The sequence below is a fragment of the Thiomonas delicata genome (genome assembly GCF_900088825.1).
In the GTDB taxonomy this organism is placed as follows: domain Bacteria; phylum Pseudomonadota; class Gammaproteobacteria; order Burkholderiales; family Burkholderiaceae_C; genus Thiomonas_A; species Thiomonas_A delicata.
In genome coordinates this window covers 1,280,125-1,471,831 of record NZ_LT592171.1, presented here as the reverse complement: position 1 = coordinate 1,471,831, position 191,707 = coordinate 1,280,125, and the positions used below count along the sequence as shown (strand labels likewise).

The 191,707-nt window shown below is 63.8% G+C and carries 185 protein-coding genes, 6 tRNA genes, 6 pseudogenes, 1 CRISPR repeat array and 1 other annotated feature (1 of these 199 cut by a window edge); of the genes and pseudogenes, 134 read left to right on the top strand and 63 right to left on the bottom strand.

What is annotated here, in order from left to right:
* Positions 1 to 168 precede the first annotated feature (168 nt).
* Together THIARS_RS16515 and THIARS_RS16505 are read right to left on the bottom strand one after the other, a co-directional pair.
* Positions 169 to 244, bottom strand: a tRNA-Asn gene (locus THIARS_RS16515).
* 713 nt (positions 245 to 957) lie between these two features.
* Entirely contained in the window at positions 958 to 2,721 is a 1,764-nt protein-coding gene (locus tag THIARS_RS16505) for a nucleoside triphosphate hydrolase (protein ID WP_245845957.1), read from the bottom strand.
* 526 nt (positions 2,722 to 3,247) lie between these two features.
* Here THIARS_RS16505 and THIARS_RS16500 point away from each other — a divergent pair.
* Positions 3,248 to 3,613: a helix-turn-helix transcriptional regulator gene (locus THIARS_RS16500; RefSeq protein WP_094161838.1), complete on the top strand. Its 366-nt coding sequence runs from the start codon at positions 3,248 to 3,250 to the stop codon at positions 3,611 to 3,613.
* 122 nt (positions 3,614 to 3,735) lie between these two features.
* Here the strand turns inward: THIARS_RS16500 and THIARS_RS16495 are convergent, their stop codons facing one another.
* The 4 genes from THIARS_RS16495 to fdxA form a co-directional block, all read right to left on the bottom strand.
* A complete protein-coding gene (locus THIARS_RS16495) occupies positions 3,736 to 5,106 on the bottom strand; it encodes a tyrosine-type recombinase/integrase (protein ID WP_186436725.1) in 1,371 nt (456 codons plus the stop codon).
* Between the two features lie 316 nt (positions 5,107 to 5,422).
* Positions 5,423 to 5,498, bottom strand: a tRNA-Asn gene (locus THIARS_RS16490).
* Between the two features lie 145 nt (positions 5,499 to 5,643).
* On the bottom strand, positions 5,644 to 6,747 hold the full coding sequence (locus THIARS_RS16485; protein ID WP_094161836.1) for an NAD(P)/FAD-dependent oxidoreductase: 1,104 nt from the start codon (positions 6,745 to 6,747) through the stop codon (positions 5,644 to 5,646).
* Between the two features lie 32 nt (positions 6,748 to 6,779).
* A complete protein-coding gene (fdxA, locus tag THIARS_RS16480) occupies positions 6,780 to 7,103 on the bottom strand; it encodes a ferredoxin FdxA (RefSeq protein WP_013106996.1) in 324 nt (107 codons plus the stop codon).
* Between the two features lie 238 nt (positions 7,104 to 7,341).
* On the opposite strand from fdxA, the gene THIARS_RS16475 reads away from it, so the two are divergent.
* The gene (locus THIARS_RS16475; RefSeq protein ID WP_094161835.1) at positions 7,342 to 8,967 is read left to right on the top strand and encodes a 3-(methylthio)propionyl-CoA ligase; all 1,626 of its coding nucleotides are present in this window, start codon (positions 7,342 to 7,344) and stop codon (positions 8,965 to 8,967) included.
* Here THIARS_RS16475 and THIARS_RS16470 read toward each other — a convergent pair.
* Both THIARS_RS16470 and THIARS_RS16465 read right to left on the bottom strand, forming a co-directional pair.
* Positions 8,964 to 9,413, bottom strand: a complete 450-nt coding sequence (locus tag THIARS_RS16470; protein WP_094161834.1) for a DUF6691 family protein — start codon at positions 9,411 to 9,413, stop codon at positions 8,964 to 8,966. The genes THIARS_RS16475 and THIARS_RS16470 overlap by 4 nt on opposite strands.
* 19 nt (positions 9,414 to 9,432) lie before the next feature.
* Positions 9,433 to 9,870, bottom strand: coding sequence for a YeeE/YedE family protein (locus THIARS_RS16465; RefSeq protein ID WP_094162206.1), 438 nt, complete (start codon positions 9,868 to 9,870; stop codon positions 9,433 to 9,435).
* A gap of 143 nt (positions 9,871 to 10,013) precedes the next feature.
* On the opposite strand from THIARS_RS16465, the gene THIARS_RS16460 reads away from it, so the two are divergent.
* From THIARS_RS16460 to THIARS_RS16405, 12 genes are all read left to right on the top strand, one after another.
* On the top strand, positions 10,014 to 10,889 hold the full coding sequence (locus THIARS_RS16460) for an MBL fold metallo-hydrolase (protein ID WP_094161833.1): 876 nt from the start codon (positions 10,014 to 10,016) through the stop codon (positions 10,887 to 10,889).
* A 49-nt stretch (positions 10,890 to 10,938) separates the two neighbouring features.
* Complete coding sequence (locus THIARS_RS16455; protein WP_094161832.1) at positions 10,939 to 12,321, top strand: HD-GYP domain-containing protein; 1,383 nt, start codon at positions 10,939 to 10,941, stop codon at positions 12,319 to 12,321.
* Between the two features lie 114 nt (positions 12,322 to 12,435).
* Entirely contained in the window at positions 12,436 to 14,820 is a 2,385-nt protein-coding gene (locus THIARS_RS16450; protein ID WP_094161831.1) for a Tex family protein, read from the top strand.
* An 89-nt stretch (positions 14,821 to 14,909) separates the two neighbouring features.
* Complete coding sequence (locus THIARS_RS16445) at positions 14,910 to 17,405, top strand: heavy metal translocating P-type ATPase (protein WP_094161830.1); 2,496 nt, start codon at positions 14,910 to 14,912, stop codon at positions 17,403 to 17,405.
* Position 17,406: 1 nt separating this feature from the next.
* Entirely contained in the window at positions 17,407 to 17,634 is a 228-nt protein-coding gene (gene ccoS / locus THIARS_RS16440) for a cbb3-type cytochrome oxidase assembly protein CcoS (RefSeq protein WP_094161829.1), read from the top strand.
* 192 nt (positions 17,635 to 17,826) lie between these two features.
* Entirely contained in the window at positions 17,827 to 19,272 is a 1,446-nt protein-coding gene (ccoN, locus tag THIARS_RS16435) for a cytochrome-c oxidase, cbb3-type subunit I (RefSeq protein WP_094161828.1), read from the top strand.
* Between the two features lie 33 nt (positions 19,273 to 19,305).
* Entirely contained in the window at positions 19,306 to 19,932 is a 627-nt protein-coding gene (ccoO, locus tag THIARS_RS16430) for a cytochrome-c oxidase, cbb3-type subunit II (protein ID WP_094161827.1), read from the top strand.
* A gap of 10 nt (positions 19,933 to 19,942) precedes the next feature.
* On the top strand, positions 19,943 to 20,125 hold the full coding sequence (locus tag THIARS_RS16425; protein ID WP_094161826.1) for a cbb3-type cytochrome oxidase subunit 3: 183 nt from the start codon (positions 19,943 to 19,945) through the stop codon (positions 20,123 to 20,125).
* Between the two features lie 3 nt (positions 20,126 to 20,128).
* Positions 20,129 to 21,073 (top strand): cytochrome-c oxidase, cbb3-type subunit III, encoded by a 945-nt coding sequence (gene ccoP, locus THIARS_RS16420; RefSeq protein WP_094161825.1) that lies wholly within the window; start codon positions 20,129 to 20,131, stop codon positions 21,071 to 21,073.
* 31 nt (positions 21,074 to 21,104) lie between these two features.
* A complete protein-coding gene (gene ccoG, locus THIARS_RS16415) occupies positions 21,105 to 22,526 on the top strand; it encodes a cytochrome c oxidase accessory protein CcoG (protein ID WP_094161824.1) in 1,422 nt (473 codons plus the stop codon).
* A 28-nt stretch (positions 22,527 to 22,554) separates the two neighbouring features.
* Entirely contained in the window at positions 22,555 to 23,040 is a 486-nt protein-coding gene (locus tag THIARS_RS16410; protein WP_186436723.1) for a FixH family protein, read from the top strand.
* Between the two features lie 9 nt (positions 23,041 to 23,049).
* Entirely contained in the window at positions 23,050 to 23,298 is a 249-nt protein-coding gene (locus tag THIARS_RS16405) for a hypothetical protein (RefSeq protein WP_094161822.1), read from the top strand.
* Between the two features lie 32 nt (positions 23,299 to 23,330).
* On the opposite strand, the gene THIARS_RS16400 is transcribed toward THIARS_RS16405, so the two are convergent.
* Positions 23,331 to 24,071, bottom strand: a complete 741-nt coding sequence (locus THIARS_RS16400) for a helix-turn-helix domain-containing protein (RefSeq protein WP_094162205.1) — start codon at positions 24,069 to 24,071, stop codon at positions 23,331 to 23,333.
* Between the two features lie 47 nt (positions 24,072 to 24,118).
* On the opposite strand from THIARS_RS16400, the gene THIARS_RS16395 reads away from it, so the two are divergent.
* Positions 24,119 to 24,874: a sulfite exporter TauE/SafE family protein gene (locus THIARS_RS16395; protein WP_094161821.1), complete on the top strand. Its 756-nt coding sequence runs from the start codon at positions 24,119 to 24,121 to the stop codon at positions 24,872 to 24,874.
* A gap of 39 nt (positions 24,875 to 24,913) precedes the next feature.
* Here THIARS_RS16395 and THIARS_RS16390 read toward each other — a convergent pair whose 3' ends face one another.
* Positions 24,914 to 25,456 (bottom strand): NUDIX hydrolase, encoded by a 543-nt coding sequence (locus THIARS_RS16390; RefSeq protein ID WP_094162204.1) that lies wholly within the window; start codon positions 25,454 to 25,456, stop codon positions 24,914 to 24,916.
* Positions 25,457 to 25,590: 134 nt separating this feature from the next.
* Between THIARS_RS16390 and THIARS_RS16385 the strand changes: the two genes are divergently transcribed.
* From THIARS_RS16385 to THIARS_RS16290, 20 genes are all read left to right on the top strand, one after another.
* Positions 25,591 to 26,703, top strand: coding sequence for a 2Fe-2S iron-sulfur cluster-binding protein (locus tag THIARS_RS16385; RefSeq protein ID WP_094162203.1), 1,113 nt, complete (start codon positions 25,591 to 25,593; stop codon positions 26,701 to 26,703).
* A complete protein-coding gene (gene maiA, locus THIARS_RS16380) occupies positions 26,704 to 27,348 on the top strand; it encodes a maleylacetoacetate isomerase (protein WP_094161820.1) in 645 nt (214 codons plus the stop codon).
* A 213-nt stretch (positions 27,349 to 27,561) separates the two neighbouring features.
* Entirely contained in the window at positions 27,562 to 28,203 is a 642-nt protein-coding gene (gene scpB, locus THIARS_RS16375) for an SMC-Scp complex subunit ScpB (protein ID WP_425444257.1), read from the top strand.
* A 103-nt stretch (positions 28,204 to 28,306) separates the two neighbouring features.
* Complete coding sequence (rluB, locus tag THIARS_RS16370) at positions 28,307 to 29,962, top strand: 23S rRNA pseudouridine(2605) synthase RluB (protein WP_245845956.1); 1,656 nt, start codon at positions 28,307 to 28,309, stop codon at positions 29,960 to 29,962.
* 117 nt (positions 29,963 to 30,079) lie between these two features.
* Positions 30,080 to 30,499, top strand: a complete 420-nt coding sequence (ndk, locus tag THIARS_RS16365) for a nucleoside-diphosphate kinase (protein WP_094161817.1) — start codon at positions 30,080 to 30,082, stop codon at positions 30,497 to 30,499.
* An 18-nt stretch (positions 30,500 to 30,517) separates the two neighbouring features.
* On the top strand, positions 30,518 to 31,690 hold the full coding sequence (gene rlmN / locus THIARS_RS16360) for a dual-specificity RNA methyltransferase RlmN (protein WP_094161816.1): 1,173 nt from the start codon (positions 30,518 to 30,520) through the stop codon (positions 31,688 to 31,690).
* 4 nt (positions 31,691 to 31,694) lie between these two features.
* On the top strand, positions 31,695 to 32,537 hold the full coding sequence (pilW, locus tag THIARS_RS16355; RefSeq protein WP_094161815.1) for a type IV pilus biogenesis/stability protein PilW: 843 nt from the start codon (positions 31,695 to 31,697) through the stop codon (positions 32,535 to 32,537).
* Positions 32,538 to 32,550: 13 nt separating this feature from the next.
* Positions 32,551 to 33,462 (top strand): RodZ domain-containing protein, encoded by a 912-nt coding sequence (locus tag THIARS_RS16350; protein WP_222423081.1) that lies wholly within the window; start codon positions 32,551 to 32,553, stop codon positions 33,460 to 33,462.
* Positions 33,462 to 34,727, top strand: coding sequence for a flavodoxin-dependent (E)-4-hydroxy-3-methylbut-2-enyl-diphosphate synthase (gene ispG / locus THIARS_RS16345; RefSeq protein ID WP_094161813.1), 1,266 nt, complete (start codon positions 33,462 to 33,464; stop codon positions 34,725 to 34,727). Before THIARS_RS16350 ends, ispG begins: the two co-directional genes overlap by 1 nt.
* Positions 34,672 to 36,021, top strand: a complete 1,350-nt coding sequence (gene hisS, locus THIARS_RS16340) for a histidine--tRNA ligase (protein ID WP_425444268.1) — start codon at positions 34,672 to 34,674, stop codon at positions 36,019 to 36,021. Before ispG ends, hisS begins: the two co-directional genes overlap by 56 nt.
* Before the next feature lie 24 nt (positions 36,022 to 36,045).
* Positions 36,046 to 36,684, top strand: coding sequence for a YfgM family protein (locus THIARS_RS16335; protein ID WP_094162202.1), 639 nt, complete (start codon positions 36,046 to 36,048; stop codon positions 36,682 to 36,684).
* Positions 36,681 to 37,808: an outer membrane protein assembly factor BamB gene (gene bamB, locus THIARS_RS16330; protein WP_094161811.1), complete on the top strand. Its 1,128-nt coding sequence runs from the start codon at positions 36,681 to 36,683 to the stop codon at positions 37,806 to 37,808. Before THIARS_RS16335 ends, bamB begins: the two co-directional genes overlap by 4 nt.
* Before the next feature lie 91 nt (positions 37,809 to 37,899).
* Complete coding sequence (gene der / locus THIARS_RS16325) at positions 37,900 to 39,291, top strand: ribosome biogenesis GTPase Der (RefSeq protein WP_094161810.1); 1,392 nt, start codon at positions 37,900 to 37,902, stop codon at positions 39,289 to 39,291.
* A gap of 127 nt (positions 39,292 to 39,418) precedes the next feature.
* Entirely contained in the window at positions 39,419 to 39,664 is a 246-nt protein-coding gene (gene hfq / locus THIARS_RS16320; protein ID WP_094161809.1) for an RNA chaperone Hfq, read from the top strand.
* On the top strand, positions 39,639 to 40,796 hold the full coding sequence (gene hflX, locus THIARS_RS16315; RefSeq protein WP_425444267.1) for a GTPase HflX: 1,158 nt from the start codon (positions 39,639 to 39,641) through the stop codon (positions 40,794 to 40,796). Before hfq ends, hflX begins: the two co-directional genes overlap by 26 nt.
* A 37-nt stretch (positions 40,797 to 40,833) precedes the next feature.
* Positions 40,834 to 42,204 (top strand): FtsH protease activity modulator HflK, encoded by a 1,371-nt coding sequence (gene hflK / locus THIARS_RS16310; protein WP_186436758.1) that lies wholly within the window; start codon positions 40,834 to 40,836, stop codon positions 42,202 to 42,204.
* 9 nt (positions 42,205 to 42,213) lie between these two features.
* Complete coding sequence (gene hflC / locus THIARS_RS16305) at positions 42,214 to 43,116, top strand: protease modulator HflC (protein ID WP_094161808.1); 903 nt, start codon at positions 42,214 to 42,216, stop codon at positions 43,114 to 43,116.
* Positions 43,117 to 43,297: 181 nt separating this feature from the next.
* Positions 43,298 to 44,461 (top strand): ATP phosphoribosyltransferase regulatory subunit, encoded by a 1,164-nt coding sequence (locus THIARS_RS16300; RefSeq protein ID WP_094161807.1) that lies wholly within the window; start codon positions 43,298 to 43,300, stop codon positions 44,459 to 44,461.
* A 47-nt stretch (positions 44,462 to 44,508) separates the two neighbouring features.
* Positions 44,509 to 45,831, top strand: a complete 1,323-nt coding sequence (locus tag THIARS_RS16295) for an adenylosuccinate synthase (protein WP_094162199.1) — start codon at positions 44,509 to 44,511, stop codon at positions 45,829 to 45,831.
* Between the two features lie 40 nt (positions 45,832 to 45,871).
* Positions 45,872 to 46,396: a phosphoribosyltransferase gene (locus THIARS_RS16290; protein ID WP_094161806.1), complete on the top strand. Its 525-nt coding sequence runs from the start codon at positions 45,872 to 45,874 to the stop codon at positions 46,394 to 46,396.
* A 399-nt stretch (positions 46,397 to 46,795) separates the two neighbouring features.
* Here THIARS_RS16290 and THIARS_RS16285 read toward each other — a convergent pair whose 3' ends face one another.
* The 4 genes from THIARS_RS16285 to THIARS_RS16270 form a co-directional block, all read right to left on the bottom strand.
* A complete protein-coding gene (locus tag THIARS_RS16285; RefSeq protein WP_186436721.1) occupies positions 46,796 to 47,182 on the bottom strand; it encodes a type II toxin-antitoxin system VapC family toxin in 387 nt (128 codons plus the stop codon).
* The gene (locus THIARS_RS16280) at positions 47,179 to 47,427 is read right to left on the bottom strand and encodes a type II toxin-antitoxin system Phd/YefM family antitoxin (protein ID WP_094161805.1); all 249 of its coding nucleotides are present in this window, start codon (positions 47,425 to 47,427) and stop codon (positions 47,179 to 47,181) included. Before THIARS_RS16280 ends, THIARS_RS16285 begins: the two co-directional genes overlap by 4 nt.
* A 40-nt stretch (positions 47,428 to 47,467) precedes the next feature.
* Positions 47,468 to 47,695 (bottom strand): MerR family transcriptional regulator, encoded by a 228-nt coding sequence (locus tag THIARS_RS16275; protein WP_094162197.1) that lies wholly within the window; start codon positions 47,693 to 47,695, stop codon positions 47,468 to 47,470.
* Between the two features lie 284 nt (positions 47,696 to 47,979).
* Positions 47,980 to 48,321, bottom strand: a complete 342-nt coding sequence (locus THIARS_RS16270) for a hypothetical protein (RefSeq protein ID WP_222423080.1) — start codon at positions 48,319 to 48,321, stop codon at positions 47,980 to 47,982.
* Positions 48,322 to 49,874: 1,553 nt separating this feature from the next.
* Between THIARS_RS16270 and THIARS_RS16265 the strand changes: the two genes are divergently transcribed.
* The 15 genes and pseudogenes from THIARS_RS16265 to THIARS_RS18700 all read left to right on the top strand — a co-directional run bounded on the left by THIARS_RS16265 (position 49,875) and on the right by THIARS_RS18700 (position 58,832).
* Positions 49,875 to 50,597, top strand: a complete 723-nt coding sequence (locus tag THIARS_RS16265) for a BRO-N domain-containing protein (protein WP_094161803.1) — start codon at positions 49,875 to 49,877, stop codon at positions 50,595 to 50,597.
* Between the two features lie 418 nt (positions 50,598 to 51,015).
* Positions 51,016 to 51,453, top strand: coding sequence for a YciI family protein (locus THIARS_RS16260; protein ID WP_094161802.1), 438 nt, complete (start codon positions 51,016 to 51,018; stop codon positions 51,451 to 51,453).
* 89 nt (positions 51,454 to 51,542) lie between these two features.
* Positions 51,543 to 52,007 (top strand): VOC family protein, encoded by a 465-nt coding sequence (locus tag THIARS_RS16255; protein WP_094161801.1) that lies wholly within the window; start codon positions 51,543 to 51,545, stop codon positions 52,005 to 52,007.
* Between the two features lie 38 nt (positions 52,008 to 52,045).
* Positions 52,046 to 52,433 (top strand): annotated as a pseudogene (locus tag THIARS_RS16250) (VOC family protein).
* Positions 52,434 to 52,452: 19 nt separating this feature from the next.
* The gene (locus THIARS_RS16245; protein ID WP_094161800.1) at positions 52,453 to 52,803 is read left to right on the top strand and encodes a YciI family protein; all 351 of its coding nucleotides are present in this window, start codon (positions 52,453 to 52,455) and stop codon (positions 52,801 to 52,803) included.
* Between the two features lie 13 nt (positions 52,804 to 52,816).
* Positions 52,817 to 53,290 (top strand): annotated as a pseudogene (locus tag THIARS_RS16240) (VOC family protein); the annotation flags it as partial.
* A gap of 49 nt (positions 53,291 to 53,339) precedes the next feature.
* On the top strand, positions 53,340 to 53,972 hold the full coding sequence (locus THIARS_RS16235; RefSeq protein ID WP_094161799.1) for a dihydrofolate reductase family protein: 633 nt from the start codon (positions 53,340 to 53,342) through the stop codon (positions 53,970 to 53,972).
* A gap of 22 nt (positions 53,973 to 53,994) precedes the next feature.
* On the top strand, positions 53,995 to 54,336 hold the full coding sequence (locus THIARS_RS16230) for a YciI family protein (protein WP_094161798.1): 342 nt from the start codon (positions 53,995 to 53,997) through the stop codon (positions 54,334 to 54,336).
* An 81-nt stretch (positions 54,337 to 54,417) separates the two neighbouring features.
* Entirely contained in the window at positions 54,418 to 54,963 is a 546-nt protein-coding gene (locus tag THIARS_RS16225; protein ID WP_094161797.1) for a DUF4256 domain-containing protein, read from the top strand.
* A 47-nt stretch (positions 54,964 to 55,010) separates the two neighbouring features.
* A complete protein-coding gene (locus tag THIARS_RS16220) occupies positions 55,011 to 55,418 on the top strand; it encodes a VOC family protein (protein WP_094161796.1) in 408 nt (135 codons plus the stop codon).
* A 178-nt stretch (positions 55,419 to 55,596) separates the two neighbouring features.
* Positions 55,597 to 56,322, top strand: a complete 726-nt coding sequence (locus THIARS_RS16215; RefSeq protein WP_094161795.1) for a helix-turn-helix transcriptional regulator — start codon at positions 55,597 to 55,599, stop codon at positions 56,320 to 56,322.
* 55 nt (positions 56,323 to 56,377) lie between these two features.
* Positions 56,378 to 57,022, top strand: coding sequence for a glutathione S-transferase family protein (locus tag THIARS_RS16210; RefSeq protein ID WP_094162196.1), 645 nt, complete (start codon positions 56,378 to 56,380; stop codon positions 57,020 to 57,022).
* 45 nt (positions 57,023 to 57,067) lie between these two features.
* A complete protein-coding gene (locus THIARS_RS18705) occupies positions 57,068 to 57,253 on the top strand; it encodes a hypothetical protein (protein WP_186436720.1) in 186 nt (61 codons plus the stop codon).
* Positions 57,240 to 58,547, top strand: a complete 1,308-nt coding sequence (locus tag THIARS_RS16205; protein WP_094161794.1) for an RNA polymerase sigma factor — start codon at positions 57,240 to 57,242, stop codon at positions 58,545 to 58,547. The genes THIARS_RS18705 and THIARS_RS16205 overlap by 14 nt, the downstream gene beginning before the upstream one ends.
* Positions 58,548 to 58,676: 129 nt before the next feature.
* A complete protein-coding gene (locus THIARS_RS18700; RefSeq protein ID WP_186436719.1) occupies positions 58,677 to 58,832 on the top strand; it encodes a hypothetical protein in 156 nt (51 codons plus the stop codon).
* A 191-nt stretch (positions 58,833 to 59,023) separates the two neighbouring features.
* Here the strand turns inward: THIARS_RS18700 and THIARS_RS16200 are convergent, their stop codons facing one another.
* From THIARS_RS16200 to THIARS_RS16170, 7 genes are all read right to left on the bottom strand, one after another.
* The gene (locus THIARS_RS16200; protein ID WP_094162195.1) at positions 59,024 to 59,635 is read right to left on the bottom strand and encodes a sugar O-acetyltransferase; all 612 of its coding nucleotides are present in this window, start codon (positions 59,633 to 59,635) and stop codon (positions 59,024 to 59,026) included.
* Positions 59,636 to 60,445: 810 nt separating this feature from the next.
* Entirely contained in the window at positions 60,446 to 61,207 is a 762-nt protein-coding gene (locus THIARS_RS16195) for an ABC transporter permease (protein WP_094161793.1), read from the bottom strand.
* The gene (locus THIARS_RS16190) at positions 61,204 to 62,130 is read right to left on the bottom strand and encodes an ABC transporter ATP-binding protein (protein WP_094162194.1); all 927 of its coding nucleotides are present in this window, start codon (positions 62,128 to 62,130) and stop codon (positions 61,204 to 61,206) included. Before THIARS_RS16190 ends, THIARS_RS16195 begins: the two co-directional genes overlap by 4 nt.
* Positions 62,131 to 62,248: 118 nt before the next feature.
* The gene (locus tag THIARS_RS16185; RefSeq protein ID WP_094161792.1) at positions 62,249 to 62,719 is read right to left on the bottom strand and encodes a copper chaperone; all 471 of its coding nucleotides are present in this window, start codon (positions 62,717 to 62,719) and stop codon (positions 62,249 to 62,251) included.
* A gap of 8 nt (positions 62,720 to 62,727) precedes the next feature.
* Positions 62,728 to 63,513: a DUF899 domain-containing protein gene (locus THIARS_RS16180; protein ID WP_094162193.1), complete on the bottom strand. Its 786-nt coding sequence runs from the start codon at positions 63,511 to 63,513 to the stop codon at positions 62,728 to 62,730.
* A 23-nt stretch (positions 63,514 to 63,536) separates the two neighbouring features.
* Positions 63,537 to 64,223 (bottom strand): NHL repeat-containing protein, encoded by a 687-nt coding sequence (locus THIARS_RS16175; protein ID WP_094161791.1) that lies wholly within the window; start codon positions 64,221 to 64,223, stop codon positions 63,537 to 63,539.
* A gap of 47 nt (positions 64,224 to 64,270) precedes the next feature.
* On the bottom strand, positions 64,271 to 65,491 hold the full coding sequence (locus tag THIARS_RS16170; protein ID WP_094161790.1) for a helix-turn-helix domain-containing protein: 1,221 nt from the start codon (positions 65,489 to 65,491) through the stop codon (positions 64,271 to 64,273).
* A 171-nt stretch (positions 65,492 to 65,662) separates the two neighbouring features.
* Here THIARS_RS16170 and THIARS_RS16165 point away from each other — a divergent pair, with 171 nt between their 5' ends.
* Entirely contained in the window at positions 65,663 to 66,007 is a 345-nt protein-coding gene (locus THIARS_RS16165) for a hypothetical protein (RefSeq protein WP_094161789.1), read from the top strand.
* An 82-nt stretch (positions 66,008 to 66,089) separates the two neighbouring features.
* Here the strand turns inward: THIARS_RS16165 and THIARS_RS19030 are convergent, their stop codons facing one another.
* Positions 66,090 to 66,296, bottom strand: coding sequence for a hypothetical protein (locus THIARS_RS19030; RefSeq protein ID WP_245845953.1), 207 nt, complete (start codon positions 66,294 to 66,296; stop codon positions 66,090 to 66,092).
* A 15-nt stretch (positions 66,297 to 66,311) separates the two neighbouring features.
* On the opposite strand from THIARS_RS19030, the gene THIARS_RS16160 reads away from it, so the two are divergent.
* Positions 66,312 to 66,890, top strand: coding sequence for an alkaline phosphatase family protein (locus THIARS_RS16160; RefSeq protein ID WP_245845952.1), 579 nt, complete (start codon positions 66,312 to 66,314; stop codon positions 66,888 to 66,890).
* Positions 66,891 to 66,961: 71 nt separating this feature from the next.
* Positions 66,962 to 67,114, top strand: a pseudogene (locus THIARS_RS19310) (IS4 family transposase); the annotation flags it as partial.
* Here THIARS_RS19310 and THIARS_RS16155 read toward each other — a convergent pair.
* Positions 67,109 to 69,631 (bottom strand): EAL domain-containing protein, encoded by a 2,523-nt coding sequence (locus THIARS_RS16155; RefSeq protein WP_425444266.1) that lies wholly within the window; start codon positions 69,629 to 69,631, stop codon positions 67,109 to 67,111. The pseudogene THIARS_RS19310 and the gene THIARS_RS16155 sit on opposite strands and share 6 nt — an antisense overlap.
* Positions 69,632 to 70,774: 1,143 nt before the next feature.
* Here THIARS_RS16155 and THIARS_RS16150 point away from each other — a divergent pair.
* The gene (locus THIARS_RS16150; RefSeq protein ID WP_245845951.1) at positions 70,775 to 71,425 is read left to right on the top strand and encodes an IS5 family transposase; all 651 of its coding nucleotides are present in this window, start codon (positions 70,775 to 70,777) and stop codon (positions 71,423 to 71,425) included.
* 368 nt (positions 71,426 to 71,793) lie between these two features.
* Here THIARS_RS16150 and THIARS_RS16145 read toward each other — a convergent pair whose 3' ends face one another.
* The 4 genes from THIARS_RS16145 to THIARS_RS16130 form a co-directional block, all read right to left on the bottom strand.
* Entirely contained in the window at positions 71,794 to 72,990 is a 1,197-nt protein-coding gene (locus tag THIARS_RS16145) for an IS91 family transposase (RefSeq protein WP_094161787.1), read from the bottom strand.
* Positions 72,991 to 73,000: 10 nt separating this feature from the next.
* Positions 73,001 to 73,876, bottom strand: a complete 876-nt coding sequence (locus THIARS_RS16140) for a tyrosine-type recombinase/integrase (RefSeq protein ID WP_094161786.1) — start codon at positions 73,874 to 73,876, stop codon at positions 73,001 to 73,003.
* A 284-nt stretch (positions 73,877 to 74,160) separates the two neighbouring features.
* Positions 74,161 to 74,952, bottom strand: a complete 792-nt coding sequence (locus tag THIARS_RS16135; RefSeq protein ID WP_094161785.1) for a GntR family transcriptional regulator — start codon at positions 74,950 to 74,952, stop codon at positions 74,161 to 74,163.
* Positions 74,949 to 76,646 carry a sigma-54-dependent Fis family transcriptional regulator gene (locus tag THIARS_RS16130; RefSeq protein WP_094161784.1) on the bottom strand — a complete coding sequence of 566 codons (1,698 nt, stop codon included), beginning with the start codon at positions 76,644 to 76,646 and terminating at the stop codon, positions 74,949 to 74,951. The genes THIARS_RS16135 and THIARS_RS16130 overlap by 4 nt, the downstream gene beginning before the upstream one ends.
* 294 nt (positions 76,647 to 76,940) lie before the next feature.
* On the opposite strand from THIARS_RS16130, the gene THIARS_RS16125 reads away from it, so the two are divergent.
* From THIARS_RS16125 to THIARS_RS15930, 41 genes and pseudogenes are all read left to right on the top strand, one after another.
* Entirely contained in the window at positions 76,941 to 77,165 is a 225-nt protein-coding gene (locus THIARS_RS16125) for a phenol hydroxylase subunit (protein WP_094162192.1), read from the top strand.
* Between the two features lie 88 nt (positions 77,166 to 77,253).
* Entirely contained in the window at positions 77,254 to 78,249 is a 996-nt protein-coding gene (locus tag THIARS_RS16120; RefSeq protein WP_094161783.1) for an aromatic/alkene monooxygenase hydroxylase subunit beta, read from the top strand.
* A gap of 44 nt (positions 78,250 to 78,293) precedes the next feature.
* Entirely contained in the window at positions 78,294 to 78,563 is a 270-nt protein-coding gene (locus tag THIARS_RS16115) for an MmoB/DmpM family protein (protein WP_094161782.1), read from the top strand.
* Positions 78,564 to 78,582: 19 nt separating this feature from the next.
* Positions 78,583 to 80,133 carry an aromatic/alkene/methane monooxygenase hydroxylase/oxygenase subunit alpha gene (locus THIARS_RS16110; protein WP_094161781.1) on the top strand — a complete coding sequence of 517 codons (1,551 nt, stop codon included), beginning with the start codon at positions 78,583 to 78,585 and terminating at the stop codon, positions 80,131 to 80,133.
* Positions 80,134 to 80,151: 18 nt separating this feature from the next.
* Positions 80,152 to 80,508, top strand: coding sequence for a phenol hydroxylase subunit P4 (locus THIARS_RS16105; protein ID WP_094161780.1), 357 nt, complete (start codon positions 80,152 to 80,154; stop codon positions 80,506 to 80,508).
* Positions 80,509 to 80,566: 58 nt separating this feature from the next.
* On the top strand, positions 80,567 to 81,631 hold the full coding sequence (locus tag THIARS_RS16100; RefSeq protein ID WP_094162191.1) for an NADH:ubiquinone reductase (Na(+)-transporting) subunit F: 1,065 nt from the start codon (positions 80,567 to 80,569) through the stop codon (positions 81,629 to 81,631).
* A 2-nt stretch (positions 81,632 to 81,633) separates the two neighbouring features.
* Positions 81,634 to 81,990, top strand: coding sequence for a 2Fe-2S iron-sulfur cluster-binding protein (locus THIARS_RS16095; RefSeq protein ID WP_094161779.1), 357 nt, complete (start codon positions 81,634 to 81,636; stop codon positions 81,988 to 81,990).
* A 17-nt stretch (positions 81,991 to 82,007) separates the two neighbouring features.
* Positions 82,008 to 82,952, top strand: coding sequence for a catechol 2,3-dioxygenase (locus THIARS_RS16090; protein ID WP_094161778.1), 945 nt, complete (start codon positions 82,008 to 82,010; stop codon positions 82,950 to 82,952).
* A gap of 21 nt (positions 82,953 to 82,973) precedes the next feature.
* The gene (locus THIARS_RS16085) at positions 82,974 to 83,423 is read left to right on the top strand and encodes a GlcG/HbpS family heme-binding protein (protein WP_094161777.1); all 450 of its coding nucleotides are present in this window, start codon (positions 82,974 to 82,976) and stop codon (positions 83,421 to 83,423) included.
* Between the two features lie 74 nt (positions 83,424 to 83,497).
* Complete coding sequence (locus tag THIARS_RS16080) at positions 83,498 to 85,009, top strand: 2-hydroxymuconic semialdehyde dehydrogenase (RefSeq protein WP_094161776.1); 1,512 nt, start codon at positions 83,498 to 83,500, stop codon at positions 85,007 to 85,009.
* Positions 85,010 to 85,027: 18 nt separating this feature from the next.
* Entirely contained in the window at positions 85,028 to 85,897 is an 870-nt protein-coding gene (locus tag THIARS_RS16075; RefSeq protein ID WP_094161775.1) for an alpha/beta fold hydrolase, read from the top strand.
* Between the two features lie 19 nt (positions 85,898 to 85,916).
* Positions 85,917 to 86,699: a 2-oxopent-4-enoate hydratase gene (gene dmpE, locus THIARS_RS16070; protein ID WP_094161774.1), complete on the top strand. Its 783-nt coding sequence runs from the start codon at positions 85,917 to 85,919 to the stop codon at positions 86,697 to 86,699.
* 15 nt (positions 86,700 to 86,714) lie between these two features.
* Entirely contained in the window at positions 86,715 to 87,512 is a 798-nt protein-coding gene (locus tag THIARS_RS16065) for an SDR family NAD(P)-dependent oxidoreductase (RefSeq protein WP_094161773.1), read from the top strand.
* 48 nt (positions 87,513 to 87,560) lie between these two features.
* A complete protein-coding gene (locus THIARS_RS16060; RefSeq protein WP_094161772.1) occupies positions 87,561 to 88,484 on the top strand; it encodes an acetaldehyde dehydrogenase (acetylating) in 924 nt (307 codons plus the stop codon).
* A gap of 37 nt (positions 88,485 to 88,521) precedes the next feature.
* Complete coding sequence (gene dmpG, locus THIARS_RS16055) at positions 88,522 to 89,580, top strand: 4-hydroxy-2-oxovalerate aldolase (RefSeq protein WP_094161771.1); 1,059 nt, start codon at positions 88,522 to 88,524, stop codon at positions 89,578 to 89,580.
* Positions 89,577 to 90,365, top strand: coding sequence for a 2-oxo-3-hexenedioate decarboxylase (gene dmpH / locus THIARS_RS16050; protein ID WP_094161770.1), 789 nt, complete (start codon positions 89,577 to 89,579; stop codon positions 90,363 to 90,365). Before dmpG ends, dmpH begins: the two co-directional genes overlap by 4 nt.
* 11 nt (positions 90,366 to 90,376) lie before the next feature.
* Positions 90,377 to 90,568, top strand: coding sequence for a 2-hydroxymuconate tautomerase (locus tag THIARS_RS16045; RefSeq protein WP_094161769.1), 192 nt, complete (start codon positions 90,377 to 90,379; stop codon positions 90,566 to 90,568).
* 163 nt (positions 90,569 to 90,731) lie between these two features.
* Positions 90,732 to 91,852 (top strand): IS3 family transposase gene (locus tag THIARS_RS16040; protein WP_425444256.1). Its coding sequence is split into 2 segments (ribosomal slippage): positions 90,732 to 90,993 and positions 90,993 to 91,852, totalling 1,122 coding nucleotides; the frame shifts between segments, so codons are not numbered across the junction.
* Between the two features lie 69 nt (positions 91,853 to 91,921).
* Entirely contained in the window at positions 91,922 to 93,418 is a 1,497-nt protein-coding gene (locus THIARS_RS16035) for a YHS domain-containing protein (protein ID WP_094161768.1), read from the top strand.
* Between the two features lie 79 nt (positions 93,419 to 93,497).
* On the top strand, positions 93,498 to 93,764 hold the full coding sequence (locus tag THIARS_RS16030) for a toluene-4-monooxygenase system B family protein (RefSeq protein ID WP_094161767.1): 267 nt from the start codon (positions 93,498 to 93,500) through the stop codon (positions 93,762 to 93,764).
* Between the two features lie 17 nt (positions 93,765 to 93,781).
* Positions 93,782 to 94,117, top strand: coding sequence for a monooxygenase system ferredoxin subunit (locus THIARS_RS16025; RefSeq protein ID WP_094162189.1), 336 nt, complete (start codon positions 93,782 to 93,784; stop codon positions 94,115 to 94,117).
* 34 nt (positions 94,118 to 94,151) lie between these two features.
* Complete coding sequence (locus tag THIARS_RS19305) at positions 94,152 to 94,319, top strand: hypothetical protein (RefSeq protein WP_425444255.1); 168 nt, start codon at positions 94,152 to 94,154, stop codon at positions 94,317 to 94,319.
* Positions 94,280 to 94,459, top strand: coding sequence for an MmoB/DmpM family protein (locus tag THIARS_RS19300; RefSeq protein WP_425444254.1), 180 nt, complete (start codon positions 94,280 to 94,282; stop codon positions 94,457 to 94,459). The genes THIARS_RS19305 and THIARS_RS19300 overlap by 40 nt, the downstream gene beginning before the upstream one ends.
* Positions 94,460 to 94,480: 21 nt before the next feature.
* Positions 94,481 to 95,467 (top strand): aromatic/alkene monooxygenase hydroxylase subunit beta, encoded by a 987-nt coding sequence (locus THIARS_RS16015; RefSeq protein ID WP_094161766.1) that lies wholly within the window; start codon positions 94,481 to 94,483, stop codon positions 95,465 to 95,467.
* Between the two features lie 83 nt (positions 95,468 to 95,550).
* Positions 95,551 to 96,573, top strand: a complete 1,023-nt coding sequence (locus tag THIARS_RS16010; RefSeq protein ID WP_094161765.1) for a 2Fe-2S iron-sulfur cluster-binding protein — start codon at positions 95,551 to 95,553, stop codon at positions 96,571 to 96,573.
* A 331-nt stretch (positions 96,574 to 96,904) separates the two neighbouring features.
* Positions 96,905 to 98,254, top strand: coding sequence for an IS5 family transposase (locus THIARS_RS16005; RefSeq protein ID WP_094161764.1), 1,350 nt, complete (start codon positions 96,905 to 96,907; stop codon positions 98,252 to 98,254).
* Between the two features lie 161 nt (positions 98,255 to 98,415).
* On the top strand, positions 98,416 to 98,865 hold the full coding sequence (locus tag THIARS_RS16000; protein ID WP_141202447.1) for a hypothetical protein: 450 nt from the start codon (positions 98,416 to 98,418) through the stop codon (positions 98,863 to 98,865).
* 68 nt (positions 98,866 to 98,933) lie between these two features.
* Positions 98,934 to 99,995 carry an alcohol dehydrogenase catalytic domain-containing protein gene (locus tag THIARS_RS15995; RefSeq protein WP_094161762.1) on the top strand — a complete coding sequence of 354 codons (1,062 nt, stop codon included), beginning with the start codon at positions 98,934 to 98,936 and terminating at the stop codon, positions 99,993 to 99,995.
* A 133-nt stretch (positions 99,996 to 100,128) separates the two neighbouring features.
* The gene (locus tag THIARS_RS15990) at positions 100,129 to 100,776 is read left to right on the top strand and encodes an OmpW/AlkL family protein (RefSeq protein ID WP_094161761.1); all 648 of its coding nucleotides are present in this window, start codon (positions 100,129 to 100,131) and stop codon (positions 100,774 to 100,776) included.
* A 417-nt stretch (positions 100,777 to 101,193) separates the two neighbouring features.
* Positions 101,194 to 101,388 (top strand): annotated as a pseudogene (locus tag THIARS_RS15985) (response regulator); the annotation flags it as partial.
* A 55-nt stretch (positions 101,389 to 101,443) separates the two neighbouring features.
* Positions 101,444 to 103,525, top strand: a complete 2,082-nt coding sequence (locus THIARS_RS15980) for an EAL domain-containing protein (protein WP_186436716.1) — start codon at positions 101,444 to 101,446, stop codon at positions 103,523 to 103,525.
* Between the two features lie 456 nt (positions 103,526 to 103,981).
* On the top strand, positions 103,982 to 106,186 hold the full coding sequence (locus THIARS_RS15975; RefSeq protein ID WP_245845950.1) for a CRISPR-associated endonuclease Cas3'': 2,205 nt from the start codon (positions 103,982 to 103,984) through the stop codon (positions 106,184 to 106,186).
* A gap of 8 nt (positions 106,187 to 106,194) precedes the next feature.
* Entirely contained in the window at positions 106,195 to 106,860 is a 666-nt protein-coding gene (gene cas5c / locus THIARS_RS15970) for a type I-C CRISPR-associated protein Cas5c (protein ID WP_094161758.1), read from the top strand.
* Positions 106,857 to 108,581: a type I-C CRISPR-associated protein Cas8c/Csd1 gene (gene cas8c, locus THIARS_RS15965; RefSeq protein WP_094161757.1), complete on the top strand. Its 1,725-nt coding sequence runs from the start codon at positions 106,857 to 106,859 to the stop codon at positions 108,579 to 108,581. Before cas5c ends, cas8c begins: the two co-directional genes overlap by 4 nt.
* Positions 108,582 to 108,583: 2 nt before the next feature.
* On the top strand, positions 108,584 to 109,552 hold the full coding sequence (gene cas7c / locus THIARS_RS15960; RefSeq protein ID WP_094161756.1) for a type I-C CRISPR-associated protein Cas7/Csd2: 969 nt from the start codon (positions 108,584 to 108,586) through the stop codon (positions 109,550 to 109,552).
* A gap of 19 nt (positions 109,553 to 109,571) precedes the next feature.
* Positions 109,572 to 109,778, top strand: coding sequence for a 2-oxoisovalerate dehydrogenase (locus THIARS_RS15955; RefSeq protein ID WP_094161755.1), 207 nt, complete (start codon positions 109,572 to 109,574; stop codon positions 109,776 to 109,778).
* Complete coding sequence (locus THIARS_RS15950) at positions 109,775 to 110,017, top strand: type II toxin-antitoxin system HicA family toxin (protein ID WP_094161754.1); 243 nt, start codon at positions 109,775 to 109,777, stop codon at positions 110,015 to 110,017. Before THIARS_RS15955 ends, THIARS_RS15950 begins: the two co-directional genes overlap by 4 nt.
* Positions 110,018 to 110,653: a CRISPR-associated protein Cas4 gene (gene cas4 / locus THIARS_RS15945; protein WP_094161753.1), complete on the top strand. Its 636-nt coding sequence runs from the start codon at positions 110,018 to 110,020 to the stop codon at positions 110,651 to 110,653.
* The gene (gene cas1c, locus THIARS_RS15940; RefSeq protein ID WP_094161752.1) at positions 110,653 to 111,687 is read left to right on the top strand and encodes a type I-C CRISPR-associated endonuclease Cas1c; all 1,035 of its coding nucleotides are present in this window, start codon (positions 110,653 to 110,655) and stop codon (positions 111,685 to 111,687) included. Before cas4 ends, cas1c begins: the two co-directional genes overlap by 1 nt.
* 16 nt (positions 111,688 to 111,703) lie before the next feature.
* Complete coding sequence (cas2, locus tag THIARS_RS15935; protein ID WP_094161751.1) at positions 111,704 to 111,994, top strand: CRISPR-associated endonuclease Cas2; 291 nt, start codon at positions 111,704 to 111,706, stop codon at positions 111,992 to 111,994.
* 177 nt (positions 111,995 to 112,171) lie between these two features.
* Positions 112,172 to 115,506: a CRISPR direct-repeat array (repeat unit 37 nt; unit sequence GTCTCGCCCGGCTTAAAACCCGGGCGTGGATTGAAAC).
* A 3-nt stretch (positions 115,507 to 115,509) separates the two neighbouring features.
* Positions 115,510 to 115,758: pseudogene (locus THIARS_RS15930) on the top strand (SDR family oxidoreductase); the annotation flags it as partial.
* A 33-nt stretch (positions 115,759 to 115,791) separates the two neighbouring features.
* Here THIARS_RS15930 and THIARS_RS15925 read toward each other — a convergent pair.
* The 3 genes from THIARS_RS15925 to THIARS_RS15915 are packed head-to-tail and all read right to left on the bottom strand — an operon-like array spanning position 115,792 to position 117,808.
* Positions 115,792 to 116,202 (bottom strand): DoxX family protein, encoded by a 411-nt coding sequence (locus THIARS_RS15925; protein ID WP_094161750.1) that lies wholly within the window; start codon positions 116,200 to 116,202, stop codon positions 115,792 to 115,794.
* A gap of 51 nt (positions 116,203 to 116,253) precedes the next feature.
* Entirely contained in the window at positions 116,254 to 116,976 is a 723-nt protein-coding gene (gene ypfH, locus THIARS_RS15920) for an esterase (RefSeq protein ID WP_094161749.1), read from the bottom strand.
* 46 nt (positions 116,977 to 117,022) lie between these two features.
* A complete protein-coding gene (locus tag THIARS_RS15915) occupies positions 117,023 to 117,808 on the bottom strand; it encodes a dioxygenase family protein (protein WP_094161748.1) in 786 nt (261 codons plus the stop codon).
* Between the two features lie 745 nt (positions 117,809 to 118,553).
* Here THIARS_RS15915 and THIARS_RS15910 point away from each other — a divergent pair.
* Positions 118,554 to 119,057 (top strand): hypothetical protein, encoded by a 504-nt coding sequence (locus THIARS_RS15910; protein ID WP_094161747.1) that lies wholly within the window; start codon positions 118,554 to 118,556, stop codon positions 119,055 to 119,057.
* Positions 119,058 to 119,199: 142 nt separating this feature from the next.
* Here the strand turns inward: THIARS_RS15910 and THIARS_RS15905 are convergent, their stop codons facing one another.
* Both THIARS_RS15905 and THIARS_RS18695 read right to left on the bottom strand, forming a co-directional pair.
* Entirely contained in the window at positions 119,200 to 119,901 is a 702-nt protein-coding gene (locus THIARS_RS15905; RefSeq protein ID WP_094161746.1) for a hypothetical protein, read from the bottom strand.
* A 74-nt stretch (positions 119,902 to 119,975) separates the two neighbouring features.
* Entirely contained in the window at positions 119,976 to 120,149 is a 174-nt protein-coding gene (locus THIARS_RS18695) for a hypothetical protein (protein WP_186436715.1), read from the bottom strand.
* A 236-nt stretch (positions 120,150 to 120,385) separates the two neighbouring features.
* Here THIARS_RS18695 and THIARS_RS15895 point away from each other — a divergent pair, with 236 nt between their 5' ends.
* The 7 genes and pseudogenes from THIARS_RS15895 (at position 120,386) to THIARS_RS15865 (ending at position 127,628) form a co-directional block, all read left to right on the top strand.
* The gene (locus THIARS_RS15895; RefSeq protein WP_094161744.1) at positions 120,386 to 120,655 is read left to right on the top strand and encodes an SWIB/MDM2 domain-containing protein; all 270 of its coding nucleotides are present in this window, start codon (positions 120,386 to 120,388) and stop codon (positions 120,653 to 120,655) included.
* Between the two features lie 125 nt (positions 120,656 to 120,780).
* A complete protein-coding gene (locus THIARS_RS15890) occupies positions 120,781 to 121,587 on the top strand; it encodes a tetratricopeptide repeat protein (RefSeq protein WP_141202446.1) in 807 nt (268 codons plus the stop codon).
* A 220-nt stretch (positions 121,588 to 121,807) separates the two neighbouring features.
* Positions 121,808 to 122,377: a lytic transglycosylase domain-containing protein gene (locus tag THIARS_RS15885; protein ID WP_186436714.1), complete on the top strand. Its 570-nt coding sequence runs from the start codon at positions 121,808 to 121,810 to the stop codon at positions 122,375 to 122,377.
* Positions 122,378 to 122,697: 320 nt separating this feature from the next.
* The gene (locus THIARS_RS15880) at positions 122,698 to 126,069 is read left to right on the top strand and encodes an EAL domain-containing protein (protein WP_094161741.1); all 3,372 of its coding nucleotides are present in this window, start codon (positions 122,698 to 122,700) and stop codon (positions 126,067 to 126,069) included.
* A 10-nt stretch (positions 126,070 to 126,079) separates the two neighbouring features.
* Positions 126,080 to 126,496: a hypothetical protein gene (locus THIARS_RS15875; RefSeq protein WP_094161740.1), complete on the top strand. Its 417-nt coding sequence runs from the start codon at positions 126,080 to 126,082 to the stop codon at positions 126,494 to 126,496.
* A gap of 28 nt (positions 126,497 to 126,524) precedes the next feature.
* Positions 126,525 to 126,697, top strand: a pseudogene (locus THIARS_RS19145) (methyl-accepting chemotaxis protein); the annotation flags it as partial.
* A 655-nt stretch (positions 126,698 to 127,352) separates the two neighbouring features.
* Positions 127,353 to 127,628 carry a DUF2442 domain-containing protein gene (locus THIARS_RS15865; RefSeq protein ID WP_222423079.1) on the top strand — a complete coding sequence of 92 codons (276 nt, stop codon included), beginning with the start codon at positions 127,353 to 127,355 and terminating at the stop codon, positions 127,626 to 127,628.
* 153 nt (positions 127,629 to 127,781) lie between these two features.
* Here the strand turns inward: THIARS_RS15865 and THIARS_RS15860 are convergent, their stop codons facing one another.
* From THIARS_RS15860 to THIARS_RS15825, 8 genes are all read right to left on the bottom strand, one after another.
* Entirely contained in the window at positions 127,782 to 128,105 is a 324-nt protein-coding gene (locus THIARS_RS15860) for a type II toxin-antitoxin system HicB family antitoxin (protein WP_094161739.1), read from the bottom strand.
* A complete protein-coding gene (locus tag THIARS_RS15855) occupies positions 128,095 to 128,352 on the bottom strand; it encodes a toxin HicA (protein WP_094161738.1) in 258 nt (85 codons plus the stop codon). Before THIARS_RS15855 ends, THIARS_RS15860 begins: the two co-directional genes overlap by 11 nt.
* Before the next feature lie 174 nt (positions 128,353 to 128,526).
* Complete coding sequence (locus tag THIARS_RS15850) at positions 128,527 to 128,793, bottom strand: AbrB/MazE/SpoVT family DNA-binding domain-containing protein (protein WP_094161737.1); 267 nt, start codon at positions 128,791 to 128,793, stop codon at positions 128,527 to 128,529.
* A 72-nt stretch (positions 128,794 to 128,865) separates the two neighbouring features.
* A complete protein-coding gene (locus tag THIARS_RS15845) occupies positions 128,866 to 129,081 on the bottom strand; it encodes a hypothetical protein (RefSeq protein ID WP_094161736.1) in 216 nt (71 codons plus the stop codon).
* Between the two features lie 186 nt (positions 129,082 to 129,267).
* On the bottom strand, positions 129,268 to 131,463 hold the full coding sequence (locus tag THIARS_RS15840) for an AAA family ATPase (protein ID WP_094161735.1): 2,196 nt from the start codon (positions 131,461 to 131,463) through the stop codon (positions 129,268 to 129,270).
* Positions 131,464 to 131,512: 49 nt separating this feature from the next.
* Positions 131,513 to 132,235, bottom strand: coding sequence for a hypothetical protein (locus THIARS_RS15835; protein ID WP_141202445.1), 723 nt, complete (start codon positions 132,233 to 132,235; stop codon positions 131,513 to 131,515).
* 221 nt (positions 132,236 to 132,456) lie between these two features.
* Complete coding sequence (locus THIARS_RS15830) at positions 132,457 to 133,452, bottom strand: tyrosine-type recombinase/integrase (RefSeq protein ID WP_094161733.1); 996 nt, start codon at positions 133,450 to 133,452, stop codon at positions 132,457 to 132,459.
* A gap of 161 nt (positions 133,453 to 133,613) precedes the next feature.
* Positions 133,614 to 133,698, bottom strand: a tRNA-Leu gene (locus THIARS_RS15825).
* A 113-nt stretch (positions 133,699 to 133,811) separates the two neighbouring features.
* Here THIARS_RS15825 and rnr point away from each other — a divergent pair.
* Positions 133,812 to 136,202, top strand: coding sequence for a ribonuclease R (gene rnr, locus THIARS_RS15820; RefSeq protein ID WP_245845949.1), 2,391 nt, complete (start codon positions 133,812 to 133,814; stop codon positions 136,200 to 136,202).
* Positions 136,203 to 136,244: 42 nt separating this feature from the next.
* Here the strand turns inward: rnr and THIARS_RS15815 are convergent, their stop codons facing one another.
* The 3 genes from THIARS_RS15815 to THIARS_RS15805 are packed head-to-tail and all read right to left on the bottom strand — an operon-like array spanning position 136,245 to position 138,955.
* Complete coding sequence (locus tag THIARS_RS15815) at positions 136,245 to 137,843, bottom strand: NAD(P)H-hydrate dehydratase (RefSeq protein ID WP_245845948.1); 1,599 nt, start codon at positions 137,841 to 137,843, stop codon at positions 136,245 to 136,247.
* Positions 137,844 to 137,855: 12 nt separating this feature from the next.
* Positions 137,856 to 138,386 carry a chromate transporter gene (locus THIARS_RS15810; RefSeq protein ID WP_094161731.1) on the bottom strand — a complete coding sequence of 177 codons (531 nt, stop codon included), beginning with the start codon at positions 138,384 to 138,386 and terminating at the stop codon, positions 137,856 to 137,858.
* Complete coding sequence (locus tag THIARS_RS15805; protein WP_094161730.1) at positions 138,383 to 138,955, bottom strand: chromate transporter; 573 nt, start codon at positions 138,953 to 138,955, stop codon at positions 138,383 to 138,385. The genes THIARS_RS15810 and THIARS_RS15805 overlap by 4 nt, the downstream gene beginning before the upstream one ends.
* A 294-nt stretch (positions 138,956 to 139,249) precedes the next feature.
* Between THIARS_RS15805 and aceA the strand changes: the two genes are divergently transcribed.
* Positions 139,250 to 140,557: an isocitrate lyase gene (gene aceA / locus THIARS_RS15800; RefSeq protein ID WP_094161729.1), complete on the top strand. Its 1,308-nt coding sequence runs from the start codon at positions 139,250 to 139,252 to the stop codon at positions 140,555 to 140,557.
* A gap of 91 nt (positions 140,558 to 140,648) precedes the next feature.
* On the opposite strand, the gene smpB is transcribed toward aceA, so the two are convergent.
* A complete protein-coding gene (smpB, locus tag THIARS_RS15795; protein ID WP_094161728.1) occupies positions 140,649 to 141,098 on the bottom strand; it encodes an SsrA-binding protein SmpB in 450 nt (149 codons plus the stop codon).
* 134 nt (positions 141,099 to 141,232) lie between these two features.
* Between smpB and THIARS_RS15790 the strand changes: the two genes are divergently transcribed.
* Positions 141,233 to 141,667, top strand: a complete 435-nt coding sequence (locus tag THIARS_RS15790) for a type II toxin-antitoxin system RatA family toxin (protein ID WP_094161727.1) — start codon at positions 141,233 to 141,235, stop codon at positions 141,665 to 141,667.
* Positions 141,660 to 142,007 (top strand): RnfH family protein, encoded by a 348-nt coding sequence (locus tag THIARS_RS15785; protein WP_094161726.1) that lies wholly within the window; start codon positions 141,660 to 141,662, stop codon positions 142,005 to 142,007. The genes THIARS_RS15790 and THIARS_RS15785 overlap by 8 nt, the downstream gene beginning before the upstream one ends.
* A gap of 34 nt (positions 142,008 to 142,041) precedes the next feature.
* Here the strand turns inward: THIARS_RS15785 and THIARS_RS15780 are convergent, their stop codons facing one another.
* The 7 genes from THIARS_RS15780 to THIARS_RS15750 form a co-directional block, all read right to left on the bottom strand.
* On the bottom strand, positions 142,042 to 143,469 hold the full coding sequence (locus tag THIARS_RS15780; protein WP_245845947.1) for a sensor histidine kinase: 1,428 nt from the start codon (positions 143,467 to 143,469) through the stop codon (positions 142,042 to 142,044).
* 133 nt (positions 143,470 to 143,602) lie between these two features.
* Positions 143,603 to 144,331: an osmolarity response regulator transcription factor OmpR gene (ompR, locus tag THIARS_RS15775; protein ID WP_094161725.1), complete on the bottom strand. Its 729-nt coding sequence runs from the start codon at positions 144,329 to 144,331 to the stop codon at positions 143,603 to 143,605.
* Positions 144,332 to 144,559: 228 nt separating this feature from the next.
* A complete protein-coding gene (locus tag THIARS_RS15770) occupies positions 144,560 to 145,351 on the bottom strand; it encodes a peptidylprolyl isomerase (protein WP_094161724.1) in 792 nt (263 codons plus the stop codon).
* 57 nt (positions 145,352 to 145,408) lie between these two features.
* Positions 145,409 to 145,693, bottom strand: a complete 285-nt coding sequence (locus THIARS_RS15765; RefSeq protein WP_094161723.1) for a BolA family protein — start codon at positions 145,691 to 145,693, stop codon at positions 145,409 to 145,411.
* 4 nt (positions 145,694 to 145,697) lie between these two features.
* On the bottom strand, positions 145,698 to 146,234 hold the full coding sequence (locus THIARS_RS15760) for a septation protein A (protein WP_094161722.1): 537 nt from the start codon (positions 146,232 to 146,234) through the stop codon (positions 145,698 to 145,700).
* Between the two features lie 7 nt (positions 146,235 to 146,241).
* On the bottom strand, positions 146,242 to 146,664 hold the full coding sequence (msrB, locus tag THIARS_RS15755) for a peptide-methionine (R)-S-oxide reductase MsrB (RefSeq protein WP_094161721.1): 423 nt from the start codon (positions 146,662 to 146,664) through the stop codon (positions 146,242 to 146,244).
* A 52-nt stretch (positions 146,665 to 146,716) separates the two neighbouring features.
* A complete protein-coding gene (locus THIARS_RS15750) occupies positions 146,717 to 148,240 on the bottom strand; it encodes a protein adenylyltransferase SelO (protein WP_094161720.1) in 1,524 nt (507 codons plus the stop codon).
* Positions 148,241 to 148,474: 234 nt separating this feature from the next.
* Here THIARS_RS15750 and THIARS_RS15745 point away from each other — a divergent pair, with 234 nt between their 5' ends.
* From THIARS_RS15745 to THIARS_RS15715, 7 genes are all read left to right on the top strand, one after another.
* Positions 148,475 to 149,260, top strand: a complete 786-nt coding sequence (locus THIARS_RS15745; RefSeq protein WP_094161719.1) for an ABC transporter ATP-binding protein — start codon at positions 148,475 to 148,477, stop codon at positions 149,258 to 149,260.
* Entirely contained in the window at positions 149,257 to 150,042 is a 786-nt protein-coding gene (locus THIARS_RS15740) for an ABC transporter ATP-binding protein (RefSeq protein WP_094161718.1), read from the top strand. Before THIARS_RS15745 ends, THIARS_RS15740 begins: the two co-directional genes overlap by 4 nt.
* A 38-nt stretch (positions 150,043 to 150,080) precedes the next feature.
* The gene (locus THIARS_RS15735) at positions 150,081 to 151,274 is read left to right on the top strand and encodes an ABC transporter substrate-binding protein (RefSeq protein ID WP_094161717.1); all 1,194 of its coding nucleotides are present in this window, start codon (positions 150,081 to 150,083) and stop codon (positions 151,272 to 151,274) included.
* 85 nt (positions 151,275 to 151,359) lie between these two features.
* Positions 151,360 to 152,247 (top strand): branched-chain amino acid ABC transporter permease, encoded by an 888-nt coding sequence (locus THIARS_RS15730; RefSeq protein ID WP_094161716.1) that lies wholly within the window; start codon positions 151,360 to 151,362, stop codon positions 152,245 to 152,247.
* Positions 152,248 to 152,249: 2 nt separating this feature from the next.
* Positions 152,250 to 153,242, top strand: coding sequence for a branched-chain amino acid ABC transporter permease (locus THIARS_RS15725; RefSeq protein ID WP_425444253.1), 993 nt, complete (start codon positions 152,250 to 152,252; stop codon positions 153,240 to 153,242).
* A 227-nt stretch (positions 153,243 to 153,469) separates the two neighbouring features.
* Positions 153,470 to 154,702 carry a hypothetical protein gene (locus tag THIARS_RS15720; protein WP_094161714.1) on the top strand — a complete coding sequence of 411 codons (1,233 nt, stop codon included), beginning with the start codon at positions 153,470 to 153,472 and terminating at the stop codon, positions 154,700 to 154,702.
* 10 nt (positions 154,703 to 154,712) lie between these two features.
* Positions 154,713 to 155,393 (top strand): ABC transporter ATP-binding protein, encoded by a 681-nt coding sequence (locus tag THIARS_RS15715; protein WP_094161713.1) that lies wholly within the window; start codon positions 154,713 to 154,715, stop codon positions 155,391 to 155,393.
* 6 nt (positions 155,394 to 155,399) lie between these two features.
* Here THIARS_RS15715 and THIARS_RS15710 read toward each other — a convergent pair whose 3' ends face one another.
* On the bottom strand, positions 155,400 to 156,728 hold the full coding sequence (locus THIARS_RS15710) for a hemolysin family protein (protein ID WP_094161712.1): 1,329 nt from the start codon (positions 156,726 to 156,728) through the stop codon (positions 155,400 to 155,402).
* A gap of 341 nt (positions 156,729 to 157,069) precedes the next feature.
* Here THIARS_RS15710 and THIARS_RS15705 point away from each other — a divergent pair, with 341 nt between their 5' ends.
* From THIARS_RS15705 to THIARS_RS15695, 3 genes are all read left to right on the top strand, one after another.
* Positions 157,070 to 158,293, top strand: a complete 1,224-nt coding sequence (locus THIARS_RS15705; protein WP_094161711.1) for a cystathionine beta-lyase — start codon at positions 157,070 to 157,072, stop codon at positions 158,291 to 158,293.
* A 46-nt stretch (positions 158,294 to 158,339) separates the two neighbouring features.
* Complete coding sequence (locus tag THIARS_RS15700) at positions 158,340 to 158,813, top strand: hypothetical protein (protein WP_094161710.1); 474 nt, start codon at positions 158,340 to 158,342, stop codon at positions 158,811 to 158,813.
* A 148-nt stretch (positions 158,814 to 158,961) separates the two neighbouring features.
* Positions 158,962 to 160,197 (top strand): cyclic di-GMP phosphodiesterase, encoded by a 1,236-nt coding sequence (locus tag THIARS_RS15695; RefSeq protein WP_342747766.1) that lies wholly within the window; start codon positions 158,962 to 158,964, stop codon positions 160,195 to 160,197.
* 10 nt (positions 160,198 to 160,207) lie between these two features.
* On the opposite strand, the gene THIARS_RS15690 is transcribed toward THIARS_RS15695, so the two are convergent.
* The 3 genes from THIARS_RS15690 to mfd form a co-directional block, all read right to left on the bottom strand.
* Complete coding sequence (locus THIARS_RS15690) at positions 160,208 to 161,230, bottom strand: substrate-binding domain-containing protein (protein WP_094161708.1); 1,023 nt, start codon at positions 161,228 to 161,230, stop codon at positions 160,208 to 160,210.
* Between the two features lie 231 nt (positions 161,231 to 161,461).
* Positions 161,462 to 162,349: a phosphoserine phosphatase SerB gene (serB, locus tag THIARS_RS15685; RefSeq protein ID WP_094161707.1), complete on the bottom strand. Its 888-nt coding sequence runs from the start codon at positions 162,347 to 162,349 to the stop codon at positions 161,462 to 161,464.
* Positions 162,350 to 162,387: 38 nt separating this feature from the next.
* The gene (gene mfd, locus THIARS_RS15680) at positions 162,388 to 166,011 is read right to left on the bottom strand and encodes a transcription-repair coupling factor (protein ID WP_094161706.1); all 3,624 of its coding nucleotides are present in this window, start codon (positions 166,009 to 166,011) and stop codon (positions 162,388 to 162,390) included.
* Positions 166,012 to 166,063: 52 nt separating this feature from the next.
* Here mfd and ispD point away from each other — a divergent pair, with 52 nt between their 5' ends.
* From ispD to pssA, 7 genes are all read left to right on the top strand, one after another.
* Positions 166,064 to 166,777, top strand: a complete 714-nt coding sequence (gene ispD / locus THIARS_RS15675) for a 2-C-methyl-D-erythritol 4-phosphate cytidylyltransferase (protein ID WP_094161705.1) — start codon at positions 166,064 to 166,066, stop codon at positions 166,775 to 166,777.
* Positions 166,774 to 167,280: a 2-C-methyl-D-erythritol 2,4-cyclodiphosphate synthase gene (gene ispF, locus THIARS_RS15670; protein ID WP_245845946.1), complete on the top strand. Its 507-nt coding sequence runs from the start codon at positions 166,774 to 166,776 to the stop codon at positions 167,278 to 167,280. The genes ispD and ispF overlap by 4 nt, the downstream gene beginning before the upstream one ends.
* A 237-nt stretch (positions 167,281 to 167,517) precedes the next feature.
* Entirely contained in the window at positions 167,518 to 169,308 is a 1,791-nt protein-coding gene (locus tag THIARS_RS15665) for an acetolactate synthase 3 catalytic subunit (RefSeq protein ID WP_094162186.1), read from the top strand.
* A gap of 168 nt (positions 169,309 to 169,476) precedes the next feature.
* Positions 169,477 to 169,968 carry an acetolactate synthase small subunit gene (ilvN, locus tag THIARS_RS15660; RefSeq protein ID WP_094161703.1) on the top strand — a complete coding sequence of 164 codons (492 nt, stop codon included), beginning with the start codon at positions 169,477 to 169,479 and terminating at the stop codon, positions 169,966 to 169,968.
* Positions 169,969 to 170,119: 151 nt separating this feature from the next.
* Complete coding sequence (gene ilvC, locus THIARS_RS15655; protein WP_094161702.1) at positions 170,120 to 171,136, top strand: ketol-acid reductoisomerase; 1,017 nt, start codon at positions 170,120 to 170,122, stop codon at positions 171,134 to 171,136.
* 162 nt (positions 171,137 to 171,298) lie between these two features.
* Positions 171,299 to 171,952, top strand: coding sequence for a phosphatidylserine decarboxylase (locus tag THIARS_RS15650; RefSeq protein WP_094161701.1), 654 nt, complete (start codon positions 171,299 to 171,301; stop codon positions 171,950 to 171,952).
* Between the two features lie 102 nt (positions 171,953 to 172,054).
* Positions 172,055 to 172,867: a CDP-diacylglycerol--serine O-phosphatidyltransferase gene (gene pssA, locus THIARS_RS15645; protein WP_425444265.1), complete on the top strand. Its 813-nt coding sequence runs from the start codon at positions 172,055 to 172,057 to the stop codon at positions 172,865 to 172,867.
* An 11-nt stretch (positions 172,868 to 172,878) separates the two neighbouring features.
* On the opposite strand, the gene THIARS_RS15640 is transcribed toward pssA, so the two are convergent.
* The gene (locus THIARS_RS15640; protein ID WP_094161699.1) at positions 172,879 to 174,492 is read right to left on the bottom strand and encodes a GMC family oxidoreductase; all 1,614 of its coding nucleotides are present in this window, start codon (positions 174,490 to 174,492) and stop codon (positions 172,879 to 172,881) included.
* A 110-nt stretch (positions 174,493 to 174,602) separates the two neighbouring features.
* Positions 174,603 to 174,806: a tyrosine-type recombinase/integrase gene (locus THIARS_RS15635; protein ID WP_425444264.1), complete on the bottom strand. Its 204-nt coding sequence runs from the start codon at positions 174,804 to 174,806 to the stop codon at positions 174,603 to 174,605.
* Between the two features lie 263 nt (positions 174,807 to 175,069).
* Here THIARS_RS15635 and THIARS_RS15630 point away from each other — a divergent pair.
* The 4 genes from THIARS_RS15630 (at position 175,070) to THIARS_RS15615 (ending at position 181,725) form a co-directional block, all read left to right on the top strand.
* A protein-coding gene (locus THIARS_RS15630; RefSeq protein WP_094159366.1) for an IS3 family transposase occupies positions 175,070 to 176,295 on the top strand; the annotation gives its coding sequence in 2 pieces (ribosomal slippage) (positions 175,070 to 175,349 and positions 175,349 to 176,295; 1,227 coding nt in all).
* Positions 175,348 to 175,464, top strand: a sequence feature (AL1L pseudoknot). (Overlaps the previous gene by 117 nt.)
* Positions 176,296 to 176,749: 454 nt before the next feature.
* Positions 176,750 to 178,768, top strand: coding sequence for a DUF6600 domain-containing protein (locus tag THIARS_RS15625; RefSeq protein ID WP_186436712.1), 2,019 nt, complete (start codon positions 176,750 to 176,752; stop codon positions 178,766 to 178,768).
* Between the two features lie 84 nt (positions 178,769 to 178,852).
* Complete coding sequence (locus tag THIARS_RS15620; protein ID WP_094162185.1) at positions 178,853 to 180,484, top strand: DUF1800 domain-containing protein; 1,632 nt, start codon at positions 178,853 to 178,855, stop codon at positions 180,482 to 180,484.
* Positions 180,485 to 180,501: 17 nt separating this feature from the next.
* Entirely contained in the window at positions 180,502 to 181,725 is a 1,224-nt protein-coding gene (locus THIARS_RS15615) for a DUF1501 domain-containing protein (RefSeq protein ID WP_094161696.1), read from the top strand.
* A gap of 80 nt (positions 181,726 to 181,805) precedes the next feature.
* Here the strand turns inward: THIARS_RS15615 and THIARS_RS18415 are convergent, their stop codons facing one another.
* The 5 genes from THIARS_RS18415 to fabI all read right to left on the bottom strand — a co-directional run bounded on the left by THIARS_RS18415 (position 181,806) and on the right by fabI (position 183,806).
* Positions 181,806 to 182,300: a hypothetical protein gene (locus tag THIARS_RS18415; protein WP_141202443.1), complete on the bottom strand. Its 495-nt coding sequence runs from the start codon at positions 182,298 to 182,300 to the stop codon at positions 181,806 to 181,808.
* 118 nt (positions 182,301 to 182,418) lie between these two features.
* Positions 182,419 to 182,507, bottom strand: a tRNA-Leu gene (locus tag THIARS_RS15610).
* A 49-nt stretch (positions 182,508 to 182,556) separates the two neighbouring features.
* A tRNA-Cys gene (locus THIARS_RS15605) sits at positions 182,557 to 182,630 on the bottom strand.
* Positions 182,631 to 182,776: 146 nt separating this feature from the next.
* Positions 182,777 to 182,852: transfer RNA gene (locus THIARS_RS15600), tRNA-Gly, on the bottom strand.
* Between the two features lie 147 nt (positions 182,853 to 182,999).
* On the bottom strand, positions 183,000 to 183,806 hold the full coding sequence (fabI, locus tag THIARS_RS15595; protein WP_094161695.1) for an enoyl-ACP reductase FabI: 807 nt from the start codon (positions 183,804 to 183,806) through the stop codon (positions 183,000 to 183,002).
* Positions 183,807 to 183,914: 108 nt separating this feature from the next.
* Here fabI and THIARS_RS15590 point away from each other — a divergent pair, with 108 nt between their 5' ends.
* Positions 183,915 to 185,765, top strand: coding sequence for an extracellular solute-binding protein (locus tag THIARS_RS15590; RefSeq protein WP_186436711.1), 1,851 nt, complete (start codon positions 183,915 to 183,917; stop codon positions 185,763 to 185,765).
* On the opposite strand, the gene THIARS_RS19325 is transcribed toward THIARS_RS15590, so the two are convergent.
* On the bottom strand, positions 185,687 to 185,947 hold the full coding sequence (locus THIARS_RS19325) for a hypothetical protein (protein ID WP_483887653.1): 261 nt from the start codon (positions 185,945 to 185,947) through the stop codon (positions 185,687 to 185,689). The genes THIARS_RS15590 and THIARS_RS19325 overlap by 79 nt on opposite strands.
* Between THIARS_RS19325 and THIARS_RS15585 the strand changes: the two genes are divergently transcribed.
* The 5 genes from THIARS_RS15585 to nusA all read left to right on the top strand — a co-directional run.
* Positions 185,828 to 186,811: a microcin C ABC transporter permease YejB gene (locus tag THIARS_RS15585; protein ID WP_483887654.1), complete on the top strand. Its 984-nt coding sequence runs from the start codon at positions 185,828 to 185,830 to the stop codon at positions 186,809 to 186,811. The two genes, THIARS_RS19325 and THIARS_RS15585, sit on opposite strands and share 120 nt — an antisense overlap.
* A gap of 5 nt (positions 186,812 to 186,816) precedes the next feature.
* Positions 186,817 to 187,881, top strand: a complete 1,065-nt coding sequence (locus tag THIARS_RS15580; protein ID WP_094162182.1) for an ABC transporter permease — start codon at positions 186,817 to 186,819, stop codon at positions 187,879 to 187,881.
* 4 nt (positions 187,882 to 187,885) lie between these two features.
* Entirely contained in the window at positions 187,886 to 189,505 is a 1,620-nt protein-coding gene (locus THIARS_RS15575; protein WP_094162181.1) for an ABC transporter ATP-binding protein, read from the top strand.
* A gap of 310 nt (positions 189,506 to 189,815) precedes the next feature.
* On the top strand, positions 189,816 to 190,412 hold the full coding sequence (locus THIARS_RS15570) for an LSm family protein (protein WP_094162180.1): 597 nt from the start codon (positions 189,816 to 189,818) through the stop codon (positions 190,410 to 190,412).
* On the top strand, positions 190,409 to 191,707 hold the 5' portion of the coding sequence (gene nusA / locus THIARS_RS15565) for a transcription termination factor NusA (RefSeq protein ID WP_094161694.1). It continues 180 nt past the right edge of the window; only the first 1,299 of its 1,479 coding nucleotides appear in the window; its start codon is at positions 190,409 to 190,411; its stop codon lies beyond the right edge, outside the window. Before THIARS_RS15570 ends, nusA begins: the two co-directional genes overlap by 4 nt.

The following is a 191,707-nucleotide window of genomic DNA, read 5'->3' as shown; positions in this document are numbered from 1 at the left end:
GAGGTGCCGGAAAACACCCCTGGCGTTGTAGCCTGCGCGCGACATCACGCGACGCTCGGCGACCGGATGGCACTGACAAAGTCACTGACATCGCCGGGTTTGGGACCCGAAAAAGCATCAAGGCCCGACAGCTTGCGCTGTAAGGCCTTGATTGTCCTCTGTATTTCTTGGCTCCCCGACCTGGGCTCGAACCAGGGACCTGCGGATTAACAGTCCGTCGCTCTACCGACTGAGCTATCGGGGAACAGCCTTCTAGTATAGCCGGGGTTTTTAGCCTACGGCAAGACGAAAGCGGCGCTGGCTTCGGCTGAACTGCAGCGGACAATCGCCGGCGCTTCGAGGCCTCTCGGCATCTCCGCGCATGCTTCGATCCGCACGCGCGGAGATTTTCAATCGAAGACCGGAGTTTCGACGCCGAGGACCCGNGGCATCGGCGCGGGCATACAAGCCGTCGCGCACCATGGGCATTTCGACGGCGGGCAGCATGGCGGCGGCGGTCAGTTCGGCCAAGGCGGCCGCAGCATCGCTTGCCGGGTCTCCGGACGTGTTCGGCCAGAGGTACTCCCCGACATCCCGACGCGCATACTCGCCGACGAGACGGCCGTCGAGGGTGCGGCGGTCGACGGGGACGGACGCAGAAGTTTGCGGCTCGGGCGTGTGGTGATGCAGCCACAGCATCCGCGGGCATTGGCGCCAGGCCATCAGGTCGGACTTCGTGAGCATGTCATATCCCCGGTCAACGGCGCCAGTGCGGTCCGTACCGCTTGCGATTTTGCATCAAGGCGGTAGCCTGCACATGCCTGCCGGCACGGCCAATTCGGGGTGCCTCAAGTGTGGGGGATGAAACCCGGCCTTGAAGCCGACCAGCCGGCTCCGAAAAAAGAAAAGGGCGCGGTGTTGCCACCGCGCCCCATCCATTTCATGCATCACCCGCACCGCACCAATCCCCGCGTCACATCACGCTGCCATTGGCTCCGGAAAATCGTAATCACCATCTTCCGGCTCCAGCACCTCACGGGGCATGTCCACCACCACCACGCGCTGCGTTGACCGGGCGACCTTCTGAACGCTTGCCTTAGCGCCGGGTAGGCGCTGCAGCACATCTTTCCAGCCTCCCAGAGCCCAGTCCGTTCGCATCATGAGTTTGCGCATCCCTTCGTGGTGCTCGGAACTGCAGACCGCCAGTTTCCAGCTTGCGCTGGCCCGAACCCAAAGTGGGCGAACTCCAAACTCCTCGAGCTGCCGCGTGAGCGGCTCTCGAGCAGCGGCGTCACCATGAACGACATGCGTGAGCGCGTCCCGAATGGTCATGTGTGTCTTCTCTTTCGCACCATCAGTCATCTTGTAAATGACCACCTTGCGATTGAGTAGAACACTCAGGCACATTTCGGCGTCGCGTTCCACGGTCGCCGGTGCTGTCTGGCTGAGGTCCATCTGCGCGATGAGGCTGCGCAGCTCTTCGGGCGACGGCACATGGTCATGGGTCATTGCGACGTACCCCGCCAAGAGCGGCGAGAACTTGTCCGCAATGCGTGCCTCGTGGCCGAGGCCGATGAGCATCGGACGCACGGCAGCCATGGTGCCACGCATGATGTTCCAGCGTGAGACCAACAGCCTTCGCAGGCGAGCACCTAGAGCCACGGTTTCGCTCTCGCGAGACGAATCCAGTAACCATTCGTAGTACAGACGCGACGCCTCTGGCAGGGCGTCCAAGTTGAGGCGTACCGTTCGCGTTTCGGTGGCTGCATTGAAGCTCGGAAGACTGATTCCGAGCAGCAACACGCACACGGGGGCGTTGTAGTAGCGCGTCTTACCCCCAATGACACGACTCAACCGTTGGGATGAACTGGAGGTGAACTGGATGCGCAACATTTCCATGAAGGTCTCGACGGCGGCCTTTTTAGAGCCACGCCCCTCAAGCTCGTCGACGATGAGCGTGGCCGAGCGATTTTCCAGGGCGTAAATCATCTGGGCTGTCGTCGGAATGCCATCGCGGCGTATGGCCTGAGGTCCGAGGAGCGCGTTCAAGAACTCGATGAGCGTCGTCTTGCCGGAACCCCGCTCTGCCGAGATGGCCAGAATGGGGCGGTGGGGCAGGGCGGCGCCAAAGAACGCCGTCACCAGCCACCCGGCAAGCTTTATCAGGTCTCCTTTGCCGCCGAGCCCGAAGCTGCCCAGCACACCCAGGACCCGCAAGACCTCTTCACTGGATGCGCAAGGCGTATCCAACGCAAAGCCCAGCGAAGGGCCACCTTGGTAGATAGCGCTTTTGTGCCCTGGATGCAAAGGCACCAATTTGCCGTCGGCCGTGGCAACCTGGTGACCGAAATTGACCACCAGGTCATCACCTTCACGGTACAGGCCCGGGCCGCGAACGCGGCTGAAATCAAAGAGCCCCATTTCGTCGCAAGCCTTGGCAATCTCTTCCACGACAGCCGTCGGTTCCACGACGTCTTTTTTGATGTCGTTGTCGTACACCATGCTGCTATTGCGCACCTCCAGGCCAAGCCAGACCTGGAGTTTTTTCATGTGCAGGTCTTGTGCGCGCAATGTCACGAGCTGTCCGGTCTTGAGCGACAGCACAACATAGCTGCCGTCAAGTGTGTAGCCCATGGGTACCCAGCCCCCTTCGGGCCTCACAAAGTTCGTGACACGTGCGGTGGCTGCGACGCCCTTTTCTGGGGTATGGATTGTTGGCTTGAGAAATTTCAGGATGTTCATGATGATTTCCATCAAGGGCTCGAGCCGAGCCCTTGGTTGAGTTAACCCTGCCGCCCAAGAAGAGAGAGGGAGGAGGGGCCACTTGTGTCAACTTTGCCCTGTCTTCCCGCTCGCATGGCGGCAGGGCAACAGATGATGTGCGCCACATGAATGCGGCGAAGAGCATGACCTGAGAGAAGGCGCTCCTGAGGGCGCGTTCTGGGGCTTATCGCAGTCACCGCATCAGCATGATGCAGCGACATGGTGGTGTCTGATTGTGAAAGAGCAACTGGTGCGTCGTCACGCTGTAACCGGTAACTTGCGCGGCCCAGGGGCTTGGGGCAGGTGACACGGTTACACCGTTACAGCACTTGGCGGGTGCGAGATGAGAATACTGCGCCCGCCCCTGAAAATCGAAGGGCGCTGCGGGGCGGAGCCAACATATTTCGCAAAAGCGTGAATTTTTCACGGCCACGGGGCCGTGCGGCGCATTGGCATAAACCCACGCGCTACACGCTGCTCCAACCACTCCGCTGTGAGCAGCATCATGATGAACGCCGACCCTTTTCTGACCAAAGCCACCGTGGCGCAGCTGCTCTGCTGCAGCGAACGCACCCTGGAGCGCATGGTGCGTGCCGATGCCTTTCCTCCCGCGTTGCGGCACGGCAAGGAGGCCCTGTGGTTCGAATCCGTCGTCCAGCAATGGTTGCAGCGCCAACGCCAAGCCCAGTTGGCCTGGGCGCCGGCCGGACAGACGCCGGCGCCGCTGCCGCAAGGTGGAGTCTCGACGGTGCTGGCGGTGGCCGATGTCACGGACCTGGCGTCGCCAGCCAATTCAAGCACCGGCGGGCCTGCACTGGCGATGCCCACCGGCCCGACCACCAAGCGCCCAGGGCGCCCCAACAAACGTTGACCGACCCGGCCCTGCCGAGGCCGTCGCAATCAGCCACAGCCGGGTGCTAGCGGCATCTTCAACCCTCGCATCAAGCGGCCCCGGGACGACCAAGCGTCCCGGGGCCGCCGTCGCTGGCTGCATCAGGCCACGCGCTTCGGGAGAAGGCGGAGATAGACCACATTGCCGGCCGCGGACGGGACCGCGTTCGCGGGTTCTTCCGGGGCATCCTGCTTGCAGGCATCGGCCTGCGCATCGTGGGCGGTCTCGACGCCCTCCTTGGGCAGGCCCACTTGGGCTCGACGTGCGTGCGGGTGCTTCTTGCGGCCGTCGGGGTCGTGGACCGGCGGCAGGGCGGCGGTGCTGGGCCCCACATCTCCGTCCAGGCGGTCGAGCTCATGGACGACATCGTCGGCCGCCATATCGATGTACACCTCGGCCATGCGGGTCGTGGTGTGGCCGAGCAACTGCTTGATGGCCGTGACCGTGGCCCCCTTGCGCGCGTAGTAGGTCGGTGCGCGGTGGCGTAGGTCGCGGAACTGCAGCTTGGGTACCCCGGCTCGCTGGCGCACGCCGTCCCAGGCCATGTCGACCGCGTTCGCGCTCATCGTGAAGACACGGTTTGCATCGGTGCGCGGCACGCGTCCGAGAATGTCCACCGAGCGGCGGCTCAGCGGAATCTGGGCCCAGCGGCCTTTGGCCCAGATTTTGGCCTGACGGCCCTCCAGGTCGAGGTGGTCCCAGCGCAGCGTCAGCAGACTGCCTTTGCGCATGGCCGAGCTCATGGCCAGTTCCACCAGGGGCCAGAACTGCGGGTTATCGCACTGCGCCAGCGCCGCAATCAGGGCGTCCATCTGTGCGGCGCTGATGCTGACAAAGCGCTTTTCGGATTTGCCCAGTTTGACGCCGACGCAGGGGTTTTCGAAGTGCTTCCACTTCCAGGTGGAGATGGCGACGTTGAAGCAGGCCTTGAGCAGTGCGATTTCCTTTTGCGCGGTGCTCTCGGAGAGCTGGTCGGCTTTCATGGTCGTCTGCAGCAACGCGATGTCCGCGCTGGTGATGGCGCTGCAAAGCTTGGCGCCCAGCTGTGCGATGAGGGCGTAGGTGCGCGCGGACTGCGCGCGTCGCGTATCCAGGTAATGGGCCCAGCCCTTCGGCACGGCCGCCCCCGTGGTCTGGGTGCGCAGGTAGCGCCGGCCAGCGGCGTCGACTTCGACGAGCAGGGGTGGCAGCCCGGCCGCGACGACGTAGTGGTTGATGCGGGTGAGTTCGGCCCGATAGCCGCCTTTGACCAGCGTTTTGAGCTTGGCGTATTCCACCAGCAAGGCGCCCAGGGTCAGCTTGCCGGGCCCACCGAACGCGGGCGCCTGCGCGGCATCGGCCTTGGCTTGTTCCCGGGTCATCCAGGCCTGCGCCTCGTGTTTGAGCTGGAATTTCTTGCGCGCCGTGCGCCCGTCGGCAAGGCGGACCTCGGCGTGCCAGCCTTGGCGGCCGGAGATTTGGAAGGGGCTCATCGGGCACCTCCGCGCTGGACGGTGCTGTGCGCTGGGCGGCGCGCGGGGAACGACGGGGGTGATGCGCATGGCTTCATGACAAGTCCTATGTGGGTTGGGGACTTGGCGTGAAGCGACAGCGTTTAGATTGGACGCCGGCCTTGCAGCCGAGGTGCCGGAAAACACCCCTGGCGTTGTAGCCTGCGCGCGACATCACGCGACGCTCGGCGACCGGATGGCACTGACAAAGTCACTGACATCGCCGGGTTTGGGACCCGAAAAAGCATCAAGGCCCGACAGCTTGCGCTGTAAGGCCTTGATTGTCCTCTGTATTTCTTGGCTCCCCGACCTGGGCTCGAACCAGGGACCTGCGGATTAACAGTCCGTCGCTCTACCGACTGAGCTATCGGGGAACAGCCTTCTAGTATAGCCGGGGTTTTTAGCCTACGGCAAGACGAAAGCGGCGCTGGCTTCGGCTGAACTGCAGCGGACAATCGCCGGCGCTTCGAGGCCTCTCGGCATCTCCGCGCATGCTTCGATCCGCACGCGCGGAGATTTTCAATCGAAGACCGGAGTTTCGACGCCGAGGACCCGATGCAGTTTGGGGCTGGTGGTGGTGTACTGGAGGTGGATTTTCTTGTCCGGGAAGATGGTGTGGGCGGCGCCGAAGGCTGCCAGCGCGGCTTCGTGGAAGCCCGAGAGGATGAGTTTTTTCTTGCCCGGGTAGGTGTTGATGTCGCCCACGGCGAAAATGCCCGGGATGTTGGTTTGGAACTTCTCCGTGTCGACCAGGATCTGCTTGCGCTCCAGGTCCAGGCCCCAGTGGGCGATGGGGCCGAGCTTGGGTGACAGGCCGAAGAACACCAGCAGCATGTCCAGCGGCAGGCGCCGGGTGATGCCGTCGTTGCCGGTGAGCTTGACCTGCGACAGGCGGCCATCGCCGTCGGCCTCGAACCCCGTGATCTGACCGACGACGAACTGCATCGCGTGCTGCTCGCACAGGGCGTGCATCTTGGCCACCGAGGCCGGCGCGGCGCGAAAGCCGTCGCGCCGGTGCACGAGGATGACGCTTTCGGCGCGGTGCGCGTCATCCTGGGCGAAGTGCAGCGCCCAATCCAGCGCCGAGTCGCCGCCGCCGACCACCACGAGATTTTTGCCGGCGAAGACCGCGGGGTTCTTCACGCGGTAGAACAACTGCGTGCCCTCGAAGGCGTCCAGCCCCTCCACTTTGAGGGTGCGCGGCTGGAACGAGCCCACGCCGGCGGCGATGAACACCGTCTTGGTGAGCAAGGTGGTGTCCTTGGAGGTGCGCACGACGAAGCGCCCGTCGTCCTGGCGCTGCAGCTCCGTCACGTCCTGTCCCAGATGGAAGGTGGGCTTGAACGGCTCGATCTGCTTGAGCAGGTTGTCGGTGAGTTCCTGGCCGGTGCACATGGGCACGGCCGGAATGTCGTAGATGGGCTTGTCCGGATAGAGCTCCACGCACTGGCCGCCCAGGTGCGGCAGGCTGTCGATGACGTGGGCCTTGATGTCGAGCAGGCCGAGTTCGAAAACCTGAAACAAACCCACGGGACCGGCGCCAATAATGACGGCATCGGTCTCGATCGGCGGGGCGCTGGCCAGGGCCGCGTCGGCGATGGCCGGATTGATGTGCATTTCCATGAGGGATGAGGGGGCGGTCGGAATCCGGATGTTCAGCGCTCGAGAAACTGCAGCTTGCCGGGTTTGCCATTCCATTCTTCGCCGTCCGGCGGGGCGGGCTTGCGCTTGGTGATGCTGGGCCAGCGGCGCGACAGTTCGGCGTTGAGGGCAATGAATGCTTGTTGGTCGCCAGGGACGTCTTCCTCGGCGAAGATGGCGTTGGCCGGACACTCGGGCACGCATACGGCGCAGTCGATGCATTCGTCCGGATCGATCGCCAGGAAGTTGGGGCCTTCGCGGAAGCAGTCCACCGGGCAGACGTCCACACAATCGGTGAACTTGCACTTGATGCAATTTTCGGTCACGACAAAGGTCATCGGTCGCTCTTGTGAATTTGTGTTGAATGAAAGGGTTATTTTATCGGTCGGGCTTGCCCTCATTTTTTGTGGCAAATCAACGAACAAGGGCATGGTGTCTCGCCGTTGCGCCTACGGCACGATTCGGCGCGGCAAAACGCGTAGATTTCCGGGCTGATACGGTTTGCTATAGGCTGTTGCGTCCAGCCGGGGCGGAAGCTGGATGGCTATCGAGAAAAGCAAAGATCGGGAGACAGGCATGAACGGTTTGATGCAGGAGCATGGGCTGCGTATTTCGGGGCTGATCGAATTCGCGGCGCGTTATCACGGCGATACGGAAATCGTGTCGCGCCGGGTCGAGGGTGACCTGCATCGCACCACGTATGCCGGGGTCAACAGCCGCGCCAAGCGCCTGGCCCGGGCGTTGGATGCCCTGGGGCTGCAAGCAGGCGAGCGCCTGGGTTCGCTGGCCTGGAACGGGTATCGGCATTTCGAGTTGTATTACGGGGTGTCGGGAAGCGGCCGCGTGCTGCATACGCTGAATCCACGCCTGCACCCGGACCAGATCGCCTGGATCATCCAACATGCGGGCGACCGGGCCTTGGCTTTCGACATGACGTTCGCGCCCATCATCCAGGCGGTCGCTTCGCGCTGTCCAGCCGTGGAGCACTGGATTGCGCTGTGCGAGGCCGGCGCCATCACGCCCGAATTGCGGCAGGCCGTGCCCGGCGTGCTCAGCTATGAGGACCTGCTGGCCGGGCAAGACGATCACTATGTCTGGCCCGAGATCGACGAAAACGCCGCCTCGTCGCTGTGCTACACCAGCGGCACGACGGGCGACCCCAAGGGGGTGTTGTACAGCCATCGCTCCACCGTGCTGCATGCTTACGCCTCGGCTTTGCCGGACGTGATGAATCTTTCCGCGCGTGACTGCGTGCTGCCCGTGGTTCCGATGTTTCATGTGAACGCCTGGGGCATTCCCTATGCCGCGGCGCTGGTCGGGTGCAAGCTGGTGCTGCCTGGCCCGGCGCTGGACGGTGCTTCGCTGTTTGCGTCGATGGACGCCGAGGCCGTGACCTTCGCCGCCGGCGTGCCCACCATCTGGCTCGGCTTGCTCGGCCAGATGCAGCGCGAGGGACGCAAACCAGCCGCCCTGCGGTCCGTGCTCATTGGCGGCGCCGCGGCGCCGGCCGCAATGATCTCCGCGTTCCAGGACGGCTTTGGCGTCGAGGTGCGTCATGCTTGGGGCATGACCGAGATGAGCCCGCTGGGCACGGTATGCACCCTCAAGAACAAACACCTCGGCCTGGGGCCGGAGCAGCGCATGGCGGTGCAGGTCAAGCAGGGCAGACCCCTTTTCGGTGTGGATTTGCGCGTCGTCGACGGACAGGGGCGCGACCTTCCATGGGATGGGGCGTCGATGGGCGATCTGCAGGTGAGGGGGCCGTGGATCCTGCGCGACTACTACCGATCCGGTCAGCCGAGTCCCTTGCGCGACGGATGGTTCCCGACCGGCGATGTGGTCACCGTCGATCCGGACGGCTATGTGCAGATCGTGGATCGCACGAAGGACGTCATCAAATCCGGTGGCGAGTGGATCAGTTCCATCGAGATCGAGAACATCGCCATGGCGCATCCTGCCGTGGCGATGGCGGCGTGCATCGCCATGCCGGATGCCAAGTGGGATGAGCGCCCGCTGCTGGTCGTGGTGACAAAGCCGCAGACGGAGGTTTCGCGCGAGGAACTCCTGGCATTTTACGAGGGCAAGGTTGCGAAATGGTGGGTGCCGGATGACGTGCGTTTCATCGACGCCATTCCTCTGGGGGCCACCGGCAAGATCCAGAAGAACAAGCTGCGCCAGCAACTGCTGGCAGCACAGTGTTAGGAAACCTCAGCGGTCGGCCTGGCCATCCTGGAGGCCTTGACGTTTCGTTGCCAGGCCTCGAAGCCGAGCATGCCGGCCAGCATGGCGATGAAAAACAGGCCTTCGGCTCCGCGCATGCCGCCAAGCGAGGCCAGGGACGGTCCAGGGCATAGCCCGTCGAGTCCCCAGCCCACGCCGAAGATGGCGCTGCCAAGCAACAGCCGCGCATCGATGCCGAAGCGGGGTGGAAAAGCGATGGCATCGCCCAGCAGCGCGGTGCGGCGCCGCGAGGCCAGTTGGATCAGGGGAAAGGCCACCAGCACGGCGCTGGCCATCACCAGGATCAGACTCGGATCCCAGGGGCCTGCGATGTCGAGGAAGGCCAGAACCTTGGCCGGATCGGTCATGCCGGACAGCAGCAGGCCGAACCCGAGGATCAAGCCGCAGATGAATGCGAGGGTTTTCATGTGCATACTCCCTGGGTGTTTAAAGATGACGGGTGAGCACGGCGGTGGCGATGGCGGTGCTCATGAACATGCCGACCGCGACCAGCGAGCGAAGCGACAGGCGCGAGAGTCCACACACGCCATGGCCGCTGGCGCAGCCCGAGCCCAGCCGTGTGCCGAAACCCACCAGCAAGCCGGCGATCACGACCACGGGCCACGGTGCGCTGTAGTCGGCGCCGGGCACGGGGGCCAACATCGCCCAGGCGAAGGAGGCACACACCAGTCCGGCAAGAAATGCCAGTCGCCACCCCTGGGGGCGGGTGCGCCGGCTCGCATCGCTGAGGGCGCTTCCCAGGATGCCGCTGATCCCGGCTATTTTTCCGGCGCCGAGCGCCAGGGCGCCCGAGGCCAATCCAATGAGGGCACCGCCCGCCAGTGCCGGCAGCGGGGTGAACTGCAGCCAATCAATATGAAACAGCATGTCATGTCTCCTGGGTTCCGGTGTGGATCAACCTCAAGGTTTGTGCGCATTGATCTTGGTCAAGCGTTCTGCGAATATGCCCCGTACAGTATCAACTTTTCTAATCCATGAAAATCCTCAAAAGGTCAGGAGATACCCGTATGAGTACATTCACAGACCATCGGCCGACTGTCCGTTCCTGGTTTCACCAACAGTCCAGCACGGCCTGCCACTGCGTCATCGATCCAGTCACCCGGCATTGCGCCGTGATCGACAGCGTGCTGGATTTCGACTATGCGGCAGGGCGTACGTCGACCGAGTTCGCCGACGGCATCATGGCTTTCATCGAGGCCGAGGGCCTGAAGCTGGACTGGCTGCTCGAGACCCATGCGCATGCCGACCATCTTTCGGCCGCGCCCTATCTCAAGAAGCGTTTCGGCGCGCGCATCGGCATCGGCGAGCACATCAAGGACGTGCAGAAGGTCTTCGGCGAGGTGTTCCATGACGACACGATTCCGCGCGACGGCCGGCCTTTCGACCATCTCTTCGCCGACGGCGAGGAGTTCGCCGTCGGACAATTGAAGGTGCGGGTCATGCATACGCCGGGGCATACGCCGGCCTGCGTCACTTATCTGGCGGGCGACTGCGCCTTCGTCGGCGACACCCTGTTCATGCCCGATTACGGCACCGCCCGCTGCGACTTCCCCGGTGGCGATGCGCATACGCTGTACCACTCGGTGCAGCGCCTATACGGGCTTCCCCCGCAAACCAAGCTGCACATGTGTCACGACTACATGCCCGGCGGACGCGCGGCCAAGTGGGTATGCACCGTACAGGAGCAGCGCGATGGCAACGTACAACTCAACGCCGCCACCAGCGAGCACGACTTCGTCGCGTTTCGCAAGCAGCGCGACGCCAAGCTCAGCATGCCCGCGCTCATCATGCCCTCGGTCCAGGTGAACGTGCGCGCCGGCGACATGCCGCCGCCTGAGTCCAATGGCATCAGCTATTTGAAAGTACCCATCAACGCGCTGTAATGCGGGGGCGTGGCATCATGCCCCGGTGTGCGAACCCGGACGGCAAACGATGCAAAACCTCAAGCTGTGCGAACTGATTGGCGCCCTCAGTCATGCCCTCGACATGACTGAGGGCCAACCCAAGGGGCACTGCGTGCGCTGTGCTTTCATCGGCATGTCCGTGGCGTACCAACTCGGGCTCGATTCGCGCCAGCAGTGGGAGCTGTACTACACATTGCTGCTCAAGGACCTGGGCTGCAGCAGCAATGCCGCGCGCATTTGCGAGCTCTATCTGACGGATGATTTGCGCTTCAAGCGCGACTTCAAATTGGTGGATGGCTCCCTACCCCAGGTGGTGCGCTTTGTCCTCACGCACACCGGCCTGAAATCCGGTCTGGCCGACCGCTTTCGCGCCACGCTGGACATCTTCCAGCATGGCGGCGATATTTCCCGGGATTTGGTCCAGACCCGCTGCCAGCGCGGCGCCGACATTGCACGGCAACTCCGTTTCGGCGACGCTGTGGCGGAGGGCATTCATGCTTTGGACGAGCATTGGGACGGCAGCGGCAAGCCCGACGGGCTGCGCGGTGAGGCCATCCCTTTGTATGCGCGCATGGCTCTGCTGGCCCAGGTGATCGACGTGTTTCACACGGCCGGTGGCCCGCAGGCGGCACTGGCGGAGGCACGGTTGCGAAGCGGGCAGTGGTTCGATTCCGCCTTGGTGGCGGCATTCGAGCGCGTCGCCGAGACCGACGATTTCTGGACGAAGCTCGCCGCGGACGATCTGGCAGCGCATGTGCACGACCTCGAACCCGCGCGCCACACGGTGCCGCTGGACGACGACTATCTAGATGAGATCGCCGAAGCATTCGGCCAGATCATCGATGCCAAAAGCCCCTACACGGCGGGTCACAGTGCCCGGGTCGGGCTGTACACCGACCTCATCGCCGAGCAGCTCGGCCTGGCGCCCGAACGCCGGCGCTGGTTGCGGCGCGGCGCACTGCTGCACGACATGGGCAAGCTCGGCGTGAGCAACGCCGTGCTCGACAAACCTGGCCAGCTCGACGCCGCCGAGTGGGAAGCGGTGCGCATGCATGCCGCCTATACCGAGCAGATCCTCAGCGGCATCGCGCCATTCGCCGAGCTGGCGCGCATCGCCGGAGCGCATCACGAGAAGCTGGACGGTACGGGGTATCCACGCGGTTTGTCGGCGGCCGATATTGCGTTGGAGACCCGCATCATTACCACCGCTGACATTTTCGACGCCATCTCTGCGGATCGGCCGTATCGCGCCGCCGTCCCGGTGGACAAAACCTTGGCGATGATGGACAAGATCGTGGGAACCGCGCTGGATGGCCGTTGCATGGAGGCACTGCGAATCGCAACGCAGAACGTCGAGACCGAGCTCGCCGCCAAGATTGTTCCGGACCCCGCAGTCGTCCAGTCGGTTTGAGCCGTGCCTTGACGATGCAAGACATGCATCAGTCATCGCGCCACGGATGCGATCGCATCTGCGGTACCCCTGGGTGAGAAGGCTAGACTGCCCAGTTTTTGCCGAGCGGTTTCCATGTCCACACATTCGCCCTTCGACGATGCAGCGGCGCAGCAGGCCCAGATCCTGAACCTGCTCAGTTCCGAACTGCAGTTGCGCCCATCGCAAATCCAGGCCGCGGTCGAACTTCTCGACTCTGGCGCCACGGTGCCTTTCATCGCCCGTTACCGCAAGGAAGCCACCGGGGGCATGAGCGACGAGCACTTGCGCACGCTGGAGGTCCGCCTGGGTTATCTGCGCGAACTCGAGCAGCGGCGCGCGGCCGTCCTCAAGTCGATCGCCGCGCAGAACAAACTGACGCCGGAGTTGCAGGCCGCCATCCAGACGGCCACGCAGAAGCAGGAACTCGAAGATCTGTATCTGCCCTACAAGCCGCGGGTGACCACGCGGGCGCAAAAGGCGCGTGCGGCGGGCCTGGATCCGCTCGCCGACATCCTGTTCACCGATCCCGCGCGCGACCCGTTGGCCGAGGCCTCCGGCTTCATTCTGTCGGCCAAGGGCGAAGACGGTTCCGACTTCACCACGCCCCAGGCCTGCCTGGACGGCGCGCGCGACATTCTGGTGGAGCGCTGGGCCGAGGACTTCACGCTGGTGGGCCCATTGCGCGAATGGCTGTGGGGCTGCGGCGTGCTGCGTGCCCAGGTGCGCGAGGGCAAGGAGGGGGAGGGGGCCAATTTCCGCGATTATTTCGACTATGCCGAGCCCATCGCGCGCGTGCCGTCGCACCGGGCGTTGGCCGTGTTCCGCGGCCGTGCGCAGGACATTCTCGACGTCAGCCTGCAACTGCCGGACGCCGCCGCGGCGGGGGCTGCGGTGCTGAACGCGGCGCAGCAGCGCATCGCGGCGCATGTCGGCTGGACGCATCGCCAGCGCGCCGCCGATGATTGGTTGCAGCGCTGCGTGCAATGGGCGTGGCGGGTGAAGCTCTCGCTGTCGCTCGAGCGGGAGCTGTTCAGCCGTCTGCGCGAGCAGGCCGAGGCCGAAGCCATCGCCGTGTTCGGCGCGAATTTGCGAGATCTGCTGCTTGCCGCGCCGGCCGGACCCAAGACCGTGATGGGCCTGGATCCCGGCATCCGCACCGGGGTGAAAGTGGCCGTCACCGACCCGACCGGCAAGGTGCTGGAAACCGCGACGATCTATCCCCACGAGCCCCGGCGCGATTGGGAAGGCAGCCTGCGCATTCTGGCCGGCCTGTGCCGCAAGCATGGCGTGAACATCGTGTCCATCGGCAACGGCACCGCCAGTCGCGAGACCGCCAAGCTGGCGACCGACTTGGCGCAGCGCCATCCCGAGATGGGGTTGGTGCAGGTGGTGGTGAGCGAAGCGGGGGCTTCGGTGTACTCGGCCAGCGAGCTGGCCAGCCAGGAGCTTCCGGAGATGGACGTGAGTCTGCGCGGCGCCGTATCCATCGCCCGTCGGGTGCAGGACCCGCTGGCCGAACTGGTGAAAATCGACCCCAAGAGCATCGGCGTCGGCCAGTACCAGCACGATGTCGATCAGGGGCAGCTCGCGCGCAGGCTCGACGCGGTGGTGGAGGATTGCGTCAACCGTGTCGGCGTGGACGTGAACACCGCCTCGGCGCCGCTGCTGGCGCGGGTGGCCGGCCTGAACGCGCGCATCGCCACCCACATCGTGAACCAGCGCGATGCCGCGGGACCCTACCGCAATCGCAAGAGCCTGCTCGACGTCCCCGGCCTGGGCGCCAAGACTTTCGAGCAGGCGGCCGGATTCCTGCGCATCATGGACGGCGACAACCCGCTCGACCGCTCGGCCGTGCACCCGGAGAGCTATCCGCTGGTCGAGCGGATTCTGCAGGCGGCAGGTCAACCTATCCAGCTCTTGATGGGGAACGCGCAGGCGATCCAGGCCATCAAGCCCGACGCTTTCGTCGATGATCGCTTCGGCCTGTACACCGTGCGCGACGTGCTCGCCGAGTTGGAGAAGCCGGGCCGGGATCCGCGTCCCGAGTTCCGCGTGGCGCGTCTGAACGATGCGGTGCAAAGCATCAACGATCTTCGGCCCGGCATGCGTCTGGAGGGCACCGTGACCAATGTCGCCGCGTTCGGCGCTTTCGTCGACCTGGGGGTGCATTGCGATGGCCTGGTGCACGTTTCGCAACTGGCCGACCGCTTCGTGAAGGACGCCGCCGACGTGGTGAAGGTGGGCGACATCGTCAAGGTCACCGTGCTCGAGGTGGATGTGCAGCGTCAGCGCATCAGCTTGAGTATGCGCACGCAGCAATCCGGGCAGGCCGCGGCAGGAAAGCCATCTGGGGTGTCCTCGGCGCAGCGGCCGGAGCAGGGCCGACATGGAGGGCGCGCCGCCGCGGCCGTGCGCCCCGAAGCCACGCAGTCCGCGATGGCCGCCGCGTTCTCGCGTCTGGGCAAGGGACGTGACTGAATGCATGGGGCCGTGGCCGCCGCCGCATGGATAGAAATGTTTTGATACAACGCAAGGCGGCCGCCCAGGCTCTTGCCTAGCATGTCGGCATGAATCAGGCCGTGCTGACATCGGCCCGCGCGCAGCAGGCTGAAATCGACCAGGCCGCCGCGGGCAGGACTTGCCACCATTGCGGCGCATCGCTGCCGCAGATGCCCGTGCGCGCCAGCATCGAAGGCGAGGCGCTGGATTTCTGCTGTGGGGGGTGTGCAGCGGCAGCGCAGGTGATCGCCGAAGGCGGGCTGTGCGCGTATTACGACAAGCGCGACGCCACGGGCCTGCCGGCACTGCAGGACGTGGAGATCGCGCGCCTGCGTGAGCAATGGCAGGCCCTCGACGATCGCGACTTTCTCGCCGCGTTCGCCACGGACCTGGGCGGCGGCATCTGGCGCACCTTGGTGGCGGTGGAGGGCATCCATTGCGGTGCGTGCGTGTGGCTGATCGAACGCCACCTGCTGTCGATTCCCGGCGTGCGCGTGGCGGCGGTGAACTACGCCACGCGTCGTGTTCTTCTGGAATGGGACGACAACCGCGTGCATCTTGGCGCCCTGCTCGAGGCCTTGGCGCGCATCGGCTACAAGCCCGCGCCCAATGTGCGGCACGCCAACGAGGCGCAGCAGCGGCGCGCCTCCCGCCTCGCCCTCCTGCGCACTCTGGTGGCCTGGCTGGCGATGATGCAGGTCATGATGCTGGCCTGGCCGAGCTATGTCGATCCCCAGGGCCTGAGCGCCGCGGAGCGGGCCATTTTCCACTGGGCCAGCCTGAGCATCACCCTGCCGACCCTGCTGTTCTCGGGCTGGACCTTCATCGCCGGCAGCGCGCGCGACTGGCGCATGCGGCGCCTGGGCATGGACGTGCCGGTGGTGCTGGGGCTTTGGGGCGCGTTCGCCGCCAGCGTCGCCAGCGTCGTGCGCGGCACGGGGCCGGTGTATTTCGACTCGGTCACCATGTTCCTCGCGCTGCTGTTGACGGCGCGGCTGGTCGAGACAGGTCTGCGCCATCGCAGCACCAACGCGGCCGATAGCTTGCTCGAGCAGTTGCCCGCCGCGGTACGCCGCCGCACGGCGCCCGACGGCTGGGAAACCGTGGCCATCACGCGCGTGCGTGCCGGCGATGTGGTGCAGGTGCCGAGCGCCAGCCTGGTTCCGGTGGATGGAACCGTGCTCGAAGGCGAGAGCCATGCCGGCGAAGCCTTGCTGACGGGGGAGAGTGCGCCGGTGCGCAAGACGGTGGGCAGCCGGGTGCTGGCCGGCAGCATGAATGTCGACTCCCCCTTGCTGGTCCGGGCCGAGGCGGCGGGGCAGGGCACGCGCATCGCGCAGATGGTGGCATTGATGAACGGCGCGCTGGTGCACAAACCGCAGGCCGCGCGTTTGGCCGATGTCGCCGCGCGCTGGTTCACCGTGGCGCTGCTGGGCGTGGCCAGCGCCACGGCCGTTCTTTGGTGGTGGTTGGATGCAGCGCGCATCGTGCCGGCGGTGATCGCGGTTCTGGTGGTGAGCTGCCCATGCGCCTTGTCACTCGCCGTCCCGGCGGCGCTGGCCGCCGCCACCGCGCGCCTGTCGCGCGCCGGGGTGCTGGTGGCGCGAGGTCACGCCCTGGACCTCGTGGCTGCCGCAGACGCCTGGATGTTCGACAAAACGGGCACCATCACCACCGGCCAGCCTGAACAGGTGCAGGTCGTGTGGCTGCAGCAGGGGTTGACCGCGGCGCAGGCGATTGCGATGGCCGCGGCGCTGGAACAGGGGGTGCAGCATCCGCTCGCGCAGGCGCTGACTGCCCAGGCCAGGGAACTCGGGCTGGCGCTTCCCGAGGCGAGCAAGCGGCAGGTCTTGCAGGGCGAGGGCGTGCAAGGCGAAGTCAATGGCCAAGGCCTGCGTTTCGGCAAGCCGCTGTTGGCCCGGGATGGGCGAGACGACGCGGCCCCGGGCGCAATCCCAGCCGATGCAACCTTGCTGGAATTGAGCCGCGACGGCGCACGCCTGGCCTTGATCGCGGTGGCTGAGCGTTTGCGGCCCGGGGCGCGCGAGGCCGTCGCGTGGCTCGAGGCCGATGGCGCCCATCTGGAATTGCTCAGCGGAGACCAGATCGACCGTGCGCAAGCATGGGCGCAGCGGGTCGGCATCTCCATGGCGCGCGGAGGCATGCTGCCCGAGGCCAAGCTGGCCCGGGTGCAAGCCTTGCAGCGGGAAGGGTTGCGTGTGGCCATGGTCGGTGACGGGGTGAACGACGCGCCCACGCTGGCGGCGGCGGACGTGTCGGTGAGCTTCGCCAGCGCCGCGCCCATCGCGCGTGCCGGGGCCGACGTCGTGCTGGCATTCGACGACATGCGGGCGCTGCCCCTGCTGGTGCGCGTGAGCCGGCAGGCGCGCCGCGTGATGCGCCAGAACCTGGCTTGGGCCGTGCTCTACAACCTGGTGTGCGTGCCGCTGGCCGTGGCCGGGAGCATCACGCCACTGTGGGCGGCGGTGGGCATGAGCATCTCGTCGCTGCTGGTCGTGCTCAATTCCGCGCGCCTGGCATGGTTCGACAAGGCCGGGGCTTGAGATGGAGGGGGCGCTGATCGTGCTGATTCCGGTGAGCGTGGTCATCGTGGCCGCAGTCGTGGGCATCCTTTGGTGGGCCGCCCGCCACGGGCAGTTCGACGACATGGAAGGGCCCGCGCATGCCATCCTGATGGACGACGACAAGGCTGCCGGGCCGGGTGCGGAGCATGTCGCCGCGGATCGGCTCGCATCGCCGAACGATACTGATCCGGCGCAAAAATCGCGCTGAGCGCGCGACACAGCTCGATGGACATCGGCACGTTTTGACACAAGTCAACCAGTTGCGACCAAACGTGACTTACGTTGCGACCCATGACGAAATCCGCGCTCTCAAGAAAACGCCGGGCCGCTCCCAAGTTTTCTTGACCCCCCCACGGGGGCGGGGCGGCACACCGCCCCAGGGCACTCAATGGGAGATGACATGCGTGCGCAAAGCTTGACGATGGAAACCTACAACTACGCGGTGGTGCGAAAGTTCACCTTGTTGACCTTGCTCTGGGGGGCGGTCGGCATGCTGGTCGGTGTGTTCATCGCCGCCCAGTTGATCTGGCCCGACATGACCTACGGCATCGCGTGGTTCAGCTGGGGCCGGCTGCGCCCCGTCCACACCAACGCGGTGATCTTCGGCTTCGGCGGCACGGCGCTGTTCGCCACCTCGTACTACATCGTGCAGCGTACTTGCGAGGTGCCGCTGTTTGCTCCCAAGCTGGCGAATTTCACCTTCTGGGGCTGGACTGCGGTCATCGTGCTTTGCGCCCTCACTTATCCCGCCGGCATCACCAGCGGAAAGGAGTACGCCGAGCAGGAGTGGCCCATCAGTCTGCTGATCGTGGTGGTGTGGGTGGCCTATGCCATCGTGTTCTTCGGCACGGTGTTCAAGCGCAAGACGCCGCACATCTACGTGGCCAACTGGTTCTTCGGCGCCTACATCATCACCATCGCGCTGCTCTACATCGTCAACAACGTCAAGCTGCCCATCAGCCTGTTGTCGTGGAAGAGCTATTCGGCCTACGGCGGCGCGCAAGACGCCATGATCCAGTGGTGGTACGGCCACAACGCGGTGGGCTTCTTCCTCACCACGTCCTTCCTCGGCATGATGTATTACTTCATCCCGAAGCAGGCCGAGCGGCCGATCTATTCCTACCGCCTGTCCATCGTCCATTTCTGGGCGCTGATCTTCACCTATATGTGGGCGGGCCCGCACCATCTGCTCTACACCGCGCTGCCGGACTGGGCGCAGTCGCTCGGCATGGTGTTTTCGCTCATCCTGCTGGCGCCGAGCTGGGGTGGCATGATCAACGGCATCATGACCCTGTCGGGTGCCTGGCACAAGCTGCGTGACGACCCCATCCTCAAGTTCCTGATCACCGCGCTGTCGTTCTACGGCATGTCCACCTTCGAGGGGCCGATGCTGTCGATCAAGACCGTCAGCGCGCTGGGCCACTACACCGACTGGATCATCGGCCACGTGCATTCGGGCGCCATGGGCTGGGTGGGCATGATCACCATGGGCAGCCTGTACTACCTGATCCCGCGCCTGTGGGGCCAGACCCAGATGTGGAGCAAGCGCCTCATCGAGTGGCATTTCTGGACCGCCACCATCGGCGTCGTGCTCTACATCGCCGCGCTCTGGGTGGCGGGGGTCACCGAAGGTCTGATGTGGCGCGCCATGCAGGCGGACGGCACGCTGACCTACAGCTTCATCGAGAGCGTCAAGGCCGTCATCCCGCTGTACTACATCCGTCTGCTGGGGGGAAGCATCTACCTCTTCGGCATGTGCCTGATGCTCTACAACGCCTACCGCACCATCCGCCAGGGCAAGGCGGTGGACGCGCCGCTGCCCGCCATGGCCGGCGCCCACGCCTGACGCAAAACCATCACAGACTGGAGAGACGCCACCATGGCCGCTTTCAAATTCAATCACGAGGTCATCGAGAAGAACGCCGGGCTCATGATCGTCCTGGTCGCCATCGTCGTCAGCATCGCCGGCTTCGTGCAGCTGGTGCCGCTGTTCTTCGACAAGACCACCACCCAGCCGATCCCGGGGATCAAACCCTACACGGCGCTGCAGCTCGAAGGCCGCGATGTTTATCTGGCCGAGGGCTGCTATCTCTGCCACTCGCAGATGATCCGTCCGCTGCGCGCCGAGGTGGAGCGCTACGGCCACTACTCGGTGGCCGGCGAATCGGTGTACGACCATCCCTTCCAGTGGGGCAGCAAGCGCACGGGGCCTGACCTGGCCCGCGTCGGCGGACGCTATTCCGACGAATGGCAACGCATCCATCTCCGCCAGCCGCGCGACCTGGTGCCGGAAAGCATCATGCCGGCGTATCCATGGCTGCAGCACGAGCCGGCCGAGGCCGGTCTGATCCAGGCCAAGATGCGCGCCATGCGCACCCTGGGCGTGCCTTACACCGAGGCCGAGATCACCGCCGCGCCCAAGGAACTCGAGGGCAAGACCAAGGAGGACGCGCTGATCGCCTATCTGCAGGGCCTGGGCCTGGCGCTGTCCAACATTCACCAGTGAGCAGGCCATCATGACAGGATTGATCGGATCCATTGCCACGGTGCTGGCCTTCCTGGTCTTTCTCGGCATCGTCTGGTGGGCCTACGCACCGCGCTTCAAGAAACAACATGAGGAGGACGGGATGATTCCCTTCCTTGACTCGAAGACGTCGCCCGAGACCCAGTCCGGCGACGCGCACAACCCGAGGACTTGAACCATGAACCAGTTTTATTCCCCCGGCTGGGCCTACTGGATCGGTGGCGTGACCATCGTTTCCATCGTCGCGCTGTTCCTTTTCCTGCGGGGCACGGCCAGGCAGACCGTGTTTCGCGACAAGAACGGGCAGGTCATCGCCACCACGGGCCACGTCTGGGACGGCGATTTGCAGGAATTCAACAATCCGCTGCCGCGCTGGTGGATGGGGTTGTTCATCCTGACCCTGATCTTCTCCATCGTCTATCTCATCCTCTACCCCGGTCTGGGGTTCTGGAACGGAATCCTGGGTTTCTCCAGCGACCAGATGTACAAGGCCGAGTCGCGGGCCTACGAGCAGCGCATCGGTCCGCTGTACGCGAAGTACATGCAAACCCCCATTCCCGAGCTGGCGAAAGACCCACAGGCCATGGCCACGGGCCAGCGCATGTTCCTGACGTACTGCTCGCAGTGCCACGGATCGGACGCCGGCGGCTCCAAGGGTTTCCCCAATCTGACGGTCTCGGGTGAGAAGAGCTGGCTGTACGGCAACCAGCCCGACACCATCGTGCAGACCCTGACCGAAGGCCGCCAGGGCATGATGCCGCCGATGGGCGCGGCGGTCGGCGGCAAACAGGGAGTGGTTGAAGTTGCCAACTACGTGCGCAGTCTTTCCGGGCTCTCGCATGACGCAGCCTTGGCCGCCAAGGGCAAGCCGTTGTTCGCTACCGCTTGTGCCGGCTGCCACGGCGCGAGCGGGGAGGGCAACCAGGCGCTTGGCGCGCCGAATCTGAGCGATCGGTACTGGCTGTTCGGATCCAACCTGCAGACCATCGAGCACACCATCGAGATGGGGCGCAGCGCGCACATGCCGGCGCAAAAGAACATCCTCGGGCCGGAGAAGATCCATGTGCTCGCTGCGTATGTGTTCGGTCTGAGCCATGGCCAGAAGGCGGCCGGCAACCCTTGACGCGGCCTCGCGGCTTCTCGGCACACGTTCCATGAATGCACCCTCCCCAGGACAGGCGAACGGCGAACTGCAGGCGACCGAAGAGTTGCTCTACGAGGCGCGCAAGAAAATCTACATGCGCTCGGTGACCGGCGTTTTCGCCAACTGGCGCTGGGCCATGGTGTGGTTCACCCAGATCATCTTCTACGGCCTGCCTTGGCTGCAATGGGAAGGGCGCCAAGCGGTGCTGCTCGATCTGGTGCAGCGCAAGTTCTATTTTTTCGGGCTTGTGCTGTGGCCCCAAGATGTGATCTTTCTCGCGCTGCTGCTCATCATCTCGGCCTACGGGCTGTTTCTGTTCACGGCGATTGCCGGGCGGCTGTTTTGCGGCTACGCCTGCCCGCAAACGGTCTATACCCAGATCTTCATGTGGATCGAACGCAAGGTCGAGGGCGATCGTCTGGCACGCATCCGGCTCGATGCGCAGCCGATGGATGCGCGCAAATTCGCGCGCAAATCGCTCAAGCATGGGTTGTGGGCCGCAGTGGCTTTATGGACGGGTTTCACCTTTGTCGGCTATTTCACATCCATCCACGCCCTCGCCGGCGAGGTGGTGTCGCTCGCCCTGGGACCCTGGGAGACGTTCTGGATCCTGTTCTACGGCTTCGCCACCTACGGCAACGCCGGCTTCATGCGCGAGCAGGTGTGCAAGTACATGTGCCCTTACGCGCGCTTCCAGTCCGTCATGTTCGACCGTGACACCCTCATCGTCACCTACGACCCCGCGCGCGGCGAGCCGCGCGGCAAGCGCAAGAAGGACGCCCCGGCCCGCGCTCAGGGCAAGGGCGATTGCGTGGACTGTTCCATCTGCGTGCAGGTCTGCCCGACCGGCATCGACATCCGCGAAGGACTGCAATACATGTGCATCGGCTGCGGAGCCTGTATCGACGCCTGCGACCAGGTGATGGACAAGATGAACACGCCGCGCGGGCTGATTCGCTATTCCAGCGAAAACGCGCTGCTGAAGCACTGGGGCCGGGCGCAGCAATGGGCGCACCTTTTGCGTCCGCGCATCCTGATCTACAGCACCATCCTGCTGCTGATGGTGGGCATGTTCATCGGCGGTTTGGTCGTGCGCGAGCCGGTCAAACTCAACGTGATGCGCGACCGACGCGTGCTCGCGCGCGAGATTCCCGGCGGCATGCTCGAGAACCTGTACCAGGTGCAGCTGATGAATGCCTCCGAAAAACCACGCCGCATGACGTTCGAAGTCAAGGGTTTGCCGGGGCTCGCCGTGATCAGCCCGCGCGGGGCGGTGGATCTGGCGCCTTCCACCAATGTGCTGCGCCCGCTGGAGTTGGCCATGCCGACCGACGATGCCCGCAAGGGCGTCTACAAGATCGAAATCACCGCGCGTTCCGATGACGGCAAGCCGGTTGTCGTGCGCAGCGACTCGACATTCATTGTGCCCTGATCCCCGCAACTCTTCGAGGAGACTCAGCATGAGAACCCTGCAAGCGGCAGCGCCGCGCCCCTGGTGGAAAGAGCCATGGCCCTGGATCCTGCTGGGGCTTCCGGGCACCGTGGTCGTGGCCAGTCTGGTGACCATCGCGATTGCCGCCATCCATGCCGACAGCCTGGTCACCGAGCACTACTACAAGAAGGGCCTTGCCGTGGGGCATGACATCGACAAGGAACTCCGCGCCAAGGCCATGCATTTGCAAGGACGTCTCGACCAGCGCGGGCAGGATGTTGTGCTGGAGGTCGAGCCCGACGTCGCCGACACGGGGCTGCTGCTGCGCTTGCGCCACCCCTACGCGCCGGAGCATGACCTGCGGCTCGAGTTACGTCGCACAGCGCCGGGACGGTACCTTGGGCATGCGCCGACCGAGGCCGTGCGTTACGCCGTTACCGCCGAGTCGCCGCAGTGGCGCCTGTCGGGGGTCTGGAAGCCGGGGGCGGCTTCTCCCTTGCGGCCTGGCGTGTGAGAAGCGCGCATGCGTACCCGCAACCCGAACTACCTCCGTGCCATGTGGCCATCGTTCCTGGTGGCTTTCCCGGCAACGGCCCTGCTGTTCAGCGCCATCGACCCCGGAGAAGTCGTCCTGTTCGGTCACCCCGCTGGCATCTCGCACCTGGGGATGTACACCCTGGTCTTTTTGCTGCTGTGGCTGCTGTGCTACGCCGCAAGCGTGCTCAATCTGTGGCTGTTCGGCTGCCGCCGCGATGCCCAGTGGGATGACTGACCGTGACGACCCGCACGGCCAGGCTGGATCGTTCAGCGTTCCTGCGGCACCAGCAGTTCGGCCAGGCCGTCGCGGTTGGTGATGCGGACCTGGCGCTGCGCGACGTGCACGAGTCCGGCCTGGTGGAAGCGCGACATCAGCCGGCTGACGGTCTCCAGCTTCAGGCCCAGGTAGCTGCCGATTTCCTCGCGGCTCATGCGCAGCACGAACTCGTCGGGCGACAGCCCGCGCGCCTTGTAGCGCTCGGACAGGTCGAGCAGGAAACGGGCAAGCCGCTCGTCGGCCTGCATGCTGCCGAGGACAAACTGATCCTGCTGCGCACGCGCCAGACGGTTGCCGATCAGGCAGTGGATCTGGTGCTGCAGCGTCGGTATGTCGCGCGCGGTGCTCTCCAGCACGCGAACGTCGATCTCGCAGGCCTCGCTGTCCTCCAGCGCGAGCACGTCGGTCATGTAGAGGCGCGCGGAAAAACCTTCCAGCCCCATCATTTCGCCGGGTACGTGAAAGCCCACGATCTGCTGCCGCCCATCGGGGCTGCCCACCACCGACTTGAACGATCCGGCATGCACCGAAAAGACCTTGTCCATCGCCTGTCCGGCCTCGAACAGGCGCTCTCCCTTGCCGAGGCGGATGGTGCTTTGCATGATGTCGCGCATGCGGGAGAGTTCGTCCTGCGGCAAGGCGATGGGCAGACAGAACCGGCTCTGAAAGCAAACGTCGCAGGGGTGGGGTTTGTCCAATCGGTGGATCGATGCTGCGGGGATGGCTTTCATGGTGGGTTGGGTCTTGAGGCTTATCACCGAACTATCGCACATCGCTGATGGATACCGCAATTCTTTTGACCATGCTGCTCATGGGACTGACCGGTGGCTTGCATTGCGCCGGCATGTGCGGCGGCCTGGTCGTGGCGAGCGAACGCGCCATGCAAACCCAGGTGTTGTTACCGGCGCGCAAGCTTTTCTGGGGCTCGGCGCAGATGCAAGGCGCCCGCGTGGCGTCGTATGCGGCGCTCGGTGCCATCGCCGGTTGGGTGGGTTCCGGGCTGTGGGCGCTGCAGGCGCGCCCGACCCAACTCGCCCTGTATGGCGTCGGTAACGCCGTGCTGGCCGCCAGCGGCTTGTGGCTTTTGCGGACCGCATCGGGTGTTCGCTGGCCCCGACTCACGGGGTGGGGGGCCGCGCGCGTCGGCTGGACACAGGGTCTGCGGCAGAACATTACGCGCCAAGGCATCCGGCTTCTTGACCGCATACTGCCCCTGTCCAGCAGCCAGCGGCGCTTCGGCGCGGGTTTGATGTGGGGTTTGCTGCCTTGCGGTCTGGTGTATTCGGCGCTCTCGCTGGCCTTGCTGACCGGCAGCGCGGTCTACGGCGCCACGGCCATGCTGGCCTTTGGCCTCGGCACCCTGCCGCACATGCTGCTGGCCGGCCATGTGCTGCGCCGTGTGAGCCAGCGCGCCACGGCCAGGTCGACCCGTGTTGCCGCGGCGGGCGTGATGCTGTCATTCGCCGCTTGGGGATTCTGGAGATTGCTGCACGCGGGTGACAGCCTCGGCGTGCATGGGTTCTGCGTGATCTGAACCGTCTTGCCGCGTCGAAGGCGCGCGGCGGCCCCGGCCTCAATCGATATCGAAGATCTGCAGGCTGTAGCGGCCGGTCTGCTGCTCGGCGAAAAAACGCTCGAGTGTTTCGCGTACCGTGCGAAATGCCAGTTGGTCCCACGGCACTTCCGTCGCGCCGAACAGTCGGGCTTCGAGCGTCTCGGGGCCAGGTTCCCAATGAGGCCGCAGCATGCGGGCGCGATAGAGCAGATAGACCTGGCTCACAGGCTTGACGTTGGCCATGCAGTACAGCCCGTCGAGTTCGATTTCGACCCCCGCTTCTTCATGGGTTTCGCGCAGCGCCCCTTGTTCGGTGGTCTCGTGCATTTCCATGAAGCCCGCAGGCAGGGTCCACAAGCCGTAGCGCGGCTGGATGGCCCGCTTGCACAGCAGCACGCGGCCTTCCCATACTGGCAGCGTCCCCACGATATTGCGCGGATTCTCGTACTGGATGTGGCCGCAAGCCGGGCAGACGGCGCGGGCATGGGTATCGCCTTCGGGCACGCGGTGCTCCACGGCGGTGCCGCACTGGTTGCAATGCTGGATCTGGCGTGGGTGCATGCGTCTATTGTTGCAGGGCTTGCGGGGCGGCTGGTGGCCGCGGTTTGCGGGCATTCCGGGCCGGAGAATCGGCACTGCCGCGGTTTTGAAACAATGCATGCTTGTACGCGCCCGATGCGACAGCCTGGAACACCATGCCCATCATCTCCTTTCCCGCGAGCGGCCTCGAACTGCAGGCTGACCTCGACGACAACCTGCTGAAGGTTCTGCGCAGGCACAAGGTGCCCATCCATTACTCCTGCAAGCAGGGGGAGTGCGGCAGCTGCAAATGCGTGCTGGAGCGCGGCGAAGTGCTCATGCAGGACTACAAGGACACGGCCCTGCCCGAAACACAGCGCGCGCAGGGGGTGATCCTGGCCTGCTGCAGCCGGATCAAGGGCGATGTGCAACTGCGCCTGGTCGACAGCGACGACTACATCGTGCATCCAGAGCGCCATTTGGTCACAGAAGTGATCGGCTTGCGCGAGCTGGCGCCCGAGGTGTTCGGGCTGCGCCTGAAAATCCGCTACGTGGACCGCGATGGCGAACCCTTCATCTTCTCTGCCGGGCAGTATGCCCAGCTCAGCGTCGGCACGGCCGATGGTTCCTTCATCGCGCGCGATTTCTCCATGGCCAGCACCCCGGTGGACGCGGAATACGACGACGAGCTGGAGTTTCACATCCGGCGCACGCCGACGGGGGCATTCAGCGGCTTGCTCGGGCGCGGCATCGAGGTCGGCGGCACCATCTTCGTCGACGGGCCCATGGGGTCGAGCCATTTCCGACCGCGTCACGAGGGTCCGCTTTATGCGGTCTCGGCCGGGACCGGATTGGCGCCCATGCTCAGCATCGTGAAAACCGCGCTCCACAACGGGAAACTCGACCGCGTGACGCTCTATGCCGGATTCAAATCGGCCGGGGAAGTCTACGGTCGCGAGGATCTTGTCGCACTTGCGCGCGAGTTTCGCAATTTTCGCGCCCATATCGTGGTCGAGAGTGGGGCAGGGGCGCAGGATCGGGTCGGCCGCGTCGGCGACGCCCTGCTGGCGGACGTGACCGATTTCAGCGAGGCCAAGATTTATCTTGCCGGCTCGCCTGCCATGGTCGAGGCCGTCAGTGCCGCCATGCTCGAACGCGGCCTTCCACCCGGCGACGTGCACGCCGATGCGTTCTATGCGCCCAAGCCCGCGCGGACCGCCGCCGCGACGGTTTGTTCCGACCCCATGGACGTCGCCACCGGGCAAGTGCCGTCACGGCATGGCATTTGAATGCGCACGCTCTACAGCTACTTCCGCTCCTCGGCGGCATTCCGGGTGCGCATCGCGCTCAATCTCAAGGGTCTGCCGTATGACATGGTGGCGATTCACCTGGCACGGGGAGAACAGCGTCAGCCCGAACACTTGCAGCGTTCGGCGCAGGGCCTGATCCCGGTGCTGGCCGATGACGGCCTGATGCTCACGCAGTCGCTGGCGATTCTGGAGTATCTCGAGGAGCGCCATCCCGAACCCGCGCTGTTGCCTACCGATGCGCCGGGCCGCGCCCGTGTGCGCGCCCTGGCCCTGGCCATCGCCTGCGACATCCATCCGCTCAACAATCTGCGGGTGCTGAACTATTTGGAGCGCGAGTTCGGCGCCGACGAGGAGGCGCGCCTACGCTGGTATCGGCATTGGGTCGACGTGGGTTTGCAGGCCTGGCAGGAGCAGTGGCGGCGCTGGCCGGGACCACCCGGTCCTTACGCGCACGGCGGTTCTCCCGGGTTGGCCGACTGCTGCCTGGTCCCGCAGATCTACAACGCGCAACGCTTCGCCTGTGATTTGCAAGCCGTCCCCGATTTGATGCGCGTGTTCGACGCCTGCATGCAACTTCCCGCCTTTGCCATGGCGCACCCGGCGGCCCAGCCCGATGCGCCATGAACGCGCGATGGCCTCCTGGCACGGCATAGGCTAAAATCAATTCCACGTAGCGCTGCAGCTTGGCCCTGGGTTCACGCAACCCGTCCTGCCGAAGTCCCATTCCGGCAGTCTTCCATCGGCGCACGGTTCCTGTGACGCATGAATATTGCACTGGCTAAGCGGGTCGTTGAGACCGCGCTGATGTGTGCCACCCAACCTTTGAGCATCAACGCGATGCGCAGCCTGTTCGACGAGCAGCTCGGCGCCGATACCCTGCGTCTGCTGCTCGACGAACTGCGCCGCGACTGGCAGGATCGCGGCGTGGAGTTGCGCGCGGTGGCCGGCGGCTGGCGGTTTCAGAGCCGCGAGGACATGCAGCCTTACCTGCAGCGCCTCAACCCCGAGAAGCCGCCGCGCTATTCCCGCGCGGTACAGGAGACCTTGGCCATCATCGCGCACAGACAGCCCGTCACGCGTGGCGATATCGAGGACATTCGAGGCGTCGTCGTCAACGCGCAAATCCTGCGCCAGCTCGAGGACCGTGGCTGGATCGAGGCCATCGGCCACCGCGAGGGTCCGGGGCGCCCCGTGCTGTATGCCACGACACGCCAGTTTCTCGATGATCTCGGCCTGGCATCGATCTCGGACCTCCCGGCGCTGCAGCCCGGCGCGGCGCCCACCGACCCGCAGCAGATCGATCTCCTGGCGCTGCCTGACACCGTTTCCGATCCCGCTTCGCCAGACGGCCCGGGTCCAGCCGCATCCCTGTCCGACACGGACGCGGAGCGCAGCGAGCCTTCTTCCCCTTCCCTGACCTTGGCCGAGGAAGCCCAATCCGCGCCGACTTCCCTGCCACATTCCCTGCCTGCCGCCTGAAGCGGTTCGTTCCGATTCCCACATCTCTTTCACGTCCATGCAACAACACGATTCAACCTCAGGCGCAGGCGCCGAGCCGGTCCAGCAGGCAGAAGCCTCTGCCGTGAAACCGGCCGCCGCCGACCTTGGCAGCCATGTCATGGAGGATCGAGCCGGAATTGCGCGCGTCAATAGTCCGAGCGCCGACGCCGCTTCCGCCGCGCCAAGCGCCGAGATCGGTGCCGAGGCTGTAACCGAGGGCGAAGCAGGACGCGAGGGTCAGCGCCGCCGCAATCGCCGCTCCGGCAAGGCCAAGGCACCCCGGACCGAGGACCAGGCCGCCGTGCCCTCCGATGCCGCGCCCACCGAGGCCAAGCGCCATGAGGGCGTGCGGGGCGATCGCCCGCGTCAGGGCAAGCCCAAGAAAAAACCCAACTCGCCTCTGCGGGGCCCGGCCAAGAATGTGCCTGCGGTGCGTATCGAGGAAGTCGTATCCGGCGATTTCGACCGAGCCGTGGAAATTGCCGAGGTGGTCGAGCCGGGTGCGCGTCGCGTGCTGGCTCCGTCACCGGAAGCGCCCAAGCTGCACAAGGTTCTGGCGCAGTCCGGGGTCGGGTCGAGGCGGGAAATGGAGGAACTCATCGTCGAGGGGCGCGTGTCGGTCAATGGCGAACCCGCGCACCTCGGTCAGCGCATCATGCCCGGCGACCAGATCAAGGTGAACGGCAAGGCGCTGAAATTTCGCGTCACGCCCCCGCCGGCGCGCGTGCTGGTCTATCACAAGCCGGTGGGGGAGGTGGTGACGTTCAAGGATCCCGAAGGCCGCCCGACCGTGTTCCGCAATCTGCCGCGCGTGCAGAACGCCAAGTGGACCGCGATCGGCCGCCTGGACATCAATACCGAAGGCTTGTTGCTGTTCACCACCTCGGGCGAATTGGCCAACAAACTCATGCACCCGAGCCAGGGTGTCGAGCGTGAATACGCCGTGCGCGTGCTGGGGCAGGTGGACGAGGAGACGCGCCAGAAATTGCTGGCGGGGGTCGACCTCACCGATGGTCCGGCACGGTTCCTGAGCCTGGAGGAGGCCGGCGGCGAAGGCGCCAACCGCTGGTACAGGGTGACCATTGCGGAAGGGCGCAACCGGGAAGTGCGGCGGCTGTTCGAGGCCGTCGGCCTGACGGTCAGCCGCTTGATCCGCGTGCGCTATGGCTCCATCGCGCTGCCCGCCGGTTTGCGGCGCGGCGATTTTGCCGAAATCGAGCGTGAAGATGTCAAAGCCATGATGAACTACACCGGTGCCGGCGCACAGCCCGGCGCGGGCAGGTCACGTGGCCCGAAGCAGAACGGGCAGGCAGCGCCCGGGAAGCCGATGCGCAAGGAAGGGCGAGGTGATCGCAACGAAGCGCGCCGTGGCGGTGGCCGTGGGGCTGGCGAGGAGCGGGAACCCGGGCCGAACAGCTACGCGATGAGCGCCGTGGACGCGCTGTTCGGCAGGGCCAGCCGAGAGGCCAGGCTCGCAGGCCAGCGCGGTCTGGCCGATGACCGCGAATTGCCCGAGCGCGAGCCCGGTCCCAACAGCTACGCCATGAGCGCCGTGGACGCGCTGTTCGGCAAGGGAGCAGGCGCACGCGGCGGCAACAAGCCGCGCGCGGCGCGCGGCAAGCCGGGGAAGAAGACGGGCGGGGGGCAGCCCGATCCGATGCGCTCGGCCCTAGGCCAGGTGCAAACGCCGCGACAGGGCGCGGGGCAGGGCGGCAAGCGTCGCAACTTCCCGCGCTGAGGCCCATGCGTCCGGTATGCGGTATCACCCGTGCGCCAGTGCGGGGCGTCACTGTCTGTCATCACTTGCCGCTTTACAATTCATTTTTAATCACTTGATTTCTGGAGAAAAAATCCTATGGAGCGCACGCTCTCTATCATCAAGCCCGACGCCGTCGCCAAGAACTGCATCGGCAAAATCATCGACCGCTTCGAGACGGCCGGCCTTAAAGTGGTGGGGGCTCGCATGATGCACCTGTCGCGCGCCGAAGCCGAAGGTTTCTACGCCGTGCACAAAGAGCGTCCGTTTTTCAAGGACCTCGTGGATTTCATGGTCTCGGGCCCCGTTCTCGTGCAAGTGCTCGAGGGCGACAATGCGATCGCCAAGAACCGCGAACTGATGGGTGCCACGGACCCGAAGAAGGCTGCGCCAGGAACCATCCGGGCCGATTTTGCCGACAGCATTGATGCCAACGCGGTGCATGGCTCCGACAGCGCAGAGAACGCGGCGTCCGAAATCGCCTTCTTCTTTCCTTCCAACTGGATTTTCTCCCGCTGAACGGCCGCAGATCCAGCCATGTCCACCACCAATCTGCTTCAGTTCGATCGCGCTGGCCTGGTGGGCTGGTTTGACGCGCACGGGGAAAAGCCCTTCCGCGCGCGTCAGGTGTTTCGCTGGATGCATCAGAAAGGCGCCACCGATTTTTCGGGCATGAGCGATCTGGCCAAGCCCTTGCGCGCCTGGCTGGAGCAAGAAGCGCGGATCGAGGGCTTGCCGGTGCTGACGGAGCAGCGCTCGCGCGACGGCACCGTGAAATGGCTGTTCGACGTGGGCAGCGGGAACGCGGTTGAAACCGTGTTCATTCCGGAGGCGCAACGCAACACGCTATGCGTTTCAACCCAGGCCGGTTGCGCCATGGCCTGCCGCTTCTGTTCCACGGGCGCGCAGGGCTTCAGCCGCAACCTCACAAGCGCCGAGATTCTCGCCCAGCTTTGGCAGGCCGAGTTCAGCATGCGTCAGGCGCTGGGCCTGGCCCCGGGCGAGCGGGCGATCTCCAACGTCGTGATGATGGGCATGGGCGAGCCGTTGCAGAACTACGGCGCCCTCGTGCCCGCGTTGCGCGCCATGCTCGACGACGACGGCTACGGGCTGTCGCGCCGGCGCGTCACGGTTTCCACCGCCGGCATGGTGCGCATGATCGACCGGCTGGCCAGCGACTGCCCGGTGGCGCTGGCGGTGTCGCTGCACGCGCCGAACGATGCCCTGCGCGACGACCTCGTGCCGCTGAACCGCAAGTATCCGCTGGCCGAACTGCTGGCTGCGTGCGAACGCTATCTGGCGCATGCGCCCCGCGATTTCATCACCTTCGAATACTGCATGCTCGATGGCGTCAACGACTTGCCCGAGCATGCGCGGCAGCTCGTGGAGCTGCTGCGCAACCGCTTTCCCTGCAAGTTCAACCTCATCCCCTTCAACCCCTTTCCACAATCCGGCCTCAAGCGATCCCCAAGCCACCGCATCCTGGCATTTGCCCAGACGCTCATGGATGCCGGTTTCGTCACCACGGTACGGAAAACGCGCGGGGACGATATCGACGCTGCCTGCGGCCAGCTGGCCGGCGACGTGCAGGACCGCACCAGCCGCAAGCTGACCCGACCCGGGGCTCCCGTTGTTGCGTCGAGCCAACCCATCATTCCCATTCGTGCCGACGCTGCCAGTCCCGTCAACCGCTCGCCAAACCTGATCTGATGCCATGAACATGCCGTACCGCCGGGCCGGACGTTTTGCATCCTCGTTGCTTGCGCCCTTGCTGCTGTGTCTCGCCTTGCCGCTGCTCGGTGGTTGCGCCAGCAACACCGCGCAATCCGGCGCGGGTTCTTCCGTTCCCGGGACAGGGAGCGCGCAGGCCGACAAGAACGCGCAGGTCCGCCTGGAACTGGCCGAGGGGTATTACCAGCGTGGACAGGCGGAGGTCGCGCTGGCCGAGGTCGGCAAGGCCCTGGCGCAGGCGCCCAACTATGTGCCGGCCTACACCATGCAGGCGCTGATCCAGATGAGTCTGGGCGACAACACACAGGCCGAGCAGAGCTTCCACAAGGCCCTGTCGATCGCGCCGAACAACGCCGATGCGCTGCACAACTATGGCTGGTTCCTGTGCATCCACAAGCGCTACGCCGAGTCGTTCACCATGTTCCGCCGCGCGCTGCGCGCGCCCGGCTACCGATATCCGGAGCGGACCGACCTGGCTTATGGCGTATGCCAGTATCGCGACGGCGACCTCGTCGGCGCCGAAAAGACGCTACGCGCCGGTTTTGCGCTTGACGCGGCGAATCCGGCGCTGTCCACCAATTTGGCTTTGGTGCTGTATCGACAGAACAAGCTCAAGGATGCGCTGTTCTATATCAGCCGCGTCAACGCAGGGCAATATGCCAGCGCGCAGACCTTGTGGCTGGGCATTCTGATTGCCAGGCAATTAGGAGACACCTTGACGGCAAGTAACTGGACCACGCAACTGGAGCAGCGTTTCCCGGATTCTCGCGAGGCCATTGCTGCCCAGCAGGGGCATTTCGATGACCCAAGCATTCTCCCTCACTGAGGTCCAACCCCTGATGGAGCCGGAAAGCGCCGCGGACGATCCACGGGCCGCAAGGGCCAAGGCCGGCACCATGCTGCGCGCCGCGCGCGAAGCCGCCGGCAAGGGCGCGAGCGAGCTTGCCACGCAACTCAAGGTTTCGTCCGACAAAATCCAGGCGCTCGAAGCCGGCGAATGGGAGCGGCTTCCCGACCCTGCGTTCGCGCGTGCCCTGCTGCGCGCCGCAGCCAAGGCGGTGAAGGCCGATGCGCAAGCCATGATGCGCGTGCTGCCGCCGGTCCTGACCCCACCCGCCCAGGCCGGCTTGGAAGCCGCCCCCGCGCGCAAGCCGGTGCCCATGGGCGGGCAAGGTCCCGCGGCTGGCGGCTCTCGCAAGTGGTGGTGGATCGTCGGCGCCATCGTCGTCGCCGCGTTGCTGATTTTTTTCCTGCCGAGCCGTGACGACTTGGCACGATGGTTCCCTCGTTCGGTTTCGAGCGAACAGGCCTCGACAGCCATGCGTAAAGAGCCTGTTGCAGCGTCGGCCTCAACGCCGACCCTCGCCGATACGGCAGCCGTGAACCCAAGCGGGCAAACCCGGCTGGTTTCGTCCGTGGGCGTGACCATGGCCTCTGCCCCGGCCCCGACCGTGGTGACGTCCGCGCCTGCCGCACAGGCGAGCGGCCCGCAGGCCGCGGCTTCGGTGCTGAAGCTGCTGACCACGGCCGAGAGCTGGATCCAGGTGAGCAGCCGGCAGGGTAAGAACCTTTTTTCCGGGTTGCTCGCGCAGGGCAGTGCGCAGGAGGTCTTGCTCACCGGGCAAGATTTCCCCGTGCAACTTGTCGTCGGAAACGCCGCTCATACGCAGGTGAGTCTGGATGGAACACCCGTGGCCCTGGCCACGACCCCGAACAATAACGTCGCGCGTCTGACGCTCCCCAAACCCTGATGGACACAGCTGTGATTCCCGACGCGGTGCCACGGCGGCGCCCCACACGCCAAGCGCGGGTCGCCTGGGGCGGGCATGTCGTCGCGGTCGGCGGCGACGCCCCGGTGCGCGTGCAGTCGATGACCAACACCGATACGGTCGACGTCATCGGCACGGCCATCCAGGTCAAAGAACTGGCGCAGGCGGGTTCGGAGCTGGTGCGCGTGACGGTCAACACGCCGGAGGCGGCCGCGGCTGTGCCGGCGATCCGCGAGCAACTCGACCGCATGGGCGTCGATGTCCCGCTGATCGGCGATTTCCACTACAACGGCCATTTGCTGCTGACGCAATATCCCGATTGCGCGCAAGCCTTGTCCAAGTACCGCATCAATCCCGGCAACGTCGGCAAGGGCGACAAGAAAGACCGCCAGTTCGCCCAGATGATCGAAGTCGCCGCGCGCTGGGACAAGCCGGTGCGCATCGGCGTCAACTGGGGTAGCCTGGACCAGGAACTTCTCGCCGCGCTGATGGATGCCAATGCCAGCCTGCCGGCGCCGCGCGATGCGCAGCAAGTGATGTACGAGGCGCTCATCAGCTCGGCGCTGCAGTCGGCGCGGCGCGCCGAGGAACTGGGGCTGCCGGGCCATCAGATCCTGCTGTCGTGCAAGGTGTCCGGGGTGCGCGATCTCATCGCCGTCTACCGCGAACTTTCGCGCCGCTGCGACTATTCCCTGCATCTCGGCCTGACCGAGGCCGGCATGGGCACCAAGGGCACGGTGGCATCCGCGGCAGCCCTGTCGGTGTTGCTGCAGGAGGGTATCGGCGACACGATCCGCGTCTCCCTGACTCCCGCGCCCGGCGAGGCCCGTACCCAGGAAGTGGTGGTCGCGCTCGAAATCCTGCAGGCCCTGGGTTTGCGCAGCTTCGTGCCCAGCGTGACGGCCTGCCCGGGTTGCGGGCGCACCACGAGCAGCGTGTTCCAGGAACTGGCCCAGGACATCGACCGGCATCTGCGCGCCCAGATGCCTGTTTGGCGCGCCCAGTATCCAGGGGTGGAGACGCTGCGCCTTGCGGTCATGGGGTGCATCGTCAACGGGCCAGGGGAAAGCCGCCATGCCGACATCGGCATCAGCCTGCCCGGCACCGGCGAGCAGCCGGCCGCGCCGGTGTTCGTCGACGGCGAAAAGCGCTACACCTTGCGCGGCGAAGGCATTGCCGAGCAATTTCTCGATATCGTCAACAACTACATCCGACATCGCTGGGGCCACACGGCCCCCGCGAAGTGATCTCCGCATGCATCCAAAACTGAATGCCGTCAAAGGCATGAACGATCTGTTGCCGCCGCAATCGGCCGCCTGGGAGTGGTTCGAGGCCCAGGTGCGCGAGCTCATGCGTGCCTATGGCTACCGCAATATCCGCACACCTATCGTCGAACCCACCGCATTGTTCGTGCGCAGCATTGGCGAAGTCACCGACATCGTCGAAAAGGAGATGTACAGCTTCACCGATGCGCTCAATGGCGAGCAGCTCACGCTGCGCCCCGAGAACACGGCGGCGGTTGTGCGCGCATGCGTCGAGCACAACCTGCTGTACGACGGCGGCAAGCGGCTCTGGTACAGCGGGCCGATGTTCCGCCACGAGCGCCCGCAACGCGGACGCTACCGCCAATTCCATCAGGTTGGCGCGGAAGCCCTGGGTTTCGCCGGCCCCGACGTGGATGCCGAACTGATCCTCATGGCGCGCAGACTCTGGCAGATGCTGGGTTTGACGGACGTGCGCTTGGAGCTCAATTGCCTGGGGCAGCCCGAGGAGAGGCTGCGTCATCGCCAGAAGCTGATCAACTATTTCGAGCATCACCTCGACCGGCTCGACGACGACAGCCGCCGTCGCCTGCACAGCAATCCGCTGCGCATTCTGGACACCAAGAATCCGCACATGCAGGACCTGGTGAATGCGGCGCCGCGCCTGATGGACGAGCTGGGCGCCGAATCGCTCGCGCATTTCGAGGGCTTGCAGGCCTTGCTGCGCGCCGCAGGCCAGGCATACACCGTCAATCCACGCTTGGTGCGAGGGCTGGATTACTACAACCTCACCGTGTTCGAGTGGGTGACGGACAGGCTGGGAGCGCAGGGCACGGTGTGCGCGGGGGGGCGGTATGACGGCCTGATCGAGCAGATCGGCGGCAAGCCGGCTCCCGCCTGCGGCTGGGCTCTCGGCGTGGAGCGCGTGCTCGATTTGCTGGAGCAGGGCGGTGTGCAGCCGCCTGCCCAGGAGCTCGACGCCTATGTCGTGCTGGCCCACGAGCCGGCCCTGGCCGTGGCCATGCAAACGGCGGAGCGTCTGCGCGCCGCGGGATTGCGCGTGGTCTTGCACGCCGGCGGCGGGGGCATGAAATCGCAGATGAAAAAAGCCGATGCCAGCGGCGCGCGCCATGCCCTGATTTTCGGCGAGGACGAATGGACCGCGGGCGAGGTGACGGTCAAGGCCTTGCGTCAGGAGCAGCGCGAGGCGGGACAGCAGCGGCGCCTGCCTCTCGATCCGGTATCCGGACTCATCGACAGCCTCGGCCCCCTAGAATGAATGGTTGAACCGACGCGCACATCCATGAGCTACAACCTCGAAGAACAAGACCAGATCGACAACCTGCGCGATTTCTGGAACCGCTGGGGCACACTGATTTCGTCCATCATCCTCGCCGCAGGCCTGGCCTGGGCGGGCTACGCCGGCTGGCAATGGTGGCAGGCCCGACAAGCCACGCAAACCTCTGCGTTGTTCGATCAGATCAACAAGGAAATCAGCGCGGGAAATCTGCAAAAGGCCGTTCCGGCCTGGACCGATCTGCAAGGCAAGTATCCCGACAGTCCCTACGCACAAATGGGCGGCTTGGCCATGGCCAAGGCCTATGCCGACGCTGGCAAGGTCGCCTTGGCCGAAACCGAGCTGCGCTGGACGGCCGAGCATGCGCCAAGCCAGGCTTATCGCGCCGCGGCCTTGTTGAATCTCTCGGCCCTGCAGGTCGATGCCAAGCAGTTGCAGGCCGCGCTCGAAACCGTGAAGCAGTCGCCTTCTCCGGCTTTCGATGCCTTGTTCGCGGCGCGGCGCGGCGACATCTACGCGCTACTGGGGCAGCGCGAGCAGGCCCGCAAGGCTTATGAAAACGCCTTGAAGGCATTGCCGTCCGATGCGGGCTATCGCCAACTCGTGCAGCTCAAGCTCAATAGCGTGGGAGGCGACGCATCATGAGTCGTTTCGCACGTTACCTGCTGGCCGCGGTCGCAACCCTGACATTGGCGGCTTGCGCCTCCGGGCCGAAGCGGCCCGACCCCACGCCGTTGTCGCCCGTGGCCTCCATCCTGCAAGCCAAGACGGCGTGGGTCGTTCATATCGGGCCCGTGCCTTCCACTTTTGCGACGGCCGTCGTGCAAGGCGGCGTGGTGGTGGCATCGAGCGACGGAACCGTGGCGCGCATCGATGCCCAAAGCGGGCACGAGGCATGGCGTGTACGGATCAAGGGCGGCATCAGTGCCGCGACGGGCAGCGACGGCACCTTCACCGCCGTCGTGAATCGGCACAATCAGCTGGTTTCGCTTGGGCCGCAGGGGCAACTGCTGTGGCTTTACCAGCTTCCCACCAGCGTGATCACCGCGCCGCTCGTGACCGGCGGAACCGTGGTCGTGCAGGGCGCCGATCAGCATCTGTGGGCGTTCAATGCGGCGAACGGGCAAAAGCTATGGTCCACCGAATCCCGAGCCCCGGCCCTTTTGTTGCATCAGGCCTCGGGTCTTGCGGTTCAGGGGGATTCGCTGCTGGTCGGCACGGCGCAGGGGCGGATCGAATCCGTCGCCATCGCAACGGGAGCGCAACGCTGGGCTGTGACGTTGGCGCGACCGCGCGGCATCACCGAGGTCGAGCGCGTGGTCAGCATCACCGGTGCGCCTGCGATCGGAGGTTCGATGGCGTGCGCGCGGGCCTATCAGTCGGCAATCGGATGCGCCGATCTCGATACCGGACGCCTGCTGTGGGTTGACAAGGCCGATGGCGACACGGGCGTGAGTCAGAACGGTAGCCTGCTCGTCGCCACGCAAGGCGACGGAGTCGTGCAGGCCTACGTCGCCGCAGACGGAGGCCAGCGCTGGAGCAACAGCCAGCTGAAGTATCGTGATCTGAGCGCGCCCCTGTTGCTGGGCATGACTGTCGCGGTCGGCGATTACCAGGGCTACATCACGTTTCTGTCGGCCAAGGACGGCAGCATCATCGGACGCGTGAGCACCGACGGATCGGCCATCGAGTCGCCCATGGTCGCCGCCGGCAAGACGCTGGTTGCGGTCACGCGTTCGGGCGGCGTCTACGGTTTCGTCCCGGAATGAGCGTGCGGTCGATTCAAGATCAGGCCGGCGCCTGCGGTGCGAGGGGCCGGGGAAAAACGCGCGCGGCGAAGATCGCCGGGTGCCCGTCGACATGATCCCCGTCGTCGCCTTGGTTGGACGTCCCAATGTAGGAAAGTCCACGCTGTTCAACCGCATCACCCGCTCCCGCGATGCCTTGGTGGCCAATATCCCGGGCCTGACGCGTGATCGACACTATGCCAAGACCCAATGGGAAGGCCAGCCCTTCCTTGTGGTCGATACCGGCGGCTTCGAACCCGTGGTGGACACCGGCATCGTGGCCGAGATGGCCAAGCAGACCCGTCAGGCGATCGCCGAATCGGACGTGGTCGTGTTTCTCACGGATGCGCGCACCGGCCTGGCCCCGCAGGATCAGCACATTGCCGCCTATCTGCGCAGGACCGGCAAACCGGTCCTGCTGGCCGTCAACAAGGCCGAGGGCCTGCCCCCCACGGCCATGGCCGAGTTCCACGAACTTGGATTGGGCCAGCCCCTGGCCGTGAGTGCGGCACACGGCAGCGGGGTGGGCTCCCTGCTCGACGACATCACCGCGCTTCTTCGGCCCGAGGCCGAGCCGGCGCATGAGGAGGCGGTGGATTCAGGCGGCGCGTCCGATCCCGTGGCCGGGGAGGCCGAGGTCTTGAGCGCCGCGACTGCGCGCGTCATCAAGTTGGCCATCGTCGGCCGGCCGAATGTGGGCAAGTCCACCTTGGTCAATGCGCTCGTGGGCGAGGAGCGCGTGATCGCGTTCGACCAGCCTGGTACGACGCGCGACGCCATCGAGGTGCCATTCGAGCGCGATGGCGTGGAGTATGTCCTGATCGATACCGCCGGACTGCGGCGCAAGGGTAAGGTCTTCGAGACCATTGAAAAATTCTCCGTGCTCAAGACGCTGCAGGCCATCGAATCGGCGAATGTCGTGGTGCTGCTGCTAGACGCCAGCGAAGGGGTGTCGGACCAGGATGCGCATATCGCCGGTTTTGCCGTGGAGTCCGGCCGGGCCGTCGTCGTGGCGGCCAACAAATGGGACAAGGTCGACGCGTATCAACGGCAGTTGTTCACCAACAGCTTGAACGAGCGCTTGCCATTCTTGAGTTTTGCCCGCCAGCACGAGATCTCCGCGCTGAGCCGCAAGGGACTTGGCGCCGTGCTCAAATCGGTCAACGAGGCTTACAAGGCGGCATTCACCAAGTTGTCGACCCCTCGGCTGACCCGAGCCTTGCAAGAGGCCGTGGCCTTCCAACAGCCTCCGCGGGCCGGCACGGTGCGGCCGAAGTTGCGCTATGCCCACCAGGGCGGGCAGAATCCGCCCGTGATCGTGATTCATGGCAACGCCTTGGACCGCGTGCCCAACAGCTACACGCGGTATCTGGAGTCGCGTTTTTCAAAGGTGTTCAAACTCAGCGGCACGCCGCTGCGCGTCGAATACCGCTCCTCTCACAATCCCTATCAAAGCGAACGTTGAGCGGCATCCGGCACAGGCCCCTCGCGGCTCCTGTCAAGCTATCAAGGCCACGCGGGTTGGGCTGGGTTTGTGCTATGGTGAGCCGATACCGGCAGTTTCTGCAAAACAATCCTAACCGGAGTATTCCATGAGCAATAAAGGGCAGTTGCTACAAGACCCCTTCCTGAACCTGCTGCGCAAGGAGCATGTCCAGGTTTCGATTTACCTGGTCAATGGCATCAAGTTGCAGGGTCATATCGAATCATTCGACCAGTACGTCGTCCTCCTGCGCAATACGGTGACGCAGATGGTCTACAAACATGCCATCTCCACGGTCGTCCCTTCCCGTCCCGTGAGTTTCCACGTTGGTGAGTCCGAGTCTGACGCAGTCTGAGCGCATCCCCGGTGCCGTCCTCGTCGGGGTCGACACCGGACAGCCGAATCCCGATCCCAAGCTCGGAGAATTGCGCGAACTGGCGCTTTCCGCCGGGCTTGCGCCGTCGGCCAGCCTGTGGAGCACACGCCGTAGGCTCGATCCGGCGCTCTATCTCGGTTCGGGCAAGGTGGCCGAACTCAAGCAGCAAGTCCAGGATACGCAAGCCTCCTGCGTGCTGTTCGACAACGCCCTGTCCCCGGCGCAGCAGCGCAACCTCGAGAACGAACTGGGCGTCGCCGTGTGGGACCGCACGGCCCTGATCCTGGAAATTTTCGCGCGCCGTGCGCGCAGCGGCGAAGGCAAACTGCAGGTCGAACTGGCCCGTCTTCGCCACGCCGCGACGCGGCTGGTCCGCGGCTGGACTCACCTGGAGCGGCAGCAGGGCGGTATCGGCCTGCGCGGCGGCCCGGGTGAGAAACAGATCGAACTCGATCGCCGCATGCTGGAGGACAAGATCAAGGTTCTGCAGGTTCGATTGCGCAAACTCGAGCGCCAGCGTTCGACACAGCGCCGTGCCCGCGCACGCGCCGGTCAGTTACGTGTCTCCATCGTGGGCTACACGAATGCAGGCAAAAGCACCTTGTTCAATGCCCTCACGCATGCGCGCGGCTACGTCGCGGACCAGTTGTTCGCAACCCTGGATACGACGACGCGACGCATCTACCTCGGCCCGGGGGCCTTTGCGGTGGTGTCCGACACCGTGGGCTTCATCCGGGATCTACCGCACACGCTGGTCGATGCGTTCAAGGCCACACTCGACGAAACCCTGGAGGCCGACGTGCTGCTGCATGTGGTCGATTTGTCCAATGCGCAGCGCGATCAGCAGATCGAGCAGGTCAACGCCGTGCTGGCCGAAATCGGCGCACAGGACATCCCACAGATCTTGATCTACAACAAAATCGATAAACTCCCGGCCCCCATTCCGTTTACAGATCGTTACGCGCCGCCTATGGGTTTAGGGGAGCGTGCTAGCATCAAAAGCTTTGATGTCAGCGCCCTCACGGGGGCTGGACTCGATACAGTGCGGGAGTACTTGGCAGGCATCGCGGCGAATAGCGATGCGTGTGCCAACCCGGTCGTTCACGTTTGACACAACCACGCCCACCATGCACCTCAAGTGGCCCAGAATGGCAGGCCTTGCGGCCTTCGCCTTGCCCGCAGGCATCCCTAATTTGAATGACCCCAACTGGGGGCGCGGCGGTTCAGGTCAGCAGCCACAGGGTTCCGACCCGAAAAACGGCAACGGGCCCGGCAATGGCGACAAGCGTCCGGGCCAGGGCGGAGGGGGACCGCCCGATCTCGACGAGCTCTGGCGCGATTTCAATCGCAAGCTCAACGGACTGTTCGGCCGCAAGGGCGGGGGTGGAGGTGGTTTCAAGCCGCCGCGCCGGCCCGAATTTCAACCCACGCCGCGTACTGCCGGGCTGGGTCTGGTCGTGCTGGTTCTGGTCCTGGTGCTGGGTTGGCTGGGATCGGGATTTTTCATCGTGCAGGAAGGCCAGCAGGCGGTGGTGACGCGCTTTGGCAAATTGGCCTATATCGAAGAGGCCGGTTTTCACTGGCGTTTTCCGTACCCCATTGAATCGGACGAAATCGTCAATGTTTCGCAGGTGCGTTCAGTGGAAATCGGTCGCGGCGGCGAAATCCGCACGACTGGATTGCCGGCATCGGCCATGCTCACGGAAGACGAGAACATCGTCGATATCCGGTTCGCCGTGCAGTACCGCATCAGCAATGTGGTCAACTACCTCTACAGCAACCGCAGTCCCGACGACGTGGTGACCCAGGCGGCGGAAACCGCGATTCGCGAGGTGGTCGGCAACAAGACCCTGGACTATGTGCTCTACGAGGGCCGCGCCGAGGTTGCGATCAAGACGCAGGATCTCATCCAGTCGATTCTCGATCGCTACAAGACGGGCATTCTCGTCACCAATATCACCCTGCAGAGCGTGCAACCCCCGGAGCAGGTGCAATCGGCCTTCAACGATGCCATCAAGGCGGGTCAGGACCGCGAGCGACTGAAGAACGAGGCGGAGGCCTACGCCAACGACGTCGTACCGCGCGCCAAGGGCACAGCGTCACGCCTGATCGAGGAAGCCGAGGGTTACAAGGCCCGCGTGGTGGCTGAAGCGCAAGGCGATGCCTCGCGTTTCGATCTCATCCTTCAGCAATACGAGAAGGCCCCGCAAGTCACGCGCGAGCGTATGTATCTCGAAACCATGCAGCAGATTCTGTCGAAGGTGAGCAAGGTGCTGGTGGAGTCGCACGGATCGAACAACCTTCTCTATCTCCCGCTCGACAAGCTGCTGCAACAAACCACATCCCCGCAAGCCGCGCAGCCGGCGCGTTCCAGCGCAGCCCCACTGCCCAGTGCAAGCCCTTCCTCGTCACCCGCTCCGGCGGATAGTTCGGTCGGATTGGGAAGCAATTCACCGCCTGTTGCCAACACCTCAGACAGCAGTTCGCGCGACACCTTGCGCGAGCGCAATTTTCGCTGAGGCCCTGTCATGAACCGAATCATTCTCGCCATCGTCGCCCTCGTCCTGGCCCTGGGCATTCTCGCGTCGTCCCTGTTCGTGGTCGATCAGCGCCAGTATGCGGCCGTGTTCGCGCTGGGTGAAATCAAGCGCGTGATCAAGTCTCCAGGGCTGTACTTCAAGTGGCCGGCTCCATTCGAGAACGTGGTGTTTCTCGACAAGCGCGTGCTCACGCTGCAGAGCCCTGAAACCGACCTCTTCATCACCGCCGAGAAGAAGAACGTGGTGGTCGACTGGTATCTCAAGTGGCGCATCGTCAATCCCACCGAGTTCATCCGCAGCTACGGTGGAAGCGAGCAGCGCGCCAACGACCGGCTCTACCAGATCGTCAAGGCGGCCCTCAACGAACAGATCACGCGCCGGACCGTGGGCCAGGTGCTGGCAACCGAGCGCGACAAGATCATGACCGATGTCCAAAAGGTCATCGAGCAGTCGGCGGGGGGCACCGGCCTGCAGATCGTCGACATGCGCCTGACGCGCGTGGATTTCGTCGCCGATATCACCCAATCGGTCTACCGTCGCATGGCCGCCGAGCGCAAGCGCGTCGCGAATGAGCTGCGCTCGACGGGCCAGGCAGAGGCCGAGAAGATCCGCGCCGAGGCCGACAAACAGCGCGAGATCCTCATCGCGGATGCCTACAGCCGTGCCCAGACCATCAAGGGTGAAGGTGACGCCAAGGCCTCCGAGATCTATGCCAAGGCTTTCGGCCAGAATCCCCAGTTCGCCGAGTTCTACCGCAGCCTCGAGGCCTACAGGGCCAGCTTCAACAATCATGGCGACGTGCTGGTCTTGGATCCTTCGACTGATTTTTTCCGCTTCTTCCGCAACCCGAACGGCGGACTTTCCCCCAAGGCGAGTCCGGCCAAGCGCTGAGTGGGTTTCCTGGCGCACGCCCCGCGGCGCCAGGCCTGCTTCGGCTTCGTACCTTTCCATCATGCGCCGACGCTGAACGGCTGGACTCGGTCCGAACCGCCTGGGCCGCGCCCTGGGGTTCGGGTCCGTTGCGCGCCCTAGAATGTCGGCTCGATTTCTCACGGTTTAAAGCCCCTTGCTCATGACTGCCTGGCTCCTTCCCGAGCAATTCTCCGATGTCCTCCCCGCGGAGGCCCGCTCCATCGAGCACCTGCGCCGCGTCCTGCTCGATGCGGCGGCCAGCTACGGCTACGAATTGGTCATCCCGCCGCTGGTGGAGCATGTGGACTCCCTGCTGTCCGGCACGGGGCAGGATCTGGACCTGCAGACCTTCAAGTTGGTCGACCAGCTGTCGGGCCGGACCCTTGGGCTGCGCGCCGACATGACACCCCAGGCCACCCGCATCGATGCCCATCTGCTCAACCGCAAAGGCGTCGTGCGGTTGTGCTACTGCGGTAGCGTGGTGCATACGCGGGCGCAGGGCGTCTACGCCACGCGCGAACCCTTGCAGTTCGGGGCGGAGCTTTATGGCCATGCCGGGCGGGAGGCCGATATCGAGGTGCAGCAGCTGGCCGTGCGTAGTCTGCAACTCGGCGGCGTCGAGCGCATGACCTTGGCGCTTTCCGACGTGCGCATCGTGCGCGGCGTGCTGGCGGGCATGGTTGCCGGCCCCGAACTGCTGCGCGACATTCTCGAGGCACTGTCGCGCAAGGACCATGCCCGCCTTCAGTTTCTGACGCGCTCGGCGACTGCTGCGCAGCGCGAAGCCATCCTGGCATTGCCCGAACTGTTCGGGGACGCCGGCGTGTTGGACCAGGCTGAGCGCATCCTGCCGGACCGCCCGCTGATTCGCGAGGCACTGCGCGACATGGCGCAACTGGCGGCAACCCATGTGCATGCCGGGGTCGAAGTGCAGATCGACCTGGCGGACTTGCGCGGGTACAACTATCACAGCGGCATGATTTTCAGTCTGTATGCACAAGGGCAGCCCGATGCGCTGGCCAGGGGCGGTCGCTATGATGAAATCGGTGCGACCTTTGGCCGACCGCGCGCGGCTACCGGGTTTTCGCTCGATCTTCGCGAACTCGTGCGCCATGTCCGGGCTGCTGCGCCGAGGCCGGCCATCCGCGCGGAATGGTCCCCTCTCGAAGGTTATGCGCGGGCCGTGCAGCAGCTGCGTGAGGCCGGGCTTACGGTCATCGAGATCCCTGCGGGTTCAATGCTCGAGGGCAAGCAATTCATGTTCGATCGCGAACTCGCCTGGGCGGACGGGCGATGGCAGGTGCGTTCGTATGCGCCCAGTTGATCCAAGAGCAACTGGTTCTCTTTTCCTTTTTTCATGAAAGAAGTGTCGTGAGCACAGGACGTAATGTGGTCGTCGTGGGTAACCAATGGGGCGACGAGGGCAAGGGCAAGGTGGTCGATTGGTTGACCGAACAGGCTCACGGCGTGGTGCGCTTCCAGGGCGGGCATAACGCCGGGCATACCCTGGTGATCAATGGACACAAAACCGCGCTGCAACTGATCCCATCGGGGGTCATGCGCCCCGAGGTGGCTTGCTACATCGGCAATGGCGTGGTGGTGGACCCCAGCCATTTGCTGCTGGAAATCTCGCGCCTGGAAGGCGCCGGTGTCGAAGTCCGTTCGCGTTTGCGCATCAGCGAATCGTGCCCGTTGGTTCTGCCTTCGCATGTTGCGCTGGACGTCGCGCGCGAGGTCAGCCGCGAGTCACGCGGAATCGGCAAGATCGGGACCACCGGCAAGGGTATCGGCCCAGCCTACGAAGACAAGGTGGCGCGCCGCGCCGTGCGCGTGCAAGACCTCAAGCACCCCGAGCGCCTGGCGGAAAAGCTGCGTGAGACACTGGATCTGCACAATTTCATCCTGCGCGAGTTCTTGCATACGGAACCCGTGGCTTTCCAGCCAACCTACCAGCGCCTGCTCGAACTGGCCGAAACCATCCGGCCCTTGATGGCCGATGTCGGCTATCTCATCCATCAATGCCACGAACGGGGCGATCGTTTGTTGTTCGAGGGCGCCCAGGGGACCTTGCTCGATATCGACCACGGCACTTATCCGTTCGTCACATCCAGCAATTGCGTGGCCGGAAACGCCGCCGCCGGTTCGGGCGTGGGTCCGGCCTATCTGAATTACGTGCTGGGTATTACCAAGGCCTACACCACGCGGGTGGGAAGCGGCCCCTTTCCGACCGAACTGCCGATCGACCAGCCGGGCACGATCGGCCACCACCTGCACACCGTGGGGCAGGAACGCGGCACGGTCACCGGCCGTCCGCGGCGCTGCGGCTGGCTGGACGCCGCGGCGCTCAAGCGCGCCAACATCATCAACTCCACCACGGGTCAGTGCATCACCAAGCTCGACGTTCTCGACGGCTTGCACGAAATCCTGGTCTGCGTCGGCTACAGCCTCGATGGCAGGGACATCGATATCCTGCCGCTCGATGCCGACGACATCAGGCGCTGCGAACCGCGCTACGAGCGCTTCGACGGGTGGAGTGAAACCACGGCAGGCCTGACGCGCTGGGAACAGTTGCCTCGGCAGGCCAAGTTCTACCTGGAGCGCGTGGCCGAGTTGAGCGGCACGCCCATCGATATGATTTCCACCGGCCCCGATCGCGAGCACACCATCGTGCTGCGTCATCCGTTCCGGGCTTGATTTCCGTTTCGTTCCTCACTCTCTGACGAGTCAGACCACCATGCTTAGCGAAGACGGCAAGCACATGTACGTATCCTGGGACGAATACCACGCCCTGATCGAGAAGCTTGCGCTCAAGATTTACAAGTCGGGTTGGGACTTCGACCAGATCCTGTGTCTGGCACGCGGAGGAACGAGGCCTGGGGACATCCTCTCACGGGTGTTCGACAAACCCCTGGCCATCATGTCCACCAGTTCCTATCGGGAAGAATCGGGGACCAAGCAGGGGCGCCTCGATATCGCCAGCTACATCACTTTGCCCAAGGGCGAACTCGAGGGCCGGGTTTTACTGGTGGACGATCTGGCCGACTCGGGAGAAACACTCAAAGCCGTCGCTGACAAGCTCCTCACCAGCCCGCTCAAGATCAGCGAAATGCGCAGCGCGGTGATCTGGGTCAAGGGTATTTCCACCGTGCTTCCCGACTACTACGTCGACATGCTTCCCTCGAGTCCCTGGATTCATCAGCCCTTCGAGGAGTACGACACCTTGAGGCCGTCCAAACTGGCCGAGCGCTGGAAAATTTGATTGCGACGCCGGGTTTTTCTCGCAGAACAACCCGGCGGTGCGGCGCGAGGGCGCTCTGGCACAAATAAAAAAGCCCCGAGGCGGTTCGGAGCTTTTATTGTGGCGTGCAAGCCTTTGCGTTGCATGCTTTTTCGAACTGGTGCCCAGAAGAGGACTCGAAAGTCGAGTATTTGCGCGGTAATTGATCTACTCATGAGTAAAAAATGAGTAGTCAGAAACCTATTGAACCGCCATGGGATTTCGTGGAGGCCGGTTGGTTTGAGCCAGACAGGAATGGCCCCATGACTGGCGAGTTGCCGACCGTAGCTTGCCTCGGTTTCATCCGGACGGGTATACCCGAGGGGTCATCAGCCTGTGTTTGTTGAACCAAGAGACTTGGAAGTCGGCGCGCCCAGGGCGTCAAATCTTGATGATGTTTTCGTTGTAGCGGGCCATCATAGGGTCATGTGTCATCAGTCGCATCGGTTCGACCAGGGCCTGGGCGATGAGGATGCGGTCGAAAGGGTCTTGATGATGTGCGGGCAATCCCTCTACGGCGATCGCATGCTCCGGCTCGATGGGTAGGAAGCGATAGCCAGACTCCTGGAAGTAGCGCGAAGCATCCTGGCAGGTTACGGGCATGTCGCCTCGACCCAATGCATGCTTGATGGCAATTTCCCAAACACTCACAGCACTGATCCATACCACTGTTTTTGGCGACGCGATCAGTTCACGCGCCGCTTTTGGCAGTTTCGGGCTATCGGTGATGGCCCAGAGGGCGACGTGCGTATCCAGCAGGAGATTCAAGGCTGTTGCCTTCCCAGAAACAATAGCGCCACTTCCTCATTGTATGCATCGATGGTCTCTGGTATTTCGAATTGCCCCTTGGCTACGCCGATGCGTTTTCCAATAGGCGAAGTGTCGATAGGCACCAATTTCGCCGCTGGGCGGCCATTGCGAGCGATGACGATTTCATGCACCTGTCCCTGCTCGATCGCTTCCACGAGTCGGGACAGGGATGATTTGGCTTGTAGCATGTTGACGGACCGCATGACTGTACCCCTTGATGGTTCTAGTCTAGTCTAGCTAACATCAACAATCAAGGGGAGGAAGTTTTGTCGATCGTGCGAGATCAATGAGCTCAATCGGAATTAAACCACATTGATTGAGGCGTAGCACACCAGCTCGGAGAAGTTTACTTATGGTGTTCCTGTGGACACCGAGCATTTCCGCAGCTTGAACTTGCGTCAGGTGTGTTGGGCGCGGATGCATATCAGAGTAGAGCTGAATTGCGCGCAGGGCAATATCGATTTCGGCCATAGTGCGGAAGCGAGTCAACGCGATTGAAATTGCGGGCGAGGCATGCCACTGGGTTGCGAGGAACCTGATGGGTCCCGGTCCAGTGATTACCATTTCATCATGAGCTCGTCCCAGACAATCCGCGAAAAATCAGCAGATTTCAGCAGCATTTGACATGGGCGACTCCACGAGCAGGCTGTTGAACAACTGGCCCGCCACGGTTGAACCTCCACGAAGTTCTGCGCCGGTATGGGGTCATTTTTGCACCGCCGCGCAACGTGACCGTTGCGTCAAAGTCGGACCGCTCATTTTTGGGTTTTCTGCAAGATCAACAACTTACGTGGCGTCGAAGCATTTGGGCGCCCAATTTTTGGATGCATCAGGCGCCCGCGCCAGTCGGTCATCGCACCGACCGGCTGCGGCATGACCTTGATCGCCTTCGCCCGCACGAACACCGTGTTCTTCTCGTGGGCGGCGCGAAGCTTTGCCGGGGCCGGAACCTCGAAACCCTTGCCCATTTCTGCTGCCAAACCCTCGTGGAGCTTGCCCAAGCTGTAGACGGGCAGATCGAAAAATGACCCGCACGACATGTGATTCGGCGCGCACCAACCCCGGTCATTCGGTTTAAGATGTAACCAGCCCATCATCGGGCGCCGTCTTTCCAGTCCCCGCACAAGCGGAATGAGTCGTCGACCGGCATGCCCGGTCTCATGCGCTGCGCCTCCCCCGAGGCGCCAAGACAGGGTTTCTTGCGAACCCATCACGCGCCGACCGCGGCCAGGCGGTTTTTTGGCGGCCCTCACCAAAAAACAGCAGAACCCTGAGTGAGGCACGAACCGAGTCCACACGCGCATTTCCGGGCGTCAAAGACACCCTTCACCCTCCAGTAGCAGAAAAAATCGTCGCCGCAGAAGCTGGGCAAGGCAGCCCCATCGTCGTTTCGCACGCACNTTGTTGCGCGGCGCCTTGCCCATAGAGCATGGCCGTGCCGGTGTAGATGACTTGCTGAATCGCGCGGGCGCGATGTTGCTTCCCGGGGCCATGCGGGAGACGGATCAGGTGTTCATATAATGGCCTCAAGCCCGGGTCTTCCGGGTCGATGGTGAGATTGAAACGCACGCTTTTTCCTCACGATTTGGATAGCGAAAAACAGACCACGTCAAGCCAACGCGGATGAGCCGGTTTGCGGCGAGAAATCCGCCGATTGGGCCGAGAAACCAAGTTGGTCCGCGTCAAGGCCATGCAGTTGTTCTACACCGACATGCTGCATCCGCAAGCCGGTGGCGCCGCAGTTGAAAAATGACCCGCACGGCATGGGATTCGGTCCACACAAACCCCCGGTCTTCGGTTTAGGATGCAACCAGCCCATCACCGGGCACCGTTTTCCAACCCCGCACAAGCGGAAAGTGTCTCCAGCCGGCATGCCCGGTTTCTTGCGCCTTGCACGAGGCGCAAGGTCTCGCAAGAGACCATCGCACCATGCCGCCGCCAGGCGGTTTTTTTGACGTCCCTCACCAAAAAAAACAGCAGAACCCTGAGTGAGGCACGAACCGAGTCCACACGCGCTTTTCCGGGTATAAAAGACACCCTTCACCATCCAGTAGCAGAAAAAATCGTCGCCGCAGAAGCTGGGCAAGGCAGCCCCATCGTCGTTTCGCACGCATCATGATCTTGGTGCGGCGGGCGCGATGAAGCCATGTCTCCCGAGGGAGCATGGCCGCCCGATCGAGGTCGGGTCTCCAAGAATTAAAGCGCTGATGCCGCGCGCCGGGTCGCTCCGGCAGCATCCGCATGGCCCCCGTCAACGGGCCTGTTCCCTCTTCGCAGAGGGAGACCACCACCCGCAAGGGCGTGGCAGTTGGAAGCGGTGGCGACCGCTTTTGACTGAATTCGGGACTCCTGAAGCAATCTCGCCCCCTGTACACAGGTGAAAAGGCAGGACCCGGGGCCTCAATCCGTGGCGGTGAACGAGACACACCTGACTGTCTCAACCCCACATCCATGCTCGGTGCGTGGATGGTTGGTTCTTTACCCTGATTGCGCGCGCCGAGATGATGGGCGCGATGTGCCGCGGCCTCCCGAGATAAATAGAGGCTTGGGCCGCGGCGGGTGCGACGAAAACTCCCCCATAATGGGCTGGTTTTTGCGTCGACGTGTGCCGCGGCCGTGCCTAACCTGACGGCTTCAACCAGGAGCAGCCATGGCGACAGACAAAGAAAAAGAAGCAGGTCCGATCATCCCTTTCGCATTCAGCGGCAAGCCCGTACGAGCCGTCCCAGACGAATCTGGAGAGCCGTGCTTTGTCGGCAAAGACGTCTGCGATGCGCTTGGCTATGCCAATGACTCGGACGCGATGAGGCGGCATTGCAAGGGGGTCGTGAAACGCTACCCCCTTCAGACGGCAGGAGGAATTCAGGAGATCCGCATTCTGTCCGAGCCCGACGTGATGCGCCTGATCGTCAACAGCAAGTTGCCCGCCGCAGAAGCCTTCGAGCGGCTTGTATTCGAGGAAATCCTGCCGACGATCCGCAGGACAGGTCGCTACAGCGCGGAAAAGCCGGCATCCCCAGCCCTTGGTCCGATCCAGGCCCCCGATAACCAGGAGCGGTTGCAAGGCGCGATGGACGTCGCCCGGGCCTTGATCGGCATCGGCGAAGCGACACTCGGGCGCGAACGACTCAAGGCGCAAGTCCCCCATCTCAGCCACTCGGAGGTCGCCCTCGGCCTGGCCGGGCTGATCCTGAAGAACAAGCGCTTCCTGCTGACGGTGGACGACATCGAGCATCCGGTGATCCGTCCGCTCGAGAAAAACGAAATGATCATCCAGGCGAGCGGCAGCGAATGGATCGACAAGCTCCTTAGCGTCATGAACCAGGATCAACTCAAGGCCATGGCGCGGCTTGCCATGGCGCGGATCGTTTGAGGCGGCCAATCACACGCGTGGGTCATGAAGCACGTATCGAAGATGGTGTCATAACTCCCTTTTATTTCTGGCCGCCTTTACCTTTTCTGGACAAGCCTGCCGAGCATGCTGCTGGTGAGCGTGGCCAGCATCGCCCTGCTGCTCACCGCGCTGCGCGACGAGGTCGAGTGCAAACAGTATTTCGGCACGGCCTAAGCCGACTACATGAAGACGAGCAAGCGCTTCATTCCGTTTGTGTTCTGAGCCTGCATCTACCGTGGGTGCGCCGCAGTGGACGCGGCGCACCGTACGGGAGCAGACTTGCAACCACGGCGTCGCGACGGATTGGGTCTCGGCCTGTCGATCCAGCACAAGCTGGCGCGTCGTGTCTCAAGGAACCGCCGGACCGCCTTGCCATCGCGCCAAACAGGAGACCGCCATGCGCTTCATGATGCTCGTCAAATCCATCCCCGACTTCGAGGCGCAGCCCGCTACCGGCTTCCAGCCAGACCCCGCCGTGTTCGCCGCCATGGCGGCCTACCACGAGGAACTGGCCCGCGTCGGCGTGCTGCTCGACGCGAACGGCTTCAAGCCCAGCCGCGCGGGCTGGCGCGTGCGTTACGACGGCGCGCACCGCACGGTCATCGACGGCCCATTTACAGAGTCCAAGGAGCTGATCGCCGGCTACACGCTGATCCAGGTGGCCTCGCGCGAGGAAGCGATGGAGTGGGCGCGGCGCTTTCCCAACCCGGTCGGCGCCGGCCAGCCGGCCGAGATCGAGGTGCGCGAGTTGTTCGAACTGGACGACTTCGCGCCCTCCGCCGAGGTTGGCCATTTCCGCGAACTGGCGGCGTCAAAATCGATCGGGTCGAAATAGACCGGGTCGGATTGTCGAATCCGCGCGGCTCGCACGTCGTATCAGCGGGCGCGGTGTGCGCCCATTGCCACCACCTACCGGAGAGTCCCATGAGCAAGGTCAAAGCCATCCCCGACGGCATGCACAGCCTCACCCCGCACCTGGTCTGCCGCGGCGCCGCGGCGGCCATCGATTTCTATGGCCGCGCCTTCGGCGCCATCGAGCTGTTCCGCCTGCCCGGGCCCAATGGCAAGCTGATCCACGCCTGCGTGCGCATCGGCGATTCGCAGTTGTTCCTGTTCGACGAGATGCCCGAGCACGGCGCGCTCGGCCCGCAGACGTTGCAGGGCACCCCGGTGACCATCCACCTGCATGTGCAGGACGCCGATGCCAGCTTCGCCCGCGCGGTCGCCGCCGGCGCCACGGTCGCCATGCCGCTGGCCGACATGTTCTGGGGCGACCGCTACGGCCAGCTCACCGACCCCTTCGGCCACCGCTGGAGCATCGCCACCCACCTGCGCGAGGTCAGCCACGACGAGATGGTCGCTGCCATGCAGGCCCAGGGCGGCTGCTGAGCGCGCCGCACCACACCCACCCACACCCGGGAGATCGTATGGACAACAACCCCGTCTGCTGGTCCGAGATCTACGTGCAGGACATGGCGCGCGCGCCGCTTCTACGAGGCCATGCTGCTGCGCAAGCTGGAGCGGCTGCCCATGCCCGAGTCCCTGCAGGACGAAGGCCTGGAAATGTGGACCTTCCCCATGCAGATGGACCGCATGGGCGCCGCCGGCGCGCTGGTGAAAATGCCCGGGGCGCCATCGGGCGGCATGGGTACGATGGTGTACTTCAGTTGCGATGACTGCGCCGTCGAAGCCGCGCGCATCGCGCCCGCCGGGGGCCGCATCGAGCGGCCCAAGACGGCCATCGGCGAATACGGCCACATCGTCATCGCCGTCGACACCGAGGGCAACACCTTCGGCCTGCATTCCATGCAATGAGCGCCACCAGGGAGCCCCCATGCGCTATGTGCTATTGATCCACGAGCCGCGCGAGCAGCGCGAAACCCGCAGCGAGGCCGAGGGCCGCGCGCTCTACGCCGAGATGGTGGCCTTCGGTGACAGCCTGGGCAGCCAGCTCGTCGCCAGCCACTCGCTGCGCCCCGACCGCCACGGCGTGCGCGTGCAGGTGCGGCAGGACAAGCCGGCGCTGCGCGACGGTCCGTTCACCGAATCCAAGGAAATGCTCGGCGGTTTTTTTCTGGTCGAGTGCGACAGCCTGGACGCAGCCCTGGGGCTGGCCCGGCACTGCCCCGCCGCGCGTTTCGCCAGCGTCGAGGTGCGCGAGTGCGCGCCTTGCTATGTGAAATGAAAGGTGCCCCGACATGAACCCGATCCCGAACAACACCATCTGCCTGTGGTTCGACAAGGAGGCCGAAGACGCCGCGCGCTTCTACGCCACGACCTTTCCCGACTCCTCGGTCGGTGCGGTGACCCGTGCACCGGGCGACTACCCCAACGGCAAGACCGGCGACGTGCTGACGGTGCAGTTCAGCGTGCTGGGGATTCCCTGCCTCGGGCTCAACGGCGGGCCGGCGTTTCGGCACAGCGAGGCGTTCTCGTTTCAGATCGCCACCGACACGCAGGAAGAAACCGACCGCTACTGGAACGCCATCGTCGGCAATGGCGGCGAGGAAAGCGCGTGCGGCTGGTGCAAGGACCGCTGGGGTCTGTCCTGGCAGATCACCCCGCGTGTGCTGCTGGAAGCGCTTGCCGACCCCGACCCGGCCGCCGCCAAGCGCGCGTTCGAGGCGATGATGAGCATGCGCAGAATCGACATCGCCGCCATCGAGGCGGCGCGGCTGAGGCTTTGGTCAATCCGGTATCCGAGCAAGCGGGAGGAGCAAGATGAGCAAGGTCTTCGTCAACATCGGCCTCAGCCTCGATGGCTACATGGCGCCGGAAGGCATGACCATGGGCAATCCCGGCTACAAGAATTGGGGCGCCAAGTGGGGGGCGCTGATGGCCTGGCTCGTCCATCAACAGTCCTTCCGCGACAACCACAAGCTCGGCCCCGGGGGAGAGACCGGCCCGGTCAATGATCTGGTCCGCAGCACCACGGAGCGCATCGGCGCCAACATCATGGGCAAGCGCATGTTCGACCAGGGCGAGGTCGCCTGGCCAGAGGAAGCGCCATTCCACACCCCGGTCTACGTTCTGACCAATACGAAACGCGGACCTTGGGTACGCCCTGGCGGGACGACCTTTTTCTTCATCAGCGACGGGCCGGAGCGTGCCCTGGAGCTGGCCCAGGAATCCGCAGGAAGTCGGGATGTTCGCATCGCGGGTGGCGCCGATGTGATCCAGCAGTATCTGAATCTGGGTGTCGTCGACGAGCTGGAAATCGCCTTGGCGCCAGTGTTCTTCGGCGACGGACGGCGGCTGTTCGAGAACCTGCGCGAGCCCGGGCCGCGGTTTCGCATCGACCAGGTGCTGGATGGCCCGGCCGCCACCCACTTGCGCTATGTGCGTGAGTCGTAGAGGCCTCCAAGGAAAGCGCACGATGACCAAATACCTGATCTCCTTTCCCAGTGCGGCGATGGTCGTGCCCGAGGGCGAGTTGGAAGCGGTGGGCCGCGACGCGGCTGCCGTCATCGATGAGGCGAAGGCCGCCGGCGTTTACGTCTTCGCCGGCGGCATCGACGAAGACGTGTCGCCCGTGCTCGTCTCGGCCGACGGCTTGGTCGCCGAGGGCGGCTACCCGTGGGCGCCCCCGCTTGACGGCGGCTTCACCGTGCTCGAACTGCCCTCGCGCGAGGAGGCCGTCGCGTGGGCCGCGCGCATTGCGAAGGCCTGCCGGTGCGAGCAAGAGCTGCGCGTCTTCGGGTTCGACCCGCGGTCCTGAGGGCGGCACTGACATGACGCAGGACGTGCAGCCTGATTCAAGACATACCAATTCCAGACACACCCTCAGCGAGTCACTCTCATGAAGTCCATGGCCATGAATGCGCTGATCGACACGCTGAAGGCCCGGTTCGAAAAGAACGCGCGGCGCCACGAAGGCCTTGTCTTGGAGCAGGTACAGGCCAGGCTCGAAGTCGGCAAGGCGGCGCTCAAGTCTCTTGGCGAGATGGAGCGAACCGGCGGCGAGCCGGACGTGATCGGTCAGGACAAAGCATCTGGTCAGTTCCTGTTCTGCGACTGCTCCGCGGAGACTCCGGCAGGGCGCCGCAGCCTGTGCTACGACCGCGAGGCGCTGGACGCGAGGAAGGAGAACAAGCCGAAAGGCTGCGCAGTGGAGCTTGCCGCCGCGATGGGTGTCGAACTGCTGACCGAGCAGCACTACCGCGCACTGCAGCAGCTTGGCGAGTTCGATACCAGGACATCCAGTTGGGTCGCAACTCCTGAAGCGGTCCGCGCGCTGGGCAGCGCCCTGTTCTGCGATCGCCGTTACGGCAAGGTGTTCGTCTATCACAACGGAGCCGAGTCCTACTACGCCGCCCGTGGCTTCCGCGCCCTGCTGCGCGTGTGAGCAGTTGAACCGGCACCCGTCTCACCCAGCCAATCAGGAGCCTACCCATGCCTCGCACGATCATCGTCAGTCTTCCCGTCGCCGACCTGAAGGCCTCTGTGGCGTTCTACACCGCACTCGGCTTCGTCATCAATCCGCAGTGCTCCGGCGAGACCGGCGCGCTCATGGTGCTGAGCGAGACGATCAGCGTGATGCTGTTGACGCATGAACAATGGCGCTCGCTGACCGCGCGCCCGATTGCCCCGGCCAGCGCCAGCGAAGTCGGACTCAATATCTCCTGCGAGACACGCGAAGAGGTCGATGCCATGAACGAGGCGGCGGCCGCACACGGCGGGACGGCGGACATCAACCCCGTCGAGGACTTCGACTGGATGTATGGCCGTGACTTCATCGACCCCGACGGCCATGTGTGGGGTCCGAAGTGGATGGACCTGTCCCGGATGCCGCCCGGCTGACCGCGAGGGCGCTTGCTTGCACAAGGTACGGGAACCGCACCCGATGTGCGTAGCATCGGCCTCGGCGGATCGAAGGATGACGGTCGATGAACGATGAGATGCATGCGCTGTTCGGCGTCGGGCAGATCGGCCCGGCGTTGGCCGCGCTGCTGCCGGCCTCGGGGGATTGCCGCGCGTCATGAGCCGCACCGCCCGCCTGTTCCGCCTGATGGACGCGCTGCGCGCGCGGCGCCTGCCGGTCACCGCGGCGCAGCTCGCCGCGCAGTTGTCGGTGTCGGTGCGCACGGTGTACCGCGACATCCAGACCCTCGCCGAGCTGGGCGCACGCATCGACGGCGACGCGGGCGTGGGCTACGTGCTGCGCGCCGGGTTTTTCCTGCCGTCGCTGATGTTCGACGAGGACGAGATCGAGGCGCTGGTGCTGGGCGCGCGCTGGGTGCAGGGGCAGGGCGATGCGGAACTGGCGCGTGCGGCCGAGACGGTGCTGGCCAGGATCGCCACCGCCTCGCCGCGCGACCTGCGCGACCACATGGCCGACACCGGGCTGTTCGCGCCGCGCTCCAGCGCGCCCGCACCGGGTGCGCAGAACCTGGCGCCACTGCGCAGCGCCATCCGCCGCGAGCGCAAGCTCCACATCCACTACACCGACGTCGCTGGCGCAAGCACCGAGCGCGTGATCTGGCCGGTGGCGCTGGGTTATTTCGAGGGCGCGCGCGTCGTCGCCGCCTGGTGCGAGCTGCGCGAGGACTTCCGCCATTTCCGCCTCGACCGCATCGCGGCCCTGAAGGTGCTGGATGCGTCGCTGCCGCGCCCGCGGCGCGAGCTGCTGCCGCGCTGGCGCGAGCACATCGAACGCGTCCGTGCCGCCGGGCCGCGCGGCCTGCACACTGCTGACAAAAACTGACACGCGCCGCGCCTACGATGGATTGATCCTTCACCTCGCCAACGGAGCCAATACCATGCGCCTCTACCACCACCCGCTGTCGTCCAACGCACGCCGCGCCGTGCTCGCCGCCGTGCATCTGCAAGCCCCGGTCGAACTGGTGCTGGTGGACCTGGCGCATGGCGAACAGCGCACACCCGGCTTTCTGCAGCTCAACCCCAATCACCGCGTGCCGGTACTCGACGACGACGGCTTCGTGCTGTGGGAGTCGCACGCCATCATGCAATACCTCGCCGACAGGACACCGGGGCAGACGCTCTACCCCAAGGGGCTGCGCGAGCGCGCCGACGTGAACCGCTGGCTATTCTGGTGCGCCGCCCACCTGATGCCGGCGATTGGCGCCCTCAACTGGGAAAATCACATCAAGGGCCTGCTCGGCCTGGGCGCGCCGGACCCCGCCATCGTGGCGCGCGGCGAGGAGTTGGTGCGCGAATTCGGCGGCGTGCTCGACGCCCACCTCGCGCAGCGCACCTGGATCAGCGGCGATGCGCTCACCCTGGCCGACTTCGCCATCGCCGCGCCACTGGCCGACAGCGCGCGCGCCAGACTCCCAGTCGAGGGGTTCACCAACATTCAACGCTGGTTCGCCGGTGTGCGCGCGCTCGGTGCGTGGAAATCGGCGGAGTCGCAGAATCCCCACCAAGCAACGAGCGATGGGTGAAAATGACTATGCGGTCGCGAACGCTGTCCCACATATCCCGCCCGCGTGCGTGGCCAATGTATCCATGCCAGTGCGATGGCCGCCCTGCGCCTGGCCGGCATGGACCCCAAGACCTCGCCTCGATGGCAGACGCATGTTCCGCGACCGGTTCAAACCCAGCGCGCAGTGGTGAAGCGTGACATGACCCGGCTCGACATCGCGGTCCTGCAGCAAGACCATGCGCAAAACTGACACCCTCGACGACACCGCCCGCGCCATCGCCGCGATCTGGCGCATCGAATCGGCCAAGGTGGTGGCGCATGTGGCGCGCATCACCCGCGACCTTGGCCTGGCCGAGGACTGCGCGCAGGATGCGCTGGTGGCGGCGCTGGAACACTGGCCCGAGCTTGGCATCCCCGAGCGCCCCGGCGCCTGGCTGATGACCGCGGCCAAACGCCGCGCGCTGGACCATCTGCGCCACCAGAAGCTGGCCGAGTCGCGCCACGAGGCACTTGGTCACGAGGCCGATCTGCAGCAGCAGATCGCCGCACGCGAATTCGGCGAGATGGTCGATGCGCGGCTTGACGACGCCATCGGCGACGAGATGCTGGCGCTGATCTTCACCGCCTGCCATCCGCTGCTGCCTGCCGAGGCGCGCAGCGCGCTCGCGTTGCGCGTCATAGGCGGATTGTCCACCGCCGAAATCGCCCGCGCCTACCTCATACCCGAGGCCACCATCGCGCAGCGCATCGTACGCGCCAAGCGCACCCTGGCGGCGGCGCGGGAGCCCTTCGAGGTGCCGCGCGGCGCGGAGCTGAAGCCGCGCCTGGCTTCGGTGCTCGAAGTGCTCTACCTGATGTTCAACGAGGGCTATGCCGCCAGCGCCGGGGCGGAGTGGATGCGCCAGGCGCTGTGTGAGGAGGCGCTACGCCTGGGCCGTGTACTGGCCGGGTTGATGCCGCAACAAGCGGAGGTGCTGGGCCTGCTGGCCTTGATGGAAATCCAGTCCTCGCGCCTCGCCGCGCGGGTGGACGCGCAGGGTGAACCGATTCTGTTGGCCGCGCAGAATCGCAGCCGCTGGGATCACCTGCTGATCCGCCGTGGCCTCGCTGCGCTGGCCCGCGCCGAGGCGCTTGGCGGCCCACTTGGGCCATACGCGCTGCAAGCGGCCATCGCCGCCTGCCATGCCCGCGCGCCCAGCACCGACGCCACCGACTGGCCGCGCATCGCCGCGCTCTACGACGCGCTGATGCAGACCGCGCCATCTCCCGTGGTCGCGCTCAACCGCGCCGTCGCGGTGGCCATGGCCTTCGGCCCTGCGGCGGGGTTGGAAATGGTCGATGGCCTGCTGGCCGAACCCAGCCTGGCGCACTATCACCTGCTGCCTGCCGTGCGCGGCGATCTGCTGCATCGGCTGGGTCGCGGCGATGAGGCCCGGATCGAGTTCGAGCGCGCGGCTGTATCGGCTGGCAACGCCCGCGAGCGTGCGCTGCTGCTGGGCCGTGCAGCAAATGGCCGGCGTCTGCCCGATGGAGATCCGCCTTGAGTCCCGGCATCAGCCTCATCACCCTGGACGTTACCGACCTTGAGTGCTCATTTTGCACTCCTTGGCGCTTGATGACTGAACGGCCAGCGCCTTGAGTCGTTATCGGTAGACGATCCCGATAATGCCCAGGTGCTGGACAGCATCTATTCCGACTACGACGTGGATCTGCGCAGCGCCGTCGAAGCTGCCTACGCCAAGGATGTTGTGAACCCGGATACGACGCTGGAAGATTTCTATGCTGTTGGCGCCGATGCCGATTTGAGCCAGGCGCCGGATTTGCGGTGAGCCGGTTGGAGCGCGACGACATTCAAGCTTGACGCCGCACGCAGTTCGTCTGCCGTGGCTTGCACGCCTCCCGGCGTCCACGATCACGCTGAAACAGCGTCCACGATCGGCCTGAATCGGCCTGAATCGGCCTGAAACGCCGTCCACGATGGCCGAGCTGCTGCCATTCCTTCAGGCTTTCACGGTCGCGTTCAGCGCGCCCCGGGCGCGCAGGTTCCGCAGTCCGCTTCGCGGTCGTCGTCCGCATCGAGCTGCCGCACGACCCGCGCGGGCGCGCCAGCCACGAAGGTGTTGGGCGGCACGTCGTGCGTGACCACGGCGCCGGCGCCCACGACCGCGTTGTCGCCGACCGTCACTCCGCCCAGGATCGTCGCGCCGGCGGCGATCCATACGTTGCGCCCGATGACGATCGGCCGCGACTCGATGGTCTTGCGGCGCTGCGCCGGCGCCATTGCGTGGCCCGTGGTGATCAGGCTCACGTTCGGCCCGATCATCACCAGGTCGCCGATCTGCACGCCGCCCAGGTCGTAGATGGTGCAGCACTGGTTGATGAACACCTTGTGCCCGACCCGAATGCGACGCCCGCCGGCGGTGTAGAAGGGCGGCAGCAGCGTGAAGGTTTCGTCGACCGGCTGCCCGGTCAGTTCGCCGAAGAGTTCCCGGATGCGCGGCGCGTCGTCGATGCCCAGCTTGTTCAGCTCCGCAGCCAGGCGCATGCCGCGCCGGATGTCGTCGGCTTCGGCCACCCACTCGGGGCTGGATGTCGCCACGCGTTTCGTGTGTCGGGAAGGGTTCGTGTCCATGCCTGGCTCGCTGGCCGTGCGGCCGTTGGCGGCAGCATAGCGGCCGGCGGCCGCGATGCCGGCGCGGCCCGGAAGGATAGAGGCGATCGAGCAAACGCGGCAAGGACAAGGCAAGCCGCACGAGCGACCATGTCGCCATGCGCACTCGCACCGTTCCTGTCCAAGCCTACGCCAGGCTGTACGCACGGGCAGGCATCGAACAAACCAAGTCAGCCAGTTGCCAGCTTGGGCAGTCACATCTGACCCGTTCCGGTCCATCAGGATCCTGGGCGAACGACTCGTGTTCGGTCGGAGCGGCCGGTCAGGAGCGCTCCACGACGCGGACCTTTCAGCCCTAAGCGGGCGGATGCCGGGGCTCAGACCGGACCGTCAGCAGACGAAGTTAGACGCGTTCGGCTTGAGTTCACGTGTGCTCACCGAACCTGCCCGCAACGCATAATCAACCCGCGTGCACGCGGATTTCCCAGGCACTGCGCGTGACGATACCAAATTGACCGTCACGTCTAGCGCGTGGCGGGATGCCGTGCTTTGCAGCGCTCGTAGGCCCGCCGCCGGTGCCGGCGGCGCTTGATCAACGCAAGATCAGCATGATGTTCAAGTTCGTTTCGGCGCGCACATGCGAGGCTGATCTTGAGCGCGGAGGGTTGGGCGACCCACAGCGGCGGCATAGCGCTCCCGTCAAGCCGCACCGAGCTGTTCACGCGTTGCTGATTGGGCTCGGTCGATGCGCCGAGATGGAGCCGAGCGGTCGCTCGAGCGATCTCGCAAGGCCTGAGCGGCCTGTGCGAGGAGTCGCAGGCATGCAGTGGGCTACGCCTTGAGTCGATACCCGGTCTTGAAGATCCAGGCCACGATCGCCAGGGACATGAGCAGGAAGGCCAGCGTCATCCCCAGGCTGACGCCGATGCCCACATCGGCCAGGCCATAGAAGCTCCAGCGAAATCCGCTGATCAGGTAGACCACCGGATTGAACAACGCCACCGTCCGCCAGAACGCAGGCAGCATGTCGATGGAGTAGAAACTGCCGCCCAGGAAAGTCAGCGGCGTGACGATCAGCAGCGGCACGACTTGCAGCTTCTCGAAGCCATCCGCCCAGATGCCGATGATGAAGCCCACGAGACTGAAGGTCGTCGCGGTGAGCACGAGAAACGCCAGCATCCAGAATGGATGCTCGACACGCAGCGGAACGAAGAGCGCCGCGGTTGCGAGGATGATGAGCCCGAGGACGATGGACTTGGTCGCGGCCGCGCCGACGTAGCTCAGCACGATCTCGATCGTGGAGACCGGGGCCGACAGAAGCTCGTAGATCGTGCCCGTGAACTTCGGGAAGTAAATGCCGAAGGACGCATTCGAGATGCTCTGCGTCAGCAGCGACAACATGACCAGCCCCGGGACGATGAAGGCGCCGTAGCTGACGCCGCCGACGGTTGGCATGCGCGAGCCGATGGCGGCACCGAACACGACGAAATACAGCGAGGTCGAGATCACCGGGGAAATGACGCTTTGCATCAAGGTCCGCCAGGTCCGGGCCATTTCGAACGCGTAGATCGCGCGGACTGCGTAGAGATTCATGCCCCCTCCCTGACCAGGTTCACGAAGATGTCTTCCAGCGAACTCTGCGTGGTGCGCAAATCCTTGAAATGGATTCCTGCATCGCCCAGATGCTTGAGGACATTGACGATGCCGATGCGCCCGTCCTGCGTGTCATAGGTGTAGGTCAGCTCACTGCCGTCGCTCGACAGCTCCAGCGGATAGTTCGCAAGTTCGGCTGGCAGTTGCTGCAGCGGCTGCTGCAACTGCAGCCAGAGCTGCTTCTTGCCCAGCTCGTGCATCAGCTCGGCCTTGTCTTTCACCAGGATCAGTTCGCCCTTGCTCATGACCCCGATGCGGTCGGCCATCTCTTCGGCCTCGTCGATGTAGTGCGTGGTCAGGATGACCGTGACGCCGGAGTCGCGCAGCTCGCGCACCAACTGCCACATATCGCGCCTGAGTTCGACGTCCACCCCGGCAGTCGGCTCGTCGAGGAACAGGATCTGCGGTTCATGGGCGAGCGCCTTCGCAATGAGCACGCGCCGCTTCATGCCGCCCGACAGGGTCATGATCTTGTTCTGCCGCTTGTCCCACAAGGACAGGGCCTTGAGCACCTTTTCGATGTGGGCAGGATTGGCGGGTTTGCCGAACAGGCCGCGGCTGAACGAAACCGTGGCCCAGACCGATTCGAAGGCGTCCGTGGTCAGCTCTTGCGGCACCAGACCGATCAGGGAGCGAGACGCCCGGTAGTCGCGCGCAATATCGTGCCCGTCAACCTGCACGGTCCCGGTGCTGGCATTGACGATGCCGCAGATGATGCTGATCAGGGTCGTCTTGCCGGCGCCGTTGGGGCCCAGCAGGGCGAAGATCTCGCCGCGGCGAATGTCGAGATTGACACTCTTGAGCGCCTGAAAGCCGGAGGCATACGTCTTGGAAAGGTTCGAGACCTTGAGGATGGTTTGCATCATGACGAGCGTAGTCTGCCTTGAGATGTCCGGTTGCCTGTGGGTTTGCATCCATCGGGGTTGGGTTGATGCGGGCGATGCCAGCGGGCAGGGCGGCTTGCCGTGCGCGTTGAGCCGATCATGCGCGCTTGCTCAGAAAAGCATGGCGATTATGCACTTCACAAAGCGACCGGCTGGGCCTGATCGGGCGGCAGATGTTCGCCATCGACAGCGCCAAGATGGCCACTGGCAAAGGCGTGCTCAGGTGCGCCCCGTCTGTCCTGCCGACGGCCTGGCGATAGCGCCACAGCATCGGCACCAGGGATGGCAGCATCATGGCCACCATCATCACGACCCACATGCCGAGGAACGACGCCGCGGCGCCGGGCCACGTCTGTCCGGGTGTCCGCATCCACGTCATCGACATCGTCCAGCCTCCGGGCATCGGCATTTCACCCATCGCCGACATCGACGCGCCCTGGACGATCGTCACCGCCGCGCTGGCGGCGAAGAGTAGCGCCGAGACGCCGAAGAAGACCCGCTCCGAAGCCCCTCCGGAAACCCTGCGTCGCGAGATCCCCCGTCCCCCGGTTGCGCCTGCGAAATCCATGACGTGGCTCAGCGCTTGCCGTACTCGTCGTGGCGGCGCCACCACATGCCCGTCTCGTTGCGCCCCTTGGGCGCGCGGTCGAGCCATTGATACATGCCCCAGAGGCCGTCCAGCCCGCGCGCATAGGTGGAATAGGTGTGGTAGACGATGCCATCCTCGAGCACGAATGCGCTCATGCCCGGCCGCTCGCGCAGATAGGTGGCCACGTCGGTCCCGGTCATGGCTGCATTCTTTTCGGGGGGCGCTTCATCGCCAGCCTCCTTGCCCATGGTGTGAGGGATGGCCGACATCGGCGGCTCGGATCGGTAGTTGTATTCAATTCCCTCCTCGCGCTGCTGTTGCTCGGTGAACGAGGCGCTGAAATCGGCGTTGAAATCGCTGTCGAACGAGGACGCCCAAGGAAACGTCCAGCCCATTCGCCGCCTGTATGTCTGTAGTTTGGCGAGCGGCGCCCGCGAAACGGCGCACAGCATCACGTCATGGTGGGCAAGATGGATCGCAAACCCATTGAAGCCGTCCACGATCGTCGAACAGGTCGGGCAGCCCGCCGTGTAGTCGGGCCCGAACATGAAGTGGTAGACGAGGAGCTGCGAGCGTCCTTGGAAGAGGTCCGCCAGCGAGGCGCTCCCCGCGTCGGTTTCGAATCGATAATCCTTGTCGACGCGAACCCACGGCAACGCCTGACGCTGCCGCGCCAGCTCGTCGCTGCGCCGTGTGTGTTCCTTCTCGGCCTTGAGCAGCTCGATCCTTGCTGCGAGCCACGCTTCACGTGTTCCGATCGTGTGTTTTGTCATCGTGCCCATGTCTGTCTCCTGGTTCATGATCTGTCATGTTTCGGGCGCCGCACGGCGCGGACCTTTCCGCACGGTCCACCGCCGCAATAAAACAGGTCTGCGCCGTCGGACTCCAACCCGCTGACGCCGACGCCGGACGGCATCTCGAGCCGTTCGAGCACGGCGCCGTTCTCCGGGTCGATATGGCGTATATCGCTGCCGTCGTCGTCCCAGGTGCCGTGCCACAGCTCGCCGTCGACCCAGGTCACGCCGGTAACGAAGCGGTTGGATTCGATGGTGCGCAGAATGTCGCCGGTGGCGGGATCGATCTGGTGGATCTTGCGATCGCGGTACTGTCCCACCCACAGGCTGCCTTCGGCCCAGGCGAGGCCCGAATCGCTGCCGTGCCCAGGCGCCGGGATCGACGCCACCACGTCGCCGGTGGCGGGATCGATCTTGTCGATGCGCGCGTCGGCGATCTGGTAGAGGTGCGTGCCGTCGAAGGCGGTGCCGGCGTCGGCGGCGCGGTCGAGCGTACGCGCGAGCTGGCCGTTCTCGGGGTCGAAGGCGACCAGCCTGGATCCGATGGCGGCCCAGACGCGGCGGCCGTCATGGGTGACGCCGCCGACGTTGTCGGCGCCGGCGAAGGGGCCGTATTCACGCACGATCTCGGCGGCGCGCGCCGGTGCCTGGGGGTACGTTTCGACTGTCTTGGCTCGGGGTGTGTTCATTGCTGGGCTCCTTTCGGCGCTCCGGAACGGGGCCGCCAGATCCCAATCTAGCCGAGCGGCAGCGCAGTGGGGAGTAACAAGATCGTCGTGAATCCGGCCAGCGGCGGCGACAGCCAGCGCTGCGTGCGTGCGCGCCCAATCGAACGCACCTGCCCCTCCGCCTCCAGTTCGGCGAGCGCGCGCTGCACCGTGCGCTGGCTGGCCCCGAGCGCCAGCGCGAGGGCCGAGGTCGACCAGGTGGTGCCGTCGGTCAACAACGCCAGCAGCGACGCCTGGTCACCATCGATGGGTGGCGCCACGACGACCACGGTGTGCGCGTCGCGCGGCGTGAGCGCGAAGCCGCGCGCGGTGGCTTCGATATGCGCGAGCGGTGCAGCCAGTGTGCGCAAACGGCCGATCTCCACCCGCAGGCGCGCGCGGTGCGTCTCGTCTGGCCGGCGGGTATGAAATGCGCGCGCGATCAGGGCATCCCGGTTGACATCGCCAGGCCACGCCTCGGCGAGCGCGCGCGCCAACGCGAACAGCACCGGCCGGCGCGCCAGTGGCTGCCAGATCGCACCGGCGCGCAGGCCGCGACGGCAGGCGTCGACCACCAGCACGCCCGAGGCGAACAGGGCTTCCACCTCGTCGAGGCGCAGCGGTTGTTCGTGGTCCGCGTGGACGCGCCGGGCGGCGGGACGATCGAGTGCGGCGCGCGCCTCGGCCACCTCGGCGAGGAGTGCGGGCACCCCCGCGCGTTCGGCCGCCTCCAGGGCGCGTGCGAGCGCAGCCTGCGCCGCTACCGTCCGCAGCGAGCGCAGCGCCACCTCGGCCGACGCCAGCTCGGCGACCGCCCGCAGCGACGGCGGCAAGCTGCCCGCGTCGAGGCCCGCCAGGGCGTGGGCGGCGGCGTCGAGGCGACCGAGCAGCAGCAGCCGGCGCACCACGATCAGACGCGCGTGCAGCGCATTGGCGCGATCGGCGCGCGCCTCGAGCGTGGCCGCCGCGGCCGCCAGCGTACGCGGCGAGCCGAGGAGGTCGCGCATTGCCAGCGCTACCTCGGCCTCGGCGACCACGCAGCGGGCGTGCGCCACTTCCTCGCGGGCGCCAAAGCCGCGCGCGGCGCGCCGCAGCAGCTCGCGGGCGCGCGGGTAGTCGCCAAGCTGGGCCATGGCGGTGCCGCGCAGGGCGAGCGCCGGCGGGTCGTCGCGCAGCGCGACGCGCTTGAGGGCACCGAACGCGTCGCCGGCAACGAGCGCGCGCGCCGCAGCGGAGATCAGCGAGTCCATCGCGACAGCGTACTGGTCAAAGGAGCTGAAATCAAAGGTGCTGGCGTCGATTGGATTCCGTCAGAGCAGTGGAATGCGGTCAGGAATCAAGCCGGCGCTGGCCGCTGCGATTCCTCAAAATCAGCTCGGGCGCGTCCCTTTCATGCGTGCAAATGAACCGCAGTCACCCATATGAGTCTGACCAGCCACGCAAGGAGAGAAGCCGATATGCCGGATCGGCACCCCGCCTTCGTCGCGCCGCATCCCTGGTCAATCGAGCAGATTGCGTTCGATCGCATCGCGCATGAACGCATCGCCCGCGGAGATACGTGGTTCCATGTGCTCGCGGCTGCGTCGATTGTGGAGAGCCTGGTTGATTTGTACACACACAATCTGCGGGACTCCATGGAGGGCGATGCCGAAGCCAGCCAGTGGTTGCGAGCGATGGGACCCGGAGGAACTGTAACTTGGACGCGCACTGCGACGCTATGTGGAGACTGTGTGGCCCGCATTTTGTTGGCGCCGATGCCGATTTGAGCCAGGCGCCGGGTTTGCGGTAAGTCAGTTGGGGCGCGACGAAATTCAAGCCTGACGCCGCGCGCAGCTCGTTTGCCATGGCTCAAATCGGCATCGGCGCCAACAGCGTTACACCTTCTCCGACATCACCCGCGCTGCGAACAGCCACTTCGGCCTGTTCTCCGACTTCAAGGCTGCGGCGGCGGACGGTTCGCTGCTGACCTTCACCTTCCTGGAACCCAGTTGGGGTGCTGCCGGCAACAGCCAGCATCCCAATGACGACGTCGCGCTCGGAGAATAACTCATCCATGACGTCTACGACGCTTTGCGCAACGGACCGGCATGGAACGAGACGCTGCTGATCATCACCTACGACGAGCATGGCGGGTGCTACGACCACGTGCCGCCGCCGACTGACGCGGTACCGCCGGACCACTCGGTCGGTGAATACAGATTCGATTTCACCCGCTTCGGGGTGCGCGTTCCCACCGTGCTGGTCTCCCCCCGTATCAAGGCCGGGACGGTTTTTCGTGTGCCCGAAGGCACGATGCCGTTGGACCATACCTCGATCCTCAAGACCGTCGAACGACGCTGGAAACTGCCGCCGCTGACCCAGCGTGACGCCGCCGCTCCGGACGTGGGCGCAGTGCTCACCCTCGCCGAGCCACGCACCGACGATCCCTTGGCCGGGGTCCAGGCGCCCACCGCGAAGGAGGCGAACCCGGCCGCAAATATGCCATCGCATCTCCAGCGCGTGTATGCGGAACTTGTTGCTCAGCTTCCGATTCCCGATGCGCAGGGCGGCGGCCATCATGAGATGCCGGCCTTACGCACCAGCAAGGATTACGAGTCCTACATCCAGGAACGGACGGCGGCATGGAAAGCTTCCGAAACAGCCCGCTAAAGGCAATACTGTTCAGATAGAAGTATCTCGTGCGCAATCGGGCTCTATCGAGGCTTCGATTGACGGAAACGATGGCGAGGACTCGCAAGGCGCTGCCGGCGCAGGTTGACGTCGCGCATCTGATCAGTGCGGGCGTGTTGGCGAGCGTGTGCCCGCGCGCGCTGATCGAGGAGGTGTTGGCGTGGTCCATCGGGGGCAGTAAGTCGATTTGGCGCAGGTTACTGGATGGAATCCGGCGTCGGTGCATTCTGGCAATTGACCGGCGCGGTGACAACCGCGCCTGCTTCCGACCGGGATTGGGGGAGGAGCACGGTTTGTTCCCGAAGCCAATCTGCCGCGACTGTGCCCAGGAGAGTTTGTGGGTTGGAGTGATCAAGGCTCAGACGGAAATGCCGCACCCAGTCCGGCAGATCGGAAGCGGGCATCGGCTTGGCCAGCGCATAGCCCTGGCCACCGTCCGCACCCAACACGGCCGCGGCCTCGATCAGGTCTGGCGTTTCCAGGCCTTCGACCGCCACCATGAGTCCGAGTCCTTTCCCCAGCCGCACCAGCGCGCCGATGAAGCCGATGATCCGGCGGGGATCTTTGTGCGCTTCGCGCACCAGCCCCTGATCGATCTTGACGGCATGAAACGGCAGGGTGCGCAAACGCAGCAGGCTGCTGTAGCCCGAGCCCAGATCGTCCATGACCAGCCGCACGCCCAAATCGGTCAGCATTTGTACAGCCGCATCGCGGCGCTTGTCATCGTCAAACTCCGCGCTTTCCAGAATCTCCAGGTGCAGACGTTCCGGGGCCATGCCGTGCTTCTGCAAGGCGTCGTCGATCCAGCGCGGGCAATCGGCGTCGAGCAACACTTCGGGCGGCAGATTGATGGAGATGTCTAATGACGGGCCCTGGACATCCCATCGGGAAGCCTGGGACAGCGCCTGATCCAGCCCGAGAACGAACAGGTGGGCAAGCTCGCTGCTTCCAAATGCCGACAAGAACTGCCCCGGGGTGATCAACTGCCCATCCTCCAGTCGCAGGCGGGCCAGCGCCTCGACCTTGAAGGGCTTGCCCGTGTGCAGATTGACCACCGGCTGCATGAACATCTCCAGTCCGCCGCCGAACAGCCGTTCGCGCCAATGACTCCGCTCCTGCGCAGGAAGAGGCGGCCTCAGACGCGAGGATTGGGATCTTTGCAGAAAACGGCGGCACACCTGCGCCAGGCTGTCGAAGAACGCGTGCATCGCCGCGCTCTCGAACTGTCCGGGATACAAGCCATACAGGCCGATCACGCCCACCATATGGTCCCGTCCGTCCTTGATCGGAATGGCGACCGAACTGCGGATGCCCACCGCGTGCGCGGCTTCTTTCCAGGGGGCCATGCGGGGATCGCTGGAATAGCTGGGGTTGGTTTCAATGCGCTCACTGCGCCAGGCGCGGGGATGCGGGGATTGGCCGTAGGGGCTGTGCCTGTTCAGCTCCAACGATGGCACGCCATGGCGTTCGAGGGAGCGCATGTAGTCCCCGAAGCGTCCGGAGTTGAATTCGTAAACGAAGTGCCCCTGCGCATCGGGTTTGTAAAAAACGGCAGCACAAAGGCCCGGCAGCTTGATGACCTCGTCGAGCATATCCCGCGCAAAATCGACCCAGTGCGCCCATTCCGGGAGTCGTTGCTCCAGTCTGAAAATCCACTGTGGAAATGGATCGTGGGTCTGCTGGATGGACTCGACCTGGGCTTCCAGTTCGACTTGCAGCCGGCCGATCAGGATGTGTACGAGATCTTGCCGGTCCGCAGCGCGGGCTGGCAAACTTCCGGCGATCTGACTCAGCAGTTGCAGATACCGTCCAAATGACTTGACCACGACCGCCGATCGCATGCCAACAAGGGCGTGGATCCGGCCGACCTGGGCGGCCCGCTGGCGCTGGTCGTCTTCCGTCAAATCCGCGGACAGCAGGCTGCGCAGGTGTTTGGCCTGATGTGCCTTGAGGTGGATGAATTCGGCTGGGCTCAGGCGCGAGAGAATCTCCGTCGACTCAGGCTCCTGGGCAACAGCGGCGTAAAAACGCTCGACAAAACGGCCTGCCACCGCCGCAAAATGCTCTTGCGCCGATTCAAGCAATCCTCCGGCTGTTGGGCCATAGGGATCGATGTGCAATGGATTGCACTCCAGCCGCGTTTCCTCGCTGTCCTGGGTGTCTTGTCCCCAGAGCCGCCACCAATGGGGGCGGTCAGCCTTGTGCAGTTTGCTGACATACAACGCGGCGTCGGCATGCCGCAGCAGCAAATCGGCGTCGGAGTCGTCGTCGGGGTATAGGGTCAGCCCGAGACTGAGACCGACCTGGGCGCGGTGGCCGCCGGGAAGTGCAAAGGGTTGCTCGACGGCAGTATGGATACGCTGAAGCGCTGCCATCAGATCGTCGGGTCGTGTCAGGCCTTCGAAGACCAGGACGAACTCATCCCCACCCAAGCGCGCCACCAGATCGGTTCCGCGCATGCAGGATCGCAGGCGTTGGGCAAGACTCTGCAACAGCGCATCACCCGCCGCATGCCCCCAGGTGTCGTTGACTGGTTTGAAATCATCCAGATCCATGTATCCGACGGCCAATTGGGTCCCGTTGCGCTTGGCTTGCGCCAGCGCCAGGGGCAGGCGCTCCTGCAAAGCCAAGCGGTTGGGCAGGCCCGTCAGCGGGTCGCTGTACGCCGCAGTTCGCAGGCGGCTTCTGTCGGCTTGTTGCTGCCGCAGCAGACGGCGCATCCACCAGGCGGCCAGAGTCAGAAGCGCGACGGCGAGAACCTCGAGCAGCCAGCGCGGCCAGGCTCCCTTGATCCAGGCCTGGACGACGAGCGCAGGGGGCCATCGAACCTGGATCATGAAGGGGTAGCCGGGCACCGCAATGTCCGGGCCAAACGCTGTTGCCGCAGGCTTGGAGAGCGTTGCCGCCCAGCCAACCTGGCCACCCTGCCAGATGCCGACGACGCTGCGATCACGGGTATCGATGACCTGGAAGCGCCAGGACGCAGAATCGACATGGCCCAGTAACCGGTCGACCCGATAGGGCGTGCCCACGAAAAACCGGGTTCGGCCCAGGCGATCGGCAACCCGGTAGCGTATGGGGATCACGCGCGACTGGACGCGTTGCGCATATTGGTCCTGACCCAGTAGAAACTGCGAATTCCGTGAAAGGGGAGTCAAGACGCGCCCCGGATTGATGGGGCGGGCGCTCTGCCGGCGCGTAGACCAGACGATCCGGTTTCCATCCGGCGATTGGATATTGAAGGCATAGAGGCTTGGGTGCAAAGCCAGATAGAGCCGGAGAATTGCGATCGTCTTGGCGCTGGGCGGACTCGAGGCACTGTCTGGCGGCAACAGCGCGGTGCCGAGGAATTGCAGCGCGGAGAATTGCCCATCGAGCCGGCTGGCGATTCGATTGGCGTATTGCAGGCCTGCACTCTGCGCGCGGGCCTGCACATCATGCTTGGCGATTTGAAACTGCCAAAATTCGTTCCAGATCGCCCACAGCAACATGATGACCACTGGTAGCGCCAGAAAGGCCGTGATTCGAGACGGGGTGTTCAGGCGAGACATGGGATCGCATCGAGTTGGAAAGCTCGAGCGCAAGAAGCAAGGGGCAACATGCCAGCGATTGTGCCAAGCAGGGGCGCAGACCGCAGGGTCTGCGGCGCATATAAAACGACTAGACGTGCATTCCTTCACGTAAGTTCTAGAAATCGTCGGCCCCATGCACACGACAGACATTTCGGGGTCGTCGTGGAAACCATCTCAAGGCCAGGGGGGATCAACGGTCGTTGGCGGACACACAGGCGCCATCCTCACGACCAAGCTGCTTTACTCGATGCGGCGCGACGACCTCAAGCGCGGCCTGGTCACTTCGAGGCGGTGAGCCGGCAACTCGATCGCCACGGCGACATCGCGCGAAGCGGGCAGATGATCGATGCCAGCATCGTGCCGGTGCCCAAGCAGACGCTGAACAAGGACGAGAAGGTCGTTGTTCAGCAGGAGGCGATGCCCGCCGAGTGGTCGCCAGCCAAGCGCCGCCAGAAGGACGTGCAGGGGCGCTGGACCAAGAAGCACGGCAAGAGCCACTTCGGCTTCAAGCTCTCGAGCAGCGTGGACCGGCGCCACAAGCTGATCCGCCGCATGCACGTGAGCACGGCCAGCGAGCACGACACCTTGCACTTCGAGCAGGTGATCGGCCCTGGCAACACAAGCCGCGATGTCTGGGCCGACAAGGGCTACGTCGATGGCGAGCGCGAACAGCGCCTGGGTGAGAAAGGATGGTGGTTGCACATCCAGAGCAAGGCCCAGGCCGGACGGCTGCTGTCGGAATGCCAGGAGCGGCGTAATCGGCGCATCGACAAGACCCGTGTCCGGGTCGAACATGTGTTCGCCAGCCTCGACCCGATGGGTGGCAAGGCCTTGCGCTCGATTGGCCTGGCGTGGGCGACGCTGTACCTGAACTGGAAGGCCGCCGCGTACAACCTGCGACGCCTGTGCTCGCTGATGGAGGTCGGCCCAGCGCCATTCTGACGCCCGAAATGGTTTAGGTTTGTCCGATGCCTGCCCGTGCGTGCAGATGGCCTCGCGCAGTCCTCGGCGTGAGGGTAGGCGTTGGACAAAGCTCCAGGGAGGAAACCGCGGCGCGTGTGGCAGCGGCGGTCGAAGCTGATGCCGCTATGGGGAATGTGGCGGCGAGTCGGCAGGCCGCACCGCGGATCGCGCTGGATCGCGTGGCGGTGATGATGAGCGCAAGCAGGGTTCGGTGCCGTGACGGGCTCGGATGCGACCTGCACGACAGGTGTATTCGGCGCCTTGGTCGGGGTCAGTGCATGCGGCAGCGCACCGGGCACTTTGCGTGAGCGACCGATGGATCGTGCGATGTTGAGGAACGCCGATGCTCATGACGCACTCACCGTGGGTGGCCCGCGAATCGTCGTGCCGCGCAGCAGGACCTCGACGATGACCAGGGGTCGACCGCAATGCCTGCAGACGAAGGTGGGCTGGCGCGTAGCGGGCGCCTCGTGGGGTTCGGCGTCGAGGGGTTGCGTCGCTGCAGCGGGCGGCTGCAGCAACAGTTTGCGAACGGCGGCGAGGCTGGCGCGGCGATTGGCGTTGGCCAGCAAGCCGTAGTGCCGGATGCGATGCAGGCCGGCGGGCAGCACGTGCAGCAGGAAGCGGCGCATGAACTCGGCGCTGCTCAGGGTCATGACCTTGCGACGCGCGCTACTCCGGGCGCGGTAGTCCTTCCAGCGGAAGGTCACGCCGCGCGCGTCCATGCTGAGAAGGCGGCTGTTGGAGATCGCCACCCGGTGCGTGTAGCGGGACAGGTAGGCCAGCACCGCCGCGGGACCTGCGAACGGGGGCTTGGCGTAGACCACCCACTCGGTGCGGCGCAGGGGCGCGAGCCAATGCGCGAAGGCGCCGGCTTCAGCCAGCGCCGTGAGCTCGCCGAAGAAGCGCAGTCGCCCGCCCTCGTGCAGGCGCTGGAGTTCTTCGAGGAATCGCCGACGGAACAGGCGCGAGAGCACGCGCACGGGGAGGAAGAATCCGGCTCGGCAGGCGCGCCAGGTGCCGTCGGGCGCCAGGCCGCCGCCGGGCACGATGCCGTGCACATGGGGATGATGCGTCAGCGCCGAGCCCCAGGTGTGCAGCACGAGCGTGGCGCCGATGCGAGCCCCCAGATGCTTCGGGTCGGCGGCGATGGTCAGCAGCACGTCGGCGGCGACGTCGAACAGCAAGGCGTACACCGTGGCCTTGTTCTGGTACGCGATCTCGGCGATAGGAGCTGGGAGCGTGAAGACGACGTGGTAGTAATCGACAGGGAGCAGATCGGCTTGGCGCGCCTGCAGCCAGCGCTGCGCGGCACGGCTCTGGCACTTGGGGCAATGCCGGTTGCGGCAGGAGTTGTAGGAGATCAGGTCGGTGCCGCAGCCTTCGCAGCGCAAGACATGCCCGCCCAGCGCCGCGCTGCGGCACTGTTCGATGGCCGACATCACCTTGAGCTGTCCCAGGCTCAGGTGGTCGTACTGGGCCTGGCGCCAAGCCGGCCCGTGGGTGCGGAAGATGTCGGCAACTTCCAGGGCGGCACGCCCCACGCCGACACCCCTATGCCAGCGGCAAGCGTTCCAGCGGGCTGATCACCTGGCGCAGCAGCTCGGTGGCCACGTGCGTGTAGGTGGTGGTGGTCTCCAACTTCTTGTGCCCGAGCAGAACCTGGATCACGCGGATATCGACCTTCTCCTCCAGCAGGTGGGTGGCGAAGCTGTGGCGCAGGGTGTGCATGGACACGCGCTTGTCGATCTGCGCGTCCTCGGCCGCCGCGTGGATGGCACGGTTGAGCTGGCGCGTGCTCAGCGGGTCCATCGGATCGAGCCCGGGAAACAGCCAGCCGCCGGGCAGCATCTTGCCCTGGGCATGCCCGACTCGCCACCACGCGCGCAGCTGCTCCAGGAGCACGGGCGGGAGCAGCGCGTAGCGATCCTTGCGGCCCTTGCCTTGCTCGACGCGCAAGACCATGCGCTGGCTGTCGACGTCGCCGACCTTCAAGGCGCAGACCTCGCTGGCGCGCAGCCCCGCGCCGTAGGCTACCGCCAGCGCCGTGCGGTGCTTGATGTTCGGCGCCGCAGCGATCAGCCGCGACACCTCCTCGGGGCTGAGCACCACGGGCAGCTTGGTGGGCGCGCGCACCGGCTGGACCTTGGCCATCAGCTCGCCGTGGCCGAGTGTGACGTCGAAGAAGAACTTGAGCCCGCTCAGCGTCGAGTTGATCGTCGTCGGCGAGGCCCCGTGGTCGACCATATCCAACTGGAAGCGGCGCAGGTCCTCTGCCGTGGCAGTATCGGGCGATCGCCCCAGGAATGCGGCAAACCTGCGCACGCCGCGCACATAACCCGTCTGCGTCTTGGCCTCTAGCTTGCGCATACGCATGTCGTCGAGCATGCGCTGGCGAAGCGGCGAAACCACGGGATCGGTTGAGTTCATGGTGACTCTCCTGTCGAGGACCGAGGCCGATTGCCTCTACCTCCAACATAGGAATCCCCACTCCTCCGAACCCGCGCAACCCCTCCCGGAGCGCCTACCGCGCGAGCGGTTTAGTCCTCTGGGCCTGGAGCGGTCGAAAACGACCGATTCCAGGCAATCGATGGCGAAAAAATCCCCCTCCCACGCATCGCCGTGTTCGGAAACGGGCTCGGTCGCGGCGCCATCACGGCAAGGTCAGGTCAAACGGCGGTAATTCGAGGTGCTCCACAATCTCCACATCAGGATCACTGAGCTGTGTTGAGCGAGCATTGAGTTCCCTCCGGCGCGTTTTGCAGGATGGCCAGGGTCGTGCTGACGTGGTCTTCCAGGGCCAGTGCTGCGCGGGCGTCGGCTCTGCGCATGGCTGCCTCGAAAATCTCGCGGTGTTCGCGGTGGACGTCGCGATGACTGTCTTGCAGGCCAATCGCAAGTCGGCGGTAGCGCTCGCCATGCTGCGACAGGATGCGCAACATCAGGTAGGTCCAGGGTGAGGCCGCGGCCGAAATCAGGTCTTCATGGAACCGTCGATTGCACACTTCCCAGGCGGGACGTTTGTCGACGGAGATGGGTTGCTCATAGGCCGACAAGCGTTCGTAGCTCTCACGCACACGCATCTCCCAGGCCTTGTCGCCACGGCGTACGGATTCGCGTAGGGCATCAACCTCGATGTGGATGCGCAATCGGGTGATGTCTTCGAGGTCGGCGAGGGACATCGGCGTGACCCGAAAACCACGCTGGCCTTCGGCGATTACCAAGGCATCGCTGACCAGTCGTGTCAAGGCTTCGCGTAGGGTTCCGGCGCCAACGCCGTAGACGTCTTTGAGATGCTCGACGCGCAGCTTGCTTCCAGGGGGATACTGCCCCTCGATGATGTGCTGGCGCAACTGCAAATAGGCTTGTTCAGCCAGGGTCCGCGCTGGCGATGCGCAGAGCTTGTCGATGGCGGCGATTTCTGCGCTTGGGCCATCCGCTAGAGCCAGGAGTTCACGCCCCGCAAATGCCTGTTGCAAAGGGTGAGGTCGCGTGGGTGTATTCATGGTTGCTGGTCCTCCCTTCCTGGTTTGCTGCTGAGGCGATAACTGAGTTGGGCCCGGGTCAGACCGAGCAAGCGTGCGGCGGCCGACAGATTGCCCTTGGTGCGGCTTACCGCCTCTTCCAGCAGGGCGCGCTCGAGCCCATTGAGCCCTTCCCCGCAATTTTGGATCTGGTCGAGCAGGGATTGGCAGTCCATTGTGCTGGCGCGGCGGTGAACGAGTTCGCCCTGGGGGTTGACGGATGAACCGAGGGGAGGTGCCATGCCGGGGAAGAGATCGCACGCATCGACCGCCTGATTCGGCTTGGAAAGGATGACGGCGCGCTCAACCAGGTTCTCCAGTTCGCGCACGTTACCCGGCCAGGCATAGTTGCGCATCGCATCGAAGGCATGGTCGGTGAGCATGGGACGTGGTTTGTTATGCATCTGCGCAAAACGCTCCAGCATGCTTTGCGCCAGCGGCTCGATGTCGTCGCGGCGCTCGCGCAGCGGTGGGATCAGGACTGGGTAGACGTTGATGCGGTAGTACAAGTCTGCGCGAAAGCGCCCCTCGCGTACGGCCTGTTCCATATCCTGGTTGGTCGCCGCCACCAGCCGCACGTCGACCTTGCGGCTTTGGGTCGAACCCAGGCGCTCAACTTCGCCTTCCTGGATGACGCGCAAAAGCTTGGCTTGGGCCTGCAGAGGCAATTCGCCGATTTCATCGAGGAACAGGGTGCCGCCGTCGGCGCGTTCGAAACGGCCGGCGCGGTTTGCTTGCGATCCTGTATAGGCGCCTTTCTCAGCGCCGAACAACTCGGACTCGATCAGATCGTGGGGAATGGCTGCGCAGTTGATCGCGACGAAAGGCTTGTCAGCACGGCTACTCAGCGCATGCAGAGCGCGTGCGAAGCGCTCCTTGCCGACGCCGGTTTCCCCGGTGAGCAGAACGGTCACCTGGGTGGGGGCAGCGGTGCGCAGCAGCTCATAAGAAGCTTTGAATGCCTCCGACTGGCCGATCAGGGCAGACTTGTTGTCGACCGGGGCTATTTCCTGGCGCAAGGACTCCACCTGGGTCTGCAGATCCTGAATCGTCGACAGCAGGGATTCGGGCTTGAAGTACGAGGCCAATTCTTCCGCGTCTGGCCACTCCTCCTGCGGTCTGCCCACGATGTGGCAATGCCCGTCACCACAACCCATGCAAGACGTCTCTTTGTAAAGGATGGGTCGCCCCATGAAGGCGCTGGTGTAGCCCGAGGCGTACCCGATCAGCATCCAGCACACGGGAACCTCTTGCACGCCGAAGTCCCGTTTGTGGACCTCTGCCTCCCACGAGTGATCCCAGCGGAACTCACCTTGGAAAAGGCCGGTTTGCACATCCGATTCAAACCGCAGGGGGGTGACCTGGACTGCGCCTTCGAGCATGTGCAGTTGCGGCCCGACGGCGAACATGTCGTAGAGGGACGACTTGCCTCGAATCTGCCGGGCCAGGGCGGCGTCGCGCTCACCTGCGGCGAACCCTGCGCGGGTGAAATACCGGCGGGTTTGCTGCGGCCCCACGCTTTCCATCAATTCTTTGCGCAAGGCGCCCAGCGCCGCGGCGTGGATCAGCACCATGCGCTGTCCCGCTAGCCAGATGCGGCCATCTCCGGCTGAAAAATGAATCAGCCGCCGCAAGTCGGCGTCAGAGGGCAAAGGCGGAAGGTGATGCTTGGCCATGTCGTTTCCATCGAGATTTTTGCAATTCTTCTCCGGGGGGGTCAAACATACCCGTGATTTCATGAAATCGTCAATTCGCTCCGTTTGGCCATGATGAAATTATGAAAATCATGCTGAATCAAGATGTTGCATTGCAATAAATGAAGGGGAAATTGCTCCGTGAAAACCCTTGTGGCGGCTCAAGGCATGGTGAGTCCTGTCGGTGTTTTCCCTTAAATCTCGAGAAAATTGGCCGGGGTGCCATCTTTCGGCATAGTTCGTGCTTTTGTTGTGGGCATGAAGGAGATGCGAGTCATGCGCAACCAATCAGTAGTCGAGCAGCCCATCGCAATCGATCCGAGTGATCGGTTTGTCAAGGTCACCCGGATCAACCCGCAAGGTTTCGTGGAGTTCGAATTTGCCATCGGAACGCCCGAGTTGTGCGTCGAACTGATGTTGCCCCCAACGGCCTTCGAAGAGTTCTGCCTTGCGCAAAAAGCGTCGCGGCTCGACGCCTTCGGCAATTTCGTCAGGCACTGATGCTTTGCCAACGAAATTGGAAAGTCTGCAGCGCAAACCAAGTCTGACGTTCTTGCGAGCGGTTCTATAACACCCCAAGGAGCAATTGATGACTGTCGATTTGAAGACTAGAGAAATCAAGCCACTTCGCCACACCTATGCCCACGTAGCCCAGTACATCGGTGGCGATAAGACCGCTTCGCGTTACCAGGAAGGCACGATGGGCGTCCAATCTTCGGTCAATTTTCACTATCGGCCGACCTGGGACCCCGAGCACGAACTGTTCGACGCATCACGCACGGCGATCCAGATGAGCAACTGGTATGTGCTGAAAGATCCGCGCCAGTTCTATTACGCCTCGTGGACCATGACCCGTGCGCGCCAGCAGGACGCGATGGAATCGAACTTCGAATTTGTCGAGTCCCGCGGTTTGATAGATCTCATCTCTGCCGAAGTCAGGCAGCAGGCGCTGTCGGTTCTGGTCCCTCTGCGTCATGCGGCATGGGGTGCGAACATGAACAACTCGCAAATCTGTGCTACCGGGTACGGAGCGGCCTTCACCGCCCCCGCCATGTTTCATGCCATGGACAACCTGGGTGTGGCGCAGTACCTGACGCGTCTAGCACTGGCCATGTCCGGTCCAGACCTTCTCGACGAAGCCAAGCAGGCGTGGCTGATCGATCCCGCATGGCAACCCCTGCGCCGCTATGTCGAGGACACCCTGGTGTTGGAAGACCCGGTTGAGTTGTTCATGGCCCAGAACTTGGCTCTTGACGGGCTTCTTTACCCGCTCATTTACGGCACCTTCATCGACGACCACATTGCCCTGAAAGGCGGCAGTGCCGTGGCCATGCTCACCGCATTCATGCCGGAGTGGCACGACGAATCCAGCCGATGGGTTGATGCCGTGGTGAAAACCATGGCAGCCGAGTCGGAAGACAACAAGGCATTGCTCACGCACTGGCTGCGCAATTGGGAGGAGCAGGCAGCCAGCGCCTTGCTGCCGATTGCCGAGATGGCGCTTCCCGGAACAGGCCGGGTCGCGCTCGATGACGCGCGTCAACAACTGAGGGTGCGCCTTGGGAAGTCAGGGATCTCGCTCTGACGCAGGGTGTCAACACGCTATCCAGTAGTCTCCAAGGAGTATCCATGTCAAACGTATTCATCGCCTTTCAGGTCAACGAAGAGTCACGCCCCGTGGTCGAGGCCATCATGGCCGACAACCCGAACGCAGTTGCCGTCGAGTCGCCGGGCATGGTGAAAATCGATGCCCCCGGACACCTGACGATCAATCGCCAAAGCATCGAGGAGCGCACCGGCGCACGCTTCGATCTGCAGCAAATTCACATCAACCTCATCACCTTGTCCGGCCACATCGACGAGGACGACGATCAGTTCACGCTGAGTTGGAAACACTGAACACCCCAAGGAGACCCAGATGGACACCCATGCGCTCAAGAAAAAACTTGGTTTGAAGGATCGTTATGCGGCCATGACCCGTGGCCTGGGCTGGCAGACCACCTACCAGCCGATGGACAAGGTGTTCCCGTTCGACAAATATGAGGGCATCAAGATTCACGATTGGGACAAGTGGGAAGACCCGTTCCGCCTGACCATGGAGTCCTACTGGAAATATCAGGGCGAAAAGGAAAAGAAACTCTATGCGGTGATCGACGCGTTCACACAGAACAACGCTTTCCTCGGTGTGACGGATGCGCGTTACGTCAATGTCCTCAAGTTGTTCATTCAGGGCGTCACGCCTCTGGAGTACTACGCCCATCGCGGCTTTGCGCATGTGGGGCGGCATTTCACGGGGGAGGGTGCTCGCGTCGCTTGTCAGATGCAATCGGTCGATGAATTGCGCCATTATCAGACCGAAACCCACGCCATTTCGACCTACAACAAATTCTTCAACGGCATGCACCACGCGAACCACTGGTTCGATCGTGTCTGGTACTTATCGGTCCCCAAATCATTTTTCGAAGATGCCAACACGGCAGGCCCGTTCGAGTTTCTCACGGCGGTCAGCTTCTCGTTCGAATACGTCCTGACCAATCTGTTGTTTGTGCCCTTCATGTCGGGCGCTGCCTACAACGGCGATATGTCCACGGTCACCTTCGGGTTCTCGGCGCAAAGCGACGAATCACGTCACATGACCCTGGGCATCGAGTGCATCAAGTTCATGCTGGAGCAAGACCCAGGCAACGTGCCCATCGTTCAGCGTTGGATCGACAAATGGTTCTGGCGCGGTTACCGCGTGCTGACGCTGGTGGCGATGATGATGGACTACATGCTGCCCAAGCGCGTCATGAGCTGGAAGGAAGCCTGGGAAATCTATGCCGAGCAGAACGGTGGAGCCTTGTTCAAGGACCTTGCCCGCTACGGCATCCGCGAGCCCAAGGGCTGGAAAGACGCTTGCGAGGGCAAGGACCACATCAGCCATCAAGCGTGGGCGACGTTCTACAACTATGGCGCCGCTGCCCCCTTCCATACCTGGATTCCCAAACAGGATGAGATGGAGTGGCTGGCCGCCAAGTACCCAAAATCGTTCGACAAGAACTATCGCCCACGTTTTGAATTTTGGAGGGAGCAGGCGGAGCAGGGCAACCGCTTCTACAACAAGACACTGCCGATGTTGTGCAACACCTGTCAGATCCCGATGTTGTTCACCGAGCCTGGCGATGCAACCAAGATTTGCTACCGCGAATCGACCTACCTCGGCGACAAGTACCACTTCTGCAGTGACCACTGCAAGGAGATCTTCGATCACGAGCCGGAGAAATTCTCCCAGTCCTGGCTGCCAGTGCACCAGATCTACCAAGGCAACTGCTTCAAGCCTGGCACGGATCCAACCAAGGAGGGTTTCGATCCGCTCATGGCCGTGATGGACTACTACGAGCTGAATTTCGGAAAGGACAACCTCGACTTCGAGGGCTCCGAAGACCAGAAAAACTTTGCGGCTTGGCGTGGCCAGGCTACCAGCAACTGATGGCAGGAGATTTCGATCATGGCTGTTGTCGCTCTCAAACCGTATAGCTTTCCGCCGAAGGACTCGGCGGGCAAGTTCCCCGCACCATTGTTGTACATCGGATGGGAAGATCACCTTCTGTTCTCGGCGCCGCATTGTTTGCCGCTTCCACCCGACATGCCGTTCAGCGCCTTGATTAAAAACGTCCTACCGGGTGTGTACAGCTACCACCCAGACTTTGCCAAGATTGACTGGAGCAAGGTGGAGTGGTTCAAGTCGGGCCAGCCGTTCAAGCCTGACGCATCCAAGAGCTTGGCCGACAACGGGCTCGGGCACAAAGACGTGATTCGCTTTCGCACTCCCGGGCTGACCGGGATCCATGGGTCTTGCAGTTGACTCTCCAGCAATCGTCAGTCGGGGCGAATGAATCCGTCGCGGCGCATCGATGACCGCCATGAGCCATCAACTCACCATTGAACCCCTGGGTGTCACCATTGAGGTGGCCGAGGGGCAGACCATGCTCGACGCCGCCTTGCGCAACGGCCTTTATCTGCCCCATGCCTGCTGCCATGGCTTGTGCGGAACCTGCAAGGTGCAGATCGCCGATGGCGAAGTGGACCTGGGTGACGCCAATCCGTTCGCGTTGATGGACTTCGAGCGGGAGGAAGGCAAAGCTCTGGCTTGCTGCGCGACCTTGCTGGATGACACGGTGATCGAAGCCGACATCGACGATGAGCCCGACGCCGAGATCATTCCTGTGAAGGATTTCAGTGCAGAGGTTGTAAGGATTGAGCAACTCACGCCCACGATCAAGGCTTTGCATCTGCGGCTGAATCAGCCCATCCATTTTCAGGCTGGGCAATACATTCAGCTCGAAATTCCAAGGTTACATCAAAACCGCGCGTTTTCCATTGCCAATTCCCCCGCCGATGTTGCCGCCACGGGCATGATCGAACTCAACATTCGGCGCGTACCTGGCGGAGAGGGAACCGCTTATTTGCATGAGAAGCTCGCCGTTGGTGACAGGATCAGACTGGCCGGTCCATATGGACGGTTTTTCGTGCGCAAATCAGCCAACCAGCCCCTGGTTTTCATGGCGGGTGGCTCAGGTTTATCCAGCCCCCGATCGATGATCCGCGACTTGCTGCAGGAAGGTTGCACACAGCCGATCACGCTGGTGTACGGCCAACGCTCGACTGATGAGTTGTACTACGACGCCGAATTCCTTGAGCTTGCTGAAAGGTACCCGAATTTCAGCTACGTGCCGGCGCTATCGGAAAGCGCTGCGGATGCCAATCATCCGGTTGTGCAAGGCTTCGTTCACGAAGCTGCCAAGAGTCATTTCACGAACAATTTTTCCGGCCACAAGGCCTACCTGTGCGGTCCGCCCGCAATGATCGATGCTTGCATCACGACCTTGATGCAGGGCCGACTGTTCGAACGCGATATTTTTTTCGAGAAGTTCATCTCCGCTGCCGATGCGCAGCAGGTGCGCAGTCCTTTGTTCAAGAAGGTCTGACCATGAACTGCATGGACCGCGAGTTCCAAGTGACGATCCGACAGACTGGCGAGCGATTCTCCTGTTCGTCGAAGGAGTCGCTGTTGGCAGGTATGGCGCGGCTTGGGCGCCGTGGCATACCTGTGGGCTGCCTGAATGGTGGTTGCGGCGTCTGCAAGGTTCGTCTGCTTCGCGGAAAGGTGCAGAAGCTGGGCCCTATCAGCCGAGCCCATGTGACTGCCGACGAAGAGTTGACTGGATACAGCCTTGCGTGCCGGGTGGCTCCCCAATGCGAACTTGAACTCGAAGTGGCCGGCAAGATGCAAAAGCCTTTTTTCAAGGGGTTCGTTTTCCAGACGGGCCAAGTTCCAACGAAGTAAACACGAGGAGATCCACCATGGGTGTAATGCGAATCGGCCATGCCAGCCTGAAGGTGATGGACATGGCAGCGGCGGTCAAGCACTACGAAAACGTGCTGGGCATGAAAACAACGATGCAGGACAAGCACGGCAACGTGTACCTCAAGTGCTGGGACGAGTGGGACAAGTATTCGCTGGTGCTGACCCCTTCCGACCAAGCCGGCCTTAACCACGTGGCCTACAAGGTCGAGCACGATGCCGATCTTGATGCGCTGAAAAAACGCATCGAAGCCTATGGCATCAAGACCCGAATGCTGCCGGAAGGCTCCATGCCGTCCACCGGGCGCATGCTGCAGTTCAACCTGCCGAGCGGGCATGAAATGCGCCTGTATGCGATGAAGGAGTATGTCGGTACCGATGTCGGCACGACCAATCCGGACCCATGGCCCGACGACATCAAGGGTGCCGGTGCGCACTGGCTGGACCACTGTCTGCTGATGTGCGAGCTCAATCCGGAAACCGGTGTGAACAAGGTGGCGGAAAACTCCAAGTTCATGCAGGAATGCTTGGATTTTTATCTGGCCGAACAGGTCATGGTCGGGCCGGGGGGAAGCATCCAAGCTGCGACATGGATGTTTCGGACATCGACACCGCATGACATTGCATTCGTTGGAGGTCCGAAGATGGGGCTGCATCACATCGCGTTCTTCCTGGACTCGTGGTACGACATCCTCAAATCAGCCGATGTGATGGCCAAAACCAAGACCAAAATCGACGTGGCCCCGACCCGGCATGGCATCACACGGGGCGAGACGATTTATTTCTTCGATCCGAGTGGCAATCGCAATGAAACCTTCGCCGGTTTGGGTTATCTGGCCCAACCGGATCGACCGGTCACCACATGGACGGAAGATCATCTGGGCAGCGGAATCTTCTATCACACCGGGGAGTTGGTGCAATCGTTCACCGAGGTCTACACCTGATTGCCGAGACCAGGAGACGATATGGATCAGACTCGTTCACCGCACAGCGTCGAAGCCCGTCTTATTGACTGGCCGGCGGCCAGTCAAGCTGTCGAGGCCGCCGCGAAGAACGCGCAGGGCCTCGGTGTGCGCGTAAACATCGCGGTGGTCGATGCAGCAGGGAATCTGGCGGCGTTTTTGCGCATGCCGGGAGCCCCGCTGCATTCCATCGACATCGCGATCGACAAAGCCTACACGGCAGCGAGCTTCGGTCTGCCCACGAGCCGCTGGAGCGAAGCCTTGCTGAGTCATTCCGAAGCGGTGCGCCAAGGCATGGTGCTACGGCCCCGCTTCATCGCCTTCGGTGGTGGCCTGCCCATCGTCGAAGCTGGCCACCGCATCGGCGGCATCGGTGTTTCCGGCGGCAGTGAAGAACAGGACGAGCAATGTGCCCAGGCCGGGTTGCAGGCGCTCCGCCTGAAACGGACCTGAACCGCCGGAAACACCATTGCCCTTGAATCCCACACGCCGCACACAACGCACGCAACAACGGTCACGACTCCATCATGCTGATCACGGAACCCCAGGCGTCTGCGCAAGCAGCGAGCAGTTCTGCAACTGCCGTCAAACAGATCAAGAATTTCATCAACGGGCAGTATGTCGCTGGCCAGCAATGGTTCGACAAGCGGTCCCCGCAGAACAACGCCGTCATCGCCCGCGTGGCTGAGGCCAGTCGGGCTGAAGTCGACGCCGCCGTCGTCGCTGCGCACGCCGCGCTCCATGGCCCTTGGGGCCGCATGACCATTGCACAGCGGGTTGACCTGCTGTACGCCGTCGCTGACGGCATCACCCGCCGCTTCGACGACTTTCTCGCAGCCGAGGTCGAAGACACCGGCAAGCCCATGAGCCTGGCGCGGCATGTGGACATTCCCCGCGGTGCGGCCAATTTCAAGATCTTCGCCGATGTGGTGAAGAACGTGCCCACCGAGTTCTTCGAGATGCCCACCCCGGATGGGACGGGTGCCATCAACTACGCCATGCGCCGCCCGGTCGGCGTGGTCGGCGTGATCTGTCCGTGGAATCTGCCCCTGCTGCTCATGACCTGGAAGGTCGGCCCGGCACTGGCCTGCGGCAATACCGTGGTGGTCAAGCCCTCGGAAGAAACGCCGCAAACCGCGGCACTCCTCGGCGAGGTGGTGAACGCCGCAGGCGTGCCACCCGGTGTGTACAACGTGGTGCATGGCTTCGGGCCCAATTCCACCGGCGAGTTCCTCACCACCCACCGCGGCGTCAACGCCATCACCTTCACCGGGGAAACCCGAACGGGTGCCGCCATCATGAAGGCCGCCGCCGACGGTGCCCGCCCGGTCAGCTTGGAGATGGGCGGCAAGAACGCCGCCATCGTGTTCGCCGATTGCGATTTCAACGCCGCGATCGAAGGCACCTTGCGCTCGTGCTTCGCCAATTGCGGGCAGGTCTGCCTGGGCACCGAGCGGGTGTATGTCGAGCGTCCCCTTTTCGACCGCTTCGTCGCCGCGCTCAAAAAAGGCGCCGAGACCATGCAGCTCGGACGACCGGAAGACCCAGCCACCAGCATGGGTCCGCTCATCAGCCAGGAGCACCGTGACAAGGTTCTTTCTTACTACAAGAAAGCAAAAGAACTGGGGGCAACAATTGTGACCGGCGGCGGCATTCCCGACATGCCTGGCGACCTCAAGAATGGAGCCTGGGTCCAGCCGACGATCTGGACGGGTCTGGGTGACGACTCGGTCATCGCCCGCGAAGAAATCTTCGGCCCTTGCGCCCTGGTCATGCCTTTCGACACCGAAGAGGAAGTCATCCGCCGTGCCAATGACAACGACTACGGCCTGGCCACCGCGATCTGGACCACCAACCTCTCCCGCGCCCATCGCGTGGCAGCCGCCATCGACGTGGGCATCGCCTGGGTGAATTCCTGGTTCCTGCGCGATTTGCGCACCTCGTTCGGCGGGGCCAAGCAGTCGGGCATCGGCCGCGAGGGCGGGGTGCATTCGCTGGATTTCTACACCGAACTCAAGAACGTCTGCGTCAAGCTGTGATTGACCCGAAAGCCTGCCATGAATGCTCCACAAAATCCTACCGGCAACCCCGAGATTGCCCACACAATCATTGCGGGAGGCATCCGTACCAATTACCACGACTTGGGGCAGGGCTTTCCGGTGCTGTTGATCCACGGCTCAGGCCCCGGTGTTTCGGCATGGGCGAACTGGCGCCTGATCATGCCTGAGCTAGCCAAACAGGCGCGGATCGTCGCCCCCGACATGGTGGGCTTTGGCTACACCGACCGCCCTGCCGGCCAGCGCTATGACATGGACACCTGGGTAGCCCAGGCCATCGGGCTGCTCGATGCCTTGCACATCGAGCAAGCCGATCTTATCGGCAACTCCTTCGGTGGCGCGCTGGCGCTGGCACTGGCCATCCGCCATCCGCAACGCGTACGCCGGCTGGTGCTCATGGGCAGTGTGGGCGTGGAGTTCCCCATCACGCCAGGGCTGGATGCCGTATGGGGTTACTCCCCGTCGCTGGAGAACATGCGCAAGCTGCTGGACATCTTCGCCTACGACCGCAAGCTGGTCACCGACGAACTGGCCAAGCTGCGCTATGAGGCCAGCATCCGACCCGGCTTTCAGGAGTCGTTCGCCGCCATGTTCCCCGCCCCGCGTCAGCGCTGGGTGGACGCCATGGCGAGCAAGGAGGAAGACATCCGCCTTGTGCCGCACCAGACCCTGGTGATCCACGGCCGTGAGGACCAGGTCATCCCGCTGTCCAACTCGCTCGTGCTGGCGAACTGGATTACTCGTGCGCAACTGCACGTGTTCGGCCAATGCGGGCACTGGACGCAGATCGAGCATGCAGGCCGGTTTGCCCAGTGCGTTCGCAACTTCCTCTCCGAGGCCGGCCAGGACGAACCCCAGCCGCTCGCTTGACAACACAGCCAATCTGTCCATGACCCCCGAACTGATGATCACTCTCGGCGACGAGTTGTACAGCGCGCTCAACGCACGCAACACGCTCGAGCCCCTGACCGACCGCTGCCCCGACATGACCATCGAGGATGCCTATCGTGTGCAGCAACGTGTGGTCGGTCGTCGCCTGGATGCCGGAGAAACTGTCGTCGGCAAAAAAATTGGCGTGACCTCCAAAGCTGTGATGGACATGCTGGGCGTTTACCAGCCCGACTTCGGCTACCTGCTCTCCGGCATGGTCTACGGCGAAGGCCAGACGATTGCCCTAGACACCTTGATTCAACCCAAGGCCGAAGGCGAGATTGCCTTCATCCTCAAGAAAGATCTGATCGGCCCTGGCATCACCAACGCCGAAGTGCTGGCTGCCACCGAATGCGTGATGCCGTGTTTCGAGATCGTCGATTCGCGCATCCGCGACTGGAAAATCAAGATCCAGGACACCGTGGCCGACAACGCCTCCTGCGGGGTGTTCGTACTCGGCGACCGAGCCGTGAGCGCGCGCGCGGTCGATCTGTCCACCTGTGGCATGGTGCTGGAGAAAAACGGTGAAATCATCGGCACCGGCGCGGGAGCAGCGGCCTTGGGTTCCCCGGTCAACGCCGTCGCCTGGCTGGCCAACACCCTCGGGCGCCTGGGCATTCCACTGAAGGCTGGCGAGGTGATTCTCTCCGGGGCTTTGGCCGCCATGGCCGTGGTCAAGCCTGGCGACAACTTCCGCGTGTCCATTGGCGGCATCGGCAGTTGTTCCGTGCGCTTTGCCTGATGATCTGGAACGGCCATGGACTTGCAGCTCTCCGGCAAAAAAGCCCTGGTGACCGGATCCAGCGCCGGCATCGGCTACGCCATCGCCCGCACGCTTGCGGCGGAGGGCGCGCGGGTCGTGGTCAATGGCCGCAGCACCGACACCACCCAGGCAGCAGTCGCAAGTTTGCGCGCCGAGCTCGGCGCGGATGCGCCATTGCTTCCCTTCGCAGTCGATCTCGGCGATGCGCAAGGATGTGCCGCCCTGCTGACCGCGCACCCGGACGTGGACATCCTGGTCAACAACCTCGGCATCTTCGAGCCCAAGCCTTTCGAGGTCATCCCGGACGAAGACTGGCTGCGTTTTTTCGAAGTCAACGTCATGAGCGGTGTGCGGCTGTCGCGCCATTACCTGCCCCGCATGAAGGCGGCGGACTGGGGGCGCATCGTGTTCATCTCCAGCGAATCGGGCCTGTGCCCACCCGCCGAGATGGTGCACTACGGCATGAGCAAGACCGCGCAACTTTCCATCGCGCGTGGCATGGCCGAAACCACTACCGGCACCAGCGTTACGGTCAACAGCGTGCTGCCCGGCCCGACCCGGACCGAGGGTGTGCAAGCGTTTTTTGCCAAGCTCGCTGCGGAGCAGGGGCAAAGCCCCGAGCAGTTCGTGCAGCATTTTTTCGAATCGGCGCGTCCCACTTCCATTCTCAAACGTCTGATCGACCCGGCTGAAGTGGCCGCCGTGGTGGCCTTCGTTTGCAGCCCGCAGGCTGCTGCGATCAATGGCGCCGCCGTTCGCGCCGAAGGCGGCGTCGTGCGCTGCATGGGTTGAGTACGACGATCCACCATCTACCGATTTATTGAAACCAAGGAAACTTCCATGACCAAGAAAATCCGTTGTGCTCTCATCGGCCCCGGCAACATCGGCACCGACCTGCTGGCCAAGCTCATGCGCAGCCCCGTGCTCGAGCCCGTGTGGATGGTGGGCATTGATCCCGCCTCGGACGGACTCAAAAAAGCTCGCGAGCTCGGAATCAAGACCACTGCAGAGGGCGTTGACGGGCTGCTGTCCCACGTCAAGGCCGACAACATTCAGATCGCCTTCGACGCCACCAGCGCCTATGTGCACAAGGCCAACTCCGACAAGCTCACAGCTTTGGGTGTGATGATGATCGACCTCACGCCCGCGGCCATCGGCCCATATTGTGTGCCCCCAGTGAACTTGAAAGAGCACATCGGCAAGCGCGAGATGAACGTCAATATGGTCACCTGCGGCGGGCAAGCCACCATCCCCATGGTCTACGCCGTCAGCCGGGTGCAGCCTGTGGACTACGCCGAAATCGTCGCCACCGTCTCCAGCAAGTCGGCCGGCCCCGGCACGCGCAAGAACATCGACGAGTTCACCCGCACCACATCAGCCGCCGTGGCCAAGGTCGGTGGCGCCAAGCAGGGCAAGGCCATCATCATCATCAACCCGGCCGATCCGCCATTGATCATGCGCGACACCGTGCATTGCCTCGCCGCGACCGAACCCGACCAGGCCAAGATCACCGCGTCCATCCACGCCATGGTCCAGGAAGTGCAAAAGTATGTCCCGGGCTATCGCATCGTCAACGGCCCGGTGTTCGACGGCAACCGCGTCTCGGTCTATCTCGAAGTCGAAGGCCTGGGCGATTACCTGCCCAAGTACGCCGGCAACCTCGACATCATGACTGCGGCAGCGGCGCGCACTGCCGAGATGTTCGCCGAGGAAATCCTCGCCGGCAAGCTCAACCTCACACCCATCGAACCCGTAGCCGCTTGAGCGCCTTGCGTTCAAGACACCGCACAAAGGAAACGCCATGAGTCTGAAAGGCAAAAAAATCACCGTCCACGACATGACCCTGCGCGACGGCATGCACCCCAAGCGCCACCAGATGACCCTGAAGCAGATGCGCTCCATCGCCAAGGGACTGGATGAAGCCGGGGTGCCGCTGATCGAAGTCACCCACGGCGACGGCTTGGGCGGCTCCTCGGTCAACTACGGCTTTCCCGCCCACAGCGACGAGGAATACCTGGGCGCCGTTATTCCCCTGCTCAAGCACGCCAAGGTCTCCGCGCTGCTGCTGCCCGGCATCGGCACCGTCGACCATCTCAAGATGGCGCACGACTTGGGTGTCCGCACCATCCGCGTGGCCACACACTGCACCGAGGCCGACGTGTCCGAGCAGCACATCACCCTGGCGCGCAAGCTCGAGATGGACACCGTGGGCTTTCTGATGATGAGCCATAGGAACAGCCCCGAAGGCCTGGTCAAACAGGCCAAGCTGATGGAGGGCTATGGCGCCAATTGCATCTACATCACCGACTCGGCCGGCTACATGCTGCCCGACGACGTCAAAGCCCGCATCAGCGCCGTGCGTCAGGCGCTCCAGCCCGAGACCGAGCTTGGATTCCACGGTCACCACAACCTGGCGATGGGTGTGGCCAATTCTCTGGCCGCCGTGGAGTGCGGCGCCAACCGCATCGACGCTGCCTCAGCCGGTCTGGGAGCTGGCGCCGGCAACACGCCGATGGAGGTGTTGATCGCCGTGTGCGACCGCATGGGCATCGAAACGGGAGTGGACGTGTGGAAGATCCAGGACGTGGCCGAAGACCTTGTCGTGCCGATGATGGACTTCCCGATCCGCATCGACCGCGACTCCCTCACCCTGGGCTACGCCGGCGTGTACGGCTCCTTCCTGCTGTTTGCCAAGCGTGCGGAGAAGAAATACGGCGTGCCGGCACGCGACATCCTCGTCGAACTCGGTCGCCGCGGCATGGTCGGCGGTCAGGAAGACATGATCGAGGATACCGCGCTGACCTTGGCCAAGCAGCGCCAGCAGGTGGCACAAAACGCCACGCCGAAGGTGGCCGCATGAAGCTGGCTGCAGCCACCATCCAGCAACTCGCGCAGTTGCTGGATGACTGCGCGCAGCAGGCGCGCGACACGGTGAAAGTCACCGACGCGCATCCTGAGATGGATTGGGACGACGCCTATGCCATCCAGGACCATCTGCGCAGCCTGCACCAGCAGCGCGGTACGCGGTTGGTGGGGTACAAGGCTGGGTTGACCTCGCACGCCAAGATGCGCCAAATGGGTGTGGACACCCCAGTGTTCGGCTATCTGGTCGACAGTTTCGGACTGCCCGACGGCGGCACATGCAAGATGGCTGAGCTGATTCATCCCAAAGTCGAGCCCGAAATCGCCTTTGTCACTAAGGCGGAACTCAAGGGTCCGGGCTGCCATATCGGCGCGGTGCTTGCCGCCACCGACTTTGTCATTCCAGGCATCGAGGTCATCGACAGCCGCTACCGCGACTTCAAGTTCGACCTCAAGAGCGTCATCGCCGACAACACCTCCGCAGCGCGCTTCGTCGTCGGGGGCCAGCCGATGGCGGTGCAGGGCCTGGACTTGCGCACCGTCGGCGTGGTGCTGGAGAAAAACGGAGAACCTACGGCCTTCGGTGCAGGCGCTGCAGTACTCGGTCACCCTGCGGCGGCTGTCGCAGCACTAGCCAATCACCTCGCCGCACGCGGCGCATCCATTCCCGCCGGCAGCCTCATCCTCTCCGGCGGCATCACCGAAGCCGTGGCTGTGAAAGCCGGCGATTGCGTGAGCCTGCGCGTGCAGGGCATGGGCTCGACTGGACTGCGTTTTGTCTGACGGAGATAAATATGCCCATCGCCCAGATCTACATCATCGAAGGTCGCGACACCGAGAAGAAGGAGCGGCTCATTGCCGAAGTCAGCGAAGCCATCCACCGCGCCATCGACGCACCGATGGAGTCCATCCGTGTGCTCATTATCGAAATGCCCAAGGAGCACTTCGGTATCGCCGGGCAGAGCGCGAAAAAGTGGGGACGATGAGCGACTCTAACTGTTCTGCAGGACACGAGAGTTAACCCAGAAAGATTGAGCCGAAGTGATCGAAGTTTGACGATAAATCTTTAACGCCCTGCCGCTGACCTGCCCCCCGCTGGCCGTACCAAGCTGAACGAAGTGGAGTCCATCAACGTGGAGAATGATGGACATGAAGACGAGCCGATTCACCGAAGAGCAGATCATCGGGTTCCTGCGCCAGGCCGAAGCCGGGATGCCGGTCAAGGAGGTATGCCGCTCTGGCGGCTTCAGCGATGCCACGTTTTACAAGTGGCGTGCCAAGTTCGGCGGCATGGAAGCGTCGCAGGCAGCACGGCTGCGCGAGCTGGAGGCGCAGAACGCCAAGCTCAAGAAGCTGCTGGCCGAGGCGCATCTGGATATTCACGCGCTCAAGGGCGTCTTCGGGGTAAAGCGCTAGCCCCACAGGCCAAGCGCGGGGCCATCGGCAAGATGATTGAGGAACATCACTTGTCGGAGCGCCGCGCATGCCGCCTCGTGGGGCTCTCCCGAGACAGCTACCGCCATCCGCCGCAGCCCGATGCGCAGACCACTGCGCTGCAGGGCAAGATCGTGGAGATCGCGCAGGTGCGCCGTCGCTTCGGCTATCGGCGCATCCATGACCTGTTGCGCCCGGAGTTCCCCGGCGTCAACCACAAGCGCGTGTACCGCCTCTACAGCGAAGCCCGCCTGGCGGTGCGCAAGCGCAAGAAGGTCCGGCGCGCGGCGCTCGAGCGCGTGCCGCTGCAACTGGCCACGACGGTCAACGAGGTGTGGAGCATGGATTTCGTCAGCGACAGCCTGGCCAACGGACGCAGGCTCAAGTGCCTGACCGTGGCCGATGACTTCAGCCACGAGTGCATCGACATCGCCGTGGACTTCGGCATCTCGGGTGCCTACGTGACACGCGTGCTCGATCAGGCAGCGATCTTCCGCGGCTACCCCGCGGCGGTGCGGACCGATAACGGCCCGGAGTTCACCAGCCGAGCCTTCATGGCCTGGGCCACCAGCCACGGCATCCGGCACATCTTGATCGCGCCAGGCAAGCCCATGCAGAACGGGTATATCGAGAGCTTCAACGGCAAGTTCCGCGACGAATGCCTGAACGAGCAGTGGTTCCAGACGCTACATCAGGCCAGAGGCGTGATCGCCGATTGGCGGCGTGACTTCAACGAGGTCCGCCCCCACAGCAGTCTCGGGCGGATTCCCCCAGCCCAGTTCGCCGAGCAACACCGAAGAGAGCAGTTAACCTTGAACCCCGGACTCCTGCCGTAACGCTGGTACGCCTACAGGGGGCAGGTCACCGCTGCGTTGGATGCGGTAAATCTCACAAAGGAGACTGACATGGCACAACTTGGAAGACTCGATTGGTACGACATTGCGCGCACGACCAACTGGACCCCGAAGTACGTCAAAGAGTCCGAACTTTTCCCGCCCGAACTCTCGGGTGACATGGGCATTCCCATGGCGGATTGGGAGACGTACGACGAACCGTACAAACAGTCCTATCCCGAATACGTCAAGGTCCAGCGCGAGAAAGACGCAGGCGCCTACTCAGTCAAGGCCGCTCTTGAGCGCAGCAAGATGTTCGAGAACGCCGACCCGGGCTGGCTGAGCGTCCTCAAGGCCCATTATGGCGCGATTGCGCGCGCTGAATATGCCGCGGCATCGGCTGAGTCACGCATGGCACGATTCGCCAAAGCACCCGGTCAACGCAATATGGCCACGCTGGGCATGATGGACGAGATTCGCCATGGCCAGATTCAGCTCTTTTTCCCGCACGAGTACGTATCCAAGGATAGGCAGTTCGATTGGGCGTTCAAAGCCTATGACACGAACGAGTGGGCCGCAATCGCTGCCCGCCATATGTTCGACGACATGATGAGCACTCGCAGTGCTGTTGGCGTGGGGCTGATGCTGACTTTCGCTTTCGAGACCGGTTTCACCAATATGCAGTTCCTGGGTCTGGCCAGCGACGCTGCCGAAGCGGGGGATTGGACGTTCTCGAACCTCATCTCCAGCGTCCAGACCGATGAATCCCGACATGCCCAGATCGGCGGCCCATTGATTCCAATTTTGATCAAGAACGGCAAAAAAGCGGACGCTCAGCGCATGGTTGATATCGCTTTCTGGCGTTCCTGGAAGCTGTTCTCGGTGCTGACTGGCCCGATCATGGACTACTACACGCCGCTTGCACATCGCAAGCAGTCGTTCAAGGAGTTCATGCAGGAGTGGATCGTTGGACAATTCGAGCGCTCCATCCTTGACCTTGGCCTTGATCGGCCTTGGTACTGGGAGAAGTTTCTGGAAGAACTCGACTCCCTGCACCACGGCCAGCATCTGGGGGTGTGGTTCTGGCGACCGACAGTCTGGTGGAACCCCGCTGCGGGTGTGACCCCGGATGAGCGCGCATGGCTGGAAGAAAAATATCCAGGCTGGAACGCCACCTGGGGCAGTAACTGGGATGTCATCATCGGCAATCTGGTGGCCGGAAAGCGCGAACTGACTTATCCCGAGACGCTGCCGGTGGTCTGCAATATGTGCAATCTGCCGATCAATGGGACCCCTGGTGAGGCCTGGAAGGTACGTGATTTCCCGCTGGAGCACAAGGGCCGCTGGTATCACTTCTGTTCCGAAGGATGCAAGTGGTGCTTCGAGCAAGAGCCCGAGCGCTATGAAGGCCACATGACTCTGACCGATCGGTTCCTTGCTGGCATGGTCCAACCGATGAACCTAGCCGGCGGTCTGCAGTACATGGGCCTGGCCCCGGGCGAAATTGGTGACGACGCCCACGGCTATGCATGGGTCGAGGCCTACCGCGACAAAGCCAAAGTCGCTTAGCCAGTCCAGATGGAAACCAACTACTGCCCAGCTATCCGTCGCGGTGGCTGGGCCTGAAACACCCTCAAGGAGACATGTGATGGCGCTTTTCCCGCTGAATTCAAATTTCCAGGGCGATTTCGTCCTTCAACTCTTGCCAGTAGACACCGAAAACACGATGGATGAAGTGGCGGCGGCCGCCGCCCATCATTCCGTGGGCAGGCGTGTGGCCCCTCGACCCGGCAACTTGATGCGTGTGCGTCGTCAAGGCTCGGCTGCGCTTCTTCCACGCACCATGACTGTGGCGCAATCCGGGCTGCTGCCGATGGAATGCATCGAAGTGGTTTGGGAAGCGTCAGGCCATTGAATCCGGAGCAAACCGAGATGGCATTCAAAAAGATCTGCACCCTCGACGACCTTTGGGAAGGCGAGATGGAGTCTTTCGAAATCGATGGACAAGAGGTGGTGGTTGTTCGTATCGAGGGCGGGGACATCAAAGTCTATCAGGGCATTTGCCCCCACCAGGATATTCCATTGATTGAAGGAAAATTCGACGGCAAAACACTGATTTGTCGTGCTCACCAGTGGGTATTCGACGCCTGCTCGGGCCAAGGTATCAACCCCGGCGACTGCAAACTGGCAAGTTACCCGATCAAGATTGAAGGCGAAGACGTGTATATCGACACGGCCGATATCAAACCCTTATTTGCCCATAGCTGAATCGTTTCGCCCCGGAATCTCAACAGGAGACATCATGAGCAACGCAGCAACAAATTATGATAACAACGTGGTCGGCCCCGTTTTACGCCAGGGGGATGTGGCCAAGGCCGTCGCTGATGCGGCTGAAACTGATAATCCCGGAAAAAAATCAACATCTCCGATATGGTGGCCTACATCCGCGTTCAAACCGATGGCGAAATGACCATCCGCAGATCAACGATCGAGGAAATGCTCGGACGTCCTTTCAAGATGAACGACTTGGAGATTAATCTCGCATCGTTCGCGGGACGCATAGAGACCGATCCAGAATATGTGCGCTTTTATTTTGTGAAGCATCTTTGACATCTATATCAGGAGACAAACATGAGTGAAGTCGAAGTACTCAAGCCGTTGAAGACCTGGAGCCACCTAGCCGGGCGGCGGCGCAAACCCAGCGAATATGAAATCGTCTCCGTTGGACTGCATTACAACGACCGCGATGAGAACGCACCATTCGAGTTGGACCCGAATCTGTTCATGGCGCGCTGGTATAAACAGTACCGTAATGCGAGCCCATTAAAGCACCACGACTGGAATGCCTTCCGAGATCCCGACGAGTTGGTCTATCGGACGTACAACATGTTGCAGGATGGACAGGAAACCTATGTTTTCGGCCTCCTGGATCAGTTCAACGAAAGGGAGCACGACAAAGCCCTCGACCTGACCTGGGCTGGGACATTGGCACGCCTGTACACGCCCGGGAGATATCTATTCCATGCCTTGCAAATGGCGTCGGCTTATCTGATGCAGATGGCGCCCGCCAGCACGATCACCAACTGTGCCGCATTTCAGGCGGCCGACTCGATGCGCTGGCTTAGCCACGTGGCTTACCGAACCCAAGAATTATCCTTGACTTTCAAGGATAAGGGGTTTGGTCGTGATGAGCGCCATTACTGGGAAGCTGACCTCGCTTGGCAAGGATTCCGTGAACTCATCGAAAAAACCCTCATCGCCTGGGATTGGGGTGAAGCCTTCGTGGCATTGAACCTCGTGGTCAAACCGGCGGTCGAAGAGGCCGTGATACGCAAGCTGGGCGAATCAGCACGCCACAACGGCGATACCTTGTTGGGCATGCTTACCGATGCCCAATTGGTGGATGCTACGCGTCACCGCCGCTGGGCCGGCGCGTTGGTGAAGATGGCGCTGGACGTGCCGGGGAATGATGCCGTGATCAGGGGTTGGATCGCCAAGTGGGAACCCCTGGCGAATAAAGCCATTGAGGCCTATTGTGCCGCCCTGCCGGACGTGGCCGATGCCACCGCCAGCTCGATCGAGGCGACCCGTGCGTATCGGCGGTCTCTCAATATCTAGGCGTCGCGACACCTTCATCCAGATCGATCTGCCGAGCAGGGTCGGACAGCGTATCGACTCTGCCGTATCACATGAGATGAGTCATGCCAGCAATTGAGATCGTCGCTGATGAATTGGGCGTGTCCTTTCAGCAGAACGGAAAAGACACCGTTCTCAGGGCTGCACTACGGGCGGGGATTGGGTTTCCCTATGAGTGCAACTCAGGCGGGTGTGGAAGCTGCAAGTTTGATCTGCTCGAAGGCGATGTCGAGCAGATCTGGCCTGAAGCTCCAGGCTTGACCGAGCGGGATCGTCGCAAAGGGCGTCTGCTTGCATGCCAATGCCGCGCCCGGACGGACCTTCGTATCAAGATCCGCCCAGGTTCTGAATACCAATCCAAAATTCAACCACAACGACAACCGGCGTGTTTCATTGGGCAAGAAGCCATCACGCATGACATCCGCGAGTTTCGCTTCGCAGCGGATCGGCCTGCCCGGTTTCAGGCCGGGCAATACGCGATTCTGGATATTCCAGGCGTGTCAAGTCCACGCGCTTACTCGATGTCTAACCTTCCCAACGAAGAAGGTGAGTGGCATTTTCAAGTGCGCAGGGTGCCGGAAGGGCAGGCTACGAGTCGTCTTTTTCATCACCTCCGGGAAGGGGATGAAATCGAAATCGACGGTCCTTACGGGCTCGCGGCTTTACGTGAGGACAACGGCCGGGACATTGTTTGCGTTGCGGGGGGATCTGGGCTGGCACCCATGGTCTCAATAGCGCGCGGAGCGTCAACAAAAGGACTTTTGACGAAGCGTCATCTGCATTTTTTTTACGGAGGCCGCACCCCTCGTGACATCTGCGGTGAAACTTTTCTGAAAGTACTCCCCGAATACGGGATAAAAATCCATTATTACCCAGTTGTTTCACTACCCGAGCAAGATTTGGGCATTGATTGGAAGGGGGAAACAGGCTTTGTTCACGACGTCGTGCGCAAGGTTTTGGGGGGGAGTATGCCGGATTTCGAGTTTTATTTTGCCGGGCCTCCACCTATGACACGAACCCTTCAGGAAATGTTGATGGTTGGTTATCGCGTACCCTTTGAGCAGGTGCACTTCGATCGATTCTTTTAATTGCAATAGCGTCGTATCGGCGCTGGGAAATTCTTGATTCATCCAACAAGGCAGTGATCGGAGTAGGAATGACAGTCACCCATCACCCCCTCGACAGATCTGTACGTGCGGCGCTACCGCATACGGCTCCTGGCTTGGGTCGTGGCGATCAGACGCTGGTTCGGGTACGGGTGGCAGATGTGCGAGATCGGCAGCCAGTCCGCTATCAAGTCCGCCCTGAAAAACTCGCAAGATGTTGATTTGTTGAATAAAATGAGCGAATTTCCGGGCCTGGATTTGCAGCTCTATTTGTCGGAGGCCGCGGTTTCTTGCAGATTTCGCCGAGGGTTCGATGGCTCCACATTCCCCGCAGGCGCCGGCGCCGGACATGTTCCGGCCCCGGCTCGATGAGCAGATCAACCTGAAGCACCCACTGGTGCGCCTGGCCGGGTTGATCGACTGGGAGGAGATCCACCGCAGCTTCGCCGGGCACTTCCGTTCGGGCCGAGGCCGACCGGCCTTGTCGCCGCGCCTGGTCGCCGGGCTGCTGTACTTGCAGCACGCCTTCGACGCCTCGGACGAGGCCGTGGTCAACACCTGGGTGGAGAACCCGTACTGGCAGTTCTTCACGGGCGAGGTCTACCTGCAGACCGAGTTGCCGATCGATCCGTCGAGCCTGACGCGCTGGCGCAAGCGCATCGGCGAGGAAGGCGTCGAGACGCTGCTGGCACTGACCATTGAGGCGGCGCGCAAGGCCGGGATGATCGGCAAGACCAGTGTGGACCGTGTCATCGTCGACACGACCGTGATGCCCAAGGCCATCGCGCACCCGACCGACAGCCGCCTGCTCGAGCGCGCCCGCGAGCACATGGTCAAGCTCGCCGACGAGGGCGGCCTCAACCTGCGGCAGAACTACAACCGGCAGGCGCCGAGGCTGGCCACCCAGGTCGGCCGCTACGCCCATGCCAAGCAGTACAAGCGCATGCGGAAGACGCTGCGTACTCTGCGCGGCCGGGTCGGTCGCGTGCACCGCGAGATCGGGCGCAAGGTGCATGAGTTCCCTGAGGCGATGCAGGACAAGGCGCAGGACCTGTTGCAGCGCGCCGGTCGCATCCTGACGCAGAAGACCAAAGACAAGAACAAGCTGTACGCCTTGCACGCGCCCGAGGTCGAGTGCATCTCCAAGGGCAAGGCGCGCACCCCCTACGAGTTCGGGGTCAAGGTCACGGTGGCGACCACGCTGAAGGAAGGGCTGGTCGTGGGCATGCGCTCGATGCCGGGCAACCCCTACGACGGTCACACCCTGGCCGAGACCCTGGAGCAGGTCGGAATCCTCGCCGACGCCAGGCCGAAGATCGCCATCGTCGACAAGGGTTACCGCGGCGTCGACATCGACGGCGTGCGCATCCTGCGCTCCGGGCAAAAACGCGGACTGACGCGGACACTGCACGCGATGATCAAGCGGCGCAGCGCGATCGAGCCGAGCATCGGCCACATGAAGACCGATGGCCGCCTGGGCCGCAATCCGCTCAAGGGCGCCCTGGGCGACGCCCTGCACGCCGTGATGTGCGGCGCCGGCCACAACATCCGCCTGCTGCTGAAGAAGCTGCGGCTTCTTTGTGCCCAAATCCTTGCCGAGCTCGAAGCCTGGCTGGCGGCAACCGCCGACCACGCAATCAGCAAAAGGCCCCTGGCTGCCTGACGAGACCATTGTTCAGGACGGACTATCAAGCGACGCATTCGAGACACGCGCAGGCGTTGGGTCTGGCTGCGGCGGCACAACATGCGGTGCCACAGTCGACCCACCTGGTAGCGGAATGCCCTCAGCCGGAGCCCGCTGTTGGGCACACCGAGGTACCGGCCATGCCCAGTCACCACCGCACGCAGGTACTGGCCCTGCTGTGGGATGGGATGGTGCATGCGTCGTTTGAGCTCGATCTTGACCGCCTGCAGTTTGGCTCGCAGGCGTTTGGCACTGGTGAGCCGCAGCACGATGAGCTTGCCCTTCCTGGTGTTGCGGCAGCAATGCGTGAAGCCCAGGAAGTCGAAGGTCTGCGGTTTGCCCTTTTCCTCGCGGTGTCGGTTCCAGGCGTAGCGCCCGAACTCGATCAGCCGCGTCTTGTCCGGGTGCAACCTCAACCCGAACTGGCCCAGCCGTTGTGCTACGGCGCGCTAGAAGCGCACGGCGTTGTCGCGGAACTGGAACCCGGCAACCCAATCGTCGGCGTCGCGCACGACGATCACGTCACCCCCGGTTTGGTGCCACCGCCACTGCTCGATGAATCTCACCAGCAGGTCGTGTTCGATGGCTAAACCTTCAACGGATGAAACTTCCATTCACAACAACTCGCCGGTTTTGATCGGCGCACAGGAGCACAGCAATGAAAGCAGGCGTTTATTTCGGCCCGAAGGACATCCGTTGCACCCATGTGCCTGATGCGGTATTACGTGAGGATCATGCGGTTCTCGTTCGCATGGTGGCGACGTCCATCTGTGGCTCGGATCTCCACATTTACCGGGGAGTTCTGGATCCCATCATGGACAAGGGCAAGTCACAAACCGGGCATGAATTGATCGGCGAGGTTGTCCAGGCAGGAAAGTGTGTGGGCCGCTTCAAGGCTGGTGATCGCATCAGCATGGCGTATTCCTGCTCTTGTGGCGAATGCTATATGTGTCATGTCGGGCAAACGGCGCATTGCGAAACAACCCAAAAGGCGGTTTATGGTTTCGGCCGTGCGTTCGGGAATCTGAACGGCACACATGCCGAGGCACTCGTGTTGCCCCATGCTGACGCACACGCCATCAAGGTACCCAGTGCAATTTCAGATGCTGCCGCACTGACCCTTTCTTGCAATCTACCCACCGCAGTGATTGCCAACCACCTCGCCGATATTCAGCCAGGAGAAACCGTGGCATTGGTCGGTTGCGGGCCCAGCGGTCTCATGGCGTTGGACGTTGCCTTGCAGCGTGCCCCTGGGCGTGTCGTGGCTCTAGACAAGGTCGCGCACAGACTCGCATGGGCGCGCGTACGTGGGGCACTTGCCGTGGACGTGAATCAAGCCGATTGGAAGGAAAGGGCCATGGCAGAAACGGGTGGGCGGGGTTTCGACAAGGTCATCGAAATGGTCGGTCTTCCAGAAAGTCTTCAGATGTGCTTGGACATCGTTCGCCCCGGTGGAACCATCGCAGCACTGGGCGTCTTTACCGACGACAAATTCAACTTGAACCTCGCAGACGTGTTCTTGCGGGACATCACTTTGCACATGAATGGGTTCGCTAATGTGCAACCGTTCATGTGGGAAGCTCTACGTTTGCTGGAAAGCGGCATCATCGATCCAAGCAAACTCTTTTCCCACGAATTCAAGCTCGATCAACTCGACGATGCATTTAAAACCTTTTTCGAGAAATCAGGAGGTGTAAACAAAGTGCTGATTCGTTCTTGATTAGCACACGATTTGCGACTTGTGTGGATGTCTAGCCAAAAGTGAAACACTCGACAACGGCTCTATTGGCTAAAACCATTGAGCCATCTTTAATGTATTTACCATTTATAGATTATAATATAGGAGACGAATCATGATTCAGGCGGTTAAATTTTCAATATTGGCTGTCGCTATTTCGGCCAGCATGGGCAGCGCTGCCCATGCACAGAACAATCCTTGGTGGGTCCGCGTAGGTCCGGCGGCAGTTAATTTTAGCGCCAGTGCAGTTGTTAAGGCTGGAGGCAATGTTGTTCCCGGCGCAAGTGCGAATGCTGACACCAATTACACACTTGCAGTTGAGATCGGGCGAAATCTGACACCCAACTGGGCTCTTGGGCTTACGCTCGGGCTACCACCAACAGCAAAGCTATACGGAACCGGGACTGCGGCTCCTCTCGGAGAACTCGGCCGTGTTCAGTATGGCCCTGCCGTTCTCTCACTTCAATATCAATTTGATGGTCTTGGTGCTTGGCAGCCTTATTTGGGCTTGGGTATCAACCGAACCATCATACTTGATGCCCCTGATGGAACATTGAAGTCATTGAATGTGGAAAGTGCTTGGGGCTCAGTGATTCAAGCAGGAACTGAATACAATTTTTCTAAAAAAATGTTCGCTTTCGTTGATCTGAAGAAAATATTCCTTAAAACGAATGCCACGGGCACGCTCGGAGGAGCGCCAACTCAAGCTCGTGTGACACTGAATCCGCTCATCACGACTATCGGACTAGGTTGGCGATTTTAAGTTTTTGTAGGCCGCTCAGCCAAGGCCGTCGGTTTGAGACTCAGCGCAGCAACGAGGAGATCAACGAACTAGAGAAACGCTGATTTAATCGATAGGCCAGCTTTCGGACAACGTTAACCCGTTGATTCGGCAGGGCATGACTGTTCTGGCGTAGACGTCATTCCGATTAAATCAGTGTTTCCCTTGGGTTTTTCGTTGGAATCAAGCCGGCGTTTCTGAGATCACTTAAATTCCGAACGCGACCTACGGCGCAACATCGGGTTGGCGCTCTCCATTTCTTTGTTTAAATATTTATCGGCGCTTCGGAAACGCTGAAGAAATAACATCTTGGGGGGGCGAAATTATTGCGGCACGTCGTTTTTCTGTCGAAATAATTGGGGGGGTAAATGAATCAAGATCTGCTTCTGCATATGGCAGATGACGCGCAAGATTAAGGAGGATGATCGACTGAAGGGCATACCAGTGGTCATCCACTCGTCGCTAACAGGCCAAGCCAATGAAGAGCACGCTCGACGCGTTGGCGCCGAAGGTTACGTGGCGAAATTCGTGGGTGACGAACTCGCGGCTGCCCTGCAGGCCACGTTGTTGCAAGGTGCTCCAGGCGCAGGCTGATAACCCCGGACTCCTGCAATGTGGGCAAGGAGGTTTGCCTCCTAACTTTACCATCATGGTTCTTCCCCAACTATTCGCCGAAGAGATCTACGGGCCCGCCGTGGTTCCGTTGTTGCGTGCTTTTCACTTGCAGGCGTCGGAGATCACGCGCACATTTGCAGCACGCTTCTACGATTCGCTGATGCAGGCGCAGGAGACGCAATCGCTGCTCGCGCTGCTGACCCCTGACGAATTCCGGCACCTGCAAGCCCGGCAGACGTCTCACCTGCTGATGCTGTTGGATCCGGAACTCGAGGAACCGGCGCATCGAGCCCATGCGAAGGCGGTAGGCCGAGTCCATGGCTTGGTAGGGGTCGACATGATGTGGCTGATCGACGCCTACAATCTGTATCAGCAGGCCCTGCATGGTGCGCTACTGGCTCTCCCGCTGGCGGATCAGCGTAGTCTGCAACGGCTGCTGGACCGACGATTGATGGTCGACTTGCAGGCCCAGAGCGTTGGATATCAGCAGATCGATACGGAATTGGCGCTGGTGCTGGCCGAGATCCAGCAAGCAGCTCTTCTGGCACGTAGCACCACCGACCTGTACCAGGACGTGCTCAAGGCGATTTGCTCGGTCGACGGCGTCCTGGCAGCCAACGTGGGGCGCCTTGGCCCGCAAGGGGTCCTCGAGGTCGAAGCCCTCGACGGCTCGATGGCCCAGACGCATATCAACGCGTTCCGCGCGGGGGCCGCCCCGGCCATCCGAATTCTGCATGACGCGGCTGGTGATGACGCAGATCCCGCGACACGTGCGTGGAAGACTGGGCAGGTTGTCTCCGCTGACGCCTACATGCTCGATCCATCCGTCGAGCCATGGAGACAGCTTGGTGCCAGCCTGGGCTTTCGCTCCAGCGTTGCCATTCCCCTTGTCGATGAGGCAGGCCAGACCTTTGCACTGCTCAGCATCTACAGCAGGTGGCCGGGATTCTTCCGGGCACATGGCCGGCTACTGTTCCTGCAACACATTCAGCAGACATTCAGCCTGGCGGCGCTTCGCCACGTCCAGGGTAATGTAATCCCGCATGATCGACGGCGCCATTTCAGTCGATTGATCGAGGCTGATCGCATGGTCCTGCTGTACCAACCCATCATCGATTTGCGATCGGGCAAACTGAAGAAGGTCGAGGCGCTGGGAAGGCTAGTGGACGCGGATGGTTCACTTATCCCGCCTGCCGCATTCCTGCCCACACTGGGGAACCGAGACCTGCTGCGGCTGTTCGAATTCGGCATCGCGCAAATCTGCAGGGACTTGCGAAGCTGGCATTCACAGGGCCAGAAGCTTTCGGTGTCGCTGAACTTTCCACCGCAGGGCATTGGCGACCCCGAGTACCACGAGGCGCTGTTTCGCACGCTCGAGCAGACGGGGACCGATACCGAGTTGATCGAATTGGAAATCCTGGAATCGCCGGAATTCAAGGACCAGAACAACCGGGATACCTTCCTGCACAACCTCAAGCTGCTGGGTATTCGCCTGATCCAGGACGATCTTGGCGCTGGGCACAGCTCGCTGCTGCGCATGGACAGCATGCCCTTCGACGAGGTGAAGATTGACCAAGGGCTTGTGCGCCGCGCCGCGCGCAAGCATCCGCACCGCGCCTTCGGATTCATCTACTACCTGACGCAACTCGCGCACGAGCTCGGCGCATTGGTGACCGTGGAGGGCCTGGAGAATCCAGGTCTCATTGAGGCCGCGCTGATCATGGGCGCGGACAGCGGGCAAGGCTACGGGATCGCACGCCCGATGCCAGCCGAGGACATCGCCGCCTGGGCATGCAGCTTTCGCCCCGAGGTGGATCCCCTGAACCCGAGGACAGCCTGGGGCGCCCTGGCCGGCTACCTGCTTTGGGACCGCGAACTGAAGGCGCTCGACCCTTGGCCTCAGCTCATCGAGGAATTCGTGCGCGCTCCGTGCCGAGTTCAACGTTTCATCGAGCGCAAGGCCCCGGCGACTTCTTCCTTGCAGCAGCTTCTGGACCGGAACCATTCCGTTGCTATGCACGGGTCAGCAGGCAGGATGTACCGTTTGACGCGCCGTGCTGTCATCAACGCGCTCGCCGAAGAGGGAAAGCTTGCAGCGGGCGACCACGATGACTGAGCGTGCGCGCGAATTGCGCGGGGCTCGCAGTGCAGTACGTGACGACGAAGACTGGCAAAAAAGCCTTCGACAGGTTGCAGGTATTCATAACCGAAACTCGCGCCAAAAGTCATCGAGCGCGAGACAAGGTTGAAGTAGCGTTCCGCCGAGATGATGGGCGCGATGTGCCGCGGCCTCCCGAGATAAATAGAGGCTTGGGCCGCGGCGGGTGCGACGAAAACTCCCCCATAATGTGCTGGTTTTTGCGTCGACGTGCGCCGCAGGCGTACCTAACCTGACTGCTTCCTCGGGAGGCAGCGATGGCGACAGCCGTGGTCGCGTCCCGCGACCCAAACTTGCCCTCGTTCAACCGGATGATGACCGATGTCAGGATACAAAAATCAGCAGGACGAACAGCCTAGACCGATTGCCCACGCAGCAAAGGACGCATTCGGCAATTGGCGTGCTCCCCATGAGTTGGCGGATCATTTGACTGCAGTAGCGGCACTGGCTGCGTGTTTTGCCAAGACCTTTGGCGCTGACTGGGCTCAACTTGCAGGACGCTGGCATGATCTCGGCAAATATCGACCCCGTTTCCAACGCTATATCCGTCAGGCTAGCGGCTTCGAGACCGATGCCCATATCAAGGGCGAAGCCGGCAAGGCGCCCCATTCGACTGCAGGCGCGGTGCTCGCTTGCGATCATTTCAAACAAGCTGGGTTTGGCAATGCAGGCCGTGTGCTGGCCTACCTCGTCGCCGGGCATCATGCCGGTCTGGCGGATTGGTTCGGTGGCTTGGAGGTGCGTCTTGCAAGTGCCGACAGCCGCGCGGAGCTGTTGGAGTCTTTGGCTGCACGCCCGCCGGCCGAATTGCTCGACGCCGGCGATTTCAAGCCTGATTTGCGCGCGGTTCCTGGCGGCAAGAATGGTTTTGCGCTGTGGGTGCGCATGCTTTTCTCGGCGCTGGTCGATGCGGATTTTCTTGATACCGAGCGCTACATGGACCCGGACAATTTCGCGCGGCGCAATCAGTGGCCCGCGCTGTCCGAACTCATACCCCTGTTCGATGCCCACATGGCCAAGCTGGCTGCCACCGCGCCCGCCACTCCCGTCAACGCCCTGCGCGCCGACATTCTGCGTCAGTGCCGGGAAAAGGCTGCTGCCGTCCCCGGGCTGTTTTCACTCACGGTGCCCACCGGCGGTGGCAAGACGCTCTCGGGCATGGCCTTCGCGCTGGAACACGCCCGCGCGCACGGCAAGCGCCGGGTGATCCATGTCATCCCCTACACCAGCATCATCGAGCAAACCGCAGACATTTTTCGCGGCATTTTTGGCGAAGCGGTGATCGAGCACCACAGCAACGCCGAATCCGACCCTGAGCGGGAAAACCACGCCTCGCGCTTGGCCTGCGAAAATTGGGACGCACCCGTCGTCGTCACCACCAATGTGCAGTTCTTCGAGTCCTTATTTGCCACGCGTACCTCGCGCTGCCGCAAATTGCACAATCTGGTAGACAGCGTCGTCATGCTCGACGAAGCGCAATTGCTGCCGCCGGAATTCCTGCAGCCCATGCTCGATGTACTCAATCTGCTGACGCGGCACTACGGCGTGAGCGTGGTGCTGTCTACCGCCACCCAGCCCGCTTTGAGCACGCGTGCCTATTTCGACGCGCACCAGAACCTGCGCGGCCTGGACAACGTGCGCGAAATCATCGATGACCCCGATGCGTTCTACCGTGCGCTGGAACGCGTGCATGTGCGCCTGCCTGTGGATTGGCAAGCGTCCACCGATTGGCCACAACTGGCGCAGGAACTTGCCCGGCACGACTCGGTACTCGCCATCGTCAACCGCCGCCAAGACGCGCGCGAACTCTGGAAGAAAATGCCCGAGGGCACGCTGCATCTTTCTGCGTTGATGTGCGGCGCGCACCGCTCGCAGGTCATCGGGGACATCAAAGCGCGGCTGAAAGCCGGCATGCCCACGCGTGTGGTCAGTACTCAACTGGTCGAAGCCGGCGTAGACGTTGATTTCCCTGTGGTGTTTCGAGCGCTCGCCGGACTCGACTCCATCGCCCAGGCGGCAGGGCGCTGCAACCGCGAAGGCAGGCTGACTAACAAAGGCGAAGTCGTTGTCTTCGTGCCTCCCACACCCGCTCCGCCTGGACTTCTGCGTCGCGGCGAGGACGCTTGTCGCGACGTCCTGTACGGCGTCACCGAGCAGCCGCTCGCGCGCGAACGCTTCGCCAGCTATTTCGAACGCCTATACCACGCCTGCGAACTCGACAAAAAGAGCATCTGCGGCGACTTGTGCATGGCCGGCAACACCCTCGACGGTTTTGAGCTGGCCGTCAACTTCCGTACCGCTGCCGAGAATTTCAGGCTGATCGAGGACGAGGACAGTGCTCCTATCATCGTGCGTTATCTTGGCAAAGATGGCCTGGACGACAACATTGGCAAGTGGCTCAATACGCTGCGCAAAGAGGGTCCTGAACGCTGGCTGATGCGCAAGCTGCAGCGCTACACCGTCAACCTGCATCGGATCCAGGCTCTGCAATTACTCCGGCAAGGCGACATCGAGGAAATCATGCCAGGATTGTTTGTGCAGGTGGGCGACTGGCTCTACGACCCTACACTTGGCCTCAACCCCGAGGGAATCCCAGTCAACCCCGGTTGCATCGCATGAGGGAGCCCATGAAAACCCACTGCCTGGAACTTTTCGGCCCCTGGGCCTGCTTCACACGCCCGGAAATGAAGGTCGAACGGGTGAGCTATGACGTGATGACTCCATCTGCCGCGCGTGCCTGTTTCGAGGCGATTCTTTGGAAACCGGCGATCCGGTGGCATGTACGCCGCATCGAGATCCTCAAGCCTATCCGCTGGATCAATCTGCGGCGCAATGAGGTGGCGAGCGTGGTCTCTGCACGCAATGTCGAGACCGCGATGAAGAATGGCCAGGGGGATCTCGCCCTTTACATCGAGGACGACCGGCAGCAACGCGCTGGGCTGTTCCTGCGCGACGTGGCCTACCGCGTGCACGCCGATCTGGAATTCCTGCCCGCGCGCGATCCCGAGGCCCGCGCTGCGAAATATCACGAGATGTTCGAGCGCCGGGCGTCCAAAGGTCAATGCGTCAACCAGCCTTACCTCGGCACGCGCGAGTTCGCGGCGGGTTTTCGGCTTGTCGTCGATCTCGACGCTGAACCCCGGCCGATCGATGAAACCCGCGACCTGGGTTTCATGCTCCACGATCTGGACTTCTCCAATGCGACCGATCCGCAACCGCGCTTTTTCCGTGCGCGCATGGAGCAAGGCATGGTGCAGATTCCCGCCTGGAACAGCGCGGAGGTGCGGGGGTGATTTTGCAAGCGCTCGATGCCTACTACCGGCGCAAGCAGGCCGACCCTGATCCGGCCAAGCGTCTGCCCGCATTCGGGCTGGAAGACAAGGAGATCCCTTTCGTTCTGGAAATCGACATTGGCGGCAAGCTGCTGAACCTTGCCGACACGCGCAGCGCGGTGGGCAAGAAGAAAATCGGCCAACGCTTTCTGGTGCCGCAAGGCGTGAAGAAAACTTCCGGCGTAGCGGCGAACCTTCTGTGGGACACGGCGGAATATGTGCTGGGCATTGACACGCGCGGCAATCCCGAGCGCGTCGCCGAACAGCACGCGGCATTTCGCGCCCGCATTGAGGCGCTGCCGGAAGACGTGCGCCAAGATGATGGCATTCTGGCCGTGCTGGCGTTTCTCGACACGTTTCGCCTGGAATGGCTTGCCACTTTTCCGGCACTGGCCGATATTCAAGCCAGCAACCCGGTCATCAGTTTTCGTCTGCACGGGGACGTGGAACTGGTTTGCCAACGCCCCGCCGTGGTCGCGGCAACCGCCCATCAGGCCGAAGACGCGTCAGATGGCGTGTGTCTGGTCAGCGGTGCGCCCGCTGCCATCGAGCGGCTGCATCCTGCGATCAAGGGCGTCTGGGGAGCCCAGACTTCGGGCGCCAACATCGTGTCGTTCAACCTCGACGCCTTCAACTCCTATGGCAAGGCGCAAGGCGCCAACGCGCCGCTGGGCAAAGCCGCCGTGTTCGCCTACACCACGGCCTTGAATCATCTGTTGGCGCGTGATTCGCGTCAGCGCATCCAGGTCGGCGATACCTCCACCGTGTTCTGGGCCGAGGAGTCGCACACGCTGGAAACCGCCATGCCCGACCTGTTCGGCGAACCGCCCAAGGACAGCCCGGACAGGAACACCGATGCGATCAAGTCGCTGTACGCGTCCGTGGCGTCGGGGCAGTTCAGCGTCGGCGGACCGAACACTCGTTTTCATGTGCTGGGCCTGGCACCCAATGCCGCGCGCATCAGCATTCGCTTCTGGGAAACCTCGACGGCGGCGGAACTGGCGAAACGCATCGCTCAGCACTTCGACGATATCGCTGTTGCCCGTGCGCCGCATGATCCCGAGCATCTCTCGCTGTTCCGGTTGCTCACTGGGTTGGCCCTGCTGAACAAGGCCGACAACATCCCGCCCAACCTGGGCGGCGAAGTCATGCGCGCCATTCTCGAAGGGCTGCCTTATCCGGCCACGCTGCTCAATTTGGCCGTGGCGCGCTGCCGCGCCGAGCAAAAACCCACCTATGCCCGCGCCGCTGCCATCAAGGCCAGCCTCAACCGCTTCATTCGCTTTCGCAACAGCGCAGAGAAGGAGTTCACGCCCATGCTCGACCCGACCAACACCAACCCGGCTTATCGGCTCGGGCGGCTGTTCGCCGCACTGGAAAAAATCCAGGAGGACGCCAGCCCTGGACTGAACGCCACCATCCGCGACCGCTATTACGGTGCGGCGTCGAGTACGCCGGCTGCGGTGTTTCCGACCCTGCTGCGTCTGAGCAAGCACCACCTCGGCAAGCTGAACGCGGGCCTCGCCGTCAACCGCGAAAGATTGATCGGCGAGATCATGAATGGCTTCGATGCCACAACCTTCCCGCCGCGTCACCTTGCCTTGCCCGATCAGGCGCGCTTCGCACTCGGTTACTACCAGCAACGGCAAAGCTTCTTCACCAAATCCACCCCGGAGGAATAACAATGAGCCTGAGCAATCGCTATGACTTCGTGTTGCTGTTCGACGTGAAGGACGGCAATCCCAACGGCGACCCGGACGCTGGCAACCTGCCGCGCCTGGATGCCGAAACCGGGCATGGGCTGGTGACCGACGTGGCCTTGAAGCGCAAGGTGCGCAACTTCGTCGCGATGACCAAAGAGCAAGATTTACGCGACCCCCAGCCGGGTGAGAAACGCTTCGAGATTTACGTGCGCGAAAAATCCATCCTCAACCAGCAGAACCAGCGCGCCTACTCCGCGCTCAAGCTGGACGCTGAAAACCTCGAGCCCGTTCCAGACGAGGCTTCCGAGAAAAAAGCCATCAAGGAGAAAAAGCGCAAAGGCAGTGGTGATGACGTGAACAAGGCCCGCGACTGGATGTGCCAGAACTTCTTCGACGTGCGCACCTTTGGCGCGGTCATGTCCACTGAGGTCAACTGCGGCCAAGTGCGCGGCCCGGTGCAACTCACCTTCGCGCGGTCTGTCGACCCCATCGTTGCGCAAGAGCACTCGATCACCCGCATGGCGGTGACGACCGAGGCCGAGGCGGAAAAGCAGAGTGGCGACAACCGCACCATGGGCCGCAAGCACACTGTCCCTTACGGTCTTTACATGGCACATGGTTTTGTGTCGAGTTTCCTCGCCAAGCAAACCGGCTTCGGCGAAGACGATCTGGCATTGCTTTGGCAAGCACTCGCGCAGATGTTCGAGCACGACCGCTCCGCTGCGCGCGGTGAAATGTCTACTCGCGGACTGTATGTGTTCAGGCACGATTCGGAGCTGGGCAACGCTCCCGCGCACGCACTGTTCGAACGCATCAAGATTATGCGTGCCGAAAGCGTGGACGTGCCGCGCAGTTTCGACGATTACGCGGTACTCTTCGACGGAAACTCCATCGGTGCGGGAAGCGAACAGTCGCTCGGCAACGGCGTCGCGCTGCAGCGCCTGGCCTGACGTTCAGCGGGAGCCCCACATGTCTGAAATCCATTTCATCGTCGAGCAAGCGCCTGAGGGCGGCTATGTCGCGCGCGCCGTCGGCGTGGACATCTTGACCGAGGCCGACGACCTCGAATCCCTGCACGCGCAAGTGCGCGACGCGGTGCATTGCCATTTCGACGATGACAAGCGTCCCAGCATCATCCGCCTGCACATCACGCGTGAAGAGATGCTGGCCGTATGAGGCTGCCGCGTGATCTGTCCGGATCGGATCTGGTCAAGCGCCTGGACCGGCTTGGCTACCACGTCACACGGCAGACCGGTAGCCACATGCGGCTGACCAGCACCGCGCGCGGGGAGCATCACATCACCGTGCCCCGGCATGATCCGTTGCGCATCGGCACGCTAGCCGCTGTGCTCGATGCCGTGGCAGTGCACCACGGCCTCAGCCGCGATGCACTGCTCGAGCGCCTGTTCGACTGAATGCGCCGGGATGTGAACGCCGCCGCCGATCCAGTGCCCCTGTCCGCCCTGCAGCACTGGGCGTACTGCCCGCGGCAATGCGGGTTGATCCACCTGGAGCAGGCATTCGAGGACAACATTCACACGGCGCGCGGCAATGCCGTGCATAGGCTGGTGGACGCGCCGGGCTACGAGATCAAGGCCGGCGTGAAAGTCGAGCGCAGCCTGCCTTTGTGGTCGGATCGTCTGGGACTGATCGGCAAGGCCGATCTCGTCGAATTCCATCCCGACGGCACGGTGTTCCCCGTGGAGTTCAAGCACGGCCGCAAGCGCCAAAAAACCCATGACGACATCCAACTCGCCGCCCAGGCCATGTGCCTGGAAGACATGCTGGGCCGCTCCGTGCCGTACGGCGCCATCTACCACGCCAGCAGCCACCGGCGGCGCGAAGTCGCCATCACGCCCGCCCTGCGCGAACTGGTGATTGAAACGGCCGAGGCCATCCGCGCCATGCTGAGTGCAGTGGTCCTGCCGCCTCCCATGTTCGATGCACGCTGCCGGGAGTGCTCGCTCAAGGACATCTGCCAACCCGAGGCGCTGACCGCCATGCGAATCCAGTACGAACTGCGCGCGCATCTGTTCGATCCGGAGGGCTGATGCTGACGCTGCAAAACACCCTGTACGTGATGACCCCGCTGGCCTATGTCCACATCGACAACGCCACCCTGCGCGTGGATGTAGAGCACGAGAAAAAGCTCCAGGTGCCGCTGCACCATGTCGGCAGCCTGGTGTGCTTTGGCAACGTCATGGTGTCGCCTGCGCTGATGCACCGCCTGGCCGATGAGGGCAAGTCCCTCGTTTTGCTGGATGATTCCGGCCGTTTCAAGGCGCGGCTCGAGGGCGCCGTATCGGGCAATATCCTGCTCCGCCAGGCCCAGCACCATGCCGCAGGCGACGCAGCCATCACCTTCGAATTGGCGCGCGAGTGCGTCGCCGGAAAGATCAAGAACAGCCGCAGCGTCGTGCAACGCGGGGCGCGCGAAAGCGCCGATGGCGACGAATCCGCCCATCTCACCAGGGCTGCCGACAACCTTGCCGCCTCGCTGCGCGCCGCCGCCGAAGCTCAGACCCTTGACGTCCTGCGCGGCGTCGAGGGCGAGGCTGCGCGCGGCTACTTCGAGGCGCTGAACCGCATCGTCAAGCCCGCCATGCGCGCAGACTTCCGGCTGGATGGCCGCACCCGACGCCCTCCGCTCGACCGGTTCAATGCGCTGCTGTCATTTCTCTATGCCATGCTGATGAATGACTGCCGCTCGGCGCTGGAAGCCGTCGGGCTCGATCCCCAACTCGGTTTCCTGCACGCCGTGCGGCCCGGCCGCGCCGCACTTGCACTCGATTTGCAAGAGGAATTCCGCTCCGTGCTCGCAGACCGGCTGGCGCTGACACTCATCAACCGCGGCCAGATCAGCGCTGACGACTTCGACCGGCACGAAGGCGGCGCCGTGCTGCTGTCCGACAAAGGCCGGCGCAAGGTCGTTGCCGCCTGGCAGGAGCGCAAGCAGGAGGAGGTGACCCACCCGCTACTGGAAACCAAAATGCCCATCGGACTCCTGCCCTTCGTCCAGGCTCGCCTGCTCGCGCGCACCATCCGCGGCGAGATGGACGGTTACCTGCCTTATCTGGCCCGGTAATCGACCGCAAGACGCCATGCTCATCATCGTGACCTATGACGTCTCGACCGAAACGGCCGCAGGCCGCAAGCGTCTACGGCGCGTGGCCAAGGCCTGCGAAAGAGTGGGGCAACGCGTGCAGAAATCCGTGTTCGAATGTCAGGTCGACGCCATGGAATACGAAGCCCTTGAACGCGAACTGCTCGCCGAAATCAAGCTGGACGAAGATAATCTGCGCTTCTACCGCATCACCGAACCGATCGACATGCGCATCAAGCAATATGGCACCTTCCGTTCCATCGATTTCAACGGCCCGCTTGTCGTGTAGCCCGCGAACCCCGAGCAAAGCCGAAATTCCGGCCGGTTCGCGCATCACGCAAATCCTTGATCTTTCACAATTTGATGAATTTTTCTTGCCTGTGAATCCGGGTCTTCCGGCGCGGAGAACCCGGTTCGCGGAAATGCAGAACAACTCCTTTGTGCAGCAATGCATTGCGCAAGTGGAGTCTCGCCCGGCTTAAAACCCGGGCGTGGATTGAAACCGAATCTGCGTCTGGCCAGTCCGGGAGATCAACGTCTCGCCCGGCTTAAAACCCGGGCGTGGATTGAAACAGATCACGCTCGCTGATTAATCGCGACATGCCGCGTCTCGCCCGGCTTAAAACCCGGGCGTGGATTGAAACATGCCGGGCGACAGATCAGGCAGTTCGACGGGCATGTCTCGCCCGGCTTAAAACCCGGGCGTGGATTGAAACCTCGGGTCGGCCATCAATGCGCTGATAGACCTTTTGTCTCGCCCGGCTTAAAACCCGGGCGTGGATTGAAACTTCGGCCGTAGCTTCGCGGCGAGCCATTTGCGCGGTCTCGCCCGGCTTAAAACCCGGGCGTGGATTGAAACCATCCGACGTCGGCGTGACCGTTGCTGATGCGGCTGTCTCGCCCGGCTTAAAACCCGGGCGTGGATTGAAACGTGGCCGACGGCGTCGTGGGGGCCGAAGGTTCCACGTCTCGCCCGGCTTAAAACCCGGGCGTGGATTGAAACATCGCAATACAGGCAGCGCCCGCACGGAATCAGGCGTCTCGCCCGGCTTAAAACCCGGGCGTGGATTGAAACTGGTCCAAACCAATTGCTAAACCGTGTCTGTTCGGTCTCGCCCGGCTTAAAACCCGGGCGTGGATTGAAACTTTGCGTGACGCACGCCACGTCTGCAGGTCGGTCACGTCTCGCCCGGCTTAAAACCCGGGCGTGGATTGAAACACAGCAACGAGGCCACAGAGGATTAACCATGCAAAGTCTCGCCCGGCTTAAAACCCGGGCGTGGATTGAAACTCGAATCGCGCGGAATTCGTGATGCGAGAGCAGCGTCTCGCCCGGCTTAAAACCCGGGCGTGGATTGAAACTCCTATTGACTAGGGGAGGCCCAGAGCCTTGTGTGTCTCGCCCGGCTTAAAACCCGGGCGTGGATTGAAACAGCACCAGCGGCACGCGGATTCTGTTCAACAGCGACGTCTCGCCCGGCTTAAAACCCGGGCGTGGATTGAAACTATGCGGCCATCCAGCAGCGCAATTTCTACGGTGCGTCTCGCCCGGCTTAAAACCCGGGCGTGGATTGAAACCTCGCGCACGCAGCGCCACGCCGTAGCCGGTGACAGTCTCGCCCGGCTTAAAACCCGGGCGTGGATTGAAACCGCTGAAGCTGGCATCCTCGACAGATCAGGCAAAGTCTCGCCCGGCTTAAAACCCGGGCGTGGATTGAAACACGAGGTTTCGGACCTCGTGTCTACGCCCGTCGAGTCTCGCCCGGCTTAAAACCCGGGCGTGGATTGAAACAGAACTTCAGCTACGGCAACCAGAGCAGCATCCTGTCTCGCCCGGCTTAAAACCCGGGCGTGGATTGAAACTACCTGGCTCTGATGTACGCAACCTGGCTGCTGTTGTCTCGCCCGGCTTAAAACCCGGGCGTGGATTGAAACCGGCTGGCGTGATGAGTGCGGGTTTCGGTGGCAGGTCTCGCCCGGCTTAAAACCCGGGCGTGGATTGAAACGTGATAGGCAGCGTCGTCGCGCCCGCTGGTGCAGGGTCTCGCCCGGCTTAAAACCCGGGCGTGGATTGAAACCGCAGCGTCGACCTTCCACTGCCGCGTCGGCGTCGGTCTCGCCCGGCTTAAAACCCGGGCGTGGATTGAAACACCACCACGGTGACGCTGGAAATCCAGTTGCGCAGTCTCGCCCGGCTTAAAACCCGGGCGTGGATTGAAACCAGTACACCCCCTGACCATCAACGGACCAGAGACGTCTCGCCCGGCTTAAAACCCGGGCGTGGATTGAAACGCTACATGGAGGCGGAGGCTGCGTTTGATGTCCCGTCTCGCCCGGCTTAAAACCCGGGCGTGGATTGAAACACGAAGGCCCTGTAATCGACGTAGCCGGTCGCGTAGTCTCGCCCGGCTTAAAACCCGGGCGTGGATTGAAACTCGAGTCGGCATGATCGCCTGGCGTTCTGGGCGCTGTCTCGCCCGGCTTAAAACCCGGGCGTGGATTGAAACAGACGAGCGTTGCTGGATTGAGTTCTCAGGTTACGTCTCGCCCGGCTTAAAACCCGGGCGTGGATTGAAACATCGCAATAGAAGCAATGGCCGCATGGCCGCAATCGTCTCGCCCGGCTTAAAACCCGGGCGTGGATTGAAACTTTTCCGGAGCACCATTATGTCGACCACGCAAAACGTCTCGCCCGGCTTAAAACCCGGGCGTGGATTGAAACGTCTGTCCCTGGGTGAGCTGACATGGCCGTCGCAAGTCTCGCCCGGCTTAAAACCCGGGCGTGGATTGAAACATCTGGTTGATGGCGGCCACGTTCGACAGCGGATGTCTCGCCCGGCTTAAAACCCGGGCGTGGATTGAAACGTGAGCAGGTCCTGCGCGCACTCGGCAATCACTTCGTCTCGCCCGGCTTAAAACCCGGGCGTGGATTGAAACCGAGGCAATCCATGTCTGAAATGCAAGTCTCGATGTCTCGCCCGGCTTAAAACCCGGGCGTGGATTGAAACTGGGATGAGTACCGCCTGTCGCCGAGCAAGATCTACGTCTCGCCCGGCTTAAAACCCGGGCGTGGATTGAAACGGCTCGCGGTTTCGGTGAAATTCCGTGCCGCCAGAGTCTCGCCCGGCTTAAAACCCGGGCGTGGATTGAAACTGACCGTCGTGAGCGGCTTACCTGCTTGGGCGAACGTCTCGCCCGGCTTAAAACCCGGGCGTGGATTGAAACTCTACTGGCGCACCGATAGCCTAAAAGCCGACCTGGTCTCGCCCGGCTTAAAACCCGGGCGTGGATTGAAACAAGTGCGGCGGTGAGGTTGACTTCAAGCATCTGGCGTCTCGCCCGGCTTAAAACCCGGGCGTGGATTGAAACAACTCGCCGCCGACCTGGGGTTGTAGAACTCCAGCAGGTCTCGCCCGGCTTAAAACCCGGGCGTGGATTGAAACCAGATGCTGCAGCAGCAGATCTCCGATCTGGCCTATGTCTCGCCCGGCTTAAAACCCGGGCGTGGATTGAAACTACCTGGACAGCACCCGAGTTCGGCAATACAGGAGTCTCGCCCGGCTTAAAACCCGGGCGTGGATTGAAACGTGTTTGCGGGAGGCGCCACGCTTGCAGTTACTGTGTCTCGCCCGGCTTAAAACCCGGGCGTGGATTGAAACCGACCCCCCACAGAATCAGTGCGTGTTTATTGTGGTCTCGCCCGGCTTAAAACCCGGGCGTGGATTGAAACTTTTTCCGTTAACTCTGCTCGCTAAACCTACACCGTCTCGCCCGGCTTAAAACCCGGGCGTGGATTGAAACACGGTCGCCAACATCAGCCCGGGCATCATCATCACGCCGATCGCCAAGGACGAGTTGAACGGTCCGCGCGGCGAAGGTTATCGGCGCATGATTGAAAATTGCCCGGCCGGCCGCGCTGGTACACCGGATGAAGTGGGCGCCGTCGGAGCCCTTTTGATGGGACCTGACGGTGCATTCATCACAGGCAGCGATTTTCTGATGGATGGCGGCGTAACCGCAGCGTACTGGTACGGCCCGCTGGCACAGACCTGAGCCTCGTCGAAGCGTCCAAGCGCGCCGATGAGGCTATATATCTTTTCTTGAACTGGATTTGAGCGCCATGGCGCCGTCGCCCAGCAAGAACAGGGTGATCAGGCCCACCGACCAGAATGCGGGATATTCCCAGCCCCCGCCCTTGTTGGTGAACAGCCAGCCATTGGCGCCATGCACGAGAACAATCGTGCCGAGCATCTCCAGCGCCAGGGGGATGGCGACCCAAGATGCGTAGATGCCCAGGATAAGGGCAATGCCACCGAGCAATTCCAGCGCGATGACCGCATAAGCCAGAATCGCGGGCAGTCCGAGCGAAGCAAAATACCCCACGAAACCCGGAACGGTGAAAACAAAGATCTTGAGCCCCACATGAGCCAGGAACATGATGCCCAGGCTTACGCGCAAGAGCAGAGCGGCATAGGGTGCGGTTGATTGTTTGATCATGATGAACTCCGATGGATGTGAGGGTGATACTCGCGCGAGCGCGAGTTGGAGCTAGGGTCCTGGATCGTCAGGCGCCCGTGAAACGGTTCGATGCTGGCTGCCCTTGCTTCCAGGGTCTGCGGCAAGCGCGGCCTGCCATAGGCTGCGCGGCACATAGCCTTTGAGACGTTCGATCAGCAGATCGACCAGTTCCGCGTTGATGCCATGGCCGAGGAATGGCAGCACATCCGCCGTCACGTCCCCGCCGAGGGCGACCAGATGCTTGGCTGCTGTCACCGTGAGGGCGTATGGCATTACCGTGTCGTTCTTGCCATGCAGGAAGTGCAGTGTCGTGCCCGCGGCCCGTTCGCGCGGCAACTGGGCAAAGCGCCCGGCGATAGACACCACGCGCCCGGCGACGGGAGTTCGATCGCGTGTCGACTCCAGCGCCATGATGGCGCCTTGCGAGAACCCGATGAGAGCCGTCTGCCCGACGCCGACATGTGCAAGGTTTTGCCAGTGACGCACGACTTCCAGGAATGCGGGCAACGCCAGCGCGACGCGCCCGGCGCGGTTGGCTTCGGTCACGCCGTTCACGGAAAACCATTGGTAGCCTTGGCCGAAGTCGGAGCGTTCGGGAGCCTGCACGCTGACGATCCAGGCCCTGGGAAACGCCGCAGCCAACTGCTGGCCGAGCGGTACCAGGTCCTGGGCGTCGGCGCCCACGCCGTGGAACAGCAGCATGAGTTGTTCGGCATGGCCTTCGGGCTGGGCAACGATGATGGATGCGGGCATGGTTCGGTTCTCGTCGAGGCATCAGGAGGTGGCCGCGCGGCGGCCTTCAGGCCAACACCCAAGCATCCATGCTCAGCATGCCGTAATGCACCCCGCCGGTCTTGTGCTGCGGCTTGGCCGGTTTGCCGACCGTACCGAGTGCCCAGAACAGCGGCAGTAGATGTTCGTCGCGCGGATGCGCGCGGATGGCATGCGGAGCTTGGCGGCGGTAATCGAGCAAGGAGGCGATCGCGCCACGGTCGATAGCGTCACGCATCCAGTCGACGAATTCCAGGACATAAGGCTCTGGCGGTTCGTCGGCCGCCGCCCCGGGATGAAATTCGTGCAGGTTGTGGGTCAGACTGCCGGTGCCGAACAACAGCACACCGTCGTCCGCCAAGGGAGCCAGTGCCTGACCAAGCTTGTAAGCCCCGTCGGCGTCCAGGGGCCAAGGCATGGCCAGTGGAACCACTGGAACATCCGCCTTCGGGAACATGAAGCGCAGCGGCACCCACACGCCATGGTCCAGCCCCCGACCTGGGTCTAAAGCGGCGGGCCAGCCGGCAGCTTGCAGCAAACTGGCCGCACGCTGGGCGAGCTCGGGGTTGCCGACTGCCGGATAGCGCAGTTCGCGCAAGGCCGGATCGAAGCCGCCGAAATCGTGGATGGTCGCGGGTTTTGGGCTTGAACCGACGGTAGGAACGCGGGCCATCCAGTGCGGCGAGAAAGCGAGGATGGCCGCCGGCTGTGGCAGCTCTCGGCCCAGGGCCTTCAGCATGGGGCCCGCAGTGCCAGGCTCCAGCGGCAGCATGGGAGAGCCATGGGAGACGAACAGGGAGGGCATGTGCGACATTGTGTTGTTCTCGTTGACCGTTCACATCCGGGTTTGAATCTACACGGTTCCGAACGGATCCGGGATTCGCGTGTGTTTGCGTTGTCCCAGAATCCTTGGACGACGAAACCATCTTCGGGAAGATTGTCGATGAATGACTCGAACATGGGGTCCGCACTCGATTCTTTCCAGTCGGCCTGCAGCTCACAACCGAAGGCGAACACGGTGACGAGCTGGGCACCGGATCGCGTCATGCGCGCCATGGCGGCCTCGGCCTCATAGTGACTCCAGGCTCCGGACGCGTTCACCACGGGATACGCCGGATCGCCATCATCGATCAGCGAATGAGTGGGCATCGCGACACAGGTGCCTAGCGTCACGCCTGAAATGACCAAGTGCGTGCGCCCGGCATGGCTCACTAGGGTTGACCTTTAATGGGAGCGGTTTGCTCGCGATTGAATTGATGATGTCATTCATGATGACCCCCGATTCAGGAAAGTGGTTGAGCGAGGTGGGGAAGCCAACGAGACCGCGACTCCATGTCCAAACTCTAGATAGCAGTGGTTCGGAAAAACAGATGACCGCGCGCAATTGATCGTTACGATTAACGTAACAATGGAGCAAAAGTGATGGATATTTCCTACGCAATGCGCGTGCTCGTGCAAGCGGATCGACTGACCGCTCGCTCCACGATGTGACAGTGGTGCGTGAGGCGGTTTGGCGGCGCGATGGCAAGCACCTCTGGCGCGGGATTCATGATCTCGCTATGGTGCGAAGCGGGCTGCGTTTCGACATCCGCGCGCCTGCGCAGGCCAACGACCAGATTCGCGCCGGGCTGACAGTCATCAGCGCCCACGTCGGTCACGATTTCCCGACGTACGTCACGCCACGCGTGCTCGTCACCTTGACCCAGCTCGACGCACGGGGCAGGGCGATCAGATCGACCTTGCAGCAAGGGGTCATTGCGCGGGACGTCAGTCTCGACTTGCAACGCGAGCGTTTCGATACGCGGATCCCACCAGGGGGGACGTTTGCGATGCAGTACCGGGCTCGGCGATCGCCACAAGCGCGATGGCTACGCTACACGGTGACTGTCGACCCCGACTATTTCTACGCCAGACTTGATCGGTCCTGGCTGCGCGACCCACAATTTGAAGCCGGACGCGGCGCCTTGCGAGCCGCCTTGCGCCATGCCGAGAACGCCTCCTACGATCTGCTGAACTTCAAGCTCCCATTGCAAAGCCCGCCCTCGTCAGCGGCGCGCCGCTGAACATCGGTCAAGGTGCGTGAAAAGCAAAACGCTTTGGCCCGATCATGCAACGCATGCGCCACAAGTCAGGCGCGCACATCGATGACCAAGCCGTTTCAGCAGATGCACGGCAGGCGCCGCGCGGCGAACACCGCCCACGGGCTCAGCACCACACAGCATCACCTGCGGCGATGAAGGCCGCCAGGGCCCGGAGCATGCAGCGGTGGTGCTGCTTGAGCAGCCAGGTCATGCTCAGAACCCCCAGGCCAGCCAGCCAGAAGCTGACCAGGCGAGGGCTGTCGGCCGGCAGCCAAGCCAGGATGCCGACCCAGGTCAGCAAATTGACCCCCGCAGCCCAGGCCCAGCGCCGGGCCTGCGTCCAGGGATGCCCGATCGAGGCGTCCAGCACCGCAGGCCGCCACGACGCCAGCACGCGCCGCAAGGGCAGGGCCTGGACAGCCATCCCCGCGTTGCGATACAGCGCCCGCCACCAGGCATCGGGCCGCCCGAGTTGCAGCACCCCACGGCCGTACAGCAACCCGCTGGCCAGGCTCAGCGCCAGCAGCAGGTGGCGTCCTTCAGCGGAGCTGCCCACCAAGACATGGCCGGCTGCGGCCAGGGCGATGACCAGAGGTGGGGTGCCCAGCGTCACGATGACCATGCCGGCCAGCAGGCGGTGTGTGGCACGGAGCCTGGCCTGCTGCGGCGGCAGACCGGCGCGGGTCGCGCGTTGCGCCAGGCGCCGGCACCCGCGCACGCCGGCCGCGGCGTCGCTCCAGAACAGGGCCAGGGTCAAGTCGCGCAGGCCAGCAGCCAGGCCTGCATGCGGCAGGGAAGCAGCGTCGGCATCGAGAGGAGTTTGCATGGTGATCTCCAGAAAAGGTTGGTGATCACCATCACAGCATGCGATCTGCGCGATGCAAGTCGCGCCCGGACGGCTCAGGTCTGTGGCGGGTGAGCAGGCCCCGGGCGGTGCTGCGCACGGGACAGGCGTGCGCGGCGTTCTGCACGTCGCAACTCGCGTTCTTCGAGCCAGTCGAGGGTGACGGCGACCAGCAGGCCAAGAGGGACTGCGGCGAAGACGATGAGCACCGGAATCAGTCGGGATGGCATGGTTGAATCTCCCCTGCAGGCCGTGCAGGATAAATGATCGGCGTGCGATTTGCGGCCGGCTGTTCGAACCGCGCGTGGGGGCTCGATCGCGTCAAACGGGATCGGCGCCTGGCATGGTAAGCACAGCCCAGTGGCAGCGTCCACAGCAACATGAGGGAGGCTCCGGGTGGTGAGCGTGCGGGCTCACGCATGGCTTTGCTACCCTTGGTTTCCGACCCAACTTGGAGAATCCAGCCATGCCCGCCGCCCCTGCCAAGAAGCCTGCCAATTCAGCTTTCCTCAAACCTCTGATCCCCAGCGCAGAGCTGGCGGCGATCGTCGGCGCAGCACCGTTGCCCCGTACCGAAGTCATCAAAAAGGTTTGGGAGCACATCAAGGCTGACGGGCTGCAAGACCCCAGCAACAAACGCATGATCAATGCCGACGCCAAGCTCAAGCCTATCTTCGGCAAGTCCCAGGTCAGCATGTTCGAGATGACCAAGCTTCTCAACGCGCACCTGAAATAACCTGACGGCGCCGTTCGGCGCTGGGCCTGCGCTCATTGCAGCGTGGTTTTGCGCTTGAAGCATGGCCATGGCAACCTCATCTTTTCCGTGCGACCTCCCGCAACCTGCACCCCAAGACCACCACCATGCGTGTCCTGTCCCGCACCCTCGTCCTGATCGCCTTGTTCGCGTCCTTCGCCCTCGCCACGGCCTGGGCCACACGACCCACGCCACACGACATTCAAACCGCCGTCCAGGCAGGCAACTTCGCCTTGGCCAATCAGGAGATGGCGCAAGTCCTGGCCGCCGACCCCAATTCAGGCAAGGCGCATTACATCGATGCACGCTTGCTGGCCAAGGAAGGGCAGTGGTCCCGCGCCCAGGCCGAACTCGCCCGCGCCCAGCAACTCGACCCCGCCATGGGTTTTGTCCATCCGCAGACCTTGGCCACGTTCACGCAGCAACTGCAATCGCACACAACAGCCCCACAGTCCGCGAGCCACGGTTTCATCCTGTGGGCCATCCTTGGTTCCCTGGCTTTCATCGTCATGCTGGCAGCGATCTACCGTGCGCAGACCCGCCGTCCCATGGTTTACGCACCAGGGACCGCAACCTCTGGGCAGCTTCAGGTGCCCGGCTACCTCACAGGTGCCAACCCTGGGAGCTACCCCCTGGCCCAACCACCCGGCACGGGCGCAGGACCGAGTCTGATGGGTGCCTTGGGCACGGGGCTGGCCGCAGGGGCAGGATTCGCGGTGGGTGAGGCCCTGGTGGACAAGCTGTTCGATCATGGCGCGTCTGGAGCCGGGCAGGGCAGCATCCTACCCAGCAGCAACACCTCGGATGCATCCATCCCCGACGATCAGAACTTTGGGCTGACCGACGCGTCGAGCTGGTCGGACGACAGCAGCGCTGACTCCGGCGCTGCAGACGATGCGTGGTCGGACAGTTGAGGTCGGGGTCGGCTTGCCGTCAAGCAGCCTAGGCAACCTTGCGGACGCACCGACCGTGCAACCGGAACAATCATCTCCCCGTGGATGCCGCGGAGTTGCAGATGAGCGCAAACTCGGCCTGCATGGCGCAGGCCATTCACCAAGCCACAGAAGGAGGCCGCGCCATCACCTATGCCCAACTCGATGCCCTCAAAGCGCGATGCGGGGAATAGCGTTCGCCTTGCTGCTCCTGGTGAACCTGGCACAGGTCAGGCCGGTTCAAGCCGAACCCCTTGGCGGTGAGTGTTTTAGCCACGCCGCGCAGACCTACGGGGTCAATGCCAAGGTGCTGATGGCCATCGCCTGGCATGAATCCCATTTTTTGCCTTGGCGCGTGCACCGCAACAGCGACGGCAGCACGGACTATGGTGTCATGCAAATCAATAGCAGGAATCTTCCGGCCCTGGGTCTGACAACGCAGACGGTCATGCAGCCCTGCACCAATATCCTGGCCGGTGCCCGACTGTATGGTCGGGCTGTGCGGCGTTATGGCAATACCTGGGCGGCGGTGGGGGCCTATCACTCCACCACTCCCGCCTTGCAACAGCGCTATGCCCAGGACATCCAGCAAAACTTCAACGTCATCACCAGGATCAATGCCTGGTGGGGCAAGCTGTGTGAATGGTTTGCTGGCGCTGGACTCCAGCGCCGCCCAAGGCATCGACCAGACGCACCAGGCGATGCACAAAGCCATCCGTGCAACCTGCGAACGCGCCTTGACGGGAAGTCAATGATCTGTTCCTCGGTGTAGCGCCTCTACATCAGCCCAATTTCCTTCTCGGTTGGATTGGACTCTAGACCTCTACCCTACGAATCTCCGGGTGCAGCGCAGGCGGCCATTCTGTGAATTAGTTCACGGCACAGCCCAATACATCCGATAGCCTCAATTGTCGGCACCGATAAAAAATCTATGCTTCTAACAAGAAACGCCGATCATTGGAGGTCAGAGCCAATGAATGGTGGATATTGACGATTGTCCGTGAGGCGTGAGCCGTCGAAGGACGGTTTCGAGAGCACTCATTGAGGGGTGGTTTCAAGGGCGAGCCCGCTGTGATCCTGGGAGGACATTGCATGAGAACCATCAGAATCTTCATCATGGTGACCTCGGTGCTGGTTTCGGCCTTGTTTTTCGGCAGCGCCTATCTCATCGTTTCGCATTCCTTCACCCGTGCCATTCAAGGAACTTCCATCCGCTCGTCCCGGATCATCGCCAAGTCGACCTTCGATGCGATGTTCCAGTTGATGAGCACGGGATGGACGCACGCGCAGGCCGAGAATTTCCTGCACGCCACGAACGGTTCCATGCGGGATTCCGACTTCGCCCTGCAGATCTATCGCGGCAGCATCGTCTCGGCGCGCTACGGCCCCATCCGGCAGGCACCGATGGACGCGGCGGTGACCCAGGTGTTCCGCACCGGCCAGCCGGTCCAGGATCTCGGCGCGGACAGCACGCGCTACGTGCTCCCGCTGCGCGCCGAAACCGAGTGCCTGCGCTGCCACACCAATGCCAGGATTGGCAATGTGCTCGGCGTGATCGACGTGCGCCAGAACCTGGCTCCGTCCATCCAGGCGGCGCGTCATGACTTCCTGGATTCCATGCTCTGGATTTTTCCTTTCCCGATCCTCGGGGCTTTTCTGCTGACGGTCTTCCTCAATTGGCGCATCGATCGATCGATGCGCGCCCTGGAGCACAGCATCGCCCAGGTCAACGAGATCACCGATTTGAAATCGCTCGTCTTCCAGCCGATCGATCTCTGGTTTTCCGAGCTCAACGGCATCTTCCGCCAGGTCGGCCAACTCGTCGACAAGCTCCGGGGCATCGCTATCGAAAAGGATTTCCTGGCCGACCATGACGCCCTCACGGGTCTGCCCAATCGCCGGGGTCTGCTTGAACATCTCACTCGCACCCTGGCCCGCGCGCGACGTCACGGTGGGCAGGTGGTGATCGGCATACTCGATCTGGACGATTTCAAGCCCGTCAACGACACCTGGGGGCATGCGGTTGGGGATGCGCTGTTGCGCGAGATCGGTCGCAGACTCCAGGCCATCTTGCGTGAAAGCGATCTGGTGGCGCGCCTGGGCGGCGATGAATTCGTGATCATCCTGGAACGAGCCGCAGGAAGCGACGATCTGTCCGCCGTTCTGGCGCGGCTGGAATCGGCCATCACCGCGCCCTATGTCCTGCCGGGCGGGCACGAAGCCCGGATCGGCCTGAGCCTGGGGTTGACGCAGTACCCGGAAGACGATGCCGAGCCCGAGATCCTGCTGCGCCACGCCGACGAGGCGTTGTACGCCATCAAGGAACGCAAGGCCACCCGCCAGCAAGGCTGGATGTGGTGGGGCGCTATGTCGACCTTGAACCAAGCCGTCGAAGACGATGCACCGGTCATCCCCGCCTATGGACCGGGCGCATCGGCGCTGTTGACCCGTGTCCGGGAGTCCCTGCTGGGCGCCACAGCCGAGTTCGTCACGACCTTTTACGCCACCCTGGCGCAGCAGCCCGCCGCGCAAGTCATCCTGCAACGCCTCGGTGCCGACGAATTTGCCCATCTGCGCGAGCGCCAACACCAACATCTGGGACACATCCTTGCACCGGATCTGACCGAAGCGACGCATCGACTGCACGCGCACCGTCTGGGCCGCATCCACGCCCTGGTCGGGCTGGACCAGCGCGCCCTGATCGAGGCGATGCATCTCTATCTCGACACCCTGAAGCAGGAAGTCGACAAATTGAAGCTAAGGCCTTTCGAACGCAATCGCCTGGTGAATCTGCTGACGCGGCGGCTGCTCACGGAGATGGAGGAGCAGATCAAGGGCGAGATGGAATTAACGCAGGCGCGCGAGCAACTGTTGTTGTCCCTGCATGCCCAGAAAACCGCCGCGTCCAACTGGCCTGACTTCATGCGTGCCCTGGTCGACAAGCTAGTGGAACTGGAGGGAATCCAAGGGGCTGTCGTTGCGCGACCCGATAGCGGTGGGCAGTTTGTCTTTGAATACACGGCCGGGGGGTTCGACGCCTATTTGCAGGCCATCGACCAACGCCAGTTGATGCCTCTGGTGACCGACCCCGGCGCGAACTTCGAGCACGTTCCGTACTTCCGCGCCTGGCGCAGCGAAACGATCGAGACGACGACCAGCTATGCCGGCAACCCCGACATGGCCCGTCTGCATGACGCCGCCCAGGCGGCCGGCATCCGCAGCAGCGCGGCAGTCCCGCTGAAGGATGCGCAGGGCCATGTGTTCGCCGTGCTGATCCTGTTTGGCCACTACCCTGGCTTGTTCGAGACCACCTCGGCGCGAACGTTTCTGGCGGCCCTGGGGCTGCTGGTGAGCGAGCGGTACCATGAGACGTCGCGGGAACAGCAAATGGCGCCGATCTCCGTCGAACGCCGGCATGTGTTGCGGGATCGCCTGTATCACGGGGCTTTGGAGCTGCACTACCAGCCGGTGGTGGATTTGCGCTGCGGCAAACCCGATCTGGTCGAGGCCCTGGCGCGCTTGCGGCTGGAGGACGGTACGCTGGCCAGCCCCGCGGAGTTCCTGCCCGGATTCGGCGAGACGGAGCTTGTGCGACTCTTTCGGGATGGATTGAACCAGGCCCTGACCCAGCTCCAGGCCTGGGAAGCGCAGGGGGTGAAGCTTGTCGTGAGTCTCAACCTGCCACCGGCCGTGTTGAACAATCCCGAGTGCCACACCTGGGTGAAACAGGCCTTGCGGGAGCGTGGCATGGCGCCGTCCCGCTTGCGCCTGGAGTTGCTGGAAGCTGAGGAACTGTATGACGTATCCCGGCGGGATGCCGCCATGGCGGCGTTTGCCACCCTCGGCGTGCACCTGCTCATGGATGACCTCGGTGCGGGCCACAGCAGCCTGCTGCGCCTGCGCACGCTGCCCTTCTCGGCGGTCAAGATCGATCAGGGGTTGGTGCGCGAAGCTCCGCGGGATCCCTTACGGGTCATTGGCTTCATCGGCTCGCTGGTGCGTCTGGCGCTGAGCCTGGACTTGCACGTGATCGTGGAGGGGCTGGAAAGCCCGGCGCTGGTCGAGACCGCCGCCATTTTGGGCGCCACCGCCGGCCAAGGCTATGCGCTGGCGCATCCAATGCCGGCGGCCGAGGTGCCGGGATGGATGCAGGGTTTTGAGCTCCGACTGGATCCGCAGCATCCGCAGACGGCCTTGGGCGCCTTGGCGGGGCACTGGAGCTGGGAGCATGGGGTGCGGTACGCGGGGGCGCGCGCGATGCATGACGAGGGCACTTGTGCGCTGGGCCGTTTCATCATGTCGCAAGGACTCGGTGGATCCGATCTGGATAGCGCCCACCGGCACATGCATCAAGCCGTTGTCGAGCACGGGCCCGAAAGTGCCGAGTACCGGCAGTGGGTGCAGAAGGTGGTCGCCGCGCTGATGGCGCTGAGCGGTGGGGCCATGGGGGCACCGACAGACTAGGGAGGCCATCATGGTCCTGTCTTCCGGAAAGTCCTGGGACCCCACGTCCCAGCAGTTCGACTACGACCCCAACGATCCGCGGGTGCAGGAGCTGTTCGCCCAAATCGAGGGCCTGCGGCTGGAGAGCCGGGGGCAGTTCAAGCCGGAGCGGGTGCAACTGCGCGGGGCCGGACATGTGGTGGGGCCGCTGAAGGATGGGCAGGGGGCCCTGATCGCCAACGACGATGGCCAGGGCGCGATCACCTTGCTGGTCTCAACGCCCCTGGAGGAGCATCAGTCGTGCTTTGTGAGGCGCCATCTGGGGATGCCTGGAGAGAGCGAGCATCTCTATGAGGTGCTGCGCTGCCACGCGGGAAGGCGGCCAGGGGAAGTTGAGAACAGGGTCTGGGTCGCCGTTCTCAGCGCAATGTCGCGTTATTCATCGTGAAGGAAGTGGCGAGCGGCAGTTTGCAGGGGCCGAGCGCATCTCGATCATCGACGACATCGCGTATCAAACGAACATGCTGGCGCTCAACGCGGCCATCGAGGCCGCCCGCGCCGGCGAGCATGGCAAGGGCTTGCCGTGGTGGCCGCCGAGGTGAGAAAGCTGGCCGAGCGCAGCCAGATCGCGGCCAAGGAGATCGGGGATCGGGNCCAGCAGCCGGCAGTCCACGGCCGAGAGCTGCACCAGGGCCGCCAGGCGTGCCAGGTTCTCCTCCAGCGCGACCGGCAGCGCGAACGCGTCGGCCTGTGCCTCCAGCGCCTGCCAGTCGGATTCGAGCACGCGGCGGATCGCGACCAGGCCGGCGGCGTCCGTGCCGCCCTCCCGCAGATCGTGGGGCACGCCCAGCGTGGCGAGCAGACCGGACGCGCCCTGGCCGTCATGCACGAGCTGGCGGAGCCCGCCCAGCGGCAGCAGGATGCGCAGCAGCCACAGGCGCACCAGGGGGACTGGCGGCTCGGGCACAGGCGAGCGCGTGGGGGTGTCGTTCAGGGCGTCGAGCAGGCGTTGATGGCGTGGCATGGTTCAGCGTGGCATTGGAGGGGGATGGATGTGATGGATGAGCGCCTCGAGTCAGCGCGCGGCGTCCGGGGGCGCTTGAACGGCCGCGGCGGCTTNCGGGCCGGCAAGGCCCGCGTCCCGTGAAACCGCATCCAGCGGTTGCCAGCGAAGCGACCTTCGTCAAGTTCTGAGCCTCACCACTGGTGGCGCCGATGCCGATTTGAGCCAGGCGCCGGATTTGCGGTGAGCCGGTTGGAGCGCGACGACATTCAAGCCTGACGCCGCACGCGGTTCGTCTGCCGTGGCTCACTCGCCCATCGGCATGTGGCTCAAATCGGCATCGGCGCCAACACTGACCGACATCGAGATCACGCCCAGCGGGCTTGGCCTGCACGTCCCCAAACTCGACGCCGACCTGTACCTGCCGGCGCTGCTGGAGGGCGTCTTTGGTTCGCGCCAATGGATGGCTGGGCTGATGGGGCAAACCGGTGGAGCCATGCGAACGCCCGCCAAGGCCGCGGCCTCCCGGGAGAACGGCAAGCTGGGCGGACGGCCGAGGAAGGCCATCGCCGCTTGATTCGCCGGTTCGTATAGACAGCTCTCGCGCTGCAGGACCCAGGGCACACCCCTGGCAGCGGCCAACAGGCCACCATCACCGGGTAGGGGCTTCAGACACCCCCGGCCCGGCCCCTGCGGGTTATCCCAGCCTCGTCGCTCGTTTGGGATTGCTTCAGGCGGCCAACTTTGCGCTTGCCAGCCGATTCAGGCTCACGCCTTGCTCAGCGGCTTGCGTTGCGAGCGCACGATGGACTTCCGGGGGAATCCGAACCCGGAACTGTCCGCTGTAGTGCTTTTCGGCCAGCGGTTGCGGAACGTCCTCGCCAGAATTGCGCATGTCCTCGACGGCCTGCGCGACGACGCGCCGGATTCCCTTGAGGGCGGCATCAGGGGTAGAGGCCAGCCAGGACAGCGAGGGGAATTCAGCACACAGACCCACATGCTCGCCGTCTTCCGGCGACCAGGTGACGCGATAGGTGTAGTGATCAGCGTTCATGGCGAATGCCTTCCAGTTTCTCGATGGCAGCGAGTACCTGCCGGACTTGGTATGCCTTGGCCTTGCCCTTGTCTGACTGAATGTTGACGCGGGGGTCTCCAGACCACGGCATGCGAAACACCGCATGGCTTGTGCCGGACTGCCGGGGCTCTCCGAAATGCGCCACGCAGACCTTGCGCAGATCAGCAAACCGCACGCTCGCCGGTTCGCGGCGCATCTGCTCAAGGATTTTGCTGGCGTCACGCATGCCCGAATGGTATCAATAATGGCCCCATCTTGTCACCCCAGCTTCTTCGCCAGCGTCTCCGCCTCGACGTGCGGGTACCGCTTGAGCACGGAACACTTAAAGTTCCTTCATGCCTGGAGGCAGCGCTTCGCGCCAGGTCGGTGCCCCACCTCCCGCACATCGCCTGCTGACGCATCACCCACGCTCCGACGTCTTCGCCGCGCGTTCCGCCCGGCGCACGCGCACCGTCCCATCCTCCCCGACCTCCCAGGCCAAGGTATCCCCAGCTTCGACCCCGAGCGCCTCGAGGATCTCGGCTGGAACCCCAATCCTGCGGTGCTGGTTGCGGCGCCGGTTCTCCTGTTGCGTCCGCTCCGCCAGGCGCATCACGAACAGCACGCTCCCCAGGGTGCAGAGTATGGCCAGCGCGGCAGTGACATACACCCCCGTCATGAATGACATCGTTCTTCTCCTTCCGGTTCGATCTGCAAGCTGGATATTGTCGACTGCCGATTGCTCGACAGCCGGCAGACTTCAGTTGCTCGCCACCCAGAGCGTCTTGCTGCTGAGGCGGCACAGCGGGCGGATATGCCCCTCGCGTTCGAGCTTGACGCCGAGGACCGCACTGATGGGCAGACGCTGGTGGCCGGCGATCAAGGTGTAGCGCCGGCCGTCGCGGTGGGACTCTTCGAGCGTCGCGCCCTGGGCGACGAGCTGGACGAGCAGGGGGTCAAGGCGTTCTTCGCGCATGGGAATCTCCTGAAGGCGTTGGACATTGCGGACGCACGTGGGCTGTGCGTGGTTCCAAGCGAGGGACCGCGGGGAGCGGTCGGTTCAGGATCTGCCCGGGTGAGAAGGTCTCGTCAACGTGACGATGCAACGAGCTTACAGGCGCTAGGTGCCGGCGTAAGTCGAAGGACATGCGCGGTCCTGGCCTCACACGAACCCCATGGGCCCAGACCCCACCCCGCCGGGTTTGAGGCCGCATTCCGCCCGCAGCGCCGCGACGAGGTCCTGCGCAGTGCGCAAGGGCAGGAAGCGATGCCGCCGCGCCACCGTGGCAAACTCCCCCGGCGTCAGCGAGGCCAGCGCCCGCAGGTCTTGCCGTAGCGATTCTTCCGGCGTCCCCAGCCCCAGGGCCGCGCAGTGGCTGCCCAGCAAAGCCCAGGCCTGCTCCGGCCGCAAGGCCCGGAACTGCAGCTTCAGATCAAAGCGCCGCAGCGCCGCCGGGTCCAGCCCCTCCAGACGATTCGTCGTGGCGACGAACACGCCGCAGAAACGCTCCATCTGCGTCAACAGCTCGTTGACCAACGTCACCTCCCAGGCCTGCGCCGCTCCCCGCCGATCCTGCAGCAGGCCATCGATCTCATCGATCAGCAGCACCGCCCCGTCCGCCTGCGCGTCATGGAAGGCCCGCGCCACTAGCCGTTCACTCGCCCCCAGCCACCTGGACAGCAGATCCGAAGCCCGCCAGAGCTGCAGCGGCAGCTCGCATTGATCCGCCAGCCAGCGCGCAGCCGCCGTCTTGCCCGTGCCCGGCGGCCCGGCCAGACACAGCCTGGCGCGGCCTGTGCGCGCGATGCCCAGCGCCATCGCGCGCAGATCCCCATCGGCATGCACCAGGTCGGGGTCATAGCAGGCGGGCAGACCCAGGGGGTCGTGTTCCAGAATCGCTGGATGTCCCTGGGCGCGCAAAGTCTGATTCACCAGGCCGAGCAAGGCGCGGTCATACGGCAACGCGGCGTCGTCCGCGCCTGTCGGCTGTTGTGTCTGATGTTGCGTCTGTTGCTGCACCCGCTGCAACACCGCTGCCGCGCGCGTCAGCACCGCCGGCGCCAGAACCTCGCTGGCCGCCAGAGCCGCCAGGGTCTCGGCCCCCACCAAGGCCCCCACACGGGCCTGGGCGATGGCGGCACGCACCGCCCGTGGAGGCACCGGCAGCTCCAGCACCAGATCGAACCGCCGGATCAGCGCGGCGTCCATCTGCTCCACGGCGTTCGTCACCCAGAAGGTGGGCACCGGGTTGGTCTCCAGCGCCCGGTGGATCCAGCCCTTGCGGTGCTTGCCCGGGTTGGGACTGTGCAGGGCGAACAGGCCGGTGACGTCGCCCTCGGTCTGGCTGGTGAACACATCCTCGATCTCGTCGAACAGGATCAGCGCCCGGCGCCGCGCCAGGAAGCGCTGCGCCGCCCGCCAGGCCCGCAGCCGCTGCTCCCCGCCGATCGGATCGCCATCCTCGTCCGCCGCGCTCACTTCCAGCAGCTCGCAACCCAGGACCGCGGCCAGGGTGCGGCACAGTTCGGTCTTGCCCGTGCCCGGCGGGCCGTAGAGCAGGACATTGATGCCACTCATGTTGCCTTCCGCTGGGTGGTGACCCAGGGCTGACGCCAGATAGGTGCGCAGCAGCGTCCGGCTCAGCCCCAGATGTGGGTAATCGTCCAGGGTGAGGCGCGCCGGAGCACTGGAGGCGACGGCCCCGCGCAGCAGCGCCAGCGGCTCGGTGTCCGGCGCCAGCATGGCCTCGGCAAAGGAGGCCGAGAACAGTTCCAGCCGGGTGGACAACGTGCCCTGGCCCGCCCGCCTCAGACTCAGCAGTCCACTGTGCGCCAGCACCCCTCTAGGGGCCAGCGCCCGCTTGACCTCGACCTCGGGCACATCCAGCAAAGCCGCCAGCACGGCGATGGCCTTCGCCGCAGTCAACGGTCCCAGGGTGTCGGCGGCGTCCTCCAACAGCCGCAGCGCCTGCAACAGACAGGCACAGCCCAGTAGCCGGCAGTCCACGGCCGAGAGCTGCACCAGGGCCGCCAGGCGTGCCAGGTTCTCCTCCAGCGCGACCGGCAGCGCGAGCGCGTCGGCCTGTGCCTCCAGCGCCTGCCAGTCGGATTCGAGCACGCGGCGGATCGCGACCAGGTCGGCGGCGTCCGTGCCGCCCTCCCGCGGATCGTGGGGCACGCCCAGCGTGGCAAGCAGACCGGACGCGCCCTGGCCGTCATGCACGAGCTGGCGTAGCCCGCCCAGCGGCAGCAGGATGCGCAGCAGCCACAGGCGCACCAGGGGGACTGGCGGCTCGAGCACAGGCGAGCGCGTGGGGGTGTCGTTCCGGGCGTCGAGCAGGCGTTGATGGCGTGGCATGGTTCAGCGTGGCATTGGAGGGGATGGAGAGGGTGATGAGCGCCTCGAGTCAGCGCGCAGCGTCCGGAGGTGCACGGGCGGCCGCGGCGGCTTCGGCTGTTTCGGTCGCATCCAGGCTCAGGCCCAAGGCCAGGCCCACATGGTGGTCGTAGCGGGTGGGCAGCCACATCGCCAGCCCCAGCGCCGTGCCCAGCAGCCAGGGCAGGGCGCGACAGCCGTGCGCAGGCTGGTGGGCCAGGACCCAGCCCACGCCCCGAGCCAGTCCCCAGGCCAGACCCGCCAGCAGCGCCACCGTCGTCCAGGCCCAGCGCCGGGCGCACCGCCAGTGCCGCAGGACCTCGTCCCCCAGGGCTTCGGGCCGCAGCCGCTTCAGGGTGGAGGCCAGGTGCAGGGCCTGCAGATCATGGCCACTGGCACGGAACACCGACTTGCCCCAGGCATCGCCTCGGCCGAGGTGCAGGATGCCGCGGCCATACAGCCCGACCAGGGCGAACGCCAGCAGCAGGAATGCCCGGCTCATCCCGGGTGCATGCGACAGTAGGATCGCACTGCCCAGGGCGGCGGCCAGACGCAGGCCCGCCATGCGACGGGCCCCCCTGGGCGATTGGCCACGCCGTGCAAAGCGCTGTTGCAGCGCCAGGCGGAGGCGCTGGCCGGCCCGGACGTCGGTCCAGCACAGCACGCGCAGGATGTCGCGCAGGGCGGTCAAGCGGCGGCGCAGCCGCGATGGGGGTGACGAGGATGCGGGTTGCGCTGCGGGTTGGATGGGCATCGTGGGCGCTCCGGGATGAGGATGCCAACCATCTCATCACAGGAAGGAGCCGATGCAAGTCGACGCAAGCCGGCGCGTGGACCGGAAACGTCGTCAGCCGATGCGTCGGCGACCTGGGCAGGCCCATGCGGCTGGCCATCCGCGGAAGGCTCGGGATCTGCCCGGGCTGGACTCGGCGCGTGCGGCGTCGCCCCGCAACGACGCCTGGGGAGCATTTCTATCTACGCGAACCGTTTGGCGATGTCCTCTGCGGATTCTCGGTAGTAGCGGTTGACGAGAATGCGAATGTCCTTGTGCCCGCTGATGCGGGACAACACCTGCACGGGCACCTTGCGCGACATGTGCGTCAGCGCGGTTGCGCGGCTGTCGTGGAAGTCCAGATGCTTGAGCATCAGCCGATCGCGCACTTTTCGGAATAATGCATCACGCTCGACGTCACCAATGGTGAAGATTCGTTCTTGCCCGGAGAAAGGTTTCAGGAGCCGTATTGCCGGCGAGAGCAGGGGCACGCGCCGTGGCTTGCCGGTGTACCGCTGCGTCTTGTGCTCGACAACGGCGACGCGCTTGCCAAGGTCCAGCGTGCGTGCGCCAAGTTGCAGAACCTCGCCACTGCGCATTCCGGTGCGCAATGCGACATGAAAGGCGAGGATTGCCTCTTGTGTCGCATTCTCCGGCTTGCGCCCGGGACGGTAGCCTGCATTGTCGAACATCGCGCGGATGTCGCGCCAGCCCCATAACGATTCACGCTCGGGGCTGTCCGCGGGGATTTCAAGGCCATCGAACGGTTTGGTGTCGAGCCAGCGCCATTCCTGGCGCGCTTTGTTGAGTGCCGCGCGCAACCAGGTGATGTCGCGATGCACGGTCCCACTCTTGACCTCACTGAGGCGCTTGTCGCGCCAGGCAGCCAGATCCGGCGTGTCCAGGTTCTGCAGGAGTTTGTCGGCGAGCTCTGGGAAGTCACGCAAGAACGCATTGATCCGGTTGGTTTCGGTGCGGCTTGTCTCTTTCTTGGGGGTGACCTCGTCGCGGTAGCGCTCCAGTAAATCGCGCAGCGTACGGGTTGAGGCAGGGGCCTTGGGTGGTGCGCGAAACTCAGCCTCGGTGTTGTCCGCCCAGACCCTGGCTTCGCGCTGCGTTCTGAACACGCGCGTTGCCCGCTTGCCCTTGACGAACACTTGGGCGCGCCAGCCACCGCCGTGCTTGCCGATGCTTGCCATGCGTAACCTCATGCGTAGATGCTGAGTAAAAAGCGTAGCAAACACGTGCAAACGACGCACAATAAGCAACAGGCCCCGGAGGGCCTGTTGCTTATAACTTATTGATTTATATGAAAATGTGCGATTGCTGTCGTACCATGCACATTGTCGATTGATCTGTGTGGTGCCCAGAAGAGGACTCGAACCTCCACGCCTCGCGGCGCTAGTACCTGAAACTAGTGCGTCTACCAATTCCGCCATCTGGGCAAGAAGCGAAATCTTAGCAGGAATTTTGGGGCCGTCCAGTATGCTGCGCATGCAAGGACCTTGGCCGAAGGCCAGGAGGCCTGCGCCGCCCAACAAGACAAAGGAATGAGACAGTGATTGTCGAAGGTATCGTTCAAGGCCATCGCGATGGCTATGGCCTGGTGGTTTCCGAGCAGGGCGCCCAGGACGTGTATTTGCCGCCGCAGCAGATGCGGGCCGTCATGCATCTGGACCGTGTGCGGGTGAAGATCGTGCGTCAGGACAAGCGCGGACGGCCCGAGGGCCAAGTGATCGAGATTCTCGAACGATCGAGCCGGCCGGTCATCGGCCGGCTGCTGCAGGAAGGCGGTGTCTGGCTTCTTGCGCCTGAGGACAAGCGCTACGCGCAGGACATCCTGATTCCGACGAATGCCTTGGGCGGCGCCAAGGCGGGCCAGGTGGTCAGCGTGGAAATTGCCGAGCCTGCTTCTCCATACGCCCAGCCGATCGGCAAGGTGACCGAGATCCTCGGGGCCTTGCATGACCCGGGCATGGAGATCGAGATCGCCGTGCGCAAGTATGGCGTACCGCACCGCTTCAGCGCCGAAGCCGAGAGGCAGGCCGCCGCTTTGCCCGGGCACGTTCTCGACAAGGATCGGGAAGGTCGCTATGACCTGACCGACGTTCCGCTTGTCACCATCGATGGCGAGGATGCGCGCGATTTCGACGATGCCGTGTATTGCGAGCCGGCACGCATCGGGCGCGAGAATGGCTTTCGTCTGATCGTGGCCATTGCCGATGTGTCGCACTATGTGAAGCCCGGGGATCCGCTCGATTTCGATGCCCTGGAACGCGCCACTTCCGTCTACTTTCCACGGCGGGTCATTCCCATGCTGCCGGAGAAGCTGTCGAACGGCCTGTGCTCGCTCAACCCCAAGGTCGAGCGGCTGTGCATGGTGTGCGACATGCTGATCAACGCCGAAGGCGAACTCAAGGCCTATCAGTTCTACCCCGCGGTGATGCGCTCGCATGCGCGCTTCACGTACACCGAAGTGGCCGCCATCCTGGAGAACACGCGCGGTCCCGAGGCGCTGGCGAACGCGGAACTGGTGCCGCATCTGCTGCACCTCTACGACGTCTACAGCGCCCTGCTCAAGGCCCGCCGCGAACGCGGCGCGATCGACCTCGAGGTGCCCGAGACGCAGATCGTGTGCGACGCCAGCGGCCGCATCGAGAAAATCGCCCTGCGCACCCGCAACGAGGCCCATCGTCTGATCGAGGAGTGCATGCTGGTGGCAAACGTCAGCGCCGCCGATTTCCTGGAGCGCAGCAAGCATCCCGGCCTGTATCGCGTGCACGAGGGCCCCACGCCCGAGAAGCTCGCGCTGCTGCGCGGTTTTCTCAAGACCCTGGGCATCGCGGTGCATCTAGGTGACGATCCCGAGCCTTCCGACTACCAGCAACTCTCGGACGCGGCGCGCGACCGTCCCGATGCCACGCAGATCAACGCCCTCATGCTGCGCTCCATGCAGCAGGCCATCTATACCCCGCACAACAGCGGACATTTCGGGCTGGCCTACGCCGCTTACTCGCACTTCACCAGCCCCATCCGGCGCTACCCGGACCTGCTGACCCACCGCGCCATCAAGGCCATTCTGGAGGGTGGGCGCTACAAGCTGCAGCCGCCGGAGAAACTGGTCCTCTCTCTGCCGAGCGTGCAGGCCCAATCCAAGGCCGCGCAGGCCAAATTGCGGGTGGGAGGTGAAGCGCCGCCCAAGCCCCGCAAGGCCGTGTCGGCCGATCTGTCGGTCTGGGAAGCCGTCGGCCAGCATTGCTCGGCCAACGAGCGCCGGGCCGACGAAGCCACGCGCGACGTGGAAAGCTGGCTCAAGTGCTGGTATATGCGCGACAAGCTGGGCGAGGAATTCGTCGGCTCCATCACGGCGGTCACCAGCTTCGGCATCTTCGTGCAACTCACCACGCTGTTCGTCGAGGGCCTGATTCACATCTCCGAGCTTGGAGCGGAATATTTCCGCTTCGACGAAGCCCGCAACGAATTGCGTGGCGAACGCACCGGCAGGCGCTATGGGTTGGGCGAGCGGGTCCTGGTGCAGGTCAGCCGGGTCGATCTGGACGGCCGCAAGATCGATTTTCGCCTCGTGTCTGACACCCTCGTCGCGCAAGCCGCATCCCCCACCGGGCCGGGGTCCCGCCGCCGCGCGCGTGCCGAAACCGTGCTTGCGCCACTGGATGTCGCACTCGACGACAGCGACGGCAGTTTGTTCGAATTGCCTGCCGATGCGGTCGACCGCGCCGCCTCCAAGCCCAAGCGCGCGCGGGCGAGTGCAGGGGCCAAGAGCCGTGCCCCGGCAGGCGCCGGCAAGACGCTGGCCAGGCAAGTTGCCAAGTCAGGCTCCTCGTCCAGTTCCCCGTCGGCGCTCAAAGGCGCCGGCAGGAATTCCGCAGGACGGGCCACGGCGACAGGCAAGTCCACCGCGTCCAAAAAGCGCAGCCGCTCGAAATAGGTCGCGCGAAGCCTTTCGCGTTCCCCATTCACCCGGCGTCGGTCATGCGTGTCGTGCCGATGGCCGGGCGAGCCGTTCCCAGGCCCGCAGCATCCAGTCTGGCAAGTTGCCTGCGCGCAGGCTTGCGCCTTCGGCCAGGGCCAGGTCCGCGCCTGCACCGTGCAGCCAGACCGCGGCGCATGCCGCGGCAACGGCGTCCGCTTCGGGGGTTTGCGCCAGGAACGCGGCCAGAGCGCCGGCTAGCACGTCGCCGGTCCCGGCTGTGGCCAGCAAGCCATTGCCACTGGCGTTGATCCAGACAGGCCCTGTGGCGCTGGCGACCACGCTGCCGGCGCCCTTGAGCACGCAATGCGCGCCGCTCGACGCGGCAAGTTCGCGCGCGGCGTGAAGCCGACCCGCCTGCACGCGAGTCGTCTCCCACCGCAGCAGTCTCGCGGCTTCGCGTGGATGCGGGGTCAGCCAGGCCGAACGGCCGCGTTCGCGGAGCGCTTGCCAGGTCGCACCGTCGCGCGGCTGCGCGGCCAGAAGGTTGAGCCCGTCGGCGTCGATCACCAGGGGCGCGTCGAGCGCGATCAGATCTTGCAGGAGGCGTAGCGACCCGGGGCTGTTGCCGGCCCCCGGGCCGAACACGTGACAGGAACCGCCATGCCGCGAGGCCTGCTGCGCCTGCTGCAGCAGCGTGTCGGGCTGGCGCTGCATCAATTCCGGATGCGTGGGGTCGAGCATGGGGGCGGACGGGTCGAGCAGCGCGACGAACACCCTGCCAGCGCCGAGTGCCAGCGCGGCCTGCGCGCAGAGTCGTGCCGCACCGGTCATTCCGGGGCTGCCGCCGAAGACGCGCACGTCGCCTCGCTCGCCCTTGTGCGCAGCGGCGCTGATTCTGGGTAAGCCGCGCTGCGCCGCGGCGGGGCCGAGGCGCGTGATCGCAGCCGGGGGCTCATCCACGGCCCGAACCCGTTCGATGTCCAGATCGTCCAGCCAGAGTTCGCCGCAGGCATGGGCATCCGGCCCCGTGAGCAGACCGGGCTTGAGGCCCAGCATCGTCAGCGTCACTTCTGCGCGCACGACGGCTCCCGGGGCGGTTCCCGTATCCGCGGCGAGGCCGGAGGGCAGATCGAGGGCCAAAGCGGGGATGCCGCTCGCCAGAATCGCGGCAATGGCTTCGCTCAGTTCGCCCTGCGGCGGTCGATTGAGTCCAAGACCCAGCAGGGCGTCGATGACGAGTTCGGCACCCCGCAGCGTGGCAGCGGCTTCGGACGACGCCCAGCCGCGTGGCCGTAGTCCAGCCTGTTGTGCCTGTTCCAGCGCCCAGCGCCAGTCCGCCGGGCGTTCGCGATCTTGCCAACCGGATGGGTTGCCGCAAGCGACCATCGACACTTCGACGCGCAGGCCATGACGCGCGAGTTCGGCGGCCGCGTACAAACCGTCGCCGCCGTTGTTGCCGGGGCCGCACAGCACGACGACGTGCCGCGCGTGCGCAAACCGAGCGCGCGCCAGCCTGGCCACCGCCTCGCCCGCACGCCGCATGAGGGTGTGGGCGGCAAGCGACGCCGCGGCATCGCGCTCGAGGCGACGCAGTGAGGACTCGTCCCACACTGGCCAAGATCGGTCGACGGACGTATCACCGATGCGCAGCATCATCTCGCGTTCTCCTCACAGCCAACCCAGCGCGCCAGCCGCCGCGCCAGCCAGCAACAGCCACAGCGGATTGACGCGTGTCCACAGGCTGAGCACGACGACCACGCCGACCCAGAAGCCTTGCCACAGGTCATGCACATTCTGCGCCGCCAGAAGCCAGCCGGACGACAGGAGCAGGCCGACGGTGATGGGGGCCAGGCCATTGTGAATGGCGCGGATCCAGCGGTGCTCGGGGTTGTCGCTGCTGTAGCGGAAATAGCCCAAGGTGATGAGCGTGGACGGCAGGATGAGTCCAACCGCACCGGCCAAGGCGCCGACGACGCCAGCCACATGCCAACCCAGGAGCGCGGCGAACAGGATCATGTTCGGCCCCGGCGAGGCTTGGCCGAGCGCCAGAGCGGCGTTGAACTGCGCATCGGTGATCGAGTGTTGCACCTCGACCAGGTAGCGGTGCATGTCAGGAAGGAGGCCGATGGCACCGCCGATCGAAAGCAGGGACCACAGCATGAAATGGCCGAACAGGCCGGGCAAGGCGTCGAAATTCATGGCGTCTTGCGCGCATAGCGCGCCAGTAGAACCGCGGCCGGACCCAGCGCGAGCATGACATTCAGCAAGGGCCAGCGCAGCAGCCCGACGCCGGCGAAGGCCGCAGCGGCCCATAGCGGCGCGCTGCGGGCGCGGCGCATCACTGGCGCAAGCCGCAGCGCCATCGCCACCACCAGGCCCGCCGTGACGAGTTCCATGCCGCGCAGCGCGTGATGCACCAGCGGGACAGTCGCCCAGGCCGAATAACCCGCGGCAATGACGAGCACGATGAGCAGCGGGGCCGCCAGCATGCCGCCGAGCGCAGCCAGCGCCCCGCGCCAGCCGAAGCTGCGTTGGCCGACCATCAGCGCCAGATTGATCAGATTGGGGCCTGGAAGAACTTGACTGATCGACAGCAGATTGACGAATTCCGCGTGATCCAGCCAACGCTTCTCGTCCACCAAGACGCGTTGGGCGAAGGGTAGAACGCCGCCGAATCCGGATAGCGTCAGGCGGTTGAAGGTCCAGAACAGGTCAACGAGGTCGTGCGGCTGATCGCGCACCACCGCTGCTTCGGCGGAATCGGACATGAACGTCAAACGGGAGGGAGGACGAGGCTGTGCAGGTTATGCCTGGGCGCGCAGGGACAAACCGTTTTTCAGCATATGCGCCCTTGATTGCATATGCTGAAATCATCATGCTGCAAAGCAATGGCCGATCGTTCAGAATGATGAATTGTCGTTTTATTATTCGGTAAATTATACGTAACTTATTGATATTCAATGGAATAAAAAATGGTCTTCTATAAGATAGAACACTCTGTTGCGATGCACATCTGAAGTAAGCTTTGTGCGTCGTTTGTTTCTACTCTTGGAGATCCTCTCATGGCAACGCGCGAGCAGCAAATTCAGCAACTTCAGCAGGACTGGGCCCAGAATCCACGTTGGGCCGGCATTCAACGGGGCTATGCGGCAGCCGATGTCGTGAAGCTGCGCGGCTCCGTGGTGACCGAGCACACGCTGGCCAAGCGCGGCGCACACCGGCTGTGGCAGGACATGCATCGCGAGCCCTTCGTCAATGCTCTGGGCGCATTGACCGGCAACCAGGCCATGCAGCAGGTCAAGGCCGGGTTGAACGCGATCTACCTTTCGGGCTGGCAGGTGGCCGGTGATGCCAATCTGGCCGGTGAAATGTATCCCGATCAGTCGCTGTACCCGGTCAATTCGGTGCCCAGCGTGGTCAAGCGCATCAACAACACGCTCACGCGCGCCGACCAGATCCAGTGGATGGAAGGCAAGAACCCGGGCGACGAAGACTACATCGATTACTTCGCGCCCATCATGGCCGATGCCGAGGCCGGTTTCGGCGGCGTGCTCAATGCCTTCGAACTGATGAAATCCATGATCGAGGCGGGCGCCGCGGGGGTGCATTTCGAGGACCAACTGGCCTCCGTGAAGAAGTGCGGCCATATGGGTGGGAAAGTGCTCGTGCCGACGCGCGAAGCGGTGGCCAAGCTGGTGGCCGCACGCCTCGCGGCGGACGTGCTGAACGTGCCGACCATCCTCGTGGCCCGAACCGACGCCGAGGCGGCCGATCTGATCACGTCGGACGTGGACGACAACGACAAGCCGTTTTGCACCGGCGAACGCACGGTCGAAGGGTTCTACCGCACCAAGCCCGGCTTGCAGCAGGCCGTGTCGCGCGGCCTGGCCTACGCGCCGTATGCCGATCTGGTGTGGTGCGAAACCGGCAAACCCGACCTGGCCTATGCCAAGGCCTTTGCCGAAGCCATCCACGCCAAGTTCCCGGGCAAGATGCTCGCCTACAACTGTTCGCCCTCGTTCAACTGGAAAAAGAACCTGGACGACGCCACCATCGCCAAGTTCCAGAAAGAACTCGGCGCGATGGGTTACAAGTTCCAGTTCATCACCCTGGCCGGTTTCCATGCGTTGAACTATTCCATGTTCAACCTGGCCTACGGTTACGCGCGCAACCAGATGAGCGCGTTCGTCGAATTGCAGGAAGCCGAGTTCGCCGCTGCCGACAAGGGCTTTACCGCGGTGAAGCACCAACGCGAGGTGGGCACCGGCTACTTCGACGCCGTGACCACCACGATCGAAAACGAAGCCTCGACGGCGGCGCTCAAGGGCTCGACCGAAGACGAGCAGTTCTTCGAAAAGAAGGTGGCCTGAAAACCGAGCGGCGCAAGCCGGCGCGAAACACGAAGAGGTGAGGGGACAAGCACCCGGCCGGACCCGAGAGGGTCCGGCTTTTTGATGCGCGCTATTTGTTCTCGTGCCGCATGATCCTGGCCTTCTCGCGCTGCCAGTCGCGCTTGGCCTCGGTGTCGCGCTTGTCGTGCAGCTTCTTGCCGCGGCCGAGCGCGAAGTCGACCTTGATGCGGGCGTTCTTGTAGTGCAGGTTGAGCGGCACCAGGGTGTAGCCGCGCTGCTCGACCTTGCCGATGAGCCGGCGGATCTCATCCTTGTGCAGCAGCAGCTTGCGGGTGCGGCTGGCGTCGGGACGCACATGCGTGGATGCGCTTTGCAGCGCGGTGACGTTCATGCCGACGAGGAACAGTTCGCCGTCGCGAATGAGCACATAGCCGTCGAGCAGTTGCGCGCGCCCGGCGCGGATGGCCTTGACTTCCCATCCCTCCAGCACGATGCCGGCCTCGAAGCGGTCCTCGAGGAAATAATTGAAAGCGGCCTTGCGATTTTCTGCGATGCTCATGTGGGCTCCTGCGCGGTGCGCGGCCCTCCGTGGGGGCTTCGCGCCCCTTCGGAGCGGCCGTGCGTCGCGCTCATGGTGTCACCAGTTGGGGGCTGGCTGGTTTTTTACAATCCGTCATTTTAAGAAGCTCACCCATGGCCGTCGTCCACAAGTCCGTTCTGATCTGGTACAGCGCAAATCAAATGTACGGCTTGGTGGCCGATGTGGCTTCGTATCCGCAATTCCTGCCCTGGTGTGGCGGGGTGGACATCCACGAAGCCACGGCCGAGCGCATGCGTGCCACCATCCACATCGCCTTCAAGGGCGTCAAGCAAAGTTTTACCACCGAGAACACCCAGGTTCCAGGCCGGGAGATCCATCTTCGGTTGGTGGATGGACCGTTTTCCGATCTCCAGGGGCGCTGGCTGTTCAAGCCGCTCGAAGGAGACAAGGCGTGCGAGATCGACTTCGAACTGCATTACAGCTTTTCCAACAGGTTGGTGGAGGCCGTGATCGGCCCGGTTTTCGGGCATATCGCCAAGACCTTCGTCGAAGCCTTCGTGCAGCGCGCCGAGAAAGTCTATGGCTGAGCCGCAGCAGCGCTTACCTGCGGCCCACATCACGGTGCAGGTTTGCTGGTTGCCGGCGCATGGTCCTGCGCTGCTTCGTACCGTATGCATCCCCTCGGGTTCGAGCCTCGCCGACGCGGTGGAGGCGAGCGGCCTGCAAAGCGTGCTGCCGGATGCGAGCTGGCGCGACGCGGGCGGGCAGTTGCGGCTGGCTATCTATGGCGTGCTCAAACCTGCAGGCGCGCGGGTCCGGCCCGGCGACCGCATTGATATCACCCGTCCGTTGACGGTCGATCCCAAAGAGGCCCGCCGCCAGCGGGCGCGCAAGGCGGCGGCGAACCGCCGTGCCACCCGAGCTTGAAGAACGGCGGGATTGCCGCTCGGATGTCCCGGCCTCAAAGTTGGGGTGGGGGCAGGCTGTCGGCCGGATCGCGCGGCAGCCACAGACGCACCAGCAGGCCGCCGCCCTTGGCGTTGCTGACTTCCAGGCGGCCATCCATGCGGGCGATGGTCTTGTCGACGATGGCCAGACCCAGGCCGGTACCCTTGGCGGCGGTACGCGCTTCGTCGCCGCGGAAAAAAGGACGGGTGAGCAAGGGCAGATGGTCTGGGGCCACGCCCGGTCCATGGTCACGCACACTCAGGCACACTTCGGTGGAGCGCTTGGCGAAGCCGATGTCGAGTTCGACGCGGTTGGTTCCAGGCGAGCGGCCATAGCGCCTGGCGTTTTCGATCAAGTTGACCACGATGCGTTGCAGTTCCAGAGGGTCGGCCATCACCCGGGCCTCCGCATCGCGCGGCATGCGGATTCGGGTGTCCGGATTCTTCGTATAGTCGGCGACGATCTTCGCCAGCAGATCGGGGAGGTCCACCGACTCCCGCACCGGGCTTGCGCTGCGTGCGTACTCCATGAACTTGTTGATGATGGAGTCGGCTTGCTCGATGTCGGCCACGATATCGTGGCGAGCCTGGGCATCGGGCACACTGAGCTCGGCCTCGAGGCGCAGCCGCGCCAGGGGCGTGCGAATATCGTGCGAGATCCCGGCCAGCATCAACGCGCGGTCCTGTTCGATGTCCTGCAGGGCGCGCGCCATGCGGTTGAACCCGCGGTTGACCTCGCGGATTTCCTGGGTTCCCGAGGTTTCGCTGAGCTGATGCGAGAAATTCCCCTCGCGCACGCGGGCCGTGGCAATGCTGAGGTCGCGTAGCGGGCGGTTGACGAAACTCGCGATGATGGCTGCGCCGATGAGCGCAAGAAGCGTGGCCAACACGCTCCAGATGATCCAGGCCTCGCCGAGCGAGGAATCGATGCGCGAGCGGTCGAGCAGAAGCCAGTAGTCGTCGTGGTCGATGCGAAAGCCGATCCAGAGGCCGGGCCGGCCATTGACTGCCTCGGCAAAATCGAGCTTTTCGTGCAGGCGCGCGTCGACCGACTTGGTCAGGCGGCGGGTGAAATCGGTGTGCGCCATCGGCACCCATTGATCGCTGGCAACGCGGGGGTAGATGTAGATGTCTTCCCGTTTGACCAACTCATCGAGCAGGGCGGTGCGGTATTCGGGCGCCGAATGGACCAGGGCGATACGCGTCAGGTCGATCAGGCTGGTGATCTGGCGCGACGTCTGCTCGACCCGCGGCCCGAGTTGCAGCACGCGAAAGCTCTGGAACCAGACGGCCAGACTGGCCGATACCAGCAGCACGATGAGGAAAAACGTGCGCCAGTAGAGCCGCCCCGACAGGCCGCCGAAGATGCGCCGCGCCAGGCCGATCTTCTGCTCGCCGGGCGATGCGTGTGGAGCGGGAGGGTGCGACACGCTGGCGTTCAAGGATCAGTCGCGGATTGAAAGCCGCAAGTGCCGGAGTGGCGGTTCGGGAATGACACTTCGAATCCTGGCGGCACCAGCCGCCAGGATTGCGGGCGCGGTGCGGACACGGGTCGGAGCGAGCCGGGGTTCTGGCTCAGGCGTCCTTGGTGTCGGGCACGAACACATAGCCCACGCCCCAGACGGTCTGGATATAGCGCGGGTGGGCCGGATCGATCTCGACGATCTTGCGCAGGCGCGAAATGGCCACGTCCAGGCTGCGGTCGAAGGCCTCGTAGTCGCGCCCCCGCGCCAGTTCGGCCAGGCGATCGCGCGACAGCGGTTGCCGCGGGTGACGCACCAGGGCCTTGAGCATGGCGAACTCCCCCGTGGTCAGGCTGATGAGTTCGCCATTCTTGGACAGCTCGCGACGGGCCAGGTCGAGGCTGAAAGGGCCGAACAGCACGGTTTCGTCGTCACGCGCCGGCGCACCAGGCAGTTCAGGATTGGGCTGGCGGCGCAGCACGGCGCTGATGCGCGCCAGCAGTTCGCGCGGATTGAACGGTTTGGGCAGATAGTCGTCGGCGCCGACTTCCAGGCCGATGATGCGGTCCACGTCCTCACCCTTGGCCGTGAGCATGATGATGGGCGTGAAATCCTTCGAAGCGCGCATGCGCTTGCAGATGGTCAGGCCGTCCTCTCCCGGCAGCATGAGGTCGAGCACGATGAGATCGAAGCGTTCCTTGACCGTGACGCGCTGCATGGCCTTGGCGTCCTCGGCGACGAAGACCTCGTAATTTTCCTGGGCCAGATAGCGGCGCAGCAAATCCCTGATGCGGGCATCATCGTCGACGACCAGAATTTTCTTCGGCTTGTCCTGTTGCATGGCTGGGTAGTATGGGTTGTGAGAAACGTGTTCCTGTTCGGTCACATGAGCTTGGGGCGATTGAATCCTGGGGCTAGCCTGGTAAATGTAACCGCGATGATCCTGGGCCGACAAGCGATCCTCAACATAGCCTCCCAATCTTGCATGGCATCGGGTTTGTTGCCCGCATGATTCTGGACACAAAAAACCCGGTCCATGGACCGGGTTTTTGCTGGGCAGGGTAACGGTTTACTGGGTGACCTTGGCTTGGGCCAGGAGTTCCTGCTGATACTTCTGCACGGCTTCGCGCTGCAGTTCCTGCACGATCTGGGGCTTGAGTTGCTCCAGGGTCGGAGGCTTGGCCGGGCGGGTCTTGTCCAACTTGATGATGTGCCAGCCGAACTGGGTCTGCACCGGGGTCGTGGTGTACTCGCCGGGTTTGAGCTTGGTCAGCGCGGCAGCGAAAGGCTCGACGTAATTGCCGGGGGTGGACCAGCCGAGGTCGCCGCCATGGGCAGCGGAGGCGGTGTCCTTGGAATACTTCTTGGCCAGTTCGCTGAACTTCTCGCCCTTCTTCAGCTTGGCGATGATGTCCGCGGCTTCCTTCTCGGTCGGCACCAGGATGTGCTGGGCGTCGTATTCGGTGGAGCCGAATGTTTTGGCGAACTGGTCGTACTTGGCCTTGATCTGCGCCTCGGTGATGGGGTGCTTCTTGAGGTAGTCGCCGAACAGGGTGCGGATCAGGATGTTCTGACGATTGATCTGGATCTCGTCCTGAACGTCCTTCTGGTTCTGCAGGCCTTGCTTTTCGGCTTCCTGCACCACCACTTCGCGCAGGATCAATTCCTTCTTGATCTGGTCCTTGAGTTGCGGAGTGACTGGTTGGCCGGATTGCTTGGCCATGTTTTCGGCCACGACGTTGACCATGGCCTCGGTGATGGGCTTGCCATTGACGGTGGCGGCGGTTTGCGCACTGGCCAGCGGGCTGAACAGCGCAATGGCCAGTGCGGCCGGCAGGAGTTTGAGGAGTGGCTTGTGCATGTCGGGAAAGGGTGGGGTTCGTGAACGTGGGTTGCAATACGTGGAGAGGTTTGCAGCCTACAACTGGGGCGATCCGTAAGGCTCGTCCGGTGCGTGAAGGTCGAGCACGAGGGCATGGATGTCGTGCGCCAGCATCGAAGCCAAAGCATCATACACGAGCCGGTGACGTGCGATTTTTGACTTTCCTGCGAAGATGCGGCTGACCAGAAACACGCTGAAATGGCTGCCTTGCGGGTCGAATCCGCCATGGCCGGCATGGCTTGCGGAATCGTCCGTGACCTTCAGCTGCTCGGGCGCGAAAGCCTGGCGCAGAATCTGTTCGATGCGTTCGACGCGGCGCATGGCTTCAGCTACTTTTTTGCGGCAGATACCGTGCGATCATCAGCGACTGGATGACCGCGAACACGAGGGTGAGGGCCAGGCTGCCGAACAGTTTGAAGTCGACCCAGGCGGCGGTGGAGAAATGGTAGGCGACCCAGATGTTGAGCAGGCCCATGATGGCGAAGTAGGCCGTCCACGACCAGTTCAGCCGGCTCCAGGCGACGGCCGGCAATTCCATCTGGCTGCCGAGCAAGGAGCGGATCAGGTTCTTGCGGTAGAGCAGCTGACCCCCGGCCAGCGCCAGCGCGAACAGCCAGTACAGGACGGTGGGTTTCCATTTGATGAAGGTTTCGTCATGCAGCAGCAGCGTGGCGCCGCCGAACACCACCACCACCACCAGGCTGACCCAGAGCATGGCGTCCACTTTGCGATGCTTGAACCAGACCCAGCCGATCTGCGCGAAGGTGGCGGCGATGGCTACGCCGGTGGCCACGTAGATGCCGCCGAACTTGTAGGCGACGAAGAACAGGATGATGGGGAAGAAGTCGAACAGGAGTTTCATGCCGGCATTATCCCTGTTTGCCCTGCGCGGCAGCATGCCCGACAGGCGTGAAATCGAGCGCTGCGGAGTTGATGCAGTAGCGCAGGCCTGCCGGGCCCGGGCCATCGGGGAAGACATGGCCGAGATGGGCATGGCACTTGGCGCAACGCACCTCCGTGCGCAGCATGCCGTGACTGTGGTCTTCCACGGCCTCGATGGCCTGTTGCCACACCGGCTCCGTGAAGCTGGGCCAGCCGCTGCCGGAATCGAACTTGGTGGCGGAGTCGAACAGCACCGAGCCGCAGCACACGCAGCGGTAGCTGCCGTCGGCGTGGTGGTCCCAGTACTTGCCGCTGAACGGGGCTTCGGTGGCGCTGCAGCGCGTCACACGGTATTGCTCGGGGGTGAGCTTGGCGCGCCACTCGGCGTCGTCGGTCGGGGTTTGAGGCATGGCGTTGTTTCCTTTCCTTCTGAAGCGTGGTAAGGCCAGGGCGTTTGCTTGGTCACGAGGAACACGACAGCGCGGGGGCTTCGGCATCCTGCGGCGGCGCCGCGGCATAAGCCGCATGTTCGGGCTGCTCGGCATAAGGATGCCGCAGCACGCCCAGCAGTTCCCTTGCCGGCGCGAAATCGCCGGCCTCGGCCGCTGCGATCACCTGTTGCGCGAGGTGATGCCGCAGCACGAAACGGGGGTTCACGCCGTCCATCGCACGCTTGCGCGTGGCGTCGCCAAGCAGGTTCTGACGCAGGCGCCCGCGATAGTCGGCGATCCAGGCCTGGAAGCGGTGTGGCCGCTTGGCGAACAGCGCTTCCAGTTCCAGGGGCACGGGGGCGCTCGGGTCCGCGCCCAGGGCGCCGAGCAGGCGAAAGCTCAAGGTCCAGTCGCTGCGATTCTCGGCCATCGCTGCCAGCCAGGCATCGACCAGATCGTCATCGCCGGGTTGCGGCTGGTCCAGGCCGAGCTTGGCTTGCAGCCGTGCGCGCATGGCCTGCGAGAACTGGGCCTCGAAGGCCTCCACGGCATCGACGGCATGTTGCGGCGGCCCGATCAGTGGCAGCAGGGCTTGGGCCAGCGCCAGCAGGTTCCAACGTGCGACGGCAGGCTGCTGGGCCCAAGCGTAGCGGCCGAAGCGGTCGGTGGTGTTGGGGGTGTGGGCGGGATCGAAGCCGTCCATGAAGGCGAAGGGCCCGTAGTCCAGGGTCCAGCCCAGTATCGACATATTGTCGGTATTCATCACGCCGTGGATGAATCCGACGCACTGCCATTGCGCCACGAGCCGCGCGGTACGGGCCACGACTCCCTGCAGCAGGGCCAGCGCCGGGTTGTCGGCACCGGCGCAGGCAGGGTCGACGCGGGCGATGGTCCAGTCGACCAACTTCCGCAGGGCGTCGTGTTGGCCGCCGTAGCTGAAGTGCTCGAAATGGCCGAAGCGCACGAAGGTCGGGGCAAGCCGCGTGACGACCGCCGCCGTTTCCATGCGTTCGCGCGGCACGGGAAGCGGCGACGTGACGAGGCAGAGCGCGCGGGTGGTGGGAATGCCCAGGTGCCACATCGCCTCGCTGGCCAGGAATTCGCGCAGCGATGAGCGCAGCACGGCACGGCCATCGCCGTGCCTGGAGTAGGGCGTGCGGCCTGCGCCCTTGAGTTGAACCTCCCAGCGTGGGAAACCGCAGTTCTGCTGCGCATCGGGGGCGTCCGTTTCGCCCAGCAGGTGGGCGCGCCCATCACCGAGCTGTCCGGCCCAGTTGCCAAACTGGTGCCCGGCGTACACGGTGCAGATCGTCTCGCACCCCGCGGGGGGGCGATTGCCGCTGAACAGCTCCGCCCAGAGTTGGCGTATGTCATCGTCCTGGTGCGGGGCGTCGAGCGCGAGGAGCCGTGCGGCCTCGTCGCTGACCAGGCTGACCGTCGGCGCCGGCACCCCCTGCGGCTGCACGGCGCGATAAAACTCCGGCCCCAGGGCGCGATAGGGCTGCCGGAGTGTCAAGCCGTCGAGGCGCATCGACGGTGATTGGCAGATTTCCATAACGCGATTGTCGGCGAGACGCGATGCCCTTGGTGCCCACTATGCCTGCCGACGGGCGGCATCTGCGGGCCCTGCGCAGCACGCAAGCCTCATACTATCCAGATGTATTAGAACTCACAAAATGAAACATTTACGTGGGCTGTCTTTCGAAAAATCAGGGTTTTCCCAGGGGGCTTGGCCTTGAGCAGAATATGTGCATTGCAGCACAATGTGCGCCAACAACGATTTCTCACAATGCCGAACATATCCATACTGCGTACACGCGGGCTCAGCAAGCATTTCTCCGGATTTTCCGCGGTTCAAAATGTCGATCTGGATATCGCGCAGGGCTCGATTCATGCACTGGTCGGGCCGAACGGGGCGGGTAAAACAACGTGTTTCAATCTCTTGAGTAAATTCCTCCAGCCCAGTTCTGGAGATATTTATTATCTTGATCGAAATATCACGAAGATGCAGCCTGCCGATGTCGCGAGGCTGGGTATGGTGCGTTCATTTCAAATCAGCGCGACATTTCCGCACATGACCCTTCTCGAAAATGTGCGCGTCGGCCTACAACGTCATGCGGGACTGGCACATCAGTTCTGGATGTCCGTGCAGGTTCTTAAACGGCTGGACGACGCAGCCATGGAGTTTCTCGATCTGGTCGGCTTGTCGGCCCAGGCTGGGCAACTCGCCGTCAACCTTCCCTACGGTCACAAACGCGCGCTGGAACTGGCCACGACCTTGGCCATGAATCCGCAGCTGCTTTTGCTGGACGAACCCACCCAGGGCCTGGGGCACGAGGACGTCGAGCAGGTGACCAACCTCATTCAACGGGTGGCCAAGGGGCGCACGGTGCTGATGGTGGAACACAATATGTCTGTCATTGCCAAGATCTGCGACCGCGTCACGGTGATGCAACGCGGCCAGGTGCTGGCCGAGGGCAGCTACGACGAGGTCTCGCGCAATCCCGAGGTCATTGCCGCGTACATGGGCGAGTCGGAAGGAGCGCTCAGTTCCGCGGCGGGGGCCAACCCATGAGCGCCGCCGCGGACGATCAGGCCGTGGAGGCGCCATCTTGGCGCGACGCGGCTGTGAAGTCGGCTTCCCAAGACGCCCAGGCAGCGCTGGCGATCGAGAACCTGCACGCCTGGTACGGCGAGTCGCACGTCTTGCACGGCGTCAACCTGACGGTCCAGCCCGGCGAGACGGTTTGCCTGCTCGGGCGCAATGGGGCAGGACGTACCACCACCTTGCGTGCCATCATGGGCCTGACCAGCGGGCGCAGTGGCAGCATCCGCGTGTTCGGCCACGAGGTGTCCGGCTTGCCCCGGCATCGCGTGGCGCCGCTCGGCGTGGGTTACTGCCCGGAGGAACGGGGTATTTTCGCCAGCCTGACGGCAAAAGAGAATTTTTTCCTGCCGCCGCGTTTGCAAACTGGATTTTCCGGGATCAGCGTGGAGGAAATCTACGCGCTGTTTCCCAATTTGCAGGAGCGTGCGAACAGCCCCGGTTCGCGTTTATCCGGGGGCGAACAGCAAATGCTGGCCGTGGCGCGAATTTTGCGCACGGGAGCGCGTCTTCTATTGCTCGACGAAATTTCGGAAGGCCTGGCTCCCGTGATTGTTCAGGCGCTGGGGCGGGCGATTACCGAGTTGAAGAAAAAGGGGTTTTCTATTTTACTCGTCGAACAAAATTTCAGGTTTTCGGCAAATCTGGCCGACCGTTTTTATGTCATGGAGCGGGGGCAGATTGTGTTGGAAATAGCGCGCGCCGATCTCGATCGGCATCGCGCCGAACTTCGGGGTTTACTGGGTATTTAACAGCGGACGAATCGTCATCCGCACAAAAGGAGACTTGCATGAAACTCAAGACACTGGCATGGGCGCTCGCCCTGGCTCTGGGCACCGCAAACCTGGCACGGGCTGAAGCGCCCGTGAAAATCGGCTTCATCACGGATATGTCCGGGGTCTATTCCGCGGTGGACGGCCCCGGCGGCGTCGCCGCCATGAAGATGGCCATCCACGACTTCGGCGGCTCGGTGTTGGGTCGCAAGATCGAGTTGCTGACCTTCGACCACCAGAACAAGGCCGACCTGGCCGCAGGCAAGGCCAAGGAATATTTCTCGCAGGACGGCGTGGACATGCTGGTCGGCGGCACCAACAGCGCCACGGCTTTGGCGATGGAGCCGATCGCTGCGCAATACAAGAAACCGTTCTTCGTGGTCGGCGCAGGCGCGTCGAGCATCGTCGGCAAGCAATGCACACCCTACACCGTGATGTACGCCTACAACACCACGGCACTGGCACGCGGCACCGCAAGCGCGGTGATCAAGCACGGTGGCAAGAGCTGGTATTTCCTCACGGCCGATTACGCCTTTGGCAAGTCCTTGGAAAGCGAGGCGGCCAAGGTGGTCGAGGCCGATGGCGGCAAGGTGGTGGGGCAGGTCCTCGCGCCGCTGGGCGCGTCCGACTTTTCGTCCTATCTGCTGCAGGCGCAGGCTTCCAAGGCCCAGGTTCTCGGCCTGGCCAACGCCGGGGGCGATTCGGATAACGCCATCAAGCAAGCCAATCAGTTCGGCGTGACCAAGACCATGAAACTGGCCGGTCTGCTGCTGTTCATCACCGACATCCACAGCGTCGGCCTGCCGGCCGCACAGGGTCTGTTCCTTACCACGCCGTGGTACTGGAACCAGAATGCCCAGTCGCGCGCATGGGCCGAGCGCTATTTCAAGGAAATGCATGCCATGCCCACCTTCCTGCAGGCGGGGGACTACTCCGCCGTGCTGACCTATCTGAAGGCGGTGAAGACAGCCGGTACGACCGACGGCACCAAGGTCATGGACACGCTGCGCAAGATGAAGGTCAACGACATGTTCATGCACGACGGTTTCATGCGCCCCAGCGGTCTGATGATCCACGACATGTATCTCGAGCAGGTGAAAACCCCGGCGGAATCCAAGGAGCCCTGGGACTACTACAAGCTCGTGCAGACCATTCCGGGCAACGATGCGTTCGGGCCGGCTGCCGCCTACGGTTGTCCGCTGGACAAGTAAGAAGGGGTGTTGAGCCGCCTGCCTCGCACCGCCTCGGCACGCGAGGCAGGCGGCCCAACGAAACGGTTGACGTTCGAGGTGCGGCTTGACTGAAATCTTTGGTTTTCCCTTGCCCCTGCTGCTGGGGCAACTCATGCTCGGCCTGGTCAACGGTGCGTTCTACGCCATGTTGTCGCTGGGCCTGGCGGTGATCTTCGGCCTGATGGATGTGGTGAATTTCGCTCACGGCGCCTTCTTCATGATGGGTGCGATGTTCGCCTGGATGGGCGGGCAGTACTTCCACCTGGGTTTTTGGTGGATGCTGTGGATCGCCCCCTTGCTCGTGGGCCTGGCTGGCGTGCTGGTCGAGCGCCTGATGCTGCGGCGCCTGCGCGGCATGGACCCGATCTACGGCCTCCTGCTGACCTTCGGCCTCACCCTGCTCATCGAGGGGGTGTTCCGCTCATTCTTCGGCGTGGCCGGCGCGCCCTACAGCCCGCCGGATCTGCTCGGCGGAACGGTGAACCTCGGCTTCATGTTCCTGCCGGTGTACCTGGCCTTCGCCGTGGCGGCCAGCCTCGTGGTGTGCTTCGGCACCTGGTTGCTGATCGATCGGACCAAGCTCGGTGCCTACCTGCGCGCCGGCACCGAGAACCCGGCGCTTGTCCAGGCCTTCGGCATCAACTTCCCGCTGCTGGTGATGCTGACCTTCGGTTTCGGCTCGGCGCTGGCCGGCCTGGCCGGGGTGCTCGCCGCGCCAGTCATCCAGGTCTCGCCGCTGATGGGGTCGAACCTCATCATCGTGGTTTTCGCCATCGTCGTCATCGGCGGCATGGGGTCGGTCATGGGCTCCATCGTCACCGGCCTTTCGCTGGGCATGATCGAGGGCTTGGCCAAGGTGCTCTATGCGCCCATCTCCACCACGGTGGTGTTCATTTTCATGGCCCTGGTGCTCACCGTGCGACCGGCTGGCCTGTTCGGCAAGGATAAATGACCATGCTCTGGCGCACACGCTTACCCGCTTACGTCGCCTGGGTTCTGCTGCTCCTGGCCGTGGCCGCGCCCTGGCTGGGGCTCTATCCCGTACTGGGCATGCGCATGATGTGCTTTGCCCTGTTCGCCTGCGCCTTCAATCTTCTGGCCGGTTATGCCGGGCTGATTTCCTTCGGCCATGCCGCCTTGTTCGGCGGCGCGGGCTATCTCACCGGGCTGGCGCTCACCGCCTGGGGCTGGCCCACGCCGGCCGGGGTGTTGCTGGGGGTGCTGGCGGCTCTGGGCATCGGCCTGGTCATGGGGGTGCTGGCGGTGCGCAGGCAGGGCATCTACTTCTCGATGATCACGCTGGCGCTGGCGCAGATCGTGTATTTCTACTGTTTGCAGGCCAACTTCACGGGCGGCGAGGACGGTTTGCAGGGCATTCCGCGCGGCAGCTTGTTCGGCCTGTCACTGCAATCCGATCGCGTGATGTACTACGTCGTGCTCGTGGTGTTCGTTGCCAGCTGGTGGTTCATGCGGCGGGTGGTGAATTCGCCTTTCGGTCAAGTGATGCAGGCGGTGCGCGAGAACGAGCCGCGCGCCGTTTCGCTTGGCTATCGCGCCAACCGCTACAAGCTCGGCGTGTTCCTGTTGTCGGCAGGATTCGCCGGCCTGGCCGGTGCCATGAAGGCGCTGGTGATGGGTTTCGAAACCCTGACGGATGTGCACTGGAGCACGTCCGGCCTGGTCATCCTCATGACCCTGGTGGGCGGCCTTGGCACCGACCTCGGCCCCATCCTCGGTGCCGTCATCATCACCGTGCTGGAAGAGAAGATGGGCACCATCGCCCGGTTTCTGGAGCACAGTACTGGCATCCACTGGTTCAGCCAGCTCAACGATTCGGTGAGCATGGTGATCGGCGCGATTTTCGTGCTTTGCGTGCTGCTGTTCCGGCGCGGCATCGTGGGCGAACTGCGCGCCCGCTTGCGCGGGGCGCAGCCGTCCGGAGGATGATGGCGGGGCAGGGACTCGGGCGGCACGGATAGCTGCCTGCCGCCTTCCAAGGGCCTCATCAGGAAGCCAATCAACTTTCTTCGTGCGTTCTCCATCCCCTGCAGGAAGATCACTGGGAACCCAGGCGGAATGCGCGCCGTGTTGTGTCTCCAATCACTCGCCGCGAACGGGTTGTATCGGTGGCCGTCTGAGTAAGATAGGAGGCATCGATTGGATACGTGTTCGGCATGTACCGCCAACTGACCCTTCTGCGCATGCGCTGGTATGCCGCCGCTACCGGCCGCGTCCTGGTGCGGCATTGGCAACTATTCGCCATCGCAGGCGTGTTCGTGCCGATTGGAACGCCGGTCGGCAAACTGGTGATGAGCCTTGCCATGCCGTTGATGATGGTTCTGCGTCTCGGCAGCGACAGCCTTTGGCATTTCGAGCGCATCGTGCTGATTCAGGGCATCGCGCTCGTCTGGGTCATGGTGCAACGCCGTCACATACTCGGCGGTGAATTCATGGTCTATGCGCAAGCGTTGCCGATTTCTCTGCGCGAGCGGCGCTGGGTGAGCGTGTCGGTGCTATTGCCCGCCAACAGTCTTTTACTGGTCCCGGTCGTAGCCTTGCTCATGGTCGCGCCCGCAGGCATGTTCGGACCGATATCCATCGCGTTCCTGCTCGCTTCGGCGGGAGCATTGGCCAGCCTTGTGCTGCTCGCCCAGCTCGGCGTGCTGGAGCGACACCCTGCGGCTGTGCCCGCGATTGGCCTGGCCGATGGGGTGCTGAGTTGGAGCCTGACCCGTCCGGCCAGCGCGGCGGGCTGGTTAGCCCTTGGCGCCTGCGTGCTTTTCGGCATGTCCTTCCTGTGCGTTCCGCCGGGCCTGTTCAAGTCCTTGCGCCAGGCCATGCTGCGCTGCGCCTCGACTGGAAGAAAAAACCGTCTTCGGCAGTTCTTCCGGTTCTTGCCACCGGCCAGGCGTATGCAGATCCAGGTCCTGGGGTTGCAGCACGCCGGGAGCACGGCTTTGCGCATGGTGATGGCCATGGGGCTGGTTTTGGGCGCCGACGTGCTGATGCAGATCTTTGCCTACGACACCCGTGCCTTGCCCACCGCCATCCTCGCCATGGCTGCCGTGGCCCTGATCATCGGCGGTCTTTACCGCATTCTGCGATCGGCACATCTGCCGGTGCTGTCCTATCTGCGCGCACTGCCTCTCCCAACACACTTCTGGGCGGTACAAGATACAGCTTTCATCGTCGCGTTGGGCGCGGTGCCGCTGGCGGTTTTACTGATTCCACTGGGTCTGCATCTCGGCTCAGCCGCCATGCCGCTGCTGGCCCTGACCCTGGCCTATTTCGCACTGCTGGCCTTGTTGCGATTCCCGTTGATCTACGGCGGGCGGCAAGCCGTTTTGCTGGGGGTCCTCCTGGCCAGCGCCTGGTCCGGCGTGGCGATGGCGGCGGTTGTTCGATAGGAGCGCGCCGATGCTGCGATTCACTGATGTCACGAAGGCGTTCGGCTGGCACCTGGTATTCGGCGGCATTGGCGACGATCTGGCTCCCGGCGTCTATGCCCTGCAAGGGGCGAATGGCAGCGGCAAATCCACGCTGCTGGGCATTCTCTCAGGGGCGATCGCCCCCGACGCCGGCGATGTCTGGATCGACGGCATCAACCTCAACACCGATCCGCTCGCAGCCCGTCAGCGACTGTCTTATGTGCCTGATGAGAGTCCTATCTACCCGTTCATGGGCGGATGGGACCTACTGGATTTCGTCGCGATGGCCAAAAAGACCAAGGTCGATTCCGCCATGCTCGATCTCACCGCGCAACTCGGCCTGAGCCCGTACATGCAGACCCGCTTCGGTGCCATGTCGCTGGGCACGCAAAAGAAATTCCTGCTCTGCGCCGCCTGGATCGGCGAACCCCGCGTGATGCTGCTGGACGAGCCTTCCAACGGCCTGGACGCGCGAACGCGAGAACTCCTGGCTCAACGTATCCGGGCACGCGGGCCACAAAGCTTGACCCTGTTCGCCAGCCATGACACAGGTTTCGTCGAGGCTTGCGGGGCGACGGTGCTGCAGATGGACCGTTTTATGGCACACGGCCCTTGCACGCAGGCACGCAGCGGACTTTCCGACCGACCGACTGTGAAATCTTTGAGGTGAGCTTGTTCAGTCGGCGTCAGGCGGCAAATCGTCCGGCGGCTTGGCCGCGTCCGGGCGTGACACCAGCACCTTGTCGATGCGCTTGCCGTCCATGTCCACGATCTCGAAACGCCAGTCGCCCCAGTCGATGTGGTCGCCGGTGTGTGGCAGGCGTGCCAGCAGCAGCATGAGCATGCCGGCCAGCGTGTTGTAGCGCGCCTTCTCCTCCTCGGGCAGGGATTTCAATCCCAGCTTGTCCTTCAGGTCGCCCACCGGAATCAGGCCGTCCAGCAGCCAGGAACCATCGTCGCGCTGCACGGCCCAGGGCTCCTCGGACGGATGGCTCTTGAACTCGCCGGCGATGGCCTCCAGGATGTCCTGCACCGTGACGATGCCCAGGGTCTGGCCATATTCGCCCAGCACCAGCGCGGTGTGGTCCGCGCTTTGTTTGAAGGTTTGCAGCAGTTCCAGCCCAGTGAGGCTTTCGGGCACGAAGATGGCGTGGCTCGACGCCTTGCTCAGGTCCTCGATGCCCTCGCGCCGGATGAAGCGGCCGAGCAGTTCCTTGGTCGACACCAGGCCGAGCACGTCGTCCAGATCGCCGCGCACCAGCGGAAAACGCGAATGCGGCGACTGCGCGATCTTGGCCAGGTTGTCGGCCAGCGGGTCCTCGACGTCCAGGAACTCGATCTCGTTGCGCGGCGTCATCAGCGAGGCGATCTGGCGGTCGTCGAGGCGGAACACGTTGCGCACCATCTCGTGCTCCTGCACCTCGATCACGCCGGCGTCCGAGCCTTCCTCCAGCACGACATTGATTTCTTCCTCGGTCACATGCGTCGGCGCATCCGTGCGCACGCGCAGCAGGCGCAACAGCAAGTCGGTGGAGAACGACAGCAGCTTGACGAACACCGACACGCTGCGCGCGAGGACGAGCATGGGTTGCGCCATGACCAGGGCGATCTTCTCCGGCGCCAGCTGCCCAAGGCGCTTGGGCACCAGCTCGCCAATGACGATGGACAGATAGGTAATGACTAGCACCACCAGCGCGGTGCCGGCGATGTTGGCAAACTGCGGCAACAGCCCGAGACTCTGCAGCCACAGGCTGATGGGCTTCGAGAACGCCGCCTCGCCGATGATGCCGTTGAGTACGCTGATGGACGTGATGCCGATCTGCACCGTGGACAGCAGCCGCGTGGGCTGCTCGGTCAACTGCAGCGCGGCGCGCGCCGGAACGCTGCCGGATTCGGCCATCGCGGTCAGGCGCGCGCGCCGGGCCGTGACCAGGGCGATTTCCGACATCGCGAACAGGCCGTTGAGCACGATCAGGGCCAGGAGAATCAGGATTTCCGTCGTCATGGCAGAAGGTTGGGGTGCAGGCGTGGCGCGTGCGGGCAAGGGTCAGCCGCACGCCACGCGGTACGCTGGCTTGATTCCACGGTGGAGAAGAGGGAGGAGGGCGCACGGACGCGGGCTGCAAGCTTGCAGCCCGCAAAAAAACGCCGGGCCGTCCCCAAGTGTTTTTGACCCCCATGGGGGGCGGGGCGGTGTGCCGCCCCTGGGGCACTCAAAGGCGATCGGGGCGCGGGTTCAGGCGAAGGGTCCAATGCAGCGGGCAGCGTGGTTGCGGTTCGAGCCTGGTCTTATGCTTGGGCCATGGCCGTACAGAGATCGAATGTTTCGATGGAGAACCTTCACGCATGTCCAATGACACACATGAGCCGCAATTAGAACAGAACCCCGCGGCGGGCCCCGACGGTCTGCGCCTGGCCACGCGTTTGCAGCACGCAGGTTATCAGCCACCTGCCGGATTCGACAGCGTGCAGCCGGCCACGCACCGTGCCTCCACCGTCATCTTCCCGAACGTGGCGGCCATGCGCGCGCGCGACTGGCGCCACAAGACCGGCTACACCTACGGCCTGCACGGCACGCCGACGACCTTCACGCTGGAAGCGCGTCTGGCCGAGATCGAGGGCGCCGCGCACTGCATGCTCTGCCCCTCGGGCCTTGCGGCCATCGCCCTCGTCGACCTGGCCCTGCTGGAACAGGGCGACGGCGTGCTGTTGCCGGCCAATGTGTATGGTCCCAGCCGCGAACTGGCCGAACGCCTTCTTGCCGGCCTGGGCATTCGCGCCAGCCTCTACGACCCGATGAACCCGGCCTCGGTGGAGGACTCGATCACGCCGCGCACCCGCCTGCTGTGGCTGGAGGCGCCCGGCTCGGTGACCCTGGAAATGCCGGATCTGCGCGGTCTCGTCGCCATCGCCCGGCGGCACGGCATCACCACCGCCATCGACAACACCTGGGCCGCCGGCCTGGCGATCAAGCCTTTCGATCTCGGCATCGACATCTCCATGCAGGCTCTCACCAAATACCAGTCCGGTGGGGCCGATGTGTTGATGGGGGCCGTGATGACCTGCAACGAGGCCCTGCACGAACGCCTGCTCTATGCCCATATGCGCCTGGGGCTGGGGGTGGGCGGGGACGACGCGACGCTGGTGCTGCGCGGCCTGCACAGCCTGGCCCTGCGTTATGCCGCGCACGACCGGTCCGCCCGGCGCATCGCGGCCTGGATGCGGGAGCAGCCCGAGGTTCAGGTCGTGCTGCACCCGGCGCTGCCGGGTAGCCCGGGCCATGCCCACTGGGTGCGCGACTGCAGCGGCGCAGCGGGACTGTTCAGCTTCACCTTTCAGCCGCAGGTCGATGCGCGGCGGGTCGATGCCTTCGTCGACGCGCTGCGGCTGTTCAAGATCGGCTATTCCTGGGGCGGCCCGATGAGTTTGGCCGTACCCTACGATGCGGCGACCATGCGCGGCGGGGCCTGGCCCTATGCAAGCCCGCTGGTGCGCCTGTGCATCGGGCTGGAAGATCCGGACGACCTGATCGCCGACATCGCCCAGGCCATGCGTGTGGCGTTGCGCTGAGTCGTCGACCCGGCAAGAATCATTCAGACCGACAAGGGAGAACATCATGGGTTTCCGCTCCATCCTGCTCATCGTGCTGTTCGCGCTGCTGGCCGCATTCGCGGCGTTGAACTGGGCCGCCTTCACCGCCAGCACCTCCCTGACGCTGGGTTTCACGTCGGTCCAAGCGCCGCTCGGTCTGGTGATGCTGGCCCTGAGCGCGTTGCTCGCGCTGGTTTTCCTCGGCTTCGCGTTCTATGTGCGCACCTCGGCCCTGCTCGAAGGCCGCCGGCAGATGAAGGAACTGCAGGCTCAGCGCGAACGGGCCGACAAGGCGGAAAGCTCGCGCATCACCCAGCTGCAGCAAAGTCTCGAAGCCGGTCTGAACCGCGTGGCCGAGCAGATGAACGCGCACAAGAACGAGCTGCTGGCCCGCATGGCCCAGCTCGAACAAACCCAGGCCCAGCTCATCACCGAAACCGCAAACGGCCTGTCCGCGGCCGTGGGGGAACTGGAAGACCGCATGGCGCGCAGGAACTGAGCTTGCAATATGCTCATCTCGCTGCGGCCGCTCAACACGCCGGATCGCGCGCCGCGCAAGGAGCCAGGCGCGGAATGTGACGGAAGCCGAGGGCCGGGCGCGTCATGCGATCTTCACGGCCGGGCCATGTCCAGACCATGGGGGTTGGATGGGGCGCCGCCAGACACGACCTATGCTGAGAAAAATAAATTCCAGGCGGTTGCGCGAGGGGATGTTTGTCCAGAAGCTGGAGGGATCCTGGATGGATCATCCGTTCTGGCGCAAATCCTTCCTGATTCAGGATCGTGCCGAAATCGAGTCCATCCTCGCCAGTGACATCGAGGAGGTATGGATCGACACGGACAAAGGCCTGGACGTCGCACACGAAAGCGAGAAGGGCACTCGGCAGCTCGACGCCGAAAACGGGACGACATCGCAGCAAGAGTCGGCTGTCACCGCGCCGGCGCGCAGTTCCATGATGGAGGAAATGGCCCGCGCGACACGGATCTACTCGCACTCCAAATCCATCGTGCGCACAATGTTCGCCGAGGCCCGTTTGGGCCGTGCCGTCGATCGGCACAGTGCCGAGAAGCTCGTCGAAGAGATCTCGCACTCGCTCGATCGCAATCCCTGGGCGCTCATCAGCGTGGCGCGTCTGAAGACCGCGGACGAGTACACCTATATGCATTCCGTCGCGGTTTGCGCCTTGATGATGGCCCTGGCGCGGCAACTCCGGTTCGACGAGGTTGAAACCCGCGAAGCGGGTCTTGCCGGCATGTTGCACGACCTGGGCAAGGCCCGGATTCCCCCCCAGATCCTCAACAAACCCGGGCGACTGAGCGACGCGGAATTCGAGGTCATCAAGCGCCATCCGGAGGCAGGCCACAAGCTCCTGCAAGACATGGGCGGCATCGGCGAGATGGCGCTGGATGTCTGCCTGCGCCACCACGAGAAGCTCGATGGCACCGGCTATCCCCACGGCTTGTCCAGCGAGAACATTTCCAAGTATGCGCGCATGGGCGCGGTGTGCGACATCTATGACGCCGTCACATCCAACCGGCCCTACAAGAAGGGATGGGACCCCACCGAGTCGCTCCGCAAGATGGCCACGTGGACGCAGGACCACCTCGATGAACGCATCTTTCACGCCTTCGTCAAAAGCGTGGGGATTTACCCGATCGGCAGTTTCGTACGGCTCGAATCCGGCCTCATGGGGGTGGTGATCGAGCAGGGGGAATCTTCCTTGCTGCGGCCCAAGGTCAGGGCGTTCTTCTCCGCCAAGGCACGCGCCTACATCATGCCCAAGGTGGTGGACCTGTCCCTCGCCGGCAACCAGGACCGCGTTGCCAGTCCCGAGAATCCGGCCACTTGGGGCGTGTCGAATGTGGAGGATTTTCTCGGCTAGCCTTGCAGACTCATTCCTTGGATTTCAGCCATTGAATGAATTCGGCATAAGGTTTGGGGCTGCCGGCTTCCCAGCCCGGAATATGCAAGGCCTTGTCCACGGCGTGCGAGGATCCGTCGAGGAAGGTCGAGCGCACCTTGTCCACGGTCTCGGCGGGGACGTCCGGGGCGGCCAGCAAGGCCCAGAAGGGCATGGCTTGGTGCGCCAGAATGATCCCGCCATGGGCCTGCCACTGCTTGGAGAAAAGCGGAGTGACGGTACCGATCACGGCCACGTGCGTGCTGGCCATGAGATCGGTGACGGCGTTTTGATATTGGGTGTAGACGATCGGCGGGACCTTGCCGCCAGAGCGCTGCAACCACATTTTCTGCGCCATTTTGTCGACCAGACTGCCCTTGCTCGCGGTCAACAGGACGGCTGCCGGCGACTTCCAGACATCGGCGACGGGGACGCAGGAGGCATGGCTCGATGCCTCGCTGGTACCCAAGATGACCAAGGTCGGGCCACCCAATAGCACCTGTCCCGGCTTGCCCGGGCAGGATTGGGCGATGAGATCGGTCCCGAATTCGACGGGAGGCTTCGCAGCGGCCACCAGTTTCCAGCCCTGGGAGAGAAGCGTGGCGGTGAGGTTGGGGGGCTTGCTGAACACGAAGTCGAAGCGTGCCCCGGCCTGCGCTTGTTTGGCCGTGTCGGCCTTGGCGTAATTGGCTTCCCAGATGACCTTGCGCCCGGTCGCGGTACCAATCATGTTGGCGAGCAGCTGTGCTGTGTTGAACACGGAGACCGCGTCTTCCTGCACGCGTCCGTTTTGGACCCCGAGCACCAGGGGCGGCGAGGTCTGTGCGGGGGCCGCTTGCGCACTGGTTGCCAAACCAAGCGCGCCCGCCAGGAGCCACCCTCCGAAACGCAGCCATGGGCGGCGGATTCGGGTGGCGATGGCGAGGGATAAGCGCGGCGCGGAACATGGAACTGCGTCGGCCGCGGTCTTGCGACCATGCGCCGGACGCAACGCATTGAAGCGATCTTGCATCATCCTTGTCTCCAATCTACTTTTATGAGCCGAATCTAATTCGGATGGGAGACATCGGGCCGGCGCCGCGTCGAGAAAATCGACGAATCGTCTACTTTTTCACGCTTTTCCGCTTGAATTTCGCGCGCGCTGCGAGATAAATACTGCGAGGACTATCCTCCAAGCCCATCCCGCGGGCTTGGAGCGGATGCGCTGCCATGCGCCGAGAAGCGGGCGCCGCGCAGGCGGCAAGCGTCAATCCTCGAACAAGCGCAGCGTACCGTCGAGGCCGCAGACGTTGAGCGCGGCGCCGGCTGCGTCGCGCACGGCGGGTTTCGCGTGGTAGGCCACGCTGAGGCCCGCGGCGCCCATCATCGCCAGGTCGTTGGCGCCGTCGCCGATGGCGATGGCCTGGCGCGGGCTGCAGCCGATGCGGGCACAGGCGTCGAGCAGGGCTTGGCACTTGGCCTCGGCGTCGACGATGGGGCCGATGACATGACCGGTCAGCCTGCCGCCCTCGATTCGCAGGGTGTTGGCGGCGACGAAGTCCAGCCCCAGGCGGCGCTGCAGACGCTCGGCGAACCAGGTGAAGCCGCCGGTGGCCAGCAGCACCTTGAGGCCATGGGCCTTGGCGGTCGCGATGAGAGTTTCGGCCCCGGGGTTGAGCCGCATGCGGGCGTACACATCTTCCAGCACGCTCTCGGGTGTGTCGGCGAGCAGGGCCAGGCGGCGGCGCAGGCTCTCGGCGTAGTCGGCGATTTCGCCGCGCATGGCGGCCTCGGTGATTGCGGCGATCTGGGCCTTGCGGCTGCTGGCCGCGCCCAGCTCGTCGATGGTTTCCATGGCCACCAGGGTGGAATCCATGTCCAGCACCAGCAGCTTGAAATCGGCCAGACGCAGTCCGGCGGGGACGACGGCCCAGTCGACGCCGTGTTCGGCGGCGATGGCCGGCATGAAGCTGCGCGCCACATGCGGATCGACGCCGAGGTCGCGCAGGCGTACGGCGTGCGTGCCCCAGTCTCCCGATGCGCCGGGCAGCTTTTCCAGCCCGAGAGGCTGGACGTGCTCGCTGATGCGCGCGACCAGATCGGGTGACAGGATCGATGCGGCGGGGACTTGCAGGACGAGGTGATGCGAGGTCATGGCGGGTGTGGTGTCGATGGGCAGAAGGGAATGGGATGTCATGCGCCGACGGGTTCGCTGCGCGGTTCGCCCAGCAGCCGCAGCGTGTCGCGCACGAGGCGGGCGCGCGCGGCGGCGTCCTTGGCGTCGCGTTCGATGCGCAGCTTGTCGTTGCCGGCCAGGCGGATATGGCGATGGTTCTGCACCAGCCAGATGATGCGCGCGGCGTCCACTGGAGGGTCGGTGCGGAACTGGATCAGCGTCTGCTGGTCGGCGGCGTCCACCTTGGTCACGCCGTAGCGTTGGGCGAGCAGGCGCAGGCGGTGGGTTTCCAGCAGGTTGAGCGCGGCCGCCGGCATGCGCCCGAAGCGGTCGACGATCTCCTCGGCCACCTCCTGCAGCCGGGCGTCGTCCGTCGCGCTGGCCAGGCGCTTGTAGAGCGACAGGCGGGCGTGCACGTCCGGGCAATAGTCCTCCGGCAGCAGCGCGGGTTCGTGCAGGTTGATCTCGGTGGTCACGCTCAGCGGGTTGAGCAGGTCGGGCTCGCGTCCGGCCTTCAGCGCCTTCACCGCGGCCTGCAGCATGTCCACGTACATCTGGTAGCCGATCTCCTGCACATTGCCCGACTGCGCCTCGCCGAGCGCCTCGCCGGCGCCCCGGATTTCCAGGTCGTGCATGGCCAGGTAGAAGCCCGAGCCCAGTTCCTCCATCTGGGTGATGGCTTCCAGGCGCTGCTGCGCGTTCTTGGACAGCGACTGCACATCGGGCACCAGCAGATAGGCATAGGCCTGGTGGTGCGAGCGGCCGACGCGCCCGCGCAGTTGGTGGAGCTGGGCCAGGCCGAACTTGTCGGCGCGGCTCATGACGATGGTGTTGGCGGTGGGCACGTCGATGCCGGTCTCGATGATGGTCGAGCACAGCAGCAGGTTGAAGCGCTGGGCGTGGAAGTCCCGCATCACGCGCTCGAGGTCGCGCTCGTGCATCTGGCCGTGGGCCACGTCGATGCGCGCTTCGGGCAGCAGCGCGGCCAGATCCTCGCGCCGGCGCTGGATGCTCTCCACCTCGTTGTGCAGGAAATAGACCTGACCGCCGCGCTTGATCTCGCGCAACACGGCCTCGCGGATCACGGCCTTGCTCTCGTTGCGCACGAAGGTCTTGATCGCCAGGCGCTTTTGCGGCGCGGTGGCGATGACCGAGAGGTCGCGCAAACCCTCCATGGCCATGCCCAGCGTGCGGGGAATGGGGGTCGCGGTGAGGGTGAGCATGTCGACCTCGGCGCGCAGGGCCTTGAGCGCCTCCTTGTGGCGCACGCCGAAGCGGTGCTCCTCGTCGACGATGACCAGGCCCAGGCGCTGGAACTTCACGTCGGCCGACAGCAGCTTGTGCGTGCCGATGACGATGTCCACCGTGCCCTCGGCCATCCCTTTCAGCGCGGCGCCGACTTCCTTGCTCGTGCGAAAGCGCGACAGCTCGGCGATGCGCACCGGCCAGTCGGCGAAGCGGTTGCGGAAGGTTTCCACGTGCTGCTCGGCGAGCAGGGTGGTGGGGGCCAGCACGGCCACCTGCCTGCCGCCCATGACCGCGACGAAAGCGGCGCGCAGCGCCACCTCGGTCTTGCCGAAACCCACGTCGCCGCATACCAGGCGGTCCATGGGCCTGGGCGAGATCATGTCCTGCACCACGGCGTGGATCGCGGCGCGCTGATCGGGCGTCTCCTCGAAGCCGAATCCGGCGGCGAAGGCCTCGTAGTCCTGCGCGGCGTAGCGGAAGGCGTGGCCGGGGCGCACGGTGCGCCGGGCGTAGATATTGAGCAGTTCGGCCGCGGTGTCGCGGATCTGCTCGGCCGCCTTGCGCCTGGCCTTGTCCCACTGTCCCGAGCCCAGGCTATGCAAGGGTGCGTTGTCGGGGTCGACCCCGCTGTAGCGGGCGATGAGGTGCAACTGCGCGACAGGCACGTAGAGCTGCGCGTCCTTGGCGTAGGCCAGGTGCAGGAATTCGGCCGGCCCGTCGCCCAGGTCCAGCGAGATCAAGCCCTGGTAGCGGCCGATGCCGTGCTGCTGGTGCACGACGGGGTCGCCGGGCTTGAGTTCCGACAGGTCGCGGATGAGATGTTCGACGTCGCTCGCGCGCTCCTGCTTGCGCGTCCGGCGCTGCGAGGGGCTGAGCGCGAACAGCTCGGTTTCGGTGAGCAGGGCGATGCCGGCTTGCGGCAGGGCGAATCCGGCGGCCAGCGGCGCAACCGTCAGGCCGAAGCGCGTATCGGCCCGCGCGAATCCGGCCCAGTCCTCGACAGGGCGCGGGTCCAGGTGGGCTTCGCGCATCAGCTCCAGCAGGGTCTCGCGCCGCCCGGGCGACTCCGCGCACAGCAGCACCCGCATGGAGCGCTTGGCCGCCAGGCCGTCGGTTTGCAGCCAGGCTTCCAGCCGGCGCAAGGGGTGTTCGCTGCGGCGCTCGACGGACACGTCCGGCAGCGCCTGGGCGGGCAGAATGCGCATCGCGCCAGCCGCGAAAGATGCATCGGGCGCCGGGGGGGATGCATCTGCGTCGTCCGCCTGCGGGGTTTGCGCAGCCGCAGGGTCAGTGCGCGGGGGTGCGGGTTGGGCATCCGCGGGAGGCGTCGGTTGCCGCAGGCCGAGTTGGGGCAGGGGCTTGATGCGCAGGAAGAATTCTTCCTCGCTCAGGTACAGCTCGCTTGGCGCCAGGGCCGGGCGTTCCGGGTCGTGGCGCAACAGGCGCCAGCGCTCGTTGGTGTCGAGCCAGAACTGGCGCATGGCGCCGGCCACGTCGCCCAGCAGCACGACGCCGGCATGGGGACCGGCGTAGTCCAGCAGGGTGGCGGTCTGCTCGAAAAACAAGGGCAGGTAATACTCGATGCCGGGGCCCGCCACGCCGTTGGCCATGTCGCGGTACAGCGGGCTGCGGCTGGGGTCGCCCTCGATGCGCTCGCGCCATTGGGCGCGGAAACGCTGGCGCGCGGCCTCGTCGAGCGGGAATTCGCGGCCCGGCAGCATGCGCACGGTCTCCACCGGGTACAGGCTGCGCTGGGTATCGGGGTCGAAGGTGTGGATGGACTCCACGGTGTCGCCGAAAAGGTCCACGCGCAGGGGCAGCGCGCTGCCCATGGGGTGCAGGTCCAGCAGGCCGCCGCGCACGGCGTACTCGCCGGGGGCCACCACCTGGGTGACATGCGCGTAGCCGGCCAGCACCAACTGGCTGCGCAGCGCCGCCTCGTTGATGCTCTGGCCCTTCTGAAAACTGAAGGTCGTGGAGGCGAGAAAGGATGCCGGCGGCAGGCGCTGCAGCGCCGTGGTGGCGGGAACCAGCACCACGTCCAGCCCGGTGCTGTGCAGGGTCCAGAGCGTGGCCAGGCGTTCGGAGACCAAATCCTGATGCGGCGAGAAGGCGTCGTAGGGCAGGGTTTCCCAGTCGGGCAGCACGCCGCAGCGCAAGCCGGGGGCGAACCACTGCATTTCGGCGAGCAGGCGCTGGGCGTCGGCCGGATCGCTGGTGACCACGACCCAGACCCCACGATCGTCCCCCGGATGACGCGACCTGGCCAACTCGGCCAGCAGCAGGGCATCGGCGCTGCCTGCGGGCTTGCTCAACCACTGGCGTTGGCCGGGCTTCAGCGCGGGAAGGTTCGGCGCGAGAAACTGAAGAAACGGGGTCGGGGCTTGGGACATCCCTAGAATTTTCGCAGGTGCGGCCTTCAGCCGCACGTCTCCAGGCAATGCGATGCCCATTCATGCTCTGATTCCCAGTGCCGGTTCGGGCACGCGCCTGCCGGGCGACAGACCGAAGCAATATCGGCGCGTGGCCGGCGCCGCCGTGGTCGCGCACACCGTGCGGGCTTTTCTCGATTGCGGCCGCGTCGACACCGTCACCGTGGTGGTGGCGCCGGGCGATGCGCGGGCACGCGGGGCGCTGCCGGCGCACGCCCGCCTGCGCATCGCCGAACAAGGCGGCGCGACGCGGGCGCAGACCGTGACGCAGGGACTGCGCTGGCTGCTGGGCCAGGGCGCGGACGCGAACGACTGGGTCCTGGTGCACGATGCGGCGCGCTGCTGCATCACGCCCGCGGCGATCGACGGATTGATTCACGCCTGCGAGAACGACGCCGTGGGCGGCCTGCTGGCCCTGCCGCTGCCCGACACGCTCAAGCAGGAGCGGCGTGGCGACGTGGCGCGCGCGGCCGCCACGCTGCCGCGCGCCGGCCTGTGGCTGGCGCAGACGCCGCAGATGTTTCGCCTCGACACCCTGCTCGCGGCGCTGGAACAGGCCGATCCGGCGGACATCACCGACGAGGCTTCGGCGATCGAGCGCATGGGCCTGCAGCCGCGGCTGGTGATGGGCAGCGGGGCGAATTTCAAGATCACCTATCCCGACGATCTGAGGCTGGCCGAGGCGCTGCTCGCCTCGCGCGCGGCGGGCGCGAGGAGCGCAGCATGAGCCGGGCCGCGATGGAGTGGCGTGTCGGCCAGGGCGAGGACATCCACGCGCTGGTCCCGGGGCGGCGCCTGGTGCTGGGCGGCGTGGAGATCGCGCATCACAGCGGCCTGCTGGGTCATTCCGACGCCGACGCGCTGCTGCATGCGATCACCGACGCCCTTTTGGGCGCAGCGGGTCTGGGCGACATCGGCACGCATTTCCCCGACACCGATCCGCGCTTTCGCGGCGCCGATTCCATCCAACTGCTGCGCGCCGCGCTGCATGCCGTGCAGGGCCGTGGCTGGCGGGTGGTGAACGTGGACTGCACCGTGTGCGCCCAGGCGCCCAGGCTCGCACCCTACCGCGACACGATGCGTACGGCCATCGCCCAGGCGCTGGGCGTGGAAAGCGAGCGCGTGAACGTGAAGGCGAAGACGGCCGAGCGCCTCGGTTTTGTCGGGCGGCAGGAGGGCATCGCCACCAGCGCGGTGTGCCTGTTGCAACGCGAAATTCACGCCGACTGACACATGCCGTCACGCGCTTGGGCGTGGGGCGCCGACAACGCCGGCTTGTCCGTGATGCGCCGCGGCATTACACTTTCACGCTTCGACGGTCTTCCAAGCGCTGCGCGATCCTTGTGTGTTCGACACAAGCCCGCTCGGCATCATCACAGACCGCGCGACAGAGTCTCGAGAGCAGGCCACAAGCCTGGCTGGAGAGGCGCCAAAGGTTTTTCGTTAGAGAAAATCATGGAGGTGAATATGGACATATCCAGCGCGGAAATCAAATCGGCCGCCACGGCCGCTTCTCAAAAACATGCCAACGGCACGACCGAAATCACGGGTGCCGAAATCGTCGTGCGCTGTCTGCAGCGCGAAGGGGTCAAGCACGTCTGGGGTTACCCCGGCGGCGCGGTGCTCTACCTCTACGACGAGCTCTACAAGCAAACCACCATCCAGCACGTGCTGGTACGCCACGAGCAGGCTGCGGTGCACGCGGCCGACGGCTATGCGCGCGCCACCGGCGAGGTGGGCGTGGCCATCGTCACCTCGGGTCCCGGCGCGACCAATGCCGTCACCGGCATCGCCACGGCGTACATGGACTCGATTCCGATGGTCATCATCACCGGCCAGGTGCCCACGCACGCCATCGGCCTGGACGCCTTCCAGGAATGCGACACGGTGGGCATCACGCGTCCCATCGTGAAGCACAACTTCCTGGTCAAGGACGTGAACGACCTGGCCTTGACCATGAAAAAGGCCTTCCACATCGCCCGCAGCGGCCGCCCCGGCCCGGTGGTGGTGGACGTGCCCAAGGACATCACGCGCAACCTGGCGCATTTCCATTATCCCGAGCACGTCGAGATGCGTTCGTACAACCCGGTGCGCAAGGGGCACGGCGGCCAGATCCGCAAGGCCGTGCAGTTGCTCATGCACGCCAAGCGCCCTTACCTCTACAGCGGCGGCGGGGTGGTGCTGGCGAACGCCTCGGACAAGCTGCGCCAGCTCGCCAAGCTGCTGGGCCTGCCGTGCACCAACACGCTGATGGGCCTGGGTGCGATTGCGGCGTCGGACCCGAAATTTCTCGGCATGCTCGGCATGCATGGCACCTACGAGGCGAACATGGCCATGCAGCACAGCGACGTGGTGCTGGCCGTGGGGGCGCGCTTCGACGACCGCGTCATCGGCAATCCCAAGGACTTCGCGCAGATCGAGCGCAAGATCATCCACATCGACATCGACCCGTCGTCGATTTCCAAGCGCGTCAAGGTGGACGTGCCCATCGTCGGCGACGTCGGCGAGGTGCTGGGCGATCTCATCGAGCAGATCGAGCAGCAGAAGGAGGCCGGCCACAAGCAGGACATGGCGGCACTGGCCACCTGGTGGGGACAGATCGAGGAATGGCGCAAGCGCGATTGCCTGCGTTACGAGAAGTCCGATCGCGTGATCAAGCCGCAGTACGTCATCGAAACCCTGTACGAGCTGACGAAAGACCGCGAAACCTATGTCTGTTCCGACGTCGGCCAGCACCAGATGTGGGCGGCGCAGCATTACCACTTCGACCATCCCCGGCGCTGGATCAATTCCGGCGGCCTGGGCACCATGGGCGTGGGACTTCCCTACGCCATGGGCATCAAGCTGGCCAAGCCGGACGCCGAGGCGGTGGTCATCACCGGCGACGGCTCGATCCAGATGAACATCCAGGAACTGGCCACCTGCCTGCAGTACGGCACCGGGGTGAAGGTGCTGCTGCTCAACAACCGCTACCTCGGCATGGTGCGGCAGTGGCAGGAAATCGAGTACGCGGGGCGTTATTCGCACTCGTACATGGATTCGCTGCCCGACTTCGTCAAGCTGGCCGAGGCCTACGGCCACGTGGGCATGCGGGTGGACAAGCCCGGGGACGTGCGCGCTGCCCTGCAGAAGGCCTTCGCGATGAAGGACCGTACCGTGTTCATCGACTTTGCCATCGACCCGACCGAGAACGTCTGGCCCATGGTGCAGGCCGGCAAGGGCATCACCAACATGCTGCTGGGGTCCGAGGACCTTTGATGCATGCGCCCGGCGCCGGACACGCGAGGCTGGCTCACGAGGTCGGCCGCGCATGCCGGGCGCCGGGCGGCATCGGAGACCCCTATCCTGTTCGTTCAACCACCATCACCCCTCAGAGCCAGGCGCCGCTTACCGGCGGCGCGCGAAGCCTGGGGTGGGAGATCGCATATGAAACACATCATCGCTGTCCTGCTTGAAAACGAACCCGGCGCGCTGTCGCGGGTGGTCGACCTGTTCGCCGCGCGCGGCTACAACATCGAGTCGCTGTCGGTGGCGCCGACCGAGGATGACTCGCTCTCGCGCATGACCATCGTCACCACCGGCTCGGACGAGGTGATCGAGCAGATCACCAAGCACCTCAACCGCCTGATCGACGTGGTCAAGGTGGTCGACCTCACCGAGGCCAACTACATCGAGCGCGAACTCATGATCATCAAGCTGCGCGCCGTCGGCAAGGAGCGCGAGGAAATGAAACGCATGGCCGACATCTTCCGCGGCCGCATCATCGACGTGACCGACAAGACCTACACCATCGAACTCACCGGCGACGAGGCCAAGCTCGACGCCTTCATCCAGGCCGTGGAACGCACCGCGATCCTGGAAACCGTGCGCACCGGCGCCAGCGGCATCAGCCGCGGCGAACGCGTGCTGCGGGTGTAACGGCATTGGGCATCGCAAACCTGGGCGGCCCCGCCCGACATTCCCACCGATTTCCAGAAAAGCATCGGGCCGTCCCCGCTTTTTTGGCAGCACATCGGGCGAAAGGTACGTGGGAATGCATCCATTCATCCTTTCGCCAGGAGGAGCTGAAATGAAAGTGTTTTACGACAAGGACTGCGATCTTTCCCTCATCAAGGGCAAGAAGGTCACCATCATCGGTTACGGCTCGCAAGGCCACGCCCACGCCCAGAACCTGAACGACAGCGGCGTGAAGGTCACCGTCGGTTTGCGCAAGGGCGGCGCGTCGTGGGACAAGGCCAAAAAGGCCGGTCTCACCGTCAAGGACGTGGACGAGTCCGTCAAGGGCGCCGACGTCATCATGATCCTGCTGCCGGACGAGAACATCGCCCAGGTGTACCGCGACCATGTCGAGCCCCATGCCAAGAAAGGCGCGGCGCTGGCTTTCGCCCACGGTTTCAACATCCATTACGGCCAGGTCACGCCGCGCGCCGATCTCGACGTGATCATGATCGCGCCCAAGGCCCCCGGCCACACCGTGCGCAACACCTACACCCAGGGCGGCGGCGTGCCCCACCTCATCGCCGTGGCGCAGAACGTGTCGAAAAAGGCGCGCGACCTCGCGCTGTCGTATGCCATGGCCAACGGCGGCGGCCGCGCCGGCATCATCGAGACCTCGTTCCGCGAGGAGACCGAGACCGATCTGTTCGGCGAGCAGGCCGTGCTGTGCGGCGGCACCGTGGAACTCATCAAGGCCGGTTTCGAGACCCTGGTGGAAGCCGGCTACGCGCCCGAGATGGCGTATTTCGAGTGCCTGCACGAACTCAAGCTCATCGTCGACCTGATCTACGAGGGCGGCATCGGCAATATGAACTACTCCATCTCGAATAACGCCGAGTATGGCGAATACGTGACCGGTCCGCGCATGGTGACCGAGGACACCAAGAACGCCATGCGCCAGGCGCTCAAGGACATCCAGACCGGCGAATACGCCAAGAGCTTCATCCTCGAAAACCGCGCCGGTGCGCCCACGCTGATTTCGCGCCGACGCCTCACCGCCGAGCATCCCATCGAGAAGGTAGGCGAGCAGCTGCGTGCGATGATGCCGTGGATCAAGGCCAACAAGTTGGTCGACAAGTCGAAGAACTGAGCGTGGCCTTGAACGGCACGGTTTTGCCGGCAGGCAAAACCGGCTTGGCCTGAACACCGGCCATCTGCGTTTTCGCGGATGGCCGTTTCTTCTCGTGCGGCAGATGCATGGATGGCCTTGCGCTGTCGTGATGCATGTGTTTCCCCCGACTACACTGCATATATGCACTATTCCCACCCCATTCTTGCCCGTGAAGGCTGGCCGTTCATCGGCGGCATCATCCTGATTTCTGCGCTGACCTGGCTGTTCGCCGGATTCTGGTGGTCGCTGCCGTTGTGGCTGGTGGCGATTTTCGTCATTCAGTTCTTCCGCGACCCGCCACGCCAGGTTCCGCAGGATCCGCTCGCCGTGCTGTCGCCGGCCGATGGGCGCATCGTCGCCATCGAACGCGCACAGGACCCCTACGCGCAACGCGAGGCGCTGAAGATCAGCGTGTTCATGAATGTGTTCAACGTGCATTCCAACCGCGCGCCGGTCACCGGCACGGTGCAGGCGGTGAATTATTTCCCGGGCAAATTCTTCAATGCCGACCTGGACAAGGCCTCGCTCGAAAACGAGCGCAACGCCGTGATCATCCAGAGTGGCGGCCGCACCGTCACAGCCGTGCAGGTGGCGGGCCTCATCGCGCGGCGCGTGCTGTGCTACGTCAAGCCCGGCGACACGCTGCAACGCGGCCAGCGTTTTGGTTTCATCCGTTTCGGTTCGCGGGTGGACGTGTATCTGCCACTGGACACCATGCCGCGCGTGTCGATCGGCGACAAGGTGTATGCGACCAGCACGGCGCTGGCGGCGTTTGCCGCAGACACGCCTGCCTGACGCGAGGAGGGTCCTGCCATGCCGCGCAATGTGACACGTTTTCCCAGTGCTCAAGCTTCCCGAGAACCGCCTCGCCGCCGGGAGGGCGACGAGGACGACGGACTGGACGCAGGCCTTCCCGATCCCGGGGAGGACTTGCACCGCTTGCCGCATCGGCAGCGGCGCGGCATTTACCTCTTGCCCAATTCCTTCACCGCGGCCGCGTTGTTCGCCGGTTTTTACGCCATCGTCATGGCCATGGGCCAACGCTACGACCTCGCCGCCACGGCCATTTTCGCCGCCATGGTGCTCGACAGCCTCGATGGCCGCGTGGCGCGCCTGACCCACACGCAAAGCGAGTTCGGCGCGCAGTTCGACTCCCTGGCCGACATGGTGTCCTTCGGCGCGGCCCCTGCGCTCATCATGTACCAATGGTCTCTGCACAGCCTGGGCAAGCTGGGCTGGCTGGCCGCCTTCGTCTACTGTGCGGGAGCGGCGCTGCGTCTGGCGCGTTTCAACACCAATATCGCGGTGGTGGACAAGAACTACTTCCAGGGCCTGCCCAGCCCGGCGGCGGCGGCTTTGGTCGCCGGCTTCATCTGGATCATGGCCGACTCGGACGTCATCGGCACCCACGTGCCCTGGGTCGCCTTCGCCATCACCGCCTTTGCCGGTCTGACCATGGTCACCAATGTGCCGTTCTACAGTTTCAAGTCCGTCAGCCTGCGGCGCAGCGTGCCCTTCATCACGCTGTTCCTCATCGTGCTGCTGATCGGCCTCATCGCCTATCGGCCGCCGCTGGTTCTGTTCGGCTTGTTCGTCATCTACGGCCTGTCGGGTTACGCCTTGTATGGCTGGCGGCGTTTCAAGGGCAAATCGGTCAGTGTCATTTCCACCTCCACCGACGAACCCGACGAGCGCGGCCTGCACCGCTGAATTTGCCCCCCTCATCCGGCCTGGGCATCCTCGGCGACCAAGCGGCTCGCCATTTCGCCGATCATCATGCAAGGCGCGTTGGTGTTGCCGCCAATGATGTTCGGCATGACGGAGGCATCGGCCACGCGCAAGCCGCCCACGCCACGCACGCGTAGTCGGCTATCCACCACGGCAGCATCGTCCGCACCCATGCGGCACGTGCCGACCGGGTGGTAGATGGTTTCCGCGTTGCCGCGGATATAGGCGTCCAGCGCTGCGCCGTCGCGCATATCCGGGCAGGGTTCTCGCCGGTTTGCGGCGAAAGCTTGCCACGCGGGCGCCGACAGGATGCGATGTGCCAGGCGAAGACCTTCGCGCAGCACGCCCAGATCTGCCGCATGGCTCAGATACATCGGGTCGATCCGGGGGGCCGCGCCGGCATCCGGCGAGGCCAGCGTGATGCGGCCGCGACTTAGCGGCCGCAACTGGCAGACATGCAGGGTGTAGCCGTAGCCCCAGACCAGCTTGCGGCTATGGTCACGCAGCAGCGTGGGCAGGAAATGGAATTGCACATCGGGCCGCCCGAGTCCGGCGCGGGTACGCGCGAAGCCGCCGGCTTCGGCCGCGTTGCCGGTGAGCATGCCGCGGCCCCGTTTGCGGAACTTCAGCGCTTCGCGCAGCAGGCGGGGGAGGGCGCCGAAACCCACGCCCACCGCAGCTGCCGTGCCGTCGCGCGCCGCGAGGGTGACATCGAGATGGTCCTGCAAATTAGCGCCGACACCCGGCAGATCGGTCACCGTGGCGATGCCCATGGCCTGCAGATGGGCGCCCGGCCCCAGCCCCGACAGCATGAGCAATTGCGGCGAATTCACGGCGCCGCCGCAGAGAATCACCTCGCGGCGTGCTGACAGGTTGCACTCGCGCCCGTGCCCGCGTACGCGCAAACCCACGGCACGGCGCCCATCGAACAGCACGCGCGTGGCCAGGCACTGCGTGCGCACCACGAGGTTGGGGCGCTGGCGTACGGGGTCGAGAAAGGCGCGGGCGGCGCTCCAACGCCGGCCATCGTGCTGCGTCACCTGGTACAGCCCCACGCCATCCATCGCGGGGCCGTTGAAATCCGAGCAACGGGGCAAACCCGCCTGCACACCGGCCTCCACGAAGGCCAGGCTCAGCGGATTGGGGTCCACCAGATCATGCACGTGCAACGGGCCGTCGCCGCCATGCAGGGCGTCCGCACCGTGCTGCTGCCGTTCGTGCTGCACGAAGATGGGCAGCACGTTCTGCCAGCCCCAACCCGGATTGCCCTCGGCGGCCCAGTCGTCATAGTCGCCGGGGTGGCCGCGCATATAGATCATGGCGTTAATGGAACTGCTGCCGCCCAGTGCCTTGCCTCGCGGCCAGTACAGGCGTCGCTCCTGCAGCGCGGCTTGCGGTTGTGTTTCGTAAGCCCAGTTGTAGCGCTTGCCGCGCAACAGCCCGGCTATGCCGAGCGGGGTGTCGATGAGCACCGAGCGGTCTTCAGGCCCGGCTTCCACCAGGCATACGCGCACAGCGGGGTCCGCGCTGAGCCGGTTTGCCAGCACGCAGCCCGCCGAGCCGGCACCCACGATGATGTAGTCGAACGACGGTTCCAGGTTCGGCATGGCGTCTCCCTTGCTGCGGCATGGCCGTTCAGTGCGTGGCTGCCGGCATTCACGGACTGCAGCCATCTTAGGCAATCGCATCAGACCGTCTCGAACACGGCGCGAAAGCTCTACGCCGGAGGGGATCTGCGTGGCTTTGGATGTGCAGACCGAAACTCCGGCCAGGATCGCTCGCTCTGGAAGCGGCGCGCGGCCTCAGCGCATAGGCAGCCGGTCATGGTCGTCTTCACATCCGAATGCCCCAGCAGTTCCTGCATGGTCCGGATGTCCTCGCCAGACTCCGGCAAGTACGTGGTAAACGCATGCCGCGTCATCGAGATCGGCGCGCCGCGCTGTGTCTTCCCGAAAGCGGTCGCTTGTGCCATGTCACCGTGCGCGGCGATACCGGCTGAAAAACTGCGTGTGCAGGCATTGATTGATTAAGCGCGCCATGGAGGGCGGCGGATCGAAGGATCCCTGGTCCGCCGCATGTCACAGCAGGCGAGGGTTTCTGTCGTGAGGACCGCGTGACAGCCCTGGCTTGCTTGTGAACCGCCCCGGGTTTTGAGGAGGCTCCAACCTTTGAGAAGATGGAGCCATGAACAAGACGAACAAGTTTTCCCCCGAAGTGCGCGAGCGCGCGGTACGCATGGTGCAGGAGCACCGAGGCGAGTACCCCTCGCTGTGGGCCGCAGTCGAATCCATGGCCCCCAAGATTGGCTGCGTGCCACAGACGCTGCTGGAGTGGGTCAAGCGCGAGGAAGTCGATACAGGCCAGCGCGACGGCCTGACGAGCAGCGAGCGTGAACGCCTCAAACAACTCGAGCGCGAGAACAAGGAATTGCGCCGGGCCAATGACATCCTCAAAGCGGCGAGTGCTTTTTTCGCCCAGGCGGAGCTCGACCGCCGTTTGAAGAGTTGAAGCGATTCATCGACCAGCACCGCCCCATGCACGGGGTCGAGCCCATCTGCAAAGTGCTGCAGATGGCCCCGTCGTGTTACTGGCGCCATGCCGCGCGTCATCGCAACCCCGAGTTGCGCAGCGCCCGTGCTCAGCGCGACGATGCGCTGGCTGCCGACATCCAGCGTGTGTGGCACGCCAACTGGCAGGTGTATGGAGCTGACAAGGTTTGGTTGCAGATGAACCGCGAGGGCAACCGGGTGGCGCGCTGCACGGTCGAGCGGCTGATGAAACGCCTGGGGCTGCAGGGTGCGCGGCGGAGCAAGAAGGTGCGAACCACGGTCCCCGACACTTGCACGCCGTGTCCGCAGGACCACGTCAACCGGGTGTTCAAAGCCGAGCGACCCAACCAGCTCTGGGTGTCGGACTTCACCTATGTGAGCACCTGGCAGGGCTGGCTGTACGTGGCGTTCGTCATCGACGTGTTTGCCCGACGCATCGTGGGCTGGCGCGTGAGCACATCCATGCAGACCGATTTCGTGATGGACGCGCTGGAGCAGGCTTTGTACGCGCGTCGGCCCGCTGCCCATGCCTTGGTCCACCATTCGGACAGAGGCGTGCAATACGTCAGCGTCAAGTACACCGAACGCTTGGCGCAGGCAGGCATCCAGCCCTCCGTGGGCAGCAAAGGAGACTCCTATGACAACGCCCTGGCCGAGACCATCAACGGGCTGTATAAGGCCGAATTGATTCACCGCCGCGGACCCTGGAAAACCAGGGAAGCCGTCGAACTGGCCACCCTGCAATGGGTGCACTGGTTCAACCACACCCGACTGCTCAAACCGATTGGGGGTATCCCTCCGGCAGAAGCTGAGGCAAACTACTGGCGCCAACAAGCCAGTCAACACGCCATTCCGGCATGACTTAAACCAACTAGCCTCCACGAAACCCGGGGCGGTTCACAAGCGTTCAATCTAGGGTTTGGACAGTTCGGCCCGAATTCCTTCGGGCCTTCCTTCGCTGACATGAGGAGAGTTCACCATGGCACAAAAGAAGATTCTGATCGCGGCGATTCGGTCACGTTGGCAGCGAATCGTCGATGCACATCCTCAAGCCCAATCAAGTCAGCGACGATGATTGGCATCCTGACCTGGCATACGTCATCAACGAGTCTCTCGAGATGACCCGTCAATGTGCGCCGCGCACGGTGATGCGCGATATCCGTCGAGCCAATTTGTCTCAATTGTTTACATCTGGCTGACGTCATCTGTCCGCTGCGGCCAAGCCGAGCCCGTTATGAGCGTCAATGAAGGCGTGGGCTTAGGCCATTCGGCCAATTCTTGGCGGGAAACCACCACGCAACGCTCGGAATCCTCCATGTCAAACAGCTCCCGGCCCGGCTTCTGGCATCGCCTCCACCTTGCATTCGGAGCCGCGGTTCTGATGGCCTTCGCCATGCCGGCGTGGGCCGATCCCCCCGCGCTGGTCGCGCGCATGGATCTGTTCGAAGGCACGGCAACCCTGCTGCCAGCCGGCAGCAGCACCTGGACCTACGCCAACATCAACCGCCCCCTGAGCGATGGCGATCAAGTCTGGATCGGTGCCGCAAGCCGAGCCGAGTTGGTGGCCGGTTCCACCGCTATGCGCCTGGGGGCCAACACCAGTCTGAGCGTTCTGGAATTGAGCGATGCCGCCACGCAACTCAAGCTCACCCAGGGGACGTTCGAAGTCCATCTCCGCGAACCGATGCAAGGGCGCTCGTTCGAGATCGACACCCCCAACCTGGCGTTCGACCTGCAAACACCAGGTGACTACCGCGTCGATGTGGACCCCGGCCAGAACACAACCACGGTCATCGTGCGCGCTGGAGAAGGCATCGCGTATGGGACAGGCGGCGCAAGCTACCCGGTCGGCAGGCGCCAGTTGGTCCGGTTCTCGGGGACGGCGCTGATTCCTGATGAGGCCGTTCTCAATCCCCCGTTCGATGGCTTCGACCGCTGGGTCGGCACGCTGAACCGGCGTGAAGGCGACTCGATCTCGGCGCGCTATGTCGGCACGGGCATGACCGGCTACCAGGGCCTGGATCAATACGGGCGTTGGGAAACCGATCCCCTGTATGGCCCGATCTGGGTGCCCACAGCCGTGGTTGCTGGCTGGGCTCCCTACCATGATGGACACTGGGCCTGGATCGCCCCCTGGGGTTGGACCTGGATCGATGACGAACCCTGGGGTTTCGCCCCGTTCCATTACGGGCGCTGGGCTTATGTCGGCAACGTCTGGGCCTGGGTGCCAGGGCCGGTGATCATGCGCCCGGTCTACGCGCCCGCGCTGGTGGCCTTCATCGGCGGTGGCGGTGGGTCTTGGAGCGTGTCGTTGTCGATCGGCGCACCCGGGATCGCTTGGTTTCCTCTCGCTCCAGGCGAAATCTACCGTCCGGTTTACGCCGCGAGTCCCACTTACGTCAACGCCATCAACCGCACAGTCATCGTTAATAAGACCGTCACCGTGGTCAACAACACCACAGTGATCAACAACATCCAGCGCAACGTCTACATCAACCAGCGGGTGCCCGGCGCGATCACGGCCATGCCGGCCGCCGCATTCGTGCGTGGCCGGCGAGTGCAGTATGCCGGCGCGCCCTTCCGTGCCGTGCACGTGACGGCAGCCCATGTGCTGTTCAGCCCCCCGATCGCCCCGGTGGAACAAAGTCTGGTGGGACACAAGCTTGCGGCACCACCTCCCCATGGGGCGTTCGAGCGCACCGTCTTCGCCACTCGCTCACCACCCCCGCCCCCAGCCTTGCATGACACCTTGGCGCAGCGCTTCAAGGCGCAAAACGGCACGGCTCCTGGCGCTGGTCATCCCTTGGTTTTGCATGTGCCGGCCCAGATTCAGAGCTTGGAACGCAGACAAAGGATTACCGTGATCCAGGGGCATGAAGCGGCTGAGAGCCAGCGCCCCATGCCTGCGCAGGATCGGGCCCTGCAATCTCAATCCCCGACCCATGCCCCTGACCTAGAACACCGCAACGCAGAGGTGCCACCGGGTCGGTTCGAGACGGAACCGAATCGTCGCGTCCTGAACGCCGTACCGCATCCAACTGGAAGTCCCATGCCCAGGCGTGACGAACAGCGTCAGCAAGCTTCACCACCCCACCCTCGATCCCAACAAGGCGGTGAGCGGCCGTTCAACACAGAGCCGATGCGCCCTGTGCAAAGCATCCGCCCGGAACTCCATGCACCGGCCAGGCGCCAAGTCCCGGTTGAACGTCCAGGCCCTGCGCAATTTGCGACGCATTCCAGCCACCCGCCTGAGCATGCAGAGGCTCACAACCGTCCTGAGAAGAAAAAATCTGAGCCGAAGTTGCCAGACTCAGCGGACCTACTACGGCCTTGACGCCCCGCCACTGACTTCTGACCGACAAGCACAACAGCCACCATGCGCAAGCTGTCCCACTACATCACTCGCACTGGGCCAACCATGCGTATATGGCTGACCCTCGGTGTCCTGTTCCCACTGCTCGTTGGCTGCGCAGCACAGGCACAGCCGCAAGCCCGCGCCGGCGATGCGGCTCTGAATGCCGCGGCACGCCTTCATCCCACCGTCTTTCTTGATCGCATTGGCTGGGGTGCCGACGCCGTGCAGTTGCGAGAGCTGTCGCAAATCGGTGCGACGCGTTTGTTGGACGCACAACTACAGCCACAGGCCCACCCCATGCTGCGGCCCGCTGTGCGCCGGCAACTGGAGAATCTGGAAGTCAACCTACCGCTGGAGCAGATCATTCCACCGTTGGTACGCGAGCAGCACGCCATCCACCTGGCTCAACGTGATGGCCAGACGACCGATGTTGCACAGACGCAAGCTGAACTGCAGGCGCTCAATCAGCGCAAAAACCAACTCACCCAGCAGGCCATGGCGCAGCAACTTCTGCTGGCGGTGTACGCCCCCAACCAATTGCAACAGCGCCTGACCTGGTTCTGGCTGAACCATTTCAATGTGTTTCGCGGCGGCAACATCGGGCCGATGATGGCGGACTACATCCAGCGCGTGATTGCGCCCCACGCGCTTGGGCATTTCCGTGACCTGCTGCAAGCCACGATGTTCTCGCCGCAGATGCTGCTGTATCTGAACAACGCGCAAAACGCGCGCGGCCATGTCAATGAAAACTATGCGCGCGAGGTGATGGAACTGCACACTCTGGGCGTGGGGGCCGGCTACACCCAGGCCGACGTCACCAACCTGGCGCGCGTGCTCACGGGCCTGGGCGTGGACTTGGCCGAGCGCCCTGTGCGTGTGCGCCCCGCACTACGCGATGAGCTCTGGCTGCGCGGTCTGGTCGTGTTCAACCCCGCGCGTCACGATCCAGACCCCAAGCTGGTGCTGGGCCAGACCTTGCATGGGCGTGGGCTGGACGAGATCAAGCAGGTCATCGCCCTGCTGGCTGACGACCCGGCCACGGCGCGGCATGTGAGCTTCGAGCTGGCGCAGTACTTCGTTGCCGACCATCCCGACCCGGTGATGCTGAACGCGATGGTGCGCACCTGGGCGCAGACGAACGGGGACATCGCCGCCGTGCTGCGCACCATGTTCACCAGTCCACAATTCGCCACCAGCTTGGGCGCGCCGCAGTTCAAGGATCCGATGCGCTATGTGGTGTCGGCTGTGCGTGCGAGCCTGGACGGCGGTGTCATCACCAATCCGCAGCCTCTCATCGGCATGCTTTACAAGCTGGGTGAGCCGCTCTATGGCCGGCAGACGCCCGATGGTTATCCGCTGAACAGCGGCGCCTGGGACAGCCCCGGGCAACTGACCATGCGTTTCGAAGTGGCGCGGCTGATCGGCGCTGGGGCATCCGCGCTGTTTGGCCCGCCGCCGCCCTTCCTACGCATGGACGCGACGGCGAATGCCGCCTCCACCATGCCGCAAACCAACGCAGTTCCACGTCCAGGCACTTACCCGCACCTGCCTCCGCCTGACCTTGCCCGCAGCGCTGTGTTCCTCGCGACCGAGCCGGCTTTGAGCCGCCCAACGCTGCAGGCCCTGGCCCAGGCCGACCAGCGGGTGAGCTGGAACGCGCTGTGGCTGTCTTCCCCCGAATTCATGAGCGACTGAACGCCAAGGAGAGTCCAATGCATCGTCGCCTGTTTCTCCAAGCCGCTGCCGCCACCACTCTCGCTGCGCCGATGAGCCGGTTATGGGCAGCACCCGCGCCTGGCGGTCCCAAGTTCATCCTGGTGTTTCTGCGTGGCGCTTACGACGCCACCAATCTGCTCGTGCCCTACACCAGCGAGTTCTATTACGCGTCGCGCCCGCACATCGCCGTACCGCAACCGGCAAGCGGCACGGAAGGCGGACTCGACAGCGCCATCCGGCTTGACGCCGACTGGGCGTTGCACCCGGCATTGCGCGAAAGCATGCTGCCACTGTGGCGAGCCGGGCAACTTGCCTTCGTGCCTTTCGCCGGCACGCGCGACTTGACCCGCAGCCACTTCGAGACGCAAGATCACATCGAACTCGGCCAGGGTCCGCAAACCCGCGATTTCAACGATGGTTTCCTCAACCGCCTGGTGCAGCAACTCGGCGGCCACGCCCAGCCCATGGCCTTCACCGCACAGTTGCCGCTGTCGTTGCGTGGTACCGAGCGCGTGCCCAATATGGCCGTGGGCCAGATTGGCCGCAGCGGCATCGACCCGCGCCAGCAAGAGCTGCTGGAGCGCATGTGGGGCGGTACGCCGCAGGGCGCCTCGGTACGGGAGGGTTTTGCGGTGCATGCCACGGTGATGCGCGACATGCAAGCTTCAGGCTGGGAGGCCGAGATGGTGGCCGCCAGCCGCGGCGCCATCAATCCGCGCGGCTTCGTGGCCGAGGCCGGGCGCGTGGGCGGTCTGATGCGGGCCAGCTTCGACCTCGGCTTCATCGACGTCGGAGGCTGGGATACCCATGTGAACGAGGCTGGTGAGAACGGCGCCCAGGGTCAACTGGCCGACAAGCTCGGCGCTCTCGGCCAGGGGCTGGCCGCGCTGGCGCAGGCCATGGGGCCGACCTGGCGCAACACCACCGTGGTGGTGCTGAGCGAATTCGGTCGTACTTTCCGGGAAAACGGCAACCGTGGCACCGATCACGGCCACGGGACGGTCTACTGGGTGCTGGGCGGCGGCGTACGCGGTGGGCGTATTGCCGGCGAGCAAGTGGCGCTGTCGCCGGCGGCGCTCAATCAGAACCGCGATAACCCCGTTCTCACCGAAAACCGTGACCTGCTCGGCGGCTTGTTCCAGCGTTTATGGGGGCTGGAATCCAGGCAGGTGCAGGCGGTGTTTCCAGGAAGTCGGCCCGTGGATTTGAAACTACTTTGACATTTTGGTGGGTTGACAGGCTTTTGAGCCAATCTCTCATTGCAGCGTGGTTTTGCGCTTGAAGCATGGCCATGGCAACCTCATCTTTTCCGTGCGACCTCCCGCAACCTGCACCCCAGACTGTTGGCGCCGATGCCGATTTGAGCCATGCGCCAGATTTGCGGTGAGCCGGTTGGAGGGCGACGAAATTCAAGCCTGACGCTGCGCGCAGCTCGTTTTCCATGGCCCAGTCGCCGATCGGCATGTGGCTCAAACCGGCATCGGCGCCACAGTAGAGCTGCGAGCGATGTGGCCGCCCATGGCAATGCAATCAGCGTGTGAATCCGGCGACGTTCTTGTTTGGCGCCGCGCTTCTGCGGCGTCCTCTCGGTCAGGTATCTTGCGAGCGCTTCGCCGCGTGTTGTCTGTTCGGCTTCGCTGCGGTCGATAAAGACGCCACGTACCATTTCTGATTCAACGACCTTAGACCACTGAACAGCCTGCGCCTTGTTTGGAAAGACCTTCGACTGGACGGGGAAGCCCTTGCTCCGGATGCAGCACTGATAGCCGTTGCCATGCTTGCGAATTGATGCCATGCGTATGCTCCATTTGGTTGGTGGAGCTGCGTATAGCGAGGTGGGCCAGATTTGGGCCAAAGCGTGCTTTTCGCACATTTTTGGCGCTCAACAGACTTATGTAAGCTGTTGATTTTACTGGTGCCCGGAGCCGGAATCGAACCGGCACGGCCTTTTACGGCCTGCGGATTTTAAGTCCGCTGCGTCTACCTATTTCGCCATCCGGGCGCAATGTCGGACTTTGGCTCGAACGTCCCCAGGAGGCCAGAGATCGAATTGGAGGCGGGGGTCGGAATCGAACCGGCATAGACGGCTTTGCAGGCCGCTGCATAACCACTCTGCCACCCCGCCAGGTGGGCTTGCGCAGTCTTTGGTGATCGAGCCGTGGCATGGCTCAAAAGGCTGGCGCAAACAACGCGCCCGAATTCTCGCCGAAAAAAAGGGGAAGTGCTGAGCTTCCCCTTTTTCGTCATGCACGAAAAATTCGTCAAGAAATCTGGAGCGGGAAACGAGTCTCGAACTCGCGACCTCAACCTTGGCAAGGTTGCGCTCTACCAACTGAGCTATTCCCGCGAAACCAAAAATTATAGAGCAAAGAAGAGGCCTGTCAATGCCCACCGTTGGCTTGCTTGCCCGTGCATGCCGGCACCAGCCTGAACGTCGTTTGAAAACCCCAGCCGAATGCTCGCGTTGGGCTTCGGCATGGCCGGTTCGAGGCGCTCAAAGCTGCGCCGCCAGACCGCCGACGACAGCGTGCATGCCGGCATCCACGTGCAGGATTTCGGCGCTGATGCCGCTGGCGAGGTCGGAGAGCAGGAAGGCGCTGGCGTTGCCGACTTGTTCGATGGTGACGTTGCGTCGCAAAGGCGCGCTGGCCTCGTTGAACTTGAGCATCTTGCCGAAATCGGCGATGCCGGACGCGGCCAGCGTCTTGATCGGCCCGGCGCTCACGCCGTTGACCCGCATGCCGCGCGGCCCGAGGGACTCGGCCATGTATCGCACTGCGGCTTCGAGCGCGGCCTTGGCCACCCCCATGGTGTTGTAGTTGGGCACGACGCGCTCGGCACCGAGGTAGGTCATGGTGACGAGCGAGGGCATCTGGCCGGCCGCCACGCTGGCCTGCAGCAAGGGCATGGCGGCCTTGGCCAGCGCCGGGAACGAGTAGGCGGAGATGTCGTGGGCGATCCGGAAACCTTCGCGCGACAGGCCATCGATGAAATCGCCGGCAATCGCCTCGCGGGGAGCGAAACCAATCGAATGGACCAGCCCGTCGAGCTGTGGCCAGTGCTGGCCGAGATCCTTGAACAAGGCCTCGATCTGGGCGTCGTCGGCCACGTCGCAGGGGAAGGTGAGGGCGCTGCCGAATTCCCCGGCAAAGCTCTTGATGCGCTCCTCGAAGCGATCGCCGACATAGGTGAAAGCCAGCTCCGCGCCTTCGCGGTGGCAAGCCTGGGCGATGCCGTAGGCGATGGAGCGGTTGGACAACAAGCCCGTGATCAGGATGCGTTTGCCGTTGAGAAAGCCCATGTGAGGTCCAGTGGATGCGTGCCGGGATGGAAGCAAGAAGGCCGAGGCCGACTGCAGGGGGAGCAAGGCCTTTGGCGCATATGCCTTGCAATGCGGCAGAATTCTCGCATGGCCCACGCCCTCAGCCTTCGCCGACGCGCCCTGTTGCGGGTGTTTCCCATGGCCATGTTGCCGTGGGCGGCCAAGGCCGGCGCGGCCGAAGCCATGGCGCTTTACGACGCGCCGAAGTACCCGCCGGGTTTCACCCATTTCGATTATGTGAATCCCCACGCCCCAGTGGGCGGCGACCTCTGGCTGACACCGCCCTCACGGGCGGGCAGCTTCGACAAGCTCAACCCCTTCACCCTGCGCGGCACGGCGCCTCCGGGGCTGGGTGCCCTGGTGTTCGAGACCTTGATGACGTCGAGCTGGGATCAGGCCAACAGCGTGTACGGCCTGCTGGCCGACGATGTCGTCGTCGCGCCTGACCGACTGTCGGCACGATTTCGCCTGCATCCGCGCGCACGCTTTTCCAACGGCGAGGCTGTACGTCCAGCCGATGTACAGGCGAGTTTCGAGACCCTCACCGGCCCGCGTGCGGCGCTCTCCATCAAGGCGCAGTTCGCCGACATCGTGCGCGCAGTCGCCGAGGATGCGCGCCACGTGCGTTTTGAGTTCCGCCGCCCCAACCACGAGCTGCCCTTGATCGCCGCCGGGATGCCGGTGTTCTCGCGCAAGTGGGGCGGCGGCAAGCCTTTCGACGAGATCGTCAACGAGGCGCCCATTGCTTCAGGGCCGTACGCCATTGCCAGCACCTCCCAGAATCGGGACATCGTCTATGCGCGGCGTGCGGACTACTGGGGCTGGGATCTGCCGACGCGACGCGGGCAATTCAACTTTGCGCGCATCGGCTACAAGCTTTTCCGGGATGAAACCGCCCGCCTGGAGGCCTTCAAGGCAGGCGACTTCGACCTGATCCAGGAATTCATCGCCAAGAACTGGGCGCGGCAGTACACCGGGCCGAAATTCGCCAGCGGCGAACTGGTCAAGCGCGAACTGCCCAATCACAACCAGGCCGGGTTCCAGGGCATGGTGATGAACCTGCGGCGCCCGCTGTTCCAGGACGTTCGGGTGCGCCACGCGCTGGCCCTGGCGTTGGACTTCGACTGGCTCAATCGCATGTTGTTCTATGGCCAGTACAAGCGCATCCATGGCTACTTCGCCAACAGCCCCTTCGAGGCCAAGGGGCAGCCTGGAGCGGACGAACTGGCGCTTTTGCATCCCTTGCGCGCCGAGTTGCCGGCCGATGTGTTCGGCGCGCTGCCCACGCTGCCGCGCACCGATCCTCCCGGCAGCCTGCGCGCCAACCTGCTCGCGGCGCGCGATTTGCTGCGTCAGGCCGGGTGGCATTATCGCGACGGCGCGCTGCGCAATGCGCGCGGCGAGGCTTTCGTCTTCGAGTACCTCGACAGCCAGGGCTCGATGGCCAGGGTGATGGCGCCTTACGCGCAGGCGCTGGAGAGGCTCGGCATCCGCATGCAGTACAGGCTCGTCGATTTCGCCCTCTACCAGCGCCGGCTTGACGGCTTCGACTACGACATGACCACCGCCCGCTACCTGGGAAGCCCGAGCCCCGGCAGCGAGTTGCGCGAGCGCTTCGGCTCGAAGGCGGCGATGATCGAGGGCTCCGACAATGTGTGGGGCATCCGCGACCCCGCGGTCGATGCGCTCATCGACCGCGTCCTGCGGGCCAAGACCTGGACGCAGCTGGTGGCGGCCTGCCGCGCGCTGGACCGTGTGCTGGTGTGCGGCTGGTATTCGGTGCCGCAGTGGTATGCGGCGACGCATCGGGTGGCCTATCGCGCGGGTCTGTTCGGCATGCCCGCAACGCTTCCCTTGTACTACGAGCCCGAGAGCTGGGCCATGGCTTGCTGGTGGGCATTGCCGCCGGCAAGCCCCGGTGCGCGGAGGCAGCCATGAACCTGGGTTGGTACATCGCCAAGCGATTGCTGCTGATGATCCCGACGCTGTTCGGCGTGCTGCTGCTGACCTTCGTGGTGATCCAGTTCGTTCCGGGCGGCCCGGTGGAGCAGATGGTGGCCCAGTTGCGCGGCAAGAGCGAGGCGGGCGAGGCTGCCGGCGGACTGGCCTATCGCGGCCAACAGGGCATCGACCCGAGGCAATTGGCGGAAATCAAGAAGCTGTACGGTTTCGACAAGCCGCCCGCCGAGCGTTTCGTGCAGATGCTGGGGCAGTTCCTGCGCTTCGATCTCGGGCACAGCTATTTCTATCACGAGAGCGTCTGGCAGCTCATCAAGGAGCGCATGCCGGTGTCCATCACGCTGGGGTTGTGGAATTTTCTGCTCACGTATCTCATCTCCATTCCGCTGGGCATCGCCAAGGCGGTGCGCGACGGCTCGCGTTTCGATCTGGCCACCAGCATGGCCGTGCTGGTGGGCTACGCCATACCCGGCTTTGTCCTGGGGGTGGTGCTGCTCGTGTTGTTCGCCGGCGGTACGTTCTGGCAATGGTTTCCGTTGCGCGGACTGACGTCCGACGGATGGACGAGTTTCAGTCTCTGGCACAAGATCACGGACTACCTCTGGCACGTCACGCTGCCGGTGATCTCGATGGTGGCCGGCAGTTTCGCCGTCACCACCATGCTGACCAAAAACGCGTTCCTCGAGGAAATTCGCAAGCAATACGTGCTGACCGCGCGCGCCAAGGGCGCGAGCGAAAACCGGGTGTTGTGGCGGCATGTGCTGCGCAACGCGCTCATTCCCATCGTCACCGGTTTTCCATCCGCCTTCGTCGGCGCGTTCTTCGCCGGTTCGCTGCTCATCGAGACCCTCTTCTCGCTGCCCGGACTGGGTCTGTTGTCCTACGAGTCGGTGATGCGGCGCGATTATCCGGTGGTGATGGGGACGCTTTACCTGTTTACGCTCATCGGCTTGCTGACCAAGCTGGTGTCCGACCTTTGCTATGTGTGGGTGGACCCGCGCGTGCAGTTCGAGAGCTTGCGATGAGTGCCATGCCGTTTCCAGCGCCCGGTCAGGCCGGGCAAAGGCCGATGTCCCCAGGCAGGCTGGCCTGGCGGCGCTTCAGGGCCCAGCGCCTGGGCTATGTCAGCCTGTGGGTGTTCGGCGTGCTGTTCGCTTTGAGTCTGCTGGCGCCGGTGTTGTGCAACGACAAGCCCCTGCTGGTGCGCTACGACGGGCGCTGGTACCTGCCCATGTTGCACAGCTATGCCGAGACCACGTTCGGCGGGGACTTCCACACACCGACCGACTATCTGGATCCGCTGATCCGCAGGCGCCTGAGCCGGAACGGAAATTTCGCCATCTTTCCGCCCGTGCCTTACCACTACGACACCATCAACGACTTCGCCACCCTGCCCAATCCGGCGCCCCCCTCGGCCCAGAATTGGCTAGGTACGGACGACCGCGGACGCGATGTGCTGTCGCGCCTGGTCTACGGTTTCCGGGTCTCCGTACTGTTCGCGCTGGCGCTCACCGCGAGCGGCACCTTGCTGGGCATGTTGATGGGGGCGGTGCAGGGCTATTTCGCCGGCAGGGTGGACTTGGCGCTGCAGCGCGCGATGGAGGTCTGGGGCGCCATGCCCGAGTTGTATCTGCTCATCATCTTCGCGTCGATCTTCGCGCCCAGCTTCCTGCTGCTCCTGGTGCTGTTGTCGTTGTTCGGCTGGTTGGGCCTGTCCGATTACGTGCGCGCGGAATTCCTGCGCAACCGGCAGATGGACTACGTACGCGCGGCACGGGCACTGGGCGCCAGCCACTGGCAAATCATCACGCGCCACATCCTGCCCAACAGCCTGACTCCGGTCGTGACATTTCTGCCTTTCCGCATGAGCGGAGCGATCCTGGCGCTCACCAGTCTGGACTTCCTCGGTTTGGGCGTGCCGCCGCCCGCGCCCAGCCTCGGCGAGATGCTGGCCCAGGCCAAGGCCAACCTGGACGCCTGGTGGTTGTCGGGGTCGGTGTTCTTCGTGCTGGTGCTGACGCTGTTGCTGCTGACCTTCATCGGCGAGGCCTTGCGTGCCGCGCTGGACCCGCGACATGCGTCCGGACGCCGGTGAAGCCATGAACGCCACGCCCAGCCCGGCCGCGGCACGGGAACGCGGGGACGAGCCGGCCCTGCTGCAGATCCGTGACCTGGACGTGCACTTTGGCACGAAGCAGGTGGTCAGCGGCCTGAATCTGGCGCTGCGCGCCGGCGAAAAATACGCCCTGGTCGGCGAGTCCGGCTCCGGTAAGACCGTCACCGCGCTATCCATCCTGCGTCTGCTCGACGGCGCAAGGACCCGGGGACAGGTGATCTTCGATGGGCGCGACTTGCTGCCGCTGCCGGAACGCCAGCTGCGCCGCGTGCGCGGCCGCGAAGTCGCGATGATCTTCCAGGAGCCGATGAGCGCGCTGAATCCCCTGCAGCCCATCGGCCGCCAAATCGCCGAATCGCTCGAATTGCACGAGGCCATGCCGCGCCAGGCGGCGTGGAAGCAAGCCGTTGCGTTGCTCGATCGCATGGGCGTCGCGGAGGCCGCGCGGCGCGCCGGCAGCTACCCGCACCAGCTGTCCGGCGGCCAGCGCCAGCGCGCGATGATCGCGATGGCGCTGGCTTGCAAGCCGCGTCTGTTGCTGGCGGACGAACCGACGACGGCACTGGACGTGGGGGTGCGGGCGCAAATTCTGGCCTTGCTCGACGCGTTGCAGCGCGAACAGGGCCTGACCGTGATGCTCATCACGCACGACCTGCACCTGGTCCGCGGGTTCGCCCAGCGGGTGGGGGTGATGCAGCAGGGGCAACTCGTCGAACAAGGTCTCACGGCGGAGGTCTTTGATCATCCGCGGCACGCCTATACCCGGGCGCTGCTGGCCAGCCTGCCGCGGCGCGAGGTGCGACCGCTGGACGCGCGCGCACCCGTCGTCCTGCGCGCCGAGGCGGTCAGCGTGCGCTATGCCCATGGCGGATCGTGGTTGCGCAGGCGTGAACATGCCGCGATCGAGGATGTCTCGCTCGAACTGCGTGCCGGCGAAACCTTGGGACTGGTGGGTGAGTCCGGCAGCGGCAAGACCACGCTGGCTCTCGCCTTGCTCGGTCTGCAGCGCATGGCCCAGGGGCAGGTGAGCGTTGCGGGAATACGGCTCTCGGGCCTGAACGCCGCGGGCTGGCGCGAAGCCCGGCGCAAGATGCAAGTGGTGTTCCAGGACCCGTATTCGTCCCTGTCGCCACGTCGCACCATCGAACAGATCGTGGCCGAGGGCCTGACCATCCACGAACCCGAACTCGACGCCGCAGCGCGCCGCGCCCGCGTCGTGGATGCGCTCGCCGACATGGGGTTGGATGCCGAGATGCTGCCACGTTTTCCCCACGAGTTCTCGGGGGGACAGCGCCAGCGCATCGCCCTGGCGCGCGCCCTGGTTGTCAAGCCCCATCTTCTGGTGCTCGATGAGCCCACGAGCGCACTTGATATTTCCGCGCAGCAGCAGATCCTGGGTCTGCTGACCCGGTTGCAGGCCGAGCGCGGGCTAGCCTATGTGTTCATCTCGCACGATATGGCCGTGATCGCCGCCATGGCGCACCGCATCGCGGTGATGCGGGATGGAAGGGTGGTGGAGACCGGAGAGGCGATGCATTTGCTGCATCATCCTCGGCAGGCCTACACGAAGCTGCTTGTGAGGGCGTCCGGGGCAGCGCCCTGATGGGCGCCATGCCAGCGGATGGCATGGACGGCTTGCCTGAATGCGCGATTTCCCTTATAATTTCAGAGCTTAAATCCACTTGCGCGGCCTGTTTGAGGCGTTCATCGGCAAGCCGATGGGCCGGCCCGAACGGGGCCGGGCAGGCATGGATTGAAGTCGGGTTGACCAAATGGGGCGACACCAATCGCCCTTTTTTTTTGCCGGCACCCTTCGGTTGGGCGAATTGGAGCCTCCAATTGGAGCATCCGGGCGCGTAGTCGGGTGCTGGATCGGGCAATTGGAGCAGATTGGGGTGCAAGGCGGCAGTGGCATGCAGAAGTCAGCGGTAATCGAGACGACCGTCCAGGGCATGGGCTATGCCTTCGTCGAGGCCGTATGGGCCTCGGCGGGCCTGCTGCGCGTGACGATCGACCGCGTCGACGGCGACGCCATCACGGTCGATGATTGCGAGCGTGTCACGCGGCAACTGCAGTATGCGCTGGAGGTCGAGGGCCTGGATTACAAGCGCCTCGAGGTTTCGTCGCCTGGGGTGGACCGTCTTCTGCGTTTGCCGGATGATTGGGTGCGCTTTGCCGGTTTGGAAGTCGAAGTGACCCTGCGCACTCCATTTCAGGGCCGCAAGAAATATCGCGGCGTGCTGCAAGGCCCGCCCGGCGATGCGGCTCAAGCCGAGCCGCAGACGTATGTGATTGTTTGGGATGATGCATTGCTGGCCGCAGCGGCCAAACCGGGAGGCAAGAAATCCGGTGGCGCCAGGTCTGCCTCGAGCAAATCGGCGAAGTCCGTGGCCAAGCCCGCGGTATCGGCCGATGCCGCGGGCGATGTGCATGAATTGCGTTTTTCCATGGCCGAGGTGCGCGAAGTCCGCCTCGTGCCCGTGCTTGACTTTAGGGGTCGAAAATCATGAACCGCGAGTTGCTGATGCTGGTCGATGCACTGGCGCATGAAAAGAGTGTGGATCGGGAGGTGGTGTTCGCCGCCGTCGAGGCCGCACTGGCTTCTGCGACGAAGAAGCGCTACACCGGCGAGGTGGATATCCGCGTGACCATCGATCGCAACACGGGAGGCTACGAAACCTTCCGTCGCTGGCTCGTGGTGCCCGATGAGGCCGGCCTGCAGCAGCCCGATGCGGAGATCCTGCATTTCGAAGCGGTCGAGCAGATTCCCGACATCGAGGTGGGCGACTACATCGAGGAACCGGTGGAGAGCATCGAGTTCGGTCGTATCGGCGCCCAAGCCGCGAAACAGGTCATCCTGCAGAAGATCCGCGACGCCGAGCGTGAGCAGATCCTCAACGACTTCCTGGAACGCAACGACAAGATCTTCGTCGGCACGGTCAAGCGCATGGACAAGGGCGATGCCATCGTCGAATCGGGCAAGGTCGATGCCCGCCTGCGTCGCGGCGAAATGATCCCAAAGGAAAACGTGCGGGCGGGCGACCGCGTGCGGGCCGTGATCTCCAAGATCGACCGTCAGGCACGCGGGCCGCAAATCGAGCTTTCGCGCACGTCCCCCGAGTTCATGAAGGAACTTTTCCGGCTCGAGGTCCCCGAAATGGAGCAGGGCCTGCTGGAGATCAAGTCCTGTGCCCGCGACCCGGGTGTGCGCGCCAAGATCGCCGTCCTCTCGCATGATCGCCGCATCGATCCGATCGGCACCTGCATCGGCGTGCGCGGCTCGCGCGTCAATGCGGTGAGCAACGAGCTTGGCGGCGAGCGCGTGGACATCGTGCTGTGGTCGGAGGATCCGGCGCAGTTCGTCATCGGCGCCTTGGCGCCGGCCAATGTGCAGTCCATCGTCGTCGACGAGGAAAAGCATGCCATGGAAGTGGCAGTGGACGAAGAAAATCTGGCCCTCGCCATCGGCCGCGCAGGACAAAACGTACGCCTGGCTTCCGAACTCACGGGCTGGGCCATCAACTTGATGTCCGCCGAGGAATCGCAGAGCCGGCAGAGCGCCGAACTCGAGATCATGCGCGAGCTGTTCAGGACCAAGCTCGACGTCGACCAGGAAGTCGCCGACATCCTGATCCAGGAGGGTTTCACGAGCCTGGAGGAAGTGGCTTATGTTCCTCTACAAGAAATGCTGGAAATCGAGTCCTTCGACGAGGAAACCGTGCACGAACTGCGCAACCGCGCCCGTGATGCCCTGTTGACCCAGGAGATCGCTCGCGAGCAAAAACTCGACGAAGTCTCGCAGGAT

Excerpts from the sequence above, each read along its gene's own strand:
- THIARS_RS16505 (WP_245845957.1), bottom strand. The coding sequence starts at position 2,721 with ATGAACATCCTGAAATTTCTCAAGCCAACAATCCATACCCCAGAAAAG.
- THIARS_RS16500 (WP_094161838.1), top strand. The coding sequence starts at position 3,248 with ATGATGAACGCCGACCCTTTTCTGACCAAAGCCACCGTGGCGCAGCTG.
- THIARS_RS16495 (WP_186436725.1), bottom strand. The coding sequence starts at position 5,106 with ATGAGCCCCTTCCAAATCTCCGGCCGCCAAGGCTGGCACGCCGAGGTC.
- THIARS_RS16485 (WP_094161836.1), bottom strand. The coding sequence starts at position 6,747 with ATGGAAATGCACATCAATCCGGCCATCGCCGACGCGGCCCTGGCCAGC.
- fdxA (WP_013106996.1), bottom strand. The coding sequence starts at position 7,103 with ATGACCTTTGTCGTGACCGAAAATTGCATCAAGTGCAAGTTCACCGAT.
- THIARS_RS16475 (WP_094161835.1), top strand. The coding sequence starts at position 7,342 with ATGAACGGTTTGATGCAGGAGCATGGGCTGCGTATTTCGGGGCTGATC.
- THIARS_RS16470 (WP_094161834.1), bottom strand. The coding sequence starts at position 9,413 with ATGAAAACCCTCGCATTCATCTGCGGCTTGATCCTCGGGTTCGGCCTG.
- THIARS_RS16460 (WP_094161833.1), top strand. The coding sequence starts at position 10,014 with ATGAGTACATTCACAGACCATCGGCCGACTGTCCGTTCCTGGTTTCAC.
- THIARS_RS16455 (WP_094161832.1), top strand. The coding sequence starts at position 10,939 with ATGCAAAACCTCAAGCTGTGCGAACTGATTGGCGCCCTCAGTCATGCC.
- THIARS_RS16450 (WP_094161831.1), top strand. The coding sequence starts at position 12,436 with ATGTCCACACATTCGCCCTTCGACGATGCAGCGGCGCAGCAGGCCCAG.
- THIARS_RS16445 (WP_094161830.1), top strand. The coding sequence starts at position 14,910 with ATGAATCAGGCCGTGCTGACATCGGCCCGCGCGCAGCAGGCTGAAATC.
- ccoS (WP_094161829.1), top strand. The coding sequence starts at position 17,407 with ATGGAGGGGGCGCTGATCGTGCTGATTCCGGTGAGCGTGGTCATCGTG.
- ccoN (WP_094161828.1), top strand. The coding sequence starts at position 17,827 with ATGCGTGCGCAAAGCTTGACGATGGAAACCTACAACTACGCGGTGGTG.
- ccoO (WP_094161827.1), top strand. The coding sequence starts at position 19,306 with ATGGCCGCTTTCAAATTCAATCACGAGGTCATCGAGAAGAACGCCGGG.
- THIARS_RS16425 (WP_094161826.1), top strand. The coding sequence starts at position 19,943 with ATGACAGGATTGATCGGATCCATTGCCACGGTGCTGGCCTTCCTGGTC.
- ccoP (WP_094161825.1), top strand. The coding sequence starts at position 20,129 with ATGAACCAGTTTTATTCCCCCGGCTGGGCCTACTGGATCGGTGGCGTG.
- ccoG (WP_094161824.1), top strand. The coding sequence starts at position 21,105 with ATGAATGCACCCTCCCCAGGACAGGCGAACGGCGAACTGCAGGCGACC.
- THIARS_RS16410 (WP_186436723.1), top strand. The coding sequence starts at position 22,555 with ATGAGAACCCTGCAAGCGGCAGCGCCGCGCCCCTGGTGGAAAGAGCCA.
- THIARS_RS16405 (WP_094161822.1), top strand. The coding sequence starts at position 23,050 with ATGCGTACCCGCAACCCGAACTACCTCCGTGCCATGTGGCCATCGTTC.
- THIARS_RS16400 (WP_094162205.1), bottom strand. The coding sequence starts at position 24,071 with ATGAAAGCCATCCCCGCAGCATCGATCCACCGATTGGACAAACCCCAC.
- THIARS_RS16395 (WP_094161821.1), top strand. The coding sequence starts at position 24,119 with ATGGATACCGCAATTCTTTTGACCATGCTGCTCATGGGACTGACCGGT.
- THIARS_RS16390 (WP_094162204.1), bottom strand. The coding sequence starts at position 25,456 with ATGCACCCACGCCAGATCCAGCATTGCAACCAGTGCGGCACCGCCGTG.
- THIARS_RS16385 (WP_094162203.1), top strand. The coding sequence starts at position 25,591 with ATGCCCATCATCTCCTTTCCCGCGAGCGGCCTCGAACTGCAGGCTGAC.
- maiA (WP_094161820.1), top strand. The coding sequence starts at position 26,704 with ATGCGCACGCTCTACAGCTACTTCCGCTCCTCGGCGGCATTCCGGGTG.
- scpB (WP_425444257.1), top strand. The coding sequence starts at position 27,562 with ATGCGCAGCCTGTTCGACGAGCAGCTCGGCGCCGATACCCTGCGTCTG.
- ndk (WP_094161817.1), top strand. The coding sequence starts at position 30,080 with ATGGAGCGCACGCTCTCTATCATCAAGCCCGACGCCGTCGCCAAGAAC.
- rlmN (WP_094161816.1), top strand. The coding sequence starts at position 30,518 with ATGTCCACCACCAATCTGCTTCAGTTCGATCGCGCTGGCCTGGTGGGC.
- pilW (WP_094161815.1), top strand. The coding sequence starts at position 31,695 with ATGAACATGCCGTACCGCCGGGCCGGACGTTTTGCATCCTCGTTGCTT.
- THIARS_RS16350 (WP_222423081.1), top strand. The coding sequence starts at position 32,551 with ATGGAGCCGGAAAGCGCCGCGGACGATCCACGGGCCGCAAGGGCCAAG.
- ispG (WP_094161813.1), top strand. The coding sequence starts at position 33,462 with ATGGACACAGCTGTGATTCCCGACGCGGTGCCACGGCGGCGCCCCACA.
- THIARS_RS16335 (WP_094162202.1), top strand. The coding sequence starts at position 36,046 with ATGAGCTACAACCTCGAAGAACAAGACCAGATCGACAACCTGCGCGAT.
- bamB (WP_094161811.1), top strand. The coding sequence starts at position 36,681 with ATGAGTCGTTTCGCACGTTACCTGCTGGCCGCGGTCGCAACCCTGACA.
- der (WP_094161810.1), top strand. The coding sequence starts at position 37,900 with ATGATCCCCGTCGTCGCCTTGGTTGGACGTCCCAATGTAGGAAAGTCC.
- hfq (WP_094161809.1), top strand. The coding sequence starts at position 39,419 with ATGAGCAATAAAGGGCAGTTGCTACAAGACCCCTTCCTGAACCTGCTG.
- hflK (WP_186436758.1), top strand. The coding sequence starts at position 40,834 with ATGGCAGGCCTTGCGGCCTTCGCCTTGCCCGCAGGCATCCCTAATTTG.
- hflC (WP_094161808.1), top strand. The coding sequence starts at position 42,214 with ATGAACCGAATCATTCTCGCCATCGTCGCCCTCGTCCTGGCCCTGGGC.
- THIARS_RS16300 (WP_094161807.1), top strand. The coding sequence starts at position 43,298 with ATGACTGCCTGGCTCCTTCCCGAGCAATTCTCCGATGTCCTCCCCGCG.
- THIARS_RS16290 (WP_094161806.1), top strand. The coding sequence starts at position 45,872 with ATGCTTAGCGAAGACGGCAAGCACATGTACGTATCCTGGGACGAATAC.
- THIARS_RS16280 (WP_094161805.1), bottom strand. The coding sequence starts at position 47,427 with ATGCGGTCCGTCAACATGCTACAAGCCAAATCATCCCTGTCCCGACTC.
- THIARS_RS16275 (WP_094162197.1), bottom strand. The coding sequence starts at position 47,695 with ATGGCCGAAATCGATATTGCCCTGCGCGCAATTCAGCTCTACTCTGAT.
- THIARS_RS16270 (WP_222423080.1), bottom strand. The coding sequence starts at position 48,321 with ATGATGGGCTGGTTACATCTTAAACCGAATGACCGGGGTTGGTGCGCG.
- THIARS_RS16265 (WP_094161803.1), top strand. The coding sequence starts at position 49,875 with ATGGCGACAGACAAAGAAAAAGAAGCAGGTCCGATCATCCCTTTCGCA.
- THIARS_RS16260 (WP_094161802.1), top strand. The coding sequence starts at position 51,016 with ATGCGCTTCATGATGCTCGTCAAATCCATCCCCGACTTCGAGGCGCAG.
- THIARS_RS16255 (WP_094161801.1), top strand. The coding sequence starts at position 51,543 with ATGAGCAAGGTCAAAGCCATCCCCGACGGCATGCACAGCCTCACCCCG.
- THIARS_RS16245 (WP_094161800.1), top strand. The coding sequence starts at position 52,453 with ATGCGCTATGTGCTATTGATCCACGAGCCGCGCGAGCAGCGCGAAACC.
- THIARS_RS16235 (WP_094161799.1), top strand. The coding sequence starts at position 53,340 with ATGAGCAAGGTCTTCGTCAACATCGGCCTCAGCCTCGATGGCTACATG.
- THIARS_RS16230 (WP_094161798.1), top strand. The coding sequence starts at position 53,995 with ATGACCAAATACCTGATCTCCTTTCCCAGTGCGGCGATGGTCGTGCCC.
- THIARS_RS16225 (WP_094161797.1), top strand. The coding sequence starts at position 54,418 with ATGAAGTCCATGGCCATGAATGCGCTGATCGACACGCTGAAGGCCCGG.
- THIARS_RS16220 (WP_094161796.1), top strand. The coding sequence starts at position 55,011 with ATGCCTCGCACGATCATCGTCAGTCTTCCCGTCGCCGACCTGAAGGCC.
- THIARS_RS16215 (WP_094161795.1), top strand. The coding sequence starts at position 55,597 with ATGAGCCGCACCGCCCGCCTGTTCCGCCTGATGGACGCGCTGCGCGCG.
- THIARS_RS16210 (WP_094162196.1), top strand. The coding sequence starts at position 56,378 with ATGCGCCTCTACCACCACCCGCTGTCGTCCAACGCACGCCGCGCCGTG.
- THIARS_RS16205 (WP_094161794.1), top strand. The coding sequence starts at position 57,240 with ATGCGCAAAACTGACACCCTCGACGACACCGCCCGCGCCATCGCCGCG.
- THIARS_RS16200 (WP_094162195.1), bottom strand. The coding sequence starts at position 59,635 with ATGGACACGAACCCTTCCCGACACACGAAACGCGTGGCGACATCCAGC.
- THIARS_RS16195 (WP_094161793.1), bottom strand. The coding sequence starts at position 61,207 with ATGAATCTCTACGCAGTCCGCGCGATCTACGCGTTCGAAATGGCCCGG.
- THIARS_RS16190 (WP_094162194.1), bottom strand. The coding sequence starts at position 62,130 with ATGCAAACCATCCTCAAGGTCTCGAACCTTTCCAAGACGTATGCCTCC.
- THIARS_RS16185 (WP_094161792.1), bottom strand. The coding sequence starts at position 62,719 with ATGGATTTCGCAGGCGCAACCGGGGGACGGGGGATCTCGCGACGCAGG.
- THIARS_RS16180 (WP_094162193.1), bottom strand. The coding sequence starts at position 63,513 with ATGACAAAACACACGATCGGAACACGTGAAGCGTGGCTCGCAGCAAGG.
- THIARS_RS16175 (WP_094161791.1), bottom strand. The coding sequence starts at position 64,223 with ATGAACACACCCCGAGCCAAGACAGTCGAAACGTACCCCCAGGCACCG.
- THIARS_RS16170 (WP_094161790.1), bottom strand. The coding sequence starts at position 65,491 with ATGGACTCGCTGATCTCCGCTGCGGCGCGCGCGCTCGTTGCCGGCGAC.
- THIARS_RS16165 (WP_094161789.1), top strand. The coding sequence starts at position 65,663 with ATGAGTCTGACCAGCCACGCAAGGAGAGAAGCCGATATGCCGGATCGG.
- THIARS_RS19030 (WP_245845953.1), bottom strand. The coding sequence starts at position 66,296 with ATGGATGAGTTATTCTCCGAGCGCGACGTCGTCATTGGGATGCTGGCT.
- THIARS_RS16155 (WP_425444266.1), bottom strand. The coding sequence starts at position 69,631 with ATGCGCCGTCTGCTGCGGCAGCAACAAGCCGACAGAAGCCGCCTGCGA.
- THIARS_RS16140 (WP_094161786.1), bottom strand. The coding sequence starts at position 73,876 with ATGAACTCAACCGATCCCGTGGTTTCGCCGCTTCGCCAGCGCATGCTC.
- THIARS_RS16135 (WP_094161785.1), bottom strand. The coding sequence starts at position 74,952 with ATGAATACACCCACGCGACCTCACCCTTTGCAACAGGCATTTGCGGGG.
- THIARS_RS16130 (WP_094161784.1), bottom strand. The coding sequence starts at position 76,646 with ATGGCCAAGCATCACCTTCCGCCTTTGCCCTCTGACGCCGACTTGCGG.
- THIARS_RS16125 (WP_094162192.1), top strand. The coding sequence starts at position 76,941 with ATGCGCAACCAATCAGTAGTCGAGCAGCCCATCGCAATCGATCCGAGT.
- THIARS_RS16120 (WP_094161783.1), top strand. The coding sequence starts at position 77,254 with ATGACTGTCGATTTGAAGACTAGAGAAATCAAGCCACTTCGCCACACC.
- THIARS_RS16115 (WP_094161782.1), top strand. The coding sequence starts at position 78,294 with ATGTCAAACGTATTCATCGCCTTTCAGGTCAACGAAGAGTCACGCCCC.
- THIARS_RS16110 (WP_094161781.1), top strand. The coding sequence starts at position 78,583 with ATGGACACCCATGCGCTCAAGAAAAAACTTGGTTTGAAGGATCGTTAT.
- THIARS_RS16105 (WP_094161780.1), top strand. The coding sequence starts at position 80,152 with ATGGCTGTTGTCGCTCTCAAACCGTATAGCTTTCCGCCGAAGGACTCG.
- THIARS_RS16100 (WP_094162191.1), top strand. The coding sequence starts at position 80,567 with ATGAGCCATCAACTCACCATTGAACCCCTGGGTGTCACCATTGAGGTG.
- THIARS_RS16095 (WP_094161779.1), top strand. The coding sequence starts at position 81,634 with ATGAACTGCATGGACCGCGAGTTCCAAGTGACGATCCGACAGACTGGC.
- THIARS_RS16090 (WP_094161778.1), top strand. The coding sequence starts at position 82,008 with ATGGGTGTAATGCGAATCGGCCATGCCAGCCTGAAGGTGATGGACATG.
- THIARS_RS16085 (WP_094161777.1), top strand. The coding sequence starts at position 82,974 with ATGGATCAGACTCGTTCACCGCACAGCGTCGAAGCCCGTCTTATTGAC.
- THIARS_RS16080 (WP_094161776.1), top strand. The coding sequence starts at position 83,498 with ATGCTGATCACGGAACCCCAGGCGTCTGCGCAAGCAGCGAGCAGTTCT.
- THIARS_RS16075 (WP_094161775.1), top strand. The coding sequence starts at position 85,028 with ATGAATGCTCCACAAAATCCTACCGGCAACCCCGAGATTGCCCACACA.
- dmpE (WP_094161774.1), top strand. The coding sequence starts at position 85,917 with ATGACCCCCGAACTGATGATCACTCTCGGCGACGAGTTGTACAGCGCG.
- THIARS_RS16065 (WP_094161773.1), top strand. The coding sequence starts at position 86,715 with ATGGACTTGCAGCTCTCCGGCAAAAAAGCCCTGGTGACCGGATCCAGC.
- THIARS_RS16060 (WP_094161772.1), top strand. The coding sequence starts at position 87,561 with ATGACCAAGAAAATCCGTTGTGCTCTCATCGGCCCCGGCAACATCGGC.
- dmpG (WP_094161771.1), top strand. The coding sequence starts at position 88,522 with ATGAGTCTGAAAGGCAAAAAAATCACCGTCCACGACATGACCCTGCGC.
- dmpH (WP_094161770.1), top strand. The coding sequence starts at position 89,577 with ATGAAGCTGGCTGCAGCCACCATCCAGCAACTCGCGCAGTTGCTGGAT.
- THIARS_RS16045 (WP_094161769.1), top strand. The coding sequence starts at position 90,377 with ATGCCCATCGCCCAGATCTACATCATCGAAGGTCGCGACACCGAGAAG.
- THIARS_RS16035 (WP_094161768.1), top strand. The coding sequence starts at position 91,922 with ATGGCACAACTTGGAAGACTCGATTGGTACGACATTGCGCGCACGACC.
- THIARS_RS16030 (WP_094161767.1), top strand. The coding sequence starts at position 93,498 with ATGGCGCTTTTCCCGCTGAATTCAAATTTCCAGGGCGATTTCGTCCTT.
- THIARS_RS16025 (WP_094162189.1), top strand. The coding sequence starts at position 93,782 with ATGGCATTCAAAAAGATCTGCACCCTCGACGACCTTTGGGAAGGCGAG.
- THIARS_RS19305 (WP_425444255.1), top strand. The coding sequence starts at position 94,152 with ATGAGCAACGCAGCAACAAATTATGATAACAACGTGGTCGGCCCCGTT.
- THIARS_RS19300 (WP_425444254.1), top strand. The coding sequence starts at position 94,280 with ATGGTGGCCTACATCCGCGTTCAAACCGATGGCGAAATGACCATCCGC.
- THIARS_RS16015 (WP_094161766.1), top strand. The coding sequence starts at position 94,481 with ATGAGTGAAGTCGAAGTACTCAAGCCGTTGAAGACCTGGAGCCACCTA.
- THIARS_RS16010 (WP_094161765.1), top strand. The coding sequence starts at position 95,551 with ATGCCAGCAATTGAGATCGTCGCTGATGAATTGGGCGTGTCCTTTCAG.
- THIARS_RS16005 (WP_094161764.1), top strand. The coding sequence starts at position 96,905 with ATGGCTCCACATTCCCCGCAGGCGCCGGCGCCGGACATGTTCCGGCCC.
- THIARS_RS16000 (WP_141202447.1), top strand. The coding sequence starts at position 98,416 with ATGCCCAGTCACCACCGCACGCAGGTACTGGCCCTGCTGTGGGATGGG.
- THIARS_RS15995 (WP_094161762.1), top strand. The coding sequence starts at position 98,934 with ATGAAAGCAGGCGTTTATTTCGGCCCGAAGGACATCCGTTGCACCCAT.
- THIARS_RS15990 (WP_094161761.1), top strand. The coding sequence starts at position 100,129 with ATGATTCAGGCGGTTAAATTTTCAATATTGGCTGTCGCTATTTCGGCC.
- THIARS_RS15980 (WP_186436716.1), top strand. The coding sequence starts at position 101,444 with ATGGTTCTTCCCCAACTATTCGCCGAAGAGATCTACGGGCCCGCCGTG.
- cas5c (WP_094161758.1), top strand. The coding sequence starts at position 106,195 with ATGAAAACCCACTGCCTGGAACTTTTCGGCCCCTGGGCCTGCTTCACA.
- cas7c (WP_094161756.1), top strand. The coding sequence starts at position 108,584 with ATGAGCCTGAGCAATCGCTATGACTTCGTGTTGCTGTTCGACGTGAAG.
- THIARS_RS15955 (WP_094161755.1), top strand. The coding sequence starts at position 109,572 with ATGTCTGAAATCCATTTCATCGTCGAGCAAGCGCCTGAGGGCGGCTAT.
- THIARS_RS15950 (WP_094161754.1), top strand. The coding sequence starts at position 109,775 with ATGAGGCTGCCGCGTGATCTGTCCGGATCGGATCTGGTCAAGCGCCTG.
- cas4 (WP_094161753.1), top strand. The coding sequence starts at position 110,018 with ATGCGCCGGGATGTGAACGCCGCCGCCGATCCAGTGCCCCTGTCCGCC.
- cas1c (WP_094161752.1), top strand. The coding sequence starts at position 110,653 with ATGCTGACGCTGCAAAACACCCTGTACGTGATGACCCCGCTGGCCTAT.
- cas2 (WP_094161751.1), top strand. The coding sequence starts at position 111,704 with ATGCTCATCATCGTGACCTATGACGTCTCGACCGAAACGGCCGCAGGC.
- THIARS_RS15925 (WP_094161750.1), bottom strand. The coding sequence starts at position 116,202 with ATGATCAAACAATCAACCGCACCCTATGCCGCTCTGCTCTTGCGCGTA.
- ypfH (WP_094161749.1), bottom strand. The coding sequence starts at position 116,976 with ATGCCCGCATCCATCATCGTTGCCCAGCCCGAAGGCCATGCCGAACAA.
- THIARS_RS15915 (WP_094161748.1), bottom strand. The coding sequence starts at position 117,808 with ATGTCGCACATGCCCTCCCTGTTCGTCTCCCATGGCTCTCCCATGCTG.
- THIARS_RS15910 (WP_094161747.1), top strand. The coding sequence starts at position 118,554 with ATGGTGCGAAGCGGGCTGCGTTTCGACATCCGCGCGCCTGCGCAGGCC.
- THIARS_RS15905 (WP_094161746.1), bottom strand. The coding sequence starts at position 119,901 with ATGCAAACTCCTCTCGATGCCGACGCTGCTTCCCTGCCGCATGCAGGC.
- THIARS_RS18695 (WP_186436715.1), bottom strand. The coding sequence starts at position 120,149 with ATGCCATCCCGACTGATTCCGGTGCTCATCGTCTTCGCCGCAGTCCCT.
- THIARS_RS15895 (WP_094161744.1), top strand. The coding sequence starts at position 120,386 with ATGCCCGCCGCCCCTGCCAAGAAGCCTGCCAATTCAGCTTTCCTCAAA.
- THIARS_RS15890 (WP_141202446.1), top strand. The coding sequence starts at position 120,781 with ATGCGTGTCCTGTCCCGCACCCTCGTCCTGATCGCCTTGTTCGCGTCC.
- THIARS_RS15880 (WP_094161741.1), top strand. The coding sequence starts at position 122,698 with ATGAGAACCATCAGAATCTTCATCATGGTGACCTCGGTGCTGGTTTCG.
- THIARS_RS15875 (WP_094161740.1), top strand. The coding sequence starts at position 126,080 with ATGGTCCTGTCTTCCGGAAAGTCCTGGGACCCCACGTCCCAGCAGTTC.
- THIARS_RS15860 (WP_094161739.1), bottom strand. The coding sequence starts at position 128,105 with ATGAACGCTGATCACTACACCTATCGCGTCACCTGGTCGCCGGAAGAC.
- THIARS_RS15855 (WP_094161738.1), bottom strand. The coding sequence starts at position 128,352 with ATGCGTGACGCCAGCAAAATCCTTGAGCAGATGCGCCGCGAACCGGCG.
- THIARS_RS15850 (WP_094161737.1), bottom strand. The coding sequence starts at position 128,793 with ATGTCATTCATGACGGGGGTGTATGTCACTGCCGCGCTGGCCATACTC.
- THIARS_RS15845 (WP_094161736.1), bottom strand. The coding sequence starts at position 129,081 with ATGCGCGAAGAACGCCTTGACCCCCTGCTCGTCCAGCTCGTCGCCCAG.
- THIARS_RS15840 (WP_094161735.1), bottom strand. The coding sequence starts at position 131,463 with ATGCCACGCCATCAACGCCTGCTCGACGCCCGGAACGACACCCCCACG.
- THIARS_RS15835 (WP_141202445.1), bottom strand. The coding sequence starts at position 132,235 with ATGCCCATCCAACCCGCAGCGCAACCCGCATCCTCGTCACCCCCATCG.
- THIARS_RS15830 (WP_094161733.1), bottom strand. The coding sequence starts at position 133,452 with ATGGCAAGCATCGGCAAGCACGGCGGTGGCTGGCGCGCCCAAGTGTTC.
- THIARS_RS15815 (WP_245845948.1), bottom strand. The coding sequence starts at position 137,843 with ATGATGCTGCGCATCGGTGATACGTCCGTCGACCGATCTTGGCCAGTG.
- THIARS_RS15810 (WP_094161731.1), bottom strand. The coding sequence starts at position 138,386 with ATGAATTTCGACGCCTTGCCCGGCCTGTTCGGCCATTTCATGCTGTGG.
- THIARS_RS15805 (WP_094161730.1), bottom strand. The coding sequence starts at position 138,955 with ATGTCCGATTCCGCCGAAGCAGCGGTGGTGCGCGATCAGCCGCACGAC.
- aceA (WP_094161729.1), top strand. The coding sequence starts at position 139,250 with ATGGCAACGCGCGAGCAGCAAATTCAGCAACTTCAGCAGGACTGGGCC.
- smpB (WP_094161728.1), bottom strand. The coding sequence starts at position 141,098 with ATGAGCATCGCAGAAAATCGCAAGGCCGCTTTCAATTATTTCCTCGAG.
- THIARS_RS15790 (WP_094161727.1), top strand. The coding sequence starts at position 141,233 with ATGGCCGTCGTCCACAAGTCCGTTCTGATCTGGTACAGCGCAAATCAA.
- THIARS_RS15785 (WP_094161726.1), top strand. The coding sequence starts at position 141,660 with ATGGCTGAGCCGCAGCAGCGCTTACCTGCGGCCCACATCACGGTGCAG.
- ompR (WP_094161725.1), bottom strand. The coding sequence starts at position 144,331 with ATGCAACAGGACAAGCCGAAGAAAATTCTGGTCGTCGACGATGATGCC.
- THIARS_RS15770 (WP_094161724.1), bottom strand. The coding sequence starts at position 145,351 with ATGCACAAGCCACTCCTCAAACTCCTGCCGGCCGCACTGGCCATTGCG.
- THIARS_RS15765 (WP_094161723.1), bottom strand. The coding sequence starts at position 145,693 with ATGCGCCGCGTCGAACGCATCGAACAGATTCTGCGCCAGGCTTTCGCG.
- THIARS_RS15760 (WP_094161722.1), bottom strand. The coding sequence starts at position 146,234 with ATGAAACTCCTGTTCGACTTCTTCCCCATCATCCTGTTCTTCGTCGCC.
- msrB (WP_094161721.1), bottom strand. The coding sequence starts at position 146,664 with ATGCCTCAAACCCCGACCGACGACGCCGAGTGGCGCGCCAAGCTCACC.
- THIARS_RS15750 (WP_094161720.1), bottom strand. The coding sequence starts at position 148,240 with ATGGAAATCTGCCAATCACCGTCGATGCGCCTCGACGGCTTGACACTC.
- THIARS_RS15745 (WP_094161719.1), top strand. The coding sequence starts at position 148,475 with ATGCCGAACATATCCATACTGCGTACACGCGGGCTCAGCAAGCATTTC.
- THIARS_RS15740 (WP_094161718.1), top strand. The coding sequence starts at position 149,257 with ATGAGCGCCGCCGCGGACGATCAGGCCGTGGAGGCGCCATCTTGGCGC.
- THIARS_RS15735 (WP_094161717.1), top strand. The coding sequence starts at position 150,081 with ATGAAACTCAAGACACTGGCATGGGCGCTCGCCCTGGCTCTGGGCACC.
- THIARS_RS15725 (WP_425444253.1), top strand. The coding sequence starts at position 152,250 with ATGCTCTGGCGCACACGCTTACCCGCTTACGTCGCCTGGGTTCTGCTG.
- THIARS_RS15720 (WP_094161714.1), top strand. The coding sequence starts at position 153,470 with ATGTACCGCCAACTGACCCTTCTGCGCATGCGCTGGTATGCCGCCGCT.
- THIARS_RS15715 (WP_094161713.1), top strand. The coding sequence starts at position 154,713 with ATGCTGCGATTCACTGATGTCACGAAGGCGTTCGGCTGGCACCTGGTA.
- THIARS_RS15710 (WP_094161712.1), bottom strand. The coding sequence starts at position 156,728 with ATGACGACGGAAATCCTGATTCTCCTGGCCCTGATCGTGCTCAACGGC.
- THIARS_RS15705 (WP_094161711.1), top strand. The coding sequence starts at position 157,070 with ATGTCCAATGACACACATGAGCCGCAATTAGAACAGAACCCCGCGGCG.
- THIARS_RS15700 (WP_094161710.1), top strand. The coding sequence starts at position 158,340 with ATGGGTTTCCGCTCCATCCTGCTCATCGTGCTGTTCGCGCTGCTGGCC.
- THIARS_RS15695 (WP_342747766.1), top strand. The coding sequence starts at position 158,962 with ATGGGGCGCCGCCAGACACGACCTATGCTGAGAAAAATAAATTCCAGG.
- THIARS_RS15690 (WP_094161708.1), bottom strand. The coding sequence starts at position 161,230 with ATGATGCAAGATCGCTTCAATGCGTTGCGTCCGGCGCATGGTCGCAAG.
- serB (WP_094161707.1), bottom strand. The coding sequence starts at position 162,349 with ATGACCTCGCATCACCTCGTCCTGCAAGTCCCCGCCGCATCGATCCTG.
- mfd (WP_094161706.1), bottom strand. The coding sequence starts at position 166,011 with ATGTCCCAAGCCCCGACCCCGTTTCTTCAGTTTCTCGCGCCGAACCTT.
- ispD (WP_094161705.1), top strand. The coding sequence starts at position 166,064 with ATGCCCATTCATGCTCTGATTCCCAGTGCCGGTTCGGGCACGCGCCTG.
- ispF (WP_245845946.1), top strand. The coding sequence starts at position 166,774 with ATGAGCCGGGCCGCGATGGAGTGGCGTGTCGGCCAGGGCGAGGACATC.
- THIARS_RS15665 (WP_094162186.1), top strand. The coding sequence starts at position 167,518 with ATGGACATATCCAGCGCGGAAATCAAATCGGCCGCCACGGCCGCTTCT.
- ilvN (WP_094161703.1), top strand. The coding sequence starts at position 169,477 with ATGAAACACATCATCGCTGTCCTGCTTGAAAACGAACCCGGCGCGCTG.
- ilvC (WP_094161702.1), top strand. The coding sequence starts at position 170,120 with ATGAAAGTGTTTTACGACAAGGACTGCGATCTTTCCCTCATCAAGGGC.
- THIARS_RS15650 (WP_094161701.1), top strand. The coding sequence starts at position 171,299 with ATGCACTATTCCCACCCCATTCTTGCCCGTGAAGGCTGGCCGTTCATC.
- THIARS_RS15640 (WP_094161699.1), bottom strand. The coding sequence starts at position 174,492 with ATGCCGAACCTGGAACCGTCGTTCGACTACATCATCGTGGGTGCCGGC.
- THIARS_RS15635 (WP_425444264.1), bottom strand. The coding sequence starts at position 174,806 with ATGACGCGGCATGCGTTTACCACGTACTTGCCGGAGTCTGGCGAGGAC.
- THIARS_RS15625 (WP_186436712.1), top strand. The coding sequence starts at position 176,750 with ATGTCAAACAGCTCCCGGCCCGGCTTCTGGCATCGCCTCCACCTTGCA.
- THIARS_RS15620 (WP_094162185.1), top strand. The coding sequence starts at position 178,853 with ATGCGTATATGGCTGACCCTCGGTGTCCTGTTCCCACTGCTCGTTGGC.
- THIARS_RS15615 (WP_094161696.1), top strand. The coding sequence starts at position 180,502 with ATGCATCGTCGCCTGTTTCTCCAAGCCGCTGCCGCCACCACTCTCGCT.
- THIARS_RS18415 (WP_141202443.1), bottom strand. The coding sequence starts at position 182,300 with ATGGCATCAATTCGCAAGCATGGCAACGGCTATCAGTGCTGCATCCGG.
- fabI (WP_094161695.1), bottom strand. The coding sequence starts at position 183,806 with ATGGGCTTTCTCAACGGCAAACGCATCCTGATCACGGGCTTGTTGTCC.
- THIARS_RS15590 (WP_186436711.1), top strand. The coding sequence starts at position 183,915 with ATGGCCCACGCCCTCAGCCTTCGCCGACGCGCCCTGTTGCGGGTGTTT.
- THIARS_RS15580 (WP_094162182.1), top strand. The coding sequence starts at position 186,817 with ATGCCGTTTCCAGCGCCCGGTCAGGCCGGGCAAAGGCCGATGTCCCCA.
- THIARS_RS15575 (WP_094162181.1), top strand. The coding sequence starts at position 187,886 with ATGAACGCCACGCCCAGCCCGGCCGCGGCACGGGAACGCGGGGACGAG.
- THIARS_RS15570 (WP_094162180.1), top strand. The coding sequence starts at position 189,816 with ATGCAGAAGTCAGCGGTAATCGAGACGACCGTCCAGGGCATGGGCTAT.